Consider the following 230,686-nt stretch of genomic DNA (forward strand, 5'->3'; position numbering starts at 1 on the left):
ATAGAAAACCGATGCTGCTCAGGGTCGTGGCTTGGCCGTTCGAGACGATCCGGCCAGTGTTGATAACATTCGTCCCCTGTACGCTCGATGCGAGGGCGGCAATATTGCCCCCATCGATCGTCCCGGCGTTGGTGATGTAAGAGACGGCGCCGCTGATCCCGCCGATCAGTCCGGTTGCACGGTTGGTGATCGACATTGACCCGATGCCCGCCGACGGGTCCATGAGTATGGCAGGACCTGCCGTGCCGGTAATTGTACCTGCATTGTCGATCGATGCGGAGACATATCCGCTGGTGTTGCTGGGATCACGTCGCAGTAGGATACCCTGCGCACCGGTAATCCTGCCGCCTTGAGCGATCGAGACATTCGCGCTGGAAGATGGATAGGTCGTGTAGGTGGAACCAGGCGTGCAATAGTTGACCGAGGCGCCCGCATACGGGTCGACACATACAGTGGTGAACGGCGCTGCAGTGGTCACGAACAACCCCGCTTTCCCGGCCCCGCCATCGATCAGCCCGTCGACCTGAAAGACGGCGCTGCTCGAGTTGCTCGTGATTGCGGCCGTTGCACTGCCCGGCTGTACGATCGCCCCGCTTGGCACGATGACGCGCGTATTGAAGGTCGTTACCGAAAGTCCGTCTGTGTCGGTGCCCGCGCAGGTCGTGGTGCTGTTGGCTGCCGTAGGATCGGGCGCGCATTGTGCGAATGCTGGGCCTGCCACCAAAAACGTCGCCACGATCGCGCTTGTCTGTAGCGCACACATACGCACGCGCCGCTTCCGCGACGTCATTTCCCCGACCTTCATGCATTCCCCCGTCTTCTGTTGGCGAACGCTAGCTTTGCCCCCCACCCGTGTCCATGGGGTATACTGTGCCAAAGATGCTGAAAATCTTTAAAGGGCCTCACAATCGCCAGTTTGGGACTTTGCGTTGCACGTGGGGCACAGTTGTCGGCTTCACAGGCAACCACGACATCCCGGGAAGGTTAATGGTAATCGTCAAAAGTGTTCGTCTTTGTGAATCGCCAAGTCCGGCACTTCTGTAGGGTGCGGCCGACGTCGTGAATTTCGAACAGCGACGAACCTATCGAGCGTGTTTCCGGCGCGACGGGCGCTTTATTTTCCGCATGGCTATGGTTAAAACGGGTGCACAGGCTGATCATTGCACAACGGCGACACTTCACCACCCAATGGCGGCGACTGCTGCTATGCGTCCAAATGCCGATGGGATAGAAGTGAAGAGGGGGGCGTTACCCCTCTCGTTATGCGGGCGGTTGGGGGGCTGCCACGTTCGCAAGGAACCAGGCGTAGGTTTCCTTGACGCCTTCGGTGAGCGCGACGGAGGGCTTCCACCCCATTGCCGTCAGCCTTCCTGAGTCCATCAATTTGCGCATCGTTCCGTCCGGCTTCGATGCGTCGAAGGCGATCCGTCCGGTAAAGCCGGTCACACCCGCCACCAGATGCGCAAGGTCGTTGATCGTGACATCCTCGCCGTAGCCCACGTTGATGTGGCTCAGCATCGGCTGGGTGTTCGCCTCGTACGTTTTCTTGTCGAGATCGAACACGAACAGCGAGGCCTCCGCCATATCGTCAACGTGAAGAAATTCGCGCCAAGGCTTCCCCGTGCCCCAGATCACTACTTCTTTGGCGCCGCTGACCGCCGCTTCGTGAAAGCGGCGGATCAGGGCCGGCATTACATGGCTGTTCTCAGGATGAAAATTGTCGCCCGGGCCATAGAGATTGGTCGGCATGACGCTGCGATAGTCGGTACCGTATTGGCGGTTATAACTTTCGCACAGCTTGATCCCGGCGATCTTGGAGACCGCATACGGCTCGTTTGTCGGCTCGAGAACCCCCGTGAGCAACGCATCCTCGCGCATCGGCTGTTCGACCGCACGCGGGTAGATGCACGAGGAACCTAGGAATAACAGGCGCCGCACCCCGGCGACATAGGCCTGATGAACCACATTGGCCTCGATCATCAGGTTTTGATAGATGAACTCGGCCGGATAGGTATTGTTGGCATGGATGCCACCGACCTTGGCGGCCGCCAGTACGACGCCATCCAGCTTTTCGCTCGCGAAGAACGCTCTCACGGCGGCTTGGTCAGTCAGATCAAGTTCGGCATGAGTACGCGTCACTACCTCTGCGCCGCGCTCTCGTAATTTACGCGAGATCGCTCCGCCTACCATGCCACGATGGCCGGCCACATAGATGCGCATGGGATGCTTTTCCATCAGCCTTCGACCGAAACCGGAAGCTCATAGCCGTGCGCCTTGAGCAGGGCATGACGCTTTGACGTGTGAAGATCTGCAGCGACCATCTCCGCACACATCTCCTGCACACTGATCTCGGGCACCCAACCGAGCCTATCCTTAGCTCGGGTCGGATCGCCGAGCAGAGTCTCTACTTCGGCGGGGCGGAAATAGCGCGGATCGATACGAATGAGAATATCGCCTGCCTTGACCGCGGGGGCATCATCCCCCTCGACCTTCTCGACGATGCCGACTTCGTCGACGCCCTCACCCTCGAAACGCAGCGTGATGCCGAGATGTGCGGCCGACCAGGTGATGAATTCCCGCACCGAAAATTGCACGCCGGTGGCAATGACGAAGTCTTCAGCCTGCTCCTGCTGCAGCATCATCCATTGCATGCGGACATAGTCCTTGGCATGACCCCAATCGCGCAAGGAATCGATATTGCCCATGAACAGGCCAGTCTCCAGGCCCTGTGCGATGTTGGCGAGACCACGGGTGATCTTGCGGGTTACGAACGTCTCACCGCGGCGCGGACTCTCGTGGTTAAACAGTACCCCGTTGCAGGCATATATGCCGTATGCCTCGCGGTAGTTAACCGTGATCCAGTACGCATAGAGCTTAGCCACCGCATAGGGCGAGCGCGGATAGAAAGGCGTCGTCTCCTTCTGAGGGGTTTCCTGAACGAGGCCGTAAAGTTCCGAGGTCGATGCTTGATAGAAGCGCGTCTTTTTTTCTAGCCCCAGGAAACGGATTGCCTCGAGCAGGCGCAGCGTGCCAAGTCCATCGACGTCTGCGGTATATTCAGGTGCTTCGAAGCTGACCGCAACATGGCTCTGTGCGCCTAGATTGTAGACTTCGTCAGGCTGAACCTCGCTTAGGATGCGGGTGAGGTTCGACGTGTCCGAAAGATCCCCGTAGTGCAGCTTCAGGTTAGGCTGGGGGGCGTGCGGATCCTGGTAGATATGATCAATGCGCTGCGTGTTGAACAGCGAGGCTCGGCGCTTTATGCCGTGAACCTCATAGCCCTTTTCAAGCAGGAGCTCAGCCAGATAGGATCCATCCTGCCCAGTGACGCCCGTAATGAGGGCTACTTTCTTACCGCTCAATGCAATTTCCTCCGTGTAATATTTTAGCCACCGATATGATTCGAGATAAGCCGCGTACTTAACTCTGCGTTGAGTATATTCTGCGCTCGTTCAGACCAGATCTGAGGTGCCGTGACGTTGTGATATGCGATATGCCGTAGTGCGCCGTGAAAGACGGTTATGATCCGCTCACTGCATTCAGTATAGCACGTCCATAATGCGTCTTTTCGAACCGTTTGCCGGCTTCGCGCGCCTGATCGACGGTAATGAAGCCCTGATTATACGCGATCTCTTCTAGGCAGGCGACCTGAATGCCTTGGCGGTGCTGGATCGTCCGGACGAACTCGCTCGCCTCGAGCAGCGAGTCATGCGTGCCGGTGTCGAGCCAGGCGTAGCCGCGGCCCATCTGTTCGACGAACAGGTCGCCCGCCTCCATGTAGATGCGGTTGAGATCGGTGATCTCGAGCTCGCCGCGGGCAGAGGGCTTCAGGTCGCGCGCGAACTGGACGACGCGGTTGTCGTAGAAATACAGGCCGGTAACCGCATGGTGCGACTTGGGCTTTGCGGGCTTTTCCTCGAGGCTGACCGCCTTGCCGCCTTCGCCGAACTCGACCACGCCGTAGCGCTCGGGATCGTCGACGCGGTAGGAGAAGACCGTCGCACCGCCCTTGCGCGCGACCGCGCTCGCCAGCAGGTCGGTCAGGTGCGCGCCGAAGAAGATGTTGTCGCCGAGCACGAGCGCGACATCGTCGTCGCCGATAAAGTCCGCGCCGATCGTGAAGGCCTGGGCGAGGCCCTCAGGGCGGGGCTGTTCGGCATAGGAGATGGCCAGGCCAAACGCCGAGCCGTCCTCGAACAGGCGACGGTAATTGTCGATATATTCGGGGCTCGAGATGATCAGGATGTCGCGGATGCCCGCGAGCATCAGCACCGACAGCGGATAATAGATCATCGGCTTGTCATAAACCGGCAGCAGCTGCTTGTTCACCGCGAGCGTCGCCGGATGAAGCCGCGTGCCCGAACCGCCGGCGAGAATGATGCCCTTCATTGGGAGATGTCCTTCTTGGGGGCCCCGAGCAGTTCGTCGAGGATGTTGCCGAGCGCGGTCTGCCACGCGGGCGGATGGATGCCATAGTCGCGCGTGATCGCGTCATGGCTGAGCAGCGAGTTTGCCGGGCGCGTCGCAGGCGTCGGATAGTCGCTGGTCGGGATGCCGTCGACCTCGGCGCTCGCCCCGCCGCGCGCGGCACTCTGTGCGAAGATCTCGCGCGCGAAGCCGGCCCAGGTGACCGCGCCGGCGTTGCTGAAATGATAGACGCCGGTGGGGGCAGCGGGATCTTCGACGAGGCGCATCGCGATCGTCGCGAGCGCCGCGGCGAGATCGGCCGCGGACGTCGGGCTGCCATGCTGGTCGTCGACGACGCGCAGGCGCGGGTTGGTCGCGCCGACGCGCAGCATCGTCTTGACGAAGTTGTTGCCGTGCGCGCTGACCACCCAGGCGGTCCGGACGATCGCATGGCGTGCGCCCGAGGTGCGGACCGCGAGCTCGCCGCCAAGCTTGGACGCGCCATAGACGCCGAGCGGCGCGACCGGATCGGTGACCTCCCACGCGCCCTCGCGCGCGCCGTCGAAGACGTAATCGGTCGAGACCTGAACGATCGGGATGCCGGCCTTGGCGCAGGCTTCGGCAAACGCCGCGGGGGCCATCGCGTTGACCGCCCAGGCGGTGACGATGTCGCTCTCCGCCTTGTCGACCGCGGTATAGGCGCCGGCCGAGATCACCGCGGCCCACGGCTCGCCGTCATGGCCGCCCGCGACCATCGCGGCGATCGCCGCGGTGTCGCGCAGGTCGAGTTCGTCGATGTCGATCGCGGTGACGGCCCAGCCTTCGGGCCAAGCATAACGCTTAAGCTCGGTGCCGAGCTGGCCGTTGCCGCCGGTGACGAGCATCCGCTTCATACCGGCAGCTGCGGAAGCATCGCTCATACCGAAAGCCCGCGACGCTGGTCGGCCTTGTGCTCGGCGACGATCGCCTGCCACCAGTCCTGGTTGTCGAGATACCAGGCGACGGTCTTCTCGATGCCCGTCTCGAACGTCTCGGCGGGCTCCCAGCCGAGCTCGTCCTTGATCCGGGTCGCGTCGATCGCATAGCGCTTGTCGTGGCCGGGGCGGTCGGCGACATAGGTGATCTGCGTCGCGTAAGGCTGGCCATCGGCGCGCGGGCGGAGGCGATCGAGGATCGTGCAGACAGTCTTCACGACCTCGAGATTCTGCTTCTCGTTGTTTCCGCCGACATTGTAGGTCCGGCCGGGCTCACCCTTTTCGAACACCGCGTGGAGCGCGCGGACATGATCCTCGACATACAGCCAGTCGCGGACCTGATCGCCCTTGCCGTAGACGGGCAGGTCGGCGCCCGCGAGCGCCTTGACGATCATCAGCGGGATCAGCTTTTCGGGGAAGTGATACGGCCCGTAATTGTTGGAGCAGTTGGTGATCAGCACCGGCAGGCCGAAGGTGTGGCCCCAGGCGCTGACGAGGTGATCCGACCCCGCCTTCGACGCCGAATAGGGCGAACGCGGATCATAGGGCGTCTCTTCGGTGAACAGCCCGGTCTCGCCGAGCGAGCCGTACACCTCGTCGGTCGAGATATGGTGGAAGCGGAACGCCGCCTTCGCGTTGTCGCCGAGCGACAGCCAATAGGCGCGCGCCTCGCTCAGCATCGTGAAGGTGCCGACGACGTTGGTCTGGATGAACGCGCCGGGGCCATCGATCGAGCGGTCGACATGGCTCTCGGCCGCGAGATGCGTGATCACGTCGGGCTTGAACCCGGCGATCGCGGCGCGGACTGCGTCCGCATCGCAGATGTCGCCCTGGACGAAGCGGTAGCGGTTCGAGTTCGCGACGCGCTCGACCGTCGTCAGCGTACCCGCATAGGTCAGCTTGTCGAAGTTGAGCACTTCATGGTCGGTGTTTTCGATCAGATGACGGACGAGCGCCGACCCGATGAAACCGGCCCCGCCGGTGACGAAAATGCGCATTAGTCTGTCCTTCAGGCGAGAGGCGCGAGGGGCCGGCCGTCATAGGGGAAGGGGCTGTCGAAATCTTTCATCGCGGGCTGCACCGTGTCCTTGGCGCTCAGTTCGGGAACGGTCCCAGCAGGCATCGGCCAACTAATGCCGATTGCGGGGTCGTCCCAACGAATTCCGCCATCGGACTCGGGCGCATAGGTATCCGAGCATTTATAGCTAACTTCGCAATTGTCCTCGAGCGTCAGGAAGCCATGCGCGAAGCCGACCGGAACAAAGAGCTGATGACCGTTTTCGGCTGACAGCTCTGCACCTACCCATTGGCCATAGGTAGGGGAGCCCGCCCGTATGTCGACAGCGACGTCGAAGATACGCCCACGGATGCATCGCACGAGTTTGTCCTGCGCGCGTGGCGGTGTTTGAAAATGTAAGCCGCGCAAGGTAAATGCGGGAGCGGAAAGTGAGTGGTTGTCCTGAACGAACGTGACGTCAATGCCGAGCCCCGCGAATGTGTCACGATTATATGTTTCGGTAAACCAACCGCGCGTGTCGCCGTAGCGACGGGGGTGGATAAGTTGAACGGGGCTGATCATTCATATCTTCCTATTGCCGCCCGGTTGATAGCGATGCCCGTTAGGGCAAGGCCGCGGCAAAGGCTACCCATCAGGACGTCCACGGCGTCAATGGAGAAAGAAAGACGCGTCGATATCGCCTGAGCCCGCGAGCCAGCAATTTACGCACTCGATAGGATGCCAAGCCCCAATCGGCGTAGTGTGGTCAGGCGATTTGAGCGTGAAGCGTATGCGAAAACTTGTCGTTCTCGTCATGGGCGCGGGTGGTGACCTTGTAGACTATGCCATTATACTCGAAGGTCAGGTTAATCTGCGGTTCGCCGTCGAACGCATATTCGAAGATTTTCTCTTCGCCTTCGACAATAACACGATAAATCGTCATAAAACCTCCTAGCTCAGACCTGGCAACGCACCGACCTTGGTATGGGGTGCAATCATAGGTGTTTGCCAAGCGCACAAATGCTGGACTGTATCCAAGAATCGACTAACAGCCTGCATCGCATGCCAACTGTAACGCTAAATACCGGTCACACCTTCACCGCGGACCGCGCCGTTTCGATCCTCGATGCAGCGCGCAACGAGGGTGTGACACTCGAATATAGCTGCCGGACGGGGCGCTGTGGGATCTGCAAGGCGCCGCTGCTCGCAGGGGTAACCGAGGTGCTCCGTACGGAAGAGAGCCTTAGCACCGAAGACGCGCGGGACGGGCTGATCCTCACCTGCTGCCGATCGGCAACCAGCGATGTGACACTAGACATCGAACCGCTCGACCGGCTTGCCGGGATCGAGATCAAGACGATGGCCAGTCGAATCGTGTCGATCGAGCGGCTCGCCCCCGACATCGTTCGCGTGATGTTGAAGACGCCGCCCGCCTCGCCAATGCGGTTCCTTCCGGGGCAATATATTGATGTCATCGTCGAAGGCGTGCGGCGCAGCTATTCCCTCGCCAACGCGCCGCGTGGTGACGGCCTGCTCGAGCTCATTATCAAGCGCTACAAGGGCGGTATCCTCAGCGAATATTGGTTCGAGCGGGCCAAGGCCAACGACCTCTTGAGGATCGAGGGGCCATTTGGGACCTTCTTCTTGCGCGAGCAGGGCCCCACCCACATCGTGTTCCTGGCGACCGGTACCGGTATTGCCCCCGTGAAAGCCCTGCTCGAAGAACTTGCGGCAGAACCCGAGCGTGCCGCGCAACACCGGCTCACCGTCTTCTGGGGCAACCGCGAGGCCGAGAGCTTTTGCTGGGATCCGGTTGGATTGGGCCTCGACGTCGGGGTCCACCACTTGCTATCGGGGACCGATGCTAATTGGAGCGCCGCCCGGGGCTATGTTCACGATGCGGCGATCCGTCAGGGTATCGATCCTGACGACACGGTCGTCTATGCATGCGGCTCGAACGCCATGATTACATCTGCACGCGAGAAGCTGTTGGCGCTGGGGCTTCCAGCCAAACGCTTCTTCTCCGACGCATTTGTCAGCTCGAACTGAGGTAGGACAATGAAGGCAGTCATTCTCGCCGGGGGCCTCGGCACGCGTTTCGCCGAAGAAACCAGCCTGCGCCCCAAGCCCATGATCGAAATTGGCGGGCGCCCGATCCTGTGGCACATCATGAAGATATATGCCGCGCATGGCGTGACCGACTTCGTGATCTGCTGCGGCTACAAGGGCTATGTGATCAAGGAGTATTTCGCGAACTACTTCCTGCACATGTCGGACGTCACCTTCGACATGAAGGCGAACGAGATGATCGTGCACGAAAAGCGCGCGGAGCCGTGGAAGGTCACGCTGATCGACACTGGCGACGAGTCCATGACGGGCGGCCGCCTCAAGCGCGTCGCCGACTACGTCAAGGACGAGGAGTTCTTCTTCTTTACCTATGGTGACGGCGTCGGCGACATCGACATCACCAAGTCGATCGAGTTTCATCGCAGCCACGGCAAGGCGGCGACGCTGACCGCGACCTATCCGCCCGGGCGGTTCGGCGCGTTGCAGATGGAAGATGGCAAGATCACCGAGTTCCTCGAAAAGCCGCAGGGTGACGGGGGCATGATCAATGGCGGCTATTTTGTACTGTCGCCCAAGGTGCTCGACTATCTCGAAGACGATTCGACGATCTGGGAGCAGGAGCCGCTGCGCACGCTAGCCACCGATGGCGAGTTAATGGCGTACGAGCATCATGGCTTCTGGCAGCCGATGGATACGTTGCGTGACAAGCAGCATCTCGAAACCCTGTGGCAGAGCGGCAAGGCCCCGTGGCGGATATGGTAACATCTTCCGCCGTGATCGCGCCAATCGTGACGAAGGGCGATGTCGACCCCGCTTTCTGGGCAGGCAAGCGTGTCTTCCTGACCGGTCACACCGGGTTCAAAGGCAGCTGGATGTCGCTATGGCTCCAGCAGATGGGTGCGGAGCTGACAGGCTTCGCGCTGGGTCCGCCGACCAGTCCGGCGCTGTTCGACGTTGCCCGCGTGGCGGCCGGCATGACGTCGATCATCGGTGACATCCGCGACCGGGAGGTGCTGGAAGCGGCGCTCGTCGCGGCCGATCCCGAGATCGTCATCCACATGGCGGCACAGCCGCTGGTGCGCGCTTCCTACGACGATCCGGTCGGCACCTATGCCACCAACGTCATGGGCACCGTCCACCTCCTCGAAGCGGTCCGCAAGGCATCGTCGGTTCGCGCCGTCTGCGTCGTGACGACGGACAAATGCTACGAGAACCGCGAATGGGTCTGGGGCTACCGTGAAGACGAGGCGATGGGCGGCTATGATCCGTACAGCAATTCGAAGGGGTGCTCCGAACTGGTAACGTCGGCCTATCGCCGGTCGTTCTTCACCGGCGACGGCAAGTCCAGGCTTGCCTCGGGTCGTGCCGGCAACGTCATCGGTGGGGGCGACTGGGCAGCCGATCGCCTGATCCCCGACATCTTGCGTGCGGTCGCCGACGGCGATCCGGTGCTGATTCGTAATCCCCTCGCGACCCGGCCGTGGCAGCACGTGCTGGAACCGGTGTCGGGCTATCTCGTGCTGTGCCAGGCGCTATGGGCCGATCCTGCCGCAGCCCAGGCGTGGAACTTCGGTCCGCGCGACGAGGATGCGCAGCCGGTCCAGTGGATCGTCGAGCGCATGTGCGTGCGCTGGGGCGATGGCGCCGACTGGACGCGCGACGAGTCGGTTCAGCCGCACGAAGCCAATTACCTCAAGCTCGACATCTCCAAGGCGCGCTTCGGGCTTGGCTGGCAACCGCGCTGGTCGCTGTCCGAAGCGCTTGACCGAATTGTTGCCTGGCATCGCGCCTGGCTGTCGGGCACCGACATGCATGCATATTCGCTTGAAGAGCTGGAGCGTTTCACCCGCGCCAGCCAAACCCTTTCCGCATAGGACCTATTCCCCATGACCGCTGACGAACTCCGCAAGCAGATCCGCACCCTGGTCGGCCAATATGCCGAACAGCAATTCGCGCCCAAGCCCTTCGTACCGGGTGAGACCGTGATCCCGCCCGCGGGCAAGGTGATCGGCGCGCCCGAGATCGAAATGATGGTCGAGGCCTCGCTTGACGGCTGGCTGACCACCGGTCGCTTCAATACCGAATTCGAGGCGAAGCTTGCCAAGATGGTCGGTGCGCCTTTCCTGCTGACGACCACTTCGGGCTCTTCCGCGAACCTGCTGGCGCTGTCGTGCCTGACCAGCCACAAGCTCGGCGATCGTCGCCTGAAGCCTGGGGACGAAGTCATCACCGTTGCGGCGGGCTTCCCGACCACGGTCAACCCGTCGATCCAGCACGGCCTGATCCCGGTGTTCGTCGACGTCGAAGTGCCGACCTACAACATCGACGTCAGCCTGATCGAGGCGGCGATCACCGAGAAGACCGGTGCGATCATGATCGCGCACACGCTCGGCAACCCGTTCAACCTCGCCGAGGTCCGCCAAATTTGCGACGAGCATGATTTGTGGCTGGTTGAGGATTGCTGCGACGCACTCGGCGCGACCTATGACGGCAAGCTGGTTGGCACTTGGGGCGACGTCGCAACGCTCAGTTTCTACCCGGCGCACCACATGACGATGGGCGAAGGCGGCGCGGTCTTCACCAAGTCGGCCGAATTGCGTCCGCTGATCGAATCGATTCGTGACTGGGGCCGCGATTGTTATTGCGCGCCCGGCTGCGACAATACCTGCGGCTCGCGCTTCGGCCAGCAGCACGGCACGCTGCCGTTCGGCTATGACCACAAGTATGTCTACTCGCATCTTGGCTATAACTTGAAGATCACCGACATGCAGGCCGCCTGCGGCCTCGCACAGCTCGATCGTGCGGAAGGCTTCATCGCGGCTCGCCGGCGCAATTTCGGGCTGCTTACCGAGCGACTGAAGAGCCTCGGAGAGATTTTCATCATGCCTGAGGCGACGCCGAATTCGGATCCGTCGTGGTTCGGCTTTCCGCTGATGCTGCGCGATGGCGTCGATGCCAAGCGCGTCGATGTGACCCGCTTCCTCGACCAGAACAAGATTGGCACGCGGCTGTTGTTCGCCGGCAACCTGACGCGCCAGCCCTATTTCGAACACGTCAACTATCGCGTCGTTGGCGATTTGACGCAGACCGACCGGGTGATGAACAACACCTTCTGGCTTGGTCTGTATCCGGCCCTTGGCGCAGAGCATTTCGACTATGTCGGGGAGAAGCTCGAGGAATTCTTCGGGCTGAATTTTTGACGCATAGCCCCACATGTTATGTTTTCTACATGTGGGGCTATTTTAGTGCAGCATCGTTGTGAAAACGATTAGCGAGTTGGTATCGACCTTCATCTGAAGATCGTGCCCTGACATCCGGAATGCCAGCACCTTACCGGTGGCGTTAAGCGGCACAACGACGTCGCGGATTGTCGTGCCTTGCCAATCCTTGATAACGCGGAATTGTGCGCCCCCACTGGGGTCGTAGCCTGAGACAATGCACGTTCCGCCGAGCCCGGATTGCGAGGTAGCGACAGTTGTGAAAGTCGATGCGACGCGGAGGTCGGAGCGCGACATGAAACCTTGCGTCGCTGCAATCCCGCCCTCATTCTGGAGCGTCATTCCAGCGACCTTGTTGTCGCTGGCGCCGTTAATTCGCCGCCGTCCGTTGAGATAGCTGTCGTGATGCGTCCCCGCGAAGAAACCGGCCACACCGGCACCGGATGCCGCCAGATTGTCCTCGTTGACGGTAATCTGCGCTCCAGCGTCGCATAGGCGGGTGCCCGCGCTGATTAGGTGAAACATATTGCCACGCAGCGAAACGCTACCCGGCGTGTCGACGGTAATGACTTGCGGAGTGGTGCCCGTCAGGACGAAGTTGCAATGATCGAAGGCTACGCTTGTTGCAGCGATCGTCTCTGGATAATTACCCGCATGGACAATAGAAGGTGCCGTAACACCTTCAAACCAACAGTTCGAAAAGCGGACCTGAAAGATGTTGTACGCGGTAAGAGCACGGGTTTGCAAACCCTCGAAATTGCTGTTCTCGATCGTCCATAACGCGCCAAACGAACCCGTGATCGTGCCATTTCCACCGAATGCATTAAAGAACATACAGTCCTTGATACGATTGATGTTCTGCTGGTTGGTCTGTCCGTAAGCGCCAGCTAGTGCAACGATCGCACTATGTTCGCGGTCAGATTTGGTGCCGAGATAACCGTCTCGGCAGCGGTCCCATATTGCGAAGATAAAGAGGCCAACGTAGCTTGCTCGTAGACTGACATAGGTTTCGATCTGTCGGAATGTGAAATAGGCGGCATAGTCCGTTTTCGTCGGTTGCGCGTAGAACGAGGCGCCAACAACGCGGGGGCCAGCGCGGCACGCTAGATTTTCAAACACACAGTGGAAGACATTTGTGCCGGTATCGTTTCGAAAGGCGGCTGCGTTTGACACGGCAACGATCAGTGTCGGGGCAAGCGCCATTCCTGCTTTTTCGCCAACCACCTGCATGTTGTCGACGACCCGGATGTTTGCGACCAAGTAACCGGCGGGAGTATAGGGCACCGAAACAGCCTTGCCGGTCGCGATCGCAGCGTTGAAGGCGGCAGTGTCATCGGTCACGCCGTCGCCTTTTGCCCCGAAATCAAGCACTGAGACGATGTCGCGTGCCTTGGCTTCGATGCTGCGCATTTGCGCGCCGGCGCCGGACTGAAGGAAGGCGATGCTGTTCGCACGCGCGGTCCGGACGGGTTCGGACGGGCTTTCGCTGGCCAGCGCGTTGTCGGCGCGCACCGCATAATAAGGCGCGAGCAGTGTGCGGACGAAACCAAGCGCTGTGCGCCGCGTAAAATTAGGAAAGGTCATGGGGTGCCGCTCGGCGCTCCTGTCGCCCGCAGCGAGCCATCAACATCGCGCCAGCGCATCTCTACCAGCTTCGCGTCCACAAGAAATCGGTACCAGAATCCATGAAGAAAGTGGAATATGAAACCAGCTTTTCCGTCTAGAAAGCCCATGAGTATAATGTAGCGATAGATATAATAGGCTAGGGGACGGATGAACGGGGGCATCTTGTAAAAGACCTTCTCCTTCAGCCACCGGATCCTCTCGTTCTTGTTGCCAAGAAAACGAGGCTGAAACAAAACTCCGGCCTTTGCTACTCGATCTTCCATTGCTGTCCGCGCCTCGAGCGTAGCGTATTCATTGTGCTTGGCGATCCACAACGTGAGATCGGTCAGGGGAATATCGTGGATATCCGCCTCAATCGTCGTGCTAGAGCCTTCACGTAGCAGCATATGCTCGTCGAGCGCGCGAACCTCGCATTGCGCCATGCGCGCGCGCCATAGCCGCATCGAATGGCGCGGATAGACTCCGCCGAAGCGCATTGGGCGACCCATAAACCATAAGCGGCGCCGTACGAACACGCCACTCACCGTAGCCGGCTGCTGCCCGACAAAACTTGGCAGCAGCGCAACGAGATCGTCGGACAGCACCTCATCCGCGTCGATGCGCATTACCCACGGAGTTGCGAAATTAATCTCGTCGCTGGCCCAGTTTAACTTCTGCGCAAAGGAGGTGAAGTCTCCAGTGTGCACCACTGCCCCCTCTTCTTGGGCGATCTCGCGTGTGCGATCGATCGAATTGGAATCAATCACGTAAACGACATCGCACACTTGTCGCGCACTATGAAGGCAGCGTCGGATGTGAATCTCTTCGTTACGCGTCAGAACGACGCCGCTGATACCGGTACGCTCTCGGGTGGTCATGCCTGACTCTCTGCAACGGGGCGATGCGGTCGCGTGCGAAACCGTCTACTCAGCCTAAGCTGCAGCAACGAGGTGATTAGCCCTAAGCGCCACACGAGGCGCTGACGCAGCGGATAATGCGTTTGCGTGTAATTATGCCCCGAGCGCCGAAACATTAGTGTCGGCGTTGGATCGAACGTTACGGCGCCGACCATCTCCGACACAAGTCCAAGCCACATGTCATGCATCGGGATTGCACGGGGAAACGGCATTGCCACCGTCAACAACTCGCGTCGGAATGCCATGTGACAACCCACATAGGTGTTGCGATACACATTCTTTGCCAGACCCTTGCCCGCCTCGAGATAGGCAAAAAGGGAATCATGCGTGGGGTTCAATTCGCCGTCCGCAATGATGCTGTTCATCACCAGTAGGTTGTAAGGCGTGTCGTCAGCAGCGAAATGGTCGCGCACTCGCTGAAGGCGACCGGGTAGCCAGCGATCATCCTGATCCGACAGCACGATGACCTGCCCACGCGCATGGCCTATTGCATGCTCAAAATTGCGGATCGGACCCAACTTCCCCGACGTGATGACGATGCGAATGCGTTCGGAGGCATGCTCGTTTAAAATCTGGAGCGTTTTGTCGGTCGAGCGATCGTCGCTGATGATTAGTTCATCGCCCTCACCCAGTTGCTCGATAATTGAGGCTAATTGCTCACGTAGATGGCGCGCACCGTTGTAGGTCGTCATGACGACACTAATGACTGGAGACCGCGCGTCTTTCGCATCCGCCTCGTGGGCAATGCTGCTCTGAACCGGGATCATTGCCCCACCAGGAGAGGTTCCCCGAATTCTATAATTCGAGCTAAGAAAACGTAGGACGAGTATCCAAAATAGACAGTGCTTAATATCACAGGAATATTAACACCTTGTCTTTTCTCGGAGCAATAATAAAGAAGTATGAAGTAGGAGAATATGTTTAGACGTCCATATCCCACAATTGGAGTAAGCGCAATGATGGGCAGAAAAAGTAGACTCACATTAACTCTATCTTTTGCATAGTAGAGAGTAGCGAGGTAAAATGGAATGACACGAATCAGATCTTCTGTTTTACCGAGACCAATATACGAATTTGCTTTAGAGGCAATTTGATTGCCGATGACGTAGTATGAAACAAGCACAACGGCGATAACAGCAACGGTCGTTCCAATCACATTCGATGATATGGTGCCTATTTTGATAGCAGTGCGCAGCTGATTGGCCATGTAGATAGTAATAAATGACAGATAAAGAATGGCTACCTGTATATGCGCTGCCGTGGCCAAGAATGCGAATGCAATAGCAAGCCTTAGCCTGTTAGCTGACATAACCGACGCGATAAGAAATATCGTAGCGATCTTTAATCGATCAGTTGTTGTGTATAGAAGAATAAAATAGAATGACGAGCTAACAACTGCTGATGCAACGAGTAAATGCGCCCCGCGCCTGACAAGAATCTTTGTACTAAGAAGGGCAAGAATAGCACTGCTAACCCCAATAAAAACCTCGCGAGGAACGCCAATATGACTAAGCGTCCAAATTATTATATAGTACAAGGGCTCAGTGGAGCTGAGAATTACTGAGTAGAAGAAAAATCCGTGGCTCAGCGACTCGGTAGCCAGCGCATCGTAAACGTACCGATATAGCGAAGGGTCGCCGCCGGTATAGCTAGGATCAATCCAGACCGTCAGCACAAAGGCGACGATGGGCGCTAGCAAATAACGAGGATCGAAACCTGGTTCGGTACGCGCCATGCTGCTCTTGGTTGAATTTGTGGAATCTAATGTCATCACCATTAGGTTTTAGCGTCCTGCTAACGGGTTGACGTCGAAACGTGACGGACTTCGCCAACGCCACTCCTTGCCAGCATTCGGTCAAGCACCATGGCTTTTGGCATGTATCGGAGCAGTGGCGACGGCCTCTATAGGTTTTCGCCAGGCTTTCAAGGCGCAACGCGGCGTTCGACGCTTCGATGGGCATGACGCGGGCCCATTCGTAGCAGGACGTAATCGCGGATGCCGGACACCACCATCCCAAGCCGTTCGCGCCGTTGCGGTGCCAAAAGTAGCGCGGCGGCGATCGTTCGGCTCAGGCTGGCAAGCCTGCATACAGAATAACCGAGATGGCGATGCCGGTGCTTTGACGCCATATAAAGTCCGTTCCGGACCATGTAATAATGCCGGATAGGGGCGTGAATATTCCAACGAACCGTCTTGCCGAAAAGCGAAACCGCCTTGGGCTCGCCCAGCCGATGCTCCAGCCGTACATCTGGCAATGTGACCACCCGCAATCCAAAATCATGAGCGCGCAAGCAATAATCGTGATCGACCTCGTCGATAAACAACTGCTCGTCGAACGGACCTATCCGAGACTGATTGGCCAGATTAAGAATGCTGCCTGATGTAATTACTGTTCTACTATTGATCTCAGTCGTTGACATGGTATTTTCTGCAAGGAAGCAGGGGGCAGCGATAGCCAAGTCTTTAACGAACGGCAGCGAGAGGACGCGATCCCGAAAACTACGGAACGGTACATCGACGAAGCAGCTATCTTGATCCATTGTCAGTAGGAAATCAGCGCCGCGCGCGCGCGCCCAGTTCACTGCCAGGTTGAGGGCCGCGGCGATTCCAAGATTGGCGCCGTTGAACACATACTCTGCATTGTCATAGCCGGCGACCACTGCGGCGATAGCTGGATTGTACGATGCGGAATTGTCGAGGACGACAAGCATGTCAAGGTCTTTGGCATAGGTTGCGAGATTGGCATCGATACTAATATCGCATTCATACAGAATGACACATCCAGCAAGGATCTGCTTCGTATCCGTCATGGTCGGAGGCTCCGGATTTTTACTGCGAGCCGGGCGACCGGCGTCGGTACGAGCGCGCAGACCAGCAAGAGGAAGCGTGTCCGGCCCGTCGCTAGGCGCAACGCATTCCATCGAGAGGTTATTTTCATGATATTGAGAATACCACTCGCGCGCAGCTTTACGATATTGGCAAGTGAAAACAATGCACTGGATCGAGCGTGAAGTGCAATGCATGTAAATTTCGCCTGCAGTTTATAGGCTGCCGGCAATGACAGCACGAAGCCTGTCCATCGGTCGACCCAGATCTCAAAAATCTGTTGCTCCCAGACGCTCACCTTGGTTTGACCAACAATCCGCAGGGCTTTTGCGCCCTGTCCGTTTAACCAAAGGATCGAAGGTGTTCGTTGGGCAATATGGTCGAAGACGATGCCAACATGGATGAACGAGGTATTGCGATATCGCTCGAACGCGCCCGCGTTTATGAGATCACGATTCAAGATCAGTGCCGACATACAGGTCATGTGCCATCCGAGCTCGGCAAGTAGCGCACTGCTGTCAGTATAGATCTGTTCGGGAATTGCTTTTGCGCGTTGCTCGACGTCCACGACGATCGCGTCGAACGCATGCTCACCTGTGGCGGCAATGAGAACTCGCTCCAAGGCGGCAGCCTCGATCTCATACGTATCGCCTAGCAGCCAGACATAGCGGGTAGACGCCTGTCGCAGCACGGCTTCAAAATTGCCGTCGGGGCCCAGATTCTCTTCGTTGCAGACATAATCAAGCAATGGATAATGCGCTGCGTGTCGCTTCACGACAGCCGCAGTGTCGTCTGTGGAAGCGTTGTCAGATACCAGAATCCGTATGCTATGGGGAGCGACCGTCGCGATCAGTCGAGCCAGAGCGTTGTCGAGGAGCGGCCCTCGATTGTACGTTGGCAATGCGATGGACAAGACCGTGTTCACGGCCGGGCTGGCCCTGTCCCAGCCATCCGCGTTCTTTGCCGGGCTGAGTAGCGACGGAATATCAATATCGTCCATGGTAGTGTGATCCCAGCAGTAATGCCCGCATACAGGGCCAGCATGACGGTGACGCTGACATCGGATCCCACGTATACTGCCATGCACGTCAAAACTGCAGCGCCGATCGAGACCGGCAACATGGGCTCTTCACGGAACGCGCGCATGTAGGTCGCTGCAGATGAGATTACGGCATTGGCAATGACGGCGATAGCTAGCAGCAGCAAGTCGGTGGGCCCAAGGAGCCGTGCCGCTGCGTCGGGGCGTATCTGCACGACGATCTGCGCAAGAGTCACGAACAACAGGCATAGAGCGATGGTCACCCCGACTGCCCTCAGGGCAGCCGGCCGGAACTCCCTGCCAAGTGCATCGAGATCGCCGCGCGACGCATGTCGCGCAAATTCCGGCACCTTGGCATACATCCAGCTCATGCTGACGGTAGAAAGACCGGTAAAGATGGCCATCGACAGCCCGAACCGCCCTGCTGCAATGGGGCCGGCAGTACTGAAGATCAGCGGTGTAAACAGGCTGAAAATGAAATAGCCGCTTACCCAGCTAAGGCTGATACGCCATTGCAACGGGAGGATATCGCGTCGCCACGACATGGTATTCTCATGGCGCAGCGGTATGGTGAACCGCCGCCCAAAACCGCGCGTACTATACAACCACCAAGCAGTGCCAATACAGGCGGCGAGCGGTACGCATACTGCGGCCCATATTCCTCCCCCGACACCTAGGGTGATCCAGGCACAACCATAACCGACCAGTGATTGGTATAGTCGCATCCGCGCGACATTACCGATCCTGCCACATCCTTCCAGAAAGGCCAGTCGCGGACTGAGGTAGAGATTGAAGCCGGTCACCAACACGAGTGCGAGCCAGGGCAACGCCCAGACCTGCGGCGACAGTGCATGATTGCGACCGAAAAAAAGAAGGCCTGCTGGACCGACACCCAGAACGAAAGCCGCTGCCGCAACCAGATACCAGCGGCGGGTAAGACTGGACAGAGCCCCCAAACGTGCAAGATGGATGCTCCCGCCGTTAAGACTCCCTTCTTCATCTACTGTAAGCTCTGCCGCTTCGTGCCCGGCAATCTGGGTGATGACCTGGTTAAAACCGAGTTCAAAAAAGACCTGCAAACCTAGTATACTGGCGAAGGCGAAATAATAGCCGAGCTCCGTCGCCGAAAGCAGGATCGGCAGCAATAAAGTCGTGACAAATCCGGCGCCGATGCCCCATCCACGCAGTACGACAGTGCTAAAGACATGGAAATCGAGGCCCATGATGCCTCTGATGGTGCCGATCATCTGCTTCACGAATATTCGTCCCGTAGCCCTAGCAGCGCTTAGCCGCGGCGCGTCGTATTGCTTCGTCCAGCCCCGTTTCGACCCGAAGGCCAAGCGCAAGTGCCTTGTCGATCGCAGGAACATAGACGGAGAGTGGGCGCGTGGGGCCGGCGGGATCAACGCGGATTGGCTTGTCGATCGACAGCGTGGTGCAGATCGTCCGCGCAAGGCCCGCGATCGAAACGGCCTCGTCTGAGCCGACATTATAGGCTTCACCGGCGACGCCGTACGATAGTAGGGCGCAGAGCCAGTGCGCCATGTCGCGCCCATCAATGTAAGAGCGCAGGGTCTCGGGATTGCCTGCTATGTCGATTGCGGGGCATTCGTTTGACAGTGCGTCGCGGATAAAATTGCCCGCCGCATATGGCCCGTCCAGCGGCATGTGCGGGCTGATGATCGCGAAACACCGCGCAATCACGCAGCCGATGGCATGTTGCTCATTATAAAGCGCACAAAGGTGCTCCGCGGCGCGCTTGCCCTGGCCGTAAACGGTTGTTGTCTCGCCAAGTGGAGGGGCATGCGCAGCGTCTGCCTCAATGGGAAAATTTCCCCCCGCGCCACCGTAGACCGCGCCCGAGCTGACGAACAGGGTTCGTATGGCGCCTACCAGCACGGCGTAGTCCAACGTCTTGCGGGTTCCGTCAACGAGCTGGTTGAACCATGCGATCCGGTCGCCTCCGCGATGCGTATCGGCAGCAGCGTGGATCAGATCCGTAAAACCGCCGATATCGGGCAGCGTATCTAGATCACCCGCCACGAAACGTAGCCACGGCTGGTCGGCATATGCGGGAAAGCGGGCCAGAAACGCCTCAGGCAGTCGCGACAGCACGACCACTTCGAAGCTCGCGGCATGTTGCGCCGCAGACTCAGCGAAATAGTCCAGCAGTGAACGCCCGACGAATCCTGTACCGCCGGTCAAAAAGACGCGGCGGCCCTCCAGCGAGATCGGCCCAGACAGTGTATTCAGCCCAGATAGCGTGCTCGGCTCAAACCGCGGCGGTAAAGGCATCCACGCGCTCCTTCACGCTGGCCAGATCAAGCCCGTGTTCGCGCAGGAGATAGTCGTAGCTGCCGCAATGACTGGAGAAGCGATCTCGGATGCCGACGCGCAGCACCCGGCAGGGCGCCACCTCGCTGACAATCTCGGTCACCGCTGCGCCTAGCCCGCCGTGGACCGAATGCTCCTCCATAACGATAATCGCGCTGCTGGAGCGCGCAATCGCGGCAATGGCTTCGGTCGCCAGCGGCTTGATCGTAGGAACGCTCCAGACGGCCATCTGACCGTGCTGCTCCGCCAGTTGCATCGCGGTCGTCAGCATAGCGCCTGTCGCCAGCAGCGCAGGCGCATCGGTTGGCCCTTCGCGTATACGGATAGGCTCGCCCACCACGAGCGGCGGCAGCGCCTCGGAGTGCACATCGCCGCGATCGGCCTTGCCCATGCGCATGTAGACGGGGCCGCGCAAATCGTAAGCGAGATCCATGCAGGCCGTCATTTCGTAACGGTCGCCTGGGGACAGGACCGTAAGGCCGGGCACTGAACGAGCACAGGCGATATCCTCAGCGGACTGATGGCTCGGTCCTAGGTGGCTATATACGAAGCCCGCACCGTCCCCCAAGAGAACGACGGGCAAGTCGTCATGCGCGATGTCCATCTTGATCTGCTCGACCACGCGGATCGGTACGAAGGCGCTTAAGCCATATACAAACGGCCTGAACCCCAGTCGGGCAAGCCCTGCCGCCATGCCGACCATGTTCTGCTCGGCAATGCCGGCGTTGATAAATTGGTCGGGGCATGCCTTTCGGAACTCGTCGAACAGCGCGTAGCCGTGATCTCCGGTGATCAAGAGAACGTCGGAATTGTCGCGCCCAAGCCGGGTCAGTGCAGCAGAGAATGCGCTTCTCACGATGTCGCCTCCGCGCGTAGAGCGTCAATTGAAGCCTCGTAATCTTGTGCCGACAAGTGGCGGTAATGCCACTGGTTGTCATGTTCCATGAAGGGCACTCCCTTGCCCTTGGTCGTTTTTGCGACAAGCGCTTTGGGGCGCGGGGAATCGCTGTTGATCAGCGCATGGATCGTTGCTTCGAGTGCGCCCTGATCATGCCCGTCCACGTCCGCGGTTTCGAAGCCAAAGCTCTCCAGCTTCTGCCGGATCGAGCCCAGCCCCATGACGTCGTCGGTGCGACCCATGGCCTGAAACCCATTGGCATCAACGATCATCATGAGGTTGCTGAGCTTGTTGTGACTTGCAAACAGCATTCCTTCCCAGATTGGTCCTTCGTTAAGCTCGCCGTCGCCGACGATCGCAAACACACGTTGATCGGTACCGCGCCGACGCAACCCCTCCGCAATTCCAACGCCGACCGAAAAGCCATGGCCCAGCGAGCCTGACGATACTTCAAGCCCAGGAGTGCGCGAGTCCGAGAGTCCCATAAGATCGCTGCCGTCGCCGAAGTAGCGCTCGATGTGCTCCTTGTCGTTCAGCCAGCCCATCTCGCGCATGCACGCATACTGCGCCATGACGCCGTGCCCCTTGCTCAGCACGAGATAGTCGCGATCAGGATGCCGCGGATCACCTCCGGGATAGCGTACGAAGGAGCGGTACAGCACCGCCATTATCTCCACGATGGAGAAAGCGCAGCCGACGTGGCCCGTATTGCCGGCGCGTGCCATTGCAAGCACAGTCTCGCGCAGCGAACGAGGATCAAAGGTATCGTTCTGAGGCCAGGAATTTAGGGGCGTCATTGGCAGCTCGTCTGGAAAGGAGGGGTGCGTCGTGCCACCAAACGGCACAAACGACGAAGGCAAAAGGTTCATGTCATAATGCCCCTATGGCCGGGTTAAGCACCTCTACACAAGGTGGCAGCCTTTGAGACGTAAGGCTCAGGCGCGTGGCCGACGGAACTGCAGCAATTTGAGGGGCATCCGCAGCCACACTACCCCGCCGCTGAACGGCTGTCCGAGCGCGCGGAGGCTGCGGGCCAGTTCGCGGTTGAGCATTAGTTTGGAGCGAACTCCTGCAGTCGATACGCCACCTGGACGAAAATGAGTAAGTACGATCGGCAGCTTGGCGAAGCTCGCGCCTCGGCCAAGCACCGCGCGTGCGACCAGATCAAAGTCACCTGCGATACGATAGCCCGTGTCGAAGCCGCCCAGATCCTGGATCAGCGTGCGACGCATGAACATTGACGGATGCGGCGGCTGCGCGCCGACCTTGAGCCACCAGGGCGCGAACCGGCCCGCGGAGTAAAGGCGCTGGCCTGTGGTGTTCCCGGTGTCGTCGACGAATTGAGTATCTGCGAACAGGCAATCCACACCCGTTTCTAGAAGCTTTTCGACAGCCAGAGCCAGCGCATCGGGCCGTGATAGATAATCGTCGGCATTCAGAAATAAAAGATAGTCACCCGTCGCGCGTGCCACGCCCTTGTTCATTGCGTCGTAGATACCGGCGTCAGGCTCGCTTTTGGCAGAGAGGCGATCATGATGGTGCTGATGAACCACGTCCATCGTTCCGTCGCGCGATGCCCCATCGACGACGATATGCTCGTAATCAACGCTGGTTTGGCGTGTGACGCTGGCGAGCGTATCAGCGATAGTCGCAGCTGCATTGAAGCTGACGGTAATAACAGAAATGCTCAGCTTCATGTTCTTTTTCATTTCCTACGAAGCGATGCCTAGGTGGCTCTTAATTACGAGTGTTGTTCGGCGCTAAAGACTAGAGAGCCTTGTCAATGCGCAGATGTTCAATCGAGTACTATTTTGCCCCCTTACCTGTCAGCATGGTTTGTGCTGTCCTGATCATAATCAGTATGTCTAACCAAACCGAGAAGTTCTTTACATAATAGAAGTCATACTGAAGCTTCTCGCGCACTTCATCTACATTAGCGACATGACCTTGGTTGATTTGAGCCCATCCAGTAAGGCCGGGTTTGATAATGTGCCTATAATGGTAGAAAGGAAGCTCGGTTGCATACCATTCGGACAGCGCCAATGCCTCCGGGCGTGGTCCAATAAGGCTCATGTCACCTTTGGCGATGTTAAAGAGTTGCGGCAGCTCATCCAGCCTTGAGCGCCGCAAGAACTGTCCTAGTCGGGTGATCCGCGGATCGTTTTCGAGCGTAATCGCCGCGTTTCGGGCTTCAGAAGCAACTTCTGGCGCAGCGTGGCGCATAGTTCTAAATTTATAAACAAGGAACGGCTTCGCGCGGAATCCGACGCGTACTTGACGAAAAAGCGCTGGACCTGGTGAGTCGATCCTGATTACCAAAGCGACTAACAACAAAAACGGTAACAGGATGATGAGTCCAAGCACTGCCAGAATTACGTCGATAAAGGTTTTTGTTTTCAGAAAAACATCATTTGGATTGATTGATCCAAGCGTATTCTCTGAAAGCGCTTCAACTTCGATCCGTCCGGTCAGCTGTTCGATTGCCTGTTTTACGTGATAGACGGGAACGCCTTGTAGTACCAAATCTGTTATTCTAAAATCCCATGCGTCACTATGATCGTGATGCAAATCGGCGACGACGCCATCAAGGCTGGAGACGGGGCCGGGAAATTGCTCTAGCCGATGCCATACGACGTTTTCGAGCCGGTCGAGCCGGTCTGCTCCCCCGCCCGGGACAATGCCAAACGCCAACCTCTTGTGTGCATCAATCTTAAAATAAATGAGAGCAAAGAATGCTATTGACAGCAGATAGCTCGCCAGAAACTGACCTCTACTATAGTCAAATCTGAATAGAAGGAATATTAGTGATAACATTCCAAACATGATACTAAAGCTGGTTATAATATATCCTCCTGCAGCAATACCAGGAAATACATTAAGCCTTCTATATCCAGTATACCCAAGAAGTATTGCAAATACTCCGCTGATAGCAGTGTTATACTGAGTCGGAGAGAATGCCGAAACATTGAAAACAAACTGCCTAAACAGTACTGGTATAATTACACAAATAAGAACGCCAAAGGCTATGCGATAGCGAATGCGGTTAAGCCAAGCGTATGACGCATTTATAACAGGACGTTGCTTTGCCACTATAGCGACTCACCGAAGGAATGCATTAATGCCATGAAGCGTACCGTGCATGGGGTGATACGCTATGCCGTGAAATCAGGCGCCCCGATACAGTCAGCGGCGGCAGACCGCAACACAAGACGGCCATAACGTGATCGTGCTCCAAGCCGTGAGGAGAGGGCCTATTATAACCAGTATGCCCTCTGCAAAAGGTGCTAGAATTCCAGTTCTGCGCAATCTTGCACGAGTAACCGTGGTTAGAAATATACATACAAGCATCTGCCTAGAGAGGCACTCAAGCGATCATGAAATGACGACTTTTAAAGCCAGGCTTATTAGCTACAATAAGCTATCTTCGTGATACATAATCGTGGATATCTGCGACTTTACAATAACTATCGCATTAAATCAATGTCTGTGGTGTTGAATACTATCGACGTCACAGGAAGCGAGAATCACCTTTGCTTTGTCGGAGCAAGTACAATGCCGTCGATTTGTCCTGAAATACCACTGATTGCATCTGACGGCTGTACAAATAGCGTCAGTACCTGAACCGGGCAGCCTGCTGGCACAGAGATCGTACCTGTGAACGTGCCGTTCGCTTGCGCCGAATTGGGGACTGTTACGCGGCCAAAGTCTTGTCGCTCACCGCGGCACGTTAGACTCCAGTAAGGAAGCGCACGTGCCTCTTGTTCGATCCCACTGCTACGTCCGGCAAGCCGATACGTACCCGGCGGGAGAAGTTGTATCTGCTGAAGCACCACCCCCCCAATGCTCGCCGGCGCGGAGAACTCGAACGAACCGCCGTTGGGTGTGCGTTGGAACGATGTTGCGATGCTAACCCCGTTCACAGGTGTCCAGTCGAATACCGATGGAGTCTCAAGCGAGGCAGTAAAATGCGGGTCGCGTGCGCGACTACGATCAACACCAGGCCGCAATGTAGCATAGTAATTCCACGCTTCTGAAACTTTACCGGCATCGAGTAGGGCGTTGACCACCGCGGCGCGTACCGGCTCGGGTACTGCAATGCCGCGCGCACCCAACGCCAAGAAAAATGTAGAGGTATTTTGAAGATCGTTCTTCTGTGCGGCGACATAGGTGATGTAGCTATCAGCCCAGAGCGGCTTTGCTGCCAGTGTGTGCACCAGCACGGTGCGTATCGCGGGATCATGCGCAGCCTGCGTCAAGACGGGGTAGAGCATGTCGCCCATTCTAGGCTTTGTGCGTAAAGTTACATCGTACCAGCGCAACGCAGTCGTGACATTGCCATGCGCTACCGCATCCTCGATCGACCACAGCTGTATCTGATCGTTTCGGCGCGACAACATCTGCGCATAGGCAAGAAGGCGACGCGCGTGCGCTTCATTGCCATCCGCCGCAGTGCCGAGGCCAAGCGTTACGGCGGCTATTACCGCCGTCGGGTCGCGGTGCAAAGCATCGAGTGACAGCTTCCGTGCCTCGGCAAGGTCCCGCGCGCTGGCCTTCGGAGTGATGAGTGTACCGGCATGAGCTGCGGACAACCGTCCGTCATAAGGGGCGAGTGCGTCGGCGAATGCGGGCCTCGTTTTTGTTGCGACTTGTGCAATAGAGAATGCAACGCTTTGGAATGCGAGCACCGCGATGCCGCTGGTAAGGGCAAAACGCCCAGCCCATTCCTTGCGAGAGCGACGCTTAAGGGTGTCTGAGCGCGACATACGGTGCGCGCTCAGCTCCGTTCTTTCTTTGTGCGGCCATAATCGTAGCCATATTCGTAGCCGTAACCGTACGCAGCACGCTTTGCTTCGAATTTGGTCAGCACGCCGCCAAAAACGCGTACATTGGCAGCGGCAAGGCGACCCAACGCAATTTTTACTTGGCTTGCTCGGATCCCGTGCGACTCGACTGCGTAGATTACGCCTTCGACGCGCGCGGCGATCAATGGTGCATCGGCCAGGCCCATTACGGGCGGCCCGTCGATCACAACATGATCATAATCCTTTAGCAGCCGTTCAATCAACCGCGAGAGACGGTTACCTGTCAACAGTTCCGCGGCGTTGGGTGGAATAGGGCCTGCCGACATCGCGATGAACCCGAAATCGGGCATCGGGAAGATCAGGGGCTCAATTGCCTCCTCGCCAGATAGGAAATTGCTGAGACCACGCTCGTGACCGACGTTGCCGAGGTGGTGGACTGATGGCGAGCGCATGTCGCCGTCGACGAGGATCACGCGCTTGCCTGCGCGTGCAAGCATCGTTGCGAGCGCGAGTGCCGTTGTCGACTTACCCTCACCGGGGCGCGTCGATGTAACCGACATTGAACGAGGTGCACCATGCTCGGTCGTAAAGCCGAGGTTTGTACTGATCGCCAGATAGGCATCGACAAGATCCGACTTGCGATCAAGCAGTTCGTCGCGCGGCGATCCATCGTTGCGGACCTTCGGCGCTGAGCCAAGTAACGGCAGGCCGAGGCGGCGCTCGACTTCGCCCGGATCGCCAAACGCCTCGTCCATCTGTTCAAGGATCAGCGCCAAGACCGCGCCTAATGCAAGGCCACCGATCAGCGACAGGAGCAGATTCAGGAACAAACGAGGACTGGACGGCCTTTGTGGCTCGTCGGCAATATCCACGACCGAGATGTTATTAATACCGACGCCGTTCGCAACTCCGATTTCTTTATAACGCTGGAGTAGTCCGTCATAAAGCGCGCGGTTCGTATCTACTTCTTGCTGATAGATATTATATTGAATGCTACGCCGACGGTTATCGAGATAGCTCGACTTGAGCTGATTGACCCGTGCCTGGAGTGATGTCTCGCGCGCAGCCGCGATACGATAAGCACCTTCGATCGATCCCGATACGCGGGACTCCTCTCGCGTTATTGCACGGTCCAGTTGATCAATCTGCGACTTTAACGCCTTCGCGCTCGGATAGCCTGGCTCGAATTGCACCATCAGCTGCTGATATTGTGCGCCGAGTTCAGCGCGGCGCTGACGCAGGCTGTTAATCGCGATGTTGCCGAGCGTCTCGTTGGACGCACCGCTTCCTGAACGATAGCGCGCCTCAGCCTCAATCCGATCGGCAACGGCCTGCGTCAATGCGGTATTGAGCGCGGCCAGATCGTCTGCAACAATCGAGCGTTCCGCGGTTCCTTGACCGTTGGTACCACTGCCTTGCGCAGGCAGGTTTATGATCTGCTGATTGGTGGCATAGGCAACGAGTTTACGCTGGGTCTCGTCAAGCCGCTGCTTCTGCAAGCCAAGCTGCCGCTCAAGCAGATTGCGACCATAGGAGGTCGCCTGCACCTTGCGCTCGAGATTGGTTTGGATGAAATTCTCGGCCCACGCGTTCGCGATACGCGTCGAGAATGCCGCCTGGGGACTAGTGAACGAGATGTCAACGAGGCTCGACAGTCGCGTGGGGTTGACCGATAGGTTGTGCTGCAGCACCTCGCCCGCCACGCGTTGGCGCTCCGCCCGTCCCGCAGCGTTGTAACGTCCCCCCGTTAGCTCAAACGCCGGATCCTTACTGGAAATACCAAAAAGCTCGTAAAAGCCCGGGTCGTCGACAAGACGCAGTTGCACAGCGACGCGTTCGGACAGTGCGCGTGATTTCAACAGACCATACTGAGTCTGGTAAAATTCTTGATCGATACCGTTCGACTGGCGTTCGACACCTTGAAAGTTGGTGACCTGATTGGCATCGCGCGCGATTTCGATAGTCGCGGTCGCAGTATATTTCGGAGTCATCAGCAAGGTGATGACAAGTCCCAGAACGACACACGCGACCGTTACAGCGATGATGACGTACTTCCAGCGTAACGCGATACGCAGATATTGCTGGATCAATGGCGGGCGCTCGGTCTCGATCAGGCGCGGAAGGACAGGAGCCGGATCTGATGTGATCGCACCGGGCTGCAGGTTCGACGTAATGACGTTCATGCGTTTTATCCGAACTTTACTGCAGGACAGCGATCAGCGGCGCGGCGAGCAGCGGCGCGACCGAGACCAGATCGCGGAATCGACGTCGCGCAGGGGAATCGCCGACCACAACAACGTCGTTGGCGTAGATTGCAGGGTCGTCATAGTCACCGCGCCGGATAGCTTCGATGTTATAAAGCCCCGCCATATGACGTCCGTCGACGGTGCGCAGGATTACGACTTCGTTTTCCTTGGCGAATTCGGACAGGCCCTTGGCGGAGGCGATTGCCCGGAGGAGCGTCATCTGGTTAGTCACTGGATAAAGGCCGGGCTCGATGACCTGTCCCTCCATCGTCACGACCTGGCTGACCGAGCTTCGGATGTTCACCGTGACGTCGGGGTTGCGCACATAGCGGCTGCGCAGCGCGCGCTCGATCGACTGAGCAAGTTCTTGCGCTGTGCGTCCGTTTGCGTCGATCGTGCCGATCAGCGGCATTGCGATGCGCCCCCCCGCGTCGACCTGCACTTCGCGGCTAAGGTCGGCGATGTTAAAGACGTCGACTTGGATCGTGTCGAGCGGACCGATCAGAGAAGGGCGATCGCCTGCGATCAGATCTTTGCGGCCCGGCGCGGGTAGTATCGTACTGTCGTTCACGACGGTAAGTCGGTCGGTCGAGACAAGCGGCTGCTGGTGCGCACATCCTGAGAGGGCGATGCCGGGAACGGCAAGGAGGCCCGTGAGGGCGAAGCGGATCGTGCGCATACGCGTGGAAGACACTTTACAGGACTGAATGATCTGATTGGTCATAGATGCCGCCCCGTCGAGGGTAAAGGCCCTTTGCCGCGTGCGCCTGCGTCTGGCTGGTCCAGCCAGATCGCCGCGATCATTGCCATCGCCATGATGACAGGGGTGCGCGCAGGATAATCGATGATGCTGGCGATCAGAATCAGCAACAACATCACTGAACCAAGCCGGGGCAGTATGTGCGCCGCGTCACCACGCCACGCGACCATGCTCTTCCACCCCCACCAGCCCAGCGCAACGAGCAATAGCAACAGTCCTGGTAGTCCTGCGTTAAGCACTATCTCCAGGAAATCATTATGCGCATGATTGAAATAGGTTGGCTTCAAGAGTGCGAACGGTTCGTGCATGCGGAAGATCGGATCGAAACTCCCCATTCCTGTTCCGAACGGAAAATACGTGCGGATGATCGCAAGCACGACCGGCAACCCGCGACCGCGCATATCCTGCCCGGTATCCTGATCAACGAGGCGGTTGATCGATATCGCCCGGTCCGCCGCGACGCTCGCGAGCACGAAAATGGCAAGCAGCACGACGAGCCCAACTCCGAGTGCGGGAAGGACCCAGCGCGGATAGCGGTGAAGCGCGGTTTTCACGCCGCGCCAAGACGAACCTAACCCTAGCGCCAGCGCCAACGCTCCGAACACCAGCCCAGCGCGAGACCCCGTCGCCAGGATGGCAAGGATAAGTAGTACGACGAACCCAAGCGCAACCGGCGCTCGAACTTTCGAGCGTGTGCCGTATCCAAATACCCAGGCGGGTGCGATCAAGAGTCCGAAGGAGAGGAACAATGCATAGTGGTTGCGGTTGGCAATCAGTCCGTCAACCGTACCAGGCGTGCCGTTAACGAGCGGGTTGACGATCCGCGTACCGGTGAATTGGATGAGCCCGATGACGAGGGACACAGCGATTACCGCAAGGATCACGTTGGGAAGCCAGCGCTTCTGTTCCTCGCGTACCCCTGTCGCAAGCAGCAGCACAGCGAACGGTACCACCAGCGAGAAGAGCGCGTTGACGGTCGCGCCGGGAACGAGTGACCAGGGTCGCCAGAGGTCGGGCGGCGAGACCAGCGGATCGACAAAGGCCGCCCGGCCGGGAAGCGCGCGCCATAAGCCTGGCGGCAGCGGGATAAGCTGTGCCACGCATAACAGAATCGCAGCTAGAAGGAGTAGCGCTGCGCCGCGGGCTTCTTCGATGCGTGGACGTTGGGCGAAAAGCACCGCGACCACGATCGTAGTCCAGGCCGCTGCGCGCGAGACGATCTGTCCGGCAACATTTTCACGTGATGCTCCCCCTGCGACCCACAGGACGAATAACAGTGCTGCCAGCAGCACGAAGGAGAGCCCCGGGCGGAGGCGGGCAAATTGATGACGTGAAATGGCCATGTCCGCCCCTAGGTCATCTAGCAACGCGATGGAACCGCCGCGTTAGCTTACTGTGCATCGTGAATATCATTACGGCTGCGCGGTATCGTCGTCCGGCTGTGTTCCCGGCGGTAATGTGGATTGCGGCGACGTCTGCAGGGGGAGGCGTTCTCCTGTCTGCGAAGGTCGCTGCAGCGTCGTCGCGGTGCCGATGCGCGCATTGTCGTTTACCTGCGTCGCGAAGGCGCCGGTTGGATCGATTACGCTGTCGGGTTGATAGCGCTCAATCCTAAGCTTGAGGCGCGTGTCGAGTCGACTGTTAATGCGATTGTTGTTCCGGTTTTGATTAAGACCGGCGGGCTCGCCCTTGGCGTTGAGCCTCGCACCGTACGCTGTCGCTGTATCGCGCGCGTTTCGAGTTTGCGCGGTGGCCGCGGTAGCGAGGCAGAGCATAACGGCCCCTGTGGCTATTGCGATCGCTGCTATGCATCGGCCGTTCGTCATCTGCACCAATCCGTTGTAGACACACCCGCCTGTAGACACCCGCCGAAGTGTATCGTTGTGGAAGGGACTAGAGTGTCGCCACCGCCGCGTCACCGGGAAAATGCGAACGCGCGTATCTTGTCACATCGCCACCATGATAAGTCGCGTTATCGACGATCACCATTTGCTTTCCCAATGACGCCACCCTTATGCCCGATAAGTGGGTCTTAGGGACCACCGCCCCCTGATCCGGCGAATATGATCTTCTCGGCGCCTGTCTAGGGGCAAAGCGGCACCCGCATTCCAGCGGCGTTACGCGCACCACGCAGCTCAGTCTCACATTCCCGGGAAACACGGCTGTCTGCCGCCGCCAAGGCAAAGCCTAAGGCGTGCTCCTGTCGCGGAGATCCGGTTTCGCTGTCAAAGGAGCACGCGTGCCAAGACAAACTAATTACTGCACTTGGATATTGTTTACTTAGAACGACTTACCGAAGCCTGTACAAGCTAATTGCAGTCGACCGAGGGGGTGGAGAAAGTTAAATACCGCACATACCGATCGTTCGAACGATAGATGCGGCGTAATGGCGCATGAGTGTGCGAGCAACCCTAGGCCAGCGCTCCCACCATCCTGAACGCGCGTCACTATGCAGGAGGACGTTGTCCTTGGCGTCCCTACCGAAAGGGCCAGGATGACGAGCAGCACCGTTTAAAGCGCCATCCAGTCGCTCTCGGCGTCGTCGATCGCCGCGAACGCATCGCCGTCGGCCTGTTGCTTGCGGAGATGCGTTCGCACCGCCTCGGGGTCACCGTTCTTCGGAAATGTCCGATCGGCACGTGCGGCGTCGGCAATGCCGTCCACCCAGTCGCCCCGGTCCCTTTGGGACAGCAGCCATTTACCGAAAGCGGGCGTCGGCTCCTGCTCGTGGTCGTCCTGATTAGTCATGCTCGCGGTCCTCGTATGGTCGGCTGGCCAATCGCATTAACCCTATGTTCTTGCAATGTTCTTGCGAATCAAACTGGATCGCGCCTAGCTATAGGCATGCCGCTCGCGGCGACTCGACACTGATGGAGCATCGAAATGCAGCACGATCTGCGGCTGAGAGCGGCTGCCCGCGCGATATACGACAATGTCCATCCACCTGAGGATCCGGTGCCATTCAGCTTCGACGAGGCCGAACGGTTCGGGACCGCTGAGTACCGGCAAGCCGTCGGCGCCGCGCAGGATGCTCGATCGGCTTTGACCACGCAGCATGAGCAACTTCTCTTCGTCGCGATCCTCTAGGTCATGTCCCCGACCAACCAATACCGCCCGGTCGTCGTGCTATTGAACCGCCGTGACAGCGCGCTGCGGCTTCACGATGTCCCGTTCGAGCTGGTGCCGTGCGAGGTGCCGTTCTTCCTCGTCCACACGCCAGCCGGTTTTCCGTCCCCGGCACAGGACGACATGCAAGAGCCGATCGATCTGGGCGCGTGGCTCGTCGAGCACCCGGCTGCCAGCTACATCATGCGCGTCGAAGGACGGTCCATGTCCGGCGCGGGAATCAATGATGGCGATCTGCTCGTCGTGAACCGCGCCAAGTCGCCGAGGACGGGCGCGATCGTCGTCGCGCTGGTGCACGGTGAGCGGACTTTGAAGCGGTTGCGCTTCGTCGCTGGCCGTCACTGGCTCGTCCCCGAGGCCGAAGGGTTCGCAGACATCCTGGTCGACGAGCATGTCGAGATCTGGGGCACGGTCGTCGGCGTTGCCCGCAAGATGGCATGAGCCCGCCGATCGCCCTGATCGACTGCAACAACTACTACGTCTCCTGCGAGCGCGCCTTCGACGCCAGCCTGATCGGGGTCCCGGTCGTCGTCTTGTCAAACAATGACGGATGCGCAATCGCACGGTCCGCGGAGGCGAAGGCGCTCGGCATCAAGATGGGCGACCCCATCCACCATCTGCGCGACAAGGTGCGGGAGCACGGCATTCAGGTCCGGTCATCGAACTACGCGCTGTACGGAGACATGCAGCGTCGGGTGATCGCCGCATGCGAATCCTTCGCCCGCGACTTCGAGATATACTCGATCGACGAGACGTTCCTGGACCTGGCGGGATTTGAGGGCCGCGATCTCGTTGCCCACGCGAATGCGATGCGGGCCCAGGTCCAGCTATGGACGACGATCCCCACCTGCGTCGGCATCGCGGAGACCAAGACGCTGGCGAAGCTGGCGAATGCCGCAGCCAAGAAGAACCCGCAGTTCGACGGGGTGGCCGATCTACGTGACGACGGCGTAAGGCGCGATGTGATGCACGCCTTTGCCGTCGGTGACGTTTGGGGCGTCGGCGGTGCGACGGCACGCAAGCTGACCGACTTGGGGATACACACCGCTGGAGCGCTGCGTGACATGCCGATGAAGCAGGCGCGCGCCGTCGGGACGGTCGTCCTTGAGCGGCTGGTAGCCGAGCTGCGCGGCGTCCCGTCCAATGCTGTGGAAGCGGTCGAGCCGCGGCGGAAGGGCATGGCCGTCACCCGGTCGTTCGGAACCCCTATCTGCGACTTCGAGCGGATGATGGGCGCGCTGTCACAATATGCGCTGCGGGCTGGCGAGAAGCTGCGATCGCACGGCTTGGTCGCGGCCCGGCTGACCGCGTTCTTCCACACGAACAAGCACAAGCCCGACCACCCCCAATACGGCGCATCGCGAATGGTGACGCTGCACCCGATGACGAACGACAGCCTCGAGCTGATCGCGGCGGCCAGGCGGGGTGCTGAGAAGGCGTGGCGCGACGGATACGCCTACACGAAAGCCGGCATCATGCTCGACGATCTGCTTCCCGAGGACGAGCGGCCGCGCACGCTGTTCGAAGAGGATACGGCCAAGCGCGATCGACTGATGGGCGCGCTCGATGCGATCAACGGAAGGTTCGGCACGTGGACGGCCGTGACGGCATCGCAGGGGTTCAAGCGCGAGTGGAAGATGCGATCGGAGATGCGGTCGCCAGCATGGACGACAGACATCGCTCAGGTGCCGACGGTCCGCGCAGGATAGTGCCGCCAGTGCTGAAGGTCTTGCGTTCGCTGGAGTTCAGAACGAGGAAGCGGTCATGAGCCATGCCAGCAACATCGTTTTCTGCGATGGACCCGACAGCCCCCACGCGTTCGACGTCGTGCCGCTTCAGCCACGCAATGGCAGCCTCGATGCGATGTGTCCGGTCTGCAAGGGCCGCGGGCAATGGAACACCGAGATCGATCTCGTCAGCTTCCGATGCAGGCGAACGGCATGCGATCGGTGCCACGGTGCCGGCTGGGTGGAAACCGGAACCGATCCGATCGGCCTGCCTGACATCGAAGTTTCGCCGGAAGGCTACCCCCGTTGGACGATCCGCTTCGAACCCAGCGACACGGAGGTGAAGGTCGACCCGGCCCAACCTGGTCTGGCGAAAACCTGAGCCGGACGAAGCTGGCCGTGCTTAGATCAACCGAGGCGTCGGCGTGCGCGTCGGAAACACCGGCCCCCGCACCGTCATCTGATCCGCCGAATATGGCCGCTGCAACGCCAGCACGTCGTCGTAGCTACCGGTCAGCCACCGCTCGTGATCGTCCGGTCGCAGGATCGTGATCATCGCCTTGGGGTGGATCGGCGCCACCAGTTCGTTCGCGTCGCAAGTGACCATCGCGAAGTAGCGTTGTTCGCCGACCTGCCGCCAGAAACCCGCGATCGCGAAAACGGGCTGGTCGGTCACCCCGAACCACATCTCCCCCTTGATCGGCTTCTTGCCGTCGCCGAGGTCGGTCGGCTCGCGAGCCCATTCGCAGAACTCCGTCAGCGGGATCAGGCAGCGGTTGGCTGGATCGGTGACGAGCGACCGCCATTGCGGCAGATGCAGCGTGCGCACGTTGGTCTGTGCAACCTTGCGACCGGCCTGCTTCGCCTGCCCCGCCAGGACGTCCCACTCCATCACGTCTAGCCCGCGGCGATCGCCTTCGTTGCGCACGACGTACGCCCGACCGAACGGGCGCAGTTCCTTGGGGTCGAACCGGTTGTCCATCGGCTTGTCGGCAAGCCATTCCGCGCCGAACCGTTCGGTGATTGTCTCGGGCTCGCCGTCGAACCGGGCGCGATTGCACATCGATCAGTTTCCGAAGTTGCGACGCTTGAGCTCGCCGAGCAGCGCTTCGGCTACCGGGTGGCCCACTGCCCCGCCCGACTGCTCGTAGGCTGTGGTCAGATCCGCGTCGGATGCATCGTTCAACAAGCCCCTGACTTCGGCGCTGAACTCGTCGACTTCCCCGGCGGCTGCATCCGCCGCGTCGTCGCTGGTGATGGCGGGCTCGTCGCTGGGCGCCGGCGCATGTGCCATCACGGCGTCCTGCTTGAACATGTCGAAGGCGTCCGCGGCTTCGTTGCGTTCCTCCAACGCGATCTCGAGGCGGGTGAACAGGTCGAGCGACGGTGCGGTGTTATCCATCGCGGAAGCCTAAGCCCCGTTTGCTGGTCCACGCAACATGCCTCAGCCGCGCCGCTGGTTCAGGTGTCTATCCGCCCGACAACGGCGCCGATCGCGACCACGGCAACGATGATCGCCCAGCCCTCCCAGGTTCGAGGCGTCCAGCCGAGGCCTACCATCTTGGGCTGAAACCATTCTCGAGGGTGGTTCATGACGCCTCCGATAACGGGGAGACCAGTCGGCCCCGCCTTTCGCTTCCCGGCTCCGAGCAATACATGTCACGAACGGAGGACGCCAGCATGCCCGCGGACATCATGAAGGTAGACGACCAAGCCAAGATCGACCTGTTCCAGGAGATCATGCCCATCGTGATGCAGTACCTGGCGGCAAACTCGGCCGACCAGGAGCTGATGTACGGTCGCATCAACTCAGGTCGCGATGACGGTCTGAAGGCCTATGATCAACGCGTTCACGAAGGTTCCCCGAGCCCGGATCCGATCTGCGCTCACGCTGGCGTTTCTCATCTGGGTCAGCTTTGGCGCTATCAACGGCTCGACGAGGAGCCCGACGGGCGCCTTGTGGAGTCCCGGGCCGCCGCCGTGCGTCAACACGGCTGAATGCCCAGCACGGCCTCCGCCGCCGCCCGGTCCCATCCCAGAGCGGTAGAGCGGACGCCCGCGCGGTTCAGGATGCCCATGACCGTGCGGAGGTGGGCGCCGGTCCGCAGTGCGGCCTCGCCCAGAGCGATGTTCCGTTCGGCGAGCGAACGCACCAGTCCACGATCGAAGATCGCCGCGGAATGCTTCGTACCGCTGCGATGCGGATCGAGCGCTCCGGCATCCCGCCCGTGCAGATTGAGCACGTTGCGGGCATCGTCCAGGACGTAGTGGTCGTAGTGTCCCGTGTGCTCGCTGGTCATCGTTCCAATCGCCGGCAGCGAGGTTCGTTCGATCCGCACGCGACGGGTGAGCCTTCCGCATCCGGCCGTGAGAGTGAAGGGAAGTCGCCCGTCCAGCAGCGCTTCGAACACTTCCAGATAGGGCTTCTCTCGCCCACCCACCACGGACATCGCGGACGCCAGGGTCAGGGTGAGGGCCTCAGACCCGACGTCCACGGACGCATGCTCGAGGCGGTCCATCAGATCCTCCACGCTTTTCGCTTCGATCCGAAGACCGTAGCGCTCGCGGACGAACGGATGCGGCACCGCCCTGATGATGCCGCCCGTCGCGAGCTGCGCGACCGCGTATCTCGGCATATGGGTGCTCACGCCGAGCACCGATGCTCCGATCGACTCCATGTCGGCCAGTTCCCGGATCTCCGTCCGGCTGAGGACCGGCACGACCTCGCCCCGTCGCAGGACGTGTCGCGTCGCGAGTTCGCCCCGCCGGCGGGCTCCGCGGAGCTTGCCGGCCGAGACCGAGGTCAGTTCGGCGGCCTCTCGGAAATCGATCGCGTGTCGATCGCCTACGCCGGGAACCGCCATGCTCGTCGCCGCCTTCCGGATCACGTCGCTGGCGTTCGCGGTGCGGGCCGGCGTTCTCGAGGACAGCAGACGACTGAGCCTGTCGAACTGCGACGACCGTCCGACGGCGAGACCGACGTCCTCGACGTCGAACCCCCGGTCGGTCAGCGATCGCGGCCATTCCTTCAGCAGGCGCCAGACGCGCGCTATCGCGGAGGTGAACGACGGCCCATCGTGCAGCCAGCAGTCGTCGCGCCTCACGGTCCGCAGACCACGCTCGACGACGGGGACGAACGCCAGCACCAGTTCGACGAGTTCGCCGCGGGGCAACTCGCGGAGCTCGTCGGGAAGGCCCTTCACGGCGTCGGCGTTCGTCTCGCCACTCAGCGAGAACAGTCCCGCATACGAACGGAGCGCGGGCGCGTCCTCGGACCGGGTGGGGATCGAGGGGACGTTCTCGAGCGCCGCCCCGCATTCCTGACAGCGTTCGGGACCAAGGGAGGTGGTCCACCCCTGACGTTGTCCGCACGTGCAGGTCGACTGCAGTATCTCAAGGGATGCCGGACAGAAGGGCAGCGTCCGGATGCACCATTCGCCGCGGTGTATTCCGTCGTTACGGAGAGACATGGGTGCGAACCTGCGGATGCGCGTGCACAGGTCCGTGGCGTCCATGCCGATCCCGCGATGGACGATGCCTTCGCCCGAGGGCTCGCCTCTGCGCTTGGCGATCTCGGTTTCCGCCACGCCCAGTACGGTGGCGATCACGGCGGGGTCGGCGTCGCCGCGGACGATGTCGACGTGCCTGTTCCGGTGCTTCTGCCCCACCTGAGCCAGGAACGCCGGCAGGTGCGGCAGCAGGTTCGCGTCCATCGTCCGCACGCAGAACCCCAGCAGCGACTCGTCCGCATGCGGTGTCTGGGGCCACCAGACCCGGTCGATGTCGCGGTTCATGACAGCAGAGCCCACAGGCCGTTGGTCCCGCCCCTCTTCCGCTTCCGCATGAGGGCATCGCCGTTCGCTGCGAGGTCACGGAGCGTCATCGACGGGAGATCGTGCCGAACCGCGTCCTTGAGCGATTCGAGCACGATCCAGTGGGCGTCGCCGACCATTCCGCAGCACACCGAGCAGAGCTCCCTCGCGACGGCCTCTCCGTCGAGCCCGGCCCTTCCGGTGAGGATGCGGCGTGCCACTATCGCCTCGTCGAGTTCGCCCAGGAACTTCGTCCACGATTCGAAATCCTCCTTCCACGTCCGGGCCGGCAGACCGGGCGACTTAATCATGCGCCTGTCGAACGCGTCGTTGTCGACCATGTGGTCGAGTTCTTCGGAGGTGCCCATGACTATGATCGAGACCCATCCGTCGCTGAGCAGGTTCTTGATCGCGTTGGCACCGCGCTTTCCCTGCGAGGAGTCGGCCACGTGGTTGAACTCGTCCAGGATGAGGACGTGGACGCCTTCGCGGTCCAAAGCCTTCTTGACCCGTTTGCGCTGCAGCGTCTCGTTGCCCTTATCGTAGTTCGGGTCGCCGAGACCCTCGAGTATACTCGACCACACCGACTTGACGGTGCCGAGCGTGTCCAACGTGATGCGCCTGGCCGCCCCCTTGTCCGGCGGCGTGCCTGCGGTCTGCTCGGCCATGGCGACCAGCCTGTTCGCGGCAGCCGATTTGCCGGCTCCCGTCGGTTCGGACACTATCATGCCGGGCCGGGGTTCTCCGACCGGGGAATGGAGGCTGGTGAACAGCATCTCCAGTCCGACCGCAGCCAGCTTCCGTTGATCGGCCAGGTCGATCCTGATTCCCCGGAACTCCGCTTCGGCTCTCCCGACGGCTTCGATGCGCCTGAACTTGTCCTCATCCATGGTACTGCTCCTTCTCAATAGACGTCGAATGATGAATTTCCGCGGTCCGGCTTCCCCCCCTCGGACTCCGAGTCCGGCGGCGTCCCGCTCGCACCCTGCAATCCGGACGTGCTCGTGCCGTCGTTCCGCCCGTCCGGTGCCTGGTCACGGTCGTCGCTCGGAGCGGCGGCTTTGCCCCGGGCCTTCGCCTCGGATGCGCTCGTCGCATCGGGTCGGTCGTCCCGATTGGCGTCGAGGTCGTTCTCCGCCGATCCGCGCTTGGCGCGGACGGGTCTGTTCGCGGCATCGGGGCGCTTCATGTTCATCGCGTGCGCCACGGCGTCGGCACCGGTGGTCGACGGCGGGACGAACTCGGACACGAAGCGATCCGCCAGGACTGCGAAGGTACGGGGATCGGCGAGGGCTCGTTCGTGCGCCGTCTCGGTCTTCGCGAGCGCTTCCGGATGGTCGCGCTCGATCCTGTCCTCGACGCAGCCGCGGACCTCCAACAGCTTCTCCTCGGCCACGGCGTCGGCATCGCCGTCCGGAAAGCCGAGACCGATGATCCGGTGCAGGTTCAGCGACAGGCCCGAGGCGTACCTCTCCTTCGTGCAGTGGAGTTCGACGTATTCCCCGAGCCGGGGATTGAGGACCCAGACGACGGAGAGATCGGACGGATCCCATTTGATCTTGGCGTCGAACCGCAGGTTCTTGGTCCGACGCCGATCCGCGGACGCGAGGACGAAGCTGTCGAGCAGTGCCCCGTGGTTCGACCGATGGACGTACCGCAGTCCGTTGACGATCACGCCGCTGCCGCCGATCACCCGGTACGCGACCTGTGCGGACATGGCCCGCTTGAACTGCTCCACGTCGGCCGGGAGGGCATTGCCGTGGAGCCGTCGGTCCTCCATCAGTATGTCGAGGGGCGACCGGTTTCCGAGGTCTGGGCGACGGGTGCAGTTGTAGATCGACACCGCCAGCCAGAAGTACGCGCGGTACATCGCGAGATCCGTAGCGGTCTTCCCGGCCGGATCCAGGTTCCACTCCCTGAGGGTGGCTATGGGCAGCTTGTGGGACGGCAGCATGTCGTCGACCATCCGACCGATGATGGCGTGCCGGGACTCCACGAGAGCCTTGTCGGTCCCCTTTCGGACTCCTGCCAGGATGACGTCCATGACGACGTCGCCGCCGGCGTCCTGGACTGCGTCCCCGATGAACTGCGACCCGTTGTCGACGAGCAGACCGCCGATCTTGGAGCAGACGAACTGGAGGTCGGAGTAGTGCTCGACGAACTCGGGAGGAACCTCCTTCAGCGACGTCGCATGCAGCAGCGTGCGCATCGCACTGGCCGTGCTCGGCGCCTCCCAGGTGACGTCCATGCCGACGATGGCGGTGCTCTTCTGCTCGACGGCGATCGTGGTCGAGCCGCAGCCGAGCGGGATGCGTCTGCGCTCGTCGACGAAGAGATGGGCGGAGACCTCCTTCTCGTCCATCTGCACGAGTTCCCAGCACCGCGAGGTCTCGATGGAACGGCCCCCGCCCCCGCGGCGCGACTTCACCGCGTCGTAGGACGTCTTGTGTCGTGCGTTCGCGGCCGTACCGAGCATGTCGTAGAGCTTTCGGAAGGTCGTACGGTCCATGCGCTTCAGGGCGGACAGGTCCCGCTCGGCGTGCTCGAAGCGGTCCATCTTCAGCGGGCGTCCGCTGACGGCCCGGTTGTAGTCACGCAGGAAAGCCCGCATCCCGCCCGCGCAGGTCTGAAGCGGGTTCACCGCGGCTCGGCTGGCGTGCCAGTGCGCCAGCTCGAAGGAGAAGCCCCGGACGCGGGGCGAACGATCGCCCTGCCCCGGAACGGCCTCCATGTCGCACCAGCGGCGATCATTCCGGAAGCCCCTGGTGTTCACCCAGGTCCGCAGGGTCGTCGCGGTCGGCGTGCCGAAGCGTCTGATCAGCGCGTCCTCGGCGAACTCCTTCGCGAACCAGCGCGATATGTAGAGATTGTTCGTGGTGGCGCCCCTGTCGCCCTGCCGCCTGGCCCTGTCCCATCGGCGGCATACCGCCATCCGGAGTTCCGCCGTCGGATCGGCCGCGAGGACGGTGTCCTTGCCCCTCTCGAGCCTGCGCATCATCGCGCGAGCGGGCTTGACCGGCACGGAGGCCACTATCCGCAGGACGTCCGAACGCAACGCCTCGATCATGGCGGGCTCCCCGGGATGCACCGGGATGCCGGTCGCCGGATCGGGGAGACGCAGGCGCTCGCCGTCCGCCAGCAGTCGCCACTTCGCGTCGTCGTCCAACCCGCGATAGGTCCACACCCGGCCGAAGCCCGTCAGCATCGTACCGACGCGGATCAGATCGCGCAGCGAGCCCGACGATGACGGTGGCGACAGGTCCGCGCCAGCGAACGACCGACCGCGGCTCCTCGGCTGCTGGCTCACATCAGCCTCGACAGGGTCATGGAGGCCGTGCGTCCACGCACGACGACGGGCGAGTCGTCGGTGATGAGTCGATCGATGTCGACCCATACCAGTCCCATGCACACGAACCGTCTGGCGATCGCGGATGCACGGTGGTCGGAGTCCGGGTCGAGTACCGCCTTGACGTCGCCGAAGCGAAGGTCGGAGAGCCCCTTCAGAATCGTGAGCCGATCGAGATGATGGTCCTCGAAGTCCGCGTCGCGGTCGAAGTGCAGCATCCCGACGTTGTGCTGACGATCGACGCCGCCGAGTATGTCCTTGCGATAGCGCAGGCGGTAGCGGCACCCGAGGGCTTCGACGTGCTCGCGCATCCGCGTCATCTTCTCGATGTACTCGTCGTCCATCTGCGTCTGATCAATCTTGACCTCGCCGATCTCCAGCGTGCCGTCCCGGAACTGCGCCCAGTAGTCGGGAAACCAGATCATCCGGCGGCCGGAGCGGGTGGACTCCAGCTTCATGGGTTGCGTCAGATGCTCCCCCACGTCGGGGTGGGCGGTGAAGTAGCGGGACAGGTCCCGCTCGGTGACGCCCTCGGTCGGATTGCCGTATGCGCACTGAGGATCACGGTTGAGCGCGATGGGGTGCCTGTGGGTGGAGCCGATCAGCGTCCTGAGTGCGCCGCCGGTCTGCGAGAAGGTCGCCTTCACGTCGAAGGCTCCGTCGCGGGCCCGCCCCGAGATCAGCCGGCGGAGTCCGTCGCCGTCGAACCTGGGGCCGTCGAACCCACCCCCGGGGCGGCCGTCGGTTCCGCCTGCGGTATGGTTCTGGATCTCAGCCACGGTGATCGCCCTCCGCGGCCGAAACCGTCGAGATCAGGTAGAACGGGTCTGCGCCCGTCACCTCGACGGCGGAGATCGTGACGCCGCACAGGACGATGGATTCGCCCGCGGCGGGGAGGAGCACGATGCCGGCCGCCGGCAAGGAGAGGAACGGCTTGGACGCGTGAAACGCGCCGGCCCGATGAGCTTGGATCATGTCGGTCTTCCTCTTGGATGTTCAGGGTCGTTCGAGCGGCGCCGCGCGCCGCGTTCCGTCAGGCGGGTTCGAGCCACGCTTCCCGATCGGCCGGGCCGCTCACGGTGTGCCGTTCGGACGCCGCTCGTGTTGGGGCGGCCAGTTCGGCGAGTATGTCGCGGAGGCGGAGGTACACCCTCTCCAACGACGTTTTCCTGCCCGGGGAGCGGTAGGGAATGGTGTTGTTCATGCTCCACGATGCGACGAGACCGTCGATGAGCGCGGCGTAGCCGGCATGCGTCACGCCGATGACCGCCGGGACCACGTCGGCCGTTCCATCGGAGATCATCTCGAGGATCCGATCCGCAGGCAGGACGATCGTGGCGGACGGGGCCACCCCGGATTCCAGCGGGATGTGCTGGAGTTCGACCGCGTCGATCTTCGCGGGATCGAACCCGCCTGCCCCCATCTCGACGCCGTCGGTGGTGCGGAGGTTCATTCGGTGGAGCCTCCCGGCGGTGAACAGGAAGTCGCCGTCCGCGAGGACGTCGCGGGTGGGATCGATCGTGGTCGTATCGCAGGTCATGGTTCGGCCTTTCCGCCCTTCTCGGGCGATCGTTCGTGCGGCGTCGCTGCCGCTCGGCAGGCGCGCGGGGTCCGCCACCGGTCCGCATCGGACCGGCGCCTTGCCGTCTTCGCCTGATTGGATCGTCGAACCCGGGCTACGGGTTCGAGCCGGCGCTCTTTGGCGGTCGATCGCCGGGTTTCAGGCCGATCACCGGCAGCGATCCGTGATCACCGAGGAATGAGCGTCCGGCAGCTGTTCCTTCGCCGCCTTGCGCAGGTCCGCGCGCCAGCGACGGATGCGGCAAGGATCGTCGTGGGGGCCGAAGCGAGCGATCAGGTCGGCGGTCCAGGCCCTCACGAGGAACTGCCAGATGGCCTTGTCGCCCTGGCTGATCCCGTTGGCGTCAAGGAGATCGATCTCGACACTCAGCTTCTCGGTGTGGGTGAACGCCGGTCCTGCGCTCTGCACGGGACGTGCCTCACCGGAGTGCAGCATGGCCTTCAGGCTGGCCGTCATCGGCAGCTGCAGACTGCCGTCCGCTTCCTGAACGAGCCAGGGGTGATGGGTCCTCGCATCGTTCAGGAGAGCGCGCTGGCCCACGTAGCCGACGAGGAGATGCCGCCCCATGGGGAGGTCGAAGAGCGAACCGGGGCTGGGAACGTCCTCCTGCTCCGGAACGGATTCGGATTTCTGACCGTTCTCCATGAGGCACTCCGAGTCTAAGCCGTTGATATGATAATCCAGTAGATAGCGATGACTGAGCCGTAGTTCCAGTACAATCTTGGATCAACGGCAGAATCTTTGACCATAGGGTGGAACCGCCCTAGTCGTCGGGCATGACCGACCTCCACGACGAGCTGAACACGGCTCTGGAAGATACATGGCCGACGGGAGTGCCCGAAAGCGAACTCGTGCTCGCAGGCCGCCTTTCGACGAGCATGCGAGGCGTGGTCGCCCGGCGGCTTCGAGCTGTCGCGCGTTGGATCCGCGAGAGTGAGCAGGGACGTTCGAACGTCGCTGAGGCCGCGGCGGCGGCGGGCTTGAGCAAGCCGCGGTTCTACGCCGTAGCCGCGGACTGGCGGGCGTCGCGCAGCATCGCCAGCCTCGGCGCGCGTGCGTCCGAGAAGCATACGCGTTCGGCGCGGCTAGCGCCGGACGCTCGAAAGGCGACGGCCCTGCTGATCCAGGACGTGCTTCGGGATGATCCGGGCACGAGCATTATGGCTCTCGTTCGACGTCTCGACGCGGCCGGCGTCCCGCCGATCTCCTATTCGGCGGTACGGAGGCTCTGGTTGGAGGCCAAGCGGAGCGCTCCGGCCGGAGCGTTCGGCGCGGAACTGCTGTTCGACAGCGTCGGGCTCGACGCGGCGACGGACGGCGAACGCATGCGGCTGTACGTGGTGATCGACCATGGAACCGGTCTCGTCCTGGGAGCGGCGGAGGCCACGAGCCGGTCGCGGTCCTGGGGGTTCGTTCATGCGGCCGACGACGCCTGGGGCAGTCTCGGCGACATGAAGCTTGAAGGCCTGTCGGCGGCGAGTGGTGAACCGGTCGTGGTCCTGAACCCGCAACGGAACGACGCTGAGGGCGGCAGCGTTCTGGCACGTCGTCTCAGCGACGCCGGAATCACCTGCGTGGTCGACGATCGGGGGCTCGGACGGGCAGCGGTGCGGACGCTCGGCGAAAGGTTGGGTTCGGTATGGATCGGCGCCGGCGAACGTGACGACGAGATCAGCTACCGCAATGGGCGCAAGGCACGGATTCCCGAATACACCGCATCAATGAGCATAATGCTCATGGATGCGGTCGCGGAGCACAACCGTCGGCGTATCGCGGCGACGCCGGCGGCCCCATCGTCGGGCGAACTGCTCGATCAGGCCAGGCGGTCGGTCGCGCGCGTACTCGCCGTAGTTTCGGAATCGATCGGCGATCTAGACGCTCTGCCCTCGTACTTCGAGGCCGCCGTGAACCCCGACCACGGGTTCCACGACTGATGATGCTGAGCCGGCGTGCGCTGTCGCCCACGGCTGACGACATGTGGACTCCGCATCACCGTTCCGGCCCTCGACGAGACGGCAGCATCATGGGGGTCGTCGGGGCGGCAATGATGTTTCGGTGGCAGGAGCGGCCGTTGCCGGGGCACGGGCGCGAAGCCGCAGGGGCACGATCCCCGTTCCGCTTCGCTCGCCACGATCTTATCCGGACACGCGTCGGTGCCAGACGCGTTGGCTCGACGACCGGTCATCGGTCATCGGTGAGGGCATCGCGCAAGGTTTGCACGATCCCGTAGAAACGCGGCAGACTTGGTGGCTTGATGTTCTCTACGACGCACGCGGCACGGAACGCTTCGTACACCGACCGCAGACTCGTGCCCGGATCGGCATTGCCAAGAGCAACTCGCAGAAGGTCCTGACGCCGTGCACGGTCCGGTTGGCGTCGCCAGGGTGTGCTGCGACGCGTGGCCCCCGGCAGCGCCTCGGGCCTGGCGTGAAGCCTCCAGTTCTTCAGGAGTTCTCGGAACCGCACCGTCGAAACGCCGATCGCTTGCGCGGCGACCACCTCATCACCCTGTCCGACCTCTGCCGCGGCTATGTGGCGCTGCATGATCCGGATGCGTCGCAGGATCTCGTCACGCTGTTCGGGTCGCACCAGATCGAGATCGATCGTTTCGGCCATCACGTCCTGACGGGCGGCACCGCCCTCCCGTGCCAGTGCAGCCGTCTGTCCCACCAGCAGGGTCTCCCGCCGGTATCGTCTCCACGCCGTCGCCAATCGGATCAGGCGGTCGATGGACATTCCCAGTTCTGCGGCGGCGGCGGCGTCGTCGTCCGCGTCGGGACGCTCGATCGCATTGTAGCGTTCCAGTATCCTCGCCCGACGCTGGGCCTCTTCGACACCCGGCGGGCCCTTCACGTTCTTGATCTTCACGCATTTGCTCCCACCATCATCGGCGGAAAGGCCGTTCACCCCTTCCCTCTTCATCTTCTCCTCTCGGCCGAGTATCGGCCCTCCACCCGTCCGTTTTCGGAACTGCATTGCCGTCGGCCTCAGCCGCTGCCGAACGCCCGCCAACCGATGCGGTCTGTTCGTTCGACTGATCCGTGCCGCTCAGGGACGATCACGTCGGATAACGCGTCGTCGATGGAAGTCGCGTCGCTCGACACGCCGTCCCTTCGGGCTCATGGTGTGCGCGGCTTGAGCTGACGGGCGCCCGTACAGGCCGGATAGCTCAGGCAACCGAGGAAGGAGCCGTTCGACGAAGCGCCGCTCTTGGGCCACCTGCGCACCATCGGCCCGCCGCAGACCGGGCAAGCCGCCCGTGCAGCGCCATGGCGCTTCTGCGCTGGTTTCGAAGCGTTGGAGGCCAGGGGCACGGCGGTGCCGTCCTTCCGCAGACCGAGGTGGTGCAGGTCGGCCCGGGTCTGCTGATATTCGCGCATCGCTTCTTCCAGGCGTCGATCCGGAAGGCTGGCGCGCGAGGCGAGATCGTCGAGAGCGACGTCCAGCTCGCTTGCAAGACGGACCAGCCTTCGCTCCCGGTCCGCCTCCTTCTCGAGCGATCGCCTTCGGATATCCTCGACCGCGGCGGCTACTGCGGCCGGATCGAGTCTGACCATTGTTCCGATCTCAACCGCCGTGCAGGCATGCCAGAGGAGGAGCGATACGATCCCCCGCTCTCCCACGCCGTGCACGGCCTCGAGCGCCGCACGGGAGAGGTCGGCGGCACGAGTGATGCCCGCTGCCGCGAGCCTGGCGACGCCGCGGTCTCCCAAGCCGGGAACGCGTGCGGCCGACAGGGGCAGTCGGCTCAGTTCGTCCGCGACCAATCGGTCGCGCAGGCGGCCGCTGACCCGAGCGATCGCACGGTCGGCGTCGATCGTCATGGCGCCGCTACCCAGCGCTTCGGTCGCAAGAATCTCCGCGGACCTGGCGACCGTCCACGCGCCGATCCGAGTGCGCCAGTCATCGACGGCGTTGTCCATGGCACGGCGGGCTCTCCGATGTGTAGCGACGTATCCCTTCGCCAGGTTCGTGTCGGCGGGCAGGACCGACCTGCGGCCGACGCCCAGCCCCGTCGGCACGCCGAGCCTGACGAGCGCGCTGGCGGCGAAGCCGCTGGCCGCCGGCATGCGCATTTTGACGCGCGGACGGACGTGTTCGCCCGCCTCCGCCTTCGCGCGCGCGACCACCCGCGCGGCCTTCGAGCGGCCATGGCTCGCCGACACCGGCACTGCCGACGTTCGACGGGACGCGACGGGCGTACCGGGACCGAAGACCGGGGTGCGGGTGGTGCGTTCGATCCGACACCAGGGGCAGCTTCCGGTCGCGGTCGGCACGTGGTGTCCCTCCTTGCGGGTACAGGGGACGATCGCCGCCTCCAGCCGCTCCAGCTCGGCGATCCACTCATGCGGCAGGGGACGACGACCGTGGCCGGCGAACGCTCGTTCGAAGAGCGTCGCCAGTCCGAGCGGCAGATCGCTCAACAGGAGCGTGCCCCGGGGCGGAACGAGCCTGACGGACTGGATCCGGGAGTAGGCGAAGCAGTTCTGAGCGATGGCTTCGACCAGCGGCAGGTCGCGTCCCTTCGGTACGCCGGCATGGGGGTGCCGACCGAGGAACAGGAGCTGGAACAGAAGGACCGCAAGTCCGAACGCATCGTGGTCGACCGTCCTGGTCACGCCCGTCAGGCTTCTGCCCTGCAGTTCCGACGGCGTGAATTCCGGGACGCCGACGCGACAGAGATGCTCGGTGCCACACTGGAAGCTGTCGGCGTCGATCAGCGACACGACCGCGCGCCTCGACACCAGAACGCCCGCGCCGTTGACGTCCCCGACGACGGCCCCGGCGGCATGGACGCGTTCCATGACGCGCGCCGTGTTGACGGCGGTTCGCACGAGGAACCGCCAGTCCGCGTTCGGGTACTCGCGCCGGCGGGAACCCGGCGAGCAGAGCTCATGGATCTGATGGCCCTCCCTGACCAGCGGCATTACGAAACCGGCGAAGGAGCCGTCGAGCGCGTACGCGGGCGCTGTGGGGAACGCGACGCCGGGGCATCGGCGTGCGAGGCCGGCCACTACCATCGACAGCACCTTGGCCTCGCGTTCGGCGTCGGGAGACGCGTAGATCTTGAGGGCACGGGGCGAGCCGTCCGCCAACGCGAACACCTCGCCCTCACCGCCGCGCCCCAGCCGATGCGCCGGAATCAGGGTGCCGGACGAGTTGCGGTAGGCCACCGTCACGAGCGGGCCGCGAGGACGAGCGTCTTGTCGTCGTCGGTGCGTTCGTTGACCCGATCGCTGGCGAGATAGGTCGACAGCACCTTCGACAGATGACGATCCTGCCCAACGGTACCGCATGCGGCCAGGGGGGCCGCCATCGGCTCCAGGAATGGGGCGTGCGGTGCGCAGGCACGGAAGTCGAGCGCGAGCCGCTCCAGACCGTCGCTCATCACGGCCAGACGGTCGATCGGATCGTCGTGCCGAGCGACGCGCAGCGAGAGGCCGGTCTCGTCGGTGAGGAAGCGGGTCATGCTCGCGAACTCGCCCTGCTCCGGCCAGCTCAGCGAGATCCATTCGCTTGAAGAGGCGAGCCTGGCGACCACCGCGCCGTCGCCGACGTGCGCAGTGAACGTCGAGACGCCGTCGGAGATGACGACGACCGCCGTGGTCGCGAAGTCACGGGGATCGAGTCCCCGCTTCTCCGCGGCGAAAGCGATACGCTCGCGGGCGAGCAGCATCCAGCACGCCGCAGCGTCGGCGGCGGGCAGCCTGCCAGTCGCGCGGAGCCAGGTCCGGGCGCAGGACGTCAGCGTCCAGGCCGCGATCCTGGCGCCGGCCCCGCCGTGCGAAGCGCTGCCCGCACCATCGCAGACGACGACGGCGAGGAAGTCGCCGTCGTTTACGGGGCCGGCGATGCGGAATGCGTCCTGCCGCGGCTCCACGCAGCGCTCGTGCGCGGTTCCGCGGCAGGACGCGGCCGCCCAGGTCCATCCGGTCATGGTGCTCAATCCACCGTGGCCCAGCCGCCGGGCGCAGCGGGGTTCTCCAGGGGCACGGCCTCGCCCGGGTTGGACCGGGACACCGAACTGAGCGAGCTGGAAAGCCAGCGGAACAGTTCGGCGAAGGCGAGCCCGTTCAGGCGGAGGGGGGTGCGGACCGACAATTCGCCGAGCATGTCCATGTCGGCCTGATCGACGCCGACCGCATAGAACGCGAACTGCTTGCGGTGCTCGCCCTCGGCGATGCGGCGAGCGGCGCGCTCCCACTTGTCGGTCGGCGCCCCGTCCGTGATCAGAAAAACCCATGGCCTGAAGTAGGGGATCCCGTTCTCCCGGTACTGCGACTTGCGCGCCTCGAGCAGATCCAGCCCCCGCTCGACGGCCTCGCCCAGCGGGGTGCCGCCCTTGGCTGCAAGCAGCGGCGGCTGGAACGTCTCAACGGCACCGAACTGGCAGGCCGTCTCGACCTTGCCGCCGAAGGTGAGCACCGCGATGTCGACGCGCTTGGCCGCGAGACGGTCTTCCGCCAGTTCGCTGCCGAACGCGGCGAGGCCCTTGTTGAGCTGGTCGATCGCATCGCCCTGCATCGAAGCGGACGTGTCGAGCAGTAGGATGCATGCGCACCGCTGTTCGGCGTTGTCGGCGAACTCGGCGTCGCCGAACGGCATCTGGTCGTCTTCCATGTAGTCCTCCATCGAGAAATTGACCCGGACGGGTCATTCAGAAGGCGCCCGGAGGATCCGGGCTGCCCGGACCTCAAAGTGAACCCCGGCCCTAGCGTTCGCCACCTGTTCTCAGGTGCACCGGGGACCAATCGCGGTACTCCGGAGTCACGACCGGTCGGCCGGTTCGGCTTCCGATCCGGTATTTCCGGCGATCGATTTCCGGACATCCGGGTTGGACCGGCGGTCGTCTCAAAGATGTTGACACGGCGCGGTTTCAGATTGATCCCGGGTTCTCCACAGACGAGGAGCCGACATGACGCGCTTGACCTCAGATGCCCCGGATGCCCGCAGGGGCGCATAGTGGAGTTTCATTCCTACTCGCATCAGGATCCGGGTCGACATGGCGGCGCCGACACCCGAAGCGCCTGGCGTACGAACGCCGACTTCACGGCCTCCGCCAACCCGGTAGAGGTCAGCGCTCGACTCATGGCGTTCGTGGACGCTCGTGCCGATTGGAGCCGCGTCGTTGAACCGTATCTCCGCGAGACGGTCCTGTGCCTGGGAGCGGATGCAAGGCCATCCGGACCAGGCCCGTATTCCTGACGCGTGCGATCGGCTGTCGTCTAGGCGACCCGGATCAACAGCGTCTTCCGGCGGTGCCGAATGAGACGATGCTGCTTCGGATCGGCCATTGCTCGCGGTTCGGCAGGAGGCGGTGCTCGGATCGCCCGCGAACCGTGGCTTCCATCGCTCAAGAATGAACGAGGTGGCACGATTATCTCGGGACTCGCCGCCGTCCACCATCGGGGGGCCGGTATCACGTCCCGGGCCTCCGATACCCACATCGTTTCTTTTCAACTTGAAGATGGTTGTTGGGAGAGGATTGGGGAACGCGAATGCCGGGAATACCACCTTACACGGTTCGATCGGGCATGTCGGACGCGACCGATGAGCGGATCGACAGCCTGAAGTCGGCCATCCGCTTGGCTTCCGAAAGCATGGATTCGGCCGATGACGCAGTCGAGATCATCGACAGCACGGGCCGGATCGTGTTCGATCAGCCGGAGTTGGTCGACAGGATAATGGAACACAGAAAGCAGCGTAGTGACAGGCTGCATATGATGCAGTTGACGACCAAGCCTCGCCCTTAGTCAATCGAAGACTTCGTCCACGCCCACGAGGCGACGTTCGAGAAGAAACCTCCACTCCCGCCTTTCAGGGAGATCCTTCGGATCGATCGTGACGGACGCTCCGCTGCCGGTAGCGGCTCGAGCGATCCCGCGCTCGGCTGCATCGCACGGCCAGATCGATCCGGTCACTATCGGCCTTCCATCCAGAGGCGTGTCCTGCAGGACCCGGATTGCAGCCGCAAAGGCGCCCTTTCTTTGTTCGACCGTGTACGGCGATATGCTGATCTCGTTGTCCAGCCACCGGGAACGTCCGTTGCGGCCATCTGCGACCGTCGGGAGTTCCATCGGGTTCAAGGCGAAGGGGATCGCGAGAACGAAGCCGTGAACGCGCGCCAACGGCCTCTGTCCCGGGGTGTGCATCTGCCCGGAGGCAAGTCGGAGCTGGTCCTCGATCCAGGACATGACGGCGGCATCGGATTCCAGTTGCCCACGCAGAGCTATGGCGGCCGCGATGTCGATCCTGAGACGACGGCGGTCCATGAACGCGTCCATGTCGAGAGGCGACATGATGCCCGACGCCGCTGCCCGGACTCGCTGATGCGCCTGATGTCGAAACGTCAACTCGGCCTGCTGAAGGACGGACAGAACCAGTTCGTCGACGCACCAGTTCAGATCCACCAGGATCTGAACTGCAATGCGCCGCTTTTCGAAGGCCGTGCCCCATCCATCGAACACCGCTCGAAAGACCCGACCGGTCGTTCCGATGCAGCGTGCCGCGGCGGCCTTGTCCGGCATGACCAGAAAGCCGTCCCGGCGAACGGTCACTTCGCTCGATTCGCCGAGGCTTCGGCCGATGGCCTCAACGACGACGTTCGTTGCGCTAGTCTCAAGCATTTCCCACCACCGGATCAGTTCGGTCCAAGTCCCCGACCGCCTCCGCAACGACAGTCGGCAGACTGACAGCGGGAGCTTCTCCACCGTCCCGACCCGACGGGCGGCCCATGTGCACCCTGAGCGGATGATGCCGCCGGTGCTCCCGAACAACGCGCCTTGCGCAATTGGACGGGGTCAGGATCCAAGCCGGATCACCTACACGGCGGCGGATTCGAACTTCGGTCGGGATGGGTCGGGGTGCAGCAAGGAGGAATGTGACCGTCGCGCGATTGCGGATCGGGCACCGCGTGATCGCACAGGACCCCGCCCCGTCGGCTCCCGGCCGGTCGTCCACTCGACCACGGGAGCGTCCCGTTCCGCTTGCAGGGTGTGATCGCCATGGCGGTGCCGCGATCGGCATCCCGCCGCCGGGTCCGTCACCGAACGAAGCGGGGTTGTTCCGAGATCACCGGTAGCGGTGGAAGATGCAGGCCGCCCTGTTCGGTGAGGACGCTGAAGAGGGCTCTGAAGTACGGATAGCACGAGAACCGCCCCACGCGGCGAAGGTAGGCAATCGCTGGCTCTTCGTCGCATCCTTGGGACAGCCGGTACGTGGCCAGATACGTAGCCTTGAGCGAGACCGGTTTGCGGCGGCCGTCGGAGCACCCCGCCCAGTAGGCGTACTGCCCACGAAGCGTGAGGTTCTCGCAGTCCAGGTGCCAGTCCGACAGCGCGTCCCCGACCTTGTACGCCCAGTTGTCTCGGTTCTCTTCAAGCGCGGTGGCCTTCATGTCGAACCTGGAGTCGATCAGTCGCAGGCTCTGCAGACGGGCATGAGCCACCAGGTCGTTGTACGCTCCCGGATCGATCTTCTGGCCTCGGCTGGGGACCTTCGCCATCAGGCGGCGTCCTTCCAGACCGTCTCCGGCTCCCGGTAGTGGGACCATTCCGCCGCGGGCTCCTCGGACGTTGGTCGCCCGACCATGTCGATCATCTCGCCCTCCATGCCGCTCCAGACGTCGGCGTCGATGGTATCCGTTTCGGAGATCGAATCGCCTGCCTCCTCGACGACCCTGGCATGCATGGCGCCGCTCGCCGTGAGTTCGAAGGACACGGTCCGTCCGGCCTCGTGACGGGCCACGAGGCCGGCGTCGAGGAGCATCGTGCAGACCCGGGTGAGGTTCGCCTGCTCCAGATGAAGCACCCGACCGAGTTCGGCTCTCTCCACCCGTCCGGTGCAGCCGGCACCCGCGATCGCATTGAGCAGGCGACGTGCATGGCGGCGCTCGAGGACCTCGGCGGCGGAACGCGTCTCAGCCATTCCGGCCCGTTCGAAGACGAGGTCGGACAGGACGTTGATCCGAATCGACCATTCCTGCAGATCGCCCCGGAACTGGGCTGCCGTAGCCTTCATGAGAGCGTGCCATTCGCGCAGCTCCTGTCCACCGGCGGATGATCGCAGCAGTCTGCCGATCCAAGAGCGCAGCGAGGCGAAGACCTCGCTCGCGCCTTCGGCGTCGCGATGCGTCGAAGTGATCTCCTTCAGGATCGCCCGTGCCTCCACGACGTCGCAGTCGCCCGTCTCCAGACGTCTAAGCCCCTCGAGCAGGCCAGCATCCAGTTCCCGAGTGGTTCGTTCACGAGCGTTCATTTTCATCTCAATCACAGCGTCTCGCTTCACAATGCTTCACATATGCCGCAAGTTTCCCCGGTGCGTAAGGCCCTGCTGCGTTTTTAGATCGAACCCAGCCTCCAACCCACGTCGCACCGATACGACGAGGGATCCGACGACAGCGTCCTGTCTCCCATCACCGCGAAACCCTTTGGATCCTCCTCCTTCACCGGCAGTCCCTGCTGGACGATGAGCGCGCGCTGGTCGCCGTGGATGCGGTTCCGTCCCGCATTTGCGAGATGCCCGGCCATGGTCGAACCGTTGCCCATGGACGGCACCAGGACGACGTCCACGTCCAGAAGACCCCATGGCGGCGACTCGCCGAGATCGCAGAAGTCCTTGCAGATGGCCACCGCCGCTAGGAAGCGATCGCAGACCAGCACTACCAGTTCGTTGCCGTTGGCTATGTCCTCGGCTCCCAGCTTCCTGTGCTGGAACCGGACGATCTTCGAGTATTCTCCGATGCGTTCGCCGGTACCGTCGAGCAGGGGCGCGACGTTGCCGATCCGACCGTCCCGCCGGGGACGGTGCCATGAGCCGGCCACGACCGCGTTCAACGCTCCGCCGTCGTCCATGGCTCTGGATGCGAGCGCTGCCGATACCGCCTCCAGCGCACCGTCGTCGATCGTCAGTTCCGGCCAGACGATGGCATGGGCCGACGACAGCGCCTTCACTTGTTCGAGTATCGCCGCGCTCAGATCCGGACGACTCTCGCTGCTCGCCCGGAAACCCTTCGGGGTCGGAACGGTCTTCAGCGCCAGATCCGGAAAGAGCGCTGCGCCGAAATGGACGTCGGCTTCTCGGCCGTCAGGCTCGAGCAGGCCGACCGGGACGATCCGGACGGACATGCCGTCGATCACGGTCGGGATCACCCGGTGGTGGAGGGTGCCGCGGCGCCCATAGGACAGCGCATCGCCTGCGGAGCTTCCGAGATCCCTGACCCGCCGCGAGGGGACCACGTAGTGGCGCCGATCCGTGGTCCGCCATTCGCGGACCGACAGCGAAGGTCTGCGGTTCACCTGGTCGTTCATCTTCTCGAGGAGCGCATCCACCGTCCTGATCTGGATCGCGAGCGCCATCAGCGACCTGTCGGCGCCGATGGCCCTGTTCGCCCATGCGAGACTGCCATGCTCGACGCGTGCGAGGTGGGAGGCGGAAGCAGCGGCCAGCCTCGCTTCGTCTATGCTGGCGTACGAGGCCCGTATCGCCCAGGGCGCGGCAAGCATCGTGTCGTAGAGTTCGCCTAGCATGTCCTTCAGCGCATCGGATGACGGATCGCTGACTGCCTCGTGCCTTTCGGCAAGGGCACGACACGCCTTGCACCAGTCCTTCGCGGTCATCGTCGTTGAGCTTATCTGCATGTTTCGAGGGATCGTCCGAAGCTGGTCGCAGGAAGATGCTGGGATCGCAACCGCTCATGAACCCCTCCGACGTCCTCGATGTGAGATGATCGCCGTTTCGGGCAACCGCCGGCCCGATCTCGAACAAGCCTCCCGGCAGGAGATAGCCGCGGTTCCACCGCCGATATGCGCCTTCCCCTGCGGCCGGCGCCATTCGTCCGATCCGCGACCGCGTTTTTCGACCCGCGAGGCCCGAGCGAGCGGGATGCGACCGCTCGGTTCCCATCGGGATCGCGTCGTCGAAGGATTTTCACGATCAGATCTTTCGTTCTCTTTTCGTTCTGGTATGCCGAAGGCATGGAACATGCCCCCGAGTCGATGCGCGACGGCGCACAGCCCTTCAGCCAGACGCATAATCTGATCGCAGAGATCCTCCCCGACATCCGCCCCTGCGAGATGCAGACGATCTATTTCCAGGCCATCGAAGACGGCCCGGAATCGTTGCTCGGTCCGATCGAGGCGGAATTCGCGAGGCGCGGTCTGTCACCATACGCGACCTACTCGACCGACCGTATCTGATTGAGGGCGTCATCACCGTCGGCCGCGACGCATCCCTGATCGATCATGGACGCGTCGTGCCGGAATCCTCGTCGTCATCGTACGGGGAGACGCGGAAGATCATGTAGTTGAACTCGATAGGCAGATTGTCGTGATGGCGCACGATCTGCTGCGACCCGGCGTTCCAGCGGACGTCGTGCCAGGACCATGACGCCTCGTTCCCCTGGATCACGACGAACGAGCCGTGCCGCAGCTTCGCCGCGGTCTGGCTAGTGGCGAAGTCGAGCCCGAGCCGGAAGTAGTGGACCTCGGTGTTCCGGCTTCGCTTGAGCACCGCGCCCACCACGCTCTGCGCCAACCCGACGAACGGCTTCAGCGCGGGTTGCGCGGTCGTGAGGAGGGAGAGGCCCTCCTTGAAGGGGCCGCTCGACAGGGCCGAAAGGAGCGCTTCGTCGTCGCTGCTGACGACGTTGATCGCCTTGCCCTCGAAGGAGATGCCGTTCTGGCCCACCGATGCGCCGAGGAAGATGGGTACGCCGCTCACTGCGGCACCGGCCCGATCGTTGGCTTCCGTAGTGACTGCGAAACGCAGTTCTTCGGCGTCCCCGTGGATCTGATTCTTGCCTGTGAACTCCAGAAGGATCTTGTGCTTCCCCCGGCCCGGGTACCGATGCACGTAGAATCGGTCGAGGGAGATCTTGATCCGTGATCCCTTCAGGGCGGGGTCCGGCGTCATGGTCGAGGCGTTCTGTATGATACCCGGCTCGTCCCCCTCCTCCGGGGTGATGTAGCCGAGGATCATGCCGGTGTGTCCCCATACCTCGTCCCCCCAGTTCATACCGAACATCTGGCCGCCCGGCGTCATCTGCGAGAGGTAGTCCGCGGCGTCGTCGTCGCCGATCTCGCGAAGATGGGCGATCACGGCCTTCGGCGGCCTCAGCCCGAGGATGTCGCTGCTTTCCATGTCATCGTGTCCTTACGCGGTTCGGTACCCGCTCGCGGGTCTTGATGCGCTTCGCGCGTATGCGCGCCTGCACGTCCTGGAAGACGTCCTGCCGGACGGGCTGGGCGAGTTCGAGGGTGATCGCCAGCGCGTACGGGACCTCCGCCTTCGCGAAGGCCGCCAAGTCCGCCCGGGCCTGGACGCCGACGAAGATGCCGCCGCCGTCCACCGCCGCCACGAGCTTCCTGTCCTCGAGGACGAGGTGCTGCAGCGTTCCGCGTCTTCCGGCGAAGGCGCTAGGCTGAGGGATCGCCTTGACGCCGTCCCAGAACCCACGTTTCCCCTGGCCGTCGACCACTTCGACGAGCACGCCGCGATACCGCTGCGATATCGGATCGATCGGGCTGCTCCAGGCGAGCGTCATCGTTATCCGCCGCAGTTCGCGGTTGTTGAGCATCGCCCTGGGGATGGGCACCCTGTACTCGTGCAGGACGTCGGCCCTGATCAGGTCGTCAGCGAGAAGCGTGATCCGGCTTCCGTCCGCGGCCATCAGCCTCGCGTGATCCGGCTTTCCGTATCCCAGGAACCGAGACACCGCCTCGCGCTTCCGCTGCCAGTGTCCCGGATAGATGTTCTCGAGCAGGGCGCCGGTCGGTCCCCAACGGGCTCCATGCGTCAGAAGGGCCTTCAGTACGACGGCACGGGTCTCCGCGGTCTCCCAGTCGTCACCGTTCTCCTCGAACAGATCCTCCACGATGTCCGACAGACGTATGGCGGCACGGGTCACGAGCGCGGTCGCGTTGCTGGTGCCGGTGGAGCGCCCCGCCCTGTCGGTGACGCCGACGATGGGATCGGGCATCGCCACCTTCTGCCCGACGTCGGGATGCTCGTACCCCCAAGCGGAGACGACGTCATCGGTCGCATGCGTCCGGACGAGCTGACGCCCGCCGTTCTCGACGAGGTCCGGCTTGATCGCGCGGTTGATCCCGAGTCCGACGCTGGAGGCGAGATTGGTGACCCCGATGGCGGCGTACGGATCGTCGTGCCCCGTCGGGCATCCCGAAGAGCCGTCCGCATGGATGGCGCCTACCGTCAGGGCGTTCATGGACTCGGCGGGACTGAGGATGAGGCGCGTACCCTTCGAGGCTTCGAGGCTGCGCAGCAGGACTACCTGGCGCTCGACCGGAAGCGCGGAAGCGAACTCCTGGGAGCTCGTATAGGCGTCGAGTTCGAACGTCTCGTGCGAATTGCCGGCGCTGATCACGAACAGAAGCCGGTGCTCATGGGCCATGTGGTCGAGCAGCTTCGCCCAGAAGCTCGGACGCCGGGCGAACGGCGCCTCGCCGTCGCAGACCGAGTGGTTCACGATCACGACCCGACGGGCAGCGTCGTCGGCGTGCTTCCTGGCCTCGACCAGCGACAGGATGGCGCGGTGGACTACCGCGATGGGCAGCTTGTCGGGCGGCGTGCACTCGTGGCTCATGTTCTGCGGAGCAGCGAGGATCGGGATCGCCACGAGCATGCGTTCGATCGGCGCCTCGTTCTCTTCGAGATCTCCGTGAACGATCAGCGACGCCATCGCAGTTCCGTGGAAGCGCCGGGCTACCGGTACGGAGGTCCCGCCGACCTCCACTTCGCGTACGGTCATCCGGCCGGCGAGGAGATCGTGGTTCTCGACGGGATACCCGTCCAGCAGAGCGGCGATGGCTGGACGGTCGTCCTGCGGAAGGGGACCTTGGGAGGCGGGGCTGGTTTCGGCGGAAGGATCTCGCCCGTCCGCCTGGTAGAGCGACTGCGGCCGCACGCGCATGACCTTGTTCGCTTCGGCCAAGGGACCGTCGAGTCCGGCGAGAGTCCGGGCCTGCACGCCGGGGAGCTCCACGAGGGCGGCCTGATAGCGGATCGCATCGATGGTCGCGAAGTCGAGGACCCTGCCGCCGACGCTCGACATCAGCGCCTCGACGTAGGTCTTCGCTTCGGCTCGCAACGTAGCGTCCTCGCGGAACCAGAGGTCCAGCTCCAGCCGGACAGGGCGTTCCGGATGCCGCTCGAGCATGCGCTCGACGTAACCCTGGAGACCCGGGTCGATCCTGTCCTTGGCGGACCACGGGCGTACGTCGTGCAGATAGCCGAAGAGGCGCCACCAGATCGTCGTTTCCGAGGACGAGGACTCCTTCGCGATGAAGCGCCGCCACAAGGACAGGACCTTCTGAAGTCCCGCCAGCGTCGGCATGGTGACGTAGAGCGGGGTCTCGCCCTTCTGCTCCGCTTCGACGTACTCCGACCCCTCGTCGTCCTCGGCGGTCCCCAGATCGTAGTCCTCTCCGAGCCATTCCAGTCCGACCGACCTCGCGGCCTTCACGAAGTTCGCGACCGGACCTATGACTTCGAACACGAGGGCGCGATCGGGGCTGGCCTGTGCCGGGGACGTGGTTACCGCGGATCCACCGAGCGCTCCGGCGACGCCGGCCTCCATGCGTGCGAAGGCTTCGCCTAGGCGACCGGACTGGTCGTCAGAGGAGATCGCCGGCGGGAAGTGCGGACGTCGCCCCGGCTTCCGCGGAAGCCCGGCGGGCTCGCGGAGCATTCTTACGATCGGACCCTGAGCCAACTTCCGGCGCACCCCCTACGCTTCGACGGCGCTCCCATCCCGAAACCGCCTTCTTGAAGGCTTCGGCCGGCGCCATGACGCCACGGGATAGGACCATCTTCCTCTTGGCGTCGAGCACAACTGCCTCGATTTCCGAGAAGGTTTCGCCACGGAATATGCCCACGAACTCCTGAGCGGAGAGGCCGAGGCCACCCAACGCCTTGTCCATGCGCATGTACCATTCGCGGAGTTCGGCGACGCCCGGCTTGGGAAGTTCGATGCGGACCTCGAACCGCCGCCACACGGCGCGGTCGAGGAGTTCCGGATGGTTCGTCGCGCACACGACGATGCAGTGGCTCGGAAGAGCGTCCATGTGGAGCAGCAGGGAGCTGACGACCCGCTTGATCTCGCCGGTCTCGTGCTGGTCCGCCCTCTCCTTGCCGACGCTGTCGAACTCGTCGAAGAACAGGACGCATGGCGTATGGGAGACGTAGTCGATGATCTGCTGCAGTCGCGAGGCGGTCTCCCCGAGGTAGCTGCCCACAAGGCCTTCGTAGCGCACGGTGAGGAAGGGGAGGGCCAGTTCGGTGGCCACGGCCTCGGCGAGGCTGGTCTTTCCCGTTCCCGGGGGACCGACGAGCATGATGGTGTGCCGCGGCTCGAGCGAGTGAGACCGCAGGAACGCGGTCTCCGACACCTCGAGGACGAACTCGCGCATGTCCTCCCTCGTGCCCTTCTGCAGCACGATGTCCGCGAGACGCCTGCGCGGCGTGGATTCGCGAAGCAGCGGCTGGAGGGCGTCAGGCAGCATCGAAGCCGAAACCGGAGCGAAGTGCTTCATCTGTTCGGTCCGGACGGCTCGCGCCGGTCGGATGAAGTCGTGGCGGTTGCGCTGATCGTGGGCCTCCTGGATCAGCGCCGTGAAGGTGTCCCGCAGGGCCTCGGGCTCTGCGTCGCCGGCAGAACGCAGACGGCGCACCGACTGTCCCTTGCTCATTGTAGTTGTTCCCTTGCCAAACGCTGGCTGACGCGTCGGATGCGGGCGCGACCACCGCAGACCGGATCTGAATCTTGGACGATCGTCGCCCACGCCGCAAGTGGAGGATCGCGTCCGTACGACGTTTCGGCGGCCGGATCGTCATCTTTCCGTCTTTGGGTTGGCAGGTCCTTCGCATCTACCCGCTCGACGAACCATCGGTCGCCTTCGTTCCTCACGGCCTCGCACCAGGACGATGCGTTCCCGCAGGGCATCGGCCCCGTCGCGCTTCGTGATCGATCGGGCCGTTCCCGACTCGGCCCGCTGCACGGTCCGGCTGCCCACAGGCGGATGCGTTCGTTCACTGGAACCTCCCTTTTCATTCCCGATCACGGCTCGTCTCGACTCCCTTCTCATTTTCCATCGAGCGCTGGCACCGCCGCCGTCGGCGCCTAACCGTACCGACCGCCCCGGAGAACGTCGCTCATTCGGTCGGAGGTGCGGCCGCGTGACGCGCTTCGTCGACGGTCCATGTCGCGAACCTGTCGGCCAAGGCGTTTCAACGCGGCTCGACCGCTCCTCGATGGAACGTTCCGCCCGTCGCCGCTGGCAAAGCACTTCGTTCTGGGGCAGTTGCCGCCCCGTGAACGAACCAGCTTCCGCCTCCCTGCTCAACGAGCGTCAGAAGCAGTGCCTGCGGCTGGTCTACGACAACCTGGAGGCCAAGGAGATCGCCAAGCGGCTCTCGCTCTCTCCGCATACGGTCAACGAGCACCTACGCGAGGCACGTCGGATCCTCGGCGTGTCCCGTTCGATGCAGGCGGCACGCATCCTGGTCGATATCGAGGGACACGAACGGCTTGTATCCAAGCCGTTGGGGGTCGTTCCCGAAGCGGGGACGATGGATGAGGCGGTCGAGCCGACGGACGTCCCCGAGGCTCCCGTCAGGGGAAACCGATACCACCTGTCAGGGATCCAGCGTCTTGGAATCGTGATAGGCCTCGCCCTCGTCGTGGTCGTGCTCGGTGGAGCGCTCGTCGGAACGGCCGATCTGGTCGCCCGGCTCTTCACGAGATACGGCGTCGACATCTCCGACGGACCCTACAAACGTTAGTCGCGCCGTCGAACGGCGCGTTGGAGAAATGTGATGCTGCAGAACCGCCGCTCCGCCGTCGAGACCGTGACTCCCCTGTTCCGCTCGGCCGAGGCGTCCAACGACCTCGCAGCCGCCGATTCGGCGAGCTGCTATGCGGCGCTGCTCCGCGCTCGGGTCGACAACCGCCTGTCGGTGACCACGGGAGCCGAGATGATCGGCAAGATGTTCGAGGCCATCAAGGCGCAGCAGCAGGCGCGCGAACTCATGCGCGAGGCCCATCTGACGACCCCCGAGGTGATCCGCTCGATGGGCCTCGAGCGCATGTACGGGGACAGTTCGCCCTGCCCTCCGACCGACAACCCCTTCACCTCCGCCGAGATCGTGACGCTTCCCGTGGTCTCGGCGGCCTGAAGCGGTGGTCCGACGGCCGCCCGGCCTGTAGGCCGACGTGATGCTCCGTGTGTACGCCTTCGCAGCTCTTCTCGTCCTGACCTCGGGATATGCACTATGGAGAGGCGGCGCACCGGAGCGGATCGTCGGTGCGGGACTGCTTCTCGCCTACACCGCCACGGTGCTCAGCTGGTCGCCACTGCCGTCGCGCTTCTACGGCGTGGAGCTGAACGTGTTCGCCGTGGACGTCGCGCTGTTCGCCATGCTGATGGGCGTTGCATGGCGTGCGGATCGGGGATGGCCGCTTCTGGTGGCCGCGCTCCAGTTCGACGCGGTCGGCGCACACGTGGTGAAGCTCGTCGCACCGGACACCATCCGCGTCGCGTATGCCCTGCTGATCGCAGTCTGGAGCTGGCCGGTCCAGATGATCCTGGCGGTCGGAACCTGGCGGCACGCCTCCCGCGTTCGCGCGAACGGCTCCGATCGCTCGTGGAGCGCTTCGGAATAAAGAAGGACCGAAATCGATGCATGCCGTAATCCCGAGCGAATCCCACGGGAGCGCGACGTTCACCTCATCCCAGCGGGCCCTGGTCGACATCATCGCCGGCGCTCGACGCGAGCGGAACAGGAGGTTCGCGGCGCAATCGAAGTTCTTCACCGATCCGGCATGGGACATCTTCGTCGACCTGGCGGTCGAGGGCTTGGCGGGGAGGCTCGTATCGATCTCCTCGGCGTGCATCGCGTCGCATGTCCCGCATACGACGGCGCTCCGCTACGTCCGGCTGCTCGAGACGGAAGGACTGGTCGGACGGATGCAGGACGCATCCGACGGACGGCGCTTCCTCCTCAGCCTGACGCCGCGGGGTTGGTCCCAGTTCCACGGGTACGTCAGCTGGCTCGATGGGCGGTCTTCAGGACTTGCATCCCCCGCAGCCGACGCGGGAGCGATCCACGTCCCCTCGATCCTCGATGGCCCGCTCCCCACCCGCTCCGTCGCGCCACCGCGGTTCCGGTCGGTGGACGGATCGAGAAGCTCGAATGCATGAGGCGGCCGTCGATGGCCTGATCCTCTCGATCGGGGCGTACGGGAGGATCTCCAACGCCGGCCGCAACGGGCTTCATCGTCCGAGATGCCCGGAATGCCGAGTGGAGGTCATTCCTCACGGCCTGTCGTCGCCGTCTGCGACCCCGTGCTTCCGTCACCCTCCCGCCTCGGAGGATCTCGATCCCCTGGAGGACTGTTCGTTGGCTCGACGAAGCAATCGGCTGCGCTGGTTCGGGGACGCCGTGATGGATCGTGATCGGGGGAAGCGCATCCGTGCCGCCTTCTTCGAAGACGGATGCCTAGCCGCATCCTACGCCTTCTGCCTGGTTTGCGCCGGACGGGGCGGACTGCCCGTCGACAAGTTCCGCAGGATGATCGCCAGGGCCGACAGGATGGACGTATGGTCCTATGCCGGTGTCGAGACCTGGTGCATCCCGCACGTCCTGCTGCTTCTGGCGGACTTCAAGGAGGGCACCGCAGGCGCCTTCCATTTCTCGCTGCGCCGCGTGGGATCGCTTCAGGCGATCTGGTCCGACCCGAACCTTCCGGTGTCGCTGGAGAAGCTCTTCTCGGACAGTCTCCGGCCGATGACGCACATAGGGGGCCACGAAAATCCCAGGCCAATCCTGCCGCGGGACGTAGCGGAGACGAAGTCGGACTGGGTGACGCCCTCACTTCTTGCGAACTTACGATCCGACTGAACCGGCGGCGGCGAGCCCCGTCGCGTTTCCAACGGTTCCATCGCGCTGTAGGATGCCGACCCATGACCGATCCTCTTCTTCCCGATCTGGATCGCGACCGCCCGCTGACTCGAAGCGACGTCATGGGACTGATGGCATTCGACGGCCCCGTTCATCTGTCGGACTACGACCTGGACGCCGCCGATCTGTCCGGGCTCGAGCTGAACGGTTGGGTCTTTGAGCGTTGCAGCATGCGGGGAGCGAATTTCAGCGGGACGTGCCTGGACGCGTCCTCCTGGCGATCCTGCCGCGGCGCCTTTGCGGACTTCTGCGGCGCGGACCTGACGGACGCGACGATCGTCGCCAGCGACCTCAACAATGCCGTGATGCGGCGATCGATCCTGTCGTCGGCGTCCTTCGAACGATGCAAGCTGACCGGCGTCGACATGTCGGAGGCGAGGGCGATGGATGCCCGGTTCGCGGAGACGCTGCTCATCGACGCCAAACTCACGGGCTTCTCGTTCCGCGGGCGGACGCTGACCAGACTGGACTTCTCACAGGCCGATCTGCGACGATGCGACTTCAGGGCTTCGGTCTTCGATAACTGCAGTCTGCGCGACGCGGCGATGGCGGGATCGCGGTTCGAAGGCGCGGATCTTCGCGGCGCCGACCTGGGTGGGCTGAGGCTCGTCGACGCAGGGCTCTTCCGTGGAGCCACGATCTCGCGGGAACAGGCGGGTCAGCTGCTCGGCGAACTGGGACTGGATGTTCGCTGAGCCTCGACGCCGCATCGACTCTGGCGGGGATGCCTTGGAGCCGTCAGCGGCTCGGCACCGCCTTCGTGAGCGTCACCGCGCGGTAGAAGACCTCGTCGATGTAGACGTCAGTGCCGCCCGGATAGCAGGGATTCCACCGTTCCTGGGTGACGCGGAGCTTGTCGCCGCTCCGCTTTAGGTACCACACGCCCGACGCGAAGTTCTCGTCGTCGGTCGCGGCCTCGGGTGAGATCAGCCAGTTCCCCGGCTCCTTCTCCCAGGCCGAATAGGCGTTGCGGCCTTCCAAAACGCCGGATGCGTCGATGGCGCCTTCGAGATCGATCCTTCCCCCGAAGCTGCAGCGGGCTCCGTGGCCGGCGGCTCTGAGATCGGCGACCGTATGAAAGCTTGTTCCCTTGTCGCCCTGCCCCACGACGGCATAACCGACGAGCGTGCCGCTCCTGTCCGGTTGCACGTATACGTCGCATCGCGTCAGCTTTCCGGCATCCGACAGGTTCTCATCGCAGAGCGACATGCCGTACTTCGCGAGATCGCCATCGGACATCTTGAGGTCGGCGTTGGAGGGGAGCGTCGAAGGTCGATCGCGGGCCGTCCGCACGACCGTGAACGTGGAGCCGCCCTTCGATGCGATAGTCTCCGGCGCGGTCGCCTCGGAGGCTCGTCCCGTCTCGACGACCTGTTCGTTCCGTCCGCCCGGACTCTCCGAGCAGCCGGCAGTCAGGGCGAACGCCCAGACGAATGGAAGTGCGCTTCTCATCTCTTCCCCCGATGTCCCGACCAAGTCTGAAAGGGTTTGGAAGTTCGTGTCAAACCGCGAGGCGATCGTTCGCGGCATCGAGGGACCGCTTCAGGCCGGATGATGCGGGTCAGCCGCACCGCAAGCTTCGCCTGATACGTACGGAGATGTGCGAGTTCGTGCTTTCGAGTATGATTGAGCGATCTCGGTCCGAAGGCCGCCCCGAGGCTATGATCCTCTCCCCATACCTTCGTGGCGAAATCGCAGATCGGACGAAAGCCCCCCCTCGATCGGCATTTGCGCCGAGCCAGAATCCTGCGCGTCAGCACGAACCGGATCGACCGCCGCGTCCAGGACCACGTCGACGCTTCCGCATCAGAAAACGAAGGCCAGACGCAGCGTGATAGATCGGGGTCGGAGAGGAACCGTCTGATTGGTAGCGCGCAGGGTGAAGGGGTTGCCGAATCCGAAGGTGCTGCCGTGCCCGTCGAAGAGGTTCTCGACGTCCATGGACCAGCGTCTGGAGCCGTCCTGCACCGAGGTCCCGACGCCTGCGACGACGTAGTCCCCCGATCGGCGGTCGATGGCGGGATCGAAGCTCAGATGCGTCGATCCCACGTATCGCGCATCGGCATGCACGCTCGCCTCCAGACCGCGAAGACGAAACCGCTGGGTCAGGCCGAGCCGAGCCGCGAAATGGGGAACCACCGGCAGCCGACGATCCCGTCCGATCGATTGACCCGGGGCGACGGAAGTCAGGCGAGCGTCCTGCCGCGTCGCTCCGAAGTCGGCGGTGAAGCCGCTCGAATGGAAGCGCCCCCCCCAATTCGATGCCGTAGTTCGTGGCGTCGCCCACGTCGACGGTCGAGAGCATGCCGTCCGAACCGATCACAGGACTGCTCGGAACTCCATCCAAGAGGGAAGGACTCGACCTGGGCCGCGCTACGTCCGCCCCCGACGCCGCGGTCGGCAGCATGCCCGATCTGAAGGCCAGCGGACCAACAGATCCGGATCGCGGTGGAGGCGCCGCCGGCACGGGGAAGGTCCCGAGCCGGGAAAGGGTCGAAGTCAGACGGCAGGTCTCCGAGAGTGGAACCCTGAAGATCACCGTCGTATCCTACAGCGATGGTTCGTCCGATACCTTCAACGAACTTAAGGCCGATCGTACCGGCTCCAACCCCTTCAATGACGCTCATGGCCTTCTCAACCTCGGATCGGACGGATCATCGAGACTTGCCGCCGGTCTGATCATCGACAGGACGGCGTAGATCGGAGCCTCCGATCGACCGCGGACGCTTTCACACGGAGACGACGATCGACGGATGGGAAACCGTTGCTGTGGACGCGCTGGAACTCGATGCTACGACTGTCCAATGATACCTGAGGACGATGAGCGGACTTCGGTGGACCGCGCCGGTCGGCTGAGATCGATCGCCTCGGGCATGGTACGCGGCTGGGCCAGGCACGACATCGCTACCATCACGGCAGATCTGACCGCGCTCGGGCGCAGTGCTGTCGAAAGGAGCACTAGGGAGACGGCGAGGCTTCCGACGCAGGATGCGCCTCGGGACTCCGAGGCGCTCGCGATGCTCGCCGTCATAGTCGAGGCGATCGGCGATCCCCCCAGGAAGCGATGGTCGATCTTCGGAGGAGCCTCGACGCGCAGGCCGATGCCGATCCCCGACCTCGTCGCGGTCATCGAACGGGAACGCGATGCGGCGATGAGGAAGGCGATGACGCTGCGAAGGGACCGGTGCCGTCTCGTGGAGACCGACGATGCCCTGGAGGACGCCCTCACGCTGATCGGCCTTCTGGATAGGGGTGCGGTCGCCGTCGCGAGAGAGGTCGCACGGGAGGATCCGGAGCGCGCGACGATGCTCCGTACGGAGGTGGTTGCGGCGCTGTCCGAACGTCGGCGGGATATCCAGTTGCAGCTCCTCGTGCTGCGACAGGCACTCGCGACCCACGACCTCGTCGCCGAAGGGCAGACGGCTCTCGCCGAAGCCCTGGACCGCGCTCGGGCGGTGACGGTGGGCGCAGCCAGGACGGCAATCGCCGCGCGACGCGTCGTGGGAACCAACAGGATCCGCGGCGCGGACGCCACGGGGAACGGTACGCCGCTGACCGATGCGGTGGCCCGACTGCATGCGGCGGTGGATCGTCGGGAAGACGAATGATGCACAAGCGGCGTTGGACTTCGGTCTGACCTCCTTGTTAGGGTGCGGACGGACAATCCGATCGATGGGGAAACGAACGTGCCGGGTCTACTGGATGTGCTGGCGCGGTGGCTGGGCGGACCTCGCGAGGAAGCTCCTGAGGAAACGCGGCGCGCACCGGCCCCCGAGCCATCCATGCTGTCGGTCGACGATCCCCGATTGCCGTCCGCCTCCAAGGGCCGCGTAGCGAGACTGATCACCCTGATCTCCGATCTGGAAGCCCGCAGGGACGCTGACGGCGGCCTCGCGTCGACGCATGCCGAAGTCCGGCAGATGCGGGACGTCCATGCTCCGCGGCTCATCGCCAGCTACGCCGAGATCCCCAAGGAGCATCGGGCCGAGATCTTCAGGAGCACGGGGCAGTCGGCCAGCTACAATCTGAACGCGGGCCTGGATCGCATGATCCTCAGACTGGAGCATCTGTCCCGTTCGCTGGCGCAGGACGACATCGACGGGTTCGCCGACAACCTCCGCTTCATCGAACAGCGCTACGGACGGGACGATCCGTTGGCCTAGCCAAGCCGCATGGTGGGGGTGAGCCATACGGTGCCACGCCCCCGGAAGACGAACACCAGTCCTTCGCCGGTGCGCATCGCGTTTCGCAGGCCCCGGACCAGTGGCCGCAGTTCGACCTGGAGCCCGGCCGAATACATAAGCATGATGTCGCCGTCGACGATCAGCTCGCCTGCGTCGTCCAGTTCGACGACCTCTATCTCGTCGACGGGTACCGGCGCCTCCACGACGAATGCGCCCTTGCCGGTCAGTTTCGGCTGCATGAGGCCGTTCCCCGAGAACAGCCCCTGTACGGATCTGTGCACATGCGTCGAGACCGCTATGTGGGCGTCGCACGCGTAGAAGGCGCCGTCGTCCAGGATCAGGGAGTCCTGCGGCCCGTCCATCGACGCGAGGATGAAGTGCTTGGTGGTGACCTCGGTCCATACCTCGCCCTTCCCGGCGAACCTGGTCGCGAAGGCACTCTCCCCAGTCCCGGCCGAGGTGATCGCACGCGCCAGGAAGCCGCCAGCATTGGCGTTCTTCTGCACGTCGACGTCCAGCCTGCCGAGGGCGTACTGGAGCGCACCGGGTTCTAGAAGCGCGGCGCCGCCTTCGAGGACGATCCGGAGCTGGCGTGCGGTCTGAGCGTGCGGCGGGTGGAGGTGTATGGTGGCCGCGGTGCCCCCGCTCGTGGCGTTGGGAACGTGCATGGGCGAAGCGGCGGCGTGCGCCTTGCGCTCGAACTGGTACAGCTCGAAGCGCACGCCTCCGGCGCCCTGCTCGTCGATCTTGTGGCGATATCCGGCCATGTCCGCGTCTCCAATCAGGCTCGTTGATACAAGGGAAGGCCGTCGACCACGCCGAAGACCTCGGCTCGCGCGATCAGCCGCTCGGCCCAGACGCGATGCGTCGCGGGCTCGCACATGACGCCGCCCTGCGCGAACACCGCAGGCCCTGCCGGATCGAGGATGAGGCGCGCCTCCTCGACGTCGCACGCAGGCACGGCGAGCGCGGTCTGGATGATCGCGATCTGATCGGGATGGATGGCGGTCTTCGTGAGCAGTCCGTGATCGATGTCCCGCGCGACCTCCCGACGCAGGAGGGCGGTATCGCCGAAGCGCTCCATCACCGGCGCGCTGAGCGAGAACCCCCAGGGCGAGAACGTCGCCACCAGCATGGCGATGACCGTGCCCAGGGGGCCGTCATACGCGGTGCGGCCGGGCGGCCGACGGAGCCCCATGGACTGCATGAGATCGTTTCCGCCTATCCTCAGGGCGAGTATGCGGTCCTGTACGGCGAGCAGCTGATCCCGCAGCCGACGCATCTCGTACGGATCGCACGCCTCGCGCGTCTCCAGCGTAGGCATCAGCATCTGCCCCTCCGGGATCGAGAGGGCGAGATAGGAGGGCAGCGTGTCGGCGTTCGCCTTCGGCAGGACGTAGCCCGTGAGACACCCGACGCCGGGCATGAGCAGTATCCTCGCCAGCATCGCCGCATCGCGTGGGCGTACGAAGATCATGGGATCGGCCGGACCCCGTCCACGTGCATCGGCGGTCCGGAGCAGGCCAGCCAGATTCATCAGCGCCGTCGGCAGGTCACGCTCCAGCACGGCGTCCTCGAGGCAGAGCACCACCGATCTCAGATCCGGGATCCTGGCCGACCCGAACAGGCGGGCCGCGAGGTCCGTCCGCGTGCAAGGCATGTAGAGGGTGGCCCCGAGGGAGAGGGCGCCTGCGTTCATCGTTCCGTCCCCAGCCTGCGGATTATCGTGACCGCCCGATAGCTGCATCCCGCGTCGAGGCGGTCAACCCGAATCCCGACCTCCGCCGCCAACCGGACGATGTGCGCCACGTCCTCGTCCTTCTCGTCCCGCACGAGAACGCGTTCCGGAACGCGGCGCAGGAGCGCACGGGTCGCCTCTGCTATGCCGGGCTTGATCCTGTTCACGTCGTTCGTTCCGGCGCGGGTGCACATCGCGGAGAGCATGGCGGCGCAGTCGGCAGCGAGTGCGGGGCGCCGGGCGGCATGGTCGCCGATCACCCGGGGAACCGCTACGGCGGCGCGCGGCGCCAGCGCGTCGACGAAGGCCCGCGACTGATCGGTGTGGGCATGCTGCGGATACAGGACGCAGGCGTGGAAGTCCCCGTCTCCGACGAAGCGATCGTTCAGGATCGAACGGCTGACCAGCCCGGAGACCATCCCGTTCAGCAGTCCCGACGCTATCAGATAGTCGTCTCCGCCGGCGGCGATGTCCGCTCGACCGGCGGGATCGGCGATGACGGCGAGCAGCGGCGCGAAACCTTCCGGGCGGTTCGCCAGGCTTCGGTGGAGTTCGCCGGCGATGGCTCCCTTGCCGGTCCACCCGTCGACGAATACCGCATCATCGGGATCGTGGCGTTCCGCGATGTGGGCCAGCGCGACGAGATCGATGCCGCGGTCCCGTACGATGCTTATGGAATAGTGATGCGCCGTGTGCCCCCAGGCGCGGAGCGTACGTACGAGGAGGACGCCTATCGGCGTTCCGGCGCGTGCCAGCGAGACGATGACGATCTCCCGGCCGGGCCTGCGCGACGCGAGATGGGCGGCGAGCGCCGAGACGTCGTCGGCCAGCCGGTCGCCGTTGCGCGCCAGCGCGGCGTGGTAGAGCGCCAGGTACTCGGCGCTCGGCACGGCCTCCGGAGCGATCATCTCGGAGTAGTGCCGGCGGCCTGACTGGATCGCCTCCTCCTTCTCCTCGACCGGGGTCGCGGGCATGTCGATCGGCTTCAGCAGGAAGGTCACGTCCCCGGCGTCGTAGCTTCCGGAGAGCGGCATCGACCCGGTCGCGGTCTCACTCGGCATCTAAGGTCGTTCCCGCGAGCTGCGAACCGGTCGGCATCATGGCGAAGTCGCACAGGCCCATGAAGGGAGCGTCCGTCCTGCTGTCGCCGATCCCGATCACCGGCGCGTCGGGGAAGCGGGCCCGCAGCGCCGGGAGGATGTGTGCGACGGCGTGCCGCTTGCCCAGATGCGGGGGCATCAGCGCCACGTTGTTGCCGTTGCGGTGATCGGTCCAGCCCGGTGGCAGGGTCGGCACGGCCGCGTCGACGACGGAGAAAAGGGCGGAGGCATCGGCGTCCGCATGCTTGGCGATGGTGTAGAGCGGCAGGTCGCCCTCGCCCAGGACGCGTACGTTGATCGGTACCGCGCGCGTCGTGGCTTCGGCGTGGATCGCGTCACGCATCCCGGCCAGCAGGCCGCTGTGGTGCCGGGCCTCGTTCTGCATCAGGGACTGCCACTCCCGATCGATCCCGCCGTCCTCGTCGAGCACGACCCCGCCGTGGGCGCACACCGCCGCCGTGAACGGAATGCGCGCGCGGCGCAGGGCGTCCAGGCTCCGGGCCGTCACGGGAACCAGATGGGTCGTCTCGGACAACCATTCCAGCAGTCCCATCTGGCGCGGCGTGGCATAGCTCAGGGGCGAGCCGTCCTTGGCGAAGCCGAGGGGCGTCAGCCTTTCGACGGGGACGTCGCCGGGACACTTCCTCAGCGTCTGGAAGAGAGTGTCGTCGAGGTCGACGAGCGCGATGGCGCGGATCACGCGGTCCATCCGACGACGTGGGCCCCGAGGGCTCCGACGAGGGTCCCGTCCACCGTCCCCGATTCCGTCTCGTGCGCGAGCCAGGTGGTACGACCGTCGGTCGGATCCGCGTTGTAGAGGTAGTTCGGCACGCCCGTCCCGTAGTTGTCCTCGAAGCGGAGCTTGGTCGCCATCGCACCTCCGACGTGTGCTGGACTCCGGCTGGTCGCCTGGACGACGACGTCGTGTCCGTCCCGCTCGAGCTCCTCCGCCAGACGGAACGGAAGATACGTGAACTCACCGGTGCCGACGATGCGCAGCGGACCGGTGATGGCGGGAAGCGGTTCGGAGGGCCGACGGAAGACGGCCTCCGACAGCCCCAGTCTACCGAAGTTCTCGTGACGCTGCATCCGTCCTAGCGATCCGGCGACGGCGTCGAACGCTGCAGCGGAGCCTACGGTCGCTTCCGGCCTCCATTCCAGTCGGCCGCGCAGCAGCGAGCAGGTGGTGATCGGGCGTGGCATAGTGCAGTGCCAGGCGGAACCGGACGACCAGTCCGTCAGGGTCGCCACGGCGATCGTCTCTATCCCCGGCCAGGTCGCGACCAGTGCGTCGGCGAGATTCCGGATCGTGGTTCCGGTGGAGATCTCGTCGTCCACAAGGACCAGCGACCTCGGCGGATGCATCCCTTCGAGTTCCGGCTGGTAGATCAGGTGCGCTGCCGCGTGACTGTGCGGTTCCTCGAAGCTGCACAGCAGAGGCCGGTCGATGCGCTGTCGCGTGGAATGCGTGAAGAAGACGTCCTCCCGGGCCCACTGGGTACGCAGTTCCTCGTGGATCGTCTGTCCGAGGCAGACGGCGGTCTCGGCCAGGCCGACGACCAGGATGGGACCGGGAAGACCGGCAGGGATGCGCGCCGCGAGGTCGCTCGCGCTTCTCCGCATCGTGCTCGGTGCGACCGGGATGTGCCGACCGAGCACCTTCGAGACGACGAGGAATCCGCGCTTCGGATTCTCACGCGCAGCGAAGCCGCAGAGCTCGTCGAGCAGCCACGTCCCGCCGAGCACGGTGACGTCGAGACGTCCCGTCGACAGTTGGACGGATCGCATCTCGGGTGCATCGGTCGTCCGGATCCGCTTCGCGGCTGTCTGCTCGAAGTCGCCCGATCCGGGCGGACGTTCCGTCGTCGCTGACGGAACGGGCGTCGTCGACGAGGGCGACGCTGATCTGTTCGGGTTCATGATGCAGGTCTCTGGCGCTGGTTCGGATCGAGGCGGTCGGGAGCATGATCGGTGAAGGCGCGCGTCACAGCCCACCGCCTCCGGACCGTTCCACCTTCTGCATCGCGCGATCTTCGACCGATGCAGGCCCGGTCCGGACGTGCGCCGGACCGGGTCGACCGCGGCATCCCGGCTGGAGACGGGATGCCGCGGCCCGCGTCAGATGTTGACGCCAAAGGACTGGGCGAGGGGCCCGAGACCGCCGGCGAAGCCCTGCCCGATCGCCTTGAACTTCCATTCGGCACCGTGACGATAGAGTTCGCCGAACACCATGGCCGTCTCGGTCGATGCGTCCTCCGAGAGGTCGTACCGCGCGATCTCGGTACCGCCATCGGCGTTGGCCACGCGGATGAACGCGTTAGAGACCATGCCGAAGTTCTGACGCCGTCCGTCGGCCTCGTGGATGGTGACGGCGAAGCTCAGGCGCTGGATCTCGGCCGGGACCTGATCGAGCGCGACCGCGACGACCTCGTCGTCGCCGCTGCCCTCGCCGGTGAGGTTGTCGCCCTGATGCACGACCGCGCCGCCGGCGCCGTTCTTGTTGTTGTAGAAGACGAAGTCGGCATCAGAGCGGACCCTGCCCGACTCGCCGAGCAGGAACACGCTCGCGTCGAGATCGAACGCGCTGCCGTCGGTGACGCGCGTGTCCCAGCCGAGCCCGACGCGCACGGCCTTGAGCCCCGGCGCCTCCTTGCTCAGACTAACGTTGCCACCCTTTGAAAGCGAAACTGCCATGTCGTTGACTCCTGTGTTCCGGCCTCAGCCGATGTTGACGCCGTAGTTCTTGGCCATGGGGCCGAGCCCCCCCTTGTAGCCCTGCCCGACGGCGCGGAACTTCCATTCTCCGTTGTGGCGGTAGACCTCGCCGAAGATCATGGCCGTCTCGGTGGAGGCGTCCTCGGTCAGGTCGTACCGTGCGATCTCGCGTCCCGTCGCGTCGTTGGCCACCCGGATGAACGCGTTCGAGACCATGCCGAAGCTCTGCCGACGGGCCTCGCCGTCATGGATGGTGACCGCGACCGCGATCTTCTGGATCTCCGCGGGGACCTTGGCGAGGTCGACCTTCAGCGCCTCGTCGTCGCCGTCGCCCTCGCCGGTGCGGTTGTCGCCGGTGTGCTCGACCGAGAGGTCCGCCGAACGCAGGTTGTTGTAGAAGATGAAGTCGCCGTCGCCGCGCACGCGATCTCCGGCCACGAGCAGGAAAGCGCTCGCGTCGAGATCGAAATCCGTGCCGTCGGTCGAGCGCGTGTCCCACCCGAGACCGATGAGCACGTTCGAGAGACCGGGTTCCTCCTTGGAGAGGCTGACGTTACCGCCCTTGGACAGACTGACTGACATTGGTTTTGCTCCTGTATGGATCAGAGGGAGAGGTGGTCGCCGGTCGGCCCGATCGGGCTGGCGTCCTCGAGGGCTATCGGCTCGTGGCCGTCCCGGGCACGGTTGCTCCGCACGGACGCTACGAACGCCAGTCCGATGAACCCGGCACCGATGAGCCCGGTCACGGTCTCGGGGATCTCGTAGCGGACGGAGAGCAGCATGATGGCAGCCAGGGCGATGATCGCGTAGAACGCGCCGTGCTCGAGGTACGGGTATTCGGTAAGCGTGCCGCGATCGACCAGCATCACCGTCATCGATCGGACGAACATGGCGCCGATCCCGAGACCGAGCGCGATGACGAACAGGTTGTTGGACAGGGCGAACGCACCGATCACGCCGTCGAACGAGAATGAGGCGTCGAGCACCTCGAGGTAGAGGAACGCGCCGAGGCCGGCCTTGGCCACGGTGACTGCGGCGCCTTGTCCGGACGGTTCGCCCTCCTCCTTCTCGAGCAGCGTTCCGATCGCACCCACGGCGATGTAGGACACGAGGCCGAAGATGCCGGAGGTGATGAACGTCATGGCGTCCGCGGGGGCGATCAGTCGCGAGACTCCGAAGAGCGCGAGCAGCACGACCGCGATCGCGGCGCCCGAGATCCGGCCGAGTCCCGTGAACGGGCGCTCGATCGGTCCGATCCAGTGGGAATCCTTGTCGTCGTCGAGGAAGAAGGTCAGGCCGACCATCGCGAGGAAGGCGCCTCCGAAGCCGGAGATGCCGACGTGCGCCCCGGTGATGATGCGTTCGTAGGTGACGGGATCGGTCGCCGCGAGCCGCACGGCGTCGATGGGGCCGAGCCGAGCCGCGATGGCGACGACGAGCAGCGGAAAGACGATCCGCATGCCGAACACCGCGATGACGATCCCCCAGGTGAGGAACCGGCGCTGCCATACCGGATCCATGTCCCGCAGCACGGTCGCGTTGACGACGGCGTTGTCGAACGAGAGCGAGACCTCCAGCACCCCGAGGACCAGCACGATCCACAGGACGCCGAGCGTCCCCGAGAGCGAGCCCGTCAGATGGGATCCCAGCCAGGCCGCCAGTCCCAGACATACGGCGGTGAAGAGCAGTGAACCCTTGTAGTATCGAAACACGTCTTTTCCCCCTTCGCGCCGGACGACCGTCAGTCCTTTCGGCCGGCCACCCAGCGAAGTCCCCATTCGAACCGTTGATCCAGCTTCTGCTGGTCACGGAAGTATTCGACGATGCGCGTCGCCTTGAGGCGACCGTCATCGTTCTCGATCATGACGACGCCGCATACGCGGCGGTCGTTGCGCCCTTCGGTCATCCGGACCTCGATCGGCGGCTGATCCGGCATGGTGACGGTGATCACGCCATCGGTCTGCTGCCAGTTCGGAACGCCGTCGTAGATGTTGGCGAAGACCATCACGCGGAGCACCTCCTGCCAGTGGCGGCCGTTGATCCGCATGGTCTCGCCCTGCGAGACGTCACCCGTCCGGTCGTCGCCCGAGAGTGCGATGAACGGATCGTCCTCGAACGAACCGAACGCGTTGCCCAGGGCCTGGACCACGCCCAGGCTGCCGTCCTGGAGTTCGTAGAGGCAGCCGAGGTCGAGATCGATGGCGGTGCCGCCGCCGAAGTACCCCTTGCGCCCTCTCGACCAGTTGAGGTTGACGCTGATCTCCCCGAACGCGGCGCCCTTCTTCTCCAGGCTCACCGTCTGCCCCGGCTTGTCCAGGGTGACCTTGGTGAGCCGGACGGGCGGGGGCGGCGGAGGAGGTGGAGGCGCCGCGGGTGGAGCCGCCGCCTCCGCGACGTCTATGCCGAACGAGCCCGCGAGCGGTGAGAGTCCGCCGTTGAACCCCTGGCCGACGGCGCGGAACTTCCATTGCCCGTTGCGCCTGTAGAGTTCGCCGAACGTCATGGCGGCCTCGCTCGCCGCGGCGAGGGCCGGCCGGTAGCGGACGGCGGAGCCCCCGGCATCGACGGTGATGGTCGCTCCGTCGAGCAGGGCCAGCGTCTGGCGCTTCGACTGGGCCTCGTGGACCGTGACGCAGAAGACGATGCGCTCGATGGACTGCGGGATCCGAGCCAGATCGATCCGGAACAGCCCACGCCCACCCCCGTCGGCGGCGAAGGAGACGGCGCCGTCGGCGCCGGTCGGCTGGTTGTAGAACACCATGTCCGCGTCGCCGCGCACCCGACCGGTCGCCGTCAGGAGGTACGCGGAAGCGTCCGCCTCGACGTCCCGCCCCTGAGGCGCGGACCATTCGAACCTGATGGACGCATCCGTCCCGTCGACGGCCGCGTTGCCGCCCTGCTGGAGTTCGATCATGTCTGTTCCGGTAGCTCGGTCGTGTGTCAGATGGAGGACAGGATGGGGGTCATCATGTCGTGGAAGGTCTGCCCCTGGGTCCGTATGCCGATGGCCTTCATCGACCACTGCGTCCCCGACCGCGTCAGCGTCGCCATCACCTGCCCGGTGTGCGATCCGCTACCCGTCAGGTCGAAGCGGGCGAGCTCGCGGCCGTTCGTGAGGTCGACGAGTCGGCAGTAGGCGTTCTCGATCCGGTCGAAGCTGTCGCCGCGGAAGCTGTTCACCGTGAAGACCAGGGACTGCACCTCCGCCGGGAGCTTCGAGAGGTCGACCGAGATCGTTTCGTCGTCACCGTCGCCGGCACCCGTCAGGTTGTCGCCGCTGTGGACGATGCTCCCGTCCTTGCTGGTCAGCTGCCGGAACCAGACCTGATCGAGCTCCTGCCGCCTGGAATCGAACGTGAGGCACGACGCATCGAGGTCGATGTCAGCTCCCTTCGCACCGAACATGCCCATGAGGCCCTTCGCCTTCCGGACGTCCCAGCCCAGCCCCATGGAGACGCGGGTCAGGCTGCCGCCGTCCGACTTCTCCAATCGGACCGATTGCCCCTTCGACAGGCTTACCATTCGATGCTCTCCCCGTTTCGCCGCAGCGGTCTCAGACTAGCCGCCCGCGACGAAGCCGCGCAAGGCCGCCGGCTCCGCATTGTACGATGTATGATCCATTCCCGAGACAGTTGGCAGGACCCGCGTCTGATCCCGTTGCGTTCTGCGCTACGCCACGCGATACCGCCATCGGGGATTATACCGGATATGCGGAGTTCGAAGATCGGCATTGATCGACTTGTGGCGTTGATCGACTACGTCGAGGCGACGGAGCGCGACCGCCTGCGCACCGTACTCGACATGGTCGACTACCGGGGCTTCCGCCGTTTCGGCGACGACCTGATAAAGCTGCCCGGCGTCCTGGTGAACGTGCGCGACGCGGACGATCACTGCTGGCTCACCGTCGAACGACTGGTCAGATGCCCGCCGCCCGCCCCGGACGACGCCGAGCTGCGCGTCTGGATCGACCTTCCCGACGAGGTGGACACTCCGCCGTCGCTGCGCCGCGAGGTTCCCAGGGCGCTTCTGGGCGTGAGCGATGCCCAGCCGCCTGCGGCCGAGACCATCGCGCTGGACGGGTTCGAGGGCCGCGCCCGTCTGGAGACCGCCATCGAGGGGTATCGCCGTGAACGCTGGTCCCGCTGGGCGGAGGAGGAACGGCCCCGTCGCCAGTCGATCGAACTGTATAACGGGCTGTTCGCGCTCCGGCAATCGCTCGAAGGCGGATCCGAACAGCCGGTCGAGCTCGTCTGGGGCATCGGGATCGCCCGGTGGACCCGCGCCGGTACGAAGCTGCATCATCCGCTGGTGACGGTGCCGGTGGAGATATCGCTCAGCGAGCGGACCCACGCGATCGAGGTCCGCCCCCGGAGCGAGGCGCCGGTGGCGATCGAATCGGGGCCGATGGACGCCCTCGGCGTCGCCTCGGCGGAGGACTGGCGCAGCGGTGCCCAGCGCTACTTCGACGGACTCGAGGGGGACGGCGTCACGCCGTTCGCGACGGAGAGCTTCGCGCCCGTGCTGCGGCGGGCCGTAGCGGTCCTGGATCCCGACGGCGCCTATCTTCCCGAGCTCGGAGAACGCCAGCCGCCCGTCGGCGACACCCTTCGGGTGGATGACGGCTGGGTCCTCCTCGAACGGACGCGGCAGGGCACGCAGCTGATGGACGATCTGCGCAGCCTGCGCGGTCAGGTCTCGGCGCTGGACGACGTCTCCGAACTGCCGGCGGCGGTAAGGGCGCTGATCGAGGACCCCACGGACGCGGCGGTCGCGGAGGCCTATCCGGCTCTCCGCGGCGTGTCGACGATCCCCGGCGTGACGTCGTCGGACGGATCGGGCGAAGACCTGTTCTTCCCCAAGCCGTTCAACCGCGAGCAGGTCGAGGTCATTCAGCGGCTGTCCACGCGCGCCGGCGTCGTCGTCCAGGGTCCGCCGGGAACCGGCAAGACGCATACGATCGCCAACATCATCAGCCACTACCTCGCGCTAGGTAAGCGGGTCCTCGTGACCTCGCAGAAGGCGCCACCGCTGAAGGTGCTGCGCGAGAAGCTCCCGGAGGCGGTGCGACCGCTGGCGGTCAGCCTCCTCGAGAGCGACAGGGATGGTCTCAAGCAGTTCCAGGAGTCCGTCGACATCATCGCCGACAGGGTCCAGCGGACCCGACCGGCCGATGCTGCCCGGCAGATCGCCGCGCTGGACGCGCGGATCGAGGCGCTCCATCGGGGCCTTGCGGTCATAGACCGGCAGATCGACGAGATCGGGCGGGGGGCCATGGCCCCGGCGGTCCTCGACGGCGCACCGATCGAACCCGCGGATGCGGCTCGCCGCCTGCTTAGCGCCGGCACCGCCGCCGACTGGATCGCGGACCCGATCGACGTCATCGCGTCGCATGAACCCGAGTTCGACGACGAGGCGATCGCCGCGTTGCGCACGGCCCGCAGGTCCGTGATGGGACGGATCGCAGATCTCGACCACGCGGTTCCCGATGCGGCGCTTCCCGACGTCGACGCGCTCGTCCTCCTGCATCGTTCACTGATCTCCGCCGACGAGATCGAACGGACCACTACCGGGGTCGCCGCCGTCTCGCCGGGCACGTCCCTCGACGCCATCGCCGCATTGCGGACCGAGCTGGAATCGCTTCGCGCCGCCCGCTCCGACGTCTCGGGGGACGCGAGGGAATGGACGCTGCCCGTGATGGCCCGCTGGCGTTCGGACCCGGACGACCCGGCGTTGCTGGGCCTGGAGGGTCTACGCGGAGACGTCGGCGAGCTGTGCGACCTCGCCCGGCACTTCCTGGTACGGCCCGTGACGCTGTTCGACGGCGCAGCGGACGACCGGGACTTCCGGGACGCGGTGCGGACCCTCGCTTCCGGCGAGGATCTCGGGCTGTTCCAGAGCCTCTTCGCCCGCCAGCTCAAGCAGCAGGTCGGATCCGTCCGGCTTTCGGGCCGCGCGCCCGCCGACGCCTCGCAGTGGACGGAGGTGGTGCGCTACCTCTCGGCGCTCGACAGGACCGTAGCTCTCGGAGCCGCATGGAACAACGCGGCTCCCCACGCCGGGCTCGACACCGTGCCCGTCGACGGCCCTTCCGCCGGTGAACTGATGCGCCGGCAGCTCGATCACGTCGGCCGGCTGCGCGAAGTCGTACGGCGCGAACGCTCGGCGGAGTCCGCAGTCCATGCGATGCTGCCCGGATCCGGCCGCCATCATCCGGTGTCGGATGCAGGGATCGACGCGCTGCTCGAACTGCTGGATCGGCACCTGCGGCTCTCGCGTCTTTCCGAGGCGCGGGCCGATCGCACCCGTCTCGTACAGTCCCTTTCCGGCATCGAAGGGGCCTTGGGCGAGGAGCTGCGGGAGATCCTGGGCACCATGGTCGGTCATGGCGGAACCGACGCGACGCTGCTGGCCAGACGTTGGGCCGCGGCTCTGAGCGAGGCCGATGCGTTACGGGCCCTCGCACCGGCATTCTCCCGCATCCGGCACGTCTGTTCCCTGATAGAGGAGAGCGGGGCGCCGCAGTGGGCGGAGCTGCTCCGCCGGCAGCCGGTGGAGGGACTCGAGGATCCGCTCACGCCCGGTGACTGGCGGGAGCGGTGGACCCTCCGTCGCCTCGCCACATGGCTCGGCCGGATCGATCGGCACGACAGGCTGCGAGCGCTCGGGGCGGATCGGAGGGATCACGAGGATCGCCTGCGCCGCGCCTACGAGGAGGCCATCGAGCAGCGCACCTGGTGTCGGCTGGCGGAGAAGGCGAGCGACCAGGTCCGGGCCGCGCTCGCCGCCTACGCCCAGGCCATGCGTCGGCTCGGACGCGGAACCGGCGTGCGGGCGGGCCGCTATCGGGCCGACGCGAGGGCCGCCGCCGATCGTGCGAAGAACGCGCTGCCCTGCTGGATCATGCCGCACTACCGCGTCTCGGAATCCCTGCCCGCCGAGCTCGGACTGTTCGATCTGGTCATCATCGACGAGGCGTCGCAGTCGACGATGGCCGCGCTACCGGCGCTTCTGCGGGCCAAGCAGGTACTGATCGTCGGCGACGACAGGCAGGTCAGTCCCGATGCCGGCTTCCGCGAGGAGGCCCGGATGAACTTGCTCGCGGACCGCCATCTGGGCGGTCAGGTATCGGACTACAGGTCCGCACTGCGCGAGGAGAAGTCGCTGTACGATCTGGGCACGGTGGTATTCGCGGGCGGGGCGATCATGCTGAAGGAGCACTTCCGCTGCGTCGCCCCCATCATCGAGTATTCGAAGGCGCAGTTCTACAGCCACCAGCTCGAACCGCTCCGTCTTCCTTCGGCCTCCGAACGGTTGGATCCGCCGCTCGTCGACATCATGGTCGAGGACGGGTACCGGAAGGGGAAGGTGAATCCGCCGGAGGTCGACTGCATCGTCGATGCGATCAGCCGCATCTCCGACGATCCGGCGATGAAGGGGAGATCGATCGGCGTGACCACGCTCCTCGGCCAGGAGCAGGCGGTGGCGATACAGACGGCCATCGAGCAGGTGCTCGGGACCGAGATCATGCTGCGCCACGACATACGCGTCGGCGAGCCGGTGGCCTTCCAGGGCGACGAACGCGACATCATGTTCATCTCGCTCGTCGCGGACCGCGGGAGCAGCGGGCTTTCCGGACTGGGCTACGAACAGCGTTTCAACGTGGCGGCGTCGCGCGCACGCGACCGCATGGTCCTGGTCCGGTCCGTGGAACTCGAGGACCTTCGACCCTCGGACCGCCTCCGCAGAAGCCTGATCGAGCACTTCCATGCCCCCTTCGCCGGCGACGGTGCGCTGAGCGCCGACAGGCGGACGCGGTGCGAGTCGCCCTTCGAGACGGACATGTACGACCTGCTCGTGGAGCGGGGGTTCCGGGTGGATACGCAAGTCGCGGTCGGTTCGAAGCGCATCGATCTGGTCGTCGAGGGAAGCAACGACAGGCGCCTCGCCATAGAATGCGACGGCGACCGTTACCACGGGCCCGAGCAGTGGCCGGACGACATGGCGCGTCAGCGGATGCTCGAACGCGCGGGATGGGTGGTCTGGCGGTGCTTCGCCTCGCGCTTCTTGCGCGATCGCCGCGGAGTGATGGACGAACTCGTCGAGGTGCTGGCGGCGCGGGGAATCCATCCGGAGACGGGAGACGCCCTGCCCCCCAGCAGGCATACCGAGCATCGGCGCTGGCGGAGCCTGCCGCTCGACGCCGAGCACGTTCCCTATGCCTGGCTAGTCGTCGAGGACGCGGCCTGAGGAGCGCCGCGCCGCCCATGCGGCCAACCGCCATGGCCACGGGGACGGACCGGCGCTTGTCCGAAACGCTCGGGCTGTGCCCGCTGGAACGGCGGCTGGACCCGGGCGGCCATTCGACCGCCCGGACCGAACGGCGATCGCCCGGCTCAGAGCCGTCGCGAATAGATCCCGGGTCGACGCATCATGGTGCCGATACCCTTCGCCTCCTCGTGGAGCTGTGCATCCGTCTTATCGCGGGCTTCGCGTTGAGCGTTCAGCGCTAAACGCGTCAGGGCGACCGTCTCGTTCCTGAGTCCTGCCGCCATCAGCGTCTGCCGTGCGCCTTCGGTCCGCACCGGCGCGAACACGCCGCTGCCGCCGTAGGTGGCGACGTTGCACAGGACGACGTGCTGGTAGAAGCGATGCGAGTCGGCGATGCAGCAGGTCCGGTAGAGCTCGCCGAACGGGTTGTGGGCGATGACGAACAGGGCGTCGAGCGGTCCATCGCGCCCTTGGAGGTTGATGCGATGGACCAGGTCGAAGTGGCTGAAGTCGTAGCAGATCAACACCCCGAAGGCTTGGTGCTGTCCGTTGACGAAGCGGTACAGCGTATCGCCGCGCGTCATGCGCATTCGCTCGCCGTCGACCACGTCGAGCGCATCGTACTGCGAGCGGGTTATCTTCTCGTAGCTGCGGAAAAGGCCGGCGCCCGTCATGATCCACGCCGAGTTGCAGTTCTCCTCGTCCGTCTCTCCGGGATAATCGACGCCGCAGATCGCGATCGCGTTCGTCCGTCTGCAGAACGGAACGATCACCTCGTCAGCGAACCCGCGGGATACGAAGACTTCGGGAAGCACGAGGAAATCCAATTGCCTGTCGCCGGGTGGCCGCATGGCGAGCTGCCGCTCGAGCATCTCCAGGTGAAGAGAGACGCCGCTCTCGAAGTTCCGCACCCGGTTCGCACGGCCGTCGAGCTTGTCCAGATCGCGAAGACGGTACCGGCAGGAGACGTAGTCCTTTGCGGGAAGCGAATTCAGCTGGACGACGGCGACCAGCGGATCGTCGCCGTTCCAGTCGAGTCGGATGTCCTGGACCCTATCGACGGGCGGCGCACCCGCGCCGCGGTCATGGGTGTGCATGTAGTGCTCGGACGGCGCCAACGGGGCATACCGGACGCTGTCCATGTCCTTGGGTCCAGCCAGTCCCCTCTCCCCGTAGGCCGTCCGCAGACGTCGAAGCTCGTCGACGTCGAGTTCGACGAATGCGGTGGTCTCGACCGGGCCGCGCGTCGAGAAGATCTGCCCGGCGGTCCTGAGCGTTGCGTGGCGCTTCTTGCCGAACCGCCGGAAAGGCACGAACGCGCCCGAACCGCCCAGCTCGGCGACGTTCACGATCACCACGAAGCAGAACAGCCGGTGGACGTCCGCGGTGGCGTACTCCCAGTAGAGCTGGGACGCCGCGTTCATGGTGACGACGACCAGGAGCTCGATCCGCTCTTTGATCAGCGATGCGATGATGTCGGCATGGGTGTAGTCGTGGCAGTTGAGCACCGCCCAGCGTACGGTATCGGGATCGTGCGAATTATCGAACACGTTCAGCACGTCTCCGGGCACCACGCCCTCGGCCACGTCCTCGGAGGCGAGCGACATCTTCGCCTGCTCGATCAACCGGCCGCCGCTGGCGATCAGCGTCAGATTGCGGTCGTCCGCACCGATCCCGTCGAGCGTGACGACGGAACGCGTGAGGGCGGCCTCCAAAAGCTTCTCCCGGTTGCCGACGACGCCCCTGTGGAAGGAGAGTATGGACAGCTCCTCGGCGCGGGTGCGGTCCAGTCGGGCGGCGAAGGCGGCCTTCTCCGTTGCGGTCGCGTCGGCCACGTGCTGCACACGTCGCAGCGCATCGCGTTCGCCCAGCAGCTCGTCTCCGGTCCGGTCCTGGAACAGACGCACCGGGAGCATCCCCTCGTGAAGCCGCAATGTCGAAGATACATGTCTGATTGTGATCATGCTCTCATGTTGAGCATGGCGACGGCTCGGACAAGATCGCAAGGGCTCGGATACCCCCGAGAACGGCATCATGCCGGATTTCTCGACACGGTGGACCGGCGCCCTCTACGCGCGCCCGCGGCCCGTCGGCGCACGAACGCGCGCGCCGCCGGCAACTCCGTCCCGTCAGGACGGTGACCGTTCCATCAGTCGATCACGCTTCCGTCGTTGCGGAAGACGAGGATGTCCCCGTCGCCTCGTCGAGCCGCGTACGGTAGAGGAATCCTGTTCCTGCCGCCGTCGGCGTCGTAGGCGTCCGAGAACCCGACCGTCCGCTGATCGACTTCGACGAACGCTTGCGCACGGACGTCTCCCTTCAGGTTCGCCGCCGTTACGACGGCTTCGATCTGGGCCTTCGATCCGGTCCTCTTCAGGAGTTCGACGGATATCTCGAGCGACAGGCTGCGTTCCTGGCGGAACGATCGACAGGACCAGCTCAGCACGGAGCCCGACGCCGTGATCTCCTCGTAGACCGTGAAGGGCTCGTCGCGCCGGGACGATGCCATGTCCGCCATCGGCAGGCGGCCCAACCGTTCGAGATACCCCTCGGGTTCCGGGGCCGACTCGCCGAACGCGCGGACGCTGTACGGGGCGGCGTGTAGCACGGCGTTTCCCGAGCGTATCTCGAAGGAGAGTCCTTCCGCCGAGATCGGGCCCACGTTGCGCACCGTCACGCGGAGACGATGCTGGGAATAGAGGCGGGTCAGGCCGTCGTGCATGGCCGGAAGATCGGTCTGGACGAGACGATCCCGCCAGTCGTCGTACCGATCGGAAAGGGACGAGTCCTCGAGCAGACCATGGGGATTGAAGCCCGACGTCACCCGGGGCGCGGGATTGGCCTCGAGGATCCAGTTCTGGATCTTCGTCCGATCCTGCTCCGTAGCCGGCAGGACGGTCGTTCGCGTCCATGGCCGATCGCCAAGAGCCTCGACGGCGACCGTCAGGACCGGCTGGTCGGCGGTCGCGGTACGCAGCTCCCGCTGGAGACGCGCTAGCTCAAGCTTCTCCGGCGCGGGCGCGACGTCGAGCAGCCAGTGCTCCGGCAGTCTGGTCGCAGCCAGATCATTGGCGCGGGCGGCGTCGCGGGGACGCATGTCGCGGCTGAGCAGTTCCAGTCTGGAGCGGTCGTCGACCAGTGCGTTCAGGATCTGCGCGACGATCCTGTCGTCCGCATCGTCGCGATCGAGATCGTCGTGAGCGGCCCAGTCGATCGGCGCGTTGCGCATGAGCGCGACATCGACCCTTGGTCCTTCCGGTCTCAACGTCACGGGCATCCCCGTCTCCACGTTCGGATCGAGCAGCCTGTTGAACGCCCGCGACCTCTCGCCGAGCCTGCCGTCCCGCTTCTTGGCGTCGATCTCGCTCTGCACCTGTCGACAGACCACCAGCAGGATCGGTCCGTCGCCGAGCTCCGCCCATGGAAGCTGATCCATCGGTCTCGTCTCGAGCACCACCTGCGTGTCGATGGCGAGGACGCGGTTGTATCGCGCGGTGTCGAGCGGGCGTTTCATCGGAGCGGTGTGGCGCCCCGGACGAGACACCGCAAGACGGATGCCGACCACGGCAGGAGCAACGGCGTCCGGTAGGCGGAACGACGGTGACGCCTCCGCTCGAGAAGAACGGCAGGACATCGACAGTGGTCGGACACGGCGGTGAAGCTCCGCGGATCCGCCGCGCGAGCAGGCATGCACCCCTGCGGAACGACACGATCGGCCCGTCACCGTAGCGAACCCGCGGCCGGACCAGACGCAGCCTCTCGGCATGGCGTCGGCCCCGTCGGTCATGCCATATCCACGGACATGACAGGACAGGATCAGCCGCCCGTGAGGACCCCGCCGGATGCCGCGCGCCGCGCCGCGGCCTTCAGACGCATGCGCGAAGCGCAGCGGACGGAGGTCGCCGAGGACTACGTCGAACTGATCGGCGACCTGATAGCGACCACCGGCGAGGCGCGACTCACGGATCTGGCGGAACATCTCGGGGTGAGCCAGGGGACCGTCGCCAAGGTCGTCCAGCGACTGCAGCGCGAAGGACTGGTGGAGAGCCTTCCCTATCGCTCGATCTTCCTGACCGCACGGGGTGCGGTGGTCGCCGCCGCGTCGCGCGAACGACATCGGATCGTCCACGACTTCCTGCGTCTGCTCGGCGTTGACGAACGTACCGCGGAGGCGGACGCCGAAGGCATCGAACACCACGTCAGCGAGACGACGCTCGCCGCATTGAAGGCCTTCATCGCGGACCGGACGAAGGGTTGAGACCGGCTACATCGACAGCCCGATTAGTTTAGCCTTGGCTAAACCACTAAGCCTGTGCTCAATAAGGGCGGAGCCACGGTTGAGGAGTCGGACGCTTGGTCGAACTGCTGCTGGCCGCGATGCTGGTGGGACACCCGCAGGACGGGCCACCGGATGCGACACCCAACGTCGAGCCGAACGTCGAACGTCCCGAGATCATGGTGACCGCCCGCACCCGACGTCCCGTCGGGGTGGCGCGTGCCGCCAGCGAGGGGACCGTCGATGGCGAGGATCTCAGGCGACGCCCCCTCCTACGGACCAGCGAGCTCGCGGAGGCCGTGCCGGGCCTGATCGCCGTCCAGCATTCGGGCGGCGGCAAGGCGGCGCAGTACCTGATCCGCGGATACAATCTGGACCACGGCACCGATTTCAGCATCGCGATCGACGGCATGCCCTTCAATCTTCGCAGCCATGCTCACGGACAGGGCTATCTGGACCTCAACGGTCTGATCCCAGAGACGGTCGACCGCATCGCCTACCGGAAAGGGCCGTACCGGGCCGCGGACGGCGACTTCTCGTTCGTGGCGGCGGCGTCGCTCGATACGCTCGATCGCTTCGCGCGGCCGTTCGCGAGCATGACCGCCGGCAGCTACGGCTATCGCCGACTGGCCGCCGGCGGCTCGGGCGCGCTCGGCGCGGGGACTCTGCTGCTCGCAACCGAAGTGAAGGCCAACGACGGACCATGGGCCCTGCCCGAGGATCTTCGGCATGTCGGAGCGTTCGGGAAGTACACCGTCGACACCGGCATGGGCGTCCTGCGCGCCAGCCTGTCGCTGTACGACGCACGCTGGCGCCCGACCGAACAGATCCCCGTCCGCGCGATAGGCACGGTCGTCCCCGACCGGTTCGGGACGCTCGACCCGTTCCTGCGGGGGCGGACCGACCGACAGGTCCTCAACATCGGATTGACCGGCGGACGCACCACGCTCACCGCCTACGCGCAGCACTACCGGTTCGCGCTGCTCTCCAACTTCACGTTCTTCCTCGACGACCCCGTCGACGGCGACGAGCTCGAGCAGAGCGAGGACCGATGGACCTACGGAGCACGGGTCTCGCGCCGGTTCGACCTCGCCGACGACGTGGGACTGACCGCGGGGATCGACTCCCAGATCGACGTCATCGGCGATCTGGGGCTCTACCGGACGCGGTTCGGGCGGCGTATCGCGACGCGCAGCCTGGTCGACGTGCAGGAGACCTCGGTCAGCGGCCATGCCGAACTGACCTGGAGACCGACGCCGCGCCTCAACCTTCTGGCCGGTGCGAGGCTCGACCACTTCCGTTTCCGGACGAGCGCGAGGGCGGGCAGCGCCGTGAGCGGCGGCGTGTCGGACACGATCGCGACGCCCAAGGCGGGCGCGAACCTGGAGCTCGTCGACGGACTCGCGCTGTATGCGAACTACGGGCAGGGATTCCATTCCAACGCGGTCCGGGGCGTCATCTCGGCCGTGGATGCCACCCCCGGCGTCTCTCGCGCGACCGGATACGAGATCGGTACGCGGTTCGAACGGGGCCCACTGGTCCTTTCGATCGACCATTGGTGGAGCCGCGCTTCGAGCGAGCTCGTCTATTCCGGAGACGACGGCACGGTATCGCCCACGGGCCCCAGCCGGCGACGGGGCATCGAAGTCACGGCCTCGGTGAAGGCGCTGCACTGGCTCGCGATCGACGCGGTCTACGCCACCAATCACGCGCGGTTCGTCGATGCTCCCGGGGCCGACCGCATTCCGAACGCTCTCGAGGCTGCCGGCGAACTCGGCATCGCGGCAACCTTCGGCAGCTTCGACGCCGCTCTGCGCGTCCGGTATCTGGGACCGCGAGCGTTGACGGAGGACGACCGCGTTCGTTCGCCCGCCACGACCGTCGTGAACCTTCGGACGGCGAGGCGCTTCGGCGCCATCGAACTGAACGCGGAACTGCTCAATCTGTTCGATACCGCCCGCGCCGACGCCGACTACTTCTACGCCTCGCGTCTTCCCGGCGAGCCGGCGGAGGGCGTGGAGGGGGTCCACAGCCGAACCGTCGAACCGCGGATGCTGCGGATCGGAGCGACGATCGGCTTCTAGTAGCCGGGGATGCGTCGAGCGCCTCGCCGCCGGACTCCGTCGGCCCCGATGCATCTGCGGCATGGTCCCGCGAGCGGTGGCATGAAGCGGAACGAGGAGGACCTGCCCACAGGAACGCGGTGCCGCGTCCTCTGCGGAAGCCGCTGTCGTAGCTCGTCCTTCCGATCCGCCGGGTCCTGGACTATCCCGGACGGATGTCTCTCGCCAGCTATCTCCAGGCGTTCACGCCGAACGAAGCCGCGATGCCACTGGTGCACGCGACGTCGACGACCGCTGGTGCGCAGATCATCGTATCGGGAGAGGTCCGAGCCTCCCGGTGCCCGGTCTACGGCCCCGAGCTGGCGTACTTCTTCTACGGTCGTCCGGCCTTCAAGTCGTTCCCGCGGATGCCGGCGAGCGGAATGGACGAGCATCTGCCCATGTGCCTCGTCATGGATCCGGCGCTGCTGGGCCAGTCCCTCAGGATCCTGCCCTTCGACAGCGGCGGCTACGACAGGTACTCGAACCATTTGAGCGGGATGGTGCAGCGTGCCGACTTCGAGCTCGGACCGGCGGGCGACTTCCCGCTGCGCCTCGTCCGGGCCTTCTTCGAGACCAACCGGAACTACTTCCACCAGCGGCCGACGATGGCGCCGGGTGCCATCCCGGTCAGCCAACCGGCGGCCCGAGCCATAGCGCGCCTGGCCCACGATCCTTCGCTCGCGGAGGACGACGACCGGCGCTCCACCATAGAGATCCAGATAGACCGCACGGTTCCTCTGGCCACCGCGCTCCGCGCTGTCGTCGGCCCGCCGGCCCTCCTTTCCGATCCGGAGGTCGAAAGTGCGCTCGACGCGCTGCCCCACGTCCGCCGCCTCGAGTACGAGACCTATGGCAGACATCAACCCAGCGCATACACGGCGCTCCTGTACGATCGCGTTTCACGCCACCTCGTCGACGAAGGGATCATGCGATGAGCGATGACGCGATCCACGAACTGCTCGGCTTCGTGGACCCCTCCGGTCTCGGCATGGGCTTCCTGGTGCCGATCTTCCGTTCGCTGACGACGAACGCACCGGACGTTCAGCTCATCGACGCCGAGGGGCTCATCGCGGGCTTTGAGCCGTACGAGGCTCCCGAGCCTTCGATCATTCAGGGTCCTTCGATATCGAGGACGATCGGCGACCCCGCCGTGGCGGCGTTCTCCTTCTCGACCGGCGACGTCGTCGTAGACGCGGACCAGGCCGGCCGCGACCTGCTGGCGAGCCGGTTCGACGATCCGAAGCTCGCCGGACGGCCGACGGTAGCGATGGAACTAGCCACCCATCTGCGCAGACCGGATCTACGCATCGGCAAGGCTCGGGAGGCGCACGATCGAATGGCCCGGACGTCCCGCAAGGTCGCCGACGACTGGCGCGACCTGGGCATCCTCACCACCGAGGTGCGCAGAGCCTTCTCCGCCGCGACGGGCGACGACGCTGCGGCAGCCGATCTGGTCGTGAGGATCCGCATGGACGTCGTCGAGATCCTCGGGCTCGACCCGGGCGCGAGCGGAAGTCGCAGGGCGAGCGTGATCACCGCGTGCGAGCAGGCTCTGGACCTTCTCGCCCCCATCGTTCCGCGCCCGGCAGCAGGTTGGAGGTTCGGGTGGCCACCCCCGCCCCGACGGCTACGCGGCGACGTGGATGCGGACGTTCTGCTCGCGTCCGAGCGCGCGAAGAGGATCTTCGCAAGGGATGCTCCGCTCGCGATCCCGTCTCTCCGGCTGTTCGACCTCGACCACCCGGCAGCCACGGACCGCCGGCAGGACCCGTCCGTGCCGACGTTCGTCGTGCGGGACACCGTGTCGCGGCGCTCGCCCATCCCGCCCGGGTCGCACGCCATCGACCTCGGTGTCCCGAAACGCCGCTCTCGAGACGCGGTGACGGGCGGCGTGACGCTTGTCCCCACGAACGGGATGGGAAGCGGAAAGTCCGCGGATCGTCACCAGCTCGCGGGAGTGCGGCTCGCCATCGCCGCCGAGCTCGACCGGCGCCGGGCCGATATCTCCCCGACCGCTGACAGGACGCTGATCCTGCGCGCCCGCGGGAACGGCCCGCTGGCTACCGACCAGGCGCTGGCGACACTGTACGACAAGGCCTGGGCCTTCGGTCTGGCCCCGTGGCGCTCGTTGCTGATCGCGCCGACGGGCGGATCCGATGATGATGATGGGCCGAGAGGCGTGGCAGAGGTGCTGTTCGCCGGCAGCAGACGTCTCAAGGGGGAACTGTGCGATGATCTACTGGCCGCCTCGAACGGCACTCTGGCGATCCTCGTCGACGACGAACCGCGGGAGCCTGCCGACGAGGAACGCAACCGCATCGCGCTCGCCTTCCTCCTTGAGCGGCAGGGTTGGGTGGTCGACCGGGGTCCGGACCTCCCCCCCGACGTGATGACCGTGCGCGGCGGACACTGGACGTTCGAGTTGCGGACGACTCCGGGATCGTCGGCGGACGAAACGGAGTCGACCTACCCACCCGACGTGGAGCTCGGCGAACTGCGGAGACTGGTCGTCACCTCGAACGCGACGGCGGCTTCGATCCTGAAGCGCCTTCGGCAGGAACCGACGCTCGAGGTGAACGTCCGGGATCTGGTGGCGCTCCGGGCCGACGAGGCGACCCCCCTGACCCTGGTGGCGGCGCATCTGAGCCGGATGGTGACGGCGCTGAAGTCGCGTTCCCGCGGGCAGTACCTCGGGATGGTCACTCGCGAGGCGCTGCGTTCCGGCGGCGAGGACGCATTCGGGACGAGGGCGCTGGCGGATCTCCTCGGTCGCCCCGGGATCGGCTCGGACGTCCAACTGTCCCTGAGATCCGCGACGATGAAGGGAGGCGCTCTGTTCGCCGAGGTCAGGGTGTCCCGTGACGACTCCTCGCAGGACGATCCGATCGGCTCCTACAGACTCATCGTCGAGCCGAAAGCCGTCCATGTGACGGGCATCGCGCTGCCGGGTGCCTCGTGACCGACCGGCGAGATCGGACCACCTTGCACGCGCTGGCGGCGACCGCGGCCACCGGTGGAGTCGCTCCGAATTCGCTCGGCTTGGCCGACATGCCGATGATCCCACTCGCCGACGTCAGGACGACGACCCGATGACGCGCCTGGTCTTCGCGGACGAACATTGCACCCTATGGGTCGAGTCCCACGCTCTCGGTTGCCGCCGCGATGCGATACGGCGGTTCTTCGGCATTCAGGCCGAGGACGAACTTGAGGTCGAAGGCGACAAAACGCTCCTCTCCGGATCGGATGCCGCCTTGACGCTGCTTCGCGGCAAGATCGCCGCGGGATCCGGGTGGCTGAGGATCATGGGGGGATCCATGGCGATATCGCCCCTGACGTCGACCGTGGCCCGCAGGGTCGTGTCCGAGTTCGGGCTGGACGGCTGCGAACGTCTGCTGACGGATGCAGGAGGCGACTCGTGGCGGGTTCCGGCGGCGGAGATGCTGGGTCGGACACCGTGCACGCTCTACCACGGTACGAGTACGACGCGCCTCGCCTCCATCCGATCGACCGGACTCCGCTTCGACATGGAGGCGAACTGGGACATGGGCGATCAGGGCGGCGCGCACGGCGACACGCGCGTCGTTTCGCTCGCGGCAGAAGCGAACGTCGCCGCAATGCACGCGCAGAATACGGCCGCTAAGATCGGCGGAGCCCCGGTGGTCCTGGCGGTGGCCACGCCTGCGGACCTTCTCGCAGACCACGACGTGATGCGGGCGACGGGGGCGATCGATGGCAAGGACAAGACGGCCATGAAGGCGACGAACGCAGTGGGGCTGTACGCGACGCCTTCCTGCTTCGCGCCAGTGCAGATCATCGAGGCGCGTAATCCCACACCATATACGACTTGGATTTCGTGGCCTGTCGCTCCCTGATGGGGCGATCATCGTAGCGGTCGGCCGCAGTCGGCATCGGTCAGGCCGAACGGACGGCCCGCCGTGGTGCATGATGCTCGGCGTGGATTCCCACGGTCGTTGGTGAGCATCCGTTCCCGGACATCTTCGACGTGTCCGGACGGCGCCGCGCATACCCACCCGATGGCGGCGGCCGAGGTCGCTGAGGAACGATGCCGGGACGACAGCGGGTCGGCCCCGACCGGACGATTGGACTCGCCCCCTGCCTCGAGCTAGACCCGGCCTGCGGAGGGGACGGGATTTGGCCAGGAGACGGAAGAGGCGTTCGGCGTGGGTCGATCTCGTCATCGCGGGGCTCATGAGCAGCATCGTGCCGGCGGCCGGCGCCTGGCATTCCAGGATCCAGGCTCACGCCGAAGCGGTAACCCGTCAGGCCGACGATCAGGCGTATCGGATGGCTGCACTGGATCTGCGGCGCGAGCGGACGCAGGCCGACGCATGCGACGCGGCGCGCGCGCTGCTCGGCGACCGGACCGCGGGCACGCTGCTGAATGCGGCCGAGCGTCGTACGCTGGCCGTCAAGGCGGAGCGAAAGGCCGAGAGCTGTCTCGCGCTACCGCCTCCGCAGGCCGAGGCGGCGCCGTCATCCGCGCTCACGAGAGCGCCGACGTGATGGGCGATCCGCTGATCTGGGTTCTGACCGTCGCCGTCTTCGTGACCGTCTTCGCGCTCCTGCGGCTGCGCGCCGAGAACGAAGCGCTCCGGGATGAACTGGAGAGCGTGCGTGCCGACAGCGACCGCGGTGAGGTCGAGCCTTCGCACGAACCGACGGATCCCGCCCCAGCACCGGCACCGCCGCGCGGAGACACGGACGAACCGGAAGCGTCCGCCCCGTGAACGCCGCAATCGCCGGCGCCGCGGGCGGCATCCTCGCGGCACTGATAACCCTGGCCGGAGTGATCCTCTCCGCCCGGTGGCGGCTGGCCGACGAGAACATCATCAAGGAGCGCGCGAAGTGGCGCGAAGCCGTGCGGTCCATCGTCGCGGAAGCGGTCTCGATCGATGCTGACACGAAGGACGGGACGGCTCGTGCCAGGCGCCTGTGGGGCGAGATCGCGCTGCGGATGAACCCGGAACCTGCAGAGGGGAAGGGAGACCGTGAACTCGTGACGGCCATCGCCAGCCTGATCGACGCGTCGAACCGCAACGACGAGGTCAGAGGCCGGATCCTCGGGCTGGCAGCGCCGATCCTGAAGCACGACTGGGAGCGGGCGAAGTGGGAGGCTTCCGGTCGTTTCTGGGAGGAGGAGCCCGAGCAGTCCCTGTAGCGGGACTTCCGGACCGAACCGGTAGCGCCCATGGGAAAGGTCCGACGATCGGCGTCGAGCATCGTCCATGCTTCCATCTGACCAGTTCCGCGGTTCACAACAACACCGGCGCGACGCACGCCACGGCGACCGCACAAGCTGCTGAAGCGCGCCGAGCCGCATGATCTGGCGATCGTCGAGGACGACATCCGCGGAATTCGAGCACGGGATCGCTCCACGGCTCGCCGCGTTCGACGGACTCGACGGCGTGATCCGGATCGACAGCTTCTCGAAGTCGCTCTCCGCCGCGGTGCGGTGCGGTGAGGTGCGGTCACACCGCCGCGCGACCGGACTGGATCGAGGCGCTCGCCGACCTGCGGCTCGCGACGTCCATGTTCGGCAACCCGCTGTCAGCCGCGCTGCTTCACGGCGTCCTTACCGACGGCAGCTACGGGCGGCACATGGAGCGATACATGCGCTTCGACGTGTCGATGTGCGACGCCGAGTCGCTGTTCGCGTTTCTGGAACGCGTCCGCCGATGGACAGGCTGACGCGGCACGATGTTGCAGCTGACCGGTACCGGCCATCCGTCTCAGTCTCAGAGCCGAGTGATCGAACGCGAGGCCCGGAGCGTGGGACGAGTGCGACCCCGGGGCGTTGCCTCGAGACGCGCTCGCCGTTCGCATCGTGACGGATCAACCGTTGAGAGCGTCCTTCACGGCCTTCGCCGGGACGAACGTCAGCTTCTTGGACGCTGCGATCTGAATCGCATCTCCTGTGGAAGGGTTGCGTCCTTCGCGCGCGGGACTGTCCTTGATCTTGAACTTGCCGAAGCCTGATAGCGACACTTCATCGCCCTTAGCGGCGGCGGAGACGATCGCGGCCAGCACGTCGTCAACGATCTTGCGTGCAGCGGGCTTGGTCATGCCGTGTTCGTTGACCAGCGTCTCGGCGAGTTCGGCGTTGTTCATTGAAGCGTCTCCGGAAGTGGCCGGTCCGTCTAGCCGCGGATTACCTCGATGGCGAGCCGGACCCGGACCATCCGACGGAAGCACGGGGCTGGGACCGCCAGCCTGGGCCCTTAGTGCGCTCGGCCTCCTGAAGTCGGCCGGGGAATCGTCCCTGTGCCCGGCGGTTCGGGTCACAACCGCATCGTGTAACCGGCGTTGAGCTCGAAGGGCCGGTCGAGGAGCAGGCCCCAGAGATCCCGCACCATGGTCTGCAGGTCGCCGGAGTCGGTGACGGCGACCGGCATGGCGCCATGCATCAGTTCGTTCCGCGCGACGCGTGCCGTCTGCATGCGCTGGCCGAGATATGGCGTGATCAGGCCTCCGTCCTGCAGGTTCTGGATCTTGGTCTCGAGATTCGTCCTGCGCAGCGTCTTGCGGGTCATCGGGGAGATGGTGTGGCTCAGCGTGGCGAACGCCCTGACCGGGAAGCCGGTCACCGCGCCATAGGCATGGAAGATCTCGTTGATCAGCGCTTCGGCCACCGAGAAGTTGAGCGCGAAGCTGGCCGGTGCGAGCTGGGCATGATGAAGCACCGCCGCCTGATAGTTCATGGCCATGCAGATCTGCAGATTGGCATAGGCCAGATCGGTCGCGCGGACCGTCAGCTCCCTCGTGAACGACGAAGCGTCGGTGAGAACGTCGGCTTCGACGATCCGCAGCCGTGGCGTCCCCTGCCGGGCGACGGCGAGTTTCGGTCCGAGCACCGCCGTCGCATGGGGCGTGGATTCCACGGCCAGCACATCGCCGCGGCGTTCGAATGCGATGATGTCGTTCATGCCGGCGCTGACGGCACCGGACAACGGCGTGTTGTGAATGGCGCAGATCCGCCCGAACAGGGCACCGGCGATGAAGTTGGCGAACAGCAGTCGCCGGCCCTGCAGGGCGACTACCTCGTCGCGCCTCGTCGTGACGTCGTCTGGGATCGCGAAGGCACCGGACCCGACGGCGTCGAGCTGCTCGATGGAGGCGAGAGCACCGCCGTCCAGGAACTGCAGCCCGATCGCTCCGAGTCTCGTCAGATAGACCTGTGCGGTGTCGCCGAAGGTCAGTTCCTCGACGATCTCAAGCGGAGCGGAGGCGGCATCGGCTCCGAACAGCACTTCCGTGTTCGGCATGATCAGAATGGAGTCGACGAGCCTTCTGGTTACGATCTGCATCGGATCGCACTAGCGGTTCCGCACGCGCCCTGCGACTCTCGACCGCTCCGATGATGTCGGCATCCGATGTCGGGAACGTCCGATCGACGGGGCGGCCGGCGCGGTCGGAATAGAGACGCTGGAGGACTTCTTCGGCTCGACCGATTCGATCATGGCCGCCGACACCGCTTCCCGCGGTCTCGAGCGCCGAGCTCTCGCGGTTCGAGTCCAACGGGAGCGCGGCTGGCACTGGCGGGGATCCTCCATCCGGTCGTGCAGGATCGCGAGTGCGGGTTGCCGACCCACCGATCCCGACGCATCATCCCGCGCCAGCACCGCGCAATTGGGCGCGGCGCTGGCGCGAGGTGCGCAGATTGTCCGACGTGGAGCGCTTCGACCCGGCTCTCCCAGGCCGACCGCCTCGCCGGCCGTGTGCGGCGGGGCGGATGGCGCAACCGGTCGGGCATGGCCTGCTGAAGGTGCCGTTCGCGCGGTGTGGTGACGGCGTCGCGAGGCATGTGTCAGCCGTCCTCGGCTCGGATCGGGGCCCGTTCCGCTGTCTCGACTGCGGCGAAGTCCTGACGCTGCGCCGGCCGATCGATAAGCGCCGCCATTTCGTGCATCGCCCCGACTCGAGGTGCACCGGCGAGACCGCCCTTCACCGTTACGCGAAGGAACTGCTGGCGGTGGCGAGGACGCTGACGCTGCCGGCACTGATGCTGGAGGCGGAGCGCGTTCGCCAGACGGTGTTCGAGGCCGGCGTCTATGCGTTCGACGTGGTGCTGCCGGAGCACAGGATCGGCACGTTTCAACCCGATGCGCTCGTCCGCCATCAGGGCTTCGAACTCGCCGTCGAGTTCCTCGTGAACCATGCCGTCGATGGCGAGAAGCGCGCGAAGGTGCGTGCCCGCGATCTTTCGATGGTCGAGATCGACCTGTCGGGACTGAAGGCCGGGCAGATGGACGGGGCCGCTCTCGACGAGGCTATCCTGCACAAGGCACCCCGCCGATGGATCCATCACCGCAGGGCAGCGGCCGCCAAGCGCAGGCTCGATGCCGCCGTGGCGCAGCAGAAGGCCGAGCGCGGCGCGAGGCTCAAGGGTCACATCCTGCGCAGGCGCCGTGCCAGGCCACCCGCCGACTGGAAGGACGAGGCGTCGGAGGCGGTACGGCTGGCCGGCCTATATGCGCTGATAGGCATCGAGGTCGAAGGCGGGCACTGGTTCGCGGCACCGGACAGGGACTGGCAGGCTCAGGCGCTGTTCGCGCACGTCATCAAGCCGAGCGAGCAGTATTCGCCGGGAATCGATCTCGAACTGAAGGGCGACTTTCCGAACGATCGCGACCTGTCGTCGAAGCTTCCGGACTGGATGCTTCGAAAGGATCTCGCGGCCTATCCGGCCAGGCGCCTGTCCGAAGCCGGGTTCAGCTTGGAGAGCTATGGCAGTCCGCACGACGCGGTCTGGCACTATCTCGCGACCCTCGCCGCGAAGGGCCAGGCCGTCTTCTGGAGCAGGCGAGACCAGAGGTTCTACGTCGAACCGGCGCTTCAGAACCTGCTGCATCGGAGGGTCGAGCTGAGATCGCACGTGACGAGACTGCTCGGCGCAGCCGGCGTGGAGGACACCGATACCGGCTATCGCGACTGGGCGAGGACGTATCGAAGCGCGGACGCCTCGGCATTCCAGCTGATAGAGGCCGGCGGCGATGGCTATCGCGACCTGCTGGCACGCATCGAGCGGCTCGAGCCGATGGCTTCGGGCTACGCTTCGGTGGTCGTCGACGATCTTTGCGGTCTGCCCCTCGAAGCGATCCGGCTCCGCAACGAGGAAGCGATCGCCGTCGCCGAAGCCGAGAAGGCCGCCGAGCTGGAGAAGGCGGCCACGGAGCGACAGCGATCGATCCGCCTGCAGGCGGGACAGATGCTGGAAGGCGACAGCGCGGCCTGGCTCGCACAGATCGTCACCGGCACCGAGACGAGCTTCGCGGATCATGCCCGCGAAGGGGACGAGGCGTTGCTGCGACTGGAACGCCGGTTGGCAACGGACAGCGACGTCCGCCGCAAGCGCATCGCTGCCGATCGGGAGGCTGCGCAGCTGCGCGTCCAGCTGTCGGAGGCGGCGAAGCGTGCATATCCGAGCGAACAGCTCGCCGAGCTCTTCCTCAGGTCCGGGCATCCCAGGCTGCAGGGCGGTCGACCGATCGACTGCTGCCGAAACGCACGGGACCTGGCGTTCATCACGAGCCTGATGCCTCGGAAGCGGTAGCGCGAATCTCGGATCGCGCAACGGGACGTGATCTGCACGGCATCGGCGGGCTCAGCCAGCTTTCGTGACCGGATCATCCGCCTCGGTGCACATGCCCTGTCGAAGGAGCGTCGGAGAAAGGGTCGCCTCTGCCTGCTCTTCGACGAGCCGCTCGTCGACGGAGAGACGATGGGTCCACAGCCCGGAGCGCTTCGACTGAGATGCGGGTCGTTCGAGGGCGACGCGCATGTCGCCCTGGGGTGACGTACATGTCGCCCTGGGGTGACGTACATGTCGCCCCTAACAGAAAAGACGTATGCGAACGGTTCCGTGCCGGTTCGCGCGGTGCCGGGCGTGAGGTTGCCCGTGTCCTGTCGAGCGTTCGATCGCAGGTCGTGCGGCCAGCCGGTTCCGGTGATGGAGACCGGACGGCGGTTCAGCAGGCCGCTCGACCTGCGTGCCGTCCTGCGCAGTCGCGGTCCGCGGCCACGCCTTCGAGCCGGCGCGTCCCGCAAAAGATCGACCGGACGCGTTTGTCGGATTGATCGCGGTGGTGCACTGGGCGTAGAGGTGTGCCGTTCGCCAGCAGGCGGACCGAGGCGTGGAAACCTCGTCAGTAAGTAGCCGAACGCCCGGCCCGAACTCGTTTCGGCCGGGGAGCGGGCGTGCATGTCCAAGGCGCGAGCCTAAAGACGCTCGCGCCTGTCTTACTGCAGGTTTCCAATCTCCGGCTCACGGGCCGGCACCGCCTCGCATCATGGGAGGCGGTGCCGCCGGCTGGAGCAGCCGAACGGCATCGACGCGAACGGGGGTTCGAGCGTGGGTGCATTCGAGGGAGGCCGCACGGGTCTGCGGAAGACGATCAGGAACTCCACGGCGGTGACGGCGGCGATGCTGCTCGCCGCATGCGGCGGCGGTGGCGGCGTCAATTCGCCGGGCGGAAGCGCTCCGCCCACGGCGACGCCGACGCCTGAGCCGCCGGCGGTGCCGACACCCACCCCGACGCCGCCGGTCACGCCGACGCCCGCGTCGTCGGCGGACACCGCCGAGTACGGAGCGTCCGGTGCCGTCGTTTCGGCGAAGGCCGCCTACGCCTACGACCGACAGATCACCGGCAGGGGCGTGACGATCGCGATCCTGGACACGGGCATCGACCTGTCGGGCCGGGAGTTCGCCGGCCGCGTATCGCCTGACAGCACCGCGTTCGATCAGCGCATCGCGCGCTGTGCGACCTGCGATGCCGAGACGATCCGCTTCGGCCTCAAGGACGTGACCGGCCACGGTACGAGGGTCGCGGGCGTCGCCGCCGCGGCGCGCGACGGCGTAGGCGTCCAGGGGATGGCACCCGAGGCGACGATACTGGCGCTGAAGATCAGCGCTCCGAACCTCTCGGGCGTCACGCCTACCTCGGGGCCGGTGCCGGAGGGACCGGATGCGAGCGCCGCGCTGATCGCGCCGGCGATCCGCTACGGCGTCGACAAGGGTGCATTCGTCCTCAGCATGAGCGTCAGCGGCTCGGCCGCGGGCCAGATCGCAACCGAGCAGCGGGCCGCGATGGATGCGGTGCGGCAGGCCGACCGCCTGTTCGTCCAGTCGGTCTCGAACTTCACCGGCGAGGACAGCTTCACCGGCCAGTTCGCGCAGAACATGCTGGGCACCGACCTCGCGAACAAGGACTGGTTCCTCTTCGCGATCGGCGTGGACCGGAACGGCAATCCACGTGCCGCCAACGGAAACGCCGGACCGCTCGCGGACCGGATGATCGCGGTCGGAGGCGTCGAGGTGCAGACCGTCGACCAGTCCGGCAACGTCGTGACGGTGACCGGAAACAGCTTCGCCGCTCCCGCCGTCGCAGGGGCGGCCGCGCTGCTCAAGCAGTACTGGCCGCAGCTCGGCGGCAGGGCGATCTCCCGCATCCTGCTCGACACCGCGACGGACGCCGGTCCACCCGGCGTCGACCAGGTGTTCGGGGTCGGCATCCTGGACGTCGGTAAGGCCATGCAGGCGCAGGCTCCGGCCTCGTCGTTCGTCGCGGCGCAGGTTGTGCTCGCGCGCTACTCGTCCGTGACCATGTCGGCTCCGTTCGGTGGCGGCGCCGCGCTCGCGGCTAAGGTCGGAAGCATGACCGTGCTCGATCGGTACGGTCGGGACTTCCGGATGACCGCCCCGTCCGGTGTCCGCACGCACGGTTCCGGACTGCTCGCAGGGAGCATGCTAGCTCCGGCGGATCCGCCATGGCGATCGGCCAGCGCCACGGATGTCCGCCTCGGGTTCGCGGCATCCGTTCCGGACTATCTTCGGGGGCGTGGTTCGATGCGACCCGCGTTCGCCTCGTTCTCGCCGACGCCCGGCCAGTCGGTCACGATGGGTGCGAACGTCGCGATCGGCCAGACGGGCGGCATCGCCGGATCGCCGCTGCGCGGCATCGCGTCGTCACCGGTCGGCGTGTCCTCTTCATGGACCGGTGGCGGGTGGTCGGCGGGGTTCGCGTCCGGTTCCACGCGGGATGCCCGTACCGCTCTGCGCACTCTCTCCCTGTCGACGCCATCCGGCATCGGCGTCGAGGTTTCCGATCTCGTCGAACGCGGCCGGGCGCTCGGCATGGCCGGGGGCATGGACCTCGGCCTGCTCGGAGCCAGGACCACGTTGGCCTCGATCACGCTGCGTCGGACGATCGCGGGCGTTCCCGTCTCGGCGCGCGTCACCGCCGCCACGACCAGGGTCGACGGCGGGTCTGACCTGATGCGGTTCGCCGGCCCCGTGTCGAGCAGCGCGTTCGCGGTCGAGGGTTCCCAAGGACTGTTGGGAGGCATGGCCACGCTCGGCCTGTCGTCGCCGCTGCGGGTCGAACGGGCCCGGGCGACGATGCCGATGCCGGTCTCCTACGACCTGATGTCCGGCACGCTGACGACGAGGACCGTCGCGACGGACCTCGCACCGACCGCTCGCGAGCTGGATCTGGAGTTCGGATGGTCGACCGCGCTGTCGCGGAGTTCGTCGTTGCGGCTGGGCGTGGCCCGCGCCTTCGACGCCGGACACGTCGCGGGTGCCACGGACACCGCCGGCTTCGTCACCGTCTCGCTACACTGAGATCCCAATCCTCGCCGTCCGACCATCAACAGGAGAAGCCGTCATGAAGTCCACCATCGCCACCATCATCGCCGCCGTGACGATGACGCCGTCGGCCCAGGCCCAGACACCACGCGCGGGGCTCAGCCCCCTGCGGATCGACGTCGCCGGAGTGCGCCTCGGCATGCCGATCGAACAGGTCCGTACAGCACTCGCGACCGCGTCCTACGCCTGCAGGCCGTTCGGCAACGAGGCCGACTTCGCGGCGCGCGTCGCAAGGGAGGTGAAGTCGCGTACCGGGGCCCGTGGCGAGGTCCCCTACACGACCGGCACGATGCAGCTCGACTGCAGGGGGCCGAACGGCGAGGGACTGACGGTGACCTTCGCTCAGACGCAGGCCGGGAGCGTCGTCGATGGATACGGCCTGGCCATCGACGGCCGGACGATCGATCTGCCCGCGCTACGACGCCAGCTGACTTCGAAGTACGGTCGTCCGACCGTCGGAACCGGCATGCGGGGATCGTGGTGCGACGCCGGATACCGTTGCGGCGACGGCATGGTCTTCAGCGAAGGGCCGACCGTCATCATCGATACGACGACCTCGGTCTCGATCAACGCGACGCGCGGCGGCCGTGCCGACAAGGCGGACGACGCGTCGGTCATGGCGGCGGCCGACCGGCTCGTACCGAAGAAGACCCGTGCGGCCTTCTGAGCGGAGTATCGCATGCCATTCCTCGTCGGCATCATCCTCGGCGACGCGCTCGCCAGGATCGGCTTCTTCCGGGCGGCTGGTGCCGCCGTCGTCCTCGCCGCCACCGGATATCTCGCATACCGGCTCGTCGGGGCGAACCTAGACCCGCGATACGCCTACGCGGCGGCTGCCGCCGCGCCGATCGCGTTGTTCGGCTGGGCCGTGTGGAATCCCGCCGCATCGCGCTTCCGACTCTGGATCGTCGACGGCGTGTACCTGGCCGCCCGACTCTCGATGTGGTGGGCCTTGGCCGCGTTCGCCTTCGGCCTCGTCGCGTCGGGCTTCCGCATCGATCGGTGGCTGATCGGCGAATGGCCTCAGGCGGCGACCGCCGGGCTGTTCTGGACGGTGCAGCGGATCCTGGGCGTGCAGACGGCGAGATCGCACCGGATCATGGGCGATCGCAGCGTATTGGAGGCATGACGTGAACAATCCTGGTCGTTCGGCGATGATCGTCGGTTTCTTCGCAGCCGCCTCGATCGCGACCGCGGCAGGTGCCGCCGACCGACGACAACCGCTCGAACCCAGCACGTACGCCGACTGGAGGGCGGCCGGAATGGATGGGACGGGTTGCTACTGGTCCAGACGCAAGGACGGCCCCGTTCTCGTCGCCGCCTCCGGCCGGACGGCCGTCGCGCGAATGGCCGGCCACGTCGTCGTGATGAGACCCGACGCCGAAGCCGATGAGCTGTTTCCCTTCACCTACGACGCGTGGACGGGGCCGGGATTGAGGATCCGCATCGAGGACAGCGGCGTCGTCCGCGCCATGGGTGACGAGACCGTCACCACGGATGCGACGATCACGATCGAAAGCCATGGGATCACGACCCGCCTCCGTGGCTCGATGATCTGCGGATCGTAGTCTCGAATGCCGTGGCGCTCGATGACGGGATCGGGGAACCGCGTGGTCGGCACGACGGGGCCGGCGAACGGTTAACCAAGGCTCATAACCCCTGCTTCATGCCCGAAGGGCACACTCGTCGCGGAACGGGGGAGCCGATCGAATGCGAATCCTGGTTATGATGGCCGCCGTGGCGGTCCTGGCGTCAACCGCAGCGGATGCCCAGGTGCCGGCGCGTGGTCCGGCGCAGGACGCCATCAACAATCTGCTCGATCCCATCAGATGGGCCCCAATCGAGACCTTCGACGTGGCTGGCGTGCGTCTCGGCATGACGCCGCAGGAGGCCCGGGCGGCGCTCGTCTCGAAGGGTTTCACGCCCAGAGCGACCGATCCGTCTCAGCCGTCGTGGGCGGCACTCGTCAGCGAGCGCGTCGCCGATCGTCGTGGCGGCAGGTCCGATGCGTCGACCGTGGCGCGTTTCACGATGGCCGAAGGGCCTCAGGGCGAGCACATCGAAGTCTGGTACGCACCGACCCGTGCCGGCGCGCGCGTAGCGAACGTGACCTATACGATCCCGTCGAACCGCATGGAGGCGCAGGCGTTCCTGGACAGCGTGACGTCGAAGTATGGAAAGCCTTCGTTCACCGAGCGGACGAAGCGCTTCTACTGCTCGAGGGGACGCGACAGTCGGGCGTCATGTTGGCGCCTGGGCGATACCGCGAACCGGCCGGGACTTCTGGCGTCGTCCGAATTCGCCGTCCGCACCATCGATCTCACGGAAGGCAGCGACACCGCCGATGCCCGCAAGCAGCAGCTGGCGGGCGAGGTCGAGGCGGCGGCTCCGAAGGACGCCAAGGCTTCGTTCTAGTCCGTCGTCGGCCCGGTGTCCGCAGGGTCATGGAAGGCGCGTCGTCCGAGGCGTTTTGGGCTCATCCGCGATGATCGCTGAACCGGACGCGATCGACGCATCCGTGCGCTTCGCGTTGGACCGTGGAGATGCGACCCCGGCGCGTGTCCCCGCCGAATGCCGCTTGAGCGATGTCCAAGGCTGATCCGTAAGGAGGGCGGACCTCCGTCCGACGCCCCCTGCAGGCTGGGACGTGTGGATGGTGACCACTGGAAGGCGGTATCCCGCCTCGTCGGTGTGAGGACGGCCCGCGTGGTCGGCTCCGCCACCAATCGGTCCCGAACGTTCATCGGTACCGATGGGCAGAAGCCGGCCTGAGGTGGTGCGATCGGGCCTTGGAACGGCTCGAGGATGGGATTGCCGCGTCACCGCCCCGCCTCGCCGGCAGGTTCCGTCGCGAGGATCGGACGGGTGTCCTGCCCGACGGACGACCCGAGGCGATCGACGGGCGGCGCTCGACGAAGGCGGTCACCGATCGTCGAACGTGGCATCGTGATATGCCATCGAACGCGGCCGTCGCCGGCATGCGCCCGGAGCATCATCGCGACCCGCTTCATCCTATCGGCGACCGGGGACGCACGCCGCCGCATCTCCCGCGGTCGCGCGCAGCAGCAGCGTGCATCCTCCTATTCGCGCGGCAGGTCGATGGAGGTGGTGCCCGTAGCGCGCAGGCACATGAGGAAGAACGCCGCCGAATAACCTCCGCGGCTCAGCTTAGTGGCGATCGTGTTCGCGTGCTGGACGTACCCCATGTCGGCGAGTGCATGCTGAAGGTCGCGATAGCTCATGCGCGCCAGCACCAGTCTGGATTTGATCAGGGCGGAAGCGGCCAGGCTCCATCTCCTCTTCTGTTCGTCATCGCGAGCATAGCAGTCCGCCTTGTCGAGCCTGGACACAGTAGTTTCCTTATCAGTTTGTTAACCAATCCGTTTAGATACTTGTTAACGCCTTGCTTCTAACGTATAGTTCGAATATTGTTTACGATTTTTAGATGGCTGCGCCCATGAGTTGCTGCTATTCGTGTTACACGAGTGGTTCAGGGGGCAGCATGTACATGACGCAGTGGCGAGACATCGCAGAGAAGTGGTTCGAACGTTGGCGTGGGCTGGTGATCCTCACGATGCCGTTCGCGGTCCTGGGCTTCGTCGAGCCGATGGTGCTGGCCTCCGTGCCCGGAGTCGTAGGGTACGTTCCGCTGCTGGTCCTGCGTAGGCTCGACGGCCGCTAGGTAGCCCGGCGAGATCATCGCCTGCGCGATGACCGCAGTGTCGGACGGCATCGGGATTGCCGCCTCGGGCAAGGGTGCGGTAGCGTGCGGAATGCATGATGGATCGGAAACGTTTCGGCGGAGGAGGCGGCGGCCATCGCGATCGTCTCCGCCGTCGGCGTCGCTGGCGAGGTCGGCATGGAAGGTGGCGGCCGTGCTCGTCGTCACCCTCCTCCCGACAGCCGCGGCGGCCAGGACCGAGGCCGAGCTGCATACCTTCCACTGTCTGCACGGATGCCCAATCGGGGCGGCCGGCATCGACGACATCGTGGTACGCGAGATCTATACCCTAGCCTCCAACGACCTCACGAAGATGGCCGATTGGGTCGCCTACCGGGTCACGCCGGATTCGATAGGCCCCTCAGGCGTGCGGAAGTGGACCGCCGACCCCTGGATCGATCCCGAAGAGACGCTCGAACCGGACGACTACGACGAGGCGCCAAAGGCGCTGGGCATCGACCGCGGTCATCAGGCCCCTTTGGCGGCGTTCTCCGGCACGCCCTTCGCCAAGGACACCAACGTGCTCTCCAACATAACGCCTCAGGGTGCGGGACTGAACCAGGCCGCCTGGCAGCGGCTCGAGGCTCGCGAGAACGATCTGGCCAAGCGGGAGAACATCGCCGTGTACGTGGTCACCGGCCCCCTGTTCGAGCGCGTCATGCTGCCGCTGCCCCGCGCCGATGAGCGGCACCGCGTCCCATCGGGGTATTGGAAGGTCGTCGCCACCGCCGATGGACGGATGTCGGCGTTCATCATGGACACGACGGCTCCCCGCACCCTCGACCTCTGCGATGCGCGTGTTCCCCTCGAGGACGTCGAACTGCGTACTCGGCTCGGTTTCTTTCCGCGCCTGGACCGTCGCGCGTTCACGGATCTGTCGCCTGCGCTCGGCTGCGCATAGTCGAGGTCGAGTCGCCCCGGGGCTGCGCCGCACGGCCCCGGCGGTTAGGCTGATGGTTCCAGGCTCGCTCGTCCGTACGACGTCGGTGGACGAGGACGCGCCGTTCCAGGAGAAATGGATCGCCCGGATCCGTCACTCGAGGTGCTGACGTCCGTGGCCGTTTCGGGCGAAGCGTCCTTCTGGATCCTGGCCGCTGCCGTAGAGCGGGGGGTCACGTCTATGGAAGCCTCGGCGGTCCGACGCTACGACCGGCGCGGCGTCGGTGCCGGGTGTTCGGGTAGGCTGAGATGAAGGAGGTTTTCTTGAAGATACCCGCGAAGGATCGGACCACTCCAGGTCAGGCACATGCTTTCGATGCGGCGTGACGCGAAGCTGAGACGCGATGCCTTGATCGCAGCGGCCGCCGAGAGCTTCGCCGAGTACGGCTACAACGTACCACTGGAGGAAGTGGCGGCGCGTGCGGGCGTCGGCCGCGGCACGCTGTATCGCAACTTCAAGGACCGGGAGGCGCTCGCGCTGGCGATCTTCGACACTGAGATCGACCGGCTCGCGGCCATCGTGGAGCGCCAGCAGGATCTGCGACAGTCGATGATCGATCTCGCCCTGATCAGTTCGCGCGGCACGGCCTTGTTCGCACGGATCGCGGCGCAGCTCGTCGCCGATACCGAGAACATGGCGGCGTTCGAGGCGTTGGGCGAACGGTTCGCCCGGGTACTGGACCCGCTCGCCGAGCGAGCACGGGCCAATGGCGATCTGCGGAGCGACATCGATGGAGCAAAGCTCAGCCTCGCGCTCCGCATGGTGAGCAGCCTGTTCTACGACCTTCATGAGAATGTCGCGGGGCATGGCAAGTTGGACGAAGCGCTCGACCTCGTGCTCGATGGAATGCTCGCCCTCAAGAGATAGAACCGGACACCTTGTCCGGAAGTCGCTTGTGATCTATGGGGCCGCCTACCCCGGACCTTCGGGGCCCGATGGCCAGACCAGCTACGAGGCGAACCGTGACCCCAGATGATGAAGCGCATCGCGTGCAGGACGGGCCCGACGCTGCCGACGACGTCGAACGCCAGGACGACGACGGAGCGAAGAAGAAGCTGAGTCCGCGCGCGAAGATCATCCTGATCGTGCTGGCGCTGGCAGCCGTCGCCGCTGTCGTCGTCTGGTACGTCCGCCACGAGACGCGCGGCAAGTACCTGCAGGAAACCAACGACGCGCAGGTCGCGGCGGACATGGTGACGGTATCTCCACGGGTCGCGGGGTATGTCGCCGACGTGCTGGTCCGCGACCATCAGGACGTCCGCGCAGGGCAGCCGCTCGCGCGGATCGACCCCCGCGATTCACAGGCGCAGGCGGCACAGGCCAACGCGCAGATCGCCGTCGCCGCGGCACAGGCGGACAACGCACGCGCCCAGATCCAGGAACAATATGCGACGATCGAACAGGCGCGCGCGCAACTAGCCGCCGCCCGCGCGAAGGCCACGTATGACGCGGGCGAAGTCGCGCGCTATCGTCCGCTCGCGGCCTCCGGTGCCGAGACCAGGCAGCAATTGGCGCAACTGGAAGCGGCGGCGCGGCAGTCCGCGGAGGACGTTCGGTCGCAGGCCGCGGCGCTGACGATGCAACAGCGCCGCATCGCCTCGTTCCAGTCGCAGGTCCGCCAGGGCGCGGCGCAGGGACAGGCGGCACGCGCGCAACTCGCCTCCGCCAACGTCGATGTCGGTGCGACGCTGATCCGCGCTGCCACGGCCGGCCGGATCGGCGACAAGACCGTCACGGTCGGGCAATATGTCCAGGCCGGAACGCGGCTGATGTCGATCGTGCCGCTCGACCGGATGTATGTCACGGCCAATTTCAAGGAGACCCAGCTTGCGCTGATGAGGCCGGGTCAGCCGGTGTCGATCGACGTCGACGCACTCGACGGAATCGAGCTGAAGGGCCGCGTGGAGAGCGTCTCGCCGGGCACCGGCGCGCAGTTCTCGCTGCTGCCGCCACAGAACGCGACGGGCAACTTCACCAAGATCACTCAGCGCGTTCCGGTGCGCATCTCGCTCGAGGCGACGCCTGCGGCACGACGCCTGCTCGTGCCCGGCTTGTCGGTCGTCGTGACGGTCGATACGATCGGTGCCAAGGACGAACTCGACCGTATCCGTGACCAGCAGAAGCACCTCGACCGCGAGGGCCGCTGACATGGCCAGCGCCGTATCTCCTGCAACAGGTGCGGCGTCGCGGTCGAGCGAACGGGCGGACGCATCGGCGTGGCTCGCGGTCGCGGCGGGTACGCTCGGCGCGTTCATGGCGACGCTCGACATCTCGATCGTCAATTCGTCGCTGCCGACGATCCAGGGTGAGATCGGCGCGAGCGGTACCGAGGGTACATGGATCGCCACCGCATATCTGGTGTCGGAGATCATCATCATCCCGATGGCCGCGTGGCTGGAGCGGATGCTCGGCCTGCGCACCTTCCTGCTGATCGCGGCGGGCCTGTTCACGGCCTTCTCGGTGATCTGCGGGGTGTCGACGACGCTCGGCATGATGGTGTTCGGACGGGTCGGACAGGGATTCACCGGCGGCGCGATGATCCCGACCGCGCAGGTCATCATCGCCCAGCGCCTGCCGCGCGCGCAACAGCCGGTCGGCATCGCCGCATTCGGCGCGACCGCGATCCTGGGGCCGGTTCTGGGGCCGCTGATCGGCGGCTGGCTGACCGAGAACGTCAGCTGGCATTATGCGTTCTTCATCAACGTGCCGATCTGTGCGGTGCTCGTCACCCTCCTCCTGCTCGGCCTGCCGCACGAGAAGCCCAAGCTGCATCTGTTCGGACAGGCGGACTGGAAGGGCATCGCAGGCCTGGCGCTCGGTCTGGGCGGCCTCACCGTGTTCCTCGAGGACGGCCAGCGTGAGCAATGGTTCGATTCGAACCTGATCCGCATGATGTTCGCGACGATGCTGGTCGGTTTCGCGCTGCTGTTCTGGGGACAGGCGACGGCCAAACGCCCGATCATCAAGCTGAAGCTGCTGCTCGATCGGCAGTTCGGGTCAGTCGCGCTGATGGGCGTCGTGCTCGGCGTGGTGCTGTACGGCACCGCCTACGCCATCCCGCAATTCCTGTCTTCGATCGCCGATTACAACGCGCTCCAGTCGGGCAAGGTCGTGCTGCTGTCGGGCGTGCCGAGCCTGTTCATGATGGCGATCGTTCCGCTGATGCTGCGGCGGGTCGACATTCGCCTGGCGGTTGCCGCCGGGCTCGCGATCATGGGCATCTCCGCGCTGATGGATGCGAACCTGACCCAGGCCTCGGCCGGCGGCGACTTCACGGTCAGCCAGTTGATGCGCGGCGTCGGCCAGATCCTCGGCATGCTGTTCCTCAGTCAGGCCGTGGTGCGATCGGTACCGCCCGACGATGCCGGCGACGCGTCCGGACTGTTCAACGCGATGCGCAACCTCGGCGGCAGCTTCGCGCTTGCCGGCATCTCGATCCTACAGGAGCAACGGGCGTGGCTGCATTCCCGTCGGATTGAGGAATCGCTGAACGCCAACGGCGTCGCGGTACAGGCTTCCGTCGACGACTTGTCACGTCAGTTCGGCGGCGTGCCGACCGCGCTGAGGGTCGTGAGCCAGCAGATCCAGGGGCAGGCGCTGGTGATGACGTACAACGATATCTTCTGGATAATGGGCGTCGGGACGCTGGCCGTGTTGCCGTTGGTGCTGTTCCTGAAGCCGCTGCCAAAGGACGCCGAACCGGCGATGGTGCATTGATGCGATTCTCCCCTGCTCTCCTTGCGACGGCCGCACTCACAGGCTGCACGGTCGGCCCCGACTACAAGGCGCCCCCCGCGATCGCGGCGGATGCGGCGACGCGCGGGACCTTCGTCCGGGCGCGGGATACGGCCTTGGTCGCAGCGCCGGGCCTCGCACGCTGGTGGGAGACGCTCGGCGATCCGACCCTGACCAGGCTGGTCGACGATGCGCTCGCGCACAGTCCCTCGATCGACGAGGCGACGGCACGGATCCGATCCGCACTGGCGCAACTGACCCAGCAACGTGCGTCGCAATTGCCCAGCGTCAGCGCGAACGCGACCTATATTCACGCCGAACTTCCCGGCGTCGGCATCGGCCAGAACGCCGCGACGGACAGCAGCGGTTCGGACACGACCACGTCCGGCGGATCGAGCAGTCTCGATTTCTACAATCTCGGCCTCAACGCGTCGTGGGAACTCGATCTGTTCGGCGGAACCCGGCGCCGCGTCGAACAGTCCCGCGCCACCATCGATGCCCGCAACGCCGATCTGGCCGACGCGCAGGTCTCGCTGTCGGCGCAGGTCGCCCAGGCCTATGTCAATCTGCGCGATGTGCAGGCGCGCATCCGCCTCAACGCCGCATCGACCGCCTTGCAGGAACGCCAGGTCGCGTTGGCGCAGCAGCGTTACGCAGGCGGCACCGCCTCGCTCCTCGACGTCGACCGGTTGCGCAGCCAGTTGGAGAGCACGCAGGCCGACGCGATCCCGCTCGGCAGCCAGCGCGACGAGTATCTGAACCAGCTGGCGGTGCTCACCGGCCGCACGCCCGGCGCACTCGATGCGACGCTCACCACGGTAGTGGCCGTTCCACTGCCGCCGGCACGGGTCGCGATCGGCGATCCGGCGTCGCTGATCGCCAACAGACCCGACATCCGTTCGGCCGAGCGCCAGCTTGCGGCGAGCACCGCCGCAGTCGGCGTGAGCAAGGCGAAGGAACTTCCCGGTATCCGCTTCCTCGGCATTCTCGGGCTCGGCGGGACCAGCCCGGGGGACGTGTTCGACACCGGCAACCTGACCACCCTGCTCGCGCCGTCGCTGAGCTGGTCGTTCCTCGATTTCGGCAGGAACCGCGCCGCGACCAACGCGTCGAAGGCGGACCGTGATGGCGTCGAGGCGACCTATCGCCGAACGGTGCTGTCAGCGTTGCAGGATGCCGAGAACGCGCTCTCCCGCTTCGGCAGCACGCGCGCGCAGCTCGGCCAACTGGGTCGCGTCGAGGCGACGGCCATGCGGTCGGCGGCGCTCAACGCCCAGCGTGTCCGAGCGGGGACGAGCTCGACGAGCGACCAGCTCGATATCGAACGCCAACGCCTGTCGGCCTCGATCGCGGCCGAACAGGCCCGGGCGCAGCTCACGCTCAGCTACATCGCCGTGAACAAGGCGCTGGGCCTCGGCTGGTCGGTGGCTGGCGACCCGGCGCGCTAGGCGGGACGTCCGGGTACGTCGACCAGCCCGTAGCAGTCATGGACGTCCTACTGGAGGACGATCGCTTGGCGTCCTTCGCTTTCTGGCTCCGGCTCCGCCGCCTTCCATTGGGCGCGACGTCCTGCCGTCACGGCGCGGTCGCGGACGTCCGAGTCGTTGGTCGGGTTCCCCCGACCCGGATCCGCCTTGCCGAGGACGGGCGACGTTCCACCGGATAGACCGGCCGACGGTCAATCCGGCAGTGGGATCGTCTCGTCTACCGCGATCGAGGCGTTCGCCGATGGCAGGCCGCTGTTGGGAAGGCCGCCGCCCACATGAAACGAATATGCGCCCCGCAGGACGCGGATGGCCCCCTCGGGCGACACCGAACTGAGATCGCGCGGCGTAAGACTGAAGCGCAGCCTGCGGGTCTCTCCGGCTGCGAGCGTGACGCGCTGGAACCCTCGCAGCGCGATGTCCGGAACGCCGGGCGCCTTGGGGAAGTCGAGGTACAGCTGCGCGACCTCGTCTCCACTGCGGGCTCCCGTGTTGGTCAGGTCCGTTTCGACCACTACGCCGTCCGCAGCGGAGGCGCCGCTCCGCCGGACGGTCACGGGACCATAGGCGAAGCTGGTGTAGCTGAGGCCGTACCCGAACGGGAATACGGGCACGCCCCTGAAGTAGCGGTAGGTCCTTCCCTTCATCGCGTAGTCGTCGAACGGCGGCAACTGACTCACGTCCCGATAGAACGTAACCGGCAGACGACCGGCCGGATTCGCCAGTCCCGCGACGACCCGCCCCACGGCCGCACCTCCGGCTTCGCCTGGGTAGAAGACCTGCAGGATCGCGGTCGCATTCCGCTTCGCCCATTCGAGATTGATCGCGCTTCCGCTCGAATTGACGACGACCAAGGGCTTTCCGGTGGCCTTCGCCACTGCGAGCAGTCTGATCTGATCGGCCGGCAGATCCAGCGAGGTCCGGTCCCCGCCCTTGAAGCCGGGGAGATCCTGGGTCGCCTCCTCGGTCTCGAGAGTGGGGTCGATGCCGACCACCGCGATCACGACATCGGCATCGCGTGCCGCCGCGGCCAGGTCCGCATCCGGCGTCGGCGATACCCTCTGCCAGACGAGCTGGCCGAACCGTATTCCCGGTGAGAGGATCGACATCGAGATCGGATAGCGCTTGTTGGCTTCGAGCTTGATCGTCCCGAGGACCGGCCGGACCAGAAGGTCGTTCGTGAGCGGCGACGTCACGAAGGGCTTTCCGTCGAACCGCAGCTCGTTGCCTCCGCCCAGCACGCCGAGACGGTATGTTCCGGACTCCGGGGGAACGAGATAGCCGGTCGCGACGATCCTGCCCCCGTTCGGAAGCGGCCCTGGCGTCGGCGTTTCGAAATTGACGAGCGGCAGCGTCTCCGTCGACAGCGGTTCCGCAGCGAAACCAGCCGTCATGAACCGGGTGATCTTGTCGGTCAGTGATTTCGGTGCTGGCGCGGAGGGTGCCAACGATGCGAAGTAGCGAACCGTCACTCCCGGTCCGCCGTTCTCGTTCTGGAGCGCGGACGCCGGCACGACGTCACCGTCGGTCAGGGATGCGCCCGCAGCCACCAGCCTCACGTCGGCTCCGGGCAGCGCCTCCCTGATCCCGTCGAAGATCGACGGCAGCGTCGAGGTTTCGCGGCTGTTGTAGTTGCCCCGAAGACCGTGACGGGAATCGGCGAGCGGGCCCACCACGGCGACCTTCAGCTGCGTCCGGCGCAGGGGGAGGAGTCCGTCGTTCTTGAGGAGGATCAGGGATTCCTCCGCCGCCTTCAGGGCGAGTGCGCGATGCTCGGGCGTATTGACGACCGACCTGGCCGATGGCGCAGCGGCGGCGCGATCGAAGCCGCCCGTCCGGATGCGCACCGCCAACGTCTTGACCACCGCGCGATCGAGATCGGCTACGGAGAGCTGACCGGTCCTGACGGCTCGTACGATGTTGTCGGACGCCCCGAACGACTTCGGATCGAAGAAGCCGTCCGCGGTGCAGATCATGTCGAGCCCGGCGTGCACCGCCGCGGCGTACGCACCCGGTGCGTCCTTCGCGTATCTGTGCGTCTCCCATATGTTCGAGACGGCTTCGCAGTCCGAAACGATCTGGCCCTTGAAGTCCCAGGCCCCGCGCAGCGTCGTCTTGAACAGGAAGTCGTTGGCGCAGGCCGGTTGTCCGTTCACTTCGTTGTACGAGCACATGACCGCTCCGGCCTTGCCCTCCACGACCGCCGCGCGGAAGGCCGGCAGATAGGTGTCGCGCAGATCGTGCAACGAGACCTTCACGTCGGCGACGTGACGGGTCGGCTCGGGTCCGCTGTGCACCGCGAAGTGCTTGGGCGTCGCGATGTTGATCGGCGCGTCCGGATCAGGACCCTGGATGCCGGTGACGTAGGCCACCCCCATCCGCGCGGTCAGGAACGGGTCCTCCCCATAGGTCTCGAGACCGCGGCCCCATCGCGGGTCGCGGAGGATGTTGATGTTGGGCGACCAGATGTCGCGACCCGCGCCCTTGTCCAGAGCGTGCCCCGTGCGGATGCTGCGATCGCTGTTCTCTACGGCCTCCGCGGTTATCGTCGCTGCGACCCGATTGAGCAGATCCGTGTCGAAGGTGGCGGCGAGACCGATGGGCGATGGATAGTTCGTCGATCGTGGATCGGTATCGACACCGTGCAGGGCTTCGTTCCACCACTAATAGTCGGCGATGTCCAGTCTGGGGATCGCGGGTGAAGTGCTGATCAGCAGGCTGGCCTTCTCCTCCAGCGTCATCTTCGATGCCAATGCTTCGGCACGCCGTTCGGGCGACGACGCCGGTTGCGCCGACGCCATCGGGGCGAACGGGATCGCGGCACAGGCGAGCAATAAATGCCTGGTGGAGCGACGGACGGAAGCGGAGATCCTCATGCGGCGCCAGCCTTTCGGTCTTCGCAGGTTTCGGAATTCGCAGCTAGGACGTCGGAGGAGTCGGCGATCGCCCCCCCGGTGGTCTGATCGCCAAACCTGCGGCGCCCGACGAAGAAACCTACTTATGACTACCTTGTCAAGTCGACGTTCGGAAGGGCGTTTCGAATCCCTTCCCGAAGAGAAGCGCTCCATCGCGATCCTGCGGCCGAACAGGTCGGGCAAGCTCCCGGGGCGGTTCCCGCTTCGCGGGGATCCGGGGCCGGGGCGCGTCGTTCGTCACCGGTTCCGATCGCTCGGCTCGACCGTGCCTCGTCCGATGCCGCGCCCATCGGACGTGGGCGACGCCTCGATACCCATCAGCGTCGTACGCGTCGGCGACCTTGCTCGGATCCACAGCACCCGACGATCGTCTCCGTACCGGACGAGGCGGTACCGTCAGTCCTCGTCCCCGATCTCGTCCTCGGCTTGCCCGCCTTTCGCCGGCGTCTCGCGCCACCGCTTGATCAGTTCGTCGAGCCGCGCCTGGAAGGTTTCGACGTGGGACAGGATCGCAGCCCGGTCGATCTCGTCCGGGTCGCGCTTGTCCTCGTCGTTCTCTGCGGTCGACTCGTCTTCTCCCTCCCCCTCCTCGGCTTCGCCTTCGATCAGGAGGCGATAGAGGCCTTCCAGCTCGAGCTTGTCCGGTGCCGGCTTCACGAAGAATTCGTGCCACGTGTTGAGGATCTGGACCAGGAACCTCTCCTGTTCCGAGAGCGCGTCCCATTCGGCATCCAGGATGCCGCGCAGCTCGAGAGCGTGCGTGAGCAGCAGACCGCTCATCACCAGCTGCGACATCGCGCCGAACATTTCGTGGAGAAGCTTCTCGGTGGCGTTCCCCCGCTGGAAGCGGCGCCACGGATCGCCCGATGGGAGCATTGCCGAGAGCACCTTCGTCGCATCGCGATACCCGCTCATCGGGTCCACGGTCCCCGGTAGGGCGCGGCGGTTCGTCCAGAGCTTGAGGATGAGTTCGACCGCACGGTCCTCCGCCGCCTGCTTCGCCTGTCCCTCGCCGGTCTCGACGGCGTCGATCAGTTCGGCGAGATGGTGTGCCATCCATCGGTCGATGGTCTCGCCGCGATGATCGATCCCGAGCTGGTCAACGATCGCCCGTCCAAGCTCCAACACGTCCTTCGGCCGTGTGGAGCCCGCCCGTTCCGTCGAGGCGGTAGAGTCGATCATACGCTTCCCGGGGCGTCTTCTCTTGCGCGTCATGGCTTCGTTGATCGTCACGTCCTTCACGTCGAATCTCCACTTCGATCACCAGCTCGAGCGCTTCGCGCCCGAGGAACTCCTGCAACTGTCCTCGCTCGACCAGCAGGCGACGGCCCGACACCTTGAAGTCCGTCGAATGCCGCTCCTCGTCGATGTCGCGGTCGCCCCAGCTCTCGTACAGGAACATCGGCGGCCTGTTCGTCGCCGACCACGAGAACGCGCCCGCCGGACCGCGCTGGAGCCCGCAGGCCTCGCGCACCCGCGCGCCCGGCCGCAGATCGACCAGATCGGTGGCGCCACGCAGGGGATCCTGCGCATCGATGCCGCCGTCCGAAGAACAGCTGCGCAGCCAACCGAGCAATCGGTAAGGTGCTTCGCCCTGCTCGAATTCGCGCTCCCCCTCATAGGGCAGCTTGTAGAGGAAGGCCGACTCCATCGACTGGAGCGCGCGCAGCAGCGCCGGCGCCGCTTCGTGATGGACCATGGCACTCGAGAAGGAGACCGTTTCGACGCGATCTGAGGATCGCGACCGCCAGCCGCCCCCGACGATCAGATATCCTGGCCGATCCGAGACGGCGAGCTCCGACCGCATCCGGTCCTCGCGTACGGCGTCCGCCCATTCGGCCAGGGGCGCGGCGGGCGGTGTCCAGAAGTCGGGGCGGAGCGGCGTGGGATCGCGCAGATCGGCCGACCACAGGGGCGGCTCGGTCAGCATCTCCCGCGCGATGCGCGCCTCCATGTCGTCCCAGTCTCCCCGCTCCTGCACCGCGAGCGGCTCCGTCTCCATGAGCTCGCCGGTCGCACACCATAGGGCGTGCCATTCGAGATGGGTGTTGAGGCGCTCGAGGGTCGGGTTTGAGCCGTGCCGGTTCGACGTCAGAGACCATTCCTGATTGCGGAACCTGTCCCGCCGCCGTTCGGCGTCGAAGGCGCGGATGTCGCCGGGATAGCCCCAGCGATCGAGGATCCATCCTTCGGCGGTCCGGAGCAGCTGTTCGAGCGACACCCTAGCGAAGGCGCGCAGCATGGGCACGTACCAGTACGGTATCGTGTCCATCGTATCGAACCGGAAGCGCCGGCCCTCGTCGTCGTGACGGGGCGCGGGACCGCGGACCTGCTCGTCGACTTCCGGTTCCGCCGGCAGCTTCGAGCGTCCGACCAGCTTCAGCTGATCGAGCTCGGTCCCGCTCAGCGGCAATCGACCTGCGTTCACGAGCTTGAGACATGCATCGCGTGCGAAGGAGCGCAGGAGCACGTGCGGGAAGCTCGCATCCCGCGCTATCTCCAGCAGCGTCGTGCCCGCCATGGCGCCCACCTCGGGCATCTCACTCGCGATGCGGTCCCAGGCGACGGCGAAGTAGAGCCTCGCCGCGATCCAGTAGAATTCCAGGTCCGGCGAACGAAAGACCGTCTCCTCCCGCCGACCGTACTCGCCGACCAGCGCTTCGAGCGTCTCGGTTCCGGCGAGCCGAGCCAACCTGCGGATCGCGTACACGGCACGCCACCGTACGCGGACGTCGTAGTCGCCCAGACAGGCATGTAGGAATCGCCCGACCGCAGCAGGCACCGTCGCGGGAAGCTGCGTCGGATCCCAAATCTGATCACGATCCTCCGACGCGACGCGTCCGGCCAGCCTTGCGGCATACCAGCCGCCGACGTCCGCCACGGCCGTCGCCTCGAGCCTGCCCGCGATCAGGTCGGCGAGCGCGAAGACCTGCTCTCCGCCCAACGCGTCGCCGTGCAGCTCGACTCCGCGCAGCAGCAGATCGACGATGCGCGCGGATGGCAGACGGGTCCATTCGAGCGAGCGCGGAAGCGAGGTCTCGCGATAGGCGATGTGGCCGACGAATTCGGGGAAGCGGGCGACGATGACTTCTGGAAGCCTGGTCGCGGCCCAGTTGCGGATCGCCGGCGACGTCCAGGAATCGAGCAGCGCGAGCAGCCCGTCCATCATCTCGCCGCCGATCCCGACCCTGGTCGTGGAGACCGCGTCGAGGAAGGCGACGCGGTCGCGCATGACGACCGCGTCAGCTGCCCAGCCGAGGATCTCCGATGCGGAGACGTATCGCTCCGCCGCACGCGCCTCGGTCAACGCCGCGGTCAGGGCGAGGTCGAGCGCCTCGCCGTCGATCAGCGCTTCGCGGGTCCAGGTGGGCCGAGCCGGTTCGGTCTTCCCGCGCCCTGGTCTCCGGCTTTCGGATGCGCCGGACCAGAGCGGGGCTTCGTCGGGCAGCCCGGAGAGGAATTCGTGGCGATCGGTCAGCGCCTTGGCCCATCGGCCCGCCCCCCCGGCGCTCGCGATCCGTGCGACGAGCTTCTCGTCCTCGCGGTGATCGTGTCGGATGAGACTGTCCCAGGCCGCCTCCTCCTGGAAAGCGCCCTGAGGCGAACCGCCTTCACTGCAGACCGGCAGCGCGATCTCCGTCACCCCATTGTCGCCGTGCAGCAGCAGATCGAGCGCCATGGCGGTCGCCGGCGGCAGCGTACCGTGGTGCAGGCCCGCCCTGAGCGTCGCCGGCAGGGTCTCGCCATACCGCGCGAGACCGGCGTCCTCCCATTTCGCCGCGTTCGCGAGCGCCAGCGGCAGGTCAAGGGCGGTGATCGTCTCCATCACCTCGTTCCAGGGGAGCCCCTCATGACCTTCGAGGCGCATCGCCGCGTCCGCCATGACTTCGGACAGATCGCGCGCAGCGGAGCGACGGTCACCGACCTGTTCCAGCCCGAGCTTCAGGAGCGAAGCGATCAGTTGGAGCTGAGGCACTATCTCGCGGTCGAGTTCGCTCGCGGCGGCCACCGCGTCGTTGAAGACCTCATTCGCATCATCGGGACTGACTGCGAGCAGTATCCTGGCATATGCGACCAGCGCCTTGGACTTGTCGTCGGCTCCCATGCGTCGGCCCCGGATCGAGCGTACCGACGCGTCCACGTCCTGGACGAGCCCGGCATGCAGCGCCGGCTGCAGCGCCAGCCTGCCAGCGAAGGCCTCGTCGGGCGAAAGATCGCCGTTGCCCCAGCGTCCGTGCACCCGGATCGCCGTCTCAGCGAGCATCCGGCAGTCGATATCGGTTGCGAGCAGGAGCAGAAGCGAGTGCGCCGCGGTCGCGGACATCGGCGCGACGCCGCGGGTTCCGGTGAAGCGCCAGCCTTCCCCCTCGCGCCGCCGGGCATGACGATCGAGCAGCTTCGTCACGGAGTCGTCGTCGGTCGCCGCCGTCCCGACCAGCGCCGCCGCCCGAGCGACGTAGATGCCGAAGATCGACGCGGTGACTTCGTTCAGCTTCCTGTCGGAATCGCCTTCGTCACGTGCGCGCCTGCGTAGTTCCTCCTTGTCCGCGGTTTCGGGACGAGGCTCGTAGATCGTCGCGGCGTCGGCGACGCGTCCGTCGCGAGCCGCCTGCAGCGCATGCGCGCGGAACAGCAGATCGAGCCGCCGCGTATCCGTAGGGTCGTGGATCGCGATGCTGCGATTGGCCGGCTCGAGCATATCGGCGAGAAGTCCATCGACCAGTTCTGCGGCCACCTTCTCCCTAGCGAGCAACTCGATGGCCGACATGACGACATCGAGCACCAGGGACGAAGCCGTGGCCGCGTACGCTCGCGACCGCAGGACCGATCCGAGCCTGAGCCGGCGCCGCAGCAGTGCGGTGAGGCCGGCCGCGAGCCGGTCGCCATCCGCCGGCTGGCCGGCCATCGCCATCGGGACCAGGAGGAACGGCTCCTGCCACGGCTGGAGCATGCCCGTATCCAGCACCGCCTGCAGCAGATCGGCTCGTCCCTCCGCGAGCAGGCGCGGCACGAGGCGCCTTGCGACCTCGAGCCGGATCCGCTTGGGCCGCCATGCTCCCAGGGCGTTCAGAGCCGCTGCCGCGCCGCGCGATCGCAGCTTCGCCTCGATCCCGGCTGCGATGTCGGCGAACCCTAGACGCCATTCATGTCCGCGCCGTTCGCCGGATGCGTCGCGGCGTGCCGACATCCATGCCGCGATCAGGCGGCCTCCTTCGCGCAGCGAGATCCGGTCGTCGGCGGCGGCGTGCACCGCCTGTCGGTGCAGCAGGAATGCGCCGTGCCATCCGATCTGCCGGGGATCCGTGAGGATCAGACGGCCCGCGGTGTCGGCGGCGAACCGGACGGCGAGGTCCGGATTGTCGCGGAGGAGGGCGCGCAGCGCCCTCTCGGTCTTCAGCCCCTCCCCTCCGATCAGGACGAAGCGCAGCGCGCGCGCCGCATCGCCCGCCTCACGGCAGACCGAGATCGCCAACCGGAGCCGAGTGAGTTCGGCTTCGCGCCGCAGGACCGGATCCGCCACGATCGCCGGGGACGGATCGCGCTCGACGAGATCGAGCAGTTCGATGCCGCGCCCCGCCGAGACCAGTGCGCCCGCGACGTGCTGCGCGGCATAGGCGTCGTCGGCGCTGCGTGCGAGCAGCCAGTCGGCGGCTCTTCGCGTGACCGCCGTCATCACGGCCGCGCCCTCCGCACGCACGAAGTGCTCGAAGTCCTCGTCGGCGAAGCGCACCCGACCGTTCGACACCCGGATCGCCGGCATCATGTCGGTGCAGATGTCCGCGAGCACCGGGACGGGCACGTCGAGGACGGCGGACAGGTCGCCGAGCGGAACGGGCCGGGCCAGGGCGATCAGGCCTGCGCAGAATCTCGTCAGATCCGACGGATCGCCGCTCTTCGCGAGCGCCCGCTCGAACTGTTCCCGGAACACCTGGTCGAGCGATCTGCCGCCCGGCAGCAGACGATCGATCGCCGTCTCGGGAGGATCGTCGCCCAGGTCCATCGCATAGGCCTGTACGCGGGGCACGCCTCCCGTGAGCTCATGGAAGCCGTCCAGCCACTCCGTAGGCGCGTGCCACGTCCGCTGGACGTGCTCGGCGGTCTCGGCCCGGGTGAAGGACCGTATCTCGTGCGTCTCGTAGCCCGGCGGAAGCGCGATCTCGGGCAACCGGCCGGTCCGGGCGGTGACGACGAGGCGCACGTTCTCAGGGACCTCGCCCAGCCGGATGAAGTCCTGCACGAAGCTGGTCTCGGGAGGCTTGCGCGTCGCCGCCGCCGTCACGGAGTTGTCGGCCGCGTCCACCGCGATTACGATCAGGGCATCGGGGTGTTCCGCCGCATGGGACCGGGCCGCATGACGCAGGCGGTGCGCGAACATGCGCGGCGGGTCCGCCGCCTGCTGGCGTCCGAGCAGGATCGGCAGCCTCAGTCTGACGGCGAGTTCGTTGGAGAGCTGCAGGAAGGCGTCGACGGGCCGATGACGCAGCGCGTCTGCATCGAGATAGCTGCCTCCGCCGTAGCAGTCGAAGGTGACCATCACCGACCTCGCGGGCAGCGCCGCCTCGATCTGCTGCAGCGCGGTCGTCTTGCCGATGCCGCCGGGGCCATGCAGGCAGAGGCGCTGCGAGCCGCCGAGCAGTCGATCCGCGGCCTCCGCGACGCTCCGTCGCGCCACCGGCGCGGCGATGCTCTTGAGCTCCGGAGGGCAGGGGAAGAGCGCGCCGACGTTCGAGAAGCCCAGACCGAGGAGCACGGACTCCCTCGTGATGAGCTCGCCTGAGAATTCCGGACGCATGCGGTTGCGGATGAAGCGGCGCAGCTCCGAGACCGACTGGAGGAGTTCGAGATCAGTCCATCCAGCCATGTCCGCGAGCAGCTTCTCCTCGATCGCATAGCGCGAGCCGGTACCGCCCTCGAAGCGCAGTGCGGCGGCGAAGCGCTGCAGGTCGGCCTTCTTCAGGCCTGCGGCGTGGGCGAACTTGGCCGTGTCCGCCGCGTCACCGGGCGGACGGTCCCGCGGCACCGCGATGCCGCCGGTCGCGATGGCGTCCCTGGCGGTCTCCAACGCCGGTGAGATCCGCTGGTTGGTGACCAGTACGACCTCGACCGGCCCCTTCGGTCTCCGCGCCTGGATGCCCGACCACGCCCTGGCAAGCCGATTGAGAACGGTATCCTCACGCTTGTCACCTTGGCAGAGACGCGCGACCGTCCAGCTGGCATCGGGATTGGCGGCCGAATACTTGAGCTGCTCCAGCACGATCCGGTCGGCTTCGCCGGCGTCCCGGCCGTTCTCGTAGAGCGCGCAGTCGACCCCGTCCCAGGTCGCTGCCGGCGCGCTGGCCTCGTCGACCGGCGCCAGGCCTTCGACCGCCAGCGCCTGCAGAGGATCGCGCGGGTCGAGAAGGCGCAGCGCGTGGCGCGTCGCCCAGAGCTCGTGATAGTCGTCGCCCGTGTTGGAGGCCCGGGCTCCTCTGAAATCGCTCAAACAGCCTCGCCTCGCGCGTCCGCCGGGACGGCATGCCATCCGGTTCGTCGTATCCCGCCCATGCTAGGACGGATATCGGGCCACCGGTCGAAATTCTTTCTCACGGACGTCATTGCGGGTGCACGCGCCGGGAACGATGGCTCCGGCGCGGCTGAGCGAACGCCTGCCCACCTCCCCCGGTCCGGCTTCAAGCATCCAGATCGAAGCGACCGGCATCGTCATGCCGGTCCGCGGGCATGCGCCCCGGACGCTCGTCGACCGGTCGAAGCTTTGTGATCGGCCGAGGGATTGACATCGCTTAACTCGTAGCGACGATGGTCATGATGCAGCCCTTCGCCACCGAATTCCCCGTCAAGCGCTTCGACAACAAGGCGGCCTTCCCATCCGAGGTCTTCGCCTGGCTCAGGGGGATGCGGGGCAGCACGATCCTTTCGTCGACGGCCGAACGCGAGTTCGACGACGAGAACGTCTATCTCATCGCCGCATCCGGCGAGGAGCTCCGAGTGCGCGAGCTCACGCAGGATGGCGTACGGATCGCGGTCGGTTTCCAGCACGACATGCCGGACAATCAGGGACGCGTCTGGCGCACGGAGGCCGTACTCCGGCGCGGCGCGAACGACACCGGACAGGACGTCATTCGTTTCCGGACCCAGTGCATCGCGAAGCGTCCCGGCGCATTCCTCGAGTCACCGAAGAAGCCCTATCTGATAAAAGCCCTTCTGAAGGAGGGGTGGGGAGCAGTGGATGGGGAGATCGAAGTCTTCGACGAGCCGCTTTGGCTGGAGGATGACGAAGAGGACGTCGCGCTCGCCGAACTGATCCTCGACGGCAAGGCGAGCCTGTGGCTTCCGATCATATACGTGTCGGCCACAGAAGGCGGTGGATGGCTCCTTACGACGGATGAGATAGAGAAGCTCGCATACGATCTGGGCGGCGTTGCCCACGTGGTTGTTGAGCCGAACCGGCAGTTCTCGTTCCGCCTGAAGGCATCAAGCGACGGCCGGAACATCTACAACGGCACGCTCGGCATCGCGATGCCCCACCGCGGCTTCATTCGCCGCTTCTTCATCGGGACGCAGTTTCCCGATGTAGCCAGCCTCGTCGGAGATGTCCGGGCCGCGGTCGTGGGTCTGCGGGGTTTCATGCCATCGGTCGGTTGGGACTGGACCGCGATGCAGGAGCAGGTGCTCAGGAACCAACGCGTTGCCTTGCGCGGATCGCTTTCCGAGACCGCCGCGGACGAGCTTCTCGACGACTACACCAAGCAGCTCGAGGATCTGCAGGAGGAGAATCGCTGGCTCAAGGAGCAGCAGAACTCTCAAGCCGTCACGAAGATCGCGACGGAAGAGCGGGACTCTACGACGGAAGGCGTATTCGGTGGGGTCGGCAAGGAGATCTATCCGGGCGAGATGGCGGATCGCATTCGACTGGCCGCCCGGACCGCGCTGTCGGTAAAGGATCTGAACGGCATCGACGGCCGTTCGATCGCCGTTTGGGAAGGTATCGTCGAGCGTGTTCCCCGTTCTCCCGGGCTGGACGAACTGCTCGCCGACCTGGAGCGTGCGACCAAGGACCCGAAGCGGATGGCGAAGGAGGTGACGGCTGTCCTTCAACGTCATGGATACCACAGCAAGTCCGACAACAAGCACATTCGGCTGGAACCCGATGAAGGCTATAATGGGCTGCAGAACATCACCGTTCCGAAGACACCGGGTGAGGTTCGCGGCCTCAAGAATCAGCGCAAGCAGATCGAGCGGACGCTGGGCATCTCGAAGCTTCGCTAGAACCTACGAACGCAGAACGCCGGCTCGCCCCCGGGCACCATCGATCAGGCGTACGCAGCCGGAATGCCCGCCAGCGCCCGACGACCCCGACACGAAACCCGAACGGGCGGCATCACCTTCGAAATCGCTTCCGAGTGAGCCAGGGACGGCCAACCCCGTCGCGGTCGTCTCGGCCCCCCCCGGCTGATGCGACCGCGATCTGCAGCAGCCCCAGACTAGCCGGCGGGAGGAAGCGCAGACGAAGTCACGGCCGCTGACCCGACGTCGGGTGGAGGCTGCTGCGCCGGCATGGGTGTTTCGGGCGGCATGCCATCGGGCCAGCCGTCCCGTGCGAGCGCAGCGTCGAGACGTGCGCGCATGTCGGCATGGGCGGCCTTTCCTTCGACAGACTCCGCATAGCCGAGCAGGCCCTGGATGTGACGGACCATCCCCCAGAGCGACGCGAAATGCCGGTGCGCCTTGTGCGCGCTCAGACCGAACTGCTCGACGCCGCGCACGTGATCGGCGAGCCTGCGGCGGTAGGGGCCCGTCAGGCGAAGCCTGGAGCCGTGTACCAGAAGGCCGAGCACGACCTTGCGCGCGCCGGGCGGAGCGACCGATATCTTCTTGCGATGCAGTGCGTGACCGAAGGACCTGAAGATCCGCTCGACCTCGATGATGAGCTGGCCGGCACGCTTGCGGTCGAACGTCCCGCCGGTCGAGAAGGCGATGTCGTCCGAGTAGCGCGTATACACCATTCCGTAGCGGCCCCCGAGCGCTTCGAGCGCCTCGTCCAATCTGAAGGAGGCGAGATTGGCGAGCATCGGACTGGTCGGCGCCCCCTGTGGAAGGTGTCCCATCATCCTGGTCCGGTAGGGTCTGATCGAATAGCTTCCGGCATCTTCCACGTGCCACTTCGGGTTGACGATCTCACGTCCGTGCGGCTGTCGGGTGCAGAGCCGCGCGAGTTCGAGACTGATCAGAGGCTGGTAGCCGGCCGAACGAAAGACGCGCCAGGCGGCTCGTTCCGTGATGCTCTCGAAGAAGTCGTGGATGTCGACCTTGATCAGCCATGCAGCGCCGAGATGGCGGGTCGCGCATCTTGCCGGAGAGCAGTCCTGGGCATAGGCGCAGGAGGCGTGATGGACTTCGATGTTGTTCAGGACGTTGCGGGCCAGCCAGCGCTGCAGAGCGAGGAGCAGCGGCTCGGGCGCCGAGATGAGCCGGCTGCCTCCCTTGCGCTTTCCGATACGGAAGGGCGTGTAGGGGTCGGCGTGGCGCTCGACGATCGCACGCAGGTACGCGTAGTTGATTCCGGTGAGATGGGCGAGATGTCCCAGCGTCAGGATCGCCGGCAGCCTCTTCCGTTCGACCGGCAGCGCCTGCTGCAACGCGTGCTCGACGATCAGCGGGTCGATCGATCGCTCGGCGCCTTCGCTGCGGTACAGGTTGGGTGAGGCGGAGATCATCTACTCTGGCGCATCCGCGGGTCGATAGGGGAAGGGGCAAGCCCTGCAGTCATCACGAAAGAGGAAGGGCCCTTCTCCTACCGGCGCGTCTGGCGGGTGCTTCTTCCGTAAGCGCGACGCGCTTTCCCTGCCGGTTTCCCGACGTGGAGGCCGATCAACGATCGGCATGGCTAGAAGTCACCGCCCCACCCGTAGGTACCGTGGATAATAGGGTTCATCCGATCCATGCAAGGGGGCAATCTCATCACGCAGCGGGATGCCCTTCGCATGCGCCAGTTCCTTGCGCCCGGCATCGGTGAGGCGCAGCGTCGTCCCGGCCAGTCCCCATGCACGGCATGCGTGGAGGATCGTCTGCACCTCGGAGTGCGCCAAGCCGGTCAGACCCATGACGCGGGCGATCGATACGGGCCGGCGCGACAGCGCGGAGAGGACGAGCAGGACCCGCGTCGTCTCGGCACCCGCGACCGCGCGCCAGCTGCCGGCTGCGAGGCGCCGCTGGCCCAGTCGCATGAACGTCTGCTCGGCACGCTGTTCGGGCGATGCGTCGCCGAACAGCGAGAACAGATCGCTTGGAACCGCCTGGTTCAGGAAGAAGGAACGCCAGCCGTCGCCGAGCCGCCGCCCGGCCTGCCAGAGTATCGGGGGCAGATTGTTCGGTACCGAATGCACGAACGCCATCATCCCTCGGCTGTTCCCGTACCCGTAGGCGCCGGCCTTGCCGGTGGGCACGTAATGGTCCCGGCAGAGCTTCTCGACCGCCTGCCGCTCCGCGCCGGTCCATGGGCGATCGCCGAACGTCGGGCACATTCGATGCACATGGACGTGATCGCGACCGAAATGCCGACCGAGACGGTAGGTCGCATCCAACGTCGCGGCGAAGAGGACGACATGGACGTCGATCCACTTGCGGGACAGCCAGGATCTGATGGTGGGATGTCGCCGGAACGCCCTGTCGAATGCCAGCACCCGATCTCCGGACCCGGAGAAGTCATCGACGAACAGTACCGTCCTGCAGCGCGCGGCCCGCATGTTGCGCAGGCTCGGCGCAGCGACGAAGGGCCCATCGTTCTCGGCCCCGCGGCGCAGGCTCGCGGCGAGATTGCCGATCAGGGCTTCGCTCCCCGGAAAGGAGGTAGAGGGAAGAAGCTGAGGACGGGAGTCCCGGCTGTGCAGCGGATGGTAGCTCTGATTTCCGTCCACCGCTCGAACCGGCACCAGCGCGATCGGCGATGGCAGGATGGCGGCCAACGCTTCGATCCCTCGGAACAGATCCTCGCGCAGACGGTCCGCGCCGATCAGATCGAGGCCATCGAGCAGCAGGCGAGCAGCCACCTGCTCGTCCTCTTCGAAGTTGCCGAGCCAGGCCTTCCCACGTTCGGTATCGCTGGGGTTCATCGTCATCCGGTCTCGGCGGAGGGTTCCCTGCGATCATTCCACCCGCGCCGGCGTGGAGCAAGGACATGGATATCCATGATCCGGAGGCGTCGCCTACCGCGTTCGGACCAGACCGGACCGAAAGGCGGTTTGCGACGTACCGCCAACAGGACCGAGGGATAGTACGAGATCATCCGAACGCCATCGGCTGAAAGGGAATTCTCTCCCGGCACGCCCTCGCGTATTTCGAAGATCGGTTCAGCCTTGCCGTCGATGACATCGGTCCGCCGTTCCGATCAGCAGGAAACGCGAACGTCGGCGCGACGCGATCGAATCGAAGCGACTGACCGATGCGAAGCCGGCGCGCCTTTCACTGGCCGAGCCGCGCGGATACGACTGCCGCAACGATCGGAAAAGGGGACGAGATGCGGTTCGGACATATGGCGGCGACCGTGCTGCTCGCAGTTGCTCCAGCAGCGGCATGGGCACAGCCGAGCCCCGCAGACGTCCAGCTCAAGGCGGTCTACGACGCCGAATGGGCTTGGCGACAGAAGGAGTTCGCGCAGATCGCGGACGGCCTGCGCAGCAAGTCCGACGATCGTTTCCCTGCCGCCGCCCCTGCTGACTGGGCGCGCCGGCGCACCTACTGGAACACCGTTCTCGACCGCATCGCGCATATTCCTGCAGCGCAGCTTTCACCCGAAGAGCGCCTCAATGCGGCTGTCCTCGGGGAATCGCTCCGCGCCGAGGTCGCGAACATCGACTTCCGTACCTACGAGGCGCCGCTCAACAGCGATTCATACTTCTGGGGCGAGGTGAAGCCCTATGCCCCGCTCGAGACCGCCGACGACTATCGCCGCTACATCGGCCGGCTCAAGGACGTGCCGCGCTGGTTCGACCAGAACATCGCCAACATGCGCGCCGGACTGAAGCGCGGCTTCACGCCACCGCGCGTGTCGCTCGCCGGGCGAGACGCGACCATCGCCGCCTTCACCAAACCGGGCGCGGACAATCCGCTTGCCGAACCGTTCAAGACGATGCCTGCTTCGATCCCGACGAACCAGCAGGCCGCGCTGCGTGCCGAGGGACTGGCCGCGGTCGATGCGGCCGCGGTCCCGGCCTATACGAAGCTCCTCGCCTTCTACCGCGACACCTACCTGCCGGGCACGCGCACGACGATCAGCGCATCCGCACTGCCTGACGGCGCGGCGTTCTATAAGAGCCAGGTCCGCGAATATACGACCCTCGAGCTTACGCCGGCCGCGATCCACCAGATCGGCCTCAAGGAAGTGGCGCGCATCGACGCGGACATGAAGGCGACAATCGCCACCACCGGTTTCAAGGGCAGCTTCGCCGACTTGCTCGCGTTCCTGCGCAGCGACCCTCAGTTCTACGCCCGAACCCCCGACGAACTGCTCGGCTTCTCCGCCTACGTGGCGAAGCGGATGGACGGGCGGCTGAAGGACGTCTTCACCACCCTGCCCCGCTACCGCTTCACGATCCAACCGGTGCCCGACGCGATCGCGCCGGTCTACACCTCGGGTCGCGGCGGGCTCAGCGCGTGCCTCATGAATACCTACGACCTCAAGTCGCGACCGCTCTACAACATCGTCGCGCTGACGCTGCACGAATGCGTCCCCGGCCATAGCCACCAGGCCGCGATGGCCTTGGAAGCCCCCAGCCGCCCCGCCTTCCGCCGCGAAACGTACTTCTCGGGCTATGGCGAAGGTTGGGGGCTCTATTCGGAATGGCTCGGCACCAAGCTCGGCATGTACCGCACGCCCTACGAGGAATTCGGCCGCGAGACCTTCGAGATGTGGCGCGCCGCGCGGCTCGTCATCGACACCGGCATCCACTCGATGGGATGGAGCCGGCAGCAGGCGATCGACTACCTCGCCGGGCACACCGCTCTGGCCAAGCTGGACGTGGAGATCGAGGTCGACCGATACATAAGCTGGCCGGGCCAGGCGCTCGCATACAAGCTCGGCGAGATGAAGATGCGCGCGTTGCGCTCCAGGGCTGAGGCGCGATTGGGCGACCGCTTCGACCAGCGCCGCTTTCACGACGCCTTGCTCAACATGGGATCGGTCCCTCTGCCCGCGATGGAATCCGAGATGATGAAGTGGATCGTGGCAGAGGAATCGCGCTGATATCGATGTAGCCCACTGTCCTTCTTGCCAAGCCGAGACCGGACAGCAGCGCCGGCTGCATATTATTCTGCGGCCGAGCATCTGGTGCTGTGCGACGCGACCCAGCTCATCCTGGCGGGCGTCGGGAACCGCGTGGGGCGCAGTCTGCTTGTGTCGACCGAATCTCCCGGTCGGCAGAATTCAAGACGGTCTCTAAGGCTTCGTACTAGTCCGTTTCGTGGGCTTCGCCGGGGCGCGACGTTTGCGTTGCCGCCCGACCGATAACCGTTGGCGGCCTTCGGGTGTGCCTGACACGTCCAAGACATACACGTCGATGGACGGGCGGCGGTCGACAGGGATGCGCTCGACGAGCATGGTCCGGAGCTGATCGGGCGTAGCCGGCGCGTTCGCGCCATCCGGATGCGGCGGCAGATTGAAGCCGGGTACGTCACCAAACCAGAGGACGATGTAGACGCCGCTGCGGTCGGCGCGCCAGTCGCGCGTATACTGGGCGTCGAGCTGCTCCGACGCCGCCGCCCAGACCTGAGCGTGCCATTGACCCTTGATCTCGATCGGCAGCACCATCGTGTCGAGGCTGAGCCCGATGTCCGCGCGCGTGACCCCGGGCATCTGCTCTTCGGGATGGAACGTGATCGCCGCGGGCAGCTCGGAGGAGAGCTGATCCACCAGGCGGTTGCGACAGAAATTCTCCTCATGGGGCCGATCGCGGTCCCAGAAGACCACCCAGCTGTCGAGATTGTTGCCCGCAAGCTTCGCTTTGAACGCCGTCAGCCGGTCCTCGAAGAAAGCTCGCAGATCATCGACCGAGTGAGGCAGGGCGCCGGTCACCGCGGCCTTCAGCGTGGCGAGATCGGCAGGGACATAGTCGTGATCGGCCTGCACGCGGCGCTGCTGGACCGCGGCGTGCTTGAGATCCTCGAGATAACCGGAATCGATCGAGGTGAGCAGTGAGGCCAGCTTGGCAGCGGCTGCGGAGGTCGGAATGGCGGACAGCGCGGCAATCGCCTCCTTGATGAAGTCGGCCGCATCCCAGGCGTTCGTGTCCCCCCTGGTCACCTCGTCGGGACGCCTCGCAAACGGCCAGTGCGAGGCGAATGCATCGATCACGAAAGTCAGCTGATCAGGCGAAAGATCCGACAGGCGCAGCCCGACCGGTGGCTGAGTGACCAGCCGCAACGTCCAGAGGAAGCCGGGACGGTCGGCGGCGGCCTCGCGGAGATGCCTCTCGCACGCCGCGAAGTCCGTGAGGAAGTCGACGCCCAACCAGAAGAAGACGGCGTCGAGGTCTGCGCACACGTGGTCGCGGGCGGCGATCGCCGTCGCGCGGATGTCGGCCGGATCGTTCCCGAGCAATGGCGTGACGAGATCGCCCACCGTGGTCGCGCGCACCATCGGAAATCCACCCAGCCATTCGCGGCTCAGCCGTGCCGCGATGGGTGCCAGTTCTCGTTCGTGGGTCAGGAGATACAGGTCGGAAACATGCTCGACGTCGGCCGCGAGCTGCGGTTCGATGCTCGTCCTGTAGAATTCCTCCTGCGCGGCCGGCGTGTCGAGTACGATCGCGGCGAGCGCCTCCTCGATACCGAGCGGATCCTCGGTGTTCGACGCCGGATCACGTCGCCAGGCCATGAAGGCGCTCTTGAGATTGGCCCGCGGGATGGTCGCCAGGGATCGGCCCAGTCGCAACATCTCGGTGACGCCGGCGATCATCACCACCTCGATCGGGTACCGCTGGTTCCGGGCATGGCACTCGGCGATCCGCAAGGCGGACGGCATGTCCGATCGCGACAGACTGGCGATGAAGCCGGAGAGCGCGCGCTGCGCCAAAGAGGGCGTGAGGAACGCCGCCATCTTCTCCGATGGCTCGCCTGGCAGATCGCTCACATCAGAGAAGTCGCCTCGATAGGCTCGAGCGGCGTCCTCCAGAACCGCGCCTCCGGCATCGACGTCGCCGAGGTTCGTTTCGATCCATGAGCGGTGTGAGGCGAAGGCCTGCTCGCGTTCGGCTTCACGTTCAGCCTGCCATCTTTCGTCCTCCGGATCGCGCTGCTCGACGATGGGCTCGGCGAAGCGCTCGATGATCCCGGATCGAGCGGGATCGCCGCGGGTGGTCTCCTCGGCAGCCTGGCGCATGGTCGTCGACAGCCCATCGCGGGTCCGGCCCATCCATACCAGTGTCTCCCATTTCTCGGTGTCGGGACCCGCCTCCTCCTCGATGTCGTACCAGGCGCGGAGGAGATGCGCGCAGTCCTCCTCGTTGGGATAGAGCCCTAGCGTCGAATCGCCGATCCGGAAGGCGAGCTTCATCAGGTCCTTCTCACTCACGTTCAGCAGCATCTCGATCTGGACCGCTCGACGCGCCGCAGGATTGTCCGCGAAATATGCCCTGATCTTCTTGGGCGCCTTGTTGTCGTAGCCGGTTTGCCCGCGCAGCCAGTCCAGCCAACGCCCAAGATCGGCCGGCGAGGGGGCAGGCACGAGTCCGAGGCGGCGGACGAGCAGCGCAAGCGCGAAATCCACCAGGCTCATGCGCCGTCGATCCTGCCGCCGCACCATCAGGCCGTAGGCGGCGATCGTGTCGAGCCACGCGTCGAGGACCGAGGCCGGCTGCCGCAACAGCCTTCTGTCGGCGTGAATGGTGTTACGGCTCCGGGCAGCCTTCCAGATGCCGATCGGGCTGAACGTCATTTGGATATGAGCGAGCAGGAGAGGGACCGCCTGCTCCGGAGCGACGTCTGCGACGGCGATGCCGATCGACGAAGTCGCCGCGATCCGCAGCGAGTTCTGATCGCCCAGAGCGGCAAGCGACTTGAGCGTCATGGGCCAGTCGCTGATGGCGCCCTGCTCGACCAACGTGTCGAGCGCGCTCGCTCGCTGCGCATGGTTCCGGGCGGGGTCCAGCAGGATGGCATGGAGTTCGGCCGTGAGCGCCGCGCCGAGGGTGGTCCCGTGCAGCGCATCGATCAACAGGCCGCCCAGGAGCTGGTGTTCGCCGGGCGCCTTGATGAGGTCGAGAAGCTCCTCCTTGAGCTCGACCCTCGCGAGCCCGCTCGCCGACTGGCGCGACCAGTCCTCCGCCCGGAAGAAGGGATCCTCACGCGAGAGATCGGCAAGCGCGCGCAGCAGGGCGCGCGCGGTCGGGAGCGGGAGGCCGGCGACGTCGCCATAGCGCAGCACGCCATAGGGATCGTCCGAAACGCAGCGTGCGGCGAGCTCGGGAGAGAAGCCGGCAAGCCACGCGTTCAATGCGCGGAGCGAGGTCGGGACCGAGCCTCCCCGACGCAGCAGCGCGATCACCCGTCTGGCCGATTGCCCGGACGATACGCAGCTCGCGAGCCACTTAGCGCCGAGATATTCGGCGACGACCCGATGGACGGGCACCAGCAGGTTCTCGCCCTCTCCCTTGAACAGGCGCGTCTTGATCGCATGCCCCATCTCGGAACCCGAGGGCAGCGCTGCGAGACTGGCGAGCGGAAAGAAGGCCGAAGGCAGATCGGCGGTCGCCCCGTTGAAGATGCCGAGCTTGTCGCACAGGAGAAAGGCCGCCGAACCGGCGCCGGCGGCGAGCATCAGCGCATCTGGGTCGCGCCCCGCGTGCGCGCTGCCCTTATGCCGATCGTTGTCCTCCAGGACGAGCTTCGGGCAGGCCCGTGCCAGCAGCGCGCCGCGGCTCTCCGGAAGGGCACCGCCGTCAAGCGCGACCTCGGCGAGCAGGCGCAGGGTCAGCGGATTGCCGTAGATGTCGTGAAGCGCGCGCTGGGAGAGATGATCGAGGATCGTGTCGGCGTCGAGTGACGCGAAGCGGGTCTGGAGAAAACGACTGGCGTCGTCACGATCAAACGGTTTCAGCGCCAGGATCGTCGCGTCGCGCCCGAAATCGTCCTTGATCTTGATTCGATCCGCCGCGCCGCGCCAGTCGGCCGCTCGGCAAGAGAGGATGAAGTCCGGGTAATCGAGCTCGGATAGCTTCATAAGCACCGCATCGACACCGCCTCCGGCCGCATTGGACGCTACTTCGTCCAGTCCGTCGATGACGAGGCGCGTCACCGGGCCGAGCATCTTCGCCGGGTTCGTCATGCGGACTAGACGGGCCGCTCCCACGACGGTGACGTCCTTGCTCCCCCTGAAGGATTCCATGAGCACCGTCTTGCCGGCGCCGGGGTCGCCGACGATGACGAGCGGGCCCTGCAATCCCAAGATGGCCCTCTCGTGGACCTCGGGATCAGTTCCGTCGGACGCGTCCACCCTGTTGAGCCGCCGTTCGATCGGCCGCTGGGCAGGCGCCGACGGCTCGCCCTTCGCCGCCTCTTCCGCACCGCGACCACCACTGTCTTCCTTCGTCATCCCTGACGAATAGCGAGCCCCTTACGACAGGCAAGCAGGTCCCGACCGGTGGCGCTGCATGAGGATCCCTCGGTCGCCCGATCGATGGCAGCCTCGACGTCCGCTTCTGCTGAACGTCCCATGGAATGGCCTTCCGCCGCATTGCCGGAGAGTCCTACGAGCGGCGGTCTTGATCCGTCTCATCGGTTCCAGGACCGGCGTCACGATCCGGGAGAGACGGCGGTTGCGCGCCTAGTCGACGCCTTCCACGGAGCCTTCGTCCTCGTCGAGCTCAAATGTCGTATCCCTACCCATCGCTGCCGCGCGCAAGCGCCGCAGACACGAAACGAGATAGGCATCCGTCGGCCACTCCGCCTTGTCCAGAACGGCAATGCGATCCGCGATCTCGTCCGCCCCGGCCAATTCGTCGAGCGTCGCCTTGTCGACGCCGTATCCCGGCGGCACCATGAGCGAGGCGAAGGCCGTCAGCGCATCGGCACCTTGAAGCTGACCGAGGAAGCTACTCCTCAGCGCGTCGTCCCACAGGTCCAGGTTCGCCACGACGAAGATCGCCTCGACGTTCGGCAGCCGCCGAAGCGCCGTTCCGTTCTCGATGGCCGCCCGATATCGAGGAACCTCGCGGCCCGCGAAGGACAGCGTCTCCGTCGGGCCGAGCACGCCACTCTCCCTCCTATTGCGATCATGCTTGGTGAGGCCGTTCGCGAAGAGCAACTTGCGGAGGATGGACGGCACGAGCACGAGGTCCCCGCTCGCGATGAGCGCCTCCATGATGATCGGGACGCGATGGGCATGCTTCGGGTCTCGCTGGCCCAGCCTGATCACGCTGGCCGTCGCATCCTCGGCGATTGCGCGGCGCACGTCCGGAGTGTCGGCCCAGTCGCTCGTCCTCTCAAGGAGACTGGCCAGTGCCGGCCAGAACAACCTGTCCTGTGCCGGCTCGAGCGCGGCGAGCAGGTCGTCCGCACGATCGAGGAATCCCCGCAGCCGATCCGTGGAATACAGCTCTCCGAGAGCTCCTTTCATCGCGGCGGCGTCGGGTAGGTTCCATATCCTCTCCACCTCGGTCCTCGGGACCATGTCGGGCGGATTGCCCAGATAGAGAAGCTTGATCAGGTTCCTCCTGCGCGCTATACGATCGGGCGGTTCGGCGTGGGACCCCGCGAACCGCGGAAAGAGCAGCCTTAGGAGAGGCTCCATGTCCTCAGCTTCCGATCCGAGCACATCGACGACGGTCTGCCCCTTCTCCTTGTCCATGCGGCGTATGAGCCGGGCCACCGTCCCGGCCTCGCCGGGATCGTCGACGACTGCGTCGATGTCCGACGCGATCACCGTGCGGAGGTTCGGCGCCTTCGTCACGATCCATGCGTAGCCGAGCACGTCGAAGGGACAAACCTCCCGACGGACGGCGGCTTCGAGGATCGCATAGGCGCCGATCAGGCGTTTCACGTCACGCGGCGTCTCGATCATTCCGATCAACGTCGACCTGTTCTGCTTCTCGTGCTCCTGCTCCGCCTCCATCATAACCAGATCATGGCTCCTGAGAGCCGCGTCGATGAGCATCTCGACGTCTCTTCCGAACAGTGGCCGAAGAGGTATCGGATATTGGATGATCTTCTCGATATAGGCCTCACCGCGTCTTCCGTCGCCGCGGCCGAGAGCCTCGGTGACCCGCTTCGGATCGTAGGCGACCAGATACGAGATGCCCTTGATGTTGCCGATGGCCTTGATCAGCTGCGCGACGGCACGCACCTCGTCGTCCTCGACGCGGTCCAATTCGTCGACCAGCACGACGACCGCACTTCTGCTCTTGGCGAGCTTCTGCTCGAGAACCCTCCTCTCCTGCTGCGGCGAGCGATCCGCAGGCTTCCTGATCACCGCACGGACCCTGTCCTTCCACTTCGTCCATCCGGTCGTTGCCGCGCCGCCGGCCCCGTGAAGGTCGACGAACGCCGCGCTCGCGTGAGCCGCAAGGACGAAGATTCCGGTCATGACCGCCGTCAGGAAGGGGATCATGCGCTTGACGGCTCCGAACCCGATCGGGACTCCGAAACGCCGACATTCCAAGCGGCTGGCCGAATGCCCTCACGGTCCGCGCCGCCGAGGATGCGATCGCAGGCCTCGCGCGTCCCGCAGACGAACAGCACGGACTTCGCGCGCGACATGCCGACGTACAGCATCTCGCGATCGCGGCCCACGTCGCACCCGTCGAACGCCCAGAGGATCACCACGGAGCGCTCAAGTCCCTTGAACCTGGCCACGGTATCGACCGTGAGACGACCGGGCCCGAAGTCCTCCACCCGGCCTAGCTTCACGGCTGCGGGAAGGGGCAGCTTCTGAAGCACACGCTCCCGCAGAGAGCGGTCGGTCGCGTCGCACAGGAGGATCGCGATCTCGTGGGGAGCCACGTCCTCCTCACCCACCAGCTTCGTCACCAGCGATCCGATGGATCTCGCCTGCTTCTCCATGTCGGGGGCGAGAATGCGCTTGATGGCCACGCCCGCGATCTCGGGCGGCGCGACGGCCGCACCGCGATAGTGGCCGTAGGCGGCAGCGTGGATGGCATCGGTGTTGCGGCAGTTGCGGTCGAGCATCATCGGCTCGCCGGGTACGGGTATGCTGGCGGAACGACGGTAGATGTCCTGGTTCTCGTCCAGGAACACGTAGAGCATAGCCTCGTCGGGCCGGGTGAGGAGCATCTCCACGGGCAGCCAGTATTCGTCGCCGAAGTCCTGAGCCTCGTCCACCACGATCGCGTCGTAGATCGGACCGAGCGCATCGACCGCGACCGCGAGCGCCATGGGCATGAGATGGTCGAACTCGTTCCCTCCCGGAAGGTCCGCACGCGCCTCCGCGAGCAGGTCCCGCCCATGCTTCGTCCTCATCCTGTCGATCCATCGGTGACAGACCTGGTGGAAGGTCGCAACGTCGAGACCCTCGATGCCGATGCACTGCTCCCTGAGGTGGTCCGCCAGCCCGCGATTGTAGCACAGGAGGAGCGTGCGCATCCCCTCGGCAGCGAGACGCACGGCCTTCTCGCGCGCGATCAGGGTCTTCCCGGTCCCGGCCCCGCCCGCGATCATCACTCGCCGCTGTCGGCGCAGCATGTCCAGGATCGCTGCCTGCCGATTGGTCAGAACCAGCCGAGCACCGTCCTCGTCCGCGATCCGAGCCGAGAGAAGCGGTCGCGTCGATGCCGTGCGCGCGAAGAGCGCGATCAGCGCATCTACGCCCCGCGCGCCGATGCGCTGATCGTCTCCGCGTTCGCCCTCCCAGTAGGCGAAGGCCTGCTCGATCCATGCGTTCAGATCGGACAGGTCGCCCCGGTCGCCGATGATCTCGATCGGCGCATCGGGCCCGCGCAGCCGGTCTCCGTCGCCGACCCCGGGCAGGAAGACCGCGTAGCCCAGAGTGAAGCGTCCGATGCCGAGCCTCCTCCAGGCCGGGCTCTCCTTCAGCTTCTCAAGAAGCGCGAACTTCCCGCGTCGCGCCTGCTCGAACGGGTTCTTGATCACATGGGTCGCATCGTTCCGGTCGATCGAGATCCAGGCCTTCGTCCGATAGTCGAGCGAGACCCGGCCGCCCTTGACCTCGATGGCGAGCAGACCCTTCGCGGGGTGGGCTACGAGGATGTCGGTCTCCCCTTCGCGCGCTCCGCCGCCGCCGCCGGGACGTGCGATCCACGCGACCGAATGCAGGATCGCGTACTCGGGGCCCAGTTGCTCGGCGAGGGCTCCGAACACGACCAGTTCCGCGTCGGAGTCGGAGACCGCGTGGCGAGGATCCGGGAAGCATCTCGCCATCAGTCGATTATCCGGAGAGAGGAGTTGAAGGGGATGCCGCGCCTCCCCTCGACCGCGCCGAAGTCGACGACGACGAACGGGATCGCGCCGCGAGACCTGATCTCCACGACCACGCCCCTTCCCCACAGAGGATGCTGGACCCTCAGCCCCTCCCTCAGATGGATCTCGCGCGCGGAGGCCCGCTCGTCCGAGGCATCCCTCCAGTTGTTGTCGAACCAGTACTCCTCGACCTTGCCGAACGGGTTGCCGATCGCGGTCACCCGCTGCCGCTCCGGATCCCGCGCATGCTCTACGATGTAGATCCAGAACTCGTCGGGATGCTCTCTGGCCATGGAGAACTGGACGTGGCTGAGCTTTACGCCTCGCTCGGTCCATTCGTCATCGAGCCCCTTGACCTCGATCAGACGGCGCTCGCCACGAGGGGACTTCGACACGATGTCGAACCCGGGGTTGAAATGCGGCTGCCGCTCCGGCTCCCATCCACGCCCTTGCTCGTAGCTGAGCGCCGCCTTCATGGCGGCGGCGTCGATGAGGACCGATGCGTCATCCGCACCCGCCGAGGAGGCGGCATCCCCCTCTCCGCGGCTGCCGCTCCGCGATACGTAGGAGAGCATGCGCGAACGCCGCACCTGACGCTCCGCCGCGGCATCGACCCTGTCGCCGCCCCGTCCGAACGGGCTACCCGTTGCTCGTCCCTCGCCGATCGGGCTCCCGTGACCGGGAGCGGTGTCCGCAACCCCGTGGGGAGCCGCCTCCTCGCCGGGCTCGGACCCGAAGCCTCCGCGACCGGAAGCCGAGCCATAGGCATCCTCGTCGGTATCGCCGGCCACCCCCTCGCGGTCATCGTCGGAACCCGGATCGCCATCCGCTTCGCCTGCGCCCGGAAGCGATCCCCCGGCCGGTCTCCACGAACCCCATCCGCCCGCCGTGCCCATGTCTTGGGCTCCGTCCTGCGTGGCGTCATCGTCCGCCCCTCCGTCGGAGCCGCCGAGTTCGGGCGGATCGGAACCCCCCGTCGCATGGTCGCCGTCTTCGGGATCTTCGTAGTCGATCGATCGCGGCGCTGACGGCTCGCCGTCTCCGGGCTCGGAAGGGTCGACGGCTCGCGAATCCTCCTCCAGGGGCTCGTCGACCTCCTCGTCCTCGAGTTCGCGGCCGACCGCGATCTCGACGTCCAGATCGTCCGGAGCCTTGAAGTCCGACGCGGCCAGTGCCTGCTCGGCGTCCATCCGATCCGCATGCGACATGATGTACGCCGCCGTCATGCACAGCGGCGGTACGTCGACCGCGGGGCTGAACCGCTCGATCTCGGAGAACAGGGCGCGGAACGCCGCCGCCCAGTCCACCCGCCCCGTCGCGCTGCGGAGGTGCAGGACCCCGGTCTCCCGGTCCAGATAGGCCGGCGCCGATACGGCCGGAGAGAGTACCGAAGGATCGAACGCGTCGATCTCGGCCTGCACCAGCAGCTGGTCCGACAGGCGGATCTCGATCGCGAGGAGGATCCGGCGAAGCACCGTCCGGCTCGCCCGGTTGGGCGCCAGCCAGAGGAGAAGGTCCGCTCTCGACCGCAGCAGCGACGTCGCAGCGACCGCCGGCCGCCCTTCGGGTTCGGCCGCCAACCGGAACCGTGCTATGTCCGTGAGGGCCGGCACGTCCAGACGCTTCAGGAACCGGATCGACGCCGATCGGCTGACCGCCGGCAGGCGCACGAGGCGGTCGTCGAGGACCGGACCGAACGAGGCCGCGAGCTGCTCCGAGTCCAGCCAAACGGCCTTCCCCGTCCAGGTCGCCCCGCCTTCGACGTTGAGGAACGCGTCCTCGTCGCGCAGCATGTCGACCGCGTCCGACGCTCCGCCGTCCTCCCTTTCGAGTGCTTCCACCAGTACCGTGAGGCATCGGTCATGGATGGCCATGTCGGTCGCGGACCTCTCCGGACTCGACGCGATCCGCAGGGCGAGAACGGCGAAGTGTCGCGGTCCGGGCTCATCGACGACGCCGAGGCGTCGGTAGAGCTGCTCCCGCTGCCTCATTCTCGGGCTCGCGGCATGCCAGTGCCCTCCGAACATCGGAGGGACCCAGAAGACCTGGCCGGCACCGATGAACCCGACCTCTGGGACATGGATGAAGGCGGTTCCGTCGAGACGGTCGATGCACTCCGGGTGGTCGGCCCGCTCCAACCGCTCGTTGAGCATCTGGTACGTCAGGTCGTTCACCGGCGCGTCGGTGCCCATGCAGTGCTCGAGATGCGCCACGAGCTTCTCGGTGGCCGGCTCCGCCGGCATCTCGATCAGGTCCAGGAATTCCAACACCGCCGCAGTGGCCTGACGAAGCGCCGTCATCTCGACGACCGGCACTTGAGACGAGAAGCCCGGAGCACGGCCTGCGCGATATACCCCGCGAGGAGAGTATCTCAGGCGCATGTCGCGCTCCCCGTCCACGACGGCCGAAAGGAAGCTCACCTCCTTCAGTCGGCTCAGGGCGATCCGATCCCCGTCTGTGAACCGCGACCAGCGGTCCAGGACGTGTCTGATTATCGGGGTCGTGCCCGCGACGATCGCGTCGATGCCCCCACCCGCCGCCGCGATGGCTTCGATCCTGAAGACGATGTGCTCCGCCGCGACCGTGAACGGCATTCCGAGCCGATCGAACAGATTCCGCGCTCTCGACTGCAGCTGCGCGGGCATCCACGACTGATCGACCCAGCGATCGGGGGCGGTCCCGAGAACGGCTTCGAGTGCTGCGGTCCAGACATAGGCCTCGCCGGGGCGCACGTACGTACCGGCGCGCGTCCGGACGAACGGAATCCTGGCCAACGCACCGAGCGTTCCGTCCTCGTCGAGCTGCGACCGGTGGTTGACGATCTCCGTCATCAGCGCGCCGTACTGCTGACGCGTCACGCCGCCTTCGATGATCTCGCCGAGATGCTCCGACACGTAGTCGCGGAAGGTCAGGACGTCGACGTTCAGGATTCCTCGCGCCAATTCCCGCATCTCGGAGGCGAAGAGGCGGCTTTCGACGATCTCGAAGTGACCGATGGGATCGCGGAAGTCTCCCGGCAGCCGGCCCCTTGACGGGCTGACGAAGCCGGTGCCGGTCCGGAGCACGGGAACGTCGGCGAGGACGCGCGCGACCGTGACCGTCCCCCGACCGGTCGGAAACGACGTCAGGAGGGAGTAGAACCGTCGCACGTCTTCATCCCCCGATCCGATGACCGCCTCTGCGGCGACCTCGTCGGTGATGACGGCAACGAGATCCGTCGCGAGATCGTCCAGGAGATGCTCGGTTACGAGTTCCCCCAGACGAGGGATCTTCAGGACGTCCGGATGCACGATGCGGCGGCCGGGGACCACCTTGCGCAGAACGTCGCGAGGCACGCCGAGCGGCAGCCTCCTCGCGTCCGCCGGGCTGATCGGCCTGTCGTCGTCGTCCGTCAGAAAGGGGATGGCCTTCAGTCTGGGCAGGTCCAGCATCAGGGCGTTGCGTTCCGACGTTGCCTCCATCATCACGCTGATCGCCGACCACAGCCTCGCGAGGGCCCCCTCCCCGCCTGCCGTCGGATGATCCCCGCGGATCTGCAGCGCGGCGATCAGGATCGACAGACGGAGCTGGTGCGCTCCGACGCTCGCGAGCACGCTCCAGTGCCGCCGCAGTTCCGGATGGATCAGCGAGAGACCGAGATCGGCGATCGCGGTCTGGTCGGACGTCGTCATCGTCTCGGGTGGCAGGTAGGTCAGCTTGGGGAGGCGCCATTCGCCGCGGGTGGTCCAGATGGACGGCGTCTCCGCCGCGACCTTGGCGAGGCGGTCCCAGAACGCCTTGAACGCCGGCTCCGCCCTGCGTCGGAACGCGCTCTCGGCCAGCGTCCAGAGCCGGGTGGGACCGAGCAGATCGCGGATGCGGGCGAAGTTCTCCGCCAGTGCCGCGGCGGCCGTCTCGACGAGCGCCTCGTTCCAATACCTCTCGTGCTGTTCGCCTTCGAGAACGATCGCCTGTCGGCTCGCGTGAGGGAAGAAGTCCGCGTTGACGTGGATCGGCATCCCGGTCGCCTGACGGGTCGGCAGATATGCGTAGAGCAGGCCGTCGACCTGCTCGATGTCGATGGGCACCGCGACGTTCACGGTAAGCGAGCGCTCCAACCGGGTGAGCGCCTCGAACCGCTCGAACAGCTTGGCGGCGGCCAGGACGTCGTGGGCATCCCGGGAGAGGACGAGCCAGCGCTGCGTGACGTCGGATGGCGTGAACTGGAGGGTGACCTCATCCGCCGAGCGTTCGATCTCGACGATCGTGACCGTACGGCCGTTGCGCCGCAGTTCGACCCGCTCGACGTGACGGAGGAACAGCAGGCTGCCCTGGAGGACCAGTGCGATCTCGGCGACCACCCTGTCGGCAACGTCGCTGGGCGTGGGCGAAGCGTTCAGACCGACCCGGACCTCTGATTCCGCCGACGCCCAGGGCAGGATGAAACACGTTCCGTCCGTCGACCCGACATCGGTCTTCACCACCTCCTGCGTCTGGGGATTCAAGCGCAGCTCCACACCGGCCGATCGGACGATCGGCGTATCCGTGATCTGATAGACCGAGACGAATCCGATGCCGAACCGTCCGATCTGCTCGGCGGCGTGCAGCTTGCTCCTGCTGCCCATCTCGGAGATCGCATGGAAGTTGCACGGCCGCTTGAGACCGGACGCGTCGCCGCTGCGGATCCAGGGGCACTCGGTGTCTAGAAGACCGCAGCTGGTGAAGACGCCGTCGTTGCCGACGACGAGAGCGTCGTCGCGCGCGTCGATCAGCAGGCGCTCGGAGCCGGCATCGTCGGCGTTCTGGATCAGCTCCAGCGCCATGATCCCGTAGCCCTGCAGACCCTTCAACGCCTGCTCGATGTTGCCGAGGAGGTTCGCCCGATACGGGATCGTCACCGATCGCCGGTGGTCCCCCGCGACCGGTGCCGGTATGTCGCCGCCCTGCACCGCATGGCCGTGATCATGTCGAACCTGTTCCTGCATGAACCGCTCCCCCGGATATCGATACACGTTCGAGGCGATGCCGCCGATAGGGCATTCCGCGGCGGCGGGATCTTCGTCGAGCCCCGAACCCGCGTTCATGGATGCTCGCATTACCGAACGGCAGGGCCGCACCTTGACGTTTGGGGACTTGTGCTCACTTGCCGTCGACGGGCTTGGCGGGTTTCGTTCTGAAGTAGAGCCAGTTCAGAAACGCATCGGCATCGGTGAAGTCGGCGCCGTCGATGCGATCCCGCAGGGCGTCGATGGTCGCGCACAGACCGGCGTATCGCGCGCCGGACAAACCGGTGAGCGTGGGGTTGCGGGGCGCCGCGACGCCGATCGCGGCCAGGGCGCCGGACGTATTGCCGTTGAAGACGGCGTAGCGACCCGGTGCGAAGGTGCAGAGGATCTCGGTGATCATGTTCACGCCCACCCCGGGGATGTCCAGCGCGATACGGCGGAGCTTCTCGTATCCCGCTTCGGGACCCAGCTTCGCCGCCTTCCGCCCCTCGGCGAACAGATCGATCGTCCTTCTCGGATGCAGAAGGGCCTCTGATCCGCGACGGTGGATGTCTCCGGAGTGCCAGAGATGCCGATACCCTCCCTTCGAGGAGATCAGATTTCCGAGGCCGTCCGCGAAAGCGGCTTTGTCCGCTCTCGATAGCTTCGGCGTGCGGGAGAGTCCTGCGATGGACCGCTGGACCTTCAACGCCTCCGCTCGGTCCTCGCGGCGTTTTTCCAGCGCCTCGCTCAGATCGTCGTCCGCAAGGTACTGCGCGTGATATTCGTCCAGCCGGCGCAGATCGAACTGCGACGTTAGGTTGGCTTCGAGTTCCTTCTCGAGCCTGCGCCGCAGGCGTTCGGCCTGCTTGTGCCTCGACGCGTATTGACCGAGCACGAGGTCGTCGAGTTCGTGGAATCGGGCGTCGCCGCGGTACCGCTGGAAGGCTGCCTCGAGATCGGTCGACAGCATCGCGTCCGGATCGACCGCCGCCTGGAGCGACGCCTCCTCGTTCGTCGCCATGGCGCCGCCCGTCAGGTTCGCCGATCTCACGAGGCATCGGACCTGCGTCTCGCTTCTTCCGACGTAGAGCTTGGGGTGGAAGGACGCCTTCGCCCTGTCCGCGAGGAAGAGCTCGAAGCCCTCGAAACGCTTCGCGATGGCAAGCAGGTGGGTCAACGCCTTCGGCTCGGTTATGTAGAAGTCGCTTCCGATGAACGCCTCCACCGTCGCGCCGGCCTCGAGCCTGGCTTCGAGAAGCGGTCCGATGATCTTCGCGCCCCCGTACTTCAGGAACGCGACGGCGACGCTGATCCGTCCCGCGCCTTCGAAGACCGCCCCGAGCGCATCGCCGTGGTTGTCGCTGGGAAGGTTCTGGACGAGATGCATCGTATGCTTATCCTTGCGTGCGGCGGGTGCTCCTTCTTCGAACATCGCGCTCGCGAATGCACGCCGAGATCGAACCAAGGGCCTTGAACGGCACGACGACCCGATACCGGATGAACAACGGCACAGTCCGGGAGACCCGAAGCGGCGGCGCTGCGATGGGTCGCTCCGGAGCCGGCGGGTCGTTCATCGAGCCGTCGAGACGTCGACCCCACGCCGCGCCGATGGAGCGAGACGATCGCCTGCAGCCGTACGCATAATCCGCGGGCCTACGATAAGCCGTTCGATCCTTGTTCGTCGGAGGACCATCGTCGTGGTTCGGGGAGGCACTCGATCACGGCATGGCGGAGGCGTTAGGGTAAGGCAGAGGGCGGGAGCAGCACCGCGGCGGCAGCTTCGCGTGCAACAGCGAAACCACACGATCCAGACTAGCGAGGCCAACCTTCGCGCCACGTCGTGATCTCATCGCTGCTCGCCCACGGGGGCGGTACTGGCGCCACCCCGATCGACCTTCCCCAGTCGGAACATCGGCGTGCCGATTGTTCGACGGGCAACCGGGCAGCCGCGCGCTGATCCTCGTCCATGTCGTTCCAGACGAGATGGGCGATGGTGATGCGGTTACCGGGAGCAAGCTTGTCCCAAGCCGGTGGAATGGACATCCACGAACTCTCATCCACCGATTGATCGGATGGGAGCAAGCGCGCAGCCGAAGCGACCCCACTCACGAAGGGCACGATCAGCGTGAAGCGCTGCTGTCGCTTCGCGGTGTAGCTGGACACTATCGGTCCGAAGGACGCGAGGGCCGGATACTGCAGATGCTCGTTGGCCAAGCCGGCTTCTCGGTGGACACGATCGAGCAGCGAGCTTCTCAGGATGTCTTCCGATGAGGCGTCCTGGCCGTCCGAAGACCAGCGGGCTCGCGCCATTCCTCCCGGCAGCGCATGCAGGCCCGCGAATTCATACGCGTCCAGGTCCACCGGCGCCTTCCTCACCACGGCGAAGACATCAGAGCGGCGAGCGAAGAGCACGGCTCCGAGTCTCCACGATGCGGAATCCGACAAGGACAGGAAGCCGTCCGGCTGGACCAGACAGCGCTTTATCATGCCGGACGGAACTGCATCACTGGCCATGTGGATAAGCCTCTCCTTCGCTGCGCGACGACCTTTCAATGATCGGTCCGGGTTTACCCAGGGCAGTTCCCTGCCCCACGATACCGGTCCGCCCTTCGAAGGGCACGTGTCTTCGAGAGAAGTGCTCCGAGTCCTCCCTCGGATCCCTATGGTACGTGATGTTTGTCGTGGATCACCACGTGACGACTCTTTCGATCGTCCGTCGCGCTGGTACCGAAACAAGCCGGTACGTCTAGTCTACCGCACGCTGTCCGCGTGCCTGCTTCACCAGGTCGCGCAGATGGTCACCGAGCGCAGTGACGATCCCGCCGACGGCCGTATAGACGACGGAGCGTCCGTCCCTCGTCGATGCGATGACGCCCGCCTTGCTTAGCACTGCGAGATGCGAACTCATCAGGTTCCGCGGAACGCCGACCGCGTCGGCTATGTCGCCGGACGCCATCCCGGTCTCTCCGGCCGTTAAGAGCATGACGAACACGTTCATCCTCGTTGATTGGGCCAGTGCGCTCATGACCCTCAGCGCTTCGGCTTCCTGCATGGACGGGATGTAGGCGGCTTCGAAGGCACAGGCAACATAGTTCAATATTAATTGATACAATTTCTATTGAATTATTATCTGCGTCCGCTATGTTGGTAGCGTCCGGTCAGCGCCGCCCACCGGAAGAAGGCTCCGTTTCAGCATCAGGCGGTCGGGAGTATGCAAAATGCAGATCGATGCAATCGAACGCACCAAGATGGACGATGCCCGGACTCCGGTGCCGCCGTTCCAGATCGATCCCCTCGATCATGACGCCGCGGGCGACGAGGTGGTGGTCACGACGTGGCGCGGTCTGATCCGCCTCGCGCTCGTGGCAGCCGATACCGCATCGCGGTTCGAACGCGAGGCGATCGGGCACGATCCGATGGCTTGGATGCTCGCGCCGCGTGAGCTCTTCGAAGGTCGTTCGGCGATCGAGGCCTGCCTCGGTCGCGAGGAGTGCCTCCGGGCGGTGCTGCTGCACGGTCTCTCCATCGATCTGGATGCGAAGCCCGTGGAACTCGATGCCCTCATGGACGACGACGAGGCTTCCGACGACGACGATCATCCGTGGGAGGCGGACGACGAACGACCGCGGCTCTGGACGTCGTTCCACGTCGCCGAGAGCGAAGGCGGTACCATCCAGGCGTTCGATGCCGTCATCGCCAAGGACCGTGTGGACGCCGAGAGTCGGCTGCGCGCTCGGCATGGCGCTGCGACCGCTGGCGCAATCGATATCCTGGAAGGATTCGATCCGACCCTGCCGCTGGCCGAGGCACTCGTCTCCCCGGCGGTCGCCGACATCCTCGTGCAGGTCGCGGCAGATCCCGGTTCGCCGTTGGCCGCAGGGCTGTCGGTGTACATCGAGCAGCGGTTCGCGGCATGACGGAGGTCGTCGCCATGGGATCGACGGCGACGATGGAGGCGATGGCGACCCTGGTGGATCGTCATCGCGACTTCCGCGTCCTGCGTCGCATGCCCGCGATGCGCCGCAACCTGGCGCGGGGCGTCCGCCCGGGAATGCTTGCCGGATGTGCCATCGACGTGGAGACGACGGGTCTCCACGTCGCGGACGACGCCATCATCGAGCTCGCGCTGCAGCGCTTCTGGGCCGACGAGGACGGTCGGATCGTGACGACCGGCCGTCCGCACTACTGGCTCGAGGACCCGGGCAGACCGATCGCGTCGGAGATCACCCGGCTGACCGGCATAGCGGATGCGGACGTCGCCGGACGATCGATCATGGACCCGATCGCAGCATCCCTCATCGCGGATGCGGACTTCGTCGTCGCGCACAACGCGTCGTTCGATTGTCCCTTCGTCGAGAAGCGGCTGCCCCTTACCGCCGGCAGACCCTGGGTCTGTACGCTGAAGGACGTGGACTGGAAGGCGAACGGCTTCGAAGGACGGACCCTCGGACATCTGCTGATGCAGATGGGGTGGTTCTTCGATGCGCATCGTGCCTCCACCGACGTGACCGCGCTGCTCCACCTGCTTGATCACAGGCTGCCATCCGGCGGTACGGTGCTGAAGGCCGCCGTGGAGGCTGCGGTGAGGCCTGCCTGGATCGTGGATGCCGTGGATGCCCCGTTCGAGACCAAGGACCTTCTGAAGGCACGCGGCTACCGTTGGAACGCGCAGGCGCGGCACTGGTCGAAGGAGGTTTCCGACACTGCCTTCGAAGCGGAGTACGAGTGGATCGTCGTGCAGGTCTACGGAGGGATCGCGAAGCCAAGGTTCCGATCCACGTCCTGGTGCGAGCGTCATTCCGCGAAGGGCTGAGGCCCGATGACGTCGCCGTCGCCTGACGCCCGGCTAAAACCATGAACGGAGTTGATGAAGCATGGTCGATGCACCAGATGGCGGCCCCGCGCCGCGACGTCCCGCCGCGTTCGTCCCGATCCTGCATGGTGGGGTCTCCAGCGATTTCGTAGGCGTCTGCCTCGTCCGGAACTTCGGCGAGGCATACGGCGAGATAGAACCGGGCCTGCCGGTCTGGATCCTGGAGATGGCGTTCGTCGATGACGCGCGCGAACTCCACGACTGGATGCTCACCCGTCCCGAGCGCTGGTCGGTGTGGGCCCTGATGGCGCCGATAGTGGGTCCGGAACTGCTCACCCTCATGATGGAGGGCGAACGTGATCGCGACGTCCGCCGCGCCGTCGAGCTTCAGGACCTGTCCGATGCGTTGGCCCGGAAGGCCAGGACCGTGACGGCCGCGTCGACCGAGATCCTCGGCCGGCCCTGCGTGTCCCTGCGTATCGGCAGCGAGGACGCTCCGTTTCTGGTCATCGCGTTCGCGCAGACCGTCGAACGCGATCGGATGTGGGACTGGGTGCGCTGGCAGACCCACCGGTACCGTCGATGGCGCGCCATCTGTGTAGACAAGGGGTACACCGCCCTCAGGAATCTGATGGTGGGTTCGATGCTCCGCGACGAGCGACGTGCGAGGGCGAACGGTCTGGCCGTTGGAGGACCCCGCCCTCTTCGGTTGTGGCGGGGCAACGGAAAGGATCCTCGGTCGGGACCGGACGGCACGGAGGGGACTTCGCGATGATCGTGTGCCTGGACGGTTCCAGTCGTGCCGGCGGGGTTTTCCTCGTGAAAGCACGAATGGCGACGACGGCCGGCCTGATGGACGAGGAGAAGTGCCCGATGCACGCGCGCTCGATCCGCCCTCAACGGCATGCTGCTGTCAGACCTGAACCGAAGTGGCGCGTAGCGCCACGCTACCGGTGAGCGAAAGTACCCTCGGGTCTTGCCGATCGAATGCCTTCAGAAGGCCCTGCGGCTTCGTGGCGCATCTCCCGGTACTCAGTTTCGTCCGACCGAGGTCCTGACGCTCGAGCACCCACCTGAAGGGCGCAACGACTTCGCAACGCAATCCTGCAAGATATCGTGGATGAATGATCCAAAGTGCCCGCAGACCGATCAAGCCGATTGGAAGGCGGCCATCGCCGCCGTCAACGCATGGCGCGGGTTGGCGCTTCAGTCATTCGCTAGCGCCGAACAGAGCGTCAGCGAGACGTTGCTGCTTCTTTCTGACCTTCCCGAACGCGGCACGCGGATTGCTCTGCGACATCTCGTTGGTCAGCGGTTCCAGGATCTGGAGGACGCTTTGAGTACGGGCGGTCCCTTCGGCGACGAAGGCGCCGTGGCCCTGGCCGCTGTCACGGCGTTCCGAAGGCATGAACACCTCCGTACGGTCCTGGCACATGGCGTGGCGAAGATCGCCTTGGACCGGCAGGGTCGATGGGTGGTCGTGATGCGCGTTCTCACGTTTCGCGGGCGTCAGGCCGAACGTGCGGTGCGCGTGTTCGAGCAGATCGAAGCCGAAGCTTTGTGCGAAGAGATACGTCTGACAGCTCAGCGTCTCTGTTCGACGCTGAGCAACCTCCGAAGCGTCCTACGGCAATCGTTATCCACAGGTTTGACCTCAAGGCTGCGAAACTCGGCCTCGCGTGACCTGATTGACCCGAGCCCGGCTTCCGTGACCACGCTTGGGTCGCATCCTGCGAGGCGTCATGTCCGTCTGGTTAATTGCGACCCGGATTATTGAACCCAGCAGCGCATCTACGGACAGTTCCGTTGTAGGGTCGGAACACGACCGCCCCTTTGCTGGCCGCATGATCGGGCTTGTCGGACCGGTGTTCTCATGCACACCTTAGCGTTCCTCAGGCTCGGGCATTCTATCCTGCCGCCGCGATCAAGCATGGCGCGTGGCAGGGAATTCCCTCGACAACGACACGATCTGACCGGCGAATCCCGTCGTCCTCGAGGCTGGATAGGTCGGTGACGGCACTGCCGCGTGGATTGAGGGTGCCGAGGCGATGAGCGGGACATCTGCGAAAGTCGCAATCGTTCGGCCAGACAGATGCGGAACCGCCGAGCGAAAGCCGGTTTGGTCCCGACGTCCGGATCGATGCCTTCGTCCGGCCATCGTCGGACCCGGTCATCTGCCTATGCGTGCCCACCACGGCGTCGTGCGATCGAACGGAGCGGCGGGCGATCGGTGAGGACGAGGTTCAGTCGTCGAACATCTTGAGGGAGTGCCCGCCGCAGTACTGATCAATCTCCGCTCAGTCCTCCTCCCACTCGTTTTGCATCGTGATAATGGCCGTCAGCAGAGGCTTTTTCCGCCAGTTGATGCCGTTACGGATGCCGCTCGTCAGCGGTCGCTCCGCGGACTTCGGCGCCGCTTACAACGCCAGTGGATACACGCTCTTGAGCTGGTTGGTTGAGTGACTTTCTGCCTATGTTGCGGCTCATCTCGTCGAATAGCCTTCGAGCCCGTTTCTCCTAGGATTCACCTGCTCCCTCGCCACTCGCCACTACGAGCAGGCCGGATATCGACGTAGTCGTGCATACCATCCTCGATCGTCAGCTTCGACTAAAGAGTATTCGGGCACGATCGGTCATGGGGACCGCCTAACCAGGGTTGCTTCACGCGCCGGAGAAGGTCCAACCGTTAAGACGAGACCTGGCTCATCAGGCGACAGCTTGGAAAGCTCAGATTCGATGCGATGCAGGCAAGAAACTGGCCTTTGGAGCGATCACTTAGAGGATGACCCGTGTGGCGACATCGCTTGCCCAGACGAGAGCGCATCTTCGCATCACGTGGCTACGCTGGATGTCCAGTTCCCTCGTAGCCTTGACGTATGAGCACCCACGAGGCGCAACGTGCGAATAACCTTACTGAATGAGGTTTACCGCGGTGCCGTCAGCTAACCTAATTCTTAAGGAAGCGCAGCACGTAGCTCGCATACCAACCGTTCGAAAGGACGTTCGAGGTGCCGTAAAAGCACTTAGCTTGTCGACATGCAGCAGTTAGCTTGTCTCGACAACGCGCTGGATGCCCCGTGAGGATTCGAACCTCAATAGGCGGTATCAGAAACCGCAGTCTTACCATTAGACGACGGGGCATCAGCGAGGGCGCGATCTAAGCGGGGGTTTGCGCCGTGTCAACGCCCTGATGGTGCCAATTCGCCACGTCGCTTGCGTAATCGCCGCGCTGCGCTACATTCGTCGCCAAGCACCGGGCGGGTATTTTCCCGCGGCGGCAGATATAGATAGTGAGTTTTACGGCGATGGGGGATGTTTCCGCCCGAATGCCGTCCCGGCAGGCTGGTCCTGCCCGTCCGGCGGCGACCCGGCCCGGTCGAGGGCGGTGGGCCGATGCGCAGGCGTTTGCCGCGCTGGATCTCGGCACCAACAATTGCAGATTGCTGATCGCGCGTCCGCAGGCGGGCGGATTCGCGGTGATCGACGCGTTCTCGCGGATCGTCCGGCTCGGCGAAGGGCTCGCGTCCACCGGGCAGCTGAGCGACGCCGCGATCGAGCGCACGATCGCCGCGCTGCGCGTGTGTTCGGACAAGCTGAAGCGCCGCAACGTCACGCTGGCGCGCTCGGTCGCGACCGAAGCCTGTCGCCAGGCGCGCAACGGCCCCGCCTTCATCGCCCGCGCGCTTGCGGAGACGGGCATCCATCTCGACATCATCACCGCGGAGGAAGAGGCGCGGCTGGCCGTGCTCGGCTGCCATGCGCTGATCGAACCCGGCAACGACCCCGCGCTGATCTTCGACATCGGCGGCGGTTCGACCGAGCTTGTGCTGGTCGATACGTCGACGCCGATCCCGACCGTGCTCGACTGGCATTCCGCTCCCTGGGGCGTCGTGTCGCTGACCGAACATGCGGGCGGCGGCAAGGGCGAGGCGGGCCGGCGCGCAGCCTATGCGCGGATGCGCCAGGTCGTCGCGGACAGCATCGCGCCGTTCGCCGCGCGGCTGCCGGTCAATGTCGAGCGGCCCCGGCTGCTCGGCACCAGCGGCACCGTGACGACGCTCGGCAGCGTGCATCTCGGGCTCAGCCATTACGACCGGTCGGAAGTCGACGGCCTGATCGTGCCCGCCAGCGCGATGCGGCGGATCAGCGCGGACCTGTCGCACATGGCGATCGAGGAGCGGGCGAAGCTCGCCTGCATCGGAAACGAGCGCGCCGACCTGGTGGTCGCGGGCTGCGCGATATTGGAGACGATCATGGACATCTGGCCCGCCGAACGGCTCGGCATCGCCGACCGCGGCATTCGCGAGGGCATATTGCGCCGCCTGATGGGGAGCCCCAGGCCATGAGCCGCGGCGGCTCGGGCGGGCATACGCGCGTCCTCACCGCGCGCAAGCGGACCGCGCAGTCGACGCGCTGGCTCGAACGCCAGCTGAACGACCCGTACGTCAAGCGCGCCAAGGCGGAGGGCTATCGCAGCCGTGCGGCGTACAAGCTGACCGAGCTCGACGAACGGTTCGAGGTCATCAAGGGGTCGAAGCGCGTCATCGATCTCGGCATCGCGCCGGGTGGCTGGGCACAGGTGATCAAGCGCCGCCTGCCCAAGGCGGCGGTGGTCGGCATCGACCTGCTGCCGGTCGATCCGATCGACGGTGTGACGATCTTCCAGATGGATTTCATGGACGATGCGGCGCCCGCGATGCTCATCGATGCGCTCGGCGGCGCGCCCGACCTGGTGCTGTCGGACATGGCGGCGAACACCGTCGGCCATCCGCAGACCGACGCGCTCAGGACGATGGCGCTGGTCGAGGCGGCACTCGATTTCGCCTGTGACGTGCTGGAGAAGGGCGGGACCTTCGTGTCGAAGGTGTTCGCGGGCGGCGCCGATTCCGCGCTGGTCGCCGAGATGAAGCGCAACTTCACCAGCGTGAAACACGCCAAGCCGCCGGCGAGCCGCAAGGGCTCGGTCGAGTGGTTCGTGGTGGCGCAGGGGTTCAAGGGGCGATCCGTGGATCGGGAGCGCTGATCCACCGATTGCCCCGGCCAGCGCCGCCCCGCGGCGGCTGACGACGCGGCTTTGCCGCGGAGGGGTGGTTTTAGGCATGATGGCCGCGGCATGGCCGGGGGCGCGCTTGCGTTGAGCCCTTCAGACTAAGCCCGGTAGCCCGCCCCCTCCCCCCGTTCGTGCTGAGCGCAGTCGAAGCACCTTTAGTGCCATGCCCTTCGACTACGCTCAGGGCGAACGGTACGGGGGTGGCGAACGGTGTGCGGGTGTTGAACGGTGTGGGGGTGACGCACGGTGTGGGATGGCGACCGGTGTCGGGGCGGCGACCGGTATGTGGATTGCGTCCGGTGGCCACCGTGACGGCGAATGCGAACCGTCCCCGCTACCCCCCCGCCTCACCCCCAACGACACCCACGCAAAGAAAAGGCCCGCGGACCTTCAGGTCCACGAGCCTTTCAATCACACCACCCAAGCGATGCCGCAGCATCGTTAGCCGGAAACCGATCAGGGTCAGATCACAACATGGCCCGGCTAGCGCCGCACCACGTCCGTGCGATCAACCCTCGTAATCGGCACCCAGATTCTGGTTGCGCGGCGGGGCGGCGGCGGTGAGGCGCAGCGCCTCGGCCGATGCCGCGAGGCTGCCGACGGCATCGACCTCGTCGTCATCGTCGACACGGACCTTCTGCAGGCCCTGGATGACCGATTCCTTGAGATGCGCCGGCTTGACGTTCTCGTCGGCGATCTCGCGCAGCGCGACCACCGGGTTCTTGTCGCGATCGCGGTCGAGCGTCAGTTCGGCGCCGCCCGAGATCTGCCGCGCACGCTGCGCTGCGAACAGCACCAGGTCGAACCGGTTGGGGATCTTGTCGACACAATCTTCGACGGTAACGCGCGCCATGACGCTTCCTTCGCAACAAACACCGATAGGGAGAACACAGGCGCCTACCCACACCGCGCCACAAAGTCAAGATTTTGCCGGTTGGGTGTCCGGCGCTACCCCGTGCCGCCCCGCCGCAAGGTTGCATCGGCCCGATGCTATGTCCACTACCCCGGGCCATGACCATGCCCGCCCCCGAGCTCGATCGCATCACGACCCCGCAGGCGGCGGAGTCGGTCTTCACCGTCGATGGCAACCAGCTGACCCTGCTCGAGGCGGGCCCCGAACGCCTGACGGCACTGATCGGGCTGATCGACGGCGCGCGGCAGTCGCTGCGCATCCTCTATTATATCTATGCCGACGACGACGCCGGCCAGCGCGTGAACGCGGCGATGATCGCGGCGGCGAAACGCGGCGTGACGGTCGCGCTGATCGTCGACGGCTTCGGCAGCGACGATGCGGCGAGCGCCGATTTCTTCGACCCGCTCGAAGCGGCGGGAATCGCGGTGTGCCGGTTCTCCGCGCGATTCGGCCGGCGATATCTGCTGCGCAACCACCAGAAGCTCGCACTGGCGGACGGCGAACAGGACGACGCGCGGATCATCGTCGGCGGCTTCAACGTCGAGGATGACTATTTCGGCACCGTCGCCGACAACGCCTGGCGCGATCTCGGCCTGCTGATCGAAGGCCCGGCCGCGGGGCGGCTGACGGGCTATTTCGATGCGTTGAGCAGCTGGATCCACCAGCCCAAGGGCAAGCTCCGCCAACTGAACCATGCGCTGCGCCGGTATAGCGAGACGCAGGGGCCGACACGCTGGCTGATCGGCGGACCGACGCGGCGGCTGTCACCCTGGGCGCGGGCGGTCCGCGACGACATGCGCCGCGCGACGCGGATCGACATCATCGCCGGCTATTTCACCCCGAGCCCGACGATGTTGCGCAGGCTCGATCGTGCCGGGCGTCGCACCGACCGCGTGCGCATCGTCACCGCCGCGAAATCGGACAACAACGCGACGATCGCCGCCGCGCGGTTCACCTATGCCGGACTGTTGCGCAAGGGCGTTCACGTCTTCGAATATCAGCCGACCAAGCTGCACACCAAGCTGTATGTCATCGACGACGCGGTCCATATCGGCTCCGCCAATTTCGACATGCGCAGCCTGTTCATCAACATGGAGCTGATGATCCGGATCGAGGATCCCGACTTCGCTGCGCATGTCCGCCGCTATGTCGACGCCGAAATCGCCGCCTCGACCGAGATCACGCCGGCGCTCTACAAGGCAAAGACCGGTTGGCTGCAGCGCGTAAAGCAGTTCGGCGCCTATTTCGTGGTCGCGGTCGTCGACCCCAATGTCTCGCGCGGATTGAACTTCGGGATCGAGGACTAGGACGCCGCTGAACGGCGGCGCCCGTTACTGCGCCGCCGTGCCGCCGACCGTCAGCCCGTCGACCAGCAGCGTCGGCTGCCCGACACCCGCCGGCACCGACTGCCCGCCCTTGCCGCACATGCCGATGCCCTCGTCGAGCGCGAAGTCGTTGCCGATCCCGCGCACCTTGGTCAGCGAGCTGGGGCCGTCACCGATCAGCGTCGCGCCCTTGATCGGCGCGCCCAGCTTGCCGTCCTCGACCAGATACGCTTCGGTGCAGCTGAACACGAACTTGCCCGACACGATGTCGACCTGCCCGCCGCCGAACGCCTTGGCGAAGATGCCCTTCTTGACGCGGCTCAACAGCTCGGCGGGATCGTCGTTGCCCGCCTTCATGAAGGTATTGGTCATCCGCGGCATCGGCGCGTGCGCATAGCTTTCGCGGCGGCCATTGCCGGTCGCCTCGACCCCCATCAGCCGCGCGTTGAGCCGGTCCTGCATATAGCCCTTGAGGATCCCGTCCTCGATCAGCACGGTCTCGCGCGTCGGCGTGCCCTCGTCGTCGATCGTCAGCGAGCCGCGGCGATCCTGGAGCGATCCGTCGTCGACCACGGTCACGCCCTCGGCCGCAACGCGCTCGCCGATCCGGCCCGAAAATGCCGACGTGCCCTTGCGGTTGAAATCGCCCTCGAGCCCGTGGCCGATTGCCTCGTGCAGCAGGATGCCGGGCCAGCCATTGCCGAGCAGCACGGTCATCTCGCCCGCTGGTGCCGCGATGGATTCGAGATTGACCAGCGCCTGCGACAGCGCCTCGTCGATCGCACGGTTGTACGTCTCGGGCTGGAACAGGTCGGTATAGAGATAGCGACCGCCGATGCCGTAGCTGCCCGTTTCGCGACGACCATTCTGCTCGGCGACGATCGACACGTTCAGCCGCACCAGCGGCCGCACGTCGGTCGCGATGAAGCCATCAGCGCGGACGATCTCGACGACCGACCATGTCCCCGACAGGCTGACCGACACCTGCGCCACGCGCGGATCGCGTGCTCGCGCGGCGGCGTCGATCGTCTGGCACAGGTTCACCTTGTCCGCGAACGGCACGAGGTCGAGCGGGTCGGCGGCGGTGTAGCGGTGGCGGTTGGTGCCCTGGGGCGGGCCGGCCTTGGCGGCAACGCCCGGCTCGATCAGCGCCATCGTTTCGGCGGCGCGGCGGATCGCGGCGGGGGTCATCTCGTTCGAATGCGCGAACGCGGTCATCTCGCCCGACACCGCGCGCAGGCCGAAGCCCGAGCTGGTGTCATAGGAGGCGGTCTTCAGCCGGCCGTCGTCGAAGCCAAACGCCTCCGCCTTGCGGTACTGGAGATAGAGTTCGCCGTCATCGGCCTTGGCGAGCGCCTTGGCGGTGAGTGCCTGCGCCTGCTCGGGGTCGAGTGTGTCGCGGTAGAGGAACGAGCGGGGGTCTGCAGCTATCGTCATCCGATAGATATAAGCGGCTTAGCGCCCCGCGCCATCCCCATGGTCGCGCAATGTCGACTGGTCCGCGCCATCGGCGGCCCCGCCGACCAGGATGAAGCGCCGATCGCAATAGCCGCAATCGACATAGCCGGTCTCGTCGATCTGCAGCCACACGCGCGGATGGCCGAGCGCTGCGCCGCCGGGAATGTCGGTGGCGCCGTCGCAGGCGACGCGGGCGTGGGTGACGCGGGTGGTTTCGAGCGGCGGATGCATGCGGGCGCGATAGCAAGCGCGGGCGGGGCGGGCAATTGGTTCTTCGGTGGTGATAGGAAGGAAGGATTTGTTCACGCGGAGGCGCGGAGGCGCGGAGGTGTTGCGCTTGTCGCGAAGCGACCTTCACATCAGGAATGGCGGAACAGGGAGTGGGTCTCCCGACCGACAGGCTGGATACGACATCTCCGCGCCTCCGCGCGAACAAATCTTCTTTGCGCCCCCCGAGGGGATGACCCGCCCTTCCCGTCCCGCTATGCCGCAGCCATGACCGAAGCCGCGATCGCCATCACCAATCTCTGCAAGACCTACGCCCCCGTTGGCACGGCGGAACCCAAGCGCGCGCTCGACGGGGTGACGTTCGACGTCCCGCGCGGCCAGATCTTCGGGCTGCTCGGCCCCAACGGCGCGGGCAAGTCGACGCTGATCAACATCCTGGCGGGGCTCGTCAACAAGACCGACGGCAGCGCCGCGATCTGGGGCTTCGACATTGACGGCCATCCGCGCAACGCCAAGGCGTCGATCGGGATCGTCAACCAGGAGATCCTGTTCGACCCGTTCTTCTCGCCGTTCGAGACGCTCGAGATCCAGGCCGGGCTCTACGGCGTGCCCAAGGCGAAGCGCCGGACGATGGAACTGCTCCGCGCGGTGCATCTGGAGGACAAGGCGCATGCCTATGCCCGCACGCTGTCGGGCGGCATGAAACGCCGGTTGATGGTGGCCAAGGCGATGGTCCATTCGCCCCCCGTCCTCGTCCTCGACGAGCCGACCGCGGGCGTCGACATCGAACTGCGCCAGCAGCTCTGGACCTATGTCCGCAGCCTGAATGCAGCGGGCGTCACGGTGATTCTGACGACGCATTATCTTGAGGAAGCCGAAGAGCTCTGCGACCGGATCGCGATCATCAACAACGGCCGCCTGATCGCCAACGAGCCGACCCGCGAACTCGTCGGCAAGGCGCAGGAAAAGATCGTCGCCGTCACCGTCGACCGCGACGTCGGCATGGTCCCGGCGAACGCCTGCTTCCAGAAGATCGCGCTCAAGGGCACGCGCACGCTCGAAATCACTTATGCCAAGGACCGCGTGAACGCCGGCGAAGTCCTCGCCGCGGTCCAGTCGGGCGGTTTCGGGATCGTCGACGTCTCGACCAAGGAACCCGATCTCGAGGACGTGTTCCTCAGCCTCACCCGCGCCGCCAACGCCTGAGCGCGCACGGCACCGGGCGCAGTGCCGGGGCCGGTTCGGTTCACGCCGTGGGGCAGACCACCGTCGTGCCCTGGCCACGGTTGCTCAGCGTGGCGCGGTAGAAGAAGGAGTCGCTGCCATAGGTCTGGTTGGGGCCGAACACGAGATCGACCTTATCGCCGATTTCGAGGCCGAACTTGACCCCGTTGACCGTGGCGGTGTCGACGACGATTCCCGAGGCGACGGTCACGCCGTTGCGGGTGATGCGGTAATCGACGCCGTCGCCCGTATTTGCCTTGCTGAAACAGGCGGACAGTTCGACCTGCATCGCGCGCGGCGCGGTATAGCGGATCACCGCGCGGATCGGGTTCGCGCCATCGCCTGCCGGTGCGGCGGTGGTATTGTTGATGCGCAGCGGCTTGGACCAGCGATCGCCGAAATGGCTCGCGAAATCGGTGTCGAACACGCCGAGCCGGGTATCGACATTCGCCTTGTCGCGACGCCAGTAGCTCCAGGATCCGCTGCCATATTGCAGCATCGTGTCGGCAACGACCTGCGACGCGGTGATCGTATAGCCGGTGGCCCCGCTGACGATCAGCGGCTCGGATCCGATCTTGACCGGGCCAGCAGGCAAGGCCACCCCGTACATGTCGCGAACAACACCGCCGGTGAAGCTGATCGTGCCGCGCAGCCCCCATACGACCCAGCGATCGGCACCGATCCGGTAGAGGTTGAACGGCTGGTCCCCGGTATCGACCCGCACCGGCTGACCGTATGGCAACAGCGAATCGATGACGTTGCGATAGGCCCTGCCCTGCGGCTTGATCAGCGATCCGGTAAACAGCCCCATATACGGAAAATGAGTCTGTTCGACGAGCGCGTACCAGGACGCATGCCGGACGCCGGCGGCATAGAGCTCGACGACCGATTTCACCAAACCGGCCGAGGCGCGCCGCGTATCGGCATATCCGAAGCTGAATTCGGTTGCCCAGATCGGCTTTGGCGTCCCGTAGCGGCTCATGGCGGCGTTGAGATTGGCGATCTCGAAATCAATCCCCTCCGCATCGGGGCGATAGGGATGGACCGCGACGCCGTCGATCACGTCGAGCATGCCGATCGCGAACAGCGAGGTCAGGAACCCCGTCCCGATCACGTTGGTCGATCCGCCGAGGATCGCGACCTGCGGGTTGGCGGGCTTCACCCGGGCATAGAGGACCCGCAGCATGTCGACATAGGCGCGGAACTTGTCGACGCCGGCCGGATAATCGAGCGCGCCGGCACTGTTGACTTCGTTGCCGACCTCGATCGCCACGACACAGGATCCGAACCGCGTCAGCAGCGCGGCGATATAATTCGCATAGGCGGTCCGGCCCGCCGCCGACGACACCATCCGCCCGCCGTCGTAGAGCGCGTTCTTCGGCGTGATCGTGAGCGTCAGCGCACCGCCGCGTCCGCAAAATGTGGCGAGCGTCTGAACCGGGGTACCGGAAAAGTCATACACGCCCGCCGTCCGCTCGACACTGGCCCAGTTGACCGTATCGCGCACGGATTTGGTCGCGAGCGGCGTCGTTAGATCGAGCCACGCGGGGCTCCATCCCTGGCTGAAATGGGTCTGCACGCCGAACGCGAACCCGATCTCGCTCGGCAGAGCGCTCGTCGCCGCAATGCCGGTCGTCACGCCCGGGGCCTGCTGGCCACTCGCCGGTTGAGACGCCGTCGCGGATGTCGAGACGACCGTGATCGCCGGGTCGGACACAGATGCGCCGCTCGCGCCGATCGCAAATGCCGTGACCCCGTACAACAACGTCGCCGCTGCCAGACCGGCCGCTAGTTTCGCCTGCATTCGAACGCCCCCCGCGCCAAACATGCCCGTCGCCCTCACGACGAGTCGCCGCACTTTTCCTACCCCACTTGTAGAACAGATGAGTCTAAAATGGATGAAGTCGGCATTTTTTTGATTGAATATCGCATTCTTGCAGTACTGCTAAATAATAAGGCTGCCAAACTACTGGCAAACATCAGTTTTGCCGATCTAACTACTGATATTTCGGGATCGGTGGTCAGAGCCAGCCAACGACCAGTCCGAGCAGCACCCAGGCACCGACCCCGCACCCGACCATGACGACGGCGCGCACGGGTCGCGGCCAGGGTGTGATATCGGGCAGGGACTCAGCCACGGGTGCATCGTGCGCCGCCGGGTCCTTTTCGAACATCGCATGGATGATAGTCTCGCCGGAAAAGGCCTTTGCGAACGTCTCTTCTGGAATGGGCACCGCGAAGACACATCCATAGCCGCCAAGTGCGAGACGGACGACGTCTGCCTCGACGGTAGCGCCGCCGCCGCTCAGTGCGAGACGCAGGCGCGTCCCCACGTTCATCGGGATCGAGGACCGCAGACGGCACCCTGTCGTCGAGAAATCCTCGACGATCACGTCATGCGCGACACCCGGCATGAGCCGCAAGGTGCTGTCGGCGGAGACGACGCGCCGTGTGGCACGGCTTTCGCGCATCGTCAGCGCATCGATGGGCATGATCTGCATGGTTGCGGTGAGTGACATCGGTCCTCCAGGTTAAGGGCCGTATAAGTCGCGGCTCTTAACACAAGATTATCAGCGCAGTCTGGCATCATCATATTTGCAGTTAACCCCCGAACAAATGCCTTTATACAGATGCTTAGCAACTCAGCATTTGTTTTCTTAAACAATAACCTCAGAGAATAACGCCGAAACGTCCAATAATGGCCCGTGCCATTGCTGATCATTGCACACTGGCTTAGGCGGAAAGACTATATGGTTTGCCGATGACATATACCCCAAGCTCCCCGATCGACGCGCATCGGCATGACATCGCCAGCATCGATCCGACGGCCTGTGACGCCGCTTCGGGGATCGCGCTGCGCATCACGACGGTACGGGCATGACCTTGTGAATTGGCAGGAAGCACGGGCCTTCGTCATCGCATTCTGCCTGTTCAAGCCGCGCGCGTCGCTCGCGACGGGCCTGCTCGTCGCGATTGCCGGCGTGGTCGAGGCGCTTGGCCTCGTCCTCATCATTCCACTTCTCCAGATTGCCGGGGGGACGGGCGCTAGCGGACACTGGTCCACACTGCTCGCCCGGCTGCATATCGACAGCCGCCCGGAGCAGATCACGCTCGTGCTCTCGGCCTTTGCCGCGCTCATGCTCGTGCGCGCCGCGCTGATCTCGATCCGGCAGAGCGCGGTCATCCGGCTGGAGCTGGAATTCCTGTCCTCGCTGCAGATCAGGCTGATCGAACGCCTGGGGGCAGCACCATGGGGTGCGATCGTCGGGCTGCGGCATGCCCGGGTCAATCGTATCCTCGGCAGCGACATCCAGCGGCTCGGCCAGGCCGCGATCGGGCTCGTCCAGTCCATCGTGGCGGCGATCACATTGATTGTGCAGCTGACCATCTCCATGCTGCTCAGCCCGGTGCTCACGCTCCTCGCGGTCCTGTTCGTCGCGACGGGCGCGCTGCTCAGTGCCCCCTTGTTCCGTGCCGCCAGACAGGTTGGCGACAGCGTGACCGATGCCAACCTGATGATGGTGAACGAAGTCGGCCAGTTTCTCGGGGCCCTCAAGCTCGCGATGAGCCAGAACCTGGCCCCCCGGTTCGTCGCCGATTTTTCGCGCGCCATGACCGACTCGGTCCAGGCCGAGCTGACCTTTGTCGCGAGGGAAAACCGATCGCGGCTCCGCATGACGGTGGCGGGCATCGTGATGGCGGGCGGGATCGCCGGGATCGGACTGGGCGTGGTCGCAGTCCCCGTCCCGACGCTGGTCGCGCTGCTGCTGATCCTGTCGCGGATGGCCGGACCGGCCCAGGCGCTGCAGACCCAGGCGCTCGAGGTCGTTCGCGCGCTGCCGGCCTATGCTCAGATTCGCGAGCTGGAGGCCGAACTCGCCAGCGATCGCGGTCTTGCGACCGACGCGATCCTGCCGGCGCTGGAGGTCCTGTCGTTCGACCGGGTCGGCTATCGTCACCCGCGCGGGGCCGACGGCGCGGGTTCCGGCGTCGACGCGCTCGATCTGGAACTGCGGCGCGGCGAGTTTCTGGGCGTGGCGGGGCGATCGGGCGCGGGCAAGACCAGTTTCGCGGATCTGCTCGTCGGCCTCTACCACCCGCAGGCTGGGCGCATCCTGCTCAACGGCACCCCCGTCACGCTGGCGAACCACAGCGCCTGGCGCGACCGGCTCGCCTATGTCGCGCAGGATCCGTTCATGCGCCATGCGAGCATTCGCGAGAACCTGCTCTGGTCCAACCCGGGCGCGAGCGATGCGGCGATCGCCCGGGCGCTATGGATCGCCGACGCGGACGACCTGCTCGCACGACTGCCCGAAGGGCTCGCCACATGGGTCGGCGAACGCGGCAGCCTGATCTCCGGGGGCGAACGCCAGCGGCTAGCGCTCGCCCGCGCGGTGTTGCGCGATCCGCAATTGCTGATCCTCGACGAGGCCACCAACGCGATCGACATCGACGGTGAACAGATCATTCTTCACCGGCTGCGCGAGGCGTGTCCCGACACGACCATCCTGATGATCGCGCACCGGCTCGAAAGCCTGCGCCGTTGTGACCGGATCCTCCTGTTCGATGCCGGGCGCGTCGTCGCCCAGGGATCGTTCGAAACGATGCGATCGCGGCTCGTCGCGGTCGAGCGCGACGATGCGACCGCCGCGGCGCCGCATGCCGGACAGACGCAGGGGGCATCGTGAATTTCTATCGCGCGTTCGGACTGGTGTTCCGCTCGGACATCCCGCTCGGGTCGCTTGCCGCGAACCGCATCGCGGCGCAGCAGCCCGATGTCGATATCCGACGCGGCACCCCGGCACGCCCCGATCCGGGGGTCGCGGTCGACGATATGCGGGTCGAGATCAACGCCGACTCGTTGCGCCTGTCGGTGCCCGAGTGCGGCTGGTTCGACGTGACGGGGGGTGCGCGCATCATCTACGAGGCGCGCGCCGGCATCCCGGCGGAACACATGCCACCCTATCTCCTGGGGACCGCGCTGGGGGCGCTGCTCCATCAGCGCGCGCTGCTGCCGCTGCATTGCAACGCGATCGTCCATGACGGCAGCGCATATCTGTTCTGCGGGGATTCCGGCGCAGGCAAGTCGACGCTGGCCGCGGTGTTCGAAGCGCGCGGCTATCCCCTCCTCACCGACGATCTGTGCGCGGTCGCAGCGGATGCGGAAGGCCGGTTTTCGGCCACCCCGGGAATCCCACGGCTCAAGCTCTGGATCGAATCGCTTACCGCACTCGGCCGCGAAGGCGCGGAGGTCACCCGCATTCCCTGGTATGAGGACAAGTTCGAGGTCGCGATGTCACGCGCCGCCGAGGATCGCCGCTATCCCGTCGCCGCCATCTATCATCTGCGTCAGGCCGGCGAGGATGCGCCGCCGGGCATCCACCGTCTGCAGGGGCTCGACGCTGCCAATGCGGTGACGGCAAACATCTATCGCCGCCGCATCGCCGACCTCCTTGGCCGCGCGCCGGGATATCTGACGGAATCGATGGCGCTGATCCGCAGCGTTCCCATTTTCCGGTTCAATCGACGATGGGGGCTGGAGAACGTTGTCGAAGATGCCGCCCTTGCCGAAGCCCATCTACTCGGCGTCAAGATGACCCAATAAGGGACGCAACGCCGCCATTGTAAATAAAAAACTTTGCTATGACTTCGATGATTTGTGCAACGACCGGATAACAAAAATTAATATTCTTTGACCGCATTCAAACACGATCTTTAGGAATCAGTCATGACACAGCATCGCAAAACATGGCAGCGTCCAGTACTTGTTCGCATGGATGCCGCCGATGCCGAGAGCGCATCACTGATGTATAATCGGGACTATTATCGCCGCCAGATGGGCCCGTCTTGATTCCACAGTCCCGGCGGGTCGACGAAGCGCACCGGGGCGCGTTGACCTCGGGAACCCAGTCACGATCATAGCTGTGCCGCGCCCAGAAATGTGCGGTCCCCCAACTCCGAACCGCGCTGAACTCGCATTCCGGTTTGATAATGACGCTGCATGATTTTGCTGACTTTCACAGTCGCTCGATCACGCCACCGGGATTCTTCAAGCAAATCCTGTTGGTTCACGGGTGTCAAATCGCTACGATCATTCATGTTAGCCGTCAAATCGCAAATGGTAAGGAAAACTATTCACGTCTTTTGGCCTGTTCATGCAATTATTGCGAAAGCCGGAAGCTAATCGACATGCCACCGGTACAGCAAAATGCTACAAGGGGTATCGATATGATGAAGACTCGCAAGACCTGGCAGCGCCCTGCGCTTGTTCGCATGGACGCAGCAGATGCCGAGAATTTCGCGCTTAATTACAACCGTGATACGTTCCGTCGTCAGATGGGCCCATCCTGATCTTCAGGCCTGAACACGCACGGGAAATCGCGCGGCGGTAATGCCGCGCGATTTTTTGTTGGGCATCGATCGGCCCGCCAGGCGCGCCGCCTCCGCGGACGGCCTGCGAAACGCTTCAAAAAGCATGGGAATTTTGTTTGGCTCGTGCAGATTTGGATACGCCGGTCCGCCGCAGCACGTCGGCGGCAACGGCGGAGATTGACGGGCAACTGGTCGCGCTCGATATCAACAAGGGCGTTTGCTACGGCCTCAACGAGGTCGGTACGCGCATCTGGGGCCTGATCGATGCCCCCATGTCCGCGCGAGCGATCAGCGCGATTCTCGTGGATGAATATGACGTCGACCAGGCGACCGCCGAGGAGCAGACGCTCGATCTGATCCTCGAGCTGCTCGCGGCGGAGTTGGCGATATCCGCCTGATCCGCGGAGGCTCGCGCGTCGATCGGGGGCGCATGGCGTGACAGCGATCTATGGCCTGACGCACTGGTCCGACCGGGACGTCAATGCCGATGCCGACCGCATGGGCACGGTGCTCGCCCGCTATGGCCGCGACGCGCACGAAATCTGGCGGGGGGGGACGATCGCGCTGGGCGCGCGTCACGCCTTCCTGCTCGACGAGGACCGGTTCGTCGCCCCGATCCATGGCCGCGACCGCCGCTACGCCGTGGTGGCGGATGTGCATCTTACCGAGCGTGCGGATCTTGAACGCGAACTCGGCCATTCGGGTGGATCGGCGGCGGCGCTGTCCGATGCGATGCTGGTCGCCGATGCGATCGAACATTGGGGCGAGGGCGCGTTCGACCGCCTCTATGGCTGGTTTGCGATCGCCGCCTGGGACACGCAGGACCAGCGGCTGCTGCTCGCGCGCGACTTCATCGGCAAACGCCCGCTTTATTATCTGCGCGCCGAGGACGGCACGCTGGCCTTTGCCTCGATGCCCGACGCGCTGCACGCGCTCGGCATCGTCCCACGTGCGGCAGACGAGGACCAATATCTGCGCCTGTTCCGCCGCGCGCCGCTTTCGCCGGGTCGCACGCCGATGGCCGGTATCTCGCGCATCATGCCGGGATATTACGGCGTCTTCACCGCGCAAGGGGCGACGACGCACGCCTATTGGAAACCCGATCTGACGCCGCTGCGACGCCAGACGCAGCGCGACTATGAAACCCAGATGCTCACCCGGCTCGACGCCGCGGTCACGGCGACGCTGCGCGGCGCGGGCGACGAGATTGCCGCACATCTCTCGGGCGGGTTCGATTCGACCACGGTGGTCGTGACGGCGGCGCGGCTGCTTGCGGATACGCCGAAGCGGATCGTCGCCTATACCGCGGCCCCGCATCACACGCCGCAGACCTACCAGACGCATCATTTCTCCGACGAAAGCGCGCTCGCCGCCGAAACCGCGGCGATGTACCCCAATGTCGAACATGTCGTGATCCGCAGCGATACCCCGACGCTCGCGGCGCTCGACCGCACCGTCGATCTCTATCCCGAGCCGATCCCCAATCTGTGCAACATGGTGTGGGTCGACGCGATCAACGCAGCGGTGCAGCGCCGCGGCATCCGGGTCCTGCTCGAGGGCACGATGGGCAATCTTTCGATCAGCGCATCGGGCGTCGCGGCGCTGCCGTCGCTGGCGCGACGCGGACGGTTGCTCGCCTGGGCGCGGCTCGGCCGGGGGCTGGTCCGGTCGGGGTGGATGCGCTGGCCGGGCGTCGGCTGGAACACGATCGGCCCGTTGTTGCCCGTATCGCTGTGGAAACGGGTGATGCGCGCCCGGGGCATCGTGATGCCGTCGGTCGCCACCGCCATCCCGCTGCTCCCTGAGACGCTCGCCCGGGTCGAGGCGCGCATCGCCGCGGAGAACCCGACGATCGACCCGGCGCATGCGGCGGACCTGTCCGACGCGATGCGGTACGGCACCGATCCTGTCGGCGCCAATCTGCGCATGGTGGCCGGCAATGAGGACGGCAGTTTTTTTAAGGCAATGCTGGCGGAGTTCAGGATCGACGTCCGCGATCCGCTTGCCGACCGACGCCTCGTCGAATGGGCGCTGCGCGTGCCGGTCGAACGCTGGGCCTGGGGCGGCGAGCCCCGCGCGATCCTGCGCGGGGCCATGCGGGGCAAGGCACCGCCGAGCGTGCTCGATACCCGGCTGCGCGGCTATCAGGGCGCCGACTGGCCCGTCGCGCTCGTCGCCTCGCGCGACCGGCTGCGCGACGAGATCGACCGGATGAAGATGTTCGATCAGACCGCCGGGACGATGGACGTCGACCGGCTCCAGAAGCTGGTCGACGACATGCCGCCCGCCGATTCACCGCTTTGGACGGATATCGCCTATGAGATCGCCTATCGCGAGAATCTGCTGCACGCCGTCGCACTGGCCAGCCACATGCGTCGGACCGCCGGGAGCAATTATTGATGACCGCGGACGATCGTCTCGATCCGGGTATTCAGCGGCTGATCGCGGCTGTCGACGGCCGGCCCGATGCGATGGTCGCGCTGGCCCTGACTCTCCTGCTGCCCCGCGGCCTGACGCAAACCGCGCGACGGTTGTGCGACGCTGCGCTGGCGCTCGCCCCCGATGATCGCGAGATCGCAGCACAGGCGCGCCGGATCCGCTCAGCCGGGGTCGGCAAATGGTATTTCACGATGGTGCAGGACGATGATCGCCACGCGCTCTATGCCGAGGCGCTGCGCCGCGTGATGCCGGCCGACGCGACGCTGCTCGATATCGGCGCTGGGACCGGCCTCTTCGCGATGATCGCAGCGCGGGCCGGTGCCGCGCGCGTCATCGCCTGCGAGCGTAACTCCGCAGTCGCCGCGGCCGCATCCGCGGTCGTCGCCAGAAACGGCTATGCGGACCGCGTGACGATCGTGCCGAAGGACGCGTGCGACCTGGAGATCGGGGTCGATCTGGTCGCAGCCGCGAATGTGCTGCTGTGGGATAATCTCGCGAACAACCTGATTGGTGCGGGCGGACTGAAAACGGTCGAGGATGCGCGCGCGCGCCTGCTCACGCGGGACGCGGTGATCATGCCGTACCGGGCCGAGATCATGGTCGGGCTCGCCACGCATCGTCGCCCCGCCGATTATGCGATGGGCATCGTCGACGGCTTCGACATGACCCCGTTCAACCAGCTCGCGGTAGCCCATGATACGCCGAACCGGCGGGCGATCGACCTTCGCTCGAACGGCGTCGCGATCTTCGACATGGACTTTACCGGCCCGCCGATCCCCGCAGCGCGCAACGCCGTCACGGTCCACGCCACCGCAGGTCGGGTGCACGGGATTGTCCAGTGGATCCGCTTCCATCTGGCCCAGGGGATCGTCTACGACACGATCGATCCCGGCGTCCGGGCGTTCGAAACCGAGGTGACGCCGGTCGAGCCGTTCGACGTCGCCGACGGCCAGGCGGTGGTGATTTGCGGCCGGCACGACCGTGACGTGCCATGGTTCTGGCTGGAGGCGTGATCGTGCCACACCGCCAGGACGGATTCTGGACCAAGTTCGGCCGCTTTTCGTGGGAGGAGCGGTTCGCGCTTGCCGAGGCGACCATCCTGCTGACGGTCTGCGCACCGCTGATCCGCCACGCGGCGCTGCCCCGGCTCGGGCGAATCGCCTCGCGCCCGCTGCCCCGCCCGCTCCCGCCAGGGCCACGCCGGCGCGACCTGGCCGAGATCGTCGCCTGGGCCGTCGATCGCGCGGCCAAGCGCAGCCGCCTGCGCGCGCTGTGTTTCGAGCGCGGGCTCACCGCACAGGTCATGTTGCGGCGGCGCGGAGTCGATTCGACGCTGTTCTATGGGATCCGCCCCGGTTCGACGATGCCGCTCGATGCGCATGTCTGGGTTCTCGATCAGGGATTCGACGTGACGGGCACGCCGCCCGATGGTGGCTATGCGATCCTGGCGTCGTTTCCGCCGGGACGTGAGGCCAGCGGATTTCGGCCGTGCTGAACCTCGACGCACTGCTCGACGGCGATGCCCAGATCGCCACCCCGGAATTTGCGCTCGTCGTAGCAGCAACGCGGTGGCCGAATGATCCGCGCCGGGCAGCACGGATTCGCGAGCTGGCGGCACGGGTCACCGATTGGCCGCGCGTCGCGGCGATCGTCGAGCGCCACCGCGTTGCCGGCCTGTTTGCGGCAGGCCTGAACCATGCGGGCCTGCCGGACATCGACGCCGGGACCGACGCGCGCGCCGCGATCGGGGCGCTCGCGCGGGACAGTGCGGTGCAGGAGCTGCAATCCGTCTTCGAAACGCTACACCTGGTACGCATGCTGGAGGGGGCCGGCATTCCCGTCCGGGTGCTGAAGGGCGCGACCGCGGCGATGCTCGCCTTTGGCCGTTATGGTGTCCGCTACAGCATGGACATCGATCTGATCGTCGCCAAGGACCAGGTCGCGCGCGCCGCCAGCCTGCTTGATGCGCGGGGCTATGTGCGGATCGCGCCGGCGGCCGATGCGAGCGCGGCGACGATGCGGGCGCGGATGGCGCGCTACAAGGATCTGGCATTCGAGCATCCGGATTCGGGGCTGATGGTCGAGCTGCACTGGCGCCTGTTCCAGAATCCCTATCTGCTGCGCGGCGATGATCTCGATGCGCGCGAGCCGATGCAGCTCGTGCCGGGCGCCAGCGTGGCGGTTCTCCCGCGCGCGCCCGCGATCCTGTACCTGTTCGCGCATGGTACCGAACATGGCTGGGCGCGATTGAAATGGCTGGCCGATATCGGCGCGATCCTTGCCGCCGAGACGCCCGCCGACCTCGATCAATTCTATGCGCGTGCACAGAAGCGGGGGGCGGCACGACTGGTGGCGGCGGGACTTATTCTAAGCCACGCCCTGTATGAGACCGCGCTGCCCGGCGCGAGCCGGGACGACCTGGCCCACGACTGGCGGCTGCGATCGCTGGTGCGCACCGCTTATGCGAGCCTGATCGGCGACGAGGATGGTCGCGAACTCGAGCAGGTCGCGCATGCGACGACGCGCAAGAACCTCAGCCACTATCTGATCTCGCGCGATCCGCGTTTCGTGGTCCACGAACTGCGCTACGATCTGCTCGACCGCAGTGCGGAGGGGCTGAAGGGCGGCTCGCGGCTAGGCCGAGTGTCGCGACGGCTTTGGGCACTGTCCGGCGGCCGACGCCATGCCCAAAATGGCTAGGACTCGACGGCTTTTACCATGATCTGAAGTCGCGATGACCAATGCACGCCTGCTTTTGGTATTTGCAGTTCATATGTCTGCAATGTTTCGGATCTCTTATATTCGCGAATATGCCGTGCAATTGCCAAATCTTATCATCGATTTACCGATTTGATTGATCATTTTTAGATTATATTTACTCATAACACTGCTCTGATGTTGCACGCAGGATATTTCGTCGATAGGTTTGATCCGATCGGCGCAATAAAGTCTGATTACTCATTCGCGCCAACCGCCGGGTCCCCGTCATAATCTGCTGTCAGCCTAGGAGGCGCTGCTTTGAAGGTCGCGCTTTTTAATGTGAAATACAGCCCGAATCTGGGCGATGGGCTGCTGTCCGAATGCACCGAGCTCGAATTGCACCGCGCCGGGATCGATGCGGTCTCGATCGATCTTGCCGGCAGGACGGGCTACGCGCCCGGTAATGCCAGCCGGGGCAGGATGCTCGCCGTGCTTGAGGGAATGCCCGCGCCGCTGCGCCGCGTCGCGACCCGCACGATCCTCTCGGCGCTAGCGGCGATCCGGCTGCGCCCGGCGTTTCGCCGCCAGCTCGTCGATTGTGATGCGGTCGTCGTTGGCGGCGGCAATCTGTTCAGCGACAGCGATCTCAATTTCCCGGTCAAGATCCACGCCGCGCTGTCCGAAGCGGTGAACCTGCCGGCCGCGGTATTTGCGGTCGGCGTGGCGCGGAACTGGTCCGCGACCGGAAGGCGATTGTTCGCCGACGGATTGCGGAATGCCACGATGGTCTATGCGACGGTGCGCGACGAACGATCGCGAGAGATCTGGGACGACCTCCTTCCCGCACCGATCCCCCGCGCGGGGCTGGTTCGCGACCCGGGTCTGCTGGCCAGCCGGCACTATCCGCGAGGCCCCGCCTCCGCCGATCGCCGTAGCGTCGGGCTCTGCATCACCGATCCGCTCGCGCTGCGCTATCACGGCCATGACACGGATGCCGGAGACATGGCGCACTGGTATGGTGACGTGGCGACGGCGCTCGCCCAGGCGGGATGGACCGTCGGGCTGTTCACCAACGGCAGCCCCGAGGACCGGGCGTATCTCAATCGCAACGCGGCCGACTGGATCGCGGCAGCCGCGCCGACCCGCATCACCCGCATCGCCGATTTCGCCACGCCCGGTGACCTCGCCACGTTCATCTCGAGCTGCGACCTGATGGTTGCGCACCGCATGCACGCCTGCATCGCCGCGCATTCCTTCGCGGTTCCGACGATCCTTCTTAAATGGGACCCGAAGCTGGAAAGCTTTGCCGAGATTGCGGGCCGATCGGCCTATTTCGTCGACCCCGCGACGATCACGCCGACCGCGCTGGCCGAGCTGGCCGCACGAGCCGAGCAGGCCGGGGTCGATCGGGCCGCGTGCACGGCATTGATCGATGCGGCGGCCAGCGACGTTGCGGCGCTTGCCCGCGCACTCAGGGCGGCGGTCGCGGCGCGTTCATGATCGATCATATCGTCGTCATCAACGACCTGTCGGTACCCAAGGGCGGGGCGACCGCACTCGCGCTAGCGTCCGCATCGGCGTTCCGCGCACGCGGCTACCGCGTCACCTTCATCACCGGCGATGATGGCGACAACCCGGCGCTTCGCGACCAGGGTGTCGAGATCGTCGCACTGGGAAGCAAGCGGCTGCTGTCGGGCGGCGCGCTCACCGCGCTGACCCGAGGCGTCTATAATCGCGCGGCCGCCGACATGGTCGCGCGCTGGATCGCCGCGAATGATCGCCCGTCGACGGTGTATCATGTACATGGCTGGGCGCAGATCCTGTCGCCGTCGCTGTTCGCCGCGATCGCGCCGGTGCGGGCGCGGCTCGTCTATTCGGCGCATGATTTCTTCCTGGCCTGTCCAAACGGCGCGTTCGCGTTTCTGAAGACCGGCGCGGTCTGCACGCTGACGCCGATGTCACCCGGCTGCATCGGCGCGAACTGCGATCGTCGCAGTTACGCGCACAAGCTCTGGCGGGTCGGTCGGCAGGCGGTGCAACGCCATCATTATGATCCGCGCCAATCGCCGCCCGTTCTGGCGATCCACGAATCGATGCGCCCGTATTTGATGCGCGCGGGCATTCCGGACGCGGCGATCGAAGCGCTGCCCAATCCGGTCGTGCCCTGGTGCAGCACCCGGGTCGAGGCCGAACGCAACGCCGAAATCCTGTTCATCGGCCGCCTCGAAGCGACCAAGGGTCCCGATCTCGCCGCCGCGGCGGCGCGGGCGGCGGGGTGCACCTTGCGCGTGATCGGTGACGGCGTCCTGCGCGAGTCGCTACAGGCCAGCTACCCCGAAATGTCGTTCATGGGCCAGCAACCGCCGGCGGCGATCCGCGGCTATGCGGAACGCGCGCGGATGCTCGTCATGCCCAGCCGTTATCCCGAGCCCTATGGGTTGGTCGCGGCGGAGGCGTTGTGGAGCGGCCTGCCCGTCATCATCACCGATACCGCCTTCCTCGCAGACGATATCGTCGCGGCGGGCGCCGGGCTGGCAATCGAACCGCGCGACACGCTAGCGTTTGCCGCCGCGATCCGGCTGATTGCCGAAGATGATGCACTGGCACGCCGGATGAGCGAGGCGGCCTATGGCCACACCCGGGGGCTCGCGCTGACGCCCGACGCGTGGATCGACCGCCTGCTCGACGCCTATGCGCGTCGCCTGGCTATGGCAGCCTGACCGACGCCGGCGCGGGAAGCAGCAGCGGCAATGCGCCCCCGCGTGCACCCCGGCGGTCCGCCCGGGCGGTCCTGGCCGCGGTTGTCGTCGCATAGCCGGTCTTGACGACGCCCCTACCGTCGTCGGCCATAGTGGTTTTTTCGGCGCGTGTGCGGCCGGCGCCACGGCGCTCGCTGCCGGCAAGGACCCGATAGGGATTGGCGAGCGCCGTCGCGCGTAGCCGTTGCGCACGCATCGGCAGGATCGCCGCACCCAAAGCCGCCATGCCATAGAGCAACCGCATCGCGTCGATCGAATGATGGAAAAACGCCGATCCCGCGAATTCGCCGAGCGTCAGGCCGATCGCGCCAAGCCCGGCGATATCCGCGCTGCGCACCATCGGCAGGCCGAGCAGCAGCAACAGCGCCAGCGCATAGGCGATGATTGCGCCCAGCGGAGCCGCGATCAGATCCGCGGCGGACAGCAGACCCGCCGCGACGACGAGCAGCACCAGGCCGCCCCGCGCGGCCATGACCACGTCTGCGCCGGTGATCCAGTGGGAGGGTCCTCGAATCATGGCCACAGCCATAACCGGGACACCTCAATTTCGTATTAAACCGGCCGGGGACCGCGATCAGAAATAGCGTTCGCCGACGCGGATCGTATCGCCGGGCTGGACCTCGATCGGCTGCTCGCGAATGACGACGGTGCGCTCCTCGGTCGCCCGCGCGCGACGGATATAGATATGGTTGCGATTGGCCCGATAGGAGAACCCGCCCGCGGCCGCGACCGCCTGCTCGATCGTCATGCCGTTCACGAACGGAAACTCGCCCGGCCGCGCGACTTCGCCCAGGATATAATAAGGGCGGTAGTTGAGGACCTCGACGCTGACGTGCGGATTGTTGACATAGCCCTGGGCAAGGCTTGCCGTCACCGATTGCGACACCTGCTCGATCGTCTGGCCACCCGCCTTGATCGCGCCGATCAGCGGGAACGCGACGGTGCCCGATGGCGTGATGCTATATTCGCCGGTGAGGTTCGGCTCGTTATACACCGTGATCCGCAGCTTGTCGCCGGCACCCAGCCTGTATCCATCAGCGATCGCCATGTCGGACGCGGACAGAACCGGCGGCTCAGCCTGCGTGCATCCGGTCGCCACCGCCAGGGATGCAATGATGACGGCCCGAAAATAGACTATAGGACGCATGATTTTCCCCAAACTATGATTGTCATGACTATATCGGAATTGCCGAAAAAGAGAAATACAGAGATATCAGCTTGGGATAACCGTCGCCGACAATGGCATGGCCGATTCCCGGCGATGGTATCGTCTTGATAGCCATACCCGAACCGGTCCATCATAATAGCGCATGGCGACAATCGAGGCGGCAATTACGATCACCAGGGATGCCACGATAATGGTCGCGGGCGCGAAACCCTGCCGCAACCCGATAAACGCGACTGACAACACTATCGGATAGTGAAGGATGTACAGCGGATAGGAGAGATCGCCCAGGAACGCGGCCACCCGCCGCCATCGGGGCGGCACCTCGAACCGGCTCCCCGCCCAGACGAGGAGCGGCCCACCCGCCAGAACGAACGCGAGATCCCTCGCCAGCGACGCCGCACCGGTGAGCGGCAGCGCGAGGCAAAGCAGCAGCACCGCTGCCAGCGCCATGCTCGCCTTGGCCGATGGCCGCGCGGTGATCGCCGGCAATCGGGCCAGCAGCATCCCGATCGGAAAGCCGTACAACACCCGCGCCAGCCCGAACGGCAGTCGATCCGCGGTCGATCCGGCGATCAGCCGGTCGGTCCCGTAGAGCATGGGGCCCGCGACGATCACCACCGCCGCAGCGACCGCGAGCGCGACGATCCACAGGGTTCGGGCGCGGAACAGGATCCATGCGTAGAGCAGGTTGACGAACAGCTCGAACGACAGCGACCAGGCTGGCGCGTTCAGCGGAAACACACTGGGATAGGGAAGGAGATAGGGCAGCATCAGGAGGTTGCTGACCGTGGCGAGCACCAGCTGCCCGCCGTCGAGCGCAAACCGCGCGTGGAGATGCGACTGCGCCAGAACCTTGACCAACCCCAGGCCTGCCCCGACCAGGAACAGCGGATAGAGCCGGATGAGCCGCATTCCCACGAACGGCCCGAACCGCATCGTCGTCGACAGACGACGGTCATACGCCGTGGCGATGACATAGCCGCTGAGCACGAAGAAGAAATCGACCGCCAGATACCCGCCGGGCATCAGCGGCACGAAGACGATATCGCCGACGTGCAGCGCGATCACCGCGATCGCCGCGAGCCCCCGCAGAAGATCGAGCAGCAACTTGCGGTCGTGATCGGCCCCGGTGCGCGCGGCCGGGGTAAGGGCCGTCATCATCGTCGCACCGCCCGCTGCGCCGCCAAGAGGAATCGATTGCCGCGCAACGCGGCGCAGGGATGACGATCGACGTGGCGGCCGACACGCGTGCCGCGCCGCCGCGTACCCGCAATCGAACGCGTGATGATCGCCGTCATGATTCGCTTCGCCCTTCGGTTCGACAATGAGACGGCGACAGGATCAGGGATCCGTACTGCGTTGAGAACAGAAACTTTACTGCCAAAGTTCCAGACACAACCAGACCCGGCCTGCCCGACATCATGTGCTTTGACGACGGTATCTACGTTTTCTTCGGGCAAGACATCGCTATTCATGTTCATTGTAAATAATCGCCGCTTTCCTTGCAGCGGAGCGTCTCGGCCGGGACCGAAATGGCGATAGCATCGGGACCGCCGATGCCGCCCGGCGCCCGGTCCGCGGACATGTCGCACCGCTGACGCATGATGCCGATGCGGGCAGGCCGAAGAGCGCCCGGCTCGCAAAAACCCAAAGGGGTTCGGCGCGCACAACTCAAAGTCTCCCTATACAGTTCAGGTGCTTATCGGTGAAACACCCGCTCATTGCGGATCAGCAAGACCTAGCTCATATTTCCGTCATCGTCTGGTATCATGTTGCGATCCAGCCCGAAGGCAGGACGTCTGATCATATGTCCTCTGGCCTTATCCCGCCTTCACAGCCTCCCCATACACCCCCGCCTACATCATAAAATGTATTGAAGCCTGCTTCACAGGACGCATGTTACAGCATCGAATGTAAGATCAACTTTTTTACCAAACGAGATAATACCTGTAACTTGCATACAATAACGATCATTTGCCGGATCGGCAGAATATTGTAGTTATACGGATGTGATGGGGCACGGCTTCTCCGATCCTGCCGAAGTTCGACACAAAGACGGCGGCGGGGCCGGGCAGAGCTCTTGGGGGGCGGCGTATTGGTTGAGCGTAAGAAGAGTGTCGCGCTGATCGCGCGGGCAGTGTGCGCAACGTTGCTCATCGGCGGCGGCAGCAGGGCCGGCAGTGCGTCGGCGCAGATGTCGGCGGGCCGGTTCGGCGCGCAGTCGGTGCTCGAGCGCACGCGGCCGGACTATGATCCGATCGGGCTTCGCCTCGGGACGTTCACGATCCTGCCCTCGCTCGACGCGAACACGGGCTACGACAGCAATGTCCGCGCGCTGCAAAGCCCGGTGCTCGACGACCTCATCTTCACGTTGCGCCCCGCGGTCGTCGCGCGCTCCAACTGGTCGCGCAATGCGGTCACGGTGCGGGCGAGCAGCGACATCCAACGCTTTGTCGACCGTCCCGTCGAAAATGCCGAACAATATCAAATCGGCGCCGATGGCCGCTTCGATATCGGCAGCAGGACGCATCTGGTCGCGGACGCCCGCGTCGGCCGGCTCATCGAAGCACGCGGCAGCACCGGCGACACGGCGCTGGACGGCGAACCGGTCAATTTCATGGACTATCATTTCGGCACGGGCGCGGACCATGATTTCGGCCCGCTTCTGACCCGCGCCAGCTTCACGTTCGACGAATTCCGCTATGGCGATCGCAAAGCCGCGGGCGGGCGCAAGGTCGACAACAGCCAGCGCAATTACCGCTCGATCCTCGGCGACATCCAGTTCACGTTGCCCGTCGCGCCTGCCGCCGGCGTGTTCGTTCGCGGCACCGTCAATACGGCCGATTATATCAACGAACCTGCCGGGCCGAGCGGCGATTCGACAAGCTATAGCGCGTTGACCGGCATCGCGTTCGGCGTGACCCCGCTGCTCTACGGCAGCATCGGCATCGGATATTTCGCCCAGACCTACCGCGAGCCCTCGCTCGAGGGCACCAATGGCCTGAACTATTCGGCGGCGATCACCTGGAACCCGACCCCGCTCGCCACCGCGTCGTTCACGCTCAATCGCGCGCTGCAGCGTGCACCCAGCCCGACGCTGGGCGCGATCACGACGACCACCGGGACGCTGATCGCCGACTACGAGCTCCGCCGGAACCTGATAGTCGGCGCGACCGCGGGCTATTCGCGCAATCTATACGGCCTGATCGACCGCACGCAGACGCAGATGACCGGCTCGGCGCGTGCGACCTATCTGTTCAGCCGACTGATCTCGTCGACGCTTCGGCTCGACTATCTTCGAACCCGCCCCGATCAGTCGAGCGGAGTCGACAGCCTGGGCATTGGACGACGCTTCGACAAGACCCGAATATTTCTCGGCATGCGGCTTCAACTATGAGCCGCGCGCCGATGATCCGACCAGCAAACGACATTCCCGGGATATGGAGAATGAGCAAGTGACAACCGCGATCCAAGTCTATGGCGGCGGCAATGCCATGCCGATCAGCCCCTATACCCCGCAGGCTAGCGAGGTCGCGCAGGATCGGATCGATGCGCGCGCGCTTGTCGCGATGTTCCGTCGGCGGCTCGGCATCTTCCTCCTGGTCTTCCTCAGCATCCTGATAATCGGCCTGGCGCTGACGTTCCGGCAGACGCCGTCCTATACCGCCGTCGCGCAGGTGTCGCTGAACGTCAAACAATCGGCGCTCACGCCAGCGGGGGTCGGCGAGCGGCCGGATCTCGACCGCGCCGAACCCAGCGCGAATTTCGTCGATACCCAGGTCGAGATCATCCGCTCCGAGGCCTTTGCCCGGCGCGTCGCCTCGGCCCTGGCGTTGCCGACGGATCCGCGCTTCACATCGTTGCAGGAGCCCCGTGGCATCCGCACCTGGATCACAAGCTGGTTCACGGCGCCGCCGAAAGTCGCGCGACCGACCGCGGCGGAGGCGGAAGCCGCGGCGATCACCTATGTTCAGGACGGCGTCACCGCGACGCGGCTGAACTCGACCTATGCGCTCCACATCTCGTTCAGCGACACCGATCCGGCGATGGCGGCGCGGATCGTCAACGAATTCGCGCGGCAATATACCGAGGGGTCGCTGGCGAAGAAGCAGGTCGAGAACCGCGATTCGACCGCGATGATCGCCCGCCGCGCGGAGGATCTGCGCGCGCGCTGGCAGGCCGCCGATGCGGCCGAACAACGCTATCGCATCCAGCACAACCTGACGAGCACGCAGGGCCTGTCGCTCACCGAGCAGGAGATCTCGACGTACAACCAAGCCGTCGCCGCGGCCCGCGCCGCGCTGGCCGAAGACCAAGCCCGCCTGTCGACCGCGCGGGCGCAGCTTCGTTCCGGCTCGCGCGGCGATGATGTCGGGGAAGCGCTGGGGTCGTCCGTCGTGTCGGGTCTGCGCGCGAACCAGTCCGCGCTGAGTGCTCAGGTCGCCGAGCTCACGACCCGCTATGGCGCGCGTCATCCCGACGTGCTGCGCGCGAACAGCCAGCTCGCCGCGATCGACAAGCAGATCAGCAACGAAATCGCGCGCGTCATCTCGAACCTCGCGGCGAAGACGCGGGTGTCGGAGGGCCGTCTCGCGTCGCTGTCCGGAACGCTGAGCGGCGCGCAGGCCGCACTGGCCGGCAACAACGCCGCCACTGTCGAGCTCAACAACCTGGCGCAGAACAACAAGACCGCACGGTCGACCTATGAATCCTATCTGACGCGCTATCAGGAGCAGCTGGCCCGGCTCGGCACCGAGCAGGCCGATGCCTCCGTCCTGAAGCTGGCGGCGATCCCCGACACCCCGACCAGCCCCAATATCCTGCTCAACCTGATCCTGACGACCGTGCTCGGGTTCGGCTTTGGCCTGGTCGCCGCCTTCCTCACCGAGATGGCGTTCACAGGGCTGACCACGGGCGACGATATCGAACAGCGTCTGGGCGTCCGCTATCTCGGCGCGGTGCCGCTGCTCGCGTCGGTGACCAAATCGGCGAAGTCCCCGCCCTCGGCGATCGCGGCCGAGCCGCGCTCGGCGTTCGCCGAATCGATCCGCAGCCTGCGCGCGTCGATCACCTTTGCCGCCCACGCCCCCGCCAAGGTGATCGCGATCACGTCCGCGCTCGCGCAGGAAGGCAAGACGACGACCTCGATCTGCCTGGCCAGGTCGATGGGTCTGGCCGGGGAAAAGGTCGTGCTCGTCGATTGCGATCTTCGCCGCCACGGCGTCAGCCGGTTCCTGCGCACCGAAGCCGATCGCCCGGGCCTCATGCAGGTGCTTCGCGGCGAGGCGACACTCGAAGCCGCGCTGGTCGAGGACACCGCGACCGGGATGATGGTCCTGCCGATCGCCGCGGATGACGATTTCGACGGCGACCTCATGATCGGCGACAAGATGGACGGACTGCTCGACGCGCTGCGTGACCGGTTCGACGTCATCGTGCTCGATACAGCGCCGGTCCTGCCGATCGCGGATGCGCGGCTGATGCTCGGCAAGGCGGATGTCGCGGTGTTTGTCGCGCGGTGGCGCAAGACACCCGATCATGCGATCCGCTCGGCACTGCGGCTCCTGCCACTCGACCGCATCCACCTTGCCGGAATCGCGCTGACCAAGGTCGACATTCGCAAACAGGCGCGGTTCGGCTATGGCGACTCGACCTACTACTACCACGACTACAAGGGCTATTATGCCTGAGCTGGCCGTCGATGCCGGCATCGGCAGTCTGGCCCGCCAGGCTGAAACGATGATGCCCGGTGCCCCGTGTCGCGACCCGTGTCGCGCCCCGTCCGTCCTGAATCGCAGCCGCCCCGAAGGGTGGCCGCAGCGGGTGGCGATCGTGCATTATTGGCTCGTCACGATGCGCGGCGGCGAACGGGTGGTCGAGCGGCTGCTGCACCTGTTTCCGCACGCCGAGATCTTTACGCATGTCTATGACGCCAGCGCGGTGTCTGAAACGATCCGCGAGCGCCCGGTCCATACCAGCTTCATCAACCGGCTACCGGGGGCCCGGCGTCACTATCAGAAATATCTGCCGCTGATGCCGATGGCGCTCGAACAGCTCGACCTGCGCGGCTTCGACCTCGTCATCAGCAGCGAATCGGGCCCGGCAAAGGGCGTGATCACCGATCCCGATACGGTGCACCTCTGCTATGCGCATTCGCCGATGCGGTATCTGTGGGATCATTACCATCAGTATCGTGGCAGCGCGGGACGCCTGACCCGGCTGATGATGACCTTGCTGTTCGGCCGGCTCCGCCACTGGGACATGACGAGCGCGGCGCGGATCGACATCGTCGTCGCGAATTCGCAGTTCATCAAGAAGCGGATCGCCAAGGCGTGGCGCCGCGATGCGGTCGTCGTCCATCCGCCAGTCGACACGAGTCTCTTCACCCCGGCCGCCGTGGTTGGCGACGAATATCTGTGGGTCGGCCAGATGACGCCCTACAAGCGTGCCGACCTGGCGGTGGAGGCGTTCAACGCGTTGCAACTGCCCCTGCTGATGGTCGGCGACGGCGAGATGGCGGCCGAGCTGCGCAAGCGCGCCGGCCCGACGATCCGGATCATCCCGCGGATGCGCTTCGACGAGCTGCGCCACGCTTATGCAACGTCGAAGGCGCTCGTCTTCACGCCCGAGGAGGATTTCGGGATCGTGCCGGTCGAGATGATGGCATCGGGCCGCCCGGTCCTCGCCTATGCGCGCGGCGGAATCCGCGACAGCCTGGTCGAGCGCAAGACCGGACTGTTCTTCGAACACCAGACGGTCGGATCGCTGATCGACGGCGTTCGCGCGATGGAGGCATGGCTGCCGGAATTCGACCCCGCCGATGCGGTGGCGCAGGCGGAACGGTTCGCCCCCGAGCATTTCGATGCCGGGATCCTGGCGGCGCTGGAGGCATGATGCGCCGCAGGGCCTTGATCGCGGCGATCAGCGCGGCGTTCGCGGTCGCCGGCAGCGCGCAGCAGCAGCCCAGGACCCCGCCGATGCTGCTCGGCGTCCAGACCCATTTCAGCCAGAACTGGCCCGCCGCATGGGGCGATCGGGCGATCGACGTCACCGCCGGGTCGTTGCGCGATTCGATCCCCTGGGCCTCGGGCGAACCGCGTCCGGGCAAATATGCGATCGAGGGTAGCGTCGCTGGCACGCTGTCCCGCTATTGCTACCGCAGCGGCGGTGACGTCCTGCTGACGCTCGACCCGCGCCACCCGCTCTATGACGGCGGCCATACCGTCAGCACGCCGGCGGCGATGGCCGCCTATGCGGCCTATGTCGGCACGGTCCTCGATCGCCTCCCCGGCTGCGTCACCGCAATCGAGGTCGGCAACGAGATCAATAGCGGCAACCTGGCCTATCCGAAGGGCGTCGACCCCGCCGCCGCCTATGTCGCGCTGCTGACGGTCGTCCGCGACCGGATCAAGCCGCGCCACGCGTCCGTCGCGATCCTCGGCGGATCGACCAACATGATCGGGACCGGATTCCTCGAAACGCTGTTCAAGGCCGGGATGCTCGGAGTCGCCGATGGCGTCGCGGTGCATCCCTATCGCCATCTGGCGGACAATATCGACTGGGAGATCGCGCATCTCGACGCGACGATGCGCCGCTACGGCACGCCGATTCCGATCTGGGCGACCGAGTTCAGCGACAATTACCCGACACCCGATCTCGCCGCGCCCGAACTGGTCAAGTTCGTCACGCTGATGAGCGCGAGCGGGGTCCGGCGCGCCTATTGGTACGCGCTGATCGACCAGCGATTCTTTCGCAACATGGGTCTCTTCACACAGTCGCAGGCGGCCAAGCCCGCAGCGGAGGCCTTCACGCTGCTGACGACGCACATGCTGCCCGCCGGACGCGCGCAGCGTATCGACACGGGCGATCGCGATGTCCGGCTCTACCGCTTCGGTGCGGATCGCTGGGTGGTCTGGGGCCCGTCGGGAACGCTGCGGTTCGATGCGGGGCGCATCGTATCGGCGCGCAACCGGCCCCTGCCCGGCACCAGCGTCGCGATCGGTCCGGATCCGGTCGTCGTGATCGGCGCTGGACGCTTCGCCTTCACGCGCGGCACGGTGCTCGCCGACAGCCTCAGCGGCTATGGCAGCGGCCCCTGGTCCTATTGGGTCGAAGGCGCCGACGGACAGCGCCACGCGCTCGGCATCCTCGACGGGATGTGGACGAGCGCCTTTGGCAGCCGCTTCACGCGGCCGCTGGCGATCAGCGACACCGGCGGCGCGGTCGCGGGCGATGCGGCGCATGCGGCCCGCGCCGTGATCCGCTACACCGCCCCCGCCGCGATGACCGCGCGCGTCGCCGCCTGTATCGCGAAATCACCCGGTGGCGACGGGCTCGACGTCGCGCTTCTGGTCAGGGGCAAGCGGGTCGCAGGCGCGGTCGTCGTCGATCGCTGGGCGGCCACCGATCAGAGTGTGACGCTGCGCACCGGCGAGACGGTCGATCTGTCGGTCGGCCCCAACCAGATCCCGGGACACGACGCCTTTACCTATCGGATCCGGCTCACCGAAGCGGGCAGCACCATTTCGCCCGACGCCACCAAGGGACCTGCAGGATGCATCTGACGCTCATCGGCGCTGTTCAGCTCGTCATCGGCTTCCTCCTGCTCATGTTCGGTACCGTGCCGGGCATGCTCGCCTTCGTGATCGTCTCCGCGCTGATGATGGGGTCGTCGGCGATCGATCTTCCCGCGATCGGTGCGTCGTCGATCCCGCCGATCGAGTTCGCCGCCGTGTTCCTCACGATCCGCGTGCTGCTGCCCGGATCGATCAACGTGCCCGCGCTGGCGGCCGCGTTGCGCGCCAACATCCTGATGATCATCTTCGTCGCCTATGGCATCGTCGGCGCGATCCTGTTGCCGAGGCTCTATGCCGGGCAGATCGACGTCGTGCCGATGCGCGTCCGCGCGCTCAACCGCTACGAATCGATGGAACGCTTCACCTATGCGACCCAGCGCCTGCTCCCGACGTCGCAGAATCTGACCACCGCCATCTACCTTCTCGGGACGGTGATGGTCGCGATCTGTGCCTATGTGGCGCTCACGCACAAGGATGCGTGGCGTCTGCTGGTCAAGACGGTCGCCGTCGTAGCCCTGATCCACGTCGTCATCGGCATCGCCAGCGTGGCGGTGCCGGGCAACGCGGTCCTGACCTTCTTTCGCAACGGCGCCTATGCGCAGATCGACAATAGTTATCGCGGTTTCGTCAGGATGAACGGCATCGCGCCCGAGGCGTCAGCCTATGGCGGATTCGGATTCATGCTGTTCGTGTTCCTGTTCGAATGCTGGATCCGCGACGTGATGCCGCGTTTGACGGGCCCGTGTGCGCTCGCGCTGGGGCTCGCGCTGGGCGCCAGCACGTCGAGCCTGGCCTATCTCGGCCTCGTCTCCTATGCCGTCCTGGTCTTTCTCCGGTCGGTCGTCTTTCCCAAGACGATGCGGGTGGATCGCCTGCTCGTGCTCGGCGCGACGACGATGCTCTTCCTCATGATGGTCGCCGCGGCCAGCGTCTGGTATCCGCAGCTGGTCGCCGAATTCGGCGATATGATCACCCATTTCACGCTCGAAAAATCCCAGTCGCAGTCGAGCGAACAACGGCAATTCTGGTCGTTGATCGGCTACCGGGCGTTTCTTGAAAGCTATGGCCTCGGTATCGGCGCAGGCAGCTTCCGATCGTCCTCGCTGATCACCGCGATCATGGGATCGATGGGCGTGATCGGGATCGTCTGCTTCGTGAGCTATCTGCTGCAGGTGTTCAAACCCCTGCGCCTGAGCACCTATGTCTCCCCCGCCGATCCTCGCGCCGCAGTCGGCGCCGCGGCGTCCTGGGTCTGCTTCGCCTCGATGGTGCCCGCCGCGGTCGGCAGTCCGACGCCCGACCCGGGCGTGCTCTTCGCGGTATTTGCCGGGGCCGCGCTGGCCTTGCGCCCGGCGGTATCGCGCAAACCACAGCGGATCCAGGCCGGACCGCCGCCCGGCCAGGCGGCGACACGAGATGCGGCGATAGCCTGACCCTCCGCCTAGCCCGCCGCCTTGGCGGCGGGCGTCAGGCGGGTGCGGTGGAGCAACCACTTGCGCACAGGCTCGTCGAACGTCTTCACCGCGATCCATGCGAACACCGTGAATATGACCGACATCAGGATCGCCAGCAGCGTTGCTGCCAGCCCCTGGATGTGCAGATGACCGGCCAGCCCGCGGATATGCGGAGCGATACCGCCCTGCAGGATATAGACCGGATAGGAGAGAGCGCCCAGCGTGCGGCACAGCGGGACGGTGCGCGTGACCGTCGCATTGGCGCCGGCCGCGACCAGAAGCGGGAAGAGGAGGATCGCCGCAGCGACCTCATACACGCCGTTCCACGCACCCAGCCGGGGCATCGCCATAATCCCGCACAGCGTCGCGATTACCGCCCAGACGGGCGCGCGCAGTCGGTTCAGCAGGCCCGCCCGACGCAGCCTGTACACCCCGACACCGGCAAAGAACGAGAACATCACGCGTGGGAGCCCTGCCCAACCCTCCGGCCAGTAAGGGCCGACTGCGAGCGTCTCGAAATGAAGGCCGGTCGCTGCCAGCGCAATGGCCGATACGCCAACGATGACCGCAAGCATCCGGTTATTCAGGAGCGGTGCGATCGCGCCATAGAGAAGATTGACGAGCAATTCCCACAGCAGCGACCAGCTGGGTGCATTGAGCGCATACATGCACTGGTCTTCGGACAGCGCACCATAGGGGGTCGGGATCATCAGCACCCCGGTCACGAAGAGCAGCGCCAGCATCCCGCCATCGTAAAGACGGACAAACCCTGCCGCACCGATGACGGCGCCGAGAACGATCAACGGATACAGGCGAACCACGCGCACCCACATGAAGGCCTTCAACGACATCCCCGCCTTGATCCGCTCCTCATAGACGGCCGCGATCACGAAACCGCTCAGGCCGAAGAAGAAGTCGACCGCCAGCGCGGCGTGCGGGGTTATCAGGATCGCATTATACGGCGTGACGTGCATGACAAGAACAGCGAAGGCGGCAACGCCCCGCAGGCCGTCCAGAACATCAAATCTGACCCTCTCCACATTCTTTCCGCATGTATTTTGTGTATATTTCGTGCGGCATACTTTATTTCTTAGACACTAGTATGTTTTGCCTTTGATTCCATTACTTGGCTCAATATCCTGCATCACGGGCTAAAACTCGACTTTCTTCCATGTTCGGACTTATGACCAATAATGAGGGATTTACGGCAATGGCGGAGCCTTTAAGTCTGCGAGTGAAACGCGTCGTGCATTCGCTGCGTGATGATTCCGCCTGGCGCATCGCGCGGTTTCTGCGCGACGACGCACGCGATCGCGCGGCCGTTACGCCTGTGGTGTCCGACGATCCCGTTGCGGGCAGCTATCGCAATGACGTGGTCACGCTCGACGACGCGGATCCGGACGACTTTCCCCCCGTGATCTTCCAGACGTGGAAAAGCCGGTCGGTGATTCCCGGCAATTACCGGCACTGGCGGCAGACCTTCGTCGACACCAATCCCGACTGTCGCGTGCTGCTATGGGACGACGCCGACAACCGCGCCTTCATCGCCGATCGGTTCGCCTGGGCGCTGCCAGTCTATGACAGCTATCCGCAGGAGATTTTCCGCGCGGATGCGGTGCGGTTCTTCTTCCTGCTCGAATTCGGCGGCCTGTACGCCGACATGGATACCGAATGCCTGCGCCCGATCCGGCCCAGCGCGTCGACCGGCGCGGTCGTGCTGTGTCGCATGGGGGGCAATCCCGATTTCGCGCACGCCATCCCCAACGCGATCATGGCATCCCGGCCGTCACAGATCTTCTGGCTGTTCGCGATCCACTGCATGATCGAGGCGGCGGAGCGCATCCCGGATGCCGCCGCACGGATCGCCGCCGGGCCGGAGACGATGACCGGCCCGGTGCTGCTGAAACAGGCCTATGACGCGTTCGTCGCGCTCGACGAAGCCGCGGTCATGGCGCTGCTCGCCCCCCTCCTCGCCAAGCTTACCGAGCGACAGCGCACCCGGCTGCGCTATGCACGGCCGACGCTGCTCGACGGGCGGAACTGGTATCCGCTCGACTGGACCAACATGTTCCACAAGCGGCTGTGCAACCGGTTGCGCACCGACCGCCGCATCCTGCCCATCGAGGTCGGCCGCACTCTCTTTCCGGACGCCGCGGTCGTCACCTATTGGAGTCATTCCTTGTAACTGCGGCCTGCTGTGACCCGCCCCGCGCGAGGGGGCGGGCCGCGGGGGTCAGGCGACCCCGCGCGTACGCCGTGACACGAGCCGGTGAAACCGGTCCGCGGCGACCGTCTCGATCCCTCGCGGGCGGCCGCTGGCCTGCCAGACCAGCATCAGCACGACGAGATACAGCATCATCCCCCCCGCCCCGGCGCCGACGAGCCCGAGCCCGCGGTCGAACCCGGTCAGCGTCTGCAGCCAGGGGCGCAGCGCGAGCAACAGCGCGGCCATCACCGCGGATGCGGCAAAGGCCCGCCACGGCCGGACGAGCTGTACGCCGAGCGGCACGCCGATCAGGCTCCGGACATAGGCCGCGGACACGATGCCCATGACGAGGGACGATCCCGCTCGCGCGGCGATCGCGCCGGCGACGCCGAAATACAGCGCGCCGAGGATCGTCGCAGGCACCTTGATGCACAATTCGTACAGGCTCTGCCGGAAGAAGATCGCGGTCTGGCCCAGCGCCATGGCGAGCGGCGCGAGCGCGGCCGCGAACAGCGTCGGGATCATCGCCAGCACCAGCCATTGCAGCAGCGGCGATGCCGGTTGCCATTTCGGCCCGAGCGCGAACGCGACGAGCGGCTGCGCGAGGATACTGATCGCGACGAGGACGGGAAGGACGGCGCTGACGATCGTGCTGGTCGTCCGCAGATAGGCCTCACGCAGGCGTTCGGGATCGTGTCGCACCATCGAGAAGGCCGCCAGCAGCGGCCGGATCGTGGGCTTGAGCACCGCCTGGTCGGGCAGGCTGGCAAGGTCGCTGGCGAGCGAGAACGTCCCGAGTTGCGCGCGCGAGACGGTGAAGCCGAGCACCAGCCGGTCGATCTGCCAGTTGATCGCGGTCACGGCCTGCGCGGCGGTCGTCCATCCGAGCAGGTCGGCGAATTCGCGCCAGCGCCCGAGTCCGAAGCGCGGGCGGAAGGGGGCAAACCAGTAGGAGGCCAGCACCATGAAGGCGGGGGCGACGACCGTTCCCGCGGCGATCGCCCAGTAGCTGCGCGTCAGGATCGCGCATGCCGCGGCCGCGACAAAGGCGCAGCCGCGGCCGCCGACCTCGATGATCAGATCGCGGTGGAAACTGATATCCTTGGCATATTGCGCCATCTTCGGACTGACGAGGCCGCGCAGCGCGGGGGCGAGCGCGATGAAGCAGATCAGCGGGACGAGCCGCGGGTCGCCGTAGAAATAGCCAAAGGGTATCGCGAGCAAGGCTAGACCCACCGCGAGCACGGCACTGCGTATCACGCTGAGCGTGAACGCGGTCTCCAGCATCGGCCGGCTGATCGCCTCGGCGCGGACGAGCACCTGGCCCACGGGCAGTTCGAAGATCGCCTCGACGATCCGGACCAGCGTCATCGCGATCGCAACGAGCCCGAAGTCCTGCGGCACCAGATAATTGGCGAGCAGCAGGAGGCTGGCAAAGTCGATCAGCCGCGCGAGGAACCGCGAGGCGATGAGCCACGCGGCACCCGCGGTGGTGCGTCCGGCAATGGGGGCCGCCTGCGTCATCTCAGACGCCGTTCGCAACGCGCTGCGGCGCGCGGGTGCGCAACCACGTCGTCATGGCGCGGCGCACCGGTTCGTCCCACCACCGCAGAATCAGCCAGCTCGCGATCAGCACGCCGGGCAGCGCCAGCCCGGTGCCGACCGCAAAGCTCCTGCTGCCGAGGATCGCCTGATAGACCGCGTTGATCCAGACGAAGATCGGATAATGCAGCGCATAGACGGGGAACGAGAGCGCCCCCAGCACCGCCGATGCCCGCGCCACCCGGCCGCGCAGCACGACATGCGCCCCGCTGAGCACCAGCAGCGGCGAGACGATCAGCGACCAGCTCCATCCGACCCAGAAGGACAGGCCCTGCGGCCAGTAGAAGAGCAGCGCGCTGAGCCCGAGCAGCGGCCAGAACAGGAACCGCCACCGCGCATTGCGGATCAGCGCGAACCGCGATTGCGCATGATAGAGCCCAACCCCGGCGTAAAAGGCCCCGAACACGCGCGGCAGGCCGGTCCAGAAGCTTGCGGCCTCGTCGCCGCCTATCCCGACCAGCGCCATCAGCGCATATCCCGCCGCGACGATCGCCAGCGCGCTCCCCATCCCGTCGATTCGGCGCAGCGCCGCCCAGGCGATGTTGACGACGATTTCGAGAAACAGCGTATATTGCGGGCCGTTGAGCGGAAAGACCTGTGGCCCGCCAATCGCGCGGCTCGCGTCGAGCATCGGCAGGCACAGCAATCCGAACGCGGTCGCGCGGGCGAGTTCGGCGACGCTGATGGTGCTGTCGTGCAGCAGGACAATGCGCGCGGCGAGATAGGCGGCGGAGATCAGCGTGCCGAGAATGACGAGCGGCATCAGCCGGACGAGCCGCAGGACGGCGAACGTCCGCGTCGCCATCCCCTGATCAAGCGTCTCGCGATACGCTACCGACAGCACATAGCCACTGAGACAGAAGAAGAAATCGACCGCGAGCCCCGCATTCGCCGCCAGCCAGGGATGACCCTGCCAATGGCCAAGATGGAAGAGCAGGACCGATATCGCCGCCAGCCCGCGCAGCCCGTCGAGCGCGGCATAATGCGGGCGCTGGCGGGTCACGCCGCGATCGCTTCGGTCGGGCCCCGACCCCGCAGGCGCGCAGGCGCGCGTGGCGGTGCGGTCAGTCACGCGCGACACGCTCGATAACGTCCAGCAGCTGCCGTCCCGCCGAGTCCCAGCGAAACGCCGCGGCCCGGTCATGGCCGGCGGCGCGCTTCGCCGACCGGACGGCCGGGGCGGCCAGCGCGGTGATGGCCTGCCGCCACCCCGCCGGATCGTCGACATCGGCATAGAGGACCGCATCGCGGCACATTTCCGGAATCGCGCCCGCCGGCGCGACGATCGCCGGGCAACCGCACAGCATCGCCTCGAGCGGCGGGAGCCCGAAGCCTTCGGTCCGTGACGGGAAGACCTGCGCATGCGCGTCCGTATAGAGCGCACGCAGCGTCGCATCGTCGCAGCGGCCGACGAACACCGCGTCGGTCGGCGGCGTCAGACCGGCCGCGCCGAGCGCTGCTCGATCCGCGCCGACCACCACCAGCTGCAACGGCGCCAGCGCGCCATCGGCAAAGGCCTCGAACACGACATGGTTGTTCTTATAAGCCTTGGGGCTGCCGAACAGGAGCACATAGCGCCCCGCGGTGAGCCCCAGTCGCGCCAGCGCGTCGCGGTCGGACTCGCCGTCGAGGATATGATCGACGCCGTTGTGGAGGACTTCGGTCATCCGCCAATCGACCACGCCGAGCAGGTCGAGCATCTGCCGGGAATAGGCCGACACGGTGAGGACGGCCGCGCTGCTGCGCGCCATGCGCGGCACGAGCAGCCGGTATCCGACGCGCTGCCGCCATGGATAGGAGCTGTCGGGAAAGAGGAACTGCGCGTCGTGGATCAGCAGGATCTTGCGGCGATGCCGGATCGGCGCGAGGTTGGCGAGGTTGACCAGCACGCCGTCGGCCGCGCGCGCGGGCAGGACGAGCTGCTCCCATCGCTGCGTATCACCGTCCGCCTGCTCGACGAGTTCGATCGCGCGCAGAGCGGGCTGCCATTGCCGCCGCGCGGGTATTAGCAGGCGGGCCGGCGGGCGACGTTCGGGCGGCATTGCGGCGAGCAGCGCGTCGACTTCGCGGATGAGGCGATCGGACACGCGGTGCACCCCGTTCATCCCGCCCGCATAGAATTTGCCGTTGAAATAGATCGGCGTCGCGGTGCTGCTCACATCCGCTCGATCTTGCGGGGATCGAGCTTGCCGCGGGTCAGGTCGGCAAAGGCCAGGACATTGCCCCACAAGCGCCCGCGCCGATCGACATGCGCCTCGGGCCACAGGCTGCGCACCAGATTCGCGATGACGTTCGCGGTCATCAGCCGTTCGCCCAGCCGCGGCTGCATCGTACCCTTCCGTTTCAGATAGACGATGTTCGCGATCTGCGAATAGCCGAGCTTCTTGCCCGGCGTGCGGCCGGACTTCACGCCCATGTGTACGCCGGTGATCGACGCGGACGAAACCAGTCGGCCGCGTCGTCCGATCTGCGTCGTGAAATCGATATCCTCCTGCCAGCCATAAAGCGGCAGCGCTTCGTCGAAGCGCAGTCCGGTCGCGGCACTCAGGCGGATCGCCATGTTGCAGCCATAGAGCGCCTGACGGTCGCGCAACACGGGAACAGCGTGGGGATCGGGGCTGGGATCGGGGTTGGTGGCACGCGCCGCGACGATCGCCAACGCGGCCTCGACGCTCAGCCCGCTCGAGTTGATGCCGTCCGCAAGCAGGTCGCCGGTGATCCCGACAATCGCGGGATCGCTTTCGAACACGCGCTCGACCATTTCGAGATAGTCGGGCGCGGGGACGAAATCGTCATCGAAGAAGGTGACGAACGCCGCCGCGTCGCCGATCATGTCGAGCGCCGCGTTGCGCTGCCGGCACAGGCCACGTCCGGCGAACACGATCTCGGGCTGCACCGGGCTTTCCGCGACACCCTCGACGTCCTGCGGCGAGACCGACACGACGATCACCCGATCGGGCCGTCGCGTCTGTCGTTCCAGCAGACCGATCGTTCGACGCGTCAGTGACGCCCGACCGACCGTGGCCACGACGACATACATCAAAGCCACTATTCGCCCCCAAGCAATATCCAGCATAGCTGCTTGACGACTTGTCTTGTAACGTACCTTCTATTCATAGCAAGCATGTCGCTTACTATTACGGCTTGGAAAATCTTTTGTACAATTTGATAAAATAGAAATACTTTATTTTCATAATGATGATGTTAGCCGCGGACGACATGTCTTTTGGTTCGGGGATAATAATGACGGACCAGCTGCAGGAATTGGTCATCAACGGGCGCTTCTTGATGCAGCCCACGACCGGCGTTCAACGCGTTGCACGTGAAATCACACGCGAGATCGATCACCTCGTTGCGAACGGCGACGTGCCGCTGCGCGTCCGCCTGGTGTGCGAAGCCGATGCCGATATCGGCGATCTCAATCTGCGCGCGACGCAGGTGGAACGGACGCGTCACGCGCATGGCCATGTCTGGGAACAGTTCGTGCTGCCCCGCCATGTGAAGGGCGGACGTCTGCTGTGCCTCGGCAATACCGCACCGATTGTGACGTTGCTCGGCCGCAAGCCGGTCGCGTTGATGATCCACGATCTGTCCTATCGGCTGTTTCCCGATGCCTATCGCCGTCATTACAAGCTCGGCCATGCGTTCATGCTGCCGTTCCTGTTGCGCCGCGCGGATCCGATCGTGACGGTGTCCGAAACAGAAAAGGCAATGTTCACCAGCCTGGTGCCGGGCGCACGTCACCGCCTGATCGTCGCGCAGAATGGTGGCTGGCGGGCCGGCTGCGACGCGCGTGCGGCCCCGCCGCCCGATATCGAGGCGTCCCGGGGCGATTATATCCTCTATGTCGGCTCGCTGTCGCATCGCAAGAACATCGCGGGGGTGCTGGCGGTCGGCATCGCGATGGCGCGCGAACGCGGCATCCCGCTCGTGCTGGTCGGATCGTCCGGCGCATTTCTGTCGCCGCTCCCCGTCAGCATTCCCGACGACGTCAAACATCTGATCCGCCTCGAGGGCCAGGTCGAGGATCTCGGCCGGCTCGGCGATCTGTACCGCAACGCGCGGTGCCTGTTATTCCCGTCCTTCTACGAAGCCTCCCCCCTCCCCCCCCTCGAGGCGATGCATTTCGCCTGCCCGGTGGTGGCCTCCGACATCCCGTCGATGCGCGAGCGGTGCGGCGATGCAGCGGCCTATTGCGATCCCTATGATCACGACTCGATCCATCGTGCGGTGGTCTCGGTGCTCGACGATCCCGGTTATGCGCGGATGCTCGCGGGTCGCGGGCTGGCGCAGGCGAGCCGATATTCCTGGCGCGAACAGGCGAGGATCATCCTCGCCGCGATCTTCGATCTCCAGACCGTGCAACCGGGTCAGTAGGACCCCTTGGCCATCAGGACCGCGGGTGCGGTCATCAGGATGATCCTGAGATAGAGCGACAGCGACTGCGACCGGCAATAGGCAACGTCGAAGGCGACCCGGCGCTGATAGGAGACATCGCTGCGACCGCTGATCTGCCACAGCCCCGTAATCCCCGGACGCGACATGCAGTAATGCTCGAAATACCGGCCGTAGCGCCGCTTTTCCGCCTCGACGATCGGCCTTGGCCCGACAATGCTCATCTCTCCGCGCAAAACGTTGAACAGCTGGGGCAATTCATCCAGGCTGCTCTTGCGCAGGAAGCTGCCGACGCGAGTGACGCGCGGATCCTCCTTGAGCTTGTGGCTCAGTTCCCATTCCAGCCGGGCCTGCGGGTCGGACGCCAGCAGATCGGCGAGCAGCGCCTCCGCGTTGACTGCCATCGAGCGGAACTTGAAGCACCGGAAATAGGCGCCGCCATAGCCGATGCGGCGCTGCGCAAACAGGATCGCCCCGGGGTCACTGACATAGACGGCCGCGGCGATGACGAGGAGCAGCGGCGCAAAGAAAAGCAGGGCAACGAGCGCGAGCAGAATGTCGAAAAGCCGCATGAGGCGTCGTTCGACAGAAATGGCTGGCGGTGCCGGGCTGCGCTCAGCGCCATATTGAAGAATTTCCCCGCGTGTCGCCACAAAACCCCCCACGGTGATAGCAAAGCGCATTTGTTCTTCTGCGATGCAACACAAACCTTCCCTCTATGTTGCATTCAATAAGGCAATGTAATTGTATAAATATCGCGCTTCTCGAGTCTTGATCTAATAATACAATCTTGTTTTCTGAATATCTACAATCATTCTATAGACTTCATCGGCAAACATAAGGCCGAACATATTGTAAGCATCTAATAGATGAGCCCCGCTGCCTTCATGAGAGTTTTGACGGGCCGCACCATTAAGCGCCTGCTGAAACTTCATATTTTCTGAGAATGGTCGAGGGTCGGGCAGGCGCGGCGGTCCGCCGGGGCCGAGGCACGGTCGACGACATCCGGCGCGCGCGCTTGGCGGGACGCGGCCTCAGGGACGATGCGGGCGGCCCGTCGGACGGTGCCGCGCGCGCGCCTTAGCGGTCGGTGCGCGGCCCGGCTGTGCTGCCGCGCACCACGAGCGTATGCGCGAGCGTCGTCTGCCGCCGCGGGCATTCGACGCCGCGCAGTATGTCGACGAGCAGCTCGACGGTACGCCGGCCGATCATCCCCTTGGGTTGCGCGATGGTGGTCAGCGCGGGCTGGAAATAGCGTGCGAGCGGAAGATCGTCGAACCCCATGACCGACACGTCACGCGGACAGGACAGTCCGGCCTCGCCGATCGCGCTCAGCGCCCCCAGCGCCATCTCGTCGCTGAAGCAGAAAATCGCCGTCACCCCGGCGGCGAGCAGCGCACGCGTGGCCACGAACGCCGACCTCGCGGAATAATCGCCGATATCGACGTGCAGCGCGTCGCGCAGACCGCGCAGCTCGGCCGCCCGCAGCGCACCCGCCAGACGGTCGCGGCTGATCGGACTGATCTCGGGGCCGGTGACGACGCCGATCGCCCGGTGGCCGAGATCGGCGAGATGCGCGATCGCCTCCGCGCTCGCCGCCGCATTGTCGATATGGACGCTGGGGACGCCGAGATCCGCACTATATTCGCAGCCATTGACGATCGGTGCGGCACCCCCCTCCCGCGCGAGCAGCGACGCCAGGCTGTCGGGGAGCCGATGGCCGAGGAAGATCAGCCCGTCGACCTCGCGACGCGACAGCATATCGGCATATTGATCCTCGACCGCGGAATCATGCCGCGTGTCGCCGACAACGACCGAATAGCCCGCGTCGCGCGCCGCCTCCTCTGCGCCGCGGATGACGCTGGCGAAGAACGGGTTCGAGATGTCGGGGACCGTCAGCAGGATCTTGGCGGCGCGCAGCGTGCGCAGGCTCCGCGCGGCGACATTGGGGGCGTAGCCCGACGACCGGACGATCGCGAGCACGCGCAGCCGGGTCTTCTCGGACACCTGATCCGGTCGGCTGAGCACGCGCGACACGGTTGCGGTAGAGACGCCAGCCATCGCGGCCACTTCGATGATCGTCGGCATCGCCGGGTCATGGATCCGGCCGCTGCCGCTGTCGACCGATAACCGATGTAATCCTTTACATCGATGCTTCGCCGACCTAGCCTTATGTCAGACAAGCAGCAAAACTGCGGTTGAGAGGTGGCGAATGGCGGTAGCGGACGATCTGGGAACGGCCCGCTTGCGCGGTGTCGACACCGCGGCGGGCGGCATGCTCACCGCGCGCCTCAGTGCGCTTATGTTCATGCAGTTTTTCGTCTGGGGTGCGTGGAACGTCACGCTCGGGCTGGCGATGCAGACCGTCGGGATCGGCAACCTGATCGGCAATGCCTTTTCAGTCGGCCCGATCGCGTCGATCGTCGGCTCGTTCCTGCTCGGCATGGCGGCGGCGCGCTATGTCAGCCCGAAGATGCTGATGGTCATCCTCCATCTCATCGGCGGCGCGATCCTGTTCGTGCTGCCGTCGTTCGTGACGCACGAACGCGGCGCCAGCTTCGTCTGGCTGCTGCTCGGCTACATGATCCTCTACATGCCGACCGTGGGGCTTGCGAACACGATCGCACTCAAGAGCTTTGGTGATCGGACCGACAACTTCCCGTTCGTGCGTGCGTTCGGAACGCTCGGCTGGATCACCGCGGGGCTGATCATCGGCTGGGCGGGACTGTCCGCCAGCCCGCAGATCTTCCGCGTTGCGGCGATCGTCTCGATCGCGCTCGGGCTCTACAGCTTCACGTTGCCCAATGTCGCCTCCGACGCGCCGCGTGACGAAAGCGTGCTGCGCCAGGTCCTGTGCGTCGAGGCCTTCGGTCTGCTCCGCCAGCGGTCATTCCTGATTTTCATGACCTGCGCGACGCTGATCTCGATCCCGCTCGCCATGTATTACGCCTATGCCTCACCCTATGTCGGCGCGACCGGCATCACCAATGTCGGCGGCACGCTCGCGATCGGGCAGATGTCCGAACTGGTCTTCATGTTCTCGATGCCGTGGCTCTACCGCCGGTTCGGCGTGAAGCCGCTGCTGCTGGTCGGGATGATCGCCTGGGCGGCCCGCTACGCGCTGTTCGCGATCGGTGACGGCGGGTCGAGCCTCTGGGCGGTCTATCTCGGCGTCGCGCTGCACGGCGTCTGCTACGACTTCTTCTTCGTCGCGGGCGCGATCTACACCGGCACGATCGCGACGCCCAAGGGGGTGAACGCACAGGCGCAGGGGATGCTGACGCTGTTCACCTATGGCGTCGGCATGCTGCTCGGGTCGCAGATCGGCGCGATGCTATATGCGCAGCTGCCCGCCGCCCCGACCATCGCCGACTGGCAGCATATGTGGTGGTATCCCGCGATTGCCGCCGCCGTGATCGCGCTGCTGTTCCAGATCCTGTTTCGCGACGATACCCGACGGGAGATTGCAGCATGACCGGACTGCGCGGACCAGCCATCTTTCTCGCCCAGTTTCTCGGCACCGAGCCGCCGTTCGACACGCTCGACGGACTTGCCGAATGGGCTGCCGGACTTGGCTATGTCGGGGTGCAGATCCCCTGCACGTCGCAGCTGATCGACCTGTCGCTGGCTGCCGAGAGCAAGACCTATTGCGACGATCTTAGCGGCCGGCTCGCCGCGCACGGCATCGCGATCACCGAGCTGTCGACGCATCTCCAGGGCCAGCTCGTCGCGGTCCACCCCGCCTATGACGCGCTGTTCGACGGGTTCGCCCCGCCCGAGCTGCACGGCAAGCCCGCCGAGCGCCAGCAATGGGCGGTCGAACAGGTCAAGCTGGCTGCGCGTGCGAGTGCCAATCTCGGCCTGTCCGCGCATGCGACCTTTTCGGGCGCGCTCGCTTGGCCCTATGTCTATCCCTGGCCGCAACGCCCGGCCGGGCTGATCGAGGAGGCGTTCGCCGAGCTCGCGCGGCGCTGGACCCCGATCCTCGACGTGTTTGCGGATGCCGGCGTCGACTGCGCGTTCGAGGTGCATCCGGGCGAGGACCTCCACGACGGCGCGTCCTGGGAACGCTTCCTTGCCGCGGTCGACAACCATCCGCGCGCGCGCCTCCTGTTCGACCCGTCGCATTTCGTGCTGCAACAGCTCGACTATCTCGACTTCATCGACCGTTATCACGACCGGATATCCTGCTTTCACGTCAAGGATGCCGAGTTCAACCCGACCGGCCGATCGGGTGTCTATGGCGGGTATGAAAGCTGGGTCGACCGCGCCGGCCGGTTCCGTTCGCTCGGCGACGGACAGGTCGATTTCTCTGCGATCTTCAGCAAGATGGCGCAATATGGCTTTGCCGGCTGGGCGGTGCTCGAATGGGAGTGCGCGCTCAAGCGGGCCGAGGACGGCGCGCGCGAGGGCGCACCGTTCATCCGTGATCACATCATCCGCCTGACCGAGCGTTCGTTCGACGATTTCGCCGCCAGCGGAATCGATCGCGCATCGATCCGCGCGATTCTGGGGCTGGCCGAGGACCAAGCATGACCCGGCTGCGGCTCGCGATGGTCGGCGGCGGCGAGGGCGCGTTCATCGGCGCGGTCCACCGGATGGCCGCCGCGCTCGACGGCGAATGGGACCTCGTCGCGGGCGCGTTCAGCACCGATGCCGGCCGTAACACGCGCACCGGCACACAGCTCGGGCTCGCCCCGGCACGCGTCTATGCGTCGTTCGAGGCGATGATCGCCGGCGAAAGCGCGCTGCCCGCAGACATCCGCGCGCAGGCGGTCGCGGTCGTCACGCCCAACCATCTCCACGCGCCGATGGCGATCGCCGCGCTAGGCGCGGGCTTCGACGTGCTGTGCGAAAAGCCGATGGCGATGAGCGTCGCCGAATCAGAGGCGATCGCCGCCGCCGCCAAGACCAGCGGCCGGCATTTCGCGCTCGCCTTCACCTATAGCGGCTATCCGATGATCGAGGAGGCGCGCGCCCGCGTCGCACGCGGCGATCTCGGCGCGATCCGCCTCGTCCAGGTCGAATATCTGCAGGGCTGGCTCAGCCTGCCGATCGATGGCGACGGCAACCGCCAGGCCGAATGGCGGACCGACCCGGCCCGCGCCGGGCTGGGCGGCTGTCTCGGCGATATCGGCACGCACGCCTTCCACCTCGCCGAACATGTCTGCGCGCTGCGGGTCGAGGCGGTCTCGGCGGATCTGACGACGCACGTGCCGGGCCGCCGGCTCGACGACGATGTCAGCGCGATGCTGCGGTTCGAGGGCGGTGCGCGCGGCATGCTGAAGGCGAGCCAGGTCGCGGCCGGCGAGGAAAATGCGCTGACGCTGCGAGTCTATGGGGAGCGTGGAGGCCTCGAATGGGCACAGATGGAGCCGAACACGCTCGTCATGCGCTGGCTCGACCGCCCCGCCGAGATCGTCCGCACCGGCGGCCCCGCGTTGCAGCCCGGTGTCGTCGCGCTGACGCGGACCCCGTCGGGCCATCCCGAAGGCTATATCGAGGCGTTCGCCAATCTGTACCGCGCCTTTGCGGCAACCGTCCGCGGCGAGGGCGGACGCTGGTTCCCCGGCGTCGTCGACGGGCTTCGCACGATGCGGTTTATCGAGGCGGTGATCGCCAACGCGGCATCGGACCGCAAATGGTCGCCGCTCTATCCTGGAGAGACGGAATGAAATTCTTCATCGGGCTTGGCGCAGCCGGCATCGGCGCGGCGGCCCTCATGGCCGTCTGCGCGCCGACCAGCGCCCAGACGACGCCCGCCGCGGCGCCCCCGGCCTTTGCCGCGTGCCGGGCCTGCCATACGGTCGACAAGGGCGGCCGCAACGGCATCGGCCCCAATCTTCACGGCGTGGTCGGCCGTGCCGCCGCTGCGTCGCCGGGGTTCAATTATTCGCCTGCGCTTAAGGCGTCGAAGCTGCGCTGGGACGACGCGACACTGAGCGAATATCTCGCGGCCCCGTCGAAGAAGGTCCCCGGCTCGCGCATGCCGATCGCGACCCCGGATCCCGCAAAGCGCGCCGCGATCATCGCCTATCTGAAGGCGGCGGGCGCGAAATGAGACGGATCCGGCGATGACGCTCTCCCGCCGCACGCTGATCGCGGCCGGCGCCGGGGCGTCGCTGCTGCCCGCGGGGATCGCCGCGCAGCGCCGCGGCACGACCGCCGCCCGCTTCTCGCTCGGTTATGCGCCGCATGAGGGCTGCTTTGCGAGCCGCGGCGGACTGATCGAGCAGATCGCCTTCGCCGCCGACCAGGGCTTCACCGCCTGGGAGGACAATGAGGCCGCGGCCCGCCCCGTCGCCGACCAGGAGCGGATGGCCAGGGCATTGTCGCAGCGCGGCATGACGATGGGCGTCTTCGTCGCGAGCATGCCCAAATGGGCGAAGTCGCGCCCCTTGCTGGGCGCCAATGACGACGCCGATCGCGAAGGGTTTCTGACCGATATCCGCGCGTCGATCGCGGTCGCCAAGCGGCTGAACGCGACCCGGATGACCGTGGTCACCGGCTTCATGGACCCGAAACTGCCGGTCGAGATCCAGACGGCGCGCGTGATCGACGTCATGCGACGGGCCGGCGACATCGTCGCGCCGCACGGCATTGCGATGGTGATGGAGCCGCTCAACACGCGCACCAACCATCCCGGCGTCTATATGCAGACGATCGCGCAGGGCTATGCGGTCGCCCGCGGTGCAAACAGCCCCGCGGTCAAGATCCTGGCCGACCTCTACCATGAGCAGATCCAGTCGGGGAATCTGATCCCCACGCTCGACGCCTGCTGGAGCGAGATCGGCTATCTCCAGTTCGGCGACAATCCCGGCCGCAACGAGCCGATGACGGGCGAGATCAACTATGCCGCGATCGTCCGCTGGCTGCGCGGCCGGCGCTATGCGGGGGTAATCGGCATGGAACACGGCAATTCGGTGGCGGGACGCGCAGGCGAGGATCGCCTGATCGCCGCCTATCGCGCGATCGACGCGGCATGAGGGGGAAGAGCATGAGGGACTATGTGATGGCGGGGGTCGTTGCGGCGATGGCACTGACGACAACGGGGTCCGTTGCCGCGCAGGACAAGCCGGGCTTCAAGGACACGCCGATGCTGCCCGGCGGCCAATGGCGTGTCCACGACGCCGACCGCCCTGCGCCCGTCGCCGTCGCGCCCGCCGCCGCCCCCGGCGGTCCGCCCGCCGACGCGATCGTGCTGTTCGACGGCCGTTCACTCGATGCGTGGAAGCCCGATCGCATCGCCTGGCCGATAGAGAACGGTGCGCTGATAATCCCGTCGCGCGCAAAAAGCGGCGGCGAGAACAATCTCGTCTCGAAACAGAGCTTCGGCGACGTGCAGATGCATCTCGAATTCCGCTCGCCCAATCCGCCGACCAAGAGTTCGCAGGACCGCGGCAATAGCGGCATCTGGTTCATGCAGCGCTACGAGTTGCAGATCCTCGACGGCTATCGGAACCCGACCTATGCCGATGGCACGGTGGGCGGGGTCTATGGCTGGAAGCCGCCGCTGGTGAACCCGGCGCGCAAGCCGGGCGAATGGCAGACCTACGACATCGTGTTCGAGCGGCCGCGCTTTGCCGCCGACGGCAGTCTGGTTCGGCCGGCTTACGTGACCGCTTTGCTCAACGGCGTGCTCGTCCAGAATCATCAGGCGATGCTCGGCACGACCAACTGGCGCCATGTCGCACGCTATACCGCGCATCCCGATGCGGCACCGATCCAGCTGCAGGACCATGATTCCCCCGTGGCGTTCCGCAACATCTGGATTCGCCCGCTGACCGATGCGGCAATCGCGCAGGATCTTGGAAAGGACGGTAAATGATCGATCGCAGAACCGCGCTGGCCGGTGTCGCCGGCATGTTCGGCGCAGCGCTCTATGCCCCGATCGCGCGCGCGGCCGGGCTCGCGCAGCAGCCGGCGGGCGCTATCCCGCCGATCAGCGAAGGGCCACCGAGCGCGCCGGTCTTCACGCCTGCCCAACGTGCACTGATGACCGCGCTCAGCGAGCGGGTCCTGCCGACCACCGATACCCCCGGCGCGATCGCGGCGGACGTCCCTGCCTTCATCGAAAAACTGCTGGCCGACTGGGCCCGGCCCGAGGACCGCGTGCCGATCATCGCCGGGCTCGACGCGATCGAGGCGCGCTGTCTGCAGGACTATAAGGTCGCCGGCGCCCGGGCGACCGCGGCACAGCACGACGCGCTGCTCACTCTGGCGATGAACGACGGCCTGCCGTCGGGCGGCGCGTTCTTCACCGCATTCCGGCAGCTCGTCATCACCGGTTACTACACGTCCGAAATCGGCATCACGCAGGAACGCGAATATCTGCCGGTCCCCGGCGAATATAACGGTGCCTTCCCCTATTCCCAGGTCAACAAGGTGTATTCCTCATGATCCTCAGCCGTAGAACCCTGCTTACGGGCACCGGTGCGGTGGCGGCGCTCGCGCTGGTCGATCGCTCGATCTCCCCCGCGTCCGCCGCACAGCTCAAGGCGATCGGCCTGCAGCTCTATACCGTACGCGAGCTGTTCGCGAAGGACCCCGTCGCCACGCTCGAGGCGGTCGCGCGGATCGGCTACCGCGAGGTCGAATTCGGCGGCGGCGGGTACGAGACGATGGATCACGCGCTGTTGCGCAAGACCATGGACCGGCTCGGCCTGACCGCACCCTCGGTGCATATCGGCTATGATGCGCTGCTTCAGCGGTTCGAACCGTCGGTGGCGATGGCGAGGACGCTCGGTGCGAAGACCGTCGTGCTGCCGTACATGACCGACGAACATCGCAACGAACAGGGCTGGAACGCCGCGCTCCCCAATTTCAATCGTTTCGCGACTCAGTTGAAGTCGGCGGGGTTCGGCTTTGCCTATCACAACCATGATTTCGAATTCACGATCCGGCCCGGCGGGGTCAGCCTGTACGACCGCCTGCTCAGGGAAACCGATCCCGCGCTCGTCAAGCTCGAGCTCGATATCTACTGGGCGGCGCATGCGGGCGAGGATCCCGCGGCGCTGATCGACCGGCTGTCCACCCGCCTCTACGCCTATCACGTCAAGGACATGCGCCCCGATCGCAGCATGACCGCGGTCGGCCAGGGCACGCTCGACTTTGCCGCGCTGTTCAAGCGCAAGTCGGGCGCCGGCGTGCAGCATTTCTACGTCGAGAACGACCAGGCGCCCGCGCCCTATCTGCCCGACATCACCACCAGCTTCCGGACGCTGCGCGCACTGCGCTTCTGATCGAGACAGGAGACCAAGACCATGGCCGCAACCAACAGGTTCGACGCGATCGTCATAGGATCGGGCGTGAGCGGCGGGTTCGCTGCGAAGGAACTCACCGAAAAGGGCCTGCGCGTCCTGATGCTCGACCGCGGCGTGATGGTCGAGCACGGCGAAGGCTATGCCTATGATGGCAAGCCCGCCTACGAGGTGCCTGCGCGGAACATCATGCCCCCGGCGCTCGTCAAAAGCGATTATTTCATCGCCAAGCACGGCTATGTCGCACCCAGCAACCGCGCCTTCTACAATGACGACCGGCTGAACCCCTATGCCTATGACGAGGGTAGCAAATTCTACTGGATCCGGCCCGCGGCGGTCGGCGGCAAGTCGCTGATCTGGGGGCGCTGGTGCTTCCGGTGGAGCGAGGAGGATTTCGAGGCGAACAAGCGCGACGGGATCGATGGCGACTGGCCGATCCGCTATGGCGACGTCGCGCCCTGGTACAGCTATGTCGAGAAATATATCGGCGTGTCCGGCTCGCGCGAGAATCTGCCCTATCTGCCGGACAGCGAATTCCAGCCACCCATCCCGATGAACGTCGCAGAGAAGTGGCTGAAGCAGAATCTGGAAAGCCGCTTCCCCGGTCGCAAGCTGATCAACACGCGCCTGTCCAACATGACCGAGGACAAGCCCGAGCAGAACCGGACCAAATGCCAGTTCCGCAACCAGTGCAGCAATGGCTGCTCGTTCGGCGCCTATTTCTCAACCCAGGCGGTGACGCTGCCCGCGGCGCGCGCGACCGGCCGATTGACGCTGCAGTCGGACGCGGTCGTCACCAGCCTCGATTATGATCCCAAGGCCAAGCGCGTGACCGGCGTCCGCTACATCGATACCAAGACCGGCCAGGCGCAGTCGGTCCAGGCCGACCTCGTCTTCCTCTGCGCCTCGGCGATGGCATCGACGCAGATCCTGCTCAATTCGCGTCCGGCGGGCAGCGATCGCAGCCATTTCGACACGAGCGGCACGCTCGGCCGCTATGTGATGGACCATATCTTCCGCGTCGGGGTCGACGGCGAGATCGGCGGGATGCAGGAGTTCATCGAATATGGTCGCCGCCCGGGGGGCGTCTACATCCCGCGCTTCCGCAACATTGGCGGCGACGACGGCGTCGGCTTCAAACGCGGCTATGGCTATCAGGGCGGCGCCTATCGCACGCCCGCGGCACCCGTCGGGTTCGGCGCTTCGATGAAGCACGGGATGCGCAACTATGCGCCGTGGCACTTCAGCATGGGCGCGTTCGGCGAATGCCTGCCCTATGCCGACAACCATGTGTCGCTGCATGCGTCGAAGGTCGACCGGTTCGGCGTGCCGCTGCTCCGGTTCGACGTGCGCTTCCACGACAATGAACTCAAGATGATGGCCGATGCGCGGGCGCAGGGTGAGGCGATGCTCCGCGGTGCCGGGCTGACCAACGTCAAGAGTTCGGAACAGGAGCACGTCCCCGGTGACGCGATCCACGAGATGGGCGGCGCGCGCATGGGGCGCGATCCGCGCACCTCGGTGCTCGACGCGTGGAGCCGCGCGCACGAGGCCACCAACCTCTACGTCACCGACGGCGCGCAGATGGCTTCGGCCTCCTGCGTCAATCCGTCGCTCACCTTCATGGCGCTGACTGCGCGCGCCGCCGATCACGCGGTGAAGCAGCGCACCCGCGCCTGATCGACTCCTACCCCTGATCTATGATATCGCTATCATTGATCAAGGGCAGGCGACGGATCAGTCGACGGAGACCTTGGGCCTGCGCCGCGGTGCCGAGTCGGACTGCCGCCGGATCAGAGTGAAATCGAACGTCTTGTGCCGGTCCTGCGGATCGATCGCCTGCGACCGGCGAATGGTCGAGGCGAGCATTTCGACCGCCGATCGCGCCATGTCCGCGATCGGCTGATGAATCGTCGTCAATTCGGGCCAGATCGCGGTCGACAGGGTCGTGTCGTCAAACCCGCACACCGTCAGGTCGCCCGGCACGTCGAGCCCGCGCCGATGCGCGACCGCGACCGTCGCGGCGGCCATGTCGTCGTTCGACGAGAAGATCGCCGATGGCTGCTCGGCGAGGCCCAGCAGCGTCTCGGCGGCATCGAGCCCCGATCGGTAGGTGAACAGCCCGTGCGCGATCAGCGAGTCGTCGCGTGCGATCCCGGCCTCGTCCAGTGCCGCCGCATAGCCTTCGAGCCGACGCGCGCTCGACGACAAATTCGGGTTGCCGGTGATGAAGCCGATCCGGCGGTGGCCCAGCGCGATGATGTGCCGGGTCATCGTCAGCGCCGCCTCGCGGTCGTCGATGCGGATCGCGAGCATGTCGGGTACGGGCAGCCCGCTCGCCAGCGACACGGTCGGGACCTGTGCCGCCGCCAGCAGGTCGAGCACCGCATCCGCCTCGCACAGCGGCGGCGGCAGGATGATGCCGTCGATCCCGCCCTCGATCAGGTGACGCGTCACCGCGATCTCATGCTCGCCCAGGTCGCATTTCTCGATGATGATCTGCACGTCGCTGCGCGCCGCCTGGTCGAGGCTGCCGAGCAGGAACTCGCTGAGAAAGCCCGCGCTCGGGTTGCTGTACAGCAGGCCGATGCGGACCTGCCCCGCCCCGGCCAGGCTGCGCGCGGCCGGGTTGGGCGCATAGTTCAACGTCGCGATCGCGTGAGTCACCGCATCGCGCGTCGCGGCGCGCACATTGCTCGTGCCGTTGATCACGCGCGACACGGTCATCGGCGAGACCCCGGCGAGTCGCGCGACGTCGCTGATGGTCGGCGCGCCGCCGGTGCGCCGCGACGTCTTGACGCGGCCGATCGAGGAAGTGTTCATGTACCAACCGTTAGCGCACCCCCTTGATGCGGCAAAGCCCCACGCGATCCGATCCCGAGTCGGTCATCGTCGTCGGGCTTCGATGGACGGCTCGCCCCGTTGCGAGACGCCTGCCGTTCTTTTCATGGGGTATTTTTCGTGCGCGACGATGCGGAACCCCCTTGCTCCGGCGCACGAGAGGGATATGATAGCGCTATCTCCCGCCCCGGCGGAGGACAGGTCTCGTAGAAGACCAGCTCTTAGGAAGGATCATAAGGTCATGCGCCTCCGTTTCCCCATGCCCGCCCGCCGTGCGCGCGCAGTCCCGTTGCTGGCCGCCTCCGCTCTGGTCATTCCCGTGCTGGCGGGTCTCGCACCCACATTGTTCACGGGCGGGGCCGCGACGGCACAGTCCGCCGCCAAGCCGCAGGGCGAACCGCGCAGCCCCGAGGGCAAGCGCTATCTGTCGCAGCCGCTGGTCACCAGCATCTACACCGCCGACCCGTCCGCGCATGTCTTCAACGGCAAGATCTATGTCTATCCGAGCCACGACATCGACGTGACGACCGCCGACGACGATCTGGGCAACCAATATGCGATGCGCGACTACCGCGTGCTGTCGATGGACCGGATCGGCGGGCCGGTGAAGGTGAACCCCGTCGCGCTCGACGTGAAGGACGTGCCCTGGGCGTCGCAGCAGATGTGGGCGCCCGACGCGGCCTATAAGAACGGCACCTATTATCTGTATTTCCCGGTGCGCGACAAACAGCTCGACAAGAACGGGCTCGGCACCTTCCGCATCGGCGTCGCGACGTCGAAGAGCCCGGTCGGCCCGTTCAAGGCGGACCCCAAGCCGATCGCGGGCAGCTTCTCGATGGATCCCGCGGTGTTCACCGACGCGAACGGCGCCAGCTACATGTATTTCGGCGGCATCTGGGGTGGCCAGCTGCAGCGCTGGAAGGACGGCAAGTTCGACCCCAACGGCTCCGACACCGATCTCGGCCAGGACGACCAGCCCGCGCTGTCAGGCAAGATCGCGCGGTTGAACCCCGACATGAAGAGCTTTGCCGAGACGCCGCGCGACGTCCAGATCCTCGACGAGGCCGGCAAGCCCGTCCTTGGCGGCGATCATGAGCGGCGCTTCTTCGAGGCGTCGTGGGTCTTCAAGCGCGGCGGCAAATATTACTACACCTACTCGACCGGCGACACGCACTTCCTGAACTATGCGACCGGCGACAATCCGTACGGGCCGTTCACCTACAAGGGGCATATCCTGAAGCCGGTGCAGGGCTGGACGAGCCACCATTCGATCATCGAGTGGAACAAGAAATGGTGGCTGTTCTATGCGGACACGCAGCTGAGCAACAAGAACCACCTGCGCAACGTCAAGGTGACCGAGCTGAAGTTCGCGCCCGACGGCTCGATCCCCACCATCGATCCGTTCGTCAACTGATGTTCCTCGGGATCGACATCGGCACTTCCGGCGTAAAAGCCGTGGTGCTCGACGAGGCCGGCAGCGTCGTCGGCCAGGGCGTCGCCGCGCTGAGCGTCCAGCGCCCGCATCCGCTCTGGTCCGAACAGGATCCCGATGCGTGGTGGCACGCGACGACCGCCGCGGTCCAGGCCATCGACCCGGCCGTCCGCCGCTCGGTCCGCGGCGTCGGGCTTGCCGGGCAGATGCACGGCGCGACCCTGCTCGACGCCGACGACCGCCCTTTACGCCCCGCGATCCTGTGGAACGACGGCCGCAGCTTTGCTGAGTGCGAAGCGATGGAGCGTGCGGTGCCCGATCTGCGCGCAATCGCGGGCAACATCGCGATGCCGGGCTTCACCGCGCCCAAGCTGCTCTGGGTGCGCGAGCATGAGCCCGAGATCTTCGCAAAGATCGCGACCGTGCTGCTGCCCAAGGACTATGTCCGCCTGCTGATGACCGGCGACAAGGCGTCCGACCTGTCGGACAGCGCAGGGACCCTGTGGCTCGACGTCGCCGCGCGGAGCTGGAGCGACGCGCTGCTGGCCGCGTGCGGACTGACGCAGGCGCAGATGCCACGGCTGTACGAAGGCTCCGAGATCACCGGCACGCTGACCGCCGAGGTCGCCGAACTCTGGGGCATGCCGCCGGTCCCCGTCGCGGCGGGGGGCGGCGACAATGCCGCGGGTGCGGTCGGCGTCGGCGTGGTCGCGGACGGCGACGCATTGCTCTCGCTCGGCACCTCGGGCGTGATCTTCGTCGCGACGAAGGAGTTCCGTCCCAACGCCGATAGCGCGGTCCATGCCTTCTGCCACGCGCTGCCGGGCATGTGGCACCAGATGTCGGTCCATCTGTCGGCTGCGTCGTGCATCGACTGGGTCGCGAGAATCACCGGCGCGACCGGCCCGGCCGACCTGTTCGCACGCGCCGAAGCCGCCGGTCCCGCCAGCGGCCCCGAGATCTTCCTCCCCTATCTGTCGGGCGAGCGTACGCCGCACAATGATGCCGAAGTCCGCGGCGCGTTCCTCCGGCTCGACAACGACACCGATGCCGGCCGTCTGTCGCAGGCGGTGCTCGAGGGCGTCGCCTTCGCGCTCGCCGACGGGCTCGACGTGCTGCGTGCGGCGGGGACGACGGTCGAACGCCTCGCGGTCATCGGCGGCGGCGCGCGCTCGCGCTACTGGGGTGCGGTGCTCGCCGCGGCGATGGAGGTCGAACTCGTCTATCTCCAGGGCGGCGAGGTCGGCCCCGCGCTCGGCGCCGCGCGGCTCGCGCAGCTCGGTGTCGATGGCGGCGATCCCGCGACCGTCTGCGTCGCACCGCCCGTGTCGCACCGCATCGCCCCCGACCCCGCACTCGTCGCCGCGCTCGCCGAGAAAAAGGCGGCGTTCCGCCAGGCCTATCCCCGTATCACCCCCAAGTCATAGGAATTCCCGATGTCCGACTTCTTCGCCGATATCCCCCAGATCAAATATGAGGGCCCCAACAGCAGCAACGAGCTCGCCTATCGCTATTACGACAAGAGCAAGGTCGTGCTCGGCAAGACGATGGAGGAGCATCTGCGCTTCGCCGCGTGCTTCTGGCACACCTTCTGCTGGCCGGGGTCGGACGTGTTCGGCGGGGGCACGTTCAACCGCCCCTGGCATGCCGGCGCCAACGATTCGGCCGCCGCGGCGCACAAGCGCGAGGTCGCGTTCGACTTCTTCAAGAAGCTCGACGTGCCCTATTACTGCTTCCACGACGTCGACGTCATGGCGGATGCCGCCAACGTGACCGAGCATCGCCGCTTCTTCGCCGAAGCCGTCGACCATCTCGAACAGCTCCAGGCCGCGTCGGGCCGCAAGCTGCTTTGGGGCACCGCCAACGCGTTCAGCCATCCGCGCTATGCCGCGGGCGCGTCGACCAACCCCGATCCCGAAGTCTATGCCTTTGCCGCGCTGCAGGTCCGCGACGCGCTCGAGGCGACGCATCGCCTCGGCGGCCAGAACTACGTGCTGTGGGGCGGTCGCGAAGGCTATGAGACGCTGCTCAACACCGACATGAAGCGCGAACTCGACAATTTCGGCCGCTTCCTGAGCCTCGTCGTCGAGCACAAGCACAAGATCGGCTTCACCGGCACGATCCTGATCGAACCCAAGCCGCACGAGCCGACCAAGCATCAGTACGACTTCGACACCGCGACGGTGTACGGCTTCCTCAAGCGCTACGGGCTCGAGAATGAGGTGCGCGTCAACATCGAGGCGAACCACGCCACGCTGTCGGGGCATACCTTCGAGCACGAGATCGCGACCGCCAACGCGCTCGGCATCTTCGGTTCGATCGATGCCAATCGCGGCGATCCACAGAATGGCTGGGATACCGACCAGTTCCCCAATTCGGTCGAGGAACTCACGCTGGCGATGGTCGAGATCCTGCGCGGCGGCGGCTTCACCACCGGCGGCTTCAACTTCGACGCCAAGGTCCGGCGCCAGAGCATGGACGCGGCCGATCTGTTCTACGGCCATGTCGGCGGCATCGACGTCGTCGCGAAGGGGCTGCTCGCCGCCGCCGCGATCATCGAAGATGGTCGGGTCGATGCGATCAAGGCCAAGCGCTATGCCGGCTGGGACGGTGACTTCGGCAGCACGATCGGCGGGCTCGATCTGGCCGGTATCGCCGATCTCGCGGTCGAGCGCGACATCGATCCGAAGCCGGTTTCGGGCCAGCAGGAACGCCTCGAAAACCTGATCAACCGCTTCCTCTGATCGACCCACGACGCCGGGGCCACGTCCTGCAGGACGGGCCCCGGCCTAGCCGCCGCTCGCCGCCAAGCCGCTGCAATCAAGCCGCTGGGAACAGGCGATAAACCCGTCGATCCGGGTCCGATCGCCACATGAACGATTTGTCACGATCGCAGCGGGGCCCTTTGCCCCTGCTGCTGTGTTGTCGCGCCTGACACCAGTTGTCGGCAAGTCATGTCAGGGGCCGGATCGATGCGTAACACAATCATTAGGGCAACAACACTTCCCGATCACGCCGCCTAGTCTGAAAAGACCATGGCGACGACCAGGGTGATGACCGGCTATGCTGGTCATCGTGGCGATAATGACTGCCGTGTCGCGCCGGATCGGTGCCGCATTGGAAGCAGCGACGGACGCTGCGCGTGACACCCGGGATTGGTCTGACCTGGGCAATCTGCGCGGCGGCGACGGCCGGGGTGATCGCGCGCCCGTTCCGCCTGCCCGAAGCGGTCTGGGCGGTCGCCGGCGCGGTCGCGCTGCTCGCGCTGGGTCTGTTGCCGGTCGCCGCCGGGCTGGCCGCGATCGGCAAGGGCATGGACGTGTATCTCTTCCTGATCGGCATGATGCTGCTCAGCGAGACCGCGCGCCAGCAGGGCCTGTTCGACTGGATCGCCGCGACCGCCGCGCGCGGCGCAAGAGGGTCGCCCGCCCGCCTGTTCGCGCTCGTCTACGTCACCGGGATCGTCACCACGACCTTCCTGTCGAACGACGCCACCGCGGTCGTGCTCACGCCCGCCGTCTATGCCGCCGCACGCAAGGCCAAGGCGGATCCGCTGCCGCTGCTGTTCGCCTGCGCGCTCATCGCCAACGCGGCAAGCTTCGTGCTGCCCATCTCCAATCCGGCGAACCTCGTGCTCTATGGCGGCACGATGCCCCCGCTCGGCCAGTGGTTCGCGTCGTTCGCGCTGCCATCGGTCGCGGCGATCGTCGTGACCTATGTCGCGCTCCGCTGGACCGAGCGTGCGCGGCTCGTCGGACAGTGCGAGACGGAGATCGCACGTACGCCGCTGACCATCGGCGGCAAGGCGGCGCTGGCGGGGATCGTCGTCACCGCGGTCGTGCTGCTGCTGGCCTCGGCATTCGACCTGCAACTCGGGCTGCCGACCTGCATCGCCGGGGTCGCGACGACGCTCGCCATCTGCCTGCTGGTCCGCATGTCACCCCTCCTGGTCGTGCGCGACGTGTCGTGGAGCGTGCTGCCGCTCGTCGCCGGGCTGTTCGTACTGGTCGAGGCGCTCGATCATAGCGGCGTCATCGGCCACGTCGCTGCGTGGTTGCGTGCAGAGGCCGCCGATCCGGCGCGTGCAGCCCTGACCGCGGGGACCCTGCTCGCCTTCGGGTCGAACCTAGTCAACAATCTTCCCGCCGGGCTGATCGCGAGCACCGCGGTCGCGCAGGCGCAGCCGCCGCGCGTCGTCGTCGACGCCTTGCTCATCGGCGTCGATCTCGGCCCCAACCTGTCGATCACCGGGTCGCTTGCGACGATCCTGTGGCTCCAGGCAATCCGCCGCGAAGGCCTCGATGTCGGGTTCCTGCGCTTCCTGAAGGTCGGCGCGGTGACGATGATTCCCGCGCTCGCCGCCGCGCTCGGCACGCGCCTGCTGATCGGCTGACCCTCGACGCTCCCCTCTGCCCGCCCCCTCTTTTCCAGGATCAAGGACCGACCATGGCGACCCTCTCCGCTTCCCTACCCTCCCGCCACCCCCCCGGCGGCAAAGCTCCGCACCGTCATGCGCCGGCGGGACGCACGCTCGACGCGCTGAACTTCTTCCTTGCTGATGTGCGCGACGGGCTCGGGCCCTATCTCGCCATCTATCTGGTCGCGGTCCGCGGCCCCGCGCATGGCTGGAACGAGGCGACGGTCGGGCTGGTCCTGACGATCGCCGGGATCGTCGGCCTGATCGCGCAGACGCCCGCCGGCAGCCTGATCGACAAGAGCCGCAACAAGCCGCGGATCGTCATGGCGGCAGCGTTGTTGGTGACTTTGGCCAGCGTATCGCTGCCGTTCGTCACGGGCTTCACGGTGGTGACCATCACCCAGTCGGTCGCCGCCGTCGCCGGCGCGATCTTCGCCCCCGCGATCTCGGCGATCACGCTCGGTCTGGTCGGGCCGAAGATGTTCGCCAAGCGGGTCGGCCGTAACGAGGCGTTCAACCATGCCGGCAACGCGGTGTCCGCCGGGCTCGCGGGTGTGCTGGCCTGGAAGTTCGGACCGGTCGTGGTCTTCTGGCTGATGGGCGCGCTGACCGTCGCCAGCATCGTCACCGCGACGCGGCTCCACAACGACGATATCGACAATGCCGTCGCGCGTGGCCTCGACTGCGAGCCCGATGCGGACTGCGACGAGCCGAGCGGCTGGAAGACGCTGATCGAGAACCGCCCGCTAATGACCTTTGCGGTGATCGCGTTCCTCTTCCATCTGGCGAATGCCGCGATGCTGACCTCGGTCAGCCAGCTGCTCGCGCGCACCGTCGGCAAGGATCAGGCGACGTCGCTGACCGCCGCGTGCATCGTCGCGGCACAGCTCGTGATGGTGCCCGTCGCGATCTTCGTCGGGCGTCATACCGAACGGCTCGGCACCAAGCCGCTGTTCCTCGTCGCCTTCGGATTCCTCGCCGCGCGCGGCGCGCTCTACACGCTGTCCGACGACCCTTATTGGCTGGTCGGTGTGCAGGCGCTGGACGGCGTCGGCGCGGGTATTTTCGGTGCCCTGTTCCCCGTCGTGATCGCCGACCTGACCGAGGGCAGCGGCCGGTTCAACGTCAGTCAGGGCGCGGTCGCGACGACGCAAGGGCTCGGCGCAGCGCTGTCGGCGACGCTGGCGGGATCGATCATCGTCTGGGCAGGCTATAGCGCGAACTTCCTCACGCTTGCGGCGATCGCGGGGGCCGGGTTCCTGCTTTACATGATTGCGATGCCGGAGACGAAGAAGGGCGGCCAAGCGTAAGTCCGGGCGATCGATCCGAACACACCCCTGTCCTGTGGTCTCACTTTCGTGCAACAGCAGGACCCCGCATCACCCTGTCCCCTGCCCCGGATCCCGAGCCGCATGACCAGCGACATTCTCATCATCGGTTCCGGCGCGGCCGGGCTGACCGCGGCGCTCACCCTCGCCGACCGTTTCACCGTCACCGTGCTTGCCAAGGGGGCGCTGAACGAAGGGTCGACCGCTTGGGCGCAGGGCGGGATCGCCGCGGTACTCGAACCCGGCGACACGTTCGAGAATCATGTCGAGGACACGATGGTCGCCGGCGCCGGGCTGAACGACCGCGGGATCGTCGAGATGGTGGTCGAGGGCGCCCCCGCCGCGATCGAACGGCTCACGCATCTCGGCGTGCCGTTCGAGACCGAGGGGAACGCGCTGCACCTGACGCGCGAGGGCGGCCACAGCCATCGGCGGATCGTCCATGTCGCCGACGCGACCGGCTGGGCGGTGCAGGAGGCGCTGCAGAGGGCCGCCGAGGCGCATCCCAACATCACGCTGGTCCCCGACCAGGTCGCGATCGACCTTGCCACCGGGCGGCACGAGATGCGCTATTCGGGCGCGGGCCGGGTCTGGGGCGTCTATGCGGTCGACCGCGGCACCGGACGCGTCGCGCTCTACACGGCGCGCGCGACGATCCTCGCGACCGGGGGTGCGGGCCGCACTTACCTGTTCTCGACCGCGCCACGCGGCGCGACGGGCGACGGCATCGCGATGGCCTGGCGCGCGGGCGCGCGCGTGTCGAACATGGAGATGATGCAGTTCCACCCCACCTGCCTCTACAATCTGGAGGTCAAGAACTTCCTGATCACCGAGGCGGTGCGCGGCGAAGGCGGACGGCTGATCAACCCGACCACCGGCAAGCGTTTCATGACCTATTATGATCCCGTCCGGATGGAGCTGGCGCCGCGCGATATCGTCGCGCGCGCGATCGACGCCGAGATCAAGCGCTACGGGCTCGATTACGTCCATCTCGACATCAGCCACATGCCCGCCGACTTCATCCGGCATCATTTTCCGAACATTCACGAAAAGCTGCTGACGGTCGGGATCGACATGACGACGCAGCCGATCCCGGTCGTCCCCGCCCAGCATTACACCTGTGGCGGGATCGTCGTCGACGAGCATGGCAAGACCGACCTTCCCGGGCTCTACGCGGCGGGGGAGTGCACCGAATCGGGGTTGCACGGCGCGAACCGGCTGGCGTCGAACTCATTGCTCGAATGCTTCGTGTTCGGCGAGGCCGCGGCGGACAGCATCGCCGCCGATTGGGACAGCCTGCCCCCGCCGCCGCCGATCCGTCCCTGGGATGAGAGCCGCGTCACCGATTCCGACGAGGAAGTGGTGATCAAGCAGACCTGGACCGAGATCCGCCGCTTCATGTGGAACTATGTCGGCATCGTCCGTACCACCAAAAGGCTCGAGCGCGCGCAGCACCGGATCGCGATGCTGAACGAGGAGGTCGCCGAATATTACCAGCATTTCCGCGTCACGCCCGACCTGATCGAACTGCGCAACCTGCTCCAGACCGCCGAACTGATCGTGCGCTCGGCGCTGCACCGTCACGAAAGCCGTGGGCTGCACTACACGCTCGATTATCCGCAGATGCTGCCGGAGGCTGTCGATACGGTCCTGACGCCCTGACGTTCCGCGTCCCGGCGCATCGGATGTGCAGTTCGTCGCAGCCAGGCGCGCGGGGCGTATCGCGGCAGTCCGGACCGTATCAGGATCGTAGCGCTATCGCAGGATATCCGACACCCATGGCATTTGGCAGGTTCGCGCGTCTTTTCGTGACCGGCGGCATCGCGCTCGCGCTGACCGGCTGTGGCTCGACGTCACGCCCCGGGGCGACCGGCGCCGCGCCGCAGGGCGATGGGACCACCAGCGTATCGATCCCGGTCCCATTACCCACCGCACGCGCCACCCGTGCCGCGCCCGCTCCGCTGGTCACCGCGATCGACGCCTTGCATCATGATTTTGCGGGCAAGGCGGGGATTGCAATCCGCGCGGTGGACGAGGGCTGGACGGTCGAGGCCGGCGGGCGCCAGCGCCTCCCGCAGCAATCGGTCAGCAAGCTCTGGGTCGCGATCACGCTGCTTGACCTGCGCGACCAAGGCAAGGCCAAGCTCGAGGATCCGGTCGTCGTCCGCGCGGAGGATCTGACGCTGTTCCATCAGCCGATCGCGATGCTCGTCACCGGCGACGGCTATCACACCACCGTCGGCGAATTGCTCAGGCGTGCGCTGACGCATAGCGACAATACCGCGAACGACCGGCTGCTGAGCTATGTCGGCGGCCCGCGCGCGGTGCGCGGCATGATCCTGCGCAAACAGCTGGGCGAGATCCGCTTCGGTCCGGGCGAGCGGCTGTTGCAAAGCGGGACGGCGGGGCTCGTCTGGCAACCCGCCTATGCGCTCGGCAACGCGTTTGCGGTCGCCCGCGCACGGCTCGATCCGCAGATCCGCGCCGCCGCACTCGACGCCTATGTCGCCAATCCGCCCGATGGCGCCGCGCCGATCGCGATCGCGGACGCGCTCGCCCGGCTCGCGCGGGGCGAATTGCTCAGCGCCAGCTCGACCCAGGTGCTGCTCGACACGATGGGCGCGTCGGTCACCGGCCGCGCGCGGTTGCGCGCCGCGCTGCCCGCGGGGTGGCGGATCGCGCACAAGACGGGCACCGGCCAGGATCTCGGTCCCCGCAACGCCGGTTTCAACGATGTCGGGCTCCTGACAGCGCCCGACGGCAAGCGCTATGCAATCGCGGTGATGATCGGCGACACGCTGCGGCCGATCCGCGAACGCCAGATGCTGATCCAGGCGGTCGCCGCCGCGGTCGCCGCGCATGCCGGTGGCGCCCGCCCGTCGGTCTGAGATTTTCCTCACACCTGATACCCAACAACCACGCTTCGCCCATTGGTCCGCGCGCGCGCATCCGCTAGACCGCGCGCGATGCCCCATCTCTATCTCGTCGACGGCTCCGGCTATATCTTCCGCGCCTATCACCGGCTGCCGCCGCTTACCAACAAGCATGGCGAGCCGGTCGGCGCGGTGTACGGCTATACCACGATGCTGTGGAAGCTCGCGGACGAGGTCCACGCGGCCGATGGCCCGACGCACATGGCGGTCATTCTCGACAAGTCGTCGAAGACGTTCCGCAACGATCTCTACGACAAGTACAAGGCACAGCGTCCTCCCCCGCCCGAGGATCTCGTCCCCCAGTTCCCGATGATCCGCGACGCGACGCGCGCCTTCTCGCTGCCGTGCATCGAGACCGAGGGGCTCGAGGCCGACGACATCATCGCCTGTTATTCGAAGGCGGCGCTGGCGCAGGGCTGGTCGGTCACGATCGTCTCGTCGGACAAGGACCTGATGCAGCTGATCGAGCCCGGGCTCGACATGTACGACACGATGAACAACCGCCGGCTGGGTGCGGAGCATGTCGCGGAGAAATTCCACGGCGTCACGCCATCGCAGCTCGGCGACGTGCTCGCGCTGATGGGCGACAGCGTCGACAATGTGCCGGGCGTTCCCGGCGTCGGCCCGAAGACCGCTGCTAAGCTGATCCTCGAACATGGCGATCTCGAATCGGTGCTCGCCGCCGCCGAGGGCATGAAGAAGGGCAAGCTGCGCGACAATCTGATCGAGCATGCCGAGATGGCGCGGCTGTCGAAGGTGCTGGTCACGCTCCGATGCGACGTCGCGCTGCCCGAGCCGCTCGAGGATCTCGAGCTCAAGGGTATCCCCGACGCCCCCTTGCGCGCGTTCCTTGATCATCACGGCTTCAAGTCGCTGATCGCCAAATTGTCCGCCGTCGCCGAAGCACCGGTCGCCGAGTCGACCGTCGTCGCGGACATGGACGCGGACGAGCCATGCAAGCATGACGATTACGAGACCGTCGTCGACGAGGCGGCGCTCGACCGCTGGATCACGCTGGCGAAGCATCAGGGCTGGATCGCGATCGACACCGAGACGACCGGGATCGACGCGACGCGCGCGGACTTGGTTGGGATCAGCCTCGCGCTGCATCCGAACCTCGCCTGCTACGTGCCCATCGCGCATGGCGGCACGGACCTGCTCGCGGAAAACCCGGTCCAGATCGACCGCGCGGTCGTGCTCGCGAAGATGAAGCCGCTGCTGGAAGATCCGAGCATCCTCAAGATCGGCCATAATCTCAAATACGACATGATCGTGCTGGCCCGCGCCTATGCGGCCACCGGTGGCGTGACGATCGCGCCGTTCGACGACACGATCCTGATGAGCTTCGATCTCGACGCGGGGCTTCACGGCCACGGCATGGACGAGCTTGCCGCGACGCACCTTTCGCACACCTGCATCGCGTTCAAGGACGTGGTCGGCACCGGCAAGTCGCAGCGCAGCTTCAACGAAATCGACCTCAAGGCCGCGACCCATTATGCCGCGGAGGACGCGGACGTGACGCTGCGCCTGTGGCGGCGGTTCAAGCGCCGCCTGCCCGCCGAGGGCTCGACGCGCGTCTACGAGATGGTCGACCGCCCGCTCGTCCCCGTCATCGCGCAGATGGAGATGCACGGGATCAAGGTCGACGCGGCGAAGCTGTCGAAGCTGTCGACCGAGTTCGCCGCCCAGATGGCGAGCCTGGAAACCGAGATTCACGCGCTCGCCGGCGCGCCGTTCACGATCGGCAGCCCCAAGCAGCTCGGCGACGTGCTGTTCGAGAAGATGGGCATCAAGGGCGGCCGCAAGGGCAAGTCCGGGGTCTATTCGACCGACGTCACCGAACTCGAGCGGATCGCCGCGGACAAGGATTCGCCCGGCGCGGTGATCGCGCGCAAGGTGCTCGACTGGCGCCAGCTCTCGAAGCTTAAATCCACCTATACCGATGCGTTGCAGGCGCAGATCAACCCGGCGACGGGCCGCGTCCACACGTCCTACTCGCTGACCGGCGCGCAGACCGGGCGGCTGTCGTCGACCGATCCCAACCTGCAGAACATCCCGATCCGCACCGAGATCGGCCGCCAGATCCGTGACGCGTTCGTGGCGGAGCCCGGCAACGTGATCCTCGCCGCCGATTACTCGCAGATCGAGCTGCGGCTGGCCGCGCACATGGCCAACGTCCCCGCGCTGAAGCAGGCGTTCGCGAACGGCGACGACATCCACAGCCTGACCGCGCAGGAGCTGTTCGGCGAGGTCAACCGCGACACGCGCGGTCGCGCCAAGACGATCAACTTCGCGATCCTCTACGGCATTTCGCGCTGGGGGCTCGCCGGCCGGCTCGACGTGTCCGCGGACGAGGCGCAGGCGATGATCGACCGCTATTTCGATCGCTTCCCCGGCATCTCGAGCTACATCGTCGACACCACCGAAAGCGTCCGCGCGACCGGGTTCACGACGACGCTGTTCGGCCGCAAGACGCATTTCCCGCGGATCCGCTCGAAGATCCAGCACGAACGCCAGGGCGCCGAGCGCGCAGCGATCAACGCGCCGATTCAGGGGACGAGCGCGGACATCATCAAGCGCGCGATGGTCCGCATGGGCCCGGCACTGCTCGAGGCCGGGTTGCCGAATGTGCGCATGCTGCTTCAGGTCCACGACGAACTCGTGTTCGAACTGCCCGAAGGCGATGTCGAGGCGGCCAAGCCCGTGATCGAACGCGTCATGGCGACCGCGGCCGAGCCGGCGGTGACGCTCGACGTGCCGCTGGGGATCGAGATCGGCACCGGCCTGAGCTGGGGCGCAGCGCATTGATCGCGCAGGGCGGCAGCCGGCCGCGCCCGGCTGACTCGCACAAGCGCGGCCGGCGGAGCGCTTGCTCCGGCCAACGACGCGGCTTTGCCGCGGCGCGGCGCACCAGCGGCGGTCGCCCGTGACCGAATCGACCAAGGATATCGACACGCTCGCCAAGGGCGGTCGGACCAACATTGCGGGCTTCGTCCTCCGCCTCGCCGCGCGCATCCCGTTCCTGTTCATCGCGGGCCGCATCTACGGCCCGGACCTGGTCGGCCGGTTCGCGATCGCGGTCGTGGTGGTCGAACTCGCCGCGCTGCTGGCGACGCTCGGCCTCAAGCGCGGTCTTGCACAGGCGCTGAGCAGCACCGAGCGGCCGCATGCCTATGTCGTGTGGGATGCGATGGCGGTGGCGTTCGTCGCGTCGCTGATCGCGAGCGCAGTGCTCTTCACCTTCCCCGAGATCATGTACCCCAATACGGCGATCACCGGGCTCGACCGGTTTTTGCCGCTCATCATCGTCGCGGTCGCCTGGTCCGACGTCAGCCTGGCGGCACTCGCCTATCGGCTGAACGTCAAGGCCGCGGTCACTGCGCGCGCGGTGGTCGAGCCGTGGACGATCTCGATCGCCGCCTGGGCCTTTTCCTATTTCACGATCCGCGACGGGCTCGTGCTCAGCTATGTCGCGTCGATGACCGCGGCGCTGATCGCCAGCCTCGTGCCGTTCGTGCGCAGCTACGGGCTGCCGCGCGGCTGGTCGCCGCATCTGCGCCCGCTCTACGCGCTCGCCCGCGCCAATGTGCCGCTGGCGGGCGCGGACATCCTTGAATGGGGCAGCCGCAACGTCGACCGCTTCATCCTCGGCGTGATGTTCGAGCCCAAGGTCGTCGGCATCTATTATATGGCGCAACAGGTCGCGAGCCTGCCGCAGAAGCTCAAGACGAGCTTCGACCCGATCCTCGGCCCCGTCATCACGCAGAGCCTGGCGATCAACGACCGCGCGGCGATCGCCAACCAGGTCCGGCAGGTCGCGTTCTGGATCATGGCGGCACAGGGTGGCCTCGCGCTGATGGGCTCGATTCCCGGCGAGGCGGTGATGGGCGTGGTCGGCCCGCAATTCGTCGCTGGCACCGCTGCGCTCGCCTTCCTGCTGACCGCGGAATTCCTTGCCTCAAGCGGCGCGGTCAGTGAATCCGCGCTCGTCTATATCGCGCGGCACCGCAATCTGATGATCTCGGCGGTGATGCTCGCCTTCCAGATCGGCCTCAGCTTCGCGCTGATCTTCGCGATCCGCCGCCTCGGCTATCCGGTCAATTATCAGGCCGCAGGGCCCGCGATCGCGCTCATGATCTCGGTCGCGCTGACCTCGGTGATCAAGTCGCGGCTGCTGGGAAGCCTGCTCGGCGCGAGCGTCTCGCCGTGGCGCTGGCCGCTGGTCTGGGCGGCGCTTGCCGCGATCGTCGTGGGCGCGGGCTTTACCGCGCTGCCCAAACGGCTCGAATGGGTCGAACTCGCGGTCGGCGAGCCGGCGATCGCCGCGACCTATCTCTTCATCCTCTGGAAATGGGCGTTCGGGCCAGCCGACCGCGCCCTGTTCGCCAAGACCCCCGAGCCCAGCGAAGCGACGCTGCCGCGGAGCGGGTCGCCGGTCCGCTGATCCGGCCCCCCGAAGCCGGGGGGCCGCCGGCGATCAATGGCGGAAGTGGCGCATCCCGGTAAACACCATCGCCAGCCCCGCCTCGTCCGCCGCCGCGATCACGTCGGCATCGCGGATCGACCCGCCCGGCTGGATCACCGCGGTCGCGCCTGCCTCGACCGCCGCGAGCAGCCCGTCGGCAAACGGGAAGAACGCGTCGGAGGCAACCGCCGAGCCGATCGTCCGCGGCGCCGCCCAGCCCGCCTTGTCCGCCGCATCCTTGGCCTTCCACGCGGCGATCCGCGCGGATTCGAGGCGGTTCATCTGCCCCGCGCCGATGCCCGCGGTGCTGCCGTCCTTGGCATAGACGATCGCGTTCGACTTGGTGTGCTTGGCGACGGTCCAGGCGAAGCGGCAGTCGACGAGTTCCTGCGGCGTGGGCTGGCGCTTCGTCACCACCTGCAATTCGCCGGGCGTGCCGTTGTCGCGCCCCTGGACGAGCCAGCCACCCGCGATCGACTTGGCGGTGAGCCCTGCGCGCGCTGCATCGGGCAGGTCGCCGGTCAGAAGCAGACGCAGATTCTTCTTCGCGGCGAACAACGCGATCGCCTCCTCATCGGCATCGGGTGCGACGACGACTTCGGTGAAGATGCCGGTGATCGCGCGCGCGGTCTCGACATCGAGGCGGCGGTTGACCGCGATGATCCCGCCGAATGCCGACACCGTGTCGCAGGCGAACGCCGCGGCATAGGCCTCCTCGAGCGTCGCGGCGGTCGCAACGCCGCACGGATTGGCGTGCTTGACGATGACGACCGAGGGGGCGGCATCGCGGAACTCGGCGACGAGCTCGAGCGCGGCGTCCGCGTCGTTGAGATTGTTGTAGCTCAGCGCCTTGCCCTGCACCTGACGCGCCTGGCCGATGCCGCGGACACCATCGGTCGCGGTGTAGAAGGCCCCCGACTGGTGCGGGTTCTCACCATAGCGGAGCGCATCGCCGCGCTTGAGCGTGATCGGCAGCGTGGCCGGAAACTGCTCGCCCTGGTCGACCGTGCCGAACCAGGTCGCGATCGCCGAGTCATAGGCGGCCGTGGTCGCGAATGCCTTGGCGGCGAGGCGCTTGCGGTCGTCGAGCGTCGTGCTGCCGCCCGCGACCAGCGCATAGTCCGCGGGATCGGTGACGATCGCGACATAGGCGTGGTTCTTGGCGGCCGAGCGCACCATGCTGGGGCCGCCGATGTCGATATTCTCGATCACGGTATCGCGGTCCGCGCCCTTGGCGACGGTCGCCTCGAACGGGTAGAGATTGACGATCACGAGGTCGATCGCGCCGATCTGGTGCTCCTCCATCGACGCGGCATGCCCCGCATCGTCGCGCACCGCGAGCAGCCCGCCATGGACCATCGGGTGCAGCGTCTTCACGCGGCCGTCCATCATCTCGGGAAAGCCGGTCAGCTCCGACACGTCGCGCACCGTGAGGCCTGCCGCCCGCAGCGCGGTGGCGGTACCGCCGGTCGACACCAGCTCGACACCGTGGCTCGCAAGCGCGGTGCCGAGATCGACGATCCCGGTCTTGTCGGAGACGGACAGGAGTGCGCGCTTTATCGGGATGCTGGTCATGACAGGTCTTTCGTGATCCGGGTTTCGCCGTGCGGCGGGCCTTAGCGTCGGTTGACGTTGGGGAACAGGGGGCGTGCGGGAACGCGGCGATCTTCAAAGGTGGCGTCTCGACGAGTCATCGCGAAAGGAAGCACCTCCCCGGCGAAGGCCGGGGTCCAGTTGGAAAGGCCGTCGTAACGACGCGCTGTCCCCTGTCAGCACCGTCTCGCAACTGGACCCCGGCCTTCGCCGGGGAGGTGGCAGTGTGTGGGAATGAAAAGACCATTGGGTCGTGATCTGGCCGGAGAAAGTGTCAGGCCTTTTTCAGTGCCCAGCTCACGCTGGCGCCGCCCGCCGCGGCCTCGCCGGTGATCATCAGTTGCTGCGTCGCGACCGGGCGGCCGTCCGCGTCGATCCAGACGCTGTCCTCGACCACCAGCGCGCCGCCGCGGCAGCGGAACTGCCAGATCGCGCCGCCCGGCAGGCGGAGGATTGCGCCCAGACCGTCCGCGGTCGGCGACACCTGCACCCCCGCGCCCAGATGGAAGCGGATCGCGAACAGCGAAAGGCCCAGGCGCCGCTTGCTGCCCTTGGGCAACAGCGCGTCTTCGCCCCGTAATTCACGGCCGTCGCCGGTCAGCATCAGCTGGCGGCGGTGCACAAAGCCCCAGCGCCGGACATAGCCGTCATGGCTCGCTTCGATCCGGCTCGCTGCCTCCGATTCCTGCCGGCTCAGCTCGACTTCGGCAACGCCGCGGCCGAGCGTCCCGTCGGCGTGGATCGCGGTCGAATTGCTGTCGGCGATCGTCAGCGTCGAATGCGCGGCGGTAGACCGCAGACCTTCGACCATCGCGGGCGGCAATTGCGCGATTCCTGCCCGTGCGCCGCCGCAATTGACGACGAGCCGCGCCGGGCCATCGGAGAATTCGAACGCGAGCGTCGAAGCGCACCCGCCTTCGACCAGGCGTGCGACGGGTGGCGGCGCGGCGTCGACGATCAGCACCGAGGAGGCCGCCGCCAGCCGCTGATAGCCCCAGTCGCGCGCCTGGCGGAGCGGCCGGGTCCGGACGCCGCTCGCCTCGATCACCGCGGCAACTTGGGTCTCGCTTGCGGGGCCCCCGCCCTGCCAGCTCGACAGCCCGAGATCGCCATGCGTCACGCCGAGCAGTGCCGCGACCATCCTGGTGAGCGTCGTCGCGACGGGTTCGGGCAAGGCCAGGTTGCGCGCCAGATAGCTGTCCTGGAGCAGCGTCAGAAGCTGTATCGAGTCGAGCAGCATCGCCGGGCTGCGCGAAACCGAGCCGCCATCGTCGAACAATCCGGTGCCGAGCGCGCGCAGCAGCCCGGCCTCACCGAACGCACGGCGCGGGTCACCGCCCGGGATCAGCAGCCCGGCGGCAACGACGCCGCACCATGCCGCGATCCGCGGTGCGCCTGCGGGCACCTTGTCCGCGCTTCGATCGAGGTGCAGCGCGCCCCGCGCAAGTGCGTTCAGCACCTTCGAGCGGTAAACGAGGTCAGACGACGACAGGATCAGCGGCGCATGCGCGGTCCAGAACAGGATCCGCCTGCCCCAGAGGTCCGGCCGCCACGCGATCCCGCCCGGCGTGTCGGCATAGGCGGTCAGCCACAGCCCCATGAGATATTCAGCGATCGGTGCCCCGCGTGCGCGGGTTGCGACGGTCGACAGGTCGCGCAGCCAGGCAAAGCTGTGGAAATAGTCGGCAAAGGGACCGGGCAACGGCTTTGCCAGATCGAGCGTCTCGATATCGCTCACCTCGCCACGGAACGACAGCAGGCCCTCGAGCAGCATCGTGCCCCGCGGGATGTCGCCGAGCACCGGATCCTCGGGGACTGCGATCAGCTTGAGCGGATAGCGCCCCTTAAGCCGCAAGGCATGGAGCGGCGTACGCCAGGTCAGGCGGTGAAAGCGCTCCGCCAGCCGATCGGCGAGCGACAGCCCGTTGTCGCCGCCAAGCCGGATCAGGCGACGTCCTTCGTCGATACCGTCGAGCATTGGATCGGTCACGGGATCGGGCTGGTCGGTCAATCGCCCCTCAATGCCGCGATGTTGGCGGCATACTGTGCCGGCCCCCCGCGAAACACCGACGTCCCCGCGACCAGCGCGTCCGCACCCGCATCGATGCAGCGCTTCGCCCATTCGGCGTCGACACCGCCATCGACCTCGAGATCGATCACGCGACCGCTCTTCTCGATCATCGTCCGGATCGCGGTGATCTTCTTGAGCTGGCTGGGGATGAAGCTCTGCCCGCCAAACCCGGGATTGACGCTCATCACGAGCACGAGGTCGACCATGTCGAGCAGGTAATCGAGCATCTTCGCCGGCGTACCGGGGCAGATCACGACACCCGCGCGCTTGCCGAGCGACTTGATGTGCTGGAGCGAGCGGTGGATGTGCGGGCTGGCCTCGTAATGCACGGTGATGCAGTCCGCGCCGGCCTCCGCGAACGCATCGAGATACGCATCGACGGGGGCGATCATCAGATGGACGTCGAACGGCTTGGCGGTGACGCCGCGCACCGACTTCATGACCGCGGGGCCGAACGAGATGTTGGGCACGAAATGCCCGTCCATGACGTCGATATGGATCCAGTCGGCGCCGGCCGCATCGATGGCGCGGACCTCCTCACCCAGTTTGGCGAAGTCGGCGGACAGGATCGAGGGGGCGATGCGGACGGGTTGCATGAATTTGTCCTAGCGGGGGATTCACGTGGTGCGAAGGCCTTCAATCCTCCCCCAAAGCGGGGGAGGAATGATCAGGCGCGCTTCAGACGGGTGATGAAGAAGCCGTCGCAACCGCCTTGTTCGGCGAGCATGCCCGGCAGCGTGCGGACGGTGCCGGTGTCGGTCGGCGTGATCCCGGCGGGGAGCTCGGCCTGGTCGACCGGCACGATCGAATAGTCGCTGCGCGCAGACAGGAACGCGTCGAGCTGCGCCTCGCCTTCCGACGGTTCGAGCGAGCAGGTGGCGTAGACGAGCGTGCCGCCGGGCTTCACCCAGTCGGCCGCGCGCGCGAAGATCCGCGCCTGCAGCGCCGCGGTCTCGGCGATGATCGAGGGGCGGACGCGGTGGAGCACGTCGGGGTGGCGGCGGAAGATGCCGGTCGCGCTGCACGGCGCGTCGATGAGGATCGCGTCGGCGGGCTCGGCGGGCGCCCATTCGAGGAGGTCGGCGTTGACGACCTCGGCCTTCAGATGCGTCCGGTAGAGATTCTCGCGCAGCCGCTTGATCCGGCTCTGCGAATTGTCGACCGAGGTGACGGTCCAGCCCGCCGAAGCGAGCTGCAGCGTCTTGCCGCCGGGTGCCGCGCACAGATCGAGGACATGGCCCCCCCCCTTGCCCAGCAAGCGCGCGGGCAGTGAGGCGGCGATGTCCTGCACCCACCAGGCGCCGTCGCCAAAGCCCTCCATGTCGGGAACCGAGGCGTGATCGCCCAGCCGCAGATGCCCGGGCATGAAGCTCTCGCCGCCAAGCTTTTCGCGCCAGCCTTCGGTTTCGGCGGGATCGGCGATCGTCAGGTCGAGCGGCGGCGGTGCGGCGATCGCACGGCCCGCATCGTCGACCATCTCCTCGCCCCACGCGGCTTCCCAGCGCAGCTCGACCGGAGCGGGCAGCGTCGGCACCTCGGGCAGCAGCATGTTGGCGCGGAACAGCGTCCCGAACACGCCGTGGACGAGCTTGCGCGGGCCACCATCGACCAGCGGCAGGACGGTCGAGATCGCGGCGTGCGACGGCGTGCCCAGGATCAGCACCTGGACGAGCGCGATCCGCAGCGCCATCCGCGCCTTTGCATCGTCGGGCAGATTGGTCTTGGTGACCGAATCGATCATCGCGTCGAGATCGGGGAGCCGGCGCAGCGTCTCGGCGGCGATCGCATGCGCAAGCCCGCGATCGGGGCCGTGGATCGCGCGGGTCGCGGCGGGCAGCGCGGATTCGAGCGATTCGCCACGACGCAGCACCGCATCGAGCAGGCGCAGCGCGGCGCGGCGGGTGGGGACGCCAAGCGGCTCGGGGGCGTGGGTATAGTCGGGCATGAGAAGGTCCTTCGCGTTCGGGTGCAGCGCGCTGCATTGGCAAGTCGCACGGCGCGCCCCATGTGGCGGTTACGACGCCAACACGCAATCCGGAGAGCCATGATGGGCCAGCGCCCCGACCATGTGAAGCCACCCGCCTATCTGTCAAAGGATACACCGGTGCCACAGCCCGAGCCGATCGTGCCCGACAAAGACCCCGAACCGCGCGACCCGACGCGCTATGGCGACTGGGAACTCAAGGGCATGGCGATCGACTTCTGATCGCTTCGTCGTTTCGAGGCCTGATCCAGCGCTGCTCCACATCCGTCATCCCCGCGCAGGCGGGGATCCATCTTCCCGGTTGTCGGCGGTGAGGCCGCACGCTTCGCCCCTATGAATTCCCGCCTACACGGGAATGACAGAGGTTGTGTCGGTAAATCTGCGGCAGCGGTCCTGACGCACGCGGAACGTATCGCACGGCGGCGCGTCGCGGTAGGATGAGGGGATTCTTCGCAAAACGCTGGGTGAAAATCACCGGCATCGTCGTCGCTGGCGTGGTGGTGCTGGGATTGATCGTGCTCGCCGCCTTCCCCTGGGGGTCGCTCAAGGGGGTGATCCAGCGGCAGCTCACCGCGCGGTTCGGCCGGCCGGTGACGATCGGCGGGATCGAGCGCGTCGACACGTTCGGGTTCAACCCCACGATCCGCATCACCGACGTCCGTATTCCGCAGGCGGAATGGGCCGGAACGGGCGATTTCGTCCGGCTGCGCGAGGCCGAAGCCACCTTTTCCGGGCTCGCACTGCTGAAAGGGGCGTTCGGGCCGCGCGACCTGAAGGCGCGCGGACTGCGGCTTGTGCTGGTTCGCGACAGGAACGGCCGGACCAATTGGGAACGCCCGGGCAAGCCGAAGGGCGGCGGGAGCTCCACCGACCTCGACGGGCTGACGATCAGCGACAGCGTGATCGCCTATCGCGACGACAAGCAGGACCGGTTCGTCACGGCACGCTTCACCGCCGATCCGGTGCACGGCATCCGCGCGGCTGGCAACGGCACGATCCGCGGTGCAGCGGTGCGGATCGCCGTGGCGGGGCCTTCGGTCGAGCGGTTCCAGGGCAAGCCCTGGCCGTTCACCGCGTCGATCGACGGCGACGCGCTCTCGATCACCGCGAAGGGCCGGATGGACCACCCGCTCGACACCGACGCGATGGAGCTCGACGTGACCGCACGCGCGACCGACCTCAAGCTGATCGACGCGGTGATCGAGGCGGGGCTGTTCCGCACGCAGCCGGTGTCATTCTCCGCGCATGTCCGCCACGACCAGCCGAAATGGACCGTCACGCAGCTGAAGGGCGTGGTCGGACGGTCCGATTTCACCGGGCATGTCAGCGTCGACAAACAGGCCGGCCGGAGCAAGGTCGACGGCGCGATCGTATCGCGACAGTTTGATTTTGGTGATCTGGCGTCGGACGAGGGGAAGGCGAAGGGGGCCGCGCTCGAACGCGCAATCGGCCCGCGGCTCGTGCCCAACACGCGGATCGATATCGGCAAGATCGACACCACCGATGCGCGGATGGCGTTCCGGATCAAGCGGATCGTGAGCGCCAAGGGCGCGTCGCCGATCCTGTCCGCCAGGGGCGTGCTGGCGATCGACCACCAGCTGCTGACGCTCAGCGACCTCGACGCGCGATTGCCGCATGGTCGGGTCGAGGGGAAGCTGACGGTCGACCAGCGCGGCGACCGCAAGGTGCCGATGGTCGATATCAACCTGCGGCTGCGTGGCAGCAGCGTGCAGGATCTCGCGGGCGGCGGCGGCGAGTTCAGCGGCAATGTCAGCGCGCGCGCACGACTGAGGGGGCCCGGCACGACGATCCGCGCGGCGGTCGGCAATGCGAACGGCACGATCGGTTTCGTCGCGCGTGACGGGCAATTGCCGCAGGGAATCGCCGCGGCTCTGGGATTCGATGCGGCGCGCGCGCTGCTGGCGAAGGATGGCGAGCGCGCGGGGCTGCGCTGCGTCGTGCTGAAACTCGACGTGACGCGCGGCCATGGTCGGATCGATCCGATGATCGTCGACACGACCGCCAGCCTGATGCGCGGTCAGGGGAGCGTGGTGTTTCCCGGCGAGACGCTGAACATCCGGCTGACGGGCACGCCGAAACAGCATGCGCTGCTGCGCGTGCCGGGCTCGGCCTATATGACCGGCACGATCGAGCGGCCGGCGGTAACGATCCCGCCCGAGGTGAAGTCGGTCGGCAACATCTTCAAGGCGATCGGCCGCGCGATCACGGGAAAACAGGGCCCGACTGCGCGCGATGCGGATTGCTCGGGGCTCGCGGCGCGCGTGCTGCGCTAAACCGATCCTCCCCCGCCAGGGGGAGGATGAAGCAATCGCCTCCTAATCAGCCCGCCTCGTCCTTGAGCGGTCGCGCGAGGAGGTCGCCGATCACGTCGCGAACCGGTGTCCCTTCCAGCAGGCGGCAGACGGCCTCGGTGATCGGCATGTCGACGCCCGCGTCACGCGCGGCCTCGCCCAGCACGGGGGCGGTGAATGCGCCTTCCGCGACCGTGCGGCGATCAGCCAGCAACGCGGCCGCCGCCTCGCCCCGTCCGAGCCCCACCCCGAGCGAGAAATTGCGCGAACTCGTCGAGGAACAGGTGAGCACGAGGTCGCCGAGCCCCGACAGCCCGGCGAGCGTCTCCGCGCGCGCGCCGCGCGCAAGCCCGAACCGCGTCATCTCGGCAAAGCCGCGCGCGATCAGCGCCGCACGCGCATTCTGGCCAAGCCCGGCCCCTTCGACCACGCCGCAGCCGATCGCGAGCACGTTCTTCACCGCCCCGCCAATCTCCGCACCCGCGACGTCGGTCGACGCATAGGTCCGGAAATGCCGCGCCGCGAGCCGGGTCGCGAGTGCCTCGCCAAGCGCCTCGTCCTCGCAGGCGAGCGTCACCGCGGTCGGCAGCCCCGCCGCCACCTCATGCGCGAAGGTCGGCCCCGACAGCACCGCGATCGGCGCGTCGGGATGCACCGCACGCGCGACCTCGCCGACCAGCCGCTTGCTCCCCGCCTCGATCCCCTTGGCGCACAGCACCAGTGGGATGCCGCCGATCGGCGCGGCGGCGAGCACGCTGCCGACATGCTGCGCCGGCGCGACGACGAGGATCGCGTCCATGTCCGCCAGCGCACCAAGGTCGCCGGTCGCGCGGATCGTCGGCGACAGCGCGACGCCGGCGAGGAACAGCGCGTTCGCATGAGTCGCGTTAATCGAGTCGACGACGGCCGGCTCGCGTGCCCACAGGATCACGTCGCGACCTTCATGCGCGGCGACCTGTGCCAGCGCGGTGCCCCAGGCGCCGCCACCGATGACGCCGATCTTCATGCCTTCACCCCTGCACCGCGTACCGCCTCGGCGTCGGGATCGAGCGGCCAGCGCGGGCGGGCCGCGGTGTCGAGCGGGTCGGTCAGTCCGGCGGCGAACCGCTCCGCCCCGGCCCAGGCGATCATCGCCGCATTGTCCGTGCACAGCCAGAGCGGCGGCGCGACGAACCGCAGGCCGCGGGTCGCGGCGAGCGTCTGCAGTGCGCCGCGGACCGCGCCGTTCGCCGCGACCCCACCCGCGACGACCAGCGCGGTGGGTGTGACCGTCAGACCGTTCAGCGCCCTGGTCGTGCGGTCGATAAGGCAATCTACCACCGCGGCCTGGAACGACGCGGCGATATCCTCCGGCGGATAGTCCCCGACGACCCGCGCGACCGCACTTTTGAGACCGGCAAAGGAGAAATGCGGTTCGGCCGAACCCTTGAGCGGGCGCGGCAGCGGCACGGCCTTTGGATTACCCAGCACGGCGGCGCGCTCGACCGCGGGCCCCCCGGGGAAGCCGAGGCCGAGAATCTTGGCGGTCTTGTCGAACGCCTCACCGGCGGCATCGTCGATCGTCGTCGCGAGTCGGCGATAGGCGCCGACCCCTTCGACCAGCAGCAACTGGCAATGCCCGCCCGACACCAGCAACAGGAGATAGGGGAAGGCGAGATCGGGATCGGACAGCCGCGGCGACAGCGCATGGCCTTCCAGATGGTTGACCGCGATCAACGGCTTGCCCGCGGCGTGCGCGAGCGCCTTGCCGGTGACGAGCCCGACCATGACTCCGCCGATCAGCCCCGGTCCTGCCGTCGCCGCGATCGCATCGACATCGGCCAGCTTGAGCCCCGCATCGGCCAGGGCCGCAACGATCAGCGGCTCGAGCGCCTCGACATGCGCGCGTGCCGCGATCTCAGGCACGACCCCGCCGAACGGCGCATGCGCCGCCTCCTGCCCGAGCAACCGGTGCGCCAGCACCTGTCGATCGGCGGTGACGAGCGCGGCGGCGGTTTCGTCGCAGGAGGATTCGATACCCAGAATGATCATCCCATATCCCTATCGCGCCGGACAAGGCTTGTCCTCACGCTTGTCGAACGCGCCGCGTTTCTGCATGCAGGCGTCATGACTAGTTTTCGGCTCGGCACGCGCGGCTCGCCTCTCGCCCTCGCGCAGGCAGGCATGGTGCGCGACGCCTTGTGCGCCGCGCATGGCTGGTCCCCGGATCGGATCGAGACCGTCGTGATCCGTACCACGGGCGACCGTGTGCAGGATCGCGCGCTCGCCGAGATCGGCGGCAAGGCGCTGTGGACGAAGGAACTCGATCGCGCGCTGCACGACGGCGAGATCGATTGCGCCGTGCATTCGATGAAGGATGTCGAGACGATCCGCCCACAGACCCTGCAGATCGCCGCGATGCTGCCGCGCGCGGACGTGCGCGACCGGCTGATCGGCGCGGAAACGCTTGCCGACCTGCGCCAGGGCGCGGTCGTCGGCACCAGCTCGCCGCGGCGACGCGCGCAGATGCTGCGATCGCGCCCCGATCTCGACATCGTGCTGATCCGCGGCAACGTCGATACGCGGCTCGCGCGGGTCGCGGCCGGCGACATGGATGCGACGCTGCTTGCCGCCGCCGGGCTCGATCGTCTCGGGCGGACGGCGATCGGTCATGCCATCCCGACCGACATCATGCTGCCCGCACCCGCCCAGGGTGCGGTCGGGATCGAGACGCTGGTAGGCAAGCCGGCACAGGCGATCGTCGCGGCGATCGATCACGTGGATACCAGTCTGTGCGTCCGGACCGAACGCGCGCTGCTCGCGCGGCTGGGAGCGGATTGCCATTCGCCGGTGGCAGCGCTTGCCTCGCTCGCCGGCGAAACGCTGACGCTGCGCGGCGAACTGATCGCCGAGGACGGGTCGTGCGACGTCGCCGGCGCGATCGAAGGCGGGATCGACGAAGATCTTGGTACCGCGCTCGCGCTCGATCTGCTGACCCGCGCCCCCGCCAGCGTCCGGCGCCTGTTCGCCGCATGACCCGCATCGTCGTGCTGCGCCCCGAACCGGGCAATGCCGACACATGCGCCAAGCTTCGCGGACTGGGGCTCGAGCCCCTGGCGATGCCGGTGTTCACGGTCGTCCCCGTCGCCTGGACGCCGCCTGACTTGGGCGCGTTCGATGCCATTCTGCTGACCAGCGCGAACGCGGTTCGCCATGGCGCCCTGCCCGACACGCTCAAGACGCTGCCGGTGATTGCGGTCGGCGACGCCACCGCCGCCGCCGCCCGGCGCGCAGGCTTCAGTGTCGCGGTGACCGGCGCCAGCAACGTCGATGCCGCGATCGACGCGGCGCGGGCATCGGGGTTCGACCGCCTGTTCCACCCGGCGGGCCGCGACCGCAGGCCGACCGGCCCGGGCGTCGTCGCGTGCACCGTCTATGCGAGTGAAGCGCTGGGGATCGGCGATAGCGTGTTGCCGCCGCACGAAGACCTGCTCGTACTGATCCATTCGCCCCGCGCCGCGCGTGCGTTCGCTGAGCATGTCGCACAGGCCGGCGTCGACCGGTCGCGCATCACGATCGCTGCGATCAGCCGCGCCGCGGCCGACGCTGCGGGCAGCGGCTGGGACGCGCTGGTCGTGGCGGAGACTCCCACCGACGATGCGCTCGTCACGATCGCCGCAAAGCGCGCGATTGACCCTGACGCGCGTCGCGGGGATAAGCGCGTCATGAGCGACCACGTGCCGATCGAGCGTCCCCGGGCACGCGGCCCCCGCCTGGGTGTTATCATCATATTGATCGGACTGGCTTTTATCGCCGGATCGGTGGCGATGGGCTATGCGCTGAAAACGATGCCATGGTTTGGTCAGCGCACCGGTCTGACGGCCGCTGGATCGACCACGGCCGCGGCGGCATCGGGCAATCCTGATTTCACCCCCGCGCAACCGCTCAACGCCAATGGCGAACAGCCGCGGGTCGACACCGCAATGCTGGCGACGCGCGAGGCGACGCTGGCGGGCCAGCTCACCGCGCTCGAGGCCCGGACCGCGGCCGTGTCGAGCGACGCGATGGCAGCCGGGGGTCAGGCGACCCGCGCGGAAGGCCTGATGGTCGCGTTCGCTGCGCGTCGGGCGATCGATCGTGGGGTCGGACTGGGCTATATCGAGGAGCAGCTGCGACTGCGCTTCGGTCGAGCCCAGCCGCGCGCCACGGCCGCGGTGATCCAGGCCGCGCACCAGCCGGTCACGATCGAGGATCTGCGCCAGGGGCTCGATACGATCGCGCCGCAGATCACCAGCACCAACGGGACGACCAATGACAGCTGGTTGCAGACCGTGCGGCGCGAATTCAGCAACCTGATCGTGCTGCGCGAGGAAAGCATGGCCTCCCCCATGCCCGCCGACCGCCTTGCACGGGCGCGTCGACTGCTCGAGGCCGGTCAGGTCGAGGCGGCCCGCGCCGAGGTCGAGCGCCTGCCCGGCGCGACGCAGGCGAGCAACTGGATGGACGCCGCCCGCCGCTACATCGTCGCGCGCAAGGCGCTGGATATCCTCGAGAACACCGCGCTGATGGGCCAGGCGGGCCAGCCCCAGCCCAGCCCGATCGTGGTCACCACCCCGGTGCTGCCACCGGTCGCGACCTCGACGCAGAGCGAGGCACCGGTCGCCGTACCCGCCCCCTGACACCCCGCCGGGTCGACCGGCCGAGGCCTTGTCGCCTAGGAGTTGTCAGGGCGTCAGAAGGAGTTCCAGTCGTCCTCGTGGCGAACCATCGCCGGGATTGCGGCTGGCGGCAACGGCTTGACCGGCGACGTATAGCTTTCGGGCTGGCCATAATCCTGTTTTGCAGGTGCGACCGGCGGTCTGGCGGCGCGAGAATCGCTGGTGCGGAACCGTCGGGCCTGGTCGGCCAGCGTGCCCACCTCGGCGGCTAGGTTGCGCGCCGCCGCCGACGTTTCCTCCACCATCGCGGCATTTTGCTGCGTCGTCTGGTCCATCGTCCCGATCGTCGCGGAAATCTCGGTAATCGCGACCGACTGTGCCTGATTGTCCCGCGCCATGGTGGCGAGCAGGGCGTGAACCTGCGCCACGTCGTCCGATATCGCCGCGAGCGCGCCATCGACCTTCGTCACGGCATCGACCGCGGTGACGATGTCGGTCTGAGTCACCGTCAGCTGGTCGCGCGCGCGCTTGGCCTCTTCCTCCGCACGCATGGCGAGCGCGGATACCAGATCGGCGACGACCGCGAATCCGCGACCCGCATCGCCGGCCCTTCCCGCCTCGACCGCGGCGTTCATCGCCAGGACGCGCGTCTGGAAGGCGATCTTGTCCAGCCCCTCGATCACGCTGTCGATGCCCTTGGCGCTGTCCGATACACGGCCCATCGCCTGAACCGCCAGATCCGCCACCGTGCGACCGCCCCCGACCGTCGCGATCGCCTGATCGGCGCGTTCGACGGTCTGGCCGGCCGCGGTCACGGAAGCACGAAGCCGGCCATCCATCTGAGTTACCGACGCGGCGGTCTCCTCGAGCGACGCGGCATTGCTCTCGGTCCGGCGGGCGAGATCCTCCGACGCCTGCGCGATCTCGTTCGATCCGGTACGGATCGCGGTGGCGCTTTCGGACACCGCGCCGATCAGCGTCCGCAACTGGTTGAGCGCGTCGTTATAGCTGTCCTCGAGCGGCGCGAAGCTGGCCGGGAGCCCCGTCAGCGTCGTCGACAGATCCCCGGCGGCGAGAGCGTTCAGCGCCTTGCCCATGGTCGTGATCGCCGCGTTGCGTTCAACCTGGGCTTCCTCGATGTACATCGACAGCGACAATTCCATGTCGAGCAGCGCCGCCTTGACGATCGCGATGCTGGCATCGGTCGCGCTCGGCGTGCGGAGCCCCTTCACCAGCCGCCGCCAGGGGCTGTAGTGGCGGCCGATCCCCGCAAGCAGATTTTCGAGAACGAGCGCATAGGCGCCGACATACCATCGTGGCTCGAGCCCGATCCGCGCGTGAACGGTCCCGATCCGCCGTACGCTGTCATAGAAGCTCGCGTCGAACTGCCCTCGCGCGATGTTCATCCAGTGCTTGGCCTGAGCCGACTTGGCCGAAGTCATGTGGCCGGCATCGCGGAAGAAGGGCGAGGTTTCGGGTTGATTGCGGACCCGGTCGTAGAATTTGTCGAGCGCGCCGCCGATCAGGGATTCGATCAAGGGCCGGACGGCAGCGACGGTCGCCTGCTGATCGGCTCCCATTTCCATGAATGCGAGACGCGACGAAACTTGGTCAACGGACACGGACGGCTCCGAATATAGCGGTAGATGACCAATTTATAGGAACGCAACGTCGCTATCGGTCAGGGCTGCCTCAACAAATCGTCATCGTCGGACATACATAGATCAAGCATGCCGTACGCACGGCATGACAGGATCTGATGGTCTGGTGTGGGGGCTTGGAATTACCCGATCGGCAAAAGTCGCTGCCGTTCGAGGCAGCGACTGGAGCGGGCGAAGGGATTCGAACCCTCGACCCCAACCTTGGCAAGGTTGTGCTCTACCCCTGAGCTACGCCCGCTCTGGCGCCTGTGCCGCCGGTCAGTAACGACACGGTGGCGGGGTGAGGCGCGCTATTAGCCCGGGGTTTCGGATCCGGCAAGCGCCTTCTTTGCAAAATTTGCAGCGATCATCGCGAAGAATGTCCTTGGCGACTCCCCCAATAGAACATTACAAGAACAATTGTGAACGACTCGACCGCCCTGATCGCCCGCCTCAAGCGGATCGCGACGACCGGCCTGCCATCGCAGCGCGATGGCCGGGCGGTCGAGGCCTGGATGACCGAGGGCATGGCCAAGGCGCAGCTGCACGAGATCTTCGCGTCGGTCGACGATTCGGCCAGCGCCGCGGGTTTCGCGGTCGCCGCGACTCTGGCGGCGCGAGCGGTGCCGCTATTGTGGCTGCGCACCGAGGCGAGCGAGCGCCAGGGCGGGCGACTCCATGCGAACGGTCTGGTGGAAATGGGGCTCGACGTCTCGTCGCTGGTGCTCGCGCTGGTCGATGACGAGGCCAGCCTGTTGCGCACCGCCGCGGATGCCGCACGATGCCAGGGGCTGGGAACGCTGGTCATCGAATCCTGGGGTCGGGCGGCGAGCATCGACCTGACGGCGACGCGTCGGCTGATGCTGGCCGCCGAAACCTCGGGCGTGACCATCCTCAGCCTCAGGATCGACGCAGCCCCCGTGCCCAGCGCCGCCGCGACGCGATGGCAGGTGACATCGTGCCGGTCGCAACCGCTGGACGCGGACGCCCCGGGCAAGCCGGCCTTCGATATCGAATTGCTGCGTCGACGCGGAGGCCAGGCCGGCCTGCGCTGGCGCGTGGAGTGGAATCGTGACGCGTATGACTTCGAACAAGCCCTCCCCCAACCCGACATTGAAACCGGCATCGATACCGCGCCGCTATCTGGCGCTGGTATTCCCATGGTTGCCGATCGAGCGGCTGCGGACGATGCGCCC

Annotated in this window: 195 protein-coding genes and 2 tRNA genes (3 of these 197 cut by a window edge); 95 read left to right on the plus strand and 102 right to left on the minus strand. The window is 65.7% G+C overall.

Features of this window, described 5'->3' with window-relative positions; genetic code table 11:
• The 8 genes from J3A66_RS09980 to J3A66_RS10015 all read right to left on the minus strand — a co-directional run.
• A protein-coding gene (locus J3A66_RS09980) for an autotransporter outer membrane beta-barrel domain-containing protein (RefSeq protein ID WP_348634027.1) crosses the window boundary here: on the minus strand, positions 1 to 721 show its 5' end (the start). Its footprint begins 6,308 nt before the window's first position; the window shows 721 of its 7,029 coding nt (coding positions 1–721); its start codon is at positions 719 to 721; its stop codon lies off the left edge, out of view.
• 539 nt (positions 722 to 1,260) lie between these two features.
• Positions 1,261 to 2,220 carry a GDP-L-fucose synthase gene (locus tag J3A66_RS09985; RefSeq protein ID WP_281064163.1) on the minus strand — a complete coding sequence of 320 codons (960 nt, stop codon included), beginning with the start codon at positions 2,218 to 2,220 and terminating at the stop codon, positions 1,261 to 1,263.
• Positions 2,221 to 2,234: 14 nt separating this feature from the next.
• Positions 2,235 to 3,362: a GDP-mannose 4,6-dehydratase gene (gene gmd / locus J3A66_RS09990; RefSeq protein ID WP_209568566.1), complete on the minus strand. Its 1,128-nt coding sequence runs from the start codon at positions 3,360 to 3,362 to the stop codon at positions 2,235 to 2,237.
• A gap of 157 nt (positions 3,363 to 3,519) precedes the next feature.
• Positions 3,520 to 4,389: a glucose-1-phosphate thymidylyltransferase RfbA gene (rfbA, locus tag J3A66_RS09995; RefSeq protein WP_209568568.1), complete on the minus strand. Its 870-nt coding sequence runs from the start codon at positions 4,387 to 4,389 to the stop codon at positions 3,520 to 3,522.
• Positions 4,386 to 5,327: a dTDP-4-dehydrorhamnose reductase gene (gene rfbD, locus J3A66_RS10000; RefSeq protein WP_245336786.1), complete on the minus strand. Its 942-nt coding sequence runs from the start codon at positions 5,325 to 5,327 to the stop codon at positions 4,386 to 4,388. The genes rfbA and rfbD overlap by 4 nt, the downstream gene beginning before the upstream one ends.
• Positions 5,324 to 6,379: a dTDP-glucose 4,6-dehydratase gene (gene rfbB, locus J3A66_RS10005; RefSeq protein WP_209568570.1), complete on the minus strand. Its 1,056-nt coding sequence runs from the start codon at positions 6,377 to 6,379 to the stop codon at positions 5,324 to 5,326. The genes rfbD and rfbB overlap by 4 nt, the downstream gene beginning before the upstream one ends.
• A gap of 11 nt (positions 6,380 to 6,390) precedes the next feature.
• On the minus strand, positions 6,391 to 6,960 hold the full coding sequence (gene rfbC / locus J3A66_RS10010; RefSeq protein ID WP_209568572.1) for a dTDP-4-dehydrorhamnose 3,5-epimerase: 570 nt from the start codon (positions 6,958 to 6,960) through the stop codon (positions 6,391 to 6,393).
• Positions 6,961 to 7,144: 184 nt separating this feature from the next.
• Positions 7,145 to 7,321 carry a hypothetical protein gene (locus J3A66_RS10015; RefSeq protein WP_209568574.1) on the minus strand — a complete coding sequence of 59 codons (177 nt, stop codon included), beginning with the start codon at positions 7,319 to 7,321 and terminating at the stop codon, positions 7,145 to 7,147.
• Positions 7,322 to 7,398: 77 nt separating this feature from the next.
• Here J3A66_RS10015 and J3A66_RS10020 point away from each other — a divergent pair, with 77 nt between their 5' ends.
• From J3A66_RS10020 to rfbH, 4 genes are read left to right on the plus strand one after another with little or no spacing between them, the layout of a single operon-like run.
• Positions 7,399 to 8,427 carry an FAD-binding oxidoreductase gene (locus tag J3A66_RS10020; protein ID WP_209568576.1) on the plus strand — a complete coding sequence of 343 codons (1,029 nt, stop codon included), beginning with the start codon at positions 7,399 to 7,401 and terminating at the stop codon, positions 8,425 to 8,427.
• Positions 8,428 to 8,436: 9 nt separating this feature from the next.
• On the plus strand, positions 8,437 to 9,207 hold the full coding sequence (rfbF, locus tag J3A66_RS10025; protein WP_209568578.1) for a glucose-1-phosphate cytidylyltransferase: 771 nt from the start codon (positions 8,437 to 8,439) through the stop codon (positions 9,205 to 9,207).
• An 11-nt stretch (positions 9,208 to 9,218) separates the two neighbouring features.
• Positions 9,219 to 10,319: a CDP-glucose 4,6-dehydratase gene (gene rfbG, locus J3A66_RS10030; protein ID WP_348634028.1), complete on the plus strand. Its 1,101-nt coding sequence runs from the start codon at positions 9,219 to 9,221 to the stop codon at positions 10,317 to 10,319.
• Positions 10,320 to 10,331: 12 nt separating this feature from the next.
• The gene (gene rfbH / locus J3A66_RS10035) at positions 10,332 to 11,645 is read left to right on the plus strand and encodes a lipopolysaccharide biosynthesis protein RfbH (protein ID WP_209568582.1); all 1,314 of its coding nucleotides are present in this window, start codon (positions 10,332 to 10,334) and stop codon (positions 11,643 to 11,645) included.
• Positions 11,646 to 11,687: 42 nt separating this feature from the next.
• Here the strand turns inward: rfbH and J3A66_RS10040 are convergent, their stop codons facing one another.
• From J3A66_RS10040 to J3A66_RS10100, 13 genes are all read right to left on the minus strand, one after another.
• Positions 11,688 to 13,247 carry a glycosyl hydrolase family 28-related protein gene (locus tag J3A66_RS10040; protein ID WP_209568584.1) on the minus strand — a complete coding sequence of 520 codons (1,560 nt, stop codon included), beginning with the start codon at positions 13,245 to 13,247 and terminating at the stop codon, positions 11,688 to 11,690.
• Complete coding sequence (locus J3A66_RS10045; RefSeq protein WP_209568586.1) at positions 13,244 to 14,146, minus strand: glycosyltransferase family 2 protein; 903 nt, start codon at positions 14,144 to 14,146, stop codon at positions 13,244 to 13,246. The genes J3A66_RS10040 and J3A66_RS10045 overlap by 4 nt, the downstream gene beginning before the upstream one ends.
• Positions 14,143 to 14,877, minus strand: coding sequence for a glycosyltransferase (locus J3A66_RS10050; RefSeq protein ID WP_209568588.1), 735 nt, complete (start codon positions 14,875 to 14,877; stop codon positions 14,143 to 14,145). Before J3A66_RS10050 ends, J3A66_RS10045 begins: the two co-directional genes overlap by 4 nt.
• Positions 14,878 to 14,948: 71 nt before the next feature.
• A complete protein-coding gene (locus tag J3A66_RS10055; RefSeq protein ID WP_209568590.1) occupies positions 14,949 to 15,920 on the minus strand; it encodes an EpsG family protein in 972 nt (323 codons plus the stop codon).
• Between the two features lie 188 nt (positions 15,921 to 16,108).
• On the minus strand, positions 16,109 to 16,996 hold the full coding sequence (locus tag J3A66_RS10060) for a glycosyltransferase (RefSeq protein WP_209568592.1): 888 nt from the start codon (positions 16,994 to 16,996) through the stop codon (positions 16,109 to 16,111).
• A complete protein-coding gene (locus J3A66_RS10065) occupies positions 16,993 to 18,012 on the minus strand; it encodes a glycosyltransferase family 2 protein (protein WP_209568594.1) in 1,020 nt (339 codons plus the stop codon). Before J3A66_RS10065 ends, J3A66_RS10060 begins: the two co-directional genes overlap by 4 nt.
• Complete coding sequence (locus J3A66_RS10070; protein ID WP_209568596.1) at positions 17,934 to 19,307, minus strand: hypothetical protein; 1,374 nt, start codon at positions 19,305 to 19,307, stop codon at positions 17,934 to 17,936. The genes J3A66_RS10065 and J3A66_RS10070 overlap by 79 nt, the downstream gene beginning before the upstream one ends.
• 19 nt (positions 19,308 to 19,326) lie before the next feature.
• Positions 19,327 to 20,346 carry an NAD(P)-dependent oxidoreductase gene (locus tag J3A66_RS10075; RefSeq protein WP_209568598.1) on the minus strand — a complete coding sequence of 340 codons (1,020 nt, stop codon included), beginning with the start codon at positions 20,344 to 20,346 and terminating at the stop codon, positions 19,327 to 19,329.
• Positions 20,324 to 21,241 (minus strand): transketolase C-terminal domain-containing protein, encoded by a 918-nt coding sequence (locus J3A66_RS19525; RefSeq protein WP_209568600.1) that lies wholly within the window; start codon positions 21,239 to 21,241, stop codon positions 20,324 to 20,326. The genes J3A66_RS10075 and J3A66_RS19525 overlap by 23 nt, the downstream gene beginning before the upstream one ends.
• Positions 21,238 to 22,152, minus strand: coding sequence for a transketolase (locus J3A66_RS10085; protein ID WP_209568604.1), 915 nt, complete (start codon positions 22,150 to 22,152; stop codon positions 21,238 to 21,240). The genes J3A66_RS19525 and J3A66_RS10085 overlap by 4 nt, the downstream gene beginning before the upstream one ends.
• A gap of 66 nt (positions 22,153 to 22,218) precedes the next feature.
• The gene (locus J3A66_RS10090; RefSeq protein WP_209568606.1) at positions 22,219 to 22,980 is read right to left on the minus strand and encodes a glycosyltransferase family 2 protein; all 762 of its coding nucleotides are present in this window, start codon (positions 22,978 to 22,980) and stop codon (positions 22,219 to 22,221) included.
• A gap of 109 nt (positions 22,981 to 23,089) precedes the next feature.
• The gene (locus J3A66_RS10095; protein WP_209568616.1) at positions 23,090 to 24,373 is read right to left on the minus strand and encodes an exopolysaccharide biosynthesis polyprenyl glycosylphosphotransferase; all 1,284 of its coding nucleotides are present in this window, start codon (positions 24,371 to 24,373) and stop codon (positions 23,090 to 23,092) included.
• A gap of 434 nt (positions 24,374 to 24,807) precedes the next feature.
• The gene (locus tag J3A66_RS10100) at positions 24,808 to 25,563 is read right to left on the minus strand and encodes a hypothetical protein (RefSeq protein ID WP_209568618.1); all 756 of its coding nucleotides are present in this window, start codon (positions 25,561 to 25,563) and stop codon (positions 24,808 to 24,810) included.
• A gap of 57 nt (positions 25,564 to 25,620) precedes the next feature.
• On the opposite strand from J3A66_RS10100, the gene J3A66_RS10105 reads away from it, so the two are divergent.
• Positions 25,621 to 25,797 (plus strand): hypothetical protein, encoded by a 177-nt coding sequence (locus J3A66_RS10105; protein ID WP_209568620.1) that lies wholly within the window; start codon positions 25,621 to 25,623, stop codon positions 25,795 to 25,797.
• Positions 25,798 to 26,057: 260 nt separating this feature from the next.
• Here the strand turns inward: J3A66_RS10105 and J3A66_RS10110 are convergent, their stop codons facing one another.
• The 5 genes from J3A66_RS10110 to J3A66_RS10130 all read right to left on the minus strand — a co-directional run bounded on the left by J3A66_RS10110 (position 26,058) and on the right by J3A66_RS10130 (position 31,839).
• Positions 26,058 to 28,268 carry a polysaccharide biosynthesis tyrosine autokinase gene (locus J3A66_RS10110; RefSeq protein ID WP_209568622.1) on the minus strand — a complete coding sequence of 737 codons (2,211 nt, stop codon included), beginning with the start codon at positions 28,266 to 28,268 and terminating at the stop codon, positions 26,058 to 26,060.
• Between the two features lie 16 nt (positions 28,269 to 28,284).
• Positions 28,285 to 29,055 carry a polysaccharide biosynthesis/export family protein gene (locus J3A66_RS10115; protein WP_245336787.1) on the minus strand — a complete coding sequence of 257 codons (771 nt, stop codon included), beginning with the start codon at positions 29,053 to 29,055 and terminating at the stop codon, positions 28,285 to 28,287.
• Entirely contained in the window at positions 29,052 to 30,434 is a 1,383-nt protein-coding gene (locus J3A66_RS10120; protein WP_209568624.1) for an O-antigen ligase family protein, read from the minus strand. Before J3A66_RS10120 ends, J3A66_RS10115 begins: the two co-directional genes overlap by 4 nt.
• Before the next feature lie 69 nt (positions 30,435 to 30,503).
• Positions 30,504 to 30,866, minus strand: a complete 363-nt coding sequence (locus J3A66_RS10125; protein WP_209568626.1) for a hypothetical protein — start codon at positions 30,864 to 30,866, stop codon at positions 30,504 to 30,506.
• Positions 30,867 to 31,602: 736 nt separating this feature from the next.
• Complete coding sequence (locus tag J3A66_RS10130) at positions 31,603 to 31,839, minus strand: hypothetical protein (RefSeq protein WP_209568628.1); 237 nt, start codon at positions 31,837 to 31,839, stop codon at positions 31,603 to 31,605.
• A gap of 135 nt (positions 31,840 to 31,974) precedes the next feature.
• Here J3A66_RS10130 and J3A66_RS10135 point away from each other — a divergent pair, with 135 nt between their 5' ends.
• The 4 genes from J3A66_RS10135 to J3A66_RS10150 are packed head-to-tail and all read left to right on the plus strand — an operon-like array spanning position 31,975 to position 34,326.
• Complete coding sequence (locus tag J3A66_RS10135) at positions 31,975 to 32,178, plus strand: hypothetical protein (RefSeq protein ID WP_209568630.1); 204 nt, start codon at positions 31,975 to 31,977, stop codon at positions 32,176 to 32,178.
• A gap of 3 nt (positions 32,179 to 32,181) precedes the next feature.
• Entirely contained in the window at positions 32,182 to 32,658 is a 477-nt protein-coding gene (gene umuD / locus J3A66_RS10140; protein WP_209568632.1) for a translesion error-prone DNA polymerase V autoproteolytic subunit, read from the plus strand.
• Complete coding sequence (locus tag J3A66_RS10145) at positions 32,655 to 33,926, plus strand: Y-family DNA polymerase (protein ID WP_209568634.1); 1,272 nt, start codon at positions 32,655 to 32,657, stop codon at positions 33,924 to 33,926. Before umuD ends, J3A66_RS10145 begins: the two co-directional genes overlap by 4 nt.
• Before the next feature lie 55 nt (positions 33,927 to 33,981).
• On the plus strand, positions 33,982 to 34,326 hold the full coding sequence (locus tag J3A66_RS10150) for a hypothetical protein (protein ID WP_209568636.1): 345 nt from the start codon (positions 33,982 to 33,984) through the stop codon (positions 34,324 to 34,326).
• A gap of 21 nt (positions 34,327 to 34,347) precedes the next feature.
• Here the strand turns inward: J3A66_RS10150 and J3A66_RS10155 are convergent, their stop codons facing one another.
• Genes J3A66_RS10155 through J3A66_RS19445 form a run of 3 tightly spaced genes read right to left on the minus strand, consistent with a single transcriptional unit; the run spans position 34,348 to position 35,537 of the window.
• Positions 34,348 to 35,007: an SOS response-associated peptidase family protein gene (locus J3A66_RS10155; protein WP_209568638.1), complete on the minus strand. Its 660-nt coding sequence runs from the start codon at positions 35,005 to 35,007 to the stop codon at positions 34,348 to 34,350.
• Positions 35,008 to 35,010: 3 nt separating this feature from the next.
• Entirely contained in the window at positions 35,011 to 35,346 is a 336-nt protein-coding gene (locus J3A66_RS10160) for a hypothetical protein (protein ID WP_209568640.1), read from the minus strand.
• A gap of 59 nt (positions 35,347 to 35,405) precedes the next feature.
• On the minus strand, positions 35,406 to 35,537 hold the full coding sequence (locus tag J3A66_RS19445) for a hypothetical protein (RefSeq protein ID WP_281064164.1): 132 nt from the start codon (positions 35,535 to 35,537) through the stop codon (positions 35,406 to 35,408).
• Between the two features lie 87 nt (positions 35,538 to 35,624).
• On the opposite strand from J3A66_RS19445, the gene J3A66_RS10165 reads away from it, so the two are divergent.
• Positions 35,625 to 35,942, plus strand: coding sequence for a hypothetical protein (locus tag J3A66_RS10165; RefSeq protein ID WP_209568642.1), 318 nt, complete (start codon positions 35,625 to 35,627; stop codon positions 35,940 to 35,942).
• On the opposite strand, the gene J3A66_RS10170 is transcribed toward J3A66_RS10165, so the two are convergent.
• From J3A66_RS10170 to J3A66_RS10200, 7 genes are all read right to left on the minus strand, one after another.
• The gene (locus J3A66_RS10170; RefSeq protein WP_209568644.1) at positions 35,930 to 37,738 is read right to left on the minus strand and encodes a hypothetical protein; all 1,809 of its coding nucleotides are present in this window, start codon (positions 37,736 to 37,738) and stop codon (positions 35,930 to 35,932) included. The genes J3A66_RS10165 and J3A66_RS10170 overlap by 13 nt on opposite strands.
• Positions 37,735 to 38,646 (minus strand): TniB family NTP-binding protein, encoded by a 912-nt coding sequence (locus tag J3A66_RS10175; RefSeq protein WP_209568647.1) that lies wholly within the window; start codon positions 38,644 to 38,646, stop codon positions 37,735 to 37,737. Before J3A66_RS10175 ends, J3A66_RS10170 begins: the two co-directional genes overlap by 4 nt.
• A 14-nt stretch (positions 38,647 to 38,660) precedes the next feature.
• Positions 38,661 to 41,063 (minus strand): hypothetical protein, encoded by a 2,403-nt coding sequence (locus J3A66_RS10180; protein ID WP_209568649.1) that lies wholly within the window; start codon positions 41,061 to 41,063, stop codon positions 38,661 to 38,663.
• Entirely contained in the window at positions 41,060 to 41,881 is an 822-nt protein-coding gene (locus tag J3A66_RS10185) for a hypothetical protein (RefSeq protein ID WP_209568650.1), read from the minus strand. Before J3A66_RS10185 ends, J3A66_RS10180 begins: the two co-directional genes overlap by 4 nt.
• The gene (locus J3A66_RS10190; protein WP_209568652.1) at positions 41,874 to 42,077 is read right to left on the minus strand and encodes a hypothetical protein; all 204 of its coding nucleotides are present in this window, start codon (positions 42,075 to 42,077) and stop codon (positions 41,874 to 41,876) included. Before J3A66_RS10190 ends, J3A66_RS10185 begins: the two co-directional genes overlap by 8 nt.
• A 58-nt stretch (positions 42,078 to 42,135) precedes the next feature.
• Positions 42,136 to 42,720 (minus strand): hypothetical protein, encoded by a 585-nt coding sequence (locus J3A66_RS10195; protein WP_209568654.1) that lies wholly within the window; start codon positions 42,718 to 42,720, stop codon positions 42,136 to 42,138.
• Between the two features lie 111 nt (positions 42,721 to 42,831).
• Positions 42,832 to 43,329: a hypothetical protein gene (locus tag J3A66_RS10200; protein WP_209568656.1), complete on the minus strand. Its 498-nt coding sequence runs from the start codon at positions 43,327 to 43,329 to the stop codon at positions 42,832 to 42,834.
• Between the two features lie 131 nt (positions 43,330 to 43,460).
• Between J3A66_RS10200 and J3A66_RS10205 the strand changes: the two genes are divergently transcribed.
• Complete coding sequence (locus tag J3A66_RS10205; RefSeq protein ID WP_209568658.1) at positions 43,461 to 44,618, plus strand: hypothetical protein; 1,158 nt, start codon at positions 43,461 to 43,463, stop codon at positions 44,616 to 44,618.
• Positions 44,619 to 44,865: 247 nt separating this feature from the next.
• Here J3A66_RS10205 and J3A66_RS10210 read toward each other — a convergent pair whose 3' ends face one another.
• The 4 genes from J3A66_RS10210 to J3A66_RS10225 form a co-directional block, all read right to left on the minus strand.
• Positions 44,866 to 45,552 carry a hypothetical protein gene (locus J3A66_RS10210; protein ID WP_209568660.1) on the minus strand — a complete coding sequence of 229 codons (687 nt, stop codon included), beginning with the start codon at positions 45,550 to 45,552 and terminating at the stop codon, positions 44,866 to 44,868.
• 251 nt (positions 45,553 to 45,803) lie between these two features.
• Positions 45,804 to 47,864, minus strand: a complete 2,061-nt coding sequence (locus J3A66_RS10215) for a topoisomerase DNA-binding C4 zinc finger domain-containing protein (protein WP_209568662.1) — start codon at positions 47,862 to 47,864, stop codon at positions 45,804 to 45,806.
• Positions 47,861 to 48,622, minus strand: coding sequence for a PP2C family serine/threonine-protein phosphatase (locus tag J3A66_RS10220; protein WP_209568664.1), 762 nt, complete (start codon positions 48,620 to 48,622; stop codon positions 47,861 to 47,863). The genes J3A66_RS10215 and J3A66_RS10220 overlap by 4 nt, the downstream gene beginning before the upstream one ends.
• A gap of 5 nt (positions 48,623 to 48,627) precedes the next feature.
• A complete protein-coding gene (locus J3A66_RS10225) occupies positions 48,628 to 49,305 on the minus strand; it encodes a VWA domain-containing protein (protein WP_245336788.1) in 678 nt (225 codons plus the stop codon).
• 914 nt (positions 49,306 to 50,219) lie between these two features.
• On the opposite strand from J3A66_RS10225, the gene J3A66_RS10230 reads away from it, so the two are divergent.
• Positions 50,220 to 50,438 (plus strand): hypothetical protein, encoded by a 219-nt coding sequence (locus tag J3A66_RS10230; RefSeq protein ID WP_209568668.1) that lies wholly within the window; start codon positions 50,220 to 50,222, stop codon positions 50,436 to 50,438.
• Here J3A66_RS10230 and J3A66_RS10235 read toward each other — a convergent pair whose 3' ends face one another.
• The 4 genes from J3A66_RS10235 to J3A66_RS10250 all read right to left on the minus strand — a co-directional run bounded on the left by J3A66_RS10235 (position 50,439) and on the right by J3A66_RS10250 (position 54,302).
• Positions 50,439 to 51,311: a hypothetical protein gene (locus J3A66_RS10235; RefSeq protein ID WP_209568670.1), complete on the minus strand. Its 873-nt coding sequence runs from the start codon at positions 51,309 to 51,311 to the stop codon at positions 50,439 to 50,441.
• A gap of 416 nt (positions 51,312 to 51,727) precedes the next feature.
• Complete coding sequence (locus J3A66_RS10240; RefSeq protein ID WP_209568672.1) at positions 51,728 to 52,189, minus strand: hypothetical protein; 462 nt, start codon at positions 52,187 to 52,189, stop codon at positions 51,728 to 51,730.
• Positions 52,189 to 52,956 (minus strand): hypothetical protein, encoded by a 768-nt coding sequence (locus J3A66_RS10245; RefSeq protein ID WP_209568674.1) that lies wholly within the window; start codon positions 52,954 to 52,956, stop codon positions 52,189 to 52,191. The genes J3A66_RS10240 and J3A66_RS10245 overlap by 1 nt, the downstream gene beginning before the upstream one ends.
• A 68-nt stretch (positions 52,957 to 53,024) precedes the next feature.
• On the minus strand, positions 53,025 to 54,302 hold the full coding sequence (locus J3A66_RS10250; RefSeq protein ID WP_209568676.1) for a hypothetical protein: 1,278 nt from the start codon (positions 54,300 to 54,302) through the stop codon (positions 53,025 to 53,027).
• A 357-nt stretch (positions 54,303 to 54,659) separates the two neighbouring features.
• Between J3A66_RS10250 and J3A66_RS10255 the strand changes: the two genes are divergently transcribed.
• Complete coding sequence (locus J3A66_RS10255; protein WP_209568678.1) at positions 54,660 to 54,881, plus strand: hypothetical protein; 222 nt, start codon at positions 54,660 to 54,662, stop codon at positions 54,879 to 54,881.
• A 43-nt stretch (positions 54,882 to 54,924) separates the two neighbouring features.
• On the opposite strand, the gene J3A66_RS10260 is transcribed toward J3A66_RS10255, so the two are convergent.
• The 3 genes from J3A66_RS10260 to J3A66_RS10270 are packed head-to-tail and all read right to left on the minus strand — an operon-like array spanning position 54,925 to position 59,390.
• Complete coding sequence (locus tag J3A66_RS10260; RefSeq protein WP_209568680.1) at positions 54,925 to 55,824, minus strand: hypothetical protein; 900 nt, start codon at positions 55,822 to 55,824, stop codon at positions 54,925 to 54,927.
• 1 nt (position 55,825) lies between these two features.
• Positions 55,826 to 58,279, minus strand: a complete 2,454-nt coding sequence (locus J3A66_RS10265; protein WP_209568682.1) for a S8 family peptidase — start codon at positions 58,277 to 58,279, stop codon at positions 55,826 to 55,828.
• A gap of 37 nt (positions 58,280 to 58,316) precedes the next feature.
• Positions 58,317 to 59,390 (minus strand): ATP-binding protein, encoded by a 1,074-nt coding sequence (locus tag J3A66_RS10270; RefSeq protein WP_209568683.1) that lies wholly within the window; start codon positions 59,388 to 59,390, stop codon positions 58,317 to 58,319.
• 487 nt (positions 59,391 to 59,877) lie between these two features.
• Between J3A66_RS10270 and J3A66_RS10275 the strand changes: the two genes are divergently transcribed.
• The 6 genes from J3A66_RS10275 to J3A66_RS10300 all read left to right on the plus strand — a co-directional run bounded on the left by J3A66_RS10275 (position 59,878) and on the right by J3A66_RS10300 (position 63,356).
• Entirely contained in the window at positions 59,878 to 60,483 is a 606-nt protein-coding gene (locus J3A66_RS10275; RefSeq protein WP_209568685.1) for a helix-turn-helix transcriptional regulator, read from the plus strand.
• 33 nt (positions 60,484 to 60,516) lie between these two features.
• On the plus strand, positions 60,517 to 60,876 hold the full coding sequence (locus tag J3A66_RS10280) for a hypothetical protein (protein WP_209568686.1): 360 nt from the start codon (positions 60,517 to 60,519) through the stop codon (positions 60,874 to 60,876).
• A gap of 40 nt (positions 60,877 to 60,916) precedes the next feature.
• The gene (locus tag J3A66_RS10285; protein WP_209568688.1) at positions 60,917 to 61,363 is read left to right on the plus strand and encodes a hypothetical protein; all 447 of its coding nucleotides are present in this window, start codon (positions 60,917 to 60,919) and stop codon (positions 61,361 to 61,363) included.
• Between the two features lie 16 nt (positions 61,364 to 61,379).
• Positions 61,380 to 61,901: a winged helix DNA-binding protein gene (locus J3A66_RS10290; protein WP_209568690.1), complete on the plus strand. Its 522-nt coding sequence runs from the start codon at positions 61,380 to 61,382 to the stop codon at positions 61,899 to 61,901.
• Positions 61,894 to 62,601, plus strand: coding sequence for a hypothetical protein (locus J3A66_RS10295; protein ID WP_209568692.1), 708 nt, complete (start codon positions 61,894 to 61,896; stop codon positions 62,599 to 62,601). The genes J3A66_RS10290 and J3A66_RS10295 overlap by 8 nt, the downstream gene beginning before the upstream one ends.
• A 62-nt stretch (positions 62,602 to 62,663) precedes the next feature.
• Positions 62,664 to 63,356, plus strand: a complete 693-nt coding sequence (locus tag J3A66_RS10300; protein WP_209568694.1) for a pentapeptide repeat-containing protein — start codon at positions 62,664 to 62,666, stop codon at positions 63,354 to 63,356.
• 43 nt (positions 63,357 to 63,399) lie between these two features.
• Here J3A66_RS10300 and J3A66_RS10305 read toward each other — a convergent pair whose 3' ends face one another.
• Positions 63,400 to 64,191, minus strand: a complete 792-nt coding sequence (locus J3A66_RS10305) for a hypothetical protein (protein WP_209568696.1) — start codon at positions 64,189 to 64,191, stop codon at positions 63,400 to 63,402.
• Between the two features lie 276 nt (positions 64,192 to 64,467).
• The gene (locus J3A66_RS10310) at positions 64,468 to 64,800 is read right to left on the minus strand and encodes a hypothetical protein (protein WP_209568698.1); all 333 of its coding nucleotides are present in this window, start codon (positions 64,798 to 64,800) and stop codon (positions 64,468 to 64,470) included.
• Positions 64,801 to 64,964: 164 nt separating this feature from the next.
• On the opposite strand from J3A66_RS10310, the gene J3A66_RS10315 reads away from it, so the two are divergent.
• From J3A66_RS10315 to J3A66_RS10325, 3 genes are all read left to right on the plus strand, one after another.
• The gene (locus J3A66_RS10315; protein WP_209568700.1) at positions 64,965 to 65,360 is read left to right on the plus strand and encodes a hypothetical protein; all 396 of its coding nucleotides are present in this window, start codon (positions 64,965 to 64,967) and stop codon (positions 65,358 to 65,360) included.
• 105 nt (positions 65,361 to 65,465) lie between these two features.
• Complete coding sequence (locus tag J3A66_RS10320; RefSeq protein WP_209568702.1) at positions 65,466 to 66,269, plus strand: toxic anion resistance protein; 804 nt, start codon at positions 65,466 to 65,468, stop codon at positions 66,267 to 66,269.
• Positions 66,270 to 66,443: 174 nt separating this feature from the next.
• Positions 66,444 to 66,824: a hypothetical protein gene (locus J3A66_RS10325; RefSeq protein WP_245336789.1), complete on the plus strand. Its 381-nt coding sequence runs from the start codon at positions 66,444 to 66,446 to the stop codon at positions 66,822 to 66,824.
• On the opposite strand, the gene J3A66_RS10330 is transcribed toward J3A66_RS10325, so the two are convergent.
• The 10 genes from J3A66_RS10330 to J3A66_RS10375 all read right to left on the minus strand — a co-directional run bounded on the left by J3A66_RS10330 (position 66,821) and on the right by J3A66_RS10375 (position 75,920).
• Complete coding sequence (locus tag J3A66_RS10330; protein WP_209568706.1) at positions 66,821 to 67,612, minus strand: AIM24 family protein; 792 nt, start codon at positions 67,610 to 67,612, stop codon at positions 66,821 to 66,823. The genes J3A66_RS10325 and J3A66_RS10330 overlap by 4 nt on opposite strands.
• A 14-nt stretch (positions 67,613 to 67,626) precedes the next feature.
• Complete coding sequence (locus J3A66_RS10335; protein ID WP_209568708.1) at positions 67,627 to 68,544, minus strand: HpcH/HpaI aldolase/citrate lyase family protein; 918 nt, start codon at positions 68,542 to 68,544, stop codon at positions 67,627 to 67,629.
• On the minus strand, positions 68,541 to 69,644 hold the full coding sequence (locus tag J3A66_RS10340; protein ID WP_209568710.1) for a cysteine protease StiP domain-containing protein: 1,104 nt from the start codon (positions 69,642 to 69,644) through the stop codon (positions 68,541 to 68,543). Before J3A66_RS10340 ends, J3A66_RS10335 begins: the two co-directional genes overlap by 4 nt.
• Positions 69,634 to 70,383, minus strand: a complete 750-nt coding sequence (locus tag J3A66_RS10345; protein WP_209568711.1) for a hypothetical protein — start codon at positions 70,381 to 70,383, stop codon at positions 69,634 to 69,636. The genes J3A66_RS10340 and J3A66_RS10345 overlap by 11 nt, the downstream gene beginning before the upstream one ends.
• On the minus strand, positions 70,380 to 71,603 hold the full coding sequence (locus J3A66_RS10350) for a phosphoribosyltransferase domain-containing protein (protein WP_245336790.1): 1,224 nt from the start codon (positions 71,601 to 71,603) through the stop codon (positions 70,380 to 70,382). The genes J3A66_RS10345 and J3A66_RS10350 overlap by 4 nt, the downstream gene beginning before the upstream one ends.
• A gap of 198 nt (positions 71,604 to 71,801) precedes the next feature.
• The gene (locus J3A66_RS10355) at positions 71,802 to 72,377 is read right to left on the minus strand and encodes a TerD family protein (RefSeq protein ID WP_209568713.1); all 576 of its coding nucleotides are present in this window, start codon (positions 72,375 to 72,377) and stop codon (positions 71,802 to 71,804) included.
• Between the two features lie 24 nt (positions 72,378 to 72,401).
• On the minus strand, positions 72,402 to 72,980 hold the full coding sequence (locus J3A66_RS10360; protein WP_209568714.1) for a TerD family protein: 579 nt from the start codon (positions 72,978 to 72,980) through the stop codon (positions 72,402 to 72,404).
• A 20-nt stretch (positions 72,981 to 73,000) separates the two neighbouring features.
• Positions 73,001 to 74,110: a DUF475 domain-containing protein gene (locus J3A66_RS10365; protein ID WP_209570467.1), complete on the minus strand. Its 1,110-nt coding sequence runs from the start codon at positions 74,108 to 74,110 to the stop codon at positions 73,001 to 73,003.
• 29 nt (positions 74,111 to 74,139) lie between these two features.
• Complete coding sequence (locus tag J3A66_RS10370; RefSeq protein WP_209568716.1) at positions 74,140 to 75,312, minus strand: TerD family protein; 1,173 nt, start codon at positions 75,310 to 75,312, stop codon at positions 74,140 to 74,142.
• Between the two features lie 26 nt (positions 75,313 to 75,338).
• Positions 75,339 to 75,920, minus strand: a complete 582-nt coding sequence (locus tag J3A66_RS10375; protein ID WP_209568718.1) for a TerD family protein — start codon at positions 75,918 to 75,920, stop codon at positions 75,339 to 75,341.
• Positions 75,921 to 76,106: 186 nt separating this feature from the next.
• On the opposite strand from J3A66_RS10375, the gene J3A66_RS10380 reads away from it, so the two are divergent.
• Complete coding sequence (locus J3A66_RS10380) at positions 76,107 to 80,645, plus strand: AAA domain-containing protein (RefSeq protein WP_209568720.1); 4,539 nt, start codon at positions 76,107 to 76,109, stop codon at positions 80,643 to 80,645.
• A gap of 146 nt (positions 80,646 to 80,791) precedes the next feature.
• On the opposite strand, the gene J3A66_RS10385 is transcribed toward J3A66_RS10380, so the two are convergent.
• Positions 80,792 to 82,573: a hypothetical protein gene (locus J3A66_RS10385; RefSeq protein WP_209568730.1), complete on the minus strand. Its 1,782-nt coding sequence runs from the start codon at positions 82,571 to 82,573 to the stop codon at positions 80,792 to 80,794.
• Between the two features lie 242 nt (positions 82,574 to 82,815).
• Positions 82,816 to 84,039 carry a hypothetical protein gene (locus J3A66_RS10390; RefSeq protein ID WP_209568732.1) on the minus strand — a complete coding sequence of 408 codons (1,224 nt, stop codon included), beginning with the start codon at positions 84,037 to 84,039 and terminating at the stop codon, positions 82,816 to 82,818.
• A gap of 453 nt (positions 84,040 to 84,492) precedes the next feature.
• On the opposite strand from J3A66_RS10390, the gene mntR reads away from it, so the two are divergent.
• The 9 genes from mntR to J3A66_RS10435 all read left to right on the plus strand — a co-directional run bounded on the left by mntR (position 84,493) and on the right by J3A66_RS10435 (position 92,756).
• Positions 84,493 to 84,924, plus strand: coding sequence for a manganese-binding transcriptional regulator MntR (mntR, locus tag J3A66_RS10395; protein ID WP_348634029.1), 432 nt, complete (start codon positions 84,493 to 84,495; stop codon positions 84,922 to 84,924).
• Positions 84,925 to 85,019: 95 nt separating this feature from the next.
• A complete protein-coding gene (locus tag J3A66_RS10400) occupies positions 85,020 to 87,026 on the plus strand; it encodes a TonB-dependent receptor (protein WP_209568736.1) in 2,007 nt (668 codons plus the stop codon).
• A 194-nt stretch (positions 87,027 to 87,220) separates the two neighbouring features.
• Complete coding sequence (locus J3A66_RS10405) at positions 87,221 to 87,982, plus strand: hypothetical protein (RefSeq protein WP_209568738.1); 762 nt, start codon at positions 87,221 to 87,223, stop codon at positions 87,980 to 87,982.
• A complete protein-coding gene (locus tag J3A66_RS10410; protein ID WP_209568740.1) occupies positions 87,979 to 90,006 on the plus strand; it encodes a hypothetical protein in 2,028 nt (675 codons plus the stop codon). The genes J3A66_RS10405 and J3A66_RS10410 overlap by 4 nt, the downstream gene beginning before the upstream one ends.
• A gap of 130 nt (positions 90,007 to 90,136) precedes the next feature.
• Entirely contained in the window at positions 90,137 to 90,919 is a 783-nt protein-coding gene (locus J3A66_RS10415; protein ID WP_209568743.1) for a hypothetical protein, read from the plus strand.
• Positions 90,920 to 91,352: 433 nt separating this feature from the next.
• Positions 91,353 to 91,571 (plus strand): hypothetical protein, encoded by a 219-nt coding sequence (locus J3A66_RS10420; RefSeq protein ID WP_209568745.1) that lies wholly within the window; start codon positions 91,353 to 91,355, stop codon positions 91,569 to 91,571.
• Entirely contained in the window at positions 91,571 to 91,795 is a 225-nt protein-coding gene (locus tag J3A66_RS10425) for a hypothetical protein (protein WP_209568746.1), read from the plus strand. The genes J3A66_RS10420 and J3A66_RS10425 overlap by 1 nt, the downstream gene beginning before the upstream one ends.
• On the plus strand, positions 91,792 to 92,226 hold the full coding sequence (locus J3A66_RS10430; protein WP_209568748.1) for a hypothetical protein: 435 nt from the start codon (positions 91,792 to 91,794) through the stop codon (positions 92,224 to 92,226). Before J3A66_RS10425 ends, J3A66_RS10430 begins: the two co-directional genes overlap by 4 nt.
• Positions 92,227 to 92,525: 299 nt before the next feature.
• Positions 92,526 to 92,756 carry a hypothetical protein gene (locus J3A66_RS10435; protein WP_209568750.1) on the plus strand — a complete coding sequence of 77 codons (231 nt, stop codon included), beginning with the start codon at positions 92,526 to 92,528 and terminating at the stop codon, positions 92,754 to 92,756.
• Positions 92,757 to 92,900: 144 nt separating this feature from the next.
• Here J3A66_RS10435 and J3A66_RS10440 read toward each other — a convergent pair whose 3' ends face one another.
• On the minus strand, positions 92,901 to 93,176 hold the full coding sequence (locus tag J3A66_RS10440) for an HU family DNA-binding protein (RefSeq protein WP_209568751.1): 276 nt from the start codon (positions 93,174 to 93,176) through the stop codon (positions 92,901 to 92,903).
• A gap of 170 nt (positions 93,177 to 93,346) precedes the next feature.
• On the minus strand, positions 93,347 to 94,372 hold the full coding sequence (locus J3A66_RS10445; RefSeq protein WP_209568752.1) for a hypothetical protein: 1,026 nt from the start codon (positions 94,370 to 94,372) through the stop codon (positions 93,347 to 93,349).
• Between the two features lie 362 nt (positions 94,373 to 94,734).
• On the opposite strand from J3A66_RS10445, the gene J3A66_RS10450 reads away from it, so the two are divergent.
• The 6 genes from J3A66_RS10450 (at position 94,735) to J3A66_RS10475 (ending at position 102,126) form a co-directional block, all read left to right on the plus strand.
• Positions 94,735 to 96,618, plus strand: coding sequence for a hypothetical protein (locus J3A66_RS10450; protein ID WP_209568754.1), 1,884 nt, complete (start codon positions 94,735 to 94,737; stop codon positions 96,616 to 96,618).
• 858 nt (positions 96,619 to 97,476) lie between these two features.
• A complete protein-coding gene (locus J3A66_RS10455; protein WP_348634030.1) occupies positions 97,477 to 99,687 on the plus strand; it encodes a S8 family serine peptidase in 2,211 nt (736 codons plus the stop codon).
• A gap of 43 nt (positions 99,688 to 99,730) precedes the next feature.
• Positions 99,731 to 100,378, plus strand: coding sequence for a hypothetical protein (locus J3A66_RS10460; protein WP_209568755.1), 648 nt, complete (start codon positions 99,731 to 99,733; stop codon positions 100,376 to 100,378).
• Between the two features lie 12 nt (positions 100,379 to 100,390).
• Entirely contained in the window at positions 100,391 to 100,840 is a 450-nt protein-coding gene (locus J3A66_RS10465; protein ID WP_209568757.1) for a hypothetical protein, read from the plus strand.
• A gap of 25 nt (positions 100,841 to 100,865) precedes the next feature.
• A complete protein-coding gene (locus J3A66_RS10470; protein ID WP_209568759.1) occupies positions 100,866 to 101,279 on the plus strand; it encodes a hypothetical protein in 414 nt (137 codons plus the stop codon).
• Between the two features lie 142 nt (positions 101,280 to 101,421).
• Positions 101,422 to 102,126 carry a hypothetical protein gene (locus J3A66_RS10475; protein WP_209568760.1) on the plus strand — a complete coding sequence of 235 codons (705 nt, stop codon included), beginning with the start codon at positions 101,422 to 101,424 and terminating at the stop codon, positions 102,124 to 102,126.
• A 665-nt stretch (positions 102,127 to 102,791) separates the two neighbouring features.
• Here the strand turns inward: J3A66_RS10475 and J3A66_RS19255 are convergent.
• Positions 102,792 to 103,061: a DUF6471 domain-containing protein gene (locus tag J3A66_RS19255; RefSeq protein ID WP_209568762.1), complete on the minus strand. Its 270-nt coding sequence runs from the start codon at positions 103,059 to 103,061 to the stop codon at positions 102,792 to 102,794.
• 158 nt (positions 103,062 to 103,219) lie between these two features.
• Here J3A66_RS19255 and J3A66_RS10485 point away from each other — a divergent pair, with 158 nt between their 5' ends.
• The 6 genes from J3A66_RS10485 (at position 103,220) to J3A66_RS10510 (ending at position 109,555) form a co-directional block, all read left to right on the plus strand.
• Positions 103,220 to 103,393 carry a hypothetical protein gene (locus J3A66_RS10485; protein ID WP_209568764.1) on the plus strand — a complete coding sequence of 58 codons (174 nt, stop codon included), beginning with the start codon at positions 103,220 to 103,222 and terminating at the stop codon, positions 103,391 to 103,393.
• Between the two features lie 193 nt (positions 103,394 to 103,586).
• Positions 103,587 to 104,333, plus strand: a complete 747-nt coding sequence (locus tag J3A66_RS10490) for a DNA/RNA non-specific endonuclease (protein ID WP_209568766.1) — start codon at positions 103,587 to 103,589, stop codon at positions 104,331 to 104,333.
• 345 nt (positions 104,334 to 104,678) lie between these two features.
• Positions 104,679 to 105,239 carry a TetR/AcrR family transcriptional regulator gene (locus J3A66_RS10495; protein WP_209568768.1) on the plus strand — a complete coding sequence of 187 codons (561 nt, stop codon included), beginning with the start codon at positions 104,679 to 104,681 and terminating at the stop codon, positions 105,237 to 105,239.
• A gap of 188 nt (positions 105,240 to 105,427) precedes the next feature.
• Positions 105,428 to 106,519, plus strand: a complete 1,092-nt coding sequence (locus J3A66_RS10500; RefSeq protein WP_245337025.1) for an HlyD family secretion protein — start codon at positions 105,428 to 105,430, stop codon at positions 106,517 to 106,519.
• A gap of 1 nt (position 106,520) precedes the next feature.
• Positions 106,521 to 108,089, plus strand: coding sequence for an MDR family MFS transporter (locus tag J3A66_RS10505; RefSeq protein ID WP_209568772.1), 1,569 nt, complete (start codon positions 106,521 to 106,523; stop codon positions 108,087 to 108,089).
• The gene (locus J3A66_RS10510; RefSeq protein WP_209568775.1) at positions 108,089 to 109,555 is read left to right on the plus strand and encodes an efflux transporter outer membrane subunit; all 1,467 of its coding nucleotides are present in this window, start codon (positions 108,089 to 108,091) and stop codon (positions 109,553 to 109,555) included. The genes J3A66_RS10505 and J3A66_RS10510 overlap by 1 nt, the downstream gene beginning before the upstream one ends.
• Before the next feature lie 230 nt (positions 109,556 to 109,785).
• On the opposite strand, the gene J3A66_RS10515 is transcribed toward J3A66_RS10510, so the two are convergent.
• From J3A66_RS10515 to J3A66_RS10520, 3 genes are all read right to left on the minus strand, one after another.
• Positions 109,786 to 112,239, minus strand: coding sequence for a glycoside hydrolase family 3 C-terminal domain-containing protein (locus J3A66_RS10515; protein WP_245337026.1), 2,454 nt, complete (start codon positions 112,237 to 112,239; stop codon positions 109,786 to 109,788).
• 15 nt (positions 112,240 to 112,254) lie between these two features.
• Positions 112,255 to 112,467, minus strand: a complete 213-nt coding sequence (locus J3A66_RS19260) for a hypothetical protein (protein WP_245336792.1) — start codon at positions 112,465 to 112,467, stop codon at positions 112,255 to 112,257.
• A 1,138-nt stretch (positions 112,468 to 113,605) separates the two neighbouring features.
• Positions 113,606 to 120,028 carry a hypothetical protein gene (locus tag J3A66_RS10520; protein WP_209568777.1) on the minus strand — a complete coding sequence of 2,141 codons (6,423 nt, stop codon included), beginning with the start codon at positions 120,026 to 120,028 and terminating at the stop codon, positions 113,606 to 113,608.
• 281 nt (positions 120,029 to 120,309) lie between these two features.
• On the opposite strand from J3A66_RS10520, the gene J3A66_RS10525 reads away from it, so the two are divergent.
• Complete coding sequence (locus J3A66_RS10525) at positions 120,310 to 121,773, plus strand: hypothetical protein (RefSeq protein WP_209568786.1); 1,464 nt, start codon at positions 120,310 to 120,312, stop codon at positions 121,771 to 121,773.
• A gap of 215 nt (positions 121,774 to 121,988) precedes the next feature.
• Here J3A66_RS10525 and J3A66_RS10530 read toward each other — a convergent pair whose 3' ends face one another.
• Both J3A66_RS10530 and J3A66_RS10535 read right to left on the minus strand, forming a co-directional pair.
• On the minus strand, positions 121,989 to 123,221 hold the full coding sequence (locus tag J3A66_RS10530) for a reverse transcriptase family protein (protein ID WP_209568787.1): 1,233 nt from the start codon (positions 123,219 to 123,221) through the stop codon (positions 121,989 to 121,991).
• Positions 123,222 to 123,398: 177 nt separating this feature from the next.
• On the minus strand, positions 123,399 to 124,622 hold the full coding sequence (locus J3A66_RS10535; protein ID WP_209568789.1) for a hypothetical protein: 1,224 nt from the start codon (positions 124,620 to 124,622) through the stop codon (positions 123,399 to 123,401).
• A 398-nt stretch (positions 124,623 to 125,020) separates the two neighbouring features.
• On the opposite strand from J3A66_RS10535, the gene J3A66_RS10540 reads away from it, so the two are divergent.
• Positions 125,021 to 126,745, plus strand: coding sequence for a DUF885 family protein (locus J3A66_RS10540; RefSeq protein WP_209568791.1), 1,725 nt, complete (start codon positions 125,021 to 125,023; stop codon positions 126,743 to 126,745).
• 192 nt (positions 126,746 to 126,937) lie between these two features.
• Here the strand turns inward: J3A66_RS10540 and J3A66_RS10545 are convergent, their stop codons facing one another.
• The 7 genes from J3A66_RS10545 to J3A66_RS10575 all read right to left on the minus strand — a co-directional run bounded on the left by J3A66_RS10545 (position 126,938) and on the right by J3A66_RS10575 (position 142,992).
• Entirely contained in the window at positions 126,938 to 131,089 is a 4,152-nt protein-coding gene (locus tag J3A66_RS10545; protein ID WP_209568793.1) for a hypothetical protein, read from the minus strand.
• Between the two features lie 231 nt (positions 131,090 to 131,320).
• Positions 131,321 to 133,102 (minus strand): P-loop NTPase fold protein, encoded by a 1,782-nt coding sequence (locus J3A66_RS10550; RefSeq protein ID WP_209568802.1) that lies wholly within the window; start codon positions 133,100 to 133,102, stop codon positions 131,321 to 131,323.
• On the minus strand, positions 133,099 to 134,889 hold the full coding sequence (locus tag J3A66_RS10555) for a nuclease-related domain-containing DEAD/DEAH box helicase (protein ID WP_209568804.1): 1,791 nt from the start codon (positions 134,887 to 134,889) through the stop codon (positions 133,099 to 133,101). Before J3A66_RS10555 ends, J3A66_RS10550 begins: the two co-directional genes overlap by 4 nt.
• Positions 134,889 to 139,991: a DUF3883 domain-containing protein gene (locus tag J3A66_RS10560; RefSeq protein WP_209568806.1), complete on the minus strand. Its 5,103-nt coding sequence runs from the start codon at positions 139,989 to 139,991 to the stop codon at positions 134,889 to 134,891. Before J3A66_RS10560 ends, J3A66_RS10555 begins: the two co-directional genes overlap by 1 nt.
• A 55-nt stretch (positions 139,992 to 140,046) precedes the next feature.
• Positions 140,047 to 141,282, minus strand: a complete 1,236-nt coding sequence (locus J3A66_RS10565; RefSeq protein ID WP_209568808.1) for a phospholipase D family protein — start codon at positions 141,280 to 141,282, stop codon at positions 140,047 to 140,049.
• A 425-nt stretch (positions 141,283 to 141,707) separates the two neighbouring features.
• On the minus strand, positions 141,708 to 142,409 hold the full coding sequence (locus tag J3A66_RS10570; protein WP_209568810.1) for a hypothetical protein: 702 nt from the start codon (positions 142,407 to 142,409) through the stop codon (positions 141,708 to 141,710).
• A 232-nt stretch (positions 142,410 to 142,641) separates the two neighbouring features.
• Positions 142,642 to 142,992 carry a metalloregulator ArsR/SmtB family transcription factor gene (locus J3A66_RS10575; RefSeq protein ID WP_209568812.1) on the minus strand — a complete coding sequence of 117 codons (351 nt, stop codon included), beginning with the start codon at positions 142,990 to 142,992 and terminating at the stop codon, positions 142,642 to 142,644.
• 151 nt (positions 142,993 to 143,143) lie between these two features.
• Between J3A66_RS10575 and J3A66_RS10580 the strand changes: the two genes are divergently transcribed.
• The 4 genes from J3A66_RS10580 to J3A66_RS10595 all read left to right on the plus strand — a co-directional run bounded on the left by J3A66_RS10580 (position 143,144) and on the right by J3A66_RS10595 (position 146,485).
• On the plus strand, positions 143,144 to 143,812 hold the full coding sequence (locus tag J3A66_RS10580; protein ID WP_209568814.1) for a hypothetical protein: 669 nt from the start codon (positions 143,144 to 143,146) through the stop codon (positions 143,810 to 143,812).
• Positions 143,809 to 144,708 (plus strand): 3'-5' exonuclease, encoded by a 900-nt coding sequence (locus tag J3A66_RS10585; RefSeq protein ID WP_209568816.1) that lies wholly within the window; start codon positions 143,809 to 143,811, stop codon positions 144,706 to 144,708. The genes J3A66_RS10580 and J3A66_RS10585 overlap by 4 nt, the downstream gene beginning before the upstream one ends.
• A 61-nt stretch (positions 144,709 to 144,769) precedes the next feature.
• On the plus strand, positions 144,770 to 145,483 hold the full coding sequence (locus J3A66_RS10590) for a hypothetical protein (RefSeq protein ID WP_209568818.1): 714 nt from the start codon (positions 144,770 to 144,772) through the stop codon (positions 145,481 to 145,483).
• A 345-nt stretch (positions 145,484 to 145,828) separates the two neighbouring features.
• A complete protein-coding gene (locus tag J3A66_RS10595) occupies positions 145,829 to 146,485 on the plus strand; it encodes a hypothetical protein (protein WP_209568820.1) in 657 nt (218 codons plus the stop codon).
• 1,290 nt (positions 146,486 to 147,775) lie between these two features.
• Here the strand turns inward: J3A66_RS10595 and J3A66_RS10600 are convergent.
• A tRNA-Gln gene (locus J3A66_RS10600) sits at positions 147,776 to 147,849 on the minus strand.
• A gap of 185 nt (positions 147,850 to 148,034) precedes the next feature.
• Between J3A66_RS10600 and J3A66_RS10605 the strand changes: the two genes are divergently transcribed.
• The gene (locus J3A66_RS10605) at positions 148,035 to 149,054 is read left to right on the plus strand and encodes a Ppx/GppA phosphatase family protein (RefSeq protein ID WP_056673048.1); all 1,020 of its coding nucleotides are present in this window, start codon (positions 148,035 to 148,037) and stop codon (positions 149,052 to 149,054) included.
• Positions 149,051 to 149,731 (plus strand): RlmE family RNA methyltransferase, encoded by a 681-nt coding sequence (locus J3A66_RS10610; protein WP_031393473.1) that lies wholly within the window; start codon positions 149,051 to 149,053, stop codon positions 149,729 to 149,731. Before J3A66_RS10605 ends, J3A66_RS10610 begins: the two co-directional genes overlap by 4 nt.
• A 535-nt stretch (positions 149,732 to 150,266) precedes the next feature.
• On the opposite strand, the gene rpoZ is transcribed toward J3A66_RS10610, so the two are convergent.
• Complete coding sequence (rpoZ, locus tag J3A66_RS10615; RefSeq protein ID WP_031439727.1) at positions 150,267 to 150,611, minus strand: DNA-directed RNA polymerase subunit omega; 345 nt, start codon at positions 150,609 to 150,611, stop codon at positions 150,267 to 150,269.
• A gap of 158 nt (positions 150,612 to 150,769) precedes the next feature.
• Here rpoZ and J3A66_RS10620 point away from each other — a divergent pair, with 158 nt between their 5' ends.
• Positions 150,770 to 151,978 (plus strand): phosphatidylserine/phosphatidylglycerophosphate/cardiolipin synthase family protein, encoded by a 1,209-nt coding sequence (locus J3A66_RS10620; protein WP_245336793.1) that lies wholly within the window; start codon positions 150,770 to 150,772, stop codon positions 151,976 to 151,978.
• Positions 151,979 to 152,002: 24 nt separating this feature from the next.
• Here the strand turns inward: J3A66_RS10620 and tldD are convergent, their stop codons facing one another.
• Together tldD and J3A66_RS10630 are read right to left on the minus strand one after the other, a co-directional pair.
• The gene (gene tldD, locus J3A66_RS10625; RefSeq protein ID WP_056673054.1) at positions 152,003 to 153,433 is read right to left on the minus strand and encodes a metalloprotease TldD; all 1,431 of its coding nucleotides are present in this window, start codon (positions 153,431 to 153,433) and stop codon (positions 152,003 to 152,005) included.
• An 18-nt stretch (positions 153,434 to 153,451) separates the two neighbouring features.
• Positions 153,452 to 153,685: a zinc-finger domain-containing protein gene (locus J3A66_RS10630; protein ID WP_031393477.1), complete on the minus strand. Its 234-nt coding sequence runs from the start codon at positions 153,683 to 153,685 to the stop codon at positions 153,452 to 153,454.
• A gap of 264 nt (positions 153,686 to 153,949) precedes the next feature.
• Here J3A66_RS10630 and J3A66_RS10635 point away from each other — a divergent pair, with 264 nt between their 5' ends.
• Complete coding sequence (locus J3A66_RS10635) at positions 153,950 to 154,888, plus strand: ABC transporter ATP-binding protein (RefSeq protein WP_056673057.1); 939 nt, start codon at positions 153,950 to 153,952, stop codon at positions 154,886 to 154,888.
• A 40-nt stretch (positions 154,889 to 154,928) separates the two neighbouring features.
• On the opposite strand, the gene J3A66_RS10640 is transcribed toward J3A66_RS10635, so the two are convergent.
• Positions 154,929 to 156,710: a hypothetical protein gene (locus J3A66_RS10640; protein WP_209568822.1), complete on the minus strand. Its 1,782-nt coding sequence runs from the start codon at positions 156,708 to 156,710 to the stop codon at positions 154,929 to 154,931.
• A gap of 217 nt (positions 156,711 to 156,927) precedes the next feature.
• Positions 156,928 to 157,425, minus strand: coding sequence for a PilZ domain-containing protein (locus J3A66_RS10645; protein ID WP_209568824.1), 498 nt, complete (start codon positions 157,423 to 157,425; stop codon positions 156,928 to 156,930).
• 366 nt (positions 157,426 to 157,791) lie between these two features.
• Between J3A66_RS10645 and J3A66_RS19530 the strand changes: the two genes are divergently transcribed.
• The 10 genes from J3A66_RS19530 to J3A66_RS10695 all read left to right on the plus strand — a co-directional run bounded on the left by J3A66_RS19530 (position 157,792) and on the right by J3A66_RS10695 (position 169,137).
• Positions 157,792 to 159,594: an ABC transporter ATP-binding protein gene (locus tag J3A66_RS19530; protein WP_209568826.1), complete on the plus strand. Its 1,803-nt coding sequence runs from the start codon at positions 157,792 to 157,794 to the stop codon at positions 159,592 to 159,594.
• Positions 159,591 to 160,511, plus strand: a complete 921-nt coding sequence (locus J3A66_RS10655; protein ID WP_209568829.1) for a hypothetical protein — start codon at positions 159,591 to 159,593, stop codon at positions 160,509 to 160,511. Before J3A66_RS19530 ends, J3A66_RS10655 begins: the two co-directional genes overlap by 4 nt.
• 386 nt (positions 160,512 to 160,897) lie before the next feature.
• Entirely contained in the window at positions 160,898 to 161,257 is a 360-nt protein-coding gene (locus J3A66_RS10660; protein WP_192003553.1) for a hypothetical protein, read from the plus strand.
• 137 nt (positions 161,258 to 161,394) lie between these two features.
• Positions 161,395 to 161,676 carry a PqqD family peptide modification chaperone gene (locus tag J3A66_RS10665; RefSeq protein WP_037528629.1) on the plus strand — a complete coding sequence of 94 codons (282 nt, stop codon included), beginning with the start codon at positions 161,395 to 161,397 and terminating at the stop codon, positions 161,674 to 161,676.
• A gap of 37 nt (positions 161,677 to 161,713) precedes the next feature.
• Complete coding sequence (locus J3A66_RS10670; protein WP_209568831.1) at positions 161,714 to 163,678, plus strand: asparagine synthetase B; 1,965 nt, start codon at positions 161,714 to 161,716, stop codon at positions 163,676 to 163,678.
• Positions 163,678 to 164,730, plus strand: coding sequence for a methyltransferase domain-containing protein (locus J3A66_RS10675; protein WP_209568833.1), 1,053 nt, complete (start codon positions 163,678 to 163,680; stop codon positions 164,728 to 164,730). The genes J3A66_RS10670 and J3A66_RS10675 overlap by 1 nt, the downstream gene beginning before the upstream one ends.
• Positions 164,727 to 165,212 (plus strand): lasso peptide biosynthesis B2 protein, encoded by a 486-nt coding sequence (locus tag J3A66_RS10680; protein ID WP_209568835.1) that lies wholly within the window; start codon positions 164,727 to 164,729, stop codon positions 165,210 to 165,212. The genes J3A66_RS10675 and J3A66_RS10680 overlap by 4 nt, the downstream gene beginning before the upstream one ends.
• Positions 165,206 to 166,417 carry a nucleotidyltransferase family protein gene (locus J3A66_RS10685; protein WP_209568837.1) on the plus strand — a complete coding sequence of 404 codons (1,212 nt, stop codon included), beginning with the start codon at positions 165,206 to 165,208 and terminating at the stop codon, positions 166,415 to 166,417. The genes J3A66_RS10680 and J3A66_RS10685 overlap by 7 nt, the downstream gene beginning before the upstream one ends.
• Positions 166,418 to 166,735: 318 nt before the next feature.
• Positions 166,736 to 167,917 carry a polysaccharide pyruvyl transferase family protein gene (locus J3A66_RS10690; RefSeq protein ID WP_209568839.1) on the plus strand — a complete coding sequence of 394 codons (1,182 nt, stop codon included), beginning with the start codon at positions 166,736 to 166,738 and terminating at the stop codon, positions 167,915 to 167,917.
• Positions 167,914 to 169,137: a glycosyltransferase family 4 protein gene (locus J3A66_RS10695; protein WP_056406548.1), complete on the plus strand. Its 1,224-nt coding sequence runs from the start codon at positions 167,914 to 167,916 to the stop codon at positions 169,135 to 169,137. Before J3A66_RS10690 ends, J3A66_RS10695 begins: the two co-directional genes overlap by 4 nt.
• Here J3A66_RS10695 and J3A66_RS10700 read toward each other — a convergent pair.
• The 4 genes from J3A66_RS10700 to J3A66_RS10715 form a co-directional block, all read right to left on the minus strand.
• Positions 169,124 to 169,693 (minus strand): hypothetical protein, encoded by a 570-nt coding sequence (locus tag J3A66_RS10700; protein WP_209568841.1) that lies wholly within the window; start codon positions 169,691 to 169,693, stop codon positions 169,124 to 169,126. The two genes, J3A66_RS10695 and J3A66_RS10700, sit on opposite strands and share 14 nt — an antisense overlap.
• A gap of 57 nt (positions 169,694 to 169,750) precedes the next feature.
• Positions 169,751 to 170,323, minus strand: a complete 573-nt coding sequence (locus J3A66_RS10705; RefSeq protein WP_209568843.1) for a polysaccharide biosynthesis/export family protein — start codon at positions 170,321 to 170,323, stop codon at positions 169,751 to 169,753.
• A 66-nt stretch (positions 170,324 to 170,389) separates the two neighbouring features.
• A complete protein-coding gene (locus J3A66_RS10710; protein ID WP_107045549.1) occupies positions 170,390 to 171,502 on the minus strand; it encodes an acyltransferase in 1,113 nt (370 codons plus the stop codon).
• Positions 171,502 to 171,825, minus strand: a complete 324-nt coding sequence (locus tag J3A66_RS10715; protein WP_209568846.1) for a hypothetical protein — start codon at positions 171,823 to 171,825, stop codon at positions 171,502 to 171,504. The genes J3A66_RS10710 and J3A66_RS10715 overlap by 1 nt, the downstream gene beginning before the upstream one ends.
• Before the next feature lie 614 nt (positions 171,826 to 172,439).
• On the opposite strand from J3A66_RS10715, the gene J3A66_RS10720 reads away from it, so the two are divergent.
• From J3A66_RS10720 to J3A66_RS10740, 5 genes are all read left to right on the plus strand, one after another.
• Entirely contained in the window at positions 172,440 to 173,741 is a 1,302-nt protein-coding gene (locus tag J3A66_RS10720; protein WP_209568848.1) for an outer membrane beta-barrel protein, read from the plus strand.
• A gap of 58 nt (positions 173,742 to 173,799) precedes the next feature.
• Positions 173,800 to 176,034: an AAA family ATPase gene (locus J3A66_RS10725; protein ID WP_348634031.1), complete on the plus strand. Its 2,235-nt coding sequence runs from the start codon at positions 173,800 to 173,802 to the stop codon at positions 176,032 to 176,034.
• Positions 176,035 to 176,197: 163 nt separating this feature from the next.
• A complete protein-coding gene (locus tag J3A66_RS10730) occupies positions 176,198 to 177,238 on the plus strand; it encodes a glycosyltransferase (RefSeq protein WP_245337029.1) in 1,041 nt (346 codons plus the stop codon).
• Entirely contained in the window at positions 177,238 to 178,908 is a 1,671-nt protein-coding gene (locus J3A66_RS10735) for a hypothetical protein (RefSeq protein ID WP_209568850.1), read from the plus strand. The genes J3A66_RS10730 and J3A66_RS10735 overlap by 1 nt, the downstream gene beginning before the upstream one ends.
• Complete coding sequence (locus tag J3A66_RS10740; RefSeq protein WP_209568852.1) at positions 178,899 to 180,353, plus strand: glycoside hydrolase; 1,455 nt, start codon at positions 178,899 to 178,901, stop codon at positions 180,351 to 180,353. Before J3A66_RS10735 ends, J3A66_RS10740 begins: the two co-directional genes overlap by 10 nt.
• Positions 180,354 to 180,361: 8 nt before the next feature.
• Here the strand turns inward: J3A66_RS10740 and J3A66_RS10745 are convergent, their stop codons facing one another.
• Positions 180,362 to 181,414, minus strand: a complete 1,053-nt coding sequence (locus J3A66_RS10745; RefSeq protein WP_209568854.1) for an acyltransferase — start codon at positions 181,412 to 181,414, stop codon at positions 180,362 to 180,364.
• A 206-nt stretch (positions 181,415 to 181,620) separates the two neighbouring features.
• Here J3A66_RS10745 and J3A66_RS10750 point away from each other — a divergent pair, with 206 nt between their 5' ends.
• A complete protein-coding gene (locus tag J3A66_RS10750; RefSeq protein WP_348634032.1) occupies positions 181,621 to 182,559 on the plus strand; it encodes a glycosyltransferase in 939 nt (312 codons plus the stop codon).
• Positions 182,560 to 182,607: 48 nt separating this feature from the next.
• Here the strand turns inward: J3A66_RS10750 and J3A66_RS10755 are convergent, their stop codons facing one another.
• Genes J3A66_RS10755 through J3A66_RS10770 form a run of 4 tightly spaced genes read right to left on the minus strand, consistent with a single transcriptional unit; the run spans position 182,608 to position 187,222 of the window.
• Entirely contained in the window at positions 182,608 to 184,104 is a 1,497-nt protein-coding gene (locus tag J3A66_RS10755; RefSeq protein WP_209568858.1) for a lipopolysaccharide biosynthesis protein, read from the minus strand.
• 1 nt (position 184,105) lies between these two features.
• The gene (locus tag J3A66_RS10760; RefSeq protein ID WP_209568860.1) at positions 184,106 to 185,254 is read right to left on the minus strand and encodes an acyltransferase; all 1,149 of its coding nucleotides are present in this window, start codon (positions 185,252 to 185,254) and stop codon (positions 184,106 to 184,108) included.
• Positions 185,247 to 186,341 (minus strand): glycosyltransferase family 1 protein, encoded by a 1,095-nt coding sequence (locus tag J3A66_RS19535; RefSeq protein ID WP_209568862.1) that lies wholly within the window; start codon positions 186,339 to 186,341, stop codon positions 185,247 to 185,249. Before J3A66_RS19535 ends, J3A66_RS10760 begins: the two co-directional genes overlap by 8 nt.
• The gene (locus tag J3A66_RS10770) at positions 186,338 to 187,222 is read right to left on the minus strand and encodes a glycosyltransferase family 2 protein (RefSeq protein WP_245337031.1); all 885 of its coding nucleotides are present in this window, start codon (positions 187,220 to 187,222) and stop codon (positions 186,338 to 186,340) included. Before J3A66_RS10770 ends, J3A66_RS19535 begins: the two co-directional genes overlap by 4 nt.
• Positions 187,223 to 187,425: 203 nt before the next feature.
• Here J3A66_RS10770 and J3A66_RS10775 point away from each other — a divergent pair, with 203 nt between their 5' ends.
• A complete protein-coding gene (locus J3A66_RS10775; RefSeq protein ID WP_209568865.1) occupies positions 187,426 to 188,559 on the plus strand; it encodes a glycosyltransferase family 1 protein in 1,134 nt (377 codons plus the stop codon).
• Here J3A66_RS10775 and J3A66_RS10780 read toward each other — a convergent pair.
• Entirely contained in the window at positions 188,553 to 189,149 is a 597-nt protein-coding gene (locus J3A66_RS10780) for a sugar transferase (protein ID WP_042466930.1), read from the minus strand. The genes J3A66_RS10775 and J3A66_RS10780 overlap by 7 nt on opposite strands.
• Before the next feature lie 508 nt (positions 189,150 to 189,657).
• Complete coding sequence (locus J3A66_RS10785) at positions 189,658 to 190,665, minus strand: LacI family DNA-binding transcriptional regulator (protein WP_209568867.1); 1,008 nt, start codon at positions 190,663 to 190,665, stop codon at positions 189,658 to 189,660.
• Between the two features lie 124 nt (positions 190,666 to 190,789).
• Between J3A66_RS10785 and J3A66_RS10790 the strand changes: the two genes are divergently transcribed.
• Genes J3A66_RS10790 through J3A66_RS10830 form a run of 9 tightly spaced genes read left to right on the plus strand, consistent with a single transcriptional unit; the run spans position 190,790 to position 199,517 of the window.
• A complete protein-coding gene (locus J3A66_RS10790; protein WP_209568869.1) occupies positions 190,790 to 192,052 on the plus strand; it encodes an MFS transporter in 1,263 nt (420 codons plus the stop codon).
• Complete coding sequence (locus J3A66_RS10795) at positions 192,049 to 193,113, plus strand: sugar phosphate isomerase/epimerase (RefSeq protein WP_209568871.1); 1,065 nt, start codon at positions 192,049 to 192,051, stop codon at positions 193,111 to 193,113. The genes J3A66_RS10790 and J3A66_RS10795 overlap by 4 nt, the downstream gene beginning before the upstream one ends.
• Complete coding sequence (locus J3A66_RS10800) at positions 193,110 to 194,252, plus strand: Gfo/Idh/MocA family oxidoreductase (protein ID WP_209568873.1); 1,143 nt, start codon at positions 193,110 to 193,112, stop codon at positions 194,250 to 194,252. The genes J3A66_RS10795 and J3A66_RS10800 overlap by 4 nt, the downstream gene beginning before the upstream one ends.
• Entirely contained in the window at positions 194,249 to 194,638 is a 390-nt protein-coding gene (locus tag J3A66_RS10805; protein WP_082446874.1) for a c-type cytochrome, read from the plus strand. The genes J3A66_RS10800 and J3A66_RS10805 overlap by 4 nt, the downstream gene beginning before the upstream one ends.
• Positions 194,639 to 194,651: 13 nt before the next feature.
• On the plus strand, positions 194,652 to 195,563 hold the full coding sequence (locus J3A66_RS10810) for a TIM barrel protein (RefSeq protein ID WP_209568875.1): 912 nt from the start codon (positions 194,652 to 194,654) through the stop codon (positions 195,561 to 195,563).
• 11 nt (positions 195,564 to 195,574) lie between these two features.
• Positions 195,575 to 196,405 carry a DUF1080 domain-containing protein gene (locus tag J3A66_RS10815; RefSeq protein ID WP_192140909.1) on the plus strand — a complete coding sequence of 277 codons (831 nt, stop codon included), beginning with the start codon at positions 195,575 to 195,577 and terminating at the stop codon, positions 196,403 to 196,405.
• Positions 196,402 to 196,977, plus strand: a complete 576-nt coding sequence (locus J3A66_RS10820; protein ID WP_159512153.1) for a gluconate 2-dehydrogenase subunit 3 family protein — start codon at positions 196,402 to 196,404, stop codon at positions 196,975 to 196,977. The genes J3A66_RS10815 and J3A66_RS10820 overlap by 4 nt, the downstream gene beginning before the upstream one ends.
• A complete protein-coding gene (locus tag J3A66_RS10825; RefSeq protein WP_031440860.1) occupies positions 196,974 to 197,819 on the plus strand; it encodes a sugar phosphate isomerase/epimerase in 846 nt (281 codons plus the stop codon). The genes J3A66_RS10820 and J3A66_RS10825 overlap by 4 nt, the downstream gene beginning before the upstream one ends.
• Before the next feature lie 21 nt (positions 197,820 to 197,840).
• Positions 197,841 to 199,517, plus strand: coding sequence for a GMC family oxidoreductase (locus J3A66_RS10830; protein ID WP_031440861.1), 1,677 nt, complete (start codon positions 197,841 to 197,843; stop codon positions 199,515 to 199,517).
• Between the two features lie 57 nt (positions 199,518 to 199,574).
• Here J3A66_RS10830 and J3A66_RS10835 read toward each other — a convergent pair whose 3' ends face one another.
• Entirely contained in the window at positions 199,575 to 200,660 is a 1,086-nt protein-coding gene (locus J3A66_RS10835; protein ID WP_031394103.1) for a LacI family DNA-binding transcriptional regulator, read from the minus strand.
• Between the two features lie 259 nt (positions 200,661 to 200,919).
• Between J3A66_RS10835 and J3A66_RS10840 the strand changes: the two genes are divergently transcribed.
• From J3A66_RS10840 to J3A66_RS10880, 9 genes are all read left to right on the plus strand, one after another.
• Positions 200,920 to 202,092: a glycoside hydrolase family 43 protein gene (locus J3A66_RS10840; protein ID WP_245336797.1), complete on the plus strand. Its 1,173-nt coding sequence runs from the start codon at positions 200,920 to 200,922 to the stop codon at positions 202,090 to 202,092.
• Entirely contained in the window at positions 202,092 to 203,537 is a 1,446-nt protein-coding gene (gene xylB / locus J3A66_RS10845; protein WP_159512151.1) for a xylulokinase, read from the plus strand. Before J3A66_RS10840 ends, xylB begins: the two co-directional genes overlap by 1 nt.
• Before the next feature lie 9 nt (positions 203,538 to 203,546).
• Entirely contained in the window at positions 203,547 to 204,854 is a 1,308-nt protein-coding gene (xylA, locus tag J3A66_RS10850) for a xylose isomerase (RefSeq protein ID WP_159512150.1), read from the plus strand.
• 398 nt (positions 204,855 to 205,252) lie between these two features.
• Positions 205,253 to 206,503, plus strand: coding sequence for an arsenic transporter (locus J3A66_RS10855; RefSeq protein WP_348634033.1), 1,251 nt, complete (start codon positions 205,253 to 205,255; stop codon positions 206,501 to 206,503).
• Between the two features lie 53 nt (positions 206,504 to 206,556).
• Positions 206,557 to 207,837: an MFS transporter gene (locus tag J3A66_RS10860; protein WP_209568877.1), complete on the plus strand. Its 1,281-nt coding sequence runs from the start codon at positions 206,557 to 206,559 to the stop codon at positions 207,835 to 207,837.
• Positions 207,838 to 207,939: 102 nt separating this feature from the next.
• The gene (gene nadB / locus J3A66_RS10865; protein WP_031440868.1) at positions 207,940 to 209,517 is read left to right on the plus strand and encodes an L-aspartate oxidase; all 1,578 of its coding nucleotides are present in this window, start codon (positions 207,940 to 207,942) and stop codon (positions 209,515 to 209,517) included.
• Positions 209,518 to 209,633: 116 nt separating this feature from the next.
• The gene (locus J3A66_RS10870) at positions 209,634 to 210,743 is read left to right on the plus strand and encodes a serine hydrolase (protein WP_208403503.1); all 1,110 of its coding nucleotides are present in this window, start codon (positions 209,634 to 209,636) and stop codon (positions 210,741 to 210,743) included.
• A 78-nt stretch (positions 210,744 to 210,821) separates the two neighbouring features.
• Positions 210,822 to 213,596, plus strand: coding sequence for a DNA polymerase I (polA, locus tag J3A66_RS10875; RefSeq protein ID WP_209568879.1), 2,775 nt, complete (start codon positions 210,822 to 210,824; stop codon positions 213,594 to 213,596).
• A 118-nt stretch (positions 213,597 to 213,714) separates the two neighbouring features.
• Entirely contained in the window at positions 213,715 to 215,232 is a 1,518-nt protein-coding gene (locus J3A66_RS10880) for an oligosaccharide flippase family protein (protein ID WP_209568881.1), read from the plus strand.
• A gap of 33 nt (positions 215,233 to 215,265) precedes the next feature.
• On the opposite strand, the gene purH is transcribed toward J3A66_RS10880, so the two are convergent.
• From purH to J3A66_RS10900, 4 genes are all read right to left on the minus strand, one after another.
• Entirely contained in the window at positions 215,266 to 216,828 is a 1,563-nt protein-coding gene (gene purH, locus J3A66_RS10885; RefSeq protein ID WP_209568883.1) for a bifunctional phosphoribosylaminoimidazolecarboxamide formyltransferase/IMP cyclohydrolase, read from the minus strand.
• Between the two features lie 292 nt (positions 216,829 to 217,120).
• Positions 217,121 to 218,824: a heparinase II/III family protein gene (locus tag J3A66_RS10890; protein WP_209570474.1), complete on the minus strand. Its 1,704-nt coding sequence runs from the start codon at positions 218,822 to 218,824 to the stop codon at positions 217,121 to 217,123.
• Between the two features lie 29 nt (positions 218,825 to 218,853).
• Positions 218,854 to 219,513, minus strand: coding sequence for a ribulose-phosphate 3-epimerase (gene rpe / locus J3A66_RS10895; protein ID WP_209568885.1), 660 nt, complete (start codon positions 219,511 to 219,513; stop codon positions 218,854 to 218,856).
• A gap of 71 nt (positions 219,514 to 219,584) precedes the next feature.
• The gene (locus tag J3A66_RS10900; RefSeq protein ID WP_209568887.1) at positions 219,585 to 220,862 is read right to left on the minus strand and encodes a transcription antitermination factor NusB; all 1,278 of its coding nucleotides are present in this window, start codon (positions 220,860 to 220,862) and stop codon (positions 219,585 to 219,587) included.
• Positions 220,863 to 220,964: 102 nt separating this feature from the next.
• On the opposite strand from J3A66_RS10900, the gene J3A66_RS10905 reads away from it, so the two are divergent.
• Both J3A66_RS10905 and J3A66_RS10910 read left to right on the plus strand, forming a co-directional pair.
• Entirely contained in the window at positions 220,965 to 221,123 is a 159-nt protein-coding gene (locus J3A66_RS10905; RefSeq protein ID WP_081874308.1) for a DUF1674 domain-containing protein, read from the plus strand.
• 242 nt (positions 221,124 to 221,365) lie between these two features.
• Positions 221,366 to 223,195, plus strand: coding sequence for an AsmA family protein (locus tag J3A66_RS10910; protein WP_348634034.1), 1,830 nt, complete (start codon positions 221,366 to 221,368; stop codon positions 223,193 to 223,195).
• 46 nt (positions 223,196 to 223,241) lie between these two features.
• Here the strand turns inward: J3A66_RS10910 and J3A66_RS10915 are convergent, their stop codons facing one another.
• Entirely contained in the window at positions 223,242 to 224,219 is a 978-nt protein-coding gene (locus J3A66_RS10915) for an NAD(P)H-dependent glycerol-3-phosphate dehydrogenase (RefSeq protein WP_209568891.1), read from the minus strand.
• Entirely contained in the window at positions 224,216 to 225,244 is a 1,029-nt protein-coding gene (tsaD, locus tag J3A66_RS10920; RefSeq protein WP_209568894.1) for a tRNA (adenosine(37)-N6)-threonylcarbamoyltransferase complex transferase subunit TsaD, read from the minus strand. Before tsaD ends, J3A66_RS10915 begins: the two co-directional genes overlap by 4 nt.
• 75 nt (positions 225,245 to 225,319) lie before the next feature.
• On the opposite strand from tsaD, the gene hemC reads away from it, so the two are divergent.
• Both hemC and J3A66_RS10930 read left to right on the plus strand, forming a co-directional pair.
• Positions 225,320 to 226,228 carry a hydroxymethylbilane synthase gene (gene hemC / locus J3A66_RS10925; RefSeq protein WP_192069341.1) on the plus strand — a complete coding sequence of 303 codons (909 nt, stop codon included), beginning with the start codon at positions 225,320 to 225,322 and terminating at the stop codon, positions 226,226 to 226,228.
• Entirely contained in the window at positions 226,225 to 227,871 is a 1,647-nt protein-coding gene (locus J3A66_RS10930) for a uroporphyrinogen-III synthase (protein WP_209568896.1), read from the plus strand. The genes hemC and J3A66_RS10930 overlap by 4 nt, the downstream gene beginning before the upstream one ends.
• A 53-nt stretch (positions 227,872 to 227,924) precedes the next feature.
• On the opposite strand, the gene J3A66_RS10935 is transcribed toward J3A66_RS10930, so the two are convergent.
• Both J3A66_RS10935 and J3A66_RS10940 read right to left on the minus strand, forming a co-directional pair.
• Positions 227,925 to 229,472, minus strand: coding sequence for a globin-coupled sensor protein (locus J3A66_RS10935; protein WP_348634035.1), 1,548 nt, complete (start codon positions 229,470 to 229,472; stop codon positions 227,925 to 227,927).
• Between the two features lie 202 nt (positions 229,473 to 229,674).
• Positions 229,675 to 229,749: transfer RNA gene (locus tag J3A66_RS10940), tRNA-Gly, on the minus strand.
• A 163-nt stretch (positions 229,750 to 229,912) separates the two neighbouring features.
• Between J3A66_RS10940 and J3A66_RS19275 the strand changes: the two genes are divergently transcribed.
• A protein-coding gene (locus J3A66_RS19275) for a hypothetical protein (protein WP_348634036.1) crosses the window boundary here: on the plus strand, positions 229,913 to 230,686 show its 5' portion. It continues 24 nt past the right edge of the window; only the first 774 of its 798 coding nucleotides appear in the window; its start codon is at positions 229,913 to 229,915; the stop codon falls past the right edge of the window.
• On the plus strand, positions 230,679 to 230,686 hold the 5' end (the start) of the coding sequence (locus tag J3A66_RS10945) for a DNA polymerase Y family protein (protein WP_245337034.1). It continues 1,498 nt past the right edge of the window; only the first 8 of its 1,506 coding nucleotides appear in the window; it begins with the start codon at positions 230,679 to 230,681; the stop codon falls past the right edge of the window. Before J3A66_RS19275 ends, J3A66_RS10945 begins: the two co-directional genes overlap by 32 nt.

The sequence above is a fragment of the Sphingomonas sp. PvP018 genome, assembly GCF_017876865.1.
In the GTDB taxonomy this organism is placed as follows: domain Bacteria; phylum Pseudomonadota; class Alphaproteobacteria; order Sphingomonadales; family Sphingomonadaceae; genus Sphingomonas; species Sphingomonas aerolata.

Coding starts and splice junctions, on each gene's coding strand:
- J3A66_RS10590 (WP_209568818.1), top strand. CDS start 144,770: ATGGTCGATGCACCAGATGGCGGCCCCGCGCCGCGACGTCCCGCCGCG.
- J3A66_RS10905 (WP_081874308.1), top strand. CDS start 220,965: ATGGGCCAGCGCCCCGACCATGTGAAGCCACCCGCCTATCTGTCAAAG.
- J3A66_RS10520 (WP_209568777.1), bottom strand. CDS start 120,028: ATGGCATGCCGTCCCGGCGGACGCGCGAGGCGAGGCTGTTTGAGCGAT.
- J3A66_RS10065 (WP_209568594.1), bottom strand. CDS start 18,012: ATGGACGATATTGATATTCCGTCGCTACTCAGCCCGGCAAAGAACGCG.
- J3A66_RS10085 (WP_209568604.1), bottom strand. CDS start 22,152: ATGAACCTTTTGCCTTCGTCGTTTGTGCCGTTTGGTGGCACGACGCAC.
- J3A66_RS10825 (WP_031440860.1), top strand. CDS start 196,974: ATGATCCTCAGCCGTAGAACCCTGCTTACGGGCACCGGTGCGGTGGCG.
- J3A66_RS10265 (WP_209568682.1), bottom strand. CDS start 58,279: ATGGAGGCCGGCGTCGCCGGAGCGCTCGGTGGATCCGCGGTAACCACG.
- J3A66_RS10370 (WP_209568716.1), bottom strand. CDS start 75,312: ATGATCGAACTCCAGCAGGGCGGCAACGCGGCCGTCGACGGGACGGAT.
- J3A66_RS10530 (WP_209568787.1), bottom strand. CDS start 123,221: ATGATCTCCGCCTCACCCAACCTGTACCGCAGCGAAGGCGCCGAGCGA.
- J3A66_RS10150 (WP_209568636.1), top strand. CDS start 33,982: ATGAGCCATGCCAGCAACATCGTTTTCTGCGATGGACCCGACAGCCCC.
- J3A66_RS10100 (WP_209568618.1), bottom strand. CDS start 25,563: ATGGGCGACATGCTCTACCCCGTCTTGACGCAGGCTGCGCATGATCCC.
- J3A66_RS10610 (WP_031393473.1), top strand. CDS start 149,051: ATGAGCCGCGGCGGCTCGGGCGGGCATACGCGCGTCCTCACCGCGCGC.
- J3A66_RS10415 (WP_209568743.1), top strand. CDS start 90,137: ATGACGCGCCTGGTCTTCGCGGACGAACATTGCACCCTATGGGTCGAG.
- J3A66_RS10930 (WP_209568896.1), top strand. CDS start 226,225: ATGACCCGCATCGTCGTGCTGCGCCCCGAACCGGGCAATGCCGACACA.
- rpoZ (WP_031439727.1), bottom strand. CDS start 150,611: ATGGCGCGCGTTACCGTCGAAGATTGTGTCGACAAGATCCCCAACCGG.
- J3A66_RS10190 (WP_209568652.1), bottom strand. CDS start 42,077: ATGATCCAAGCTCATCGGGCCGGCGCGTTTCACGCGTCCAAGCCGTTC.
- J3A66_RS10120 (WP_209568624.1), bottom strand. CDS start 30,434: ATGGCCATTTCACGTCATCAATTTGCCCGCCTCCGCCCGGGGCTCTCC.
- J3A66_RS10115 (WP_245336787.1), bottom strand. CDS start 29,055: ATGACCAATCAGATCATTCAGTCCTGTAAAGTGTCTTCCACGCGTATG.
- J3A66_RS10755 (WP_209568858.1), bottom strand. CDS start 184,104: ATGACGCAGGCGGCCCCCATTGCCGGACGCACCACCGCGGGTGCCGCG.
- J3A66_RS10735 (WP_209568850.1), top strand. CDS start 177,238: ATGCGCCGCAGGGCCTTGATCGCGGCGATCAGCGCGGCGTTCGCGGTC.
- J3A66_RS10175 (WP_209568647.1), bottom strand. CDS start 38,646: ATGGATGAGGACAAGTTCAGGCGCATCGAAGCCGTCGGGAGAGCCGAA.
- J3A66_RS10050 (WP_209568588.1), bottom strand. CDS start 14,877: ATGACGACCTACAACGGTGCGCGCCATCTACGTGAGCAATTAGCCTCA.
- J3A66_RS10810 (WP_209568875.1), top strand. CDS start 194,652: ATGACGCTCTCCCGCCGCACGCTGATCGCGGCCGGCGCCGGGGCGTCG.
- J3A66_RS10565 (WP_209568808.1), bottom strand. CDS start 141,282: ATGCATCTCGTCCAGAACCTTCCCAGCGACAACCACGGCGATGCGCTC.
- J3A66_RS10555 (WP_209568804.1), bottom strand. CDS start 134,889: ATGGCGAGATGCTTCCCGGATCCTCGCCACGCGGTCTCCGACTCCGAC.
- J3A66_RS10595 (WP_209568820.1), top strand. CDS start 145,829: ATGAATGATCCAAAGTGCCCGCAGACCGATCAAGCCGATTGGAAGGCG.
- J3A66_RS10475 (WP_209568760.1), top strand. CDS start 101,422: ATGCGAATCCTGGTTATGATGGCCGCCGTGGCGGTCCTGGCGTCAACC.
- J3A66_RS10305 (WP_209568696.1), bottom strand. CDS start 64,191: ATGCCGCGAACGATCGCCTCGCGGTTTGACACGAACTTCCAAACCCTT.
- J3A66_RS19445 (WP_281064164.1), bottom strand. CDS start 35,537: ATGAACCACCCTCGAGAATGGTTTCAGCCCAAGATGGTAGGCCTCGGC.
- J3A66_RS10660 (WP_192003553.1), top strand. CDS start 160,898: ATGACGCTGCATGATTTTGCTGACTTTCACAGTCGCTCGATCACGCCA.
- J3A66_RS10540 (WP_209568791.1), top strand. CDS start 125,021: ATGCGGTTCGGACATATGGCGGCGACCGTGCTGCTCGCAGTTGCTCCA.
- rfbH (WP_209568582.1), top strand. CDS start 10,332: ATGACCGCTGACGAACTCCGCAAGCAGATCCGCACCCTGGTCGGCCAA.
- J3A66_RS10545 (WP_209568793.1), bottom strand. CDS start 131,089: ATGACGAAGGAAGACAGTGGTGGTCGCGGTGCGGAAGAGGCGGCGAAG.
- J3A66_RS10145 (WP_209568634.1), top strand. CDS start 32,655: ATGAGCCCGCCGATCGCCCTGATCGACTGCAACAACTACTACGTCTCC.
- J3A66_RS10550 (WP_209568802.1), bottom strand. CDS start 133,102: ATGATCCCCTTCCTGACGGCGGTCATGACCGGAATCTTCGTCCTTGCG.
- nadB (WP_031440868.1), top strand. CDS start 207,940: ATGACCAGCGACATTCTCATCATCGGTTCCGGCGCGGCCGGGCTGACC.
- J3A66_RS10280 (WP_209568686.1), top strand. CDS start 60,517: ATGCTGCAGAACCGCCGCTCCGCCGTCGAGACCGTGACTCCCCTGTTC.
- J3A66_RS10295 (WP_209568692.1), top strand. CDS start 61,894: ATGCATGAGGCGGCCGTCGATGGCCTGATCCTCTCGATCGGGGCGTAC.
- J3A66_RS10485 (WP_209568764.1), top strand. CDS start 103,220: ATGACGCAGTGGCGAGACATCGCAGAGAAGTGGTTCGAACGTTGGCGT.
- J3A66_RS10495 (WP_209568768.1), top strand. CDS start 104,679: ATGCTTTCGATGCGGCGTGACGCGAAGCTGAGACGCGATGCCTTGATC.
- J3A66_RS10355 (WP_209568713.1), bottom strand. CDS start 72,377: ATGGCAGTTTCGCTTTCAAAGGGTGGCAACGTTAGTCTGAGCAAGGAG.
- J3A66_RS10785 (WP_209568867.1), bottom strand. CDS start 190,665: ATGCCGACGATCATCGAAGTGGCCGCGATGGCTGGCGTCTCTACCGCA.
- J3A66_RS10535 (WP_209568789.1), bottom strand. CDS start 124,622: ATGACGATGAACCCCAGCGATACCGAACGTGGGAAGGCCTGGCTCGGC.
- rfbB (WP_209568570.1), bottom strand. CDS start 6,379: ATGCGCATTTTCGTCACCGGCGGGGCCGGTTTCATCGGGTCGGCGCTC.
- rfbF (WP_209568578.1), top strand. CDS start 8,437: ATGAAGGCAGTCATTCTCGCCGGGGGCCTCGGCACGCGTTTCGCCGAA.
- J3A66_RS10155 (WP_209568638.1), bottom strand. CDS start 35,007: ATGTGCAATCGCGCCCGGTTCGACGGCGAGCCCGAGACAATCACCGAA.
- J3A66_RS10420 (WP_209568745.1), top strand. CDS start 91,353: ATGGCTGCACTGGATCTGCGGCGCGAGCGGACGCAGGCCGACGCATGC.
- J3A66_RS10770 (WP_245337031.1), bottom strand. CDS start 187,222: ATGTATGTCGTCGTGGCCACGGTCGGTCGGGCGTCACTGACGCGTCGA.
- J3A66_RS10340 (WP_209568710.1), bottom strand. CDS start 69,644: ATGCCGAGTGAGACCGCGACCGGGTCGATGCCGCTCTCCGGAAGCTAC.
- J3A66_RS10460 (WP_209568755.1), top strand. CDS start 99,731: ATGAAGTCCACCATCGCCACCATCATCGCCGCCGTGACGATGACGCCG.
- J3A66_RS10015 (WP_209568574.1), bottom strand. CDS start 7,321: ATGACGATTTATCGTGTTATTGTCGAAGGCGAAGAGAAAATCTTCGAA.
- J3A66_RS10090 (WP_209568606.1), bottom strand. CDS start 22,980: ATGAAGCTGAGCATTTCTGTTATTACCGTCAGCTTCAATGCAGCTGCG.
- J3A66_RS10715 (WP_209568846.1), bottom strand. CDS start 171,825: ATGAACATGAATAGCGATGTCTTGCCCGAAGAAAACGTAGATACCGTC.
- J3A66_RS10585 (WP_209568816.1), top strand. CDS start 143,809: ATGACGGAGGTCGTCGCCATGGGATCGACGGCGACGATGGAGGCGATG.
- J3A66_RS10640 (WP_209568822.1), bottom strand. CDS start 156,710: ATGCAGGCGAAACTAGCGGCCGGTCTGGCAGCGGCGACGTTGTTGTAC.
- J3A66_RS10375 (WP_209568718.1), bottom strand. CDS start 75,920: ATGGTAAGCCTGTCGAAGGGGCAATCGGTCCGATTGGAGAAGTCGGAC.
- J3A66_RS10405 (WP_209568738.1), top strand. CDS start 87,221: ATGTCTCTCGCCAGCTATCTCCAGGCGTTCACGCCGAACGAAGCCGCG.
- J3A66_RS10250 (WP_209568676.1), bottom strand. CDS start 54,302: ATGACCGCGAAGGACTGGTGCAAGGCGTGTCGTGCCCTTGCCGAAAGG.
- J3A66_RS10220 (WP_209568664.1), bottom strand. CDS start 48,622: ATGACCGGATGGACCTGGGCGGCCGCGTCCTGCCGCGGAACCGCGCAC.
- J3A66_RS10135 (WP_209568630.1), top strand. CDS start 31,975: ATGCAGCACGATCTGCGGCTGAGAGCGGCTGCCCGCGCGATATACGAC.
- J3A66_RS10290 (WP_209568690.1), top strand. CDS start 61,380: ATGCATGCCGTAATCCCGAGCGAATCCCACGGGAGCGCGACGTTCACC.
- J3A66_RS10130 (WP_209568628.1), bottom strand. CDS start 31,839: ATGACTAATCAGGACGACCACGAGCAGGAGCCGACGCCCGCTTTCGGT.
- xylB (WP_159512151.1), top strand. CDS start 202,092: ATGTTCCTCGGGATCGACATCGGCACTTCCGGCGTAAAAGCCGTGGTG.
- J3A66_RS10815 (WP_192140909.1), top strand. CDS start 195,575: ATGAGGGACTATGTGATGGCGGGGGTCGTTGCGGCGATGGCACTGACG.
- J3A66_RS10900 (WP_209568887.1), bottom strand. CDS start 220,862: ATGCCCGACTATACCCACGCCCCCGAGCCGCTTGGCGTCCCCACCCGC.
- J3A66_RS10075 (WP_209568598.1), bottom strand. CDS start 20,346: ATGCCTTTACCGCCGCGGTTTGAGCCGAGCACGCTATCTGGGCTGAAT.
- J3A66_RS10260 (WP_209568680.1), bottom strand. CDS start 55,824: ATGGAAAGCAGCGACATCCTCGGGCTGAGGCCGCCGAAGGCCGTGATC.
- J3A66_RS10300 (WP_209568694.1), top strand. CDS start 62,664: ATGACCGATCCTCTTCTTCCCGATCTGGATCGCGACCGCCCGCTGACT.
- J3A66_RS10325 (WP_245336789.1), top strand. CDS start 66,444: ATGCTGTCGGTCGACGATCCCCGATTGCCGTCCGCCTCCAAGGGCCGC.
- J3A66_RS10795 (WP_209568871.1), top strand. CDS start 192,049: ATGACCGGACTGCGCGGACCAGCCATCTTTCTCGCCCAGTTTCTCGGC.
- J3A66_RS10285 (WP_209568688.1), top strand. CDS start 60,917: ATGCTCCGTGTGTACGCCTTCGCAGCTCTTCTCGTCCTGACCTCGGGA.
- J3A66_RS10170 (WP_209568644.1), bottom strand. CDS start 37,738: ATGAACCGCGACATCGACCGGGTCTGGTGGCCCCAGACACCGCATGCG.
- J3A66_RS10805 (WP_082446874.1), top strand. CDS start 194,249: ATGAAATTCTTCATCGGGCTTGGCGCAGCCGGCATCGGCGCGGCGGCC.
- J3A66_RS10040 (WP_209568584.1), bottom strand. CDS start 13,247: ATGACCTTTCCTAATTTTACGCGGCGCACAGCGCTTGGTTTCGTCCGC.
- J3A66_RS10320 (WP_209568702.1), top strand. CDS start 65,466: ATGATACCTGAGGACGATGAGCGGACTTCGGTGGACCGCGCCGGTCGG.
- J3A66_RS10200 (WP_209568656.1), bottom strand. CDS start 43,329: ATGGAGAACGGTCAGAAATCCGAATCCGTTCCGGAGCAGGAGGACGTT.
- J3A66_RS10630 (WP_031393477.1), bottom strand. CDS start 153,685: ATGCATCCGCCGCTCGAAACCACCCGCGTCACCCACGCCCGCGTCGCC.
- J3A66_RS10830 (WP_031440861.1), top strand. CDS start 197,841: ATGGCCGCAACCAACAGGTTCGACGCGATCGTCATAGGATCGGGCGTG.
- J3A66_RS10445 (WP_209568752.1), bottom strand. CDS start 94,372: ATGCAGATCGTAACCAGAAGGCTCGTCGACTCCATTCTGATCATGCCG.
- J3A66_RS10570 (WP_209568810.1), bottom strand. CDS start 142,409: ATGGCCAGTGATGCAGTTCCGTCCGGCATGATAAAGCGCTGTCTGGTC.
- J3A66_RS10425 (WP_209568746.1), top strand. CDS start 91,571: ATGGGCGATCCGCTGATCTGGGTTCTGACCGTCGCCGTCTTCGTGACC.
- J3A66_RS10205 (WP_209568658.1), top strand. CDS start 43,461: ATGACCGACCTCCACGACGAGCTGAACACGGCTCTGGAAGATACATGG.
- J3A66_RS10160 (WP_209568640.1), bottom strand. CDS start 35,346: ATGGATAACACCGCACCGTCGCTCGACCTGTTCACCCGCCTCGAGATC.
- J3A66_RS10255 (WP_209568678.1), top strand. CDS start 54,660: ATGGAACATGCCCCCGAGTCGATGCGCGACGGCGCACAGCCCTTCAGC.
- J3A66_RS09985 (WP_281064163.1), bottom strand. CDS start 2,220: ATGCGCATCTATGTGGCCGGCCATCGTGGCATGGTAGGCGGAGCGATC.
- J3A66_RS10870 (WP_208403503.1), top strand. CDS start 209,634: ATGGCATTTGGCAGGTTCGCGCGTCTTTTCGTGACCGGCGGCATCGCG.
- J3A66_RS10470 (WP_209568759.1), top strand. CDS start 100,866: ATGATCGTCGGTTTCTTCGCAGCCGCCTCGATCGCGACCGCGGCAGGT.
- J3A66_RS10020 (WP_209568576.1), top strand. CDS start 7,399: ATGCTGGACTGTATCCAAGAATCGACTAACAGCCTGCATCGCATGCCA.
- J3A66_RS10790 (WP_209568869.1), top strand. CDS start 190,790: ATGGCGGTAGCGGACGATCTGGGAACGGCCCGCTTGCGCGGTGTCGAC.
- purH (WP_209568883.1), bottom strand. CDS start 216,828: ATGACCAGCATCCCGATAAAGCGCGCACTCCTGTCCGTCTCCGACAAG.
- J3A66_RS10835 (WP_031394103.1), bottom strand. CDS start 200,660: ATGAACACTTCCTCGATCGGCCGCGTCAAGACGTCGCGGCGCACCGGC.
- J3A66_RS10915 (WP_209568891.1), bottom strand. CDS start 224,219: ATGAAGATCGGCGTCATCGGTGGCGGCGCCTGGGGCACCGCGCTGGCA.
- J3A66_RS10230 (WP_209568668.1), top strand. CDS start 50,220: ATGTCGGACGCGACCGATGAGCGGATCGACAGCCTGAAGTCGGCCATC.
- J3A66_RS10525 (WP_209568786.1), top strand. CDS start 120,310: ATGATGCAGCCCTTCGCCACCGAATTCCCCGTCAAGCGCTTCGACAAC.
- polA (WP_209568879.1), top strand. CDS start 210,822: ATGCCCCATCTCTATCTCGTCGACGGCTCCGGCTATATCTTCCGCGCC.
- J3A66_RS10695 (WP_056406548.1), top strand. CDS start 167,914: ATGATCGATCATATCGTCGTCATCAACGACCTGTCGGTACCCAAGGGC.
- J3A66_RS10780 (WP_042466930.1), bottom strand. CDS start 189,149: ATGCGGCTTTTCGACATTCTGCTCGCGCTCGTTGCCCTGCTTTTCTTT.
- J3A66_RS10740 (WP_209568852.1), top strand. CDS start 178,899: ATGCATCTGACGCTCATCGGCGCTGTTCAGCTCGTCATCGGCTTCCTC.
- J3A66_RS10605 (WP_056673048.1), top strand. CDS start 148,035: ATGCCGTCCCGGCAGGCTGGTCCTGCCCGTCCGGCGGCGACCCGGCCC.
- J3A66_RS10505 (WP_209568772.1), top strand. CDS start 106,521: ATGGCCAGCGCCGTATCTCCTGCAACAGGTGCGGCGTCGCGGTCGAGC.
- J3A66_RS10105 (WP_209568620.1), top strand. CDS start 25,621: ATGCGCTACCGCATCCTCGATCGACCACAGCTGTATCTGATCGTTTCG.
- rpe (WP_209568885.1), bottom strand. CDS start 219,513: ATGCAACCCGTCCGCATCGCCCCCTCGATCCTGTCCGCCGACTTCGCC.
- J3A66_RS10270 (WP_209568683.1), bottom strand. CDS start 59,390: ATGAGCAAGGGACAGTCGGTGCGCCGTCTGCGTTCTGCCGGCGACGCA.
- J3A66_RS10335 (WP_209568708.1), bottom strand. CDS start 68,544: ATGAACGCAGGCGCCCTCTCCCTCGGGGCCACCCTCTACATGCCTTGC.
- J3A66_RS10580 (WP_209568814.1), top strand. CDS start 143,144: ATGGACGATGCCCGGACTCCGGTGCCGCCGTTCCAGATCGATCCCCTC.
- J3A66_RS10730 (WP_245337029.1), top strand. CDS start 176,198: ATGCGCGGCGGCGAACGGGTGGTCGAGCGGCTGCTGCACCTGTTTCCG.
- tsaD (WP_209568894.1), bottom strand. CDS start 225,244: ATGATCATTCTGGGTATCGAATCCTCCTGCGACGAAACCGCCGCCGCG.
- J3A66_RS10235 (WP_209568670.1), bottom strand. CDS start 51,311: ATGCTTGAGACTAGCGCAACGAACGTCGTCGTTGAGGCCATCGGCCGA.
- tldD (WP_056673054.1), bottom strand. CDS start 153,433: ATGACGATAGCTGCAGACCCCCGCTCGTTCCTCTACCGCGACACACTC.
- J3A66_RS10890 (WP_209570474.1), bottom strand. CDS start 218,824: ATGCTCGACGGTATCGACGAAGGACGTCGCCTGATCCGGCTTGGCGGC.
- J3A66_RS10330 (WP_209568706.1), bottom strand. CDS start 67,612: ATGGCCGGATATCGCCACAAGATCGACGAGCAGGGCGCCGGAGGCGTG.
- J3A66_RS10635 (WP_056673057.1), top strand. CDS start 153,950: ATGACCGAAGCCGCGATCGCCATCACCAATCTCTGCAAGACCTACGCC.
- J3A66_RS10560 (WP_209568806.1), bottom strand. CDS start 139,991: ATGAACGCGGGTTCGGGGCTCGACGAAGATCCCGCCGCCGCGGAATGC.
- J3A66_RS10110 (WP_209568622.1), bottom strand. CDS start 28,268: ATGAACGTCATTACGTCGAACCTGCAGCCCGGTGCGATCACATCAGAT.
- J3A66_RS10125 (WP_209568626.1), bottom strand. CDS start 30,866: ATGCTCTGCCTCGCTACCGCGGCCACCGCGCAAACTCGAAACGCGCGC.
- J3A66_RS10820 (WP_159512153.1), top strand. CDS start 196,402: ATGATCGATCGCAGAACCGCGCTGGCCGGTGTCGCCGGCATGTTCGGC.
- J3A66_RS10350 (WP_245336790.1), bottom strand. CDS start 71,603: ATGAACCCGAACAGATCAGCGTCGCCCTCGTCGACGACGCCCGTTCCG.
- J3A66_RS19260 (WP_245336792.1), bottom strand. CDS start 112,467: ATGAGGATCTCCGCTTCCGTCCGTCGCTCCACCAGGCATTTATTGCTC.
- rfbC (WP_209568572.1), bottom strand. CDS start 6,960: ATGATCAGCCCCGTTCAACTTATCCACCCCCGTCGCTACGGCGACACG.
- J3A66_RS10645 (WP_209568824.1), bottom strand. CDS start 157,425: ATGTCACTCACCGCAACCATGCAGATCATGCCCATCGATGCGCTGACG.
- J3A66_RS10675 (WP_209568833.1), top strand. CDS start 163,678: ATGACCGCGGACGATCGTCTCGATCCGGGTATTCAGCGGCTGATCGCG.
- J3A66_RS10380 (WP_209568720.1), top strand. CDS start 76,107: ATGCGGAGTTCGAAGATCGGCATTGATCGACTTGTGGCGTTGATCGAC.
- J3A66_RS10315 (WP_209568700.1), top strand. CDS start 64,965: ATGCCGTCCGAACCGATCACAGGACTGCTCGGAACTCCATCCAAGAGG.
- J3A66_RS10705 (WP_209568843.1), bottom strand. CDS start 170,323: ATGCGTCCTATAGTCTATTTTCGGGCCGTCATCATTGCATCCCTGGCG.
- J3A66_RS10700 (WP_209568841.1), bottom strand. CDS start 169,693: ATGATTCGAGGACCCTCCCACTGGATCACCGGCGCAGACGTGGTCATG.
- J3A66_RS10045 (WP_209568586.1), bottom strand. CDS start 14,146: ATGACCACCCGAGAGCGTACCGGTATCAGCGGCGTCGTTCTGACGCGT.
- J3A66_RS10860 (WP_209568877.1), top strand. CDS start 206,557: ATGGCGACCCTCTCCGCTTCCCTACCCTCCCGCCACCCCCCCGGCGGC.
- J3A66_RS10440 (WP_209568751.1), bottom strand. CDS start 93,176: ATGAACAACGCCGAACTCGCCGAGACGCTGGTCAACGAACACGGCATG.
- hemC (WP_192069341.1), top strand. CDS start 225,320: ATGACTAGTTTTCGGCTCGGCACGCGCGGCTCGCCTCTCGCCCTCGCG.
- J3A66_RS10465 (WP_209568757.1), top strand. CDS start 100,391: ATGCCATTCCTCGTCGGCATCATCCTCGGCGACGCGCTCGCCAGGATC.
- umuD (WP_209568632.1), top strand. CDS start 32,182: ATGTCCCCGACCAACCAATACCGCCCGGTCGTCGTGCTATTGAACCGC.
- J3A66_RS10410 (WP_209568740.1), top strand. CDS start 87,979: ATGAGCGATGACGCGATCCACGAACTGCTCGGCTTCGTGGACCCCTCC.
- J3A66_RS10620 (WP_245336793.1), top strand. CDS start 150,770: ATGACCATGCCCGCCCCCGAGCTCGATCGCATCACGACCCCGCAGGCG.
- J3A66_RS10360 (WP_209568714.1), bottom strand. CDS start 72,980: ATGTCAGTCAGTCTGTCCAAGGGCGGTAACGTCAGCCTCTCCAAGGAG.
- J3A66_RS10060 (WP_209568592.1), bottom strand. CDS start 16,996: ATGACGGATACGAAGCAGATCCTTGCTGGATGTGTCATTCTGTATGAA.
- J3A66_RS10055 (WP_209568590.1), bottom strand. CDS start 15,920: ATGGCGCGTACCGAACCAGGTTTCGATCCTCGTTATTTGCTAGCGCCC.
- J3A66_RS10775 (WP_209568865.1), top strand. CDS start 187,426: ATGACGGACCAGCTGCAGGAATTGGTCATCAACGGGCGCTTCTTGATG.
- rfbA (WP_209568568.1), bottom strand. CDS start 4,389: ATGAAGGGCATCATTCTCGCCGGCGGTTCGGGCACGCGGCTTCATCCG.
- xylA (WP_159512150.1), top strand. CDS start 203,547: ATGTCCGACTTCTTCGCCGATATCCCCCAGATCAAATATGAGGGCCCC.
- J3A66_RS10165 (WP_209568642.1), top strand. CDS start 35,625: ATGCCCGCGGACATCATGAAGGTAGACGACCAAGCCAAGATCGACCTG.
- J3A66_RS10510 (WP_209568775.1), top strand. CDS start 108,089: ATGCGATTCTCCCCTGCTCTCCTTGCGACGGCCGCACTCACAGGCTGC.
- rfbD (WP_245336786.1), bottom strand. CDS start 5,327: ATGAGCGATGCTTCCGCAGCTGCCGGTATGAAGCGGATGCTCGTCACC.
- J3A66_RS10225 (WP_245336788.1), bottom strand. CDS start 49,305: ATGGAAGACGACCAGATGCCGTTCGGCGACGCCGAGTTCGCCGACAAC.
- J3A66_RS10240 (WP_209568672.1), bottom strand. CDS start 52,189: ATGGCGAAGGTCCCCAGCCGAGGCCAGAAGATCGATCCGGGAGCGTAC.
- J3A66_RS10840 (WP_245336797.1), top strand. CDS start 200,920: ATGCGCCTCCGTTTCCCCATGCCCGCCCGCCGTGCGCGCGCAGTCCCG.
- J3A66_RS10800 (WP_209568873.1), top strand. CDS start 193,110: ATGACCCGGCTGCGGCTCGCGATGGTCGGCGGCGGCGAGGGCGCGTTC.
- J3A66_RS10710 (WP_107045549.1), bottom strand. CDS start 171,502: ATGACGGCCCTTACCCCGGCCGCGCGCACCGGGGCCGATCACGACCGC.